The sequence below is a fragment of the Streptomyces sp. NPDC034111 genome, from assembly GCF_055575375.1.
The window spans coordinates 1-224028 of sequence record NZ_JBVIST010000009.1; the positions used below are offsets into that span (position 1 = coordinate 1).

Annotated in this window: 217 protein-coding genes, 8 tRNA genes, 2 pseudogenes and 1 riboswitch (1 of these 228 only partly in view); of the genes and pseudogenes, 58 read left to right on the forward strand and 169 right to left on the reverse strand. The window is 71.5% G+C overall.

Annotated elements, in window-relative coordinates; all coding sequences use genetic code 11:
* Positions 1 to 768: 768 nt before the first annotated feature.
* Entirely contained in the window at positions 769 to 1077 is a 309-nt protein-coding gene (locus ACZ55A_RS21150; protein WP_468842100.1) for a tyrosine-type recombinase/integrase, read from the forward strand.
* Here ACZ55A_RS21150 and ACZ55A_RS21155 read toward each other — a convergent pair.
* Positions 1025 to 2434: a peptidase C39 family protein gene (locus ACZ55A_RS21155; RefSeq protein WP_468842102.1), complete on the reverse strand. Its 1410-nt coding sequence runs from the start codon at positions 2432 to 2434 to the stop codon at positions 1025 to 1027. The two genes, ACZ55A_RS21150 and ACZ55A_RS21155, sit on opposite strands and share 53 nt — an antisense overlap.
* A 203-nt stretch (positions 2435 to 2637) precedes the next feature.
* Here ACZ55A_RS21155 and ACZ55A_RS21160 point away from each other — a divergent pair, with 203 nt between their 5' ends.
* Positions 2638 to 3222 carry a uridine kinase family protein gene (locus ACZ55A_RS21160; protein ID WP_468842105.1) on the forward strand — a complete coding sequence of 195 codons (585 nt, stop codon included), beginning with the start codon at positions 2638 to 2640 and terminating at the stop codon, positions 3220 to 3222.
* Between the two features lie 473 nt (positions 3223 to 3695).
* On the forward strand, positions 3696 to 5594 hold the full coding sequence (locus ACZ55A_RS21165; protein ID WP_468842108.1) for an AAA family ATPase: 1899 nt from the start codon (positions 3696 to 3698) through the stop codon (positions 5592 to 5594).
* Between the two features lie 60 nt (positions 5595 to 5654).
* Here the strand turns inward: ACZ55A_RS21165 and ACZ55A_RS21170 are convergent, their stop codons facing one another.
* From ACZ55A_RS21170 to ribD, 10 genes are all read right to left on the reverse strand, one after another.
* A complete protein-coding gene (locus ACZ55A_RS21170; RefSeq protein ID WP_468842111.1) occupies positions 5655 to 6743 on the reverse strand; it encodes a hemolysin family protein in 1089 nt (362 codons plus the stop codon).
* Positions 6740 to 8107, reverse strand: coding sequence for a hemolysin family protein (locus ACZ55A_RS21175; protein WP_468842113.1), 1368 nt, complete (start codon positions 8105 to 8107; stop codon positions 6740 to 6742). The genes ACZ55A_RS21170 and ACZ55A_RS21175 overlap by 4 nt, the downstream gene beginning before the upstream one ends.
* A 172-nt stretch (positions 8108 to 8279) precedes the next feature.
* A complete protein-coding gene (locus ACZ55A_RS21180; RefSeq protein WP_468842115.1) occupies positions 8280 to 8738 on the reverse strand; it encodes a PH domain-containing protein in 459 nt (152 codons plus the stop codon).
* 32 nt (positions 8739 to 8770) lie between these two features.
* The gene (hisG, locus tag ACZ55A_RS21185) at positions 8771 to 9619 is read right to left on the reverse strand and encodes an ATP phosphoribosyltransferase (RefSeq protein WP_468842118.1); all 849 of its coding nucleotides are present in this window, start codon (positions 9617 to 9619) and stop codon (positions 8771 to 8773) included.
* A 51-nt stretch (positions 9620 to 9670) separates the two neighbouring features.
* Positions 9671 to 9943: a phosphoribosyl-ATP diphosphatase gene (locus ACZ55A_RS21190; RefSeq protein ID WP_030412067.1), complete on the reverse strand. Its 273-nt coding sequence runs from the start codon at positions 9941 to 9943 to the stop codon at positions 9671 to 9673.
* A gap of 34 nt (positions 9944 to 9977) precedes the next feature.
* Complete coding sequence (gene ribH, locus ACZ55A_RS21195; protein ID WP_468842120.1) at positions 9978 to 10463, reverse strand: 6,7-dimethyl-8-ribityllumazine synthase; 486 nt, start codon at positions 10461 to 10463, stop codon at positions 9978 to 9980.
* Between the two features lie 53 nt (positions 10464 to 10516).
* Entirely contained in the window at positions 10517 to 11848 is a 1332-nt protein-coding gene (locus ACZ55A_RS21200) for a bifunctional 3,4-dihydroxy-2-butanone-4-phosphate synthase/GTP cyclohydrolase II (RefSeq protein WP_468842123.1), read from the reverse strand.
* Positions 11845 to 12498 (reverse strand): nicotinamide mononucleotide transporter family protein, encoded by a 654-nt coding sequence (locus tag ACZ55A_RS21205; RefSeq protein WP_468842126.1) that lies wholly within the window; start codon positions 12496 to 12498, stop codon positions 11845 to 11847. Before ACZ55A_RS21205 ends, ACZ55A_RS21200 begins: the two co-directional genes overlap by 4 nt.
* Positions 12495 to 13175, reverse strand: coding sequence for a riboflavin synthase (locus ACZ55A_RS21210; protein ID WP_468842128.1), 681 nt, complete (start codon positions 13173 to 13175; stop codon positions 12495 to 12497). The genes ACZ55A_RS21205 and ACZ55A_RS21210 overlap by 4 nt, the downstream gene beginning before the upstream one ends.
* A 1-nt stretch (position 13176) precedes the next feature.
* A complete protein-coding gene (gene ribD, locus ACZ55A_RS21215; RefSeq protein ID WP_468842660.1) occupies positions 13177 to 14271 on the reverse strand; it encodes a bifunctional diaminohydroxyphosphoribosylaminopyrimidine deaminase/5-amino-6-(5-phosphoribosylamino)uracil reductase RibD in 1095 nt (364 codons plus the stop codon).
* Positions 14272 to 14454: 183 nt separating this feature from the next.
* A riboswitch (FMN riboswitch) is annotated at positions 14455 to 14585 on the reverse strand.
* 196 nt (positions 14586 to 14781) lie between these two features.
* On the opposite strand from ribD, the gene ACZ55A_RS21220 reads away from it, so the two are divergent.
* Complete coding sequence (locus ACZ55A_RS21220; RefSeq protein ID WP_468842131.1) at positions 14782 to 15564, forward strand: SDR family oxidoreductase; 783 nt, start codon at positions 14782 to 14784, stop codon at positions 15562 to 15564.
* A gap of 15 nt (positions 15565 to 15579) precedes the next feature.
* Here ACZ55A_RS21220 and ACZ55A_RS21225 read toward each other — a convergent pair whose 3' ends face one another.
* Positions 15580 to 16068, reverse strand: a complete 489-nt coding sequence (locus ACZ55A_RS21225; RefSeq protein ID WP_468842134.1) for an acyl-CoA thioesterase — start codon at positions 16066 to 16068, stop codon at positions 15580 to 15582.
* A gap of 214 nt (positions 16069 to 16282) precedes the next feature.
* On the opposite strand from ACZ55A_RS21225, the gene ACZ55A_RS21230 reads away from it, so the two are divergent.
* On the forward strand, positions 16283 to 17656 hold the full coding sequence (locus ACZ55A_RS21230) for a uracil-xanthine permease family protein (protein WP_468842137.1): 1374 nt from the start codon (positions 16283 to 16285) through the stop codon (positions 17654 to 17656).
* A gap of 22 nt (positions 17657 to 17678) precedes the next feature.
* On the opposite strand, the gene ACZ55A_RS21235 is transcribed toward ACZ55A_RS21230, so the two are convergent.
* Both ACZ55A_RS21235 and ACZ55A_RS21240 read right to left on the reverse strand, forming a co-directional pair.
* A complete protein-coding gene (locus ACZ55A_RS21235) occupies positions 17679 to 17849 on the reverse strand; it encodes a hypothetical protein (RefSeq protein WP_468842139.1) in 171 nt (56 codons plus the stop codon).
* The gene (locus ACZ55A_RS21240) at positions 17846 to 18073 is read right to left on the reverse strand and encodes a hypothetical protein (RefSeq protein ID WP_468842142.1); all 228 of its coding nucleotides are present in this window, start codon (positions 18071 to 18073) and stop codon (positions 17846 to 17848) included. Before ACZ55A_RS21240 ends, ACZ55A_RS21235 begins: the two co-directional genes overlap by 4 nt.
* 76 nt (positions 18074 to 18149) lie before the next feature.
* On the opposite strand from ACZ55A_RS21240, the gene ACZ55A_RS21245 reads away from it, so the two are divergent.
* The 3 genes from ACZ55A_RS21245 (at position 18150) to ACZ55A_RS21255 (ending at position 20679) form a co-directional block, all read left to right on the forward strand.
* A complete protein-coding gene (locus tag ACZ55A_RS21245) occupies positions 18150 to 18794 on the forward strand; it encodes a TetR/AcrR family transcriptional regulator (RefSeq protein ID WP_468842144.1) in 645 nt (214 codons plus the stop codon).
* 125 nt (positions 18795 to 18919) lie between these two features.
* Complete coding sequence (locus tag ACZ55A_RS21250) at positions 18920 to 19639, forward strand: DUF5995 family protein (protein ID WP_468842146.1); 720 nt, start codon at positions 18920 to 18922, stop codon at positions 19637 to 19639.
* 110 nt (positions 19640 to 19749) lie between these two features.
* Positions 19750 to 20679 (forward strand): TIGR03619 family F420-dependent LLM class oxidoreductase, encoded by a 930-nt coding sequence (locus tag ACZ55A_RS21255; RefSeq protein ID WP_468842149.1) that lies wholly within the window; start codon positions 19750 to 19752, stop codon positions 20677 to 20679.
* 102 nt (positions 20680 to 20781) lie between these two features.
* Here ACZ55A_RS21255 and ACZ55A_RS21260 read toward each other — a convergent pair whose 3' ends face one another.
* Together ACZ55A_RS21260 and ACZ55A_RS21265 are read right to left on the reverse strand one after the other, a co-directional pair.
* Positions 20782 to 22488: a flavin monoamine oxidase family protein gene (locus ACZ55A_RS21260; RefSeq protein WP_468842151.1), complete on the reverse strand. Its 1707-nt coding sequence runs from the start codon at positions 22486 to 22488 to the stop codon at positions 20782 to 20784.
* 64 nt (positions 22489 to 22552) lie between these two features.
* Positions 22553 to 23350 carry a carbon-nitrogen hydrolase family protein gene (locus ACZ55A_RS21265; RefSeq protein ID WP_468842153.1) on the reverse strand — a complete coding sequence of 266 codons (798 nt, stop codon included), beginning with the start codon at positions 23348 to 23350 and terminating at the stop codon, positions 22553 to 22555.
* Between the two features lie 370 nt (positions 23351 to 23720).
* On the opposite strand from ACZ55A_RS21265, the gene ACZ55A_RS21270 reads away from it, so the two are divergent.
* Positions 23721 to 24314: a hypothetical protein gene (locus tag ACZ55A_RS21270; RefSeq protein WP_468842155.1), complete on the forward strand. Its 594-nt coding sequence runs from the start codon at positions 23721 to 23723 to the stop codon at positions 24312 to 24314.
* On the opposite strand, the gene ACZ55A_RS21275 is transcribed toward ACZ55A_RS21270, so the two are convergent.
* Entirely contained in the window at positions 24283 to 25221 is a 939-nt protein-coding gene (locus ACZ55A_RS21275; protein ID WP_468842157.1) for a LysR family transcriptional regulator, read from the reverse strand. The genes ACZ55A_RS21270 and ACZ55A_RS21275 overlap by 32 nt on opposite strands.
* A 53-nt stretch (positions 25222 to 25274) precedes the next feature.
* Here ACZ55A_RS21275 and ACZ55A_RS21280 point away from each other — a divergent pair, with 53 nt between their 5' ends.
* A complete protein-coding gene (locus ACZ55A_RS21280) occupies positions 25275 to 25493 on the forward strand; it encodes a hypothetical protein (RefSeq protein WP_468842159.1) in 219 nt (72 codons plus the stop codon).
* Between the two features lie 43 nt (positions 25494 to 25536).
* Entirely contained in the window at positions 25537 to 26055 is a 519-nt protein-coding gene (locus ACZ55A_RS21285; RefSeq protein ID WP_468842161.1) for a hypothetical protein, read from the forward strand.
* Here the strand turns inward: ACZ55A_RS21285 and ACZ55A_RS21290 are convergent.
* The 12 genes from ACZ55A_RS21290 to rpe all read right to left on the reverse strand — a co-directional run bounded on the left by ACZ55A_RS21290 (position 25983) and on the right by rpe (position 37018).
* Positions 25983 to 26468, reverse strand: a complete 486-nt coding sequence (locus tag ACZ55A_RS21290; protein WP_468842164.1) for an iron chaperone — start codon at positions 26466 to 26468, stop codon at positions 25983 to 25985. The two genes, ACZ55A_RS21285 and ACZ55A_RS21290, sit on opposite strands and share 73 nt — an antisense overlap.
* A 53-nt stretch (positions 26469 to 26521) precedes the next feature.
* On the reverse strand, positions 26522 to 27187 hold the full coding sequence (locus ACZ55A_RS21295; RefSeq protein ID WP_468842165.1) for a glyoxalase: 666 nt from the start codon (positions 27185 to 27187) through the stop codon (positions 26522 to 26524).
* Between the two features lie 4 nt (positions 27188 to 27191).
* A complete protein-coding gene (locus ACZ55A_RS21300; protein WP_468842167.1) occupies positions 27192 to 27707 on the reverse strand; it encodes a helix-turn-helix transcriptional regulator in 516 nt (171 codons plus the stop codon).
* Positions 27708 to 28014: 307 nt separating this feature from the next.
* Positions 28015 to 28425, reverse strand: a complete 411-nt coding sequence (locus tag ACZ55A_RS21305) for a VOC family protein (RefSeq protein ID WP_468842171.1) — start codon at positions 28423 to 28425, stop codon at positions 28015 to 28017.
* Positions 28426 to 28746: 321 nt separating this feature from the next.
* On the reverse strand, positions 28747 to 29202 hold the full coding sequence (locus tag ACZ55A_RS21310; protein ID WP_468842173.1) for an Lrp/AsnC family transcriptional regulator: 456 nt from the start codon (positions 29200 to 29202) through the stop codon (positions 28747 to 28749).
* 10 nt (positions 29203 to 29212) lie between these two features.
* A complete protein-coding gene (locus ACZ55A_RS21315) occupies positions 29213 to 30682 on the reverse strand; it encodes an amino acid permease (protein WP_468842176.1) in 1470 nt (489 codons plus the stop codon).
* A 328-nt stretch (positions 30683 to 31010) separates the two neighbouring features.
* The gene (locus ACZ55A_RS21320; protein WP_468842179.1) at positions 31011 to 32102 is read right to left on the reverse strand and encodes a substrate-binding domain-containing protein; all 1092 of its coding nucleotides are present in this window, start codon (positions 32100 to 32102) and stop codon (positions 31011 to 31013) included.
* A 409-nt stretch (positions 32103 to 32511) separates the two neighbouring features.
* Entirely contained in the window at positions 32512 to 33975 is a 1464-nt protein-coding gene (locus tag ACZ55A_RS21325) for a GuaB1 family IMP dehydrogenase-related protein (protein WP_468842181.1), read from the reverse strand.
* A 131-nt stretch (positions 33976 to 34106) separates the two neighbouring features.
* A complete protein-coding gene (locus ACZ55A_RS21330; RefSeq protein ID WP_468842184.1) occupies positions 34107 to 34550 on the reverse strand; it encodes a barstar family protein in 444 nt (147 codons plus the stop codon).
* Positions 34547 to 35014 carry a guanyl-specific ribonuclease gene (locus ACZ55A_RS21335; protein ID WP_468842186.1) on the reverse strand — a complete coding sequence of 156 codons (468 nt, stop codon included), beginning with the start codon at positions 35012 to 35014 and terminating at the stop codon, positions 34547 to 34549. Before ACZ55A_RS21335 ends, ACZ55A_RS21330 begins: the two co-directional genes overlap by 4 nt.
* Positions 35015 to 35100: 86 nt before the next feature.
* A complete protein-coding gene (locus ACZ55A_RS21340; RefSeq protein ID WP_468842189.1) occupies positions 35101 to 36117 on the reverse strand; it encodes a sugar-binding transcriptional regulator in 1017 nt (338 codons plus the stop codon).
* A gap of 217 nt (positions 36118 to 36334) precedes the next feature.
* The gene (gene rpe, locus ACZ55A_RS21345; RefSeq protein ID WP_468842192.1) at positions 36335 to 37018 is read right to left on the reverse strand and encodes a ribulose-phosphate 3-epimerase; all 684 of its coding nucleotides are present in this window, start codon (positions 37016 to 37018) and stop codon (positions 36335 to 36337) included.
* A 190-nt stretch (positions 37019 to 37208) separates the two neighbouring features.
* On the opposite strand from rpe, the gene ACZ55A_RS21350 reads away from it, so the two are divergent.
* Together ACZ55A_RS21350 and ACZ55A_RS21355 are read left to right on the forward strand one after the other, a co-directional pair.
* Complete coding sequence (locus ACZ55A_RS21350) at positions 37209 to 37682, forward strand: carboxymuconolactone decarboxylase family protein (RefSeq protein ID WP_468842194.1); 474 nt, start codon at positions 37209 to 37211, stop codon at positions 37680 to 37682.
* A gap of 170 nt (positions 37683 to 37852) precedes the next feature.
* On the forward strand, positions 37853 to 38794 hold the full coding sequence (locus ACZ55A_RS21355; protein ID WP_468842197.1) for an RNA polymerase sigma-70 factor: 942 nt from the start codon (positions 37853 to 37855) through the stop codon (positions 38792 to 38794).
* Between the two features lie 152 nt (positions 38795 to 38946).
* Here the strand turns inward: ACZ55A_RS21355 and ACZ55A_RS21360 are convergent, their stop codons facing one another.
* Both ACZ55A_RS21360 and fmt read right to left on the reverse strand, forming a co-directional pair.
* Complete coding sequence (locus ACZ55A_RS21360; RefSeq protein WP_468842199.1) at positions 38947 to 40380, reverse strand: RsmB/NOP family class I SAM-dependent RNA methyltransferase; 1434 nt, start codon at positions 40378 to 40380, stop codon at positions 38947 to 38949.
* 378 nt (positions 40381 to 40758) lie between these two features.
* A complete protein-coding gene (gene fmt, locus ACZ55A_RS21365; protein ID WP_468842203.1) occupies positions 40759 to 41703 on the reverse strand; it encodes a methionyl-tRNA formyltransferase in 945 nt (314 codons plus the stop codon).
* 252 nt (positions 41704 to 41955) lie between these two features.
* On the opposite strand from fmt, the gene ACZ55A_RS21370 reads away from it, so the two are divergent.
* Entirely contained in the window at positions 41956 to 42507 is a 552-nt protein-coding gene (locus tag ACZ55A_RS21370; RefSeq protein ID WP_468842205.1) for a hypothetical protein, read from the forward strand.
* A gap of 129 nt (positions 42508 to 42636) precedes the next feature.
* On the opposite strand, the gene ACZ55A_RS21375 is transcribed toward ACZ55A_RS21370, so the two are convergent.
* The 14 genes from ACZ55A_RS21375 to pyrR form a co-directional block, all read right to left on the reverse strand.
* The gene (locus ACZ55A_RS21375) at positions 42637 to 44781 is read right to left on the reverse strand and encodes a primosomal protein N' (protein ID WP_468842207.1); all 2145 of its coding nucleotides are present in this window, start codon (positions 44779 to 44781) and stop codon (positions 42637 to 42639) included.
* 112 nt (positions 44782 to 44893) lie between these two features.
* Positions 44894 to 46102, reverse strand: a complete 1209-nt coding sequence (metK, locus tag ACZ55A_RS21380) for a methionine adenosyltransferase (RefSeq protein WP_468842210.1) — start codon at positions 46100 to 46102, stop codon at positions 44894 to 44896.
* Between the two features lie 263 nt (positions 46103 to 46365).
* A complete protein-coding gene (gene coaBC, locus ACZ55A_RS21385; protein ID WP_468842212.1) occupies positions 46366 to 47604 on the reverse strand; it encodes a bifunctional phosphopantothenoylcysteine decarboxylase/phosphopantothenate--cysteine ligase CoaBC in 1239 nt (412 codons plus the stop codon).
* A gap of 122 nt (positions 47605 to 47726) precedes the next feature.
* Positions 47727 to 47999 carry a DNA-directed RNA polymerase subunit omega gene (rpoZ, locus tag ACZ55A_RS21390; RefSeq protein WP_005319902.1) on the reverse strand — a complete coding sequence of 91 codons (273 nt, stop codon included), beginning with the start codon at positions 47997 to 47999 and terminating at the stop codon, positions 47727 to 47729.
* A 106-nt stretch (positions 48000 to 48105) separates the two neighbouring features.
* Positions 48106 to 48726 carry a guanylate kinase gene (gene gmk / locus ACZ55A_RS21395; protein ID WP_468842215.1) on the reverse strand — a complete coding sequence of 207 codons (621 nt, stop codon included), beginning with the start codon at positions 48724 to 48726 and terminating at the stop codon, positions 48106 to 48108.
* Between the two features lie 38 nt (positions 48727 to 48764).
* Complete coding sequence (locus ACZ55A_RS21400) at positions 48765 to 49088, reverse strand: integration host factor (RefSeq protein WP_006607450.1); 324 nt, start codon at positions 49086 to 49088, stop codon at positions 48765 to 48767.
* A 215-nt stretch (positions 49089 to 49303) separates the two neighbouring features.
* On the reverse strand, positions 49304 to 50140 hold the full coding sequence (gene pyrF / locus ACZ55A_RS21405) for an orotidine-5'-phosphate decarboxylase (RefSeq protein ID WP_468842218.1): 837 nt from the start codon (positions 50138 to 50140) through the stop codon (positions 49304 to 49306).
* Positions 50137 to 51246: a quinone-dependent dihydroorotate dehydrogenase gene (locus tag ACZ55A_RS21410; protein WP_468842220.1), complete on the reverse strand. Its 1110-nt coding sequence runs from the start codon at positions 51244 to 51246 to the stop codon at positions 50137 to 50139. The genes pyrF and ACZ55A_RS21410 overlap by 4 nt, the downstream gene beginning before the upstream one ends.
* Positions 51247 to 51300: 54 nt before the next feature.
* Entirely contained in the window at positions 51301 to 54609 is a 3309-nt protein-coding gene (gene carB / locus ACZ55A_RS21415; protein ID WP_468842223.1) for a carbamoyl-phosphate synthase large subunit, read from the reverse strand.
* Positions 54602 to 55744, reverse strand: a complete 1143-nt coding sequence (gene carA, locus ACZ55A_RS21420; RefSeq protein ID WP_468842226.1) for a glutamine-hydrolyzing carbamoyl-phosphate synthase small subunit — start codon at positions 55742 to 55744, stop codon at positions 54602 to 54604. Before carA ends, carB begins: the two co-directional genes overlap by 8 nt.
* Positions 55741 to 56346 (reverse strand): PH-like domain-containing protein, encoded by a 606-nt coding sequence (locus ACZ55A_RS21425; RefSeq protein ID WP_468842228.1) that lies wholly within the window; start codon positions 56344 to 56346, stop codon positions 55741 to 55743. The genes carA and ACZ55A_RS21425 overlap by 4 nt, the downstream gene beginning before the upstream one ends.
* Complete coding sequence (locus ACZ55A_RS21430; RefSeq protein WP_468842230.1) at positions 56343 to 57629, reverse strand: dihydroorotase; 1287 nt, start codon at positions 57627 to 57629, stop codon at positions 56343 to 56345. Before ACZ55A_RS21430 ends, ACZ55A_RS21425 begins: the two co-directional genes overlap by 4 nt.
* Before the next feature lie 5 nt (positions 57630 to 57634).
* Complete coding sequence (locus tag ACZ55A_RS21435; protein ID WP_468842232.1) at positions 57635 to 58612, reverse strand: aspartate carbamoyltransferase catalytic subunit; 978 nt, start codon at positions 58610 to 58612, stop codon at positions 57635 to 57637.
* A gap of 93 nt (positions 58613 to 58705) precedes the next feature.
* The gene (pyrR, locus tag ACZ55A_RS21440; protein WP_468842234.1) at positions 58706 to 59296 is read right to left on the reverse strand and encodes a bifunctional pyr operon transcriptional regulator/uracil phosphoribosyltransferase PyrR; all 591 of its coding nucleotides are present in this window, start codon (positions 59294 to 59296) and stop codon (positions 58706 to 58708) included.
* 219 nt (positions 59297 to 59515) lie between these two features.
* Between pyrR and bldD the strand changes: the two genes are divergently transcribed.
* A complete protein-coding gene (gene bldD, locus ACZ55A_RS21445) occupies positions 59516 to 60016 on the forward strand; it encodes a transcriptional regulator BldD (RefSeq protein WP_468842236.1) in 501 nt (166 codons plus the stop codon).
* Between the two features lie 227 nt (positions 60017 to 60243).
* Here the strand turns inward: bldD and nusB are convergent, their stop codons facing one another.
* From nusB to ACZ55A_RS21515, 14 genes are all read right to left on the reverse strand, one after another.
* The gene (gene nusB / locus ACZ55A_RS21450) at positions 60244 to 60678 is read right to left on the reverse strand and encodes a transcription antitermination factor NusB (protein WP_468842238.1); all 435 of its coding nucleotides are present in this window, start codon (positions 60676 to 60678) and stop codon (positions 60244 to 60246) included.
* Between the two features lie 2 nt (positions 60679 to 60680).
* The gene (gene efp, locus ACZ55A_RS21455; RefSeq protein WP_201802469.1) at positions 60681 to 61247 is read right to left on the reverse strand and encodes an elongation factor P; all 567 of its coding nucleotides are present in this window, start codon (positions 61245 to 61247) and stop codon (positions 60681 to 60683) included.
* A gap of 72 nt (positions 61248 to 61319) precedes the next feature.
* A complete protein-coding gene (locus tag ACZ55A_RS21460) occupies positions 61320 to 62426 on the reverse strand; it encodes an aminopeptidase P family protein (RefSeq protein WP_468842240.1) in 1107 nt (368 codons plus the stop codon).
* A 77-nt stretch (positions 62427 to 62503) separates the two neighbouring features.
* Positions 62504 to 63391 carry a Pro-rich N-terminal domain-containing protein gene (locus tag ACZ55A_RS21465; protein ID WP_468842242.1) on the reverse strand — a complete coding sequence of 296 codons (888 nt, stop codon included), beginning with the start codon at positions 63389 to 63391 and terminating at the stop codon, positions 62504 to 62506.
* 289 nt (positions 63392 to 63680) lie between these two features.
* A complete protein-coding gene (gene aroQ / locus ACZ55A_RS21470) occupies positions 63681 to 64139 on the reverse strand; it encodes a type II 3-dehydroquinate dehydratase (RefSeq protein WP_468842245.1) in 459 nt (152 codons plus the stop codon).
* A gap of 5 nt (positions 64140 to 64144) precedes the next feature.
* Entirely contained in the window at positions 64145 to 65233 is a 1089-nt protein-coding gene (gene aroB / locus ACZ55A_RS21475; RefSeq protein ID WP_468842247.1) for a 3-dehydroquinate synthase, read from the reverse strand.
* Entirely contained in the window at positions 65230 to 65787 is a 558-nt protein-coding gene (locus ACZ55A_RS21480) for a shikimate kinase (protein ID WP_468842250.1), read from the reverse strand. The genes aroB and ACZ55A_RS21480 overlap by 4 nt, the downstream gene beginning before the upstream one ends.
* Positions 65784 to 66968 carry a chorismate synthase gene (gene aroC / locus ACZ55A_RS21485; protein WP_468842252.1) on the reverse strand — a complete coding sequence of 395 codons (1185 nt, stop codon included), beginning with the start codon at positions 66966 to 66968 and terminating at the stop codon, positions 65784 to 65786. Before aroC ends, ACZ55A_RS21480 begins: the two co-directional genes overlap by 4 nt.
* Positions 66969 to 67089: 121 nt before the next feature.
* Positions 67090 to 67917 (reverse strand): shikimate dehydrogenase, encoded by an 828-nt coding sequence (locus tag ACZ55A_RS21490; RefSeq protein WP_468842255.1) that lies wholly within the window; start codon positions 67915 to 67917, stop codon positions 67090 to 67092.
* Entirely contained in the window at positions 67914 to 69626 is a 1713-nt protein-coding gene (gene mltG / locus ACZ55A_RS21495; protein ID WP_468842258.1) for an endolytic transglycosylase MltG, read from the reverse strand. The genes ACZ55A_RS21490 and mltG overlap by 4 nt, the downstream gene beginning before the upstream one ends.
* 128 nt (positions 69627 to 69754) lie before the next feature.
* Positions 69755 to 70219, reverse strand: coding sequence for a Holliday junction resolvase RuvX (gene ruvX, locus ACZ55A_RS21500; protein WP_468842662.1), 465 nt, complete (start codon positions 70217 to 70219; stop codon positions 69755 to 69757).
* A gap of 14 nt (positions 70220 to 70233) precedes the next feature.
* Complete coding sequence (gene alaS / locus ACZ55A_RS21505) at positions 70234 to 72903, reverse strand: alanine--tRNA ligase (protein ID WP_468842264.1); 2670 nt, start codon at positions 72901 to 72903, stop codon at positions 70234 to 70236.
* Positions 72903 to 73289, reverse strand: a complete 387-nt coding sequence (locus ACZ55A_RS21510) for a DUF6167 family protein (protein ID WP_468842267.1) — start codon at positions 73287 to 73289, stop codon at positions 72903 to 72905. Before ACZ55A_RS21510 ends, alaS begins: the two co-directional genes overlap by 1 nt.
* 8 nt (positions 73290 to 73297) lie before the next feature.
* Positions 73298 to 73732, reverse strand: a complete 435-nt coding sequence (locus tag ACZ55A_RS21515; RefSeq protein WP_468842269.1) for a DUF948 domain-containing protein — start codon at positions 73730 to 73732, stop codon at positions 73298 to 73300.
* Positions 73733 to 73911: 179 nt separating this feature from the next.
* On the opposite strand from ACZ55A_RS21515, the gene ACZ55A_RS21520 reads away from it, so the two are divergent.
* The gene (locus ACZ55A_RS21520) at positions 73912 to 76110 is read left to right on the forward strand and encodes an ATP-binding protein (protein ID WP_468842272.1); all 2199 of its coding nucleotides are present in this window, start codon (positions 73912 to 73914) and stop codon (positions 76108 to 76110) included.
* A gap of 25 nt (positions 76111 to 76135) precedes the next feature.
* Here ACZ55A_RS21520 and rpsD read toward each other — a convergent pair whose 3' ends face one another.
* The gene (gene rpsD, locus ACZ55A_RS21525) at positions 76136 to 76747 is read right to left on the reverse strand and encodes a 30S ribosomal protein S4 (protein WP_468842275.1); all 612 of its coding nucleotides are present in this window, start codon (positions 76745 to 76747) and stop codon (positions 76136 to 76138) included.
* Between the two features lie 185 nt (positions 76748 to 76932).
* On the opposite strand from rpsD, the gene ACZ55A_RS21530 reads away from it, so the two are divergent.
* The gene (locus ACZ55A_RS21530) at positions 76933 to 77685 is read left to right on the forward strand and encodes a DUF2470 domain-containing protein (RefSeq protein WP_468842665.1); all 753 of its coding nucleotides are present in this window, start codon (positions 76933 to 76935) and stop codon (positions 77683 to 77685) included.
* A gap of 40 nt (positions 77686 to 77725) precedes the next feature.
* Here the strand turns inward: ACZ55A_RS21530 and ACZ55A_RS21535 are convergent, their stop codons facing one another.
* The 4 genes from ACZ55A_RS21535 to ACZ55A_RS21550 form a co-directional block, all read right to left on the reverse strand.
* Positions 77726 to 79096 (reverse strand): replication-associated recombination protein A, encoded by a 1371-nt coding sequence (locus tag ACZ55A_RS21535; RefSeq protein ID WP_468842278.1) that lies wholly within the window; start codon positions 79094 to 79096, stop codon positions 77726 to 77728.
* A 94-nt stretch (positions 79097 to 79190) separates the two neighbouring features.
* Positions 79191 to 79835 carry a vitamin K epoxide reductase family protein gene (locus tag ACZ55A_RS21540; RefSeq protein WP_468842281.1) on the reverse strand — a complete coding sequence of 215 codons (645 nt, stop codon included), beginning with the start codon at positions 79833 to 79835 and terminating at the stop codon, positions 79191 to 79193.
* A gap of 190 nt (positions 79836 to 80025) precedes the next feature.
* Complete coding sequence (hisS, locus tag ACZ55A_RS21545; RefSeq protein WP_468842284.1) at positions 80026 to 81288, reverse strand: histidine--tRNA ligase; 1263 nt, start codon at positions 81286 to 81288, stop codon at positions 80026 to 80028.
* Between the two features lie 11 nt (positions 81289 to 81299).
* Complete coding sequence (locus ACZ55A_RS21550; protein ID WP_468842286.1) at positions 81300 to 82013, reverse strand: MBL fold metallo-hydrolase; 714 nt, start codon at positions 82011 to 82013, stop codon at positions 81300 to 81302.
* A 161-nt stretch (positions 82014 to 82174) separates the two neighbouring features.
* On the opposite strand from ACZ55A_RS21550, the gene ACZ55A_RS21555 reads away from it, so the two are divergent.
* Positions 82175 to 83002 carry a peptidylprolyl isomerase gene (locus ACZ55A_RS21555; RefSeq protein ID WP_468842289.1) on the forward strand — a complete coding sequence of 276 codons (828 nt, stop codon included), beginning with the start codon at positions 82175 to 82177 and terminating at the stop codon, positions 83000 to 83002.
* 216 nt (positions 83003 to 83218) lie between these two features.
* The gene (locus ACZ55A_RS21560; RefSeq protein ID WP_468842291.1) at positions 83219 to 84448 is read left to right on the forward strand and encodes a DUF349 domain-containing protein; all 1230 of its coding nucleotides are present in this window, start codon (positions 83219 to 83221) and stop codon (positions 84446 to 84448) included.
* Between the two features lie 62 nt (positions 84449 to 84510).
* Here ACZ55A_RS21560 and ACZ55A_RS21565 read toward each other — a convergent pair whose 3' ends face one another.
* The 15 genes from ACZ55A_RS21565 to pgsA form a co-directional block, all read right to left on the reverse strand.
* Entirely contained in the window at positions 84511 to 87141 is a 2631-nt protein-coding gene (locus ACZ55A_RS21565; RefSeq protein WP_468842293.1) for a RelA/SpoT family protein, read from the reverse strand.
* 194 nt (positions 87142 to 87335) lie between these two features.
* A complete protein-coding gene (locus tag ACZ55A_RS21570) occupies positions 87336 to 87884 on the reverse strand; it encodes an adenine phosphoribosyltransferase (RefSeq protein WP_468842295.1) in 549 nt (182 codons plus the stop codon).
* A complete protein-coding gene (secF, locus tag ACZ55A_RS21575) occupies positions 87881 to 88999 on the reverse strand; it encodes a protein translocase subunit SecF (protein WP_468842298.1) in 1119 nt (372 codons plus the stop codon). Before secF ends, ACZ55A_RS21570 begins: the two co-directional genes overlap by 4 nt.
* Before the next feature lies 1 nt (position 89000).
* Positions 89001 to 90770 carry a protein translocase subunit SecD gene (secD, locus tag ACZ55A_RS21580; RefSeq protein WP_468842301.1) on the reverse strand — a complete coding sequence of 590 codons (1770 nt, stop codon included), beginning with the start codon at positions 90768 to 90770 and terminating at the stop codon, positions 89001 to 89003.
* A gap of 147 nt (positions 90771 to 90917) precedes the next feature.
* A complete protein-coding gene (yajC, locus tag ACZ55A_RS21585) occupies positions 90918 to 91460 on the reverse strand; it encodes a preprotein translocase subunit YajC (RefSeq protein WP_468842304.1) in 543 nt (180 codons plus the stop codon).
* A gap of 159 nt (positions 91461 to 91619) precedes the next feature.
* Positions 91620 to 92708 carry a Holliday junction branch migration DNA helicase RuvB gene (ruvB, locus tag ACZ55A_RS21590; RefSeq protein WP_468842307.1) on the reverse strand — a complete coding sequence of 363 codons (1089 nt, stop codon included), beginning with the start codon at positions 92706 to 92708 and terminating at the stop codon, positions 91620 to 91622.
* A gap of 82 nt (positions 92709 to 92790) precedes the next feature.
* On the reverse strand, positions 92791 to 93411 hold the full coding sequence (gene ruvA / locus ACZ55A_RS21595; protein WP_468842310.1) for a Holliday junction branch migration protein RuvA: 621 nt from the start codon (positions 93409 to 93411) through the stop codon (positions 92791 to 92793).
* Positions 93408 to 93959 carry a crossover junction endodeoxyribonuclease RuvC gene (gene ruvC / locus ACZ55A_RS21600; protein ID WP_468842312.1) on the reverse strand — a complete coding sequence of 184 codons (552 nt, stop codon included), beginning with the start codon at positions 93957 to 93959 and terminating at the stop codon, positions 93408 to 93410. Before ruvC ends, ruvA begins: the two co-directional genes overlap by 4 nt.
* 172 nt (positions 93960 to 94131) lie before the next feature.
* Positions 94132 to 94884 carry a YebC/PmpR family DNA-binding transcriptional regulator gene (locus tag ACZ55A_RS21605; RefSeq protein ID WP_030415315.1) on the reverse strand — a complete coding sequence of 251 codons (753 nt, stop codon included), beginning with the start codon at positions 94882 to 94884 and terminating at the stop codon, positions 94132 to 94134.
* A 73-nt stretch (positions 94885 to 94957) separates the two neighbouring features.
* Positions 94958 to 95551, reverse strand: coding sequence for a pyridoxal 5'-phosphate synthase glutaminase subunit PdxT (pdxT, locus tag ACZ55A_RS21610; RefSeq protein WP_468842315.1), 594 nt, complete (start codon positions 95549 to 95551; stop codon positions 94958 to 94960).
* An 8-nt stretch (positions 95552 to 95559) separates the two neighbouring features.
* Complete coding sequence (pdxS, locus tag ACZ55A_RS21615; RefSeq protein ID WP_046928996.1) at positions 95560 to 96471, reverse strand: pyridoxal 5'-phosphate synthase lyase subunit PdxS; 912 nt, start codon at positions 96469 to 96471, stop codon at positions 95560 to 95562.
* Positions 96472 to 96589: 118 nt separating this feature from the next.
* On the reverse strand, positions 96590 to 97129 hold the full coding sequence (locus tag ACZ55A_RS21620; RefSeq protein WP_468842317.1) for a LemA family protein: 540 nt from the start codon (positions 97127 to 97129) through the stop codon (positions 96590 to 96592).
* A gap of 483 nt (positions 97130 to 97612) precedes the next feature.
* Positions 97613 to 98746, reverse strand: coding sequence for a glycosyltransferase family 4 protein (locus ACZ55A_RS21625; RefSeq protein WP_468842320.1), 1134 nt, complete (start codon positions 98744 to 98746; stop codon positions 97613 to 97615).
* The gene (locus ACZ55A_RS21630; RefSeq protein WP_468842323.1) at positions 98743 to 99687 is read right to left on the reverse strand and encodes a phosphatidylinositol mannoside acyltransferase; all 945 of its coding nucleotides are present in this window, start codon (positions 99685 to 99687) and stop codon (positions 98743 to 98745) included. The genes ACZ55A_RS21625 and ACZ55A_RS21630 overlap by 4 nt, the downstream gene beginning before the upstream one ends.
* Complete coding sequence (pgsA, locus tag ACZ55A_RS21635) at positions 99684 to 100343, reverse strand: phosphatidylinositol phosphate synthase (protein WP_468842326.1); 660 nt, start codon at positions 100341 to 100343, stop codon at positions 99684 to 99686. The genes ACZ55A_RS21630 and pgsA overlap by 4 nt, the downstream gene beginning before the upstream one ends.
* A 262-nt stretch (positions 100344 to 100605) precedes the next feature.
* On the opposite strand from pgsA, the gene ACZ55A_RS21640 reads away from it, so the two are divergent.
* Together ACZ55A_RS21640 and ACZ55A_RS21645 are read left to right on the forward strand one after the other, a co-directional pair.
* Positions 100606 to 102804: an elongation factor G-like protein EF-G2 gene (locus ACZ55A_RS21640; protein ID WP_468842329.1), complete on the forward strand. Its 2199-nt coding sequence runs from the start codon at positions 100606 to 100608 to the stop codon at positions 102802 to 102804.
* A gap of 173 nt (positions 102805 to 102977) precedes the next feature.
* Entirely contained in the window at positions 102978 to 104654 is a 1677-nt protein-coding gene (locus tag ACZ55A_RS21645) for a hypothetical protein (RefSeq protein ID WP_468842331.1), read from the forward strand.
* Between the two features lie 23 nt (positions 104655 to 104677).
* Here the strand turns inward: ACZ55A_RS21645 and ACZ55A_RS21650 are convergent, their stop codons facing one another.
* The 3 genes from ACZ55A_RS21650 to ACZ55A_RS21660 all read right to left on the reverse strand — a co-directional run bounded on the left by ACZ55A_RS21650 (position 104678) and on the right by ACZ55A_RS21660 (position 107336).
* Positions 104678 to 105877, reverse strand: a complete 1200-nt coding sequence (locus ACZ55A_RS21650; protein WP_468842334.1) for a YncE family protein — start codon at positions 105875 to 105877, stop codon at positions 104678 to 104680.
* Complete coding sequence (locus ACZ55A_RS21655) at positions 105877 to 106677, reverse strand: polysaccharide deacetylase family protein (RefSeq protein ID WP_468842336.1); 801 nt, start codon at positions 106675 to 106677, stop codon at positions 105877 to 105879. The genes ACZ55A_RS21650 and ACZ55A_RS21655 overlap by 1 nt, the downstream gene beginning before the upstream one ends.
* A 101-nt stretch (positions 106678 to 106778) precedes the next feature.
* Positions 106779 to 107336: an HIT family protein gene (locus ACZ55A_RS21660; RefSeq protein ID WP_468842339.1), complete on the reverse strand. Its 558-nt coding sequence runs from the start codon at positions 107334 to 107336 to the stop codon at positions 106779 to 106781.
* A gap of 61 nt (positions 107337 to 107397) precedes the next feature.
* Here ACZ55A_RS21660 and ACZ55A_RS21665 point away from each other — a divergent pair, with 61 nt between their 5' ends.
* Positions 107398 to 108045: a potassium channel family protein gene (locus ACZ55A_RS21665; protein ID WP_468842342.1), complete on the forward strand. Its 648-nt coding sequence runs from the start codon at positions 107398 to 107400 to the stop codon at positions 108043 to 108045.
* A 58-nt stretch (positions 108046 to 108103) separates the two neighbouring features.
* On the opposite strand, the gene thrS is transcribed toward ACZ55A_RS21665, so the two are convergent.
* The 3 genes from thrS to ACZ55A_RS21680 form a co-directional block, all read right to left on the reverse strand.
* Positions 108104 to 110083, reverse strand: a complete 1980-nt coding sequence (gene thrS / locus ACZ55A_RS21670; RefSeq protein WP_468842345.1) for a threonine--tRNA ligase — start codon at positions 110081 to 110083, stop codon at positions 108104 to 108106.
* A gap of 88 nt (positions 110084 to 110171) precedes the next feature.
* Positions 110172 to 111374, reverse strand: coding sequence for a hypothetical protein (locus ACZ55A_RS21675; protein ID WP_468842347.1), 1203 nt, complete (start codon positions 111372 to 111374; stop codon positions 110172 to 110174).
* Positions 111374 to 111940: a DUF4365 domain-containing protein gene (locus ACZ55A_RS21680; RefSeq protein WP_468842350.1), complete on the reverse strand. Its 567-nt coding sequence runs from the start codon at positions 111938 to 111940 to the stop codon at positions 111374 to 111376. The genes ACZ55A_RS21675 and ACZ55A_RS21680 overlap by 1 nt, the downstream gene beginning before the upstream one ends.
* A 205-nt stretch (positions 111941 to 112145) precedes the next feature.
* Here ACZ55A_RS21680 and ACZ55A_RS21685 point away from each other — a divergent pair, with 205 nt between their 5' ends.
* Positions 112146 to 112871, forward strand: a complete 726-nt coding sequence (locus ACZ55A_RS21685; RefSeq protein WP_468842668.1) for an exonuclease domain-containing protein — start codon at positions 112146 to 112148, stop codon at positions 112869 to 112871.
* 157 nt (positions 112872 to 113028) lie between these two features.
* On the opposite strand, the gene ACZ55A_RS21690 is transcribed toward ACZ55A_RS21685, so the two are convergent.
* The 4 genes from ACZ55A_RS21690 to ACZ55A_RS21705 all read right to left on the reverse strand — a co-directional run bounded on the left by ACZ55A_RS21690 (position 113029) and on the right by ACZ55A_RS21705 (position 114282).
* Positions 113029 to 113100, reverse strand: a tRNA-Val gene (locus ACZ55A_RS21690).
* A 72-nt stretch (positions 113101 to 113172) separates the two neighbouring features.
* Complete coding sequence (locus ACZ55A_RS21695; RefSeq protein ID WP_468842352.1) at positions 113173 to 113634, reverse strand: SRPBCC family protein; 462 nt, start codon at positions 113632 to 113634, stop codon at positions 113173 to 113175.
* Positions 113635 to 113721: 87 nt separating this feature from the next.
* Positions 113722 to 113793: transfer RNA gene (locus ACZ55A_RS21700), tRNA-Val, on the reverse strand.
* 54 nt (positions 113794 to 113847) lie between these two features.
* On the reverse strand, positions 113848 to 114282 hold the full coding sequence (locus ACZ55A_RS21705) for a TIGR02611 family protein (protein ID WP_468842355.1): 435 nt from the start codon (positions 114280 to 114282) through the stop codon (positions 113848 to 113850).
* Between the two features lie 189 nt (positions 114283 to 114471).
* Between ACZ55A_RS21705 and ACZ55A_RS21710 the strand changes: the two genes are divergently transcribed.
* On the forward strand, positions 114472 to 114885 hold the full coding sequence (locus tag ACZ55A_RS21710) for an SsgA family sporulation/cell division regulator (protein WP_003959770.1): 414 nt from the start codon (positions 114472 to 114474) through the stop codon (positions 114883 to 114885).
* Between the two features lie 228 nt (positions 114886 to 115113).
* A complete protein-coding gene (locus tag ACZ55A_RS21715) occupies positions 115114 to 115680 on the forward strand; it encodes a CGNR zinc finger domain-containing protein (RefSeq protein ID WP_468842358.1) in 567 nt (188 codons plus the stop codon).
* Positions 115681 to 115710: 30 nt separating this feature from the next.
* Here ACZ55A_RS21715 and ACZ55A_RS21720 read toward each other — a convergent pair whose 3' ends face one another.
* Both ACZ55A_RS21720 and ACZ55A_RS21725 read right to left on the reverse strand, forming a co-directional pair.
* On the reverse strand, positions 115711 to 115866 hold the full coding sequence (locus ACZ55A_RS21720; RefSeq protein ID WP_468842361.1) for a hypothetical protein: 156 nt from the start codon (positions 115864 to 115866) through the stop codon (positions 115711 to 115713).
* Positions 115867 to 115934: 68 nt separating this feature from the next.
* Positions 115935 to 116393, reverse strand: coding sequence for a hypothetical protein (locus ACZ55A_RS21725; protein WP_468842363.1), 459 nt, complete (start codon positions 116391 to 116393; stop codon positions 115935 to 115937).
* Between the two features lie 182 nt (positions 116394 to 116575).
* On the opposite strand from ACZ55A_RS21725, the gene ACZ55A_RS21730 reads away from it, so the two are divergent.
* On the forward strand, positions 116576 to 117094 hold the full coding sequence (locus ACZ55A_RS21730; protein ID WP_468842365.1) for a DsbA family protein: 519 nt from the start codon (positions 116576 to 116578) through the stop codon (positions 117092 to 117094).
* Between the two features lie 39 nt (positions 117095 to 117133).
* Here the strand turns inward: ACZ55A_RS21730 and ACZ55A_RS21735 are convergent, their stop codons facing one another.
* Genes ACZ55A_RS21735 through ACZ55A_RS21745 form a run of 3 tightly spaced genes read right to left on the reverse strand, consistent with a single transcriptional unit; the run spans position 117134 to position 119897 of the window.
* Entirely contained in the window at positions 117134 to 117973 is an 840-nt protein-coding gene (locus ACZ55A_RS21735; RefSeq protein WP_468842367.1) for a GNAT family N-acetyltransferase, read from the reverse strand.
* Between the two features lie 35 nt (positions 117974 to 118008).
* A complete protein-coding gene (locus tag ACZ55A_RS21740) occupies positions 118009 to 118833 on the reverse strand; it encodes an aminotransferase class IV (RefSeq protein ID WP_468842369.1) in 825 nt (274 codons plus the stop codon).
* Positions 118830 to 119897, reverse strand: a complete 1068-nt coding sequence (locus ACZ55A_RS21745) for a chorismate-binding protein (RefSeq protein WP_468842371.1) — start codon at positions 119895 to 119897, stop codon at positions 118830 to 118832. Before ACZ55A_RS21745 ends, ACZ55A_RS21740 begins: the two co-directional genes overlap by 4 nt.
* Before the next feature lie 177 nt (positions 119898 to 120074).
* Here ACZ55A_RS21745 and ACZ55A_RS21750 point away from each other — a divergent pair.
* The 5 genes from ACZ55A_RS21750 to ACZ55A_RS21770 all read left to right on the forward strand — a co-directional run bounded on the left by ACZ55A_RS21750 (position 120075) and on the right by ACZ55A_RS21770 (position 120530).
* Positions 120075 to 120147, forward strand: a tRNA-Gly gene (locus ACZ55A_RS21750).
* A gap of 35 nt (positions 120148 to 120182) precedes the next feature.
* Positions 120183 to 120256 (forward strand) — tRNA-Cys (locus ACZ55A_RS21755).
* 1 nt (position 120257) lies between these two features.
* Positions 120258 to 120329, forward strand: a tRNA-Val gene (locus tag ACZ55A_RS21760).
* Between the two features lie 23 nt (positions 120330 to 120352).
* Positions 120353 to 120424 (forward strand) — tRNA-Val (locus tag ACZ55A_RS21765).
* A gap of 34 nt (positions 120425 to 120458) precedes the next feature.
* Positions 120459 to 120530 (forward strand) — tRNA-Val (locus ACZ55A_RS21770).
* A gap of 287 nt (positions 120531 to 120817) precedes the next feature.
* Here the strand turns inward: ACZ55A_RS21770 and ACZ55A_RS21775 are convergent.
* Positions 120818 to 121027 (reverse strand): hypothetical protein, encoded by a 210-nt coding sequence (locus ACZ55A_RS21775; protein ID WP_468842373.1) that lies wholly within the window; start codon positions 121025 to 121027, stop codon positions 120818 to 120820.
* 619 nt (positions 121028 to 121646) lie between these two features.
* Between ACZ55A_RS21775 and ACZ55A_RS21780 the strand changes: the two genes are divergently transcribed.
* Entirely contained in the window at positions 121647 to 122987 is a 1341-nt protein-coding gene (locus ACZ55A_RS21780; RefSeq protein ID WP_468842375.1) for a serine/threonine-protein kinase, read from the forward strand.
* 215 nt (positions 122988 to 123202) lie between these two features.
* Here ACZ55A_RS21780 and ACZ55A_RS21785 read toward each other — a convergent pair whose 3' ends face one another.
* The 8 genes from ACZ55A_RS21785 to ACZ55A_RS21820 form a co-directional block, all read right to left on the reverse strand.
* Complete coding sequence (locus tag ACZ55A_RS21785; protein WP_468842379.1) at positions 123203 to 124018, reverse strand: TrmH family RNA methyltransferase; 816 nt, start codon at positions 124016 to 124018, stop codon at positions 123203 to 123205.
* A gap of 53 nt (positions 124019 to 124071) precedes the next feature.
* Complete coding sequence (cobA, locus tag ACZ55A_RS21790) at positions 124072 to 125310, reverse strand: uroporphyrinogen-III C-methyltransferase (RefSeq protein ID WP_468842381.1); 1239 nt, start codon at positions 125308 to 125310, stop codon at positions 124072 to 124074.
* Between the two features lie 160 nt (positions 125311 to 125470).
* Positions 125471 to 129631, reverse strand: a complete 4161-nt coding sequence (cobT, locus tag ACZ55A_RS21795; RefSeq protein ID WP_468842384.1) for a nicotinate-nucleotide--dimethylbenzimidazole phosphoribosyltransferase — start codon at positions 129629 to 129631, stop codon at positions 125471 to 125473.
* Positions 129632 to 129867: 236 nt separating this feature from the next.
* Positions 129868 to 131088 carry a precorrin-6y C5,15-methyltransferase (decarboxylating) subunit CbiE gene (cbiE, locus tag ACZ55A_RS21800; RefSeq protein WP_468842387.1) on the reverse strand — a complete coding sequence of 407 codons (1221 nt, stop codon included), beginning with the start codon at positions 131086 to 131088 and terminating at the stop codon, positions 129868 to 129870.
* A gap of 186 nt (positions 131089 to 131274) precedes the next feature.
* Positions 131275 to 131910 carry a GNAT family N-acetyltransferase gene (locus ACZ55A_RS21805; protein WP_468842390.1) on the reverse strand — a complete coding sequence of 212 codons (636 nt, stop codon included), beginning with the start codon at positions 131908 to 131910 and terminating at the stop codon, positions 131275 to 131277.
* 218 nt (positions 131911 to 132128) lie between these two features.
* On the reverse strand, positions 132129 to 132986 hold the full coding sequence (locus ACZ55A_RS21810) for a MetQ/NlpA family ABC transporter substrate-binding protein (protein WP_468842393.1): 858 nt from the start codon (positions 132984 to 132986) through the stop codon (positions 132129 to 132131).
* Positions 132987 to 133081: 95 nt separating this feature from the next.
* The gene (locus ACZ55A_RS21815) at positions 133082 to 133819 is read right to left on the reverse strand and encodes a methionine ABC transporter permease (protein WP_468842396.1); all 738 of its coding nucleotides are present in this window, start codon (positions 133817 to 133819) and stop codon (positions 133082 to 133084) included.
* The gene (locus ACZ55A_RS21820) at positions 133816 to 134886 is read right to left on the reverse strand and encodes a methionine ABC transporter ATP-binding protein (protein WP_468842399.1); all 1071 of its coding nucleotides are present in this window, start codon (positions 134884 to 134886) and stop codon (positions 133816 to 133818) included. The genes ACZ55A_RS21815 and ACZ55A_RS21820 overlap by 4 nt, the downstream gene beginning before the upstream one ends.
* Before the next feature lie 595 nt (positions 134887 to 135481).
* Between ACZ55A_RS21820 and ACZ55A_RS21825 the strand changes: the two genes are divergently transcribed.
* Positions 135482 to 135841, forward strand: a complete 360-nt coding sequence (locus tag ACZ55A_RS21825) for a hypothetical protein (RefSeq protein WP_468842402.1) — start codon at positions 135482 to 135484, stop codon at positions 135839 to 135841.
* Position 135842: 1 nt separating this feature from the next.
* Complete coding sequence (locus ACZ55A_RS21830; RefSeq protein WP_468842405.1) at positions 135843 to 136277, forward strand: hypothetical protein; 435 nt, start codon at positions 135843 to 135845, stop codon at positions 136275 to 136277.
* A 68-nt stretch (positions 136278 to 136345) separates the two neighbouring features.
* Here the strand turns inward: ACZ55A_RS21830 and ACZ55A_RS21835 are convergent, their stop codons facing one another.
* Entirely contained in the window at positions 136346 to 136849 is a 504-nt protein-coding gene (locus ACZ55A_RS21835) for a GNAT family N-acetyltransferase (protein WP_468842408.1), read from the reverse strand.
* 255 nt (positions 136850 to 137104) lie between these two features.
* Entirely contained in the window at positions 137105 to 138247 is a 1143-nt protein-coding gene (locus ACZ55A_RS21840) for a glycerophosphodiester phosphodiesterase (protein WP_468842411.1), read from the reverse strand.
* 307 nt (positions 138248 to 138554) lie between these two features.
* On the opposite strand from ACZ55A_RS21840, the gene ACZ55A_RS21845 reads away from it, so the two are divergent.
* Positions 138555 to 139229, forward strand: coding sequence for a lysophospholipid acyltransferase family protein (locus ACZ55A_RS21845; protein WP_468842414.1), 675 nt, complete (start codon positions 138555 to 138557; stop codon positions 139227 to 139229).
* Positions 139230 to 139311: 82 nt separating this feature from the next.
* Here the strand turns inward: ACZ55A_RS21845 and ACZ55A_RS21850 are convergent, their stop codons facing one another.
* The 6 genes from ACZ55A_RS21850 to ACZ55A_RS21875 form a co-directional block, all read right to left on the reverse strand.
* A complete protein-coding gene (locus ACZ55A_RS21850) occupies positions 139312 to 141282 on the reverse strand; it encodes a bifunctional metallophosphatase/5'-nucleotidase (protein ID WP_468842417.1) in 1971 nt (656 codons plus the stop codon).
* Between the two features lie 294 nt (positions 141283 to 141576).
* Positions 141577 to 143172 carry an MFS transporter gene (locus tag ACZ55A_RS21855; protein ID WP_468842420.1) on the reverse strand — a complete coding sequence of 532 codons (1596 nt, stop codon included), beginning with the start codon at positions 143170 to 143172 and terminating at the stop codon, positions 141577 to 141579.
* A complete protein-coding gene (locus tag ACZ55A_RS21860; protein WP_468842423.1) occupies positions 143169 to 143720 on the reverse strand; it encodes a TetR/AcrR family transcriptional regulator in 552 nt (183 codons plus the stop codon). The genes ACZ55A_RS21855 and ACZ55A_RS21860 overlap by 4 nt, the downstream gene beginning before the upstream one ends.
* 156 nt (positions 143721 to 143876) lie before the next feature.
* Positions 143877 to 145313, reverse strand: coding sequence for an argininosuccinate lyase (argH, locus tag ACZ55A_RS21865; RefSeq protein ID WP_468842425.1), 1437 nt, complete (start codon positions 145311 to 145313; stop codon positions 143877 to 143879).
* A gap of 111 nt (positions 145314 to 145424) precedes the next feature.
* Positions 145425 to 146621, reverse strand: coding sequence for an argininosuccinate synthase (locus tag ACZ55A_RS21870; protein ID WP_468842427.1), 1197 nt, complete (start codon positions 146619 to 146621; stop codon positions 145425 to 145427).
* A gap of 105 nt (positions 146622 to 146726) precedes the next feature.
* A complete protein-coding gene (locus ACZ55A_RS21875) occupies positions 146727 to 147119 on the reverse strand; it encodes a DUF488 domain-containing protein (RefSeq protein WP_468842670.1) in 393 nt (130 codons plus the stop codon).
* 151 nt (positions 147120 to 147270) lie between these two features.
* Between ACZ55A_RS21875 and ACZ55A_RS21880 the strand changes: the two genes are divergently transcribed.
* Positions 147271 to 147344, forward strand: a tRNA-Pro gene (locus ACZ55A_RS21880).
* A 72-nt stretch (positions 147345 to 147416) separates the two neighbouring features.
* Here ACZ55A_RS21880 and pstS read toward each other — a convergent pair.
* The 7 genes from pstS to ACZ55A_RS21915 all read right to left on the reverse strand — a co-directional run bounded on the left by pstS (position 147417) and on the right by ACZ55A_RS21915 (position 153914).
* Positions 147417 to 148562 carry a phosphate ABC transporter substrate-binding protein PstS gene (gene pstS / locus ACZ55A_RS21885; RefSeq protein ID WP_468842430.1) on the reverse strand — a complete coding sequence of 382 codons (1146 nt, stop codon included), beginning with the start codon at positions 148560 to 148562 and terminating at the stop codon, positions 147417 to 147419.
* A gap of 140 nt (positions 148563 to 148702) precedes the next feature.
* Positions 148703 to 149245, reverse strand: a complete 543-nt coding sequence (locus ACZ55A_RS21890) for an arginine repressor (protein ID WP_468842433.1) — start codon at positions 149243 to 149245, stop codon at positions 148703 to 148705.
* Between the two features lie 8 nt (positions 149246 to 149253).
* Positions 149254 to 150492, reverse strand: coding sequence for an acetylornithine transaminase (locus ACZ55A_RS21895; RefSeq protein ID WP_468842435.1), 1239 nt, complete (start codon positions 150490 to 150492; stop codon positions 149254 to 149256).
* On the reverse strand, positions 150489 to 151406 hold the full coding sequence (argB, locus tag ACZ55A_RS21900; RefSeq protein WP_468842437.1) for an acetylglutamate kinase: 918 nt from the start codon (positions 151404 to 151406) through the stop codon (positions 150489 to 150491). The genes ACZ55A_RS21895 and argB overlap by 4 nt, the downstream gene beginning before the upstream one ends.
* Complete coding sequence (gene argJ / locus ACZ55A_RS21905) at positions 151403 to 152557, reverse strand: bifunctional glutamate N-acetyltransferase/amino-acid acetyltransferase ArgJ (protein WP_468842439.1); 1155 nt, start codon at positions 152555 to 152557, stop codon at positions 151403 to 151405. The genes argB and argJ overlap by 4 nt, the downstream gene beginning before the upstream one ends.
* On the reverse strand, positions 152554 to 153582 hold the full coding sequence (argC, locus tag ACZ55A_RS21910) for an N-acetyl-gamma-glutamyl-phosphate reductase (protein WP_468842442.1): 1029 nt from the start codon (positions 153580 to 153582) through the stop codon (positions 152554 to 152556). The genes argJ and argC overlap by 4 nt, the downstream gene beginning before the upstream one ends.
* A gap of 140 nt (positions 153583 to 153722) precedes the next feature.
* On the reverse strand, positions 153723 to 153914 hold the full coding sequence (locus ACZ55A_RS21915) for a DUF1059 domain-containing protein (protein ID WP_468842445.1): 192 nt from the start codon (positions 153912 to 153914) through the stop codon (positions 153723 to 153725).
* A 120-nt stretch (positions 153915 to 154034) separates the two neighbouring features.
* Between ACZ55A_RS21915 and ACZ55A_RS21920 the strand changes: the two genes are divergently transcribed.
* Positions 154035 to 154577 carry a hypothetical protein gene (locus ACZ55A_RS21920; protein WP_468842448.1) on the forward strand — a complete coding sequence of 181 codons (543 nt, stop codon included), beginning with the start codon at positions 154035 to 154037 and terminating at the stop codon, positions 154575 to 154577.
* Between the two features lie 106 nt (positions 154578 to 154683).
* Positions 154684 to 155415: a helix-turn-helix domain-containing protein gene (locus ACZ55A_RS21925; protein ID WP_468842450.1), complete on the forward strand. Its 732-nt coding sequence runs from the start codon at positions 154684 to 154686 to the stop codon at positions 155413 to 155415.
* 67 nt (positions 155416 to 155482) lie between these two features.
* Here ACZ55A_RS21925 and ACZ55A_RS21930 read toward each other — a convergent pair whose 3' ends face one another.
* Positions 155483 to 156028: a PadR family transcriptional regulator gene (locus tag ACZ55A_RS21930; RefSeq protein WP_468842452.1), complete on the reverse strand. Its 546-nt coding sequence runs from the start codon at positions 156026 to 156028 to the stop codon at positions 155483 to 155485.
* A 219-nt stretch (positions 156029 to 156247) separates the two neighbouring features.
* Here ACZ55A_RS21930 and ACZ55A_RS21935 point away from each other — a divergent pair, with 219 nt between their 5' ends.
* From ACZ55A_RS21935 to ACZ55A_RS21945, 3 genes and pseudogenes are all read left to right on the forward strand, one after another.
* Entirely contained in the window at positions 156248 to 157225 is a 978-nt protein-coding gene (locus ACZ55A_RS21935; RefSeq protein ID WP_468842454.1) for an alpha/beta hydrolase, read from the forward strand.
* Between the two features lie 259 nt (positions 157226 to 157484).
* Positions 157485 to 157736 (forward strand): annotated as a pseudogene (locus tag ACZ55A_RS21940) (Cif family virulence factor); the annotation flags it as partial.
* Positions 157737 to 157797: 61 nt separating this feature from the next.
* Positions 157798 to 157959, forward strand: coding sequence for a nuclear transport factor 2 family protein (locus ACZ55A_RS21945; RefSeq protein WP_468842457.1), 162 nt, complete (start codon positions 157798 to 157800; stop codon positions 157957 to 157959).
* A 22-nt stretch (positions 157960 to 157981) separates the two neighbouring features.
* Here the strand turns inward: ACZ55A_RS21945 and ACZ55A_RS21950 are convergent, their stop codons facing one another.
* The 5 genes from ACZ55A_RS21950 to ACZ55A_RS21970 all read right to left on the reverse strand — a co-directional run bounded on the left by ACZ55A_RS21950 (position 157982) and on the right by ACZ55A_RS21970 (position 162073).
* A complete protein-coding gene (locus tag ACZ55A_RS21950) occupies positions 157982 to 158368 on the reverse strand; it encodes a DUF4333 domain-containing protein (protein ID WP_468842460.1) in 387 nt (128 codons plus the stop codon).
* Positions 158365 to 159195: a hypothetical protein gene (locus tag ACZ55A_RS21955; protein WP_468842462.1), complete on the reverse strand. Its 831-nt coding sequence runs from the start codon at positions 159193 to 159195 to the stop codon at positions 158365 to 158367. The genes ACZ55A_RS21950 and ACZ55A_RS21955 overlap by 4 nt, the downstream gene beginning before the upstream one ends.
* Before the next feature lie 195 nt (positions 159196 to 159390).
* Positions 159391 to 159960: a histidine phosphatase family protein gene (locus ACZ55A_RS21960; protein WP_468842465.1), complete on the reverse strand. Its 570-nt coding sequence runs from the start codon at positions 159958 to 159960 to the stop codon at positions 159391 to 159393.
* Positions 159961 to 160025: 65 nt separating this feature from the next.
* Positions 160026 to 160478: a GNAT family N-acetyltransferase gene (locus ACZ55A_RS21965; protein ID WP_468842468.1), complete on the reverse strand. Its 453-nt coding sequence runs from the start codon at positions 160476 to 160478 to the stop codon at positions 160026 to 160028.
* A gap of 86 nt (positions 160479 to 160564) precedes the next feature.
* Positions 160565 to 162073, reverse strand: coding sequence for an aminotransferase-like domain-containing protein (locus ACZ55A_RS21970; protein WP_468842471.1), 1509 nt, complete (start codon positions 162071 to 162073; stop codon positions 160565 to 160567).
* Between ACZ55A_RS21970 and ACZ55A_RS21975 the strand changes: the two genes are divergently transcribed.
* A complete protein-coding gene (locus tag ACZ55A_RS21975; protein WP_468842473.1) occupies positions 162072 to 163073 on the forward strand; it encodes a DMT family transporter in 1002 nt (333 codons plus the stop codon). The two genes, ACZ55A_RS21970 and ACZ55A_RS21975, sit on opposite strands and share 2 nt — an antisense overlap.
* A 280-nt stretch (positions 163074 to 163353) precedes the next feature.
* Positions 163354 to 163563 (forward strand): DUF1918 domain-containing protein, encoded by a 210-nt coding sequence (locus ACZ55A_RS21980; RefSeq protein ID WP_468842476.1) that lies wholly within the window; start codon positions 163354 to 163356, stop codon positions 163561 to 163563.
* 55 nt (positions 163564 to 163618) lie between these two features.
* Here ACZ55A_RS21980 and ACZ55A_RS21985 read toward each other — a convergent pair whose 3' ends face one another.
* Positions 163619 to 164857: a glycoside hydrolase family 10-like protein gene (locus ACZ55A_RS21985; RefSeq protein ID WP_468842478.1), complete on the reverse strand. Its 1239-nt coding sequence runs from the start codon at positions 164855 to 164857 to the stop codon at positions 163619 to 163621.
* Between the two features lie 159 nt (positions 164858 to 165016).
* Between ACZ55A_RS21985 and ACZ55A_RS21990 the strand changes: the two genes are divergently transcribed.
* Positions 165017 to 165886 carry a 3-hydroxybutyryl-CoA dehydrogenase gene (locus tag ACZ55A_RS21990; RefSeq protein WP_468842481.1) on the forward strand — a complete coding sequence of 290 codons (870 nt, stop codon included), beginning with the start codon at positions 165017 to 165019 and terminating at the stop codon, positions 165884 to 165886.
* A gap of 171 nt (positions 165887 to 166057) precedes the next feature.
* On the opposite strand, the pseudogene ACZ55A_RS21995 reads toward ACZ55A_RS21990, so the two are convergent.
* Positions 166058 to 166400: pseudogene (locus tag ACZ55A_RS21995) on the reverse strand (P-loop NTPase family protein); the annotation flags it as partial.
* A 419-nt stretch (positions 166401 to 166819) separates the two neighbouring features.
* On the opposite strand from ACZ55A_RS21995, the gene ACZ55A_RS22000 reads away from it, so the two are divergent.
* Complete coding sequence (locus tag ACZ55A_RS22000) at positions 166820 to 167821, forward strand: hypothetical protein (RefSeq protein WP_468842484.1); 1002 nt, start codon at positions 166820 to 166822, stop codon at positions 167819 to 167821.
* A 214-nt stretch (positions 167822 to 168035) separates the two neighbouring features.
* Here the strand turns inward: ACZ55A_RS22000 and ACZ55A_RS22005 are convergent, their stop codons facing one another.
* Entirely contained in the window at positions 168036 to 168332 is a 297-nt protein-coding gene (locus ACZ55A_RS22005) for a hypothetical protein (protein WP_468842487.1), read from the reverse strand.
* A complete protein-coding gene (locus ACZ55A_RS22010; RefSeq protein WP_468842489.1) occupies positions 168296 to 168424 on the reverse strand; it encodes a hypothetical protein in 129 nt (42 codons plus the stop codon). The genes ACZ55A_RS22005 and ACZ55A_RS22010 overlap by 37 nt, the downstream gene beginning before the upstream one ends.
* Before the next feature lie 451 nt (positions 168425 to 168875).
* On the opposite strand from ACZ55A_RS22010, the gene ACZ55A_RS22015 reads away from it, so the two are divergent.
* Together ACZ55A_RS22015 and ACZ55A_RS22020 are read left to right on the forward strand one after the other, a co-directional pair.
* The gene (locus ACZ55A_RS22015) at positions 168876 to 169190 is read left to right on the forward strand and encodes a hypothetical protein (RefSeq protein ID WP_468842491.1); all 315 of its coding nucleotides are present in this window, start codon (positions 168876 to 168878) and stop codon (positions 169188 to 169190) included.
* Between the two features lie 368 nt (positions 169191 to 169558).
* Positions 169559 to 169816: a hypothetical protein gene (locus ACZ55A_RS22020; RefSeq protein WP_468842494.1), complete on the forward strand. Its 258-nt coding sequence runs from the start codon at positions 169559 to 169561 to the stop codon at positions 169814 to 169816.
* Between the two features lie 112 nt (positions 169817 to 169928).
* On the opposite strand, the gene ACZ55A_RS22025 is transcribed toward ACZ55A_RS22020, so the two are convergent.
* The 10 genes from ACZ55A_RS22025 to infC form a co-directional block, all read right to left on the reverse strand.
* Positions 169929 to 170459, reverse strand: coding sequence for an NUDIX domain-containing protein (locus tag ACZ55A_RS22025; RefSeq protein WP_468842497.1), 531 nt, complete (start codon positions 170457 to 170459; stop codon positions 169929 to 169931).
* A 48-nt stretch (positions 170460 to 170507) separates the two neighbouring features.
* Positions 170508 to 171845 carry a transcriptional regulator gene (locus ACZ55A_RS22030; RefSeq protein ID WP_468842500.1) on the reverse strand — a complete coding sequence of 446 codons (1338 nt, stop codon included), beginning with the start codon at positions 171843 to 171845 and terminating at the stop codon, positions 170508 to 170510.
* A gap of 93 nt (positions 171846 to 171938) precedes the next feature.
* Complete coding sequence (locus tag ACZ55A_RS22035; RefSeq protein ID WP_468842502.1) at positions 171939 to 173186, reverse strand: PP2C family protein-serine/threonine phosphatase; 1248 nt, start codon at positions 173184 to 173186, stop codon at positions 171939 to 171941.
* A 298-nt stretch (positions 173187 to 173484) separates the two neighbouring features.
* Positions 173485 to 176010, reverse strand: coding sequence for a phenylalanine--tRNA ligase subunit beta (gene pheT, locus ACZ55A_RS22040; RefSeq protein WP_468842505.1), 2526 nt, complete (start codon positions 176008 to 176010; stop codon positions 173485 to 173487).
* On the reverse strand, positions 176010 to 177134 hold the full coding sequence (pheS, locus tag ACZ55A_RS22045) for a phenylalanine--tRNA ligase subunit alpha (RefSeq protein ID WP_468842508.1): 1125 nt from the start codon (positions 177132 to 177134) through the stop codon (positions 176010 to 176012). The genes pheT and pheS overlap by 1 nt, the downstream gene beginning before the upstream one ends.
* Positions 177135 to 177349: 215 nt before the next feature.
* A complete protein-coding gene (locus tag ACZ55A_RS22050; RefSeq protein ID WP_468842511.1) occupies positions 177350 to 178465 on the reverse strand; it encodes a sensor histidine kinase in 1116 nt (371 codons plus the stop codon).
* 83 nt (positions 178466 to 178548) lie between these two features.
* Entirely contained in the window at positions 178549 to 179403 is an 855-nt protein-coding gene (locus ACZ55A_RS22055) for a TrmH family RNA methyltransferase (protein ID WP_468842514.1), read from the reverse strand.
* 124 nt (positions 179404 to 179527) lie between these two features.
* Entirely contained in the window at positions 179528 to 179911 is a 384-nt protein-coding gene (gene rplT, locus ACZ55A_RS22060) for a 50S ribosomal protein L20 (protein WP_033267754.1), read from the reverse strand.
* Positions 179912 to 180016: 105 nt separating this feature from the next.
* Complete coding sequence (gene rpmI / locus ACZ55A_RS22065) at positions 180017 to 180211, reverse strand: 50S ribosomal protein L35 (protein WP_016576627.1); 195 nt, start codon at positions 180209 to 180211, stop codon at positions 180017 to 180019.
* A gap of 126 nt (positions 180212 to 180337) precedes the next feature.
* Positions 180338 to 181024, reverse strand: coding sequence for a translation initiation factor IF-3 (gene infC / locus ACZ55A_RS22070; protein WP_078866077.1), 687 nt, complete (start codon positions 181022 to 181024; stop codon positions 180338 to 180340).
* Positions 181025 to 181356: 332 nt separating this feature from the next.
* On the opposite strand from infC, the gene ACZ55A_RS22075 reads away from it, so the two are divergent.
* Complete coding sequence (locus ACZ55A_RS22075) at positions 181357 to 181746, forward strand: DUF1844 domain-containing protein (protein WP_468842519.1); 390 nt, start codon at positions 181357 to 181359, stop codon at positions 181744 to 181746.
* Between the two features lie 80 nt (positions 181747 to 181826).
* Here ACZ55A_RS22075 and ACZ55A_RS22080 read toward each other — a convergent pair whose 3' ends face one another.
* The 4 genes from ACZ55A_RS22080 to ACZ55A_RS22095 form a co-directional block, all read right to left on the reverse strand.
* Positions 181827 to 182621, reverse strand: coding sequence for an MIP family channel protein (locus tag ACZ55A_RS22080; protein ID WP_468842522.1), 795 nt, complete (start codon positions 182619 to 182621; stop codon positions 181827 to 181829).
* A gap of 115 nt (positions 182622 to 182736) precedes the next feature.
* Positions 182737 to 183468 (reverse strand): SseB family protein, encoded by a 732-nt coding sequence (locus tag ACZ55A_RS22085; RefSeq protein ID WP_468842525.1) that lies wholly within the window; start codon positions 183466 to 183468, stop codon positions 182737 to 182739.
* A gap of 68 nt (positions 183469 to 183536) precedes the next feature.
* A complete protein-coding gene (mycP, locus tag ACZ55A_RS22090) occupies positions 183537 to 184697 on the reverse strand; it encodes a type VII secretion-associated serine protease mycosin (protein WP_468842528.1) in 1161 nt (386 codons plus the stop codon).
* Positions 184694 to 186139 (reverse strand): hypothetical protein, encoded by a 1446-nt coding sequence (locus ACZ55A_RS22095; RefSeq protein ID WP_468842530.1) that lies wholly within the window; start codon positions 186137 to 186139, stop codon positions 184694 to 184696. Before ACZ55A_RS22095 ends, mycP begins: the two co-directional genes overlap by 4 nt.
* A 215-nt stretch (positions 186140 to 186354) precedes the next feature.
* On the opposite strand from ACZ55A_RS22095, the gene ACZ55A_RS22100 reads away from it, so the two are divergent.
* The gene (locus ACZ55A_RS22100; protein ID WP_468842533.1) at positions 186355 to 187578 is read left to right on the forward strand and encodes an amino acid deaminase/aldolase; all 1224 of its coding nucleotides are present in this window, start codon (positions 186355 to 186357) and stop codon (positions 187576 to 187578) included.
* Between the two features lie 30 nt (positions 187579 to 187608).
* On the opposite strand, the gene ACZ55A_RS22105 is transcribed toward ACZ55A_RS22100, so the two are convergent.
* The 4 genes from ACZ55A_RS22105 to ACZ55A_RS22120 all read right to left on the reverse strand — a co-directional run bounded on the left by ACZ55A_RS22105 (position 187609) and on the right by ACZ55A_RS22120 (position 192537).
* A complete protein-coding gene (locus tag ACZ55A_RS22105) occupies positions 187609 to 188877 on the reverse strand; it encodes an HAD family hydrolase (protein WP_468842536.1) in 1269 nt (422 codons plus the stop codon).
* A gap of 112 nt (positions 188878 to 188989) precedes the next feature.
* The gene (locus tag ACZ55A_RS22110) at positions 188990 to 189790 is read right to left on the reverse strand and encodes a 3-oxoacyl-ACP reductase (protein WP_468842539.1); all 801 of its coding nucleotides are present in this window, start codon (positions 189788 to 189790) and stop codon (positions 188990 to 188992) included.
* Positions 189787 to 191157: an aldehyde dehydrogenase family protein gene (locus tag ACZ55A_RS22115; protein WP_468842542.1), complete on the reverse strand. Its 1371-nt coding sequence runs from the start codon at positions 191155 to 191157 to the stop codon at positions 189787 to 189789. Before ACZ55A_RS22115 ends, ACZ55A_RS22110 begins: the two co-directional genes overlap by 4 nt.
* Before the next feature lie 12 nt (positions 191158 to 191169).
* The gene (locus ACZ55A_RS22120) at positions 191170 to 192537 is read right to left on the reverse strand and encodes a glutamine synthetase family protein (protein ID WP_468842545.1); all 1368 of its coding nucleotides are present in this window, start codon (positions 192535 to 192537) and stop codon (positions 191170 to 191172) included.
* A 73-nt stretch (positions 192538 to 192610) separates the two neighbouring features.
* On the opposite strand from ACZ55A_RS22120, the gene ACZ55A_RS22125 reads away from it, so the two are divergent.
* The 3 genes from ACZ55A_RS22125 to ACZ55A_RS22135 all read left to right on the forward strand — a co-directional run bounded on the left by ACZ55A_RS22125 (position 192611) and on the right by ACZ55A_RS22135 (position 195772).
* Positions 192611 to 193330, forward strand: a complete 720-nt coding sequence (locus ACZ55A_RS22125) for a FadR/GntR family transcriptional regulator (protein WP_468842547.1) — start codon at positions 192611 to 192613, stop codon at positions 193328 to 193330.
* 149 nt (positions 193331 to 193479) lie between these two features.
* The gene (locus tag ACZ55A_RS22130; protein ID WP_468842549.1) at positions 193480 to 195033 is read left to right on the forward strand and encodes an amino acid permease; all 1554 of its coding nucleotides are present in this window, start codon (positions 193480 to 193482) and stop codon (positions 195031 to 195033) included.
* Between the two features lie 40 nt (positions 195034 to 195073).
* Entirely contained in the window at positions 195074 to 195772 is a 699-nt protein-coding gene (locus ACZ55A_RS22135; protein ID WP_468842552.1) for a gamma-glutamyl-gamma-aminobutyrate hydrolase family protein, read from the forward strand.
* Positions 195773 to 195815: 43 nt separating this feature from the next.
* Here ACZ55A_RS22135 and ACZ55A_RS22140 read toward each other — a convergent pair whose 3' ends face one another.
* On the reverse strand, positions 195816 to 196757 hold the full coding sequence (locus ACZ55A_RS22140; protein WP_468842555.1) for a LysR family transcriptional regulator: 942 nt from the start codon (positions 196755 to 196757) through the stop codon (positions 195816 to 195818).
* An 86-nt stretch (positions 196758 to 196843) separates the two neighbouring features.
* Between ACZ55A_RS22140 and ACZ55A_RS22145 the strand changes: the two genes are divergently transcribed.
* Positions 196844 to 197965, forward strand: coding sequence for a TDT family transporter (locus ACZ55A_RS22145; RefSeq protein ID WP_468842558.1), 1122 nt, complete (start codon positions 196844 to 196846; stop codon positions 197963 to 197965).
* Positions 197966 to 198011: 46 nt separating this feature from the next.
* Here the strand turns inward: ACZ55A_RS22145 and ACZ55A_RS22150 are convergent, their stop codons facing one another.
* The 4 genes from ACZ55A_RS22150 to ACZ55A_RS22165 all read right to left on the reverse strand — a co-directional run bounded on the left by ACZ55A_RS22150 (position 198012) and on the right by ACZ55A_RS22165 (position 203176).
* Positions 198012 to 198788 (reverse strand): helical backbone metal receptor, encoded by a 777-nt coding sequence (locus ACZ55A_RS22150; protein WP_468842560.1) that lies wholly within the window; start codon positions 198786 to 198788, stop codon positions 198012 to 198014.
* A 34-nt stretch (positions 198789 to 198822) separates the two neighbouring features.
* Positions 198823 to 199260, reverse strand: coding sequence for a hypothetical protein (locus tag ACZ55A_RS22155; protein WP_468842563.1), 438 nt, complete (start codon positions 199258 to 199260; stop codon positions 198823 to 198825).
* 132 nt (positions 199261 to 199392) lie between these two features.
* The gene (locus tag ACZ55A_RS22160; RefSeq protein ID WP_468842565.1) at positions 199393 to 201990 is read right to left on the reverse strand and encodes an ABC transporter permease/substrate binding protein; all 2598 of its coding nucleotides are present in this window, start codon (positions 201988 to 201990) and stop codon (positions 199393 to 199395) included.
* Positions 201983 to 203176 carry a quaternary amine ABC transporter ATP-binding protein gene (locus tag ACZ55A_RS22165; RefSeq protein ID WP_468842568.1) on the reverse strand — a complete coding sequence of 398 codons (1194 nt, stop codon included), beginning with the start codon at positions 203174 to 203176 and terminating at the stop codon, positions 201983 to 201985. The genes ACZ55A_RS22160 and ACZ55A_RS22165 overlap by 8 nt, the downstream gene beginning before the upstream one ends.
* 228 nt (positions 203177 to 203404) lie before the next feature.
* Between ACZ55A_RS22165 and ACZ55A_RS22170 the strand changes: the two genes are divergently transcribed.
* Positions 203405 to 204319 carry a 5'-3' exonuclease gene (locus ACZ55A_RS22170; RefSeq protein ID WP_468842672.1) on the forward strand — a complete coding sequence of 305 codons (915 nt, stop codon included), beginning with the start codon at positions 203405 to 203407 and terminating at the stop codon, positions 204317 to 204319.
* 46 nt (positions 204320 to 204365) lie between these two features.
* Positions 204366 to 205223: a siderophore-interacting protein gene (locus ACZ55A_RS22175; protein WP_468842570.1), complete on the forward strand. Its 858-nt coding sequence runs from the start codon at positions 204366 to 204368 to the stop codon at positions 205221 to 205223.
* A 93-nt stretch (positions 205224 to 205316) separates the two neighbouring features.
* Here the strand turns inward: ACZ55A_RS22175 and ACZ55A_RS22180 are convergent, their stop codons facing one another.
* Entirely contained in the window at positions 205317 to 205955 is a 639-nt protein-coding gene (locus tag ACZ55A_RS22180) for a MerR family transcriptional regulator (protein ID WP_468842573.1), read from the reverse strand.
* 191 nt (positions 205956 to 206146) lie between these two features.
* Here ACZ55A_RS22180 and ACZ55A_RS22185 point away from each other — a divergent pair, with 191 nt between their 5' ends.
* Positions 206147 to 207073, forward strand: a complete 927-nt coding sequence (locus tag ACZ55A_RS22185; RefSeq protein ID WP_468842675.1) for a hypothetical protein — start codon at positions 206147 to 206149, stop codon at positions 207071 to 207073.
* Positions 207070 to 207561 (forward strand): ABA4-like family protein, encoded by a 492-nt coding sequence (locus ACZ55A_RS22190; RefSeq protein WP_468842576.1) that lies wholly within the window; start codon positions 207070 to 207072, stop codon positions 207559 to 207561. Before ACZ55A_RS22185 ends, ACZ55A_RS22190 begins: the two co-directional genes overlap by 4 nt.
* A gap of 30 nt (positions 207562 to 207591) precedes the next feature.
* On the opposite strand, the gene ACZ55A_RS22195 is transcribed toward ACZ55A_RS22190, so the two are convergent.
* The 12 genes from ACZ55A_RS22195 to ACZ55A_RS22250 form a co-directional block, all read right to left on the reverse strand.
* Positions 207592 to 207948, reverse strand: coding sequence for an L-rhamnose mutarotase (locus tag ACZ55A_RS22195; protein ID WP_468842579.1), 357 nt, complete (start codon positions 207946 to 207948; stop codon positions 207592 to 207594).
* A gap of 167 nt (positions 207949 to 208115) precedes the next feature.
* Complete coding sequence (locus ACZ55A_RS22200) at positions 208116 to 210932, reverse strand: DEAD/DEAH box helicase (protein ID WP_468842581.1); 2817 nt, start codon at positions 210930 to 210932, stop codon at positions 208116 to 208118.
* Between the two features lie 177 nt (positions 210933 to 211109).
* On the reverse strand, positions 211110 to 212075 hold the full coding sequence (tatC, locus tag ACZ55A_RS22205) for a twin-arginine translocase subunit TatC (protein ID WP_468842584.1): 966 nt from the start codon (positions 212073 to 212075) through the stop codon (positions 211110 to 211112).
* Between the two features lie 61 nt (positions 212076 to 212136).
* The gene (tatA, locus tag ACZ55A_RS22210; RefSeq protein WP_468842587.1) at positions 212137 to 212436 is read right to left on the reverse strand and encodes a Sec-independent protein translocase subunit TatA; all 300 of its coding nucleotides are present in this window, start codon (positions 212434 to 212436) and stop codon (positions 212137 to 212139) included.
* Between the two features lie 241 nt (positions 212437 to 212677).
* Positions 212678 to 212881 (reverse strand): hypothetical protein, encoded by a 204-nt coding sequence (locus tag ACZ55A_RS22215; RefSeq protein ID WP_468842590.1) that lies wholly within the window; start codon positions 212879 to 212881, stop codon positions 212678 to 212680.
* Positions 212882 to 212897: 16 nt separating this feature from the next.
* Positions 212898 to 213143: a hypothetical protein gene (locus ACZ55A_RS22220; protein ID WP_468842593.1), complete on the reverse strand. Its 246-nt coding sequence runs from the start codon at positions 213141 to 213143 to the stop codon at positions 212898 to 212900.
* Positions 213144 to 213238: 95 nt separating this feature from the next.
* The gene (locus ACZ55A_RS22225; protein ID WP_468842596.1) at positions 213239 to 214189 is read right to left on the reverse strand and encodes a helix-turn-helix transcriptional regulator; all 951 of its coding nucleotides are present in this window, start codon (positions 214187 to 214189) and stop codon (positions 213239 to 213241) included.
* A 22-nt stretch (positions 214190 to 214211) separates the two neighbouring features.
* Positions 214212 to 215246: a helix-turn-helix transcriptional regulator gene (locus ACZ55A_RS22230; protein ID WP_468842598.1), complete on the reverse strand. Its 1035-nt coding sequence runs from the start codon at positions 215244 to 215246 to the stop codon at positions 214212 to 214214.
* A gap of 141 nt (positions 215247 to 215387) precedes the next feature.
* The gene (locus ACZ55A_RS22235) at positions 215388 to 215762 is read right to left on the reverse strand and encodes an FKBP-type peptidyl-prolyl cis-trans isomerase (RefSeq protein WP_468842601.1); all 375 of its coding nucleotides are present in this window, start codon (positions 215760 to 215762) and stop codon (positions 215388 to 215390) included.
* A 68-nt stretch (positions 215763 to 215830) separates the two neighbouring features.
* Complete coding sequence (locus tag ACZ55A_RS22240; protein WP_468842604.1) at positions 215831 to 216856, reverse strand: FKBP-type peptidyl-prolyl cis-trans isomerase; 1026 nt, start codon at positions 216854 to 216856, stop codon at positions 215831 to 215833.
* A 134-nt stretch (positions 216857 to 216990) separates the two neighbouring features.
* Positions 216991 to 218352 (reverse strand): Pup--protein ligase, encoded by a 1362-nt coding sequence (gene pafA / locus ACZ55A_RS22245; protein ID WP_468842607.1) that lies wholly within the window; start codon positions 218350 to 218352, stop codon positions 216991 to 216993.
* A 9-nt stretch (positions 218353 to 218361) separates the two neighbouring features.
* Positions 218362 to 219621 carry an MFS transporter gene (locus ACZ55A_RS22250; protein ID WP_468842610.1) on the reverse strand — a complete coding sequence of 420 codons (1260 nt, stop codon included), beginning with the start codon at positions 219619 to 219621 and terminating at the stop codon, positions 218362 to 218364.
* Positions 219622 to 219747: 126 nt separating this feature from the next.
* Between ACZ55A_RS22250 and ACZ55A_RS22255 the strand changes: the two genes are divergently transcribed.
* On the forward strand, positions 219748 to 220794 hold the full coding sequence (locus ACZ55A_RS22255; protein WP_468842613.1) for a LacI family DNA-binding transcriptional regulator: 1047 nt from the start codon (positions 219748 to 219750) through the stop codon (positions 220792 to 220794).
* 70 nt (positions 220795 to 220864) lie between these two features.
* Here the strand turns inward: ACZ55A_RS22255 and prcA are convergent, their stop codons facing one another.
* The 5 genes from prcA to dop all read right to left on the reverse strand — a co-directional run.
* Entirely contained in the window at positions 220865 to 221713 is an 849-nt protein-coding gene (gene prcA, locus ACZ55A_RS22260) for a proteasome subunit alpha (protein WP_468842616.1), read from the reverse strand.
* A 91-nt stretch (positions 221714 to 221804) separates the two neighbouring features.
* Positions 221805 to 222650 (reverse strand): proteasome subunit beta, encoded by an 846-nt coding sequence (prcB, locus tag ACZ55A_RS22265; RefSeq protein ID WP_468842618.1) that lies wholly within the window; start codon positions 222648 to 222650, stop codon positions 221805 to 221807.
* On the reverse strand, positions 222602 to 223015 hold the full coding sequence (locus ACZ55A_RS22270) for an endonuclease domain-containing protein (RefSeq protein WP_468842621.1): 414 nt from the start codon (positions 223013 to 223015) through the stop codon (positions 222602 to 222604). The genes prcB and ACZ55A_RS22270 overlap by 49 nt, the downstream gene beginning before the upstream one ends.
* 41 nt (positions 223016 to 223056) lie before the next feature.
* Entirely contained in the window at positions 223057 to 223275 is a 219-nt protein-coding gene (locus ACZ55A_RS22275) for a ubiquitin-like protein Pup (RefSeq protein ID WP_006607619.1), read from the reverse strand.
* Between the two features lie 189 nt (positions 223276 to 223464).
* Positions 223465 to 224028, reverse strand: the 3' end of a protein-coding gene (dop, locus tag ACZ55A_RS22280) for a depupylase/deamidase Dop (RefSeq protein ID WP_468842624.1). The gene runs 948 nt beyond the window's last position; the window shows 564 of its 1512 coding nt (coding positions 949–1512); its start codon lies beyond the right edge, outside the window — the gene reads right to left on this strand; it ends in the stop codon at positions 223465 to 223467.

The following is a 224028-nucleotide window of genomic DNA, read 5'->3' on the forward strand; positions in this document are numbered from 1 at the left end:
CTTGCGGATCTCGCGTCCGGCAGGACGGATGCGCAGGGCCACGAAGCGTGAGTACATGCGTTTCACCCCGCTGCGGCCGCTGCCGGGCCGGGAGCCTTCCCGCCTCTTCGGCGGCCGCCAACTCGGCGGCGCGCCTCCGACCTGGATCGCACCGCCCTTCGCGGTCGGCATGACCACTCTGTTTGCGCTGATGACCGAACTGCCGCTGCCTCCGCACTGGCCACCTTGGGCGCTGTGGGCCGCTGTCTTCTCCATCGGCCTCTACAGCCTGACGTTCGCCTGGCGCATTTGGTTCGGTCAGCTTCAGGGCGGTTCGACAACCAGCTCCGGAGTAGTTCTCAGCCGAGCGCTGCCCCTTCGCCGACCAGGCGGCGCATCGCCATGTCGTGCCACCGGCAAACGGAGCCCTCGCCCCGCCGGTGTCGGAGCCGCGCCACCGGCCGCTTGGCCCCGTAACCAGCTCTAACCCCCGGCGACCAGAAGCGACCTTCATAACGCTCGTCGGTGAGCCTCCCCCACTGAATTCGTCGGAACAGACGCACTTGCGTCGGCGGATAATGGACACAACCGCCCATACCTATCACCGTGGCTTCCTACATTCACAGCAATGACTCCGTCGCCAGTTCGCGCCGCACGACGTCCATTTGGCGCGGCCGCGAAAATCCATAACATCACCACCGCGACGAGGGCGAGTGGCGCGACATACCCGCTCCCAACTCCCTGGAACCGTTCGTTGAACGACTCCCTATACGGAATCAAGCAGGTGGAATGATCTACCCCGACCTTTTTCGTAAGTCCTGGAACCGCGCCCTCAAACGACTCGGGCTTCCGGACTACAACCCGCACGACCTGCGCCACAAGTGGGCCACCGTAACCCTGAGCAACGGTGTGCCCATCCATGAGGTGTCGCGGTGGATGGGCCACAGTTCGATCAAGATCACGGTGGACCGGTATGGCCACCTCACCCTCGACGGCAGTGAGCGCTGCCGTCAGGTCATCGAGACGACCTTCGGTGTGCACATGCTCAGCGGATTCCCAGCTCCCGCAGTACGCGGTGCTGACTTGGTGCTGACTTAGTGGGCCAGTAGAGGTAACAGACGCCCCCGGAACCGCTCTTGACCTTGCCGTTTGCGTCGTAGCGCTTCGTCCGCAGCCAGATGTTCTCGAACTGGCGGCGCTTGTAGACGCGGCGGACGGCCTTGTCGTCGGGTGAGGCGGGGTCGTTGGCGATGACGTCGCCGTGCTTGGTGAAGCCGATGACGGTCATCAGGTGGCCCGCGGTGCCGTAGCCGGCGCCGTCGAGTTCGGTTTTCAGGAAGGACTGGGAGGTGATGAGCGGGATGCCGGCGTGGATGAGGCGTTCGGCGTCGGTGAGGGAGGAGAGGCGGGTGACGACGGCCTGGAGGTCGTGGTAAGTGGCGGCGTAGGCGGCGTTGAAGGGCCAGTTGCCGCAGCCCTCGTACTGGTAGTCGAAGGTGTAGCGGGCGGCGTGGCAGACCTGAGGGTCGGCGTAGTCGGGGTTGACCCAGGAGAGTTGCTGCTGGGTGGGTTTGCGGCCCCAGTACTCGATGATCATCTGGGAGGAGGTGGGGCTGCACCAGGCCTCGCCGCCGTTGTCGTACTCCGGGTACTGGCCCTTGTGGATCTCCTGCGAGTAGCGGGGGACGACCAGTTCGCGGCCTGCCAGGGCGGGCTTGGAGGCCGGCACCTCGAAGCGGTCGGGGAGGTCGGAGCCCATGGCGCCCAGGCGCCAGACGGTGGGGGTGAGCCTGGTGCCGGGCTTGCGGTGGAGGGTCAGGCGCAGGGTGTACGAGGTCAGGCGGAGGCCGCTCGCGGGGGTGTCGATGGCAAAGGTGTCGGTGGAGATGCTGCTCTTGCCGTCCTTCTGGTCGTCGACGGAGGTGCGGCGGATGTCGGCGTCGCTGTCGCCGGCCGTCCAGCGGCCCATGACGTACCAGGGAGTGCGGGTGCCGTCCGAGTAGCTTCCGCGCAGTTCGACGGTGATCCAGGTGCCGGGCGGGGTGTGGGCGTTCCAGGAGGCGACGAGTTCGGTGGCCGGGACCTTGAGGGGGTGGGCCGGGGAGGTCCAGGTGGCGTACTCCCAGGCGGCGGTCCGGCCGGTGTGCGGGTCCTTGTAGTCGGCGGTGCCGGCGGGGTGCGCGAGGACGAGGCCGGGGCGGGCGCCGTGCTCGACGCGGGTGCCGTGGCCGGTGCCCTTCTTCCAGTCGGCTGCGGAGGTCCAGGCGTGATAGTCCACGAGGCTCTTCGGTCGGGGTGCGTCGGCGTCCGGGGTGGTGGCGGCGGAGTCCGGGGCGGGCCGGCCCGCGGCGGTTCCGCGGGGTTCGCCGGTGGCCTGGGCCGAGGGAGCGGCGATGCCCGCCGCGGCGGCGAGTGCGGCGGCCAGGACGGTGCGCCGGGGTGCGGAGCTGGTCATCTGGAGGTCCCCCAGTCGGATGCGGTACGAGCGGGCGGGAGGGGCGGGGCGGGCGGCGGCACGGGCACGGGCGGAGTGACAGTGGGTCAACTATTGCGGCTGTGAACCCGCTTCGGAAGGTGGTGCGGGGCGCGTCGCGGCATGAATATGGGTCCACACCACTGGCGTGGGCGGGCCGTGGAACCGCGGCGTAGGCTGGGGCGATGGATCCTGAGCTGGTGTCGCTCGCCGCCCGGCTGCGCACCGGGCCGCCCTCGTGCGGGCCGGTACGGCTGATCGCGGTGGACGGGCACGCGGGGTCGGGCAAGAGCACCTTCGCCGGGCGGCTGGCCGAGGCGCTGGGCGGTGCGCCGGTGGTGCACACCGACGACCTGGCGACCCATGAGGAGCTGTTCGCGTGGGGCGAGCGGTTCCGTACGCAGGTGCTGGAGCCGCTGTCCCGGGGGGAGGCGGCGCGGTACGGGGTCTACGACTGGGTGTGCGGGGAGTTCACCGAGGAGCGTGCGCTGGCGCCCGCGCCGGTCGTGCTGGTCGAGGGCGTCGGCTCGGGCCGACGGGCGGTTCGGCCGTACCTGGCGTGCCTGCTGTGGATGGAACTGGCGAGCGAACACTCCTGGGAAAGAGGACAACTGCGGGACGGACCTGACCTCTCCGCTTTCTGGAGTGGCTGGATTCCGGCGGAGCGCGCGCATTTCGCGGCTGATCCTTCGCGCCCCTACGCCGATTTCCTGGTGCACCAGGGGGAGACGGGGTACGAGGTACGTGTGGGGCCTTCCTCGGCGCCGTGACCGGCCCCGCAGTTCACGCTCCGTAGCGGAGCTCGGCCGGCACAGCGGGACTCGCCGACAGGGTCCCGCCGAACGCCCCAACTCGGCTTGACCTGGGGGGCGTACAGGACTTACGTTCTCAATGTGCGGTTCAACGGACCGCCCACAGACGCGAAGCCCCCGGTTGTTCCCCCGTGATCGGGGGCTTCGTTCTGCATAAAACCACCTCTCAGCGGCGTTACGTGCCGCCCTCTCCCTCACCCTGGGTCACCGCATTCTTCGCGCCGTCGCGCCGCACCAAGTCCTGCGCCGTTGCCCCGTACCGCCCTCTACGGCCTGCACCGATCCCGCAGGTACGATGCGAGTCCGTGCCACCGCGGGCCACGGGCCGAGGTGCGCGACAAGGGTCAACTACCGCCCGCCGTACGCCGGTTCGGATACCGCGGCGGTACGCGCCCGGTGGCACACACGGGGGACGTTTTGTGGGGGGACGGATGGACTTCGGAACTCAGGCTTCGCCCGCCCCGGCCGAGCTCGCCTGGCTGCGCGCGGTCGACGCCTACACGGTGGGCGCCTATCCGCAGGCGGAGGAGGAGTTCCGGGCCGCGGTACGGCTCGATCCGTCGATGGCCGACGCCTGGCTGGGGCTGCACGCACTGCGCGCCGACACCTCCATCGCCCTGCTGAGGATGCACCGGCACCGGGACCGCTTCGGCGAGATGCGGTCCCGCCACCGACGCACCCTCAACTCCTGGTACTGGCTGGGCTGGTGGGTACAGCCGGTGCTGGAGACCGGCCGCGATCTGCTGCTCGCGCACGCCTCGCACTGGCTCGACGGCCGCCATGTTGCCGAGCTGGACCAGGCACTGGCCGGCTGCCCGCCGGTGGACACCGACCCCCAGGTGCGCTTTCTGCACGCCTGCCGGGCCTACCTCGTCAAGGACTGGGACCAGCTCGTACGGCACACCGAGCCACTGCTCCCCGACCCCGTGCTGGGCATCGAGGCCGGGCTGTTCGGCGGGATGGCCCGGGTGCGGCTGGAGATGTACGGACAGGCCGAGCCGCTGCTGGCCACCGCGCTGATGCGCTGCCGCAGCGAGCAGCCGCAGCGCAAGGAGCTGCGCTACTGGCTCGCCCGCGCCCATGAGGGCACCGGCCGCAGCGCCGCGGCCCTCCCCCTCTACCGGGCGGTGCACCGCGTGGACCCGGCGTTCATGGACACCGCCGCCCGGCTCGCCGCGATCGCCGAGGGCGACGGGCTGGACGAGGGCGCCGACCTGGCCACGGTCTCCGCTTCGGGTCTGGGCCAGGAGGCCGGCGGCGACCTGGACCCGCTGGCCCCGCTCGATCCGGTCGACGGCCGGGAGCTGCTGGCGACCGGCGAGGCGGAGGGACCGGACGGCGAGGTGGCCGGGGGCCCGCCGGCCGGGAACGAGGCGGCCGCCCGGGTCAAGGCCGCGGCGCCCGGACCGCGTGGCGCCGAGCGGCTGCCCGCCGGTCCGGCCGATCCGGTGCTGCTGGAGAAGGCGCTGGCGGAGCTGGAGCGGATGGTCGGCATGGAGCCGGTCAAGCGGCAAGTGCGTGCGCTGTCCGCCCAGTTGCGGATGGCGCGGCTGCGGGCGAGCCAGGGGCTGCCGGTGCAGCCGCCCAAGCGGCACTTCGTCTTCTCCGGTCCGTCCGGCACCGGCAAGACGACCGTGGCCCGCATATTGGGCCGGGTGTTCTACGCGCTGGGGCTGCTCGGCGGCGACCACCTCGTCGAGGCCCAGCGCGCCGATCTGGTCGGCGAGTTCCTCGGCCAGACCGCGGTGAAGGCCAATGAGCTGATCGACTCCGCGCTGGGCGGCGTGCTCTTCGTCGACGAGGCGTACAGCCTGTCCAACTCCGGCTACAGCAAGGGCGATGCCTACGGCGACGAGGCGCTTCAGGTGCTGCTCAAACGCGCCGAGGACAACCGCGACCGGCTCGTGGTGATCCTGGCGGGCTATCCGGAGGGCATGGACCGGCTGCTGGCCGCCAACCCGGGGCTGTCGTCCCGTTTCACCACCAGGGTCGACTTCCCCAGCTACCGGCCGCTGGAGCTGACCGCCATCGGCGAGGTGCTGGCCGCCGAGAACGGCGACCGCTGGGACGAGGAGGCCCGCGAGGAGCTGTGCAGCATCAGCGGCCACGTCGTCGACCAGGGCTGGATCGACGAGCTCGGCAACGGCCGCTTTCTGCGCACCCTCTACGAGAAGAGCTGCGCCTATCGCGATCTGCGGCTCTCCACCTGGCGGGGGACGCCGACCCGCGACGACCTGGCGACCCTGCGGCTGCCCGATCTGATGCAGGCGTACGGGGAGGTGCTGTCGGGCCGCGGACCCGACCCGCAGGGGCCGCTGCCGCCCCTGTAGGGGCATCCAGCGGCCCGCCCGGCCCGCGCACGTCGCAGACCGGGTACGTCGCGGGCCGGGTCAGCCCGCCATCGCCCGGTCCTCCACCGGCAGCACGGTCTCCCCACGAGGCTCCGGCGCCCGCCGGTGCGCCGGATCGCGGACCTCGCCGACCAGCATCTCCAGCACGTCCTCCAAGGCCACCAGGCCGAGGACCCGGCCGGTGGCATCGGCCACCGCAGCCAGATGGGAGGCCGCCCGCCGCATCGCCGTCAGCGCATCGTCCAGCGGAAGCTCGGCGCGCAGTGTGGTCATCGCGTGCCAGACGCGCTGGGGCACCGCGCGGTCGCGTTCCTCCAGGTCGAGGACGTCCTTGACGTGCAGATAGCCCATGTACGCCCCGCCCGGCGCGCACACCGGGAAGCGGGAGTAGCCGGTCCGTACGGTCAGCTCCTCCACCTGGCGGGGCGTCACCGTCGGATCGACGGTGACCAGGCCCGCCCGGTCGATGAGGACGTCGGTGACGGGGCGGCTGCCCAGTTCCAGGGCGTCGGAGAGGCGTTCCTGTTCGGCCGGCTCCAGCAGGCCCGCCTGGCCGGAGTCCTCGACGAGGTGGGTCAGCTGCTCGCTGGTGAAGACCGCCTCGACCTCGTCCTTCGGCTCGACCCGGAAGAGCCGCAGCACCCCGTGGGCACAGGCTCCGAGCAGGGCCGTCACGGGGCGGCACAGCCGGGCGAAGGCGACCAGGCCCGGGCTGAACCACAGGGCGGTCTTCTCGGGCGCGGCCATCGCCAGGTTCTTGGGGACCATCTCGCCGATGACGAGGTGGAGGAAGACCACCAGCGCCAGGGCGATGACATAGCCGAGCGGGTGGATCAGGGCGGCCGGGAGACGGACCGCCTCGAAAAGGGGTTCCAGCAGGTGGGCGACGGTCGGTTCGGCGACCGCACCGAGCGTCAGGGAGCAGACGGTGATGCCGAACTGGGCGGCGGCCATCATCTGCGGCAGGTTCTCCAGACCGTGCAGCACCTGCCGGGCCCGTTTGGAACCCTCGGTCGCCAGCGGTTCGATCTGGGAGCGGCGCACCGACACCAGGGCGAACTCGGCGCCGACGAAGAAGCCGTTGGCGAGCACCAGGAGTATCGCGAAGAACAGCTGGGCCACCGTCATCGGGCCACCTCCGCACCGGCCGCCGCCGGCTCACGGGTGGCGGGCGCGGCGGGGACGGCCGAGACGGTCTGCACCAGCCTTATCCGCTCGGCACGGTGGTGCGACACCAGCCGGACCCGCAGCCGCCAGCCGTCGAGTTCCGCGATGTCGCCGGGGGCCGGGATCCGGCCGAGTATGTGTGCCACGAGTCCTGCCACCGTCTCGTACGGTCCTTCCGGAGCCTCCAGGCCGATCCGCCGCAGGGTGTCGACCCGGCAGCCGCCGTCGGCGTCCCAGGCTGGACGGCCCTCCTCGGGCGGTGCCTGGCCCAGTTCGGGCAGGTCCACCCCGTCGTGCTCGTCGCGGACCTCGCCGACCAGCTCCTCGATGATGTCCTCCAGCGTGACCACGCCGGCCGTGCCGCCGTACTCGTCGACCACGACCGCGATCGGCTGTTCGCTGCGCAGCCGCTCCAGGAGCGGCTGCACCGGCAGCGTCTCGGGCACCAGCAGCGGCGGCACCGCGATCCGGGCCGCCGTGGTGCGCAGCCGGTCGTGCGCGGGGACAGCCAGCGCGTCCTTGAGGTGCACCATGCCGACGACCTCGTCGAGGCGGGTGTGGTAGACGGGGAAGCGGGACAGGCCGGTGGCGCGGGTCAGGTTCACCACGTCCTCGGCGGTCGCGGTGGCCTGGAGGGCGCTGACCCGTACGCGCGGTGTCATGACGTTCTCCGCGGTCAGATCGCCCAGTGAGAGGGTGCGGACGAAGAGGTCCGCGGTGTCCTGTTCGATGGCGCCGGCCCGGGCGGAGTGCCGGGCGAGCGAGACCAGTTCGCCCGGGGTGCGGGCGGAGGCCAGCTCGTCGGTCGGCTCCACGCCCAGGGCGCGGACGAGCCGGTTGGCGACGGTGTTCAGCAGGGTGATCACCGGGCGGAAGAAGCGGGAGAAGGCATCCTGCGGGCCGGCCACGAAACGGGCGACGTGCAGCGGCTTGGAGACCGCCCAGTTCTTGGGCACCAGCTCGCCGACGACCATCTGGACGGCGGAGGCCAGCAGCATGCCGAGGACGACGGCGACGCCGGGCGCCGCTCCCTTGGGCAGCCCGGTCGCCAGCAGCGGGCCGCCCAGCAGCTGGGCCAGCGCGGGCTCGGCGAGCATACCGACCACCAAGGAGGTGATGGTGATGCCGAGTTGGGTGCCGGACAGCTGGAAGGAGAGTTCCCGCAGGGCGGAGACGACGGTGCCGGCGCGGCGGTCGCCGTCGGCCGCGGCCCGTTCGGCGTCCGCCTTCTCGACGGTGACGAGGCCGAACTCGGCGGCGACGAAGAAGCCGTTGGCCAGGATCAGTACGAACGCCGCTGCGAGCAGCAGCAAGGGGCCGGTCATGCCGCCGCCTCCGTGGTGTGCGGGGGTCGTGGAGGGGCGGCGCAGGTACTACAGGACGATCCGTCCATTGCCGGAGGGAGTCACTCCTCGGGTCGCAGTGGGCCCACTAGGGGCAGGGCGCGGGCACGCCCCGGGGAACAGAGTAAACAGCGGGGCCCGGATTAGGGCAGGCTCACCCGGCCGTGTGGTCGAGCGCACCGTACTTCTCGGTGAGGTCGCGCAGCGCCCGGGCGTCCCGGATGGCCTGGTCCCTGGCGATACCGGGCTGAATGCCCATCGCGGGAAGGCTGGTGCCGTCGGAGAGGTCGAGATGGACCCAGGGGTCGCCGGCCCGGAGGTTGACGCGGACGACCTGGGCCCAGGCCAGCTCCCGCTTGGTGGTGAGGTTGACGACCGTGATGCCCTCCTGCCGCGCGACCACCTTGGGGCGGCTGAGCAGCAGGAGGACGGCGCCCACCAGCAGTCCGGTGACGATGAAGCTGATCCGCTCCCCGCCGCTCAGCTTCGGCAGCGCCAGCGCGATCGCCGTGAGGGCGGCGAGCTGGGCGATGCCGACGGTGGACAGGACGATCCGGGTGCGGGTCGGCCGGAAGGTCACCGGGAGGCCGGGCAGGGAGGCGGGGGCGGACACGTCGTCGTCTTCCGTACGTGAGAGAGGCGGGGTCAGAGCCGGCAGGCGTGGATGCCGGTGGTCAGGATCGCGCGGGCGCCGAGGTCGTAGAGCTCGTCCATGATGCGCTGGGCGTCCTTGGACGGGACCATCGAGCGGACCGCGACCCAGCCTTCGTGGTGCAGCGGGGAGACGGTCGGCGACTCCAGGCCCGGGGTGAGGGCGACGGCCTTCTCAACGTGCTCCACCCGGATGTCGTAGTCCATCATCACGTACCGGCGGGCCACCAGGACGCCCTGCATACGGCGGAGGAACTGGCGCACCTTCGGGTCGTCGTCCTCGGCGCCGGTGCCGCGGATGACGACGGCCTCGGACGTCAGGATCGGCTCGCCGATGATCTCCAGGCCGGCGTTGCGCAGGGTGGTGCCGGTCTCGACCACATCCGCGATGATCTCGGCGACGCCGAGCTGGATGGCGGTCTCCACGGCGCCGTCGAGGTGAACGACGGAGGCGTCCACGCCGTTGTCGGCGAGGTGCTGGGTGACCAGGCCGGCGAAGGACGTGGCGATGGTCATGCCGCCGAAGTCGCTGACGTCCTTGGCGGTTCCCGGACGGGTGGCGTAGCGGAAGGTCGAGCCGGCGAAGCCCAGCTGGAGGATCTCCTCGGCCGGCGAGCCGGAGTCCAGCAGCAGGTCACGGCCGGTGATGCCGATGTCGAGCTTGCCGGAGCCCACGTAGACCGCGATGTCGCGGGGGCGCAGGAAGAAGAACTCGACCTCGTTCTCGGCGTCGACGAGGACGAGTTCCCTGCGGTCCTTGCGCTGGCGGTAGCCGGCCTCATGGAGCATCGCCGACGCAGGCTCGGACAGTGAACCCTTGTTGGGGACAGCGATGCGCAGCATGAGAGCGAGTTCCTTTGCAGCTGAAGGGGGTTGGGCGGGTGGGGGGGTGGCTCAGAGGTGGGCGTAGACGTCGTCGAGGGAGATGCCCTTGGCGACCATCATGACCTGGAGGTGGTAGAGGAGCTGGGAGATCTCCTCGGCGGCCGCCTCATGGGATTCGTACTCGGCGGCCATCCAGACCTCGGCGGCCTCCTCGACGACCTTCTTGCCGATCGTATGGACACCGGCCTGCACCAGCTCGGCGGTACGGGAGGTGGCGGGGTCGCCGGTGGCGGCCTTCTGCTGGAGCTCGGCGAAGAGCTCCTCGAACGTCTTCTTGGACATGATGGTGACCACCCTACGCGGTCGCCCCGCCCAATCAGTGCCAGGGCTCGGATACCGAGCGGAGGGTGACGGCGGTGGCGACGGCGGCGGTGACCGCCTCGTGGCCCTTGTCCTCATTCGAGCCCTCAAGGCCCGCGCGGTCCACTGCCTGCTCCTCGTTGTCGCAGGTCAGCACGCCGAAGCCGACGGGGACGCCGGTGTCGACGCTGACCTGGGTCAGGCCCTGGGTGACGCCCTGGCAGACGTAGTCGAAGTGCGGGGTGCCGCCGCGGATGACCACGCCGAGGGCGACCACCGCGTCATAGCCGCGGCTCGCGAGGACCTTGGCGGCCACCGGCAGCTCGAAGGTCCCGGGCACCCGCAGCAGCGTCGGCTCGCTGATGCCCAGCTCGTTCAGCGCCCGCAGCGCGCCTTCGACGAGGCCGTCCATCACCTTCTCGTGCCACTGCGCGGCGATGACGGCCACCCGCAGGTCGCCACAGTTCTTCACGGTCAGTTCGGGTGCGCCCTTGCCGCTCACGGTTCTCCTCGTACGGGTGATGGTGGGGTGGTGGTTGGACTGCTGGTCCGGGGTTACTGGTGGTGGCAGCCGGTCGTGTCAGCAGGGGGCGCGGCGCCAGCCGCTCCGGTGGAGCCGGTGCTTGCACCGGGCAGCCAGGGCAGGTCATGGCCCATGCGGTCCCGCTTGGTGCGCAGGTAGCGCAGATTGTGCTCACCGGCCTTGACCGGCATCGGCTCGCGGCCGTGGACGGTGAGGCCGTGCCGCACCAGGGCGGCGGTCTTCTCGGGGTTGTTGGTCATCAGGCGCAGCGAGCGCACGCCCAGGTCCTGGAGCATCTGCGCGCCCGCGGCGTAGTCGCGGGAGTCGGCGGGCAGCCCCAGTTCGAGGTTGGCGTCGAGGGTGTCGCGGCCGCGCTCCTGGAGTTCGTAGGCGCGCAGCTTGGACAGCAGCCCGATGCCGCGTCCCTCGTGGCCGCGGAGGTAGATCACCACGCCGCGGCCGGCCTCGCTGATCCGCTGGAGCGAGGCCTCCAGCTGGGGGCCGCAGTCGCAGCGCAGCGAGTGGAAGATATCGCCGGTCAGGCACTCGGAGTGGACCCGGACCAGGACGTCCTCGCCGTCCCCGAGCTCCCCGGCGACCAGTGCGATGTGCTCGACGCCGTCGACCGTGGAGCGGTAGCCGTGGGCGGTGAACTCGCCGTGGGCGGTGGGCAGCCGGGTGGTGGCCTCGCGGCGGACGGTGGGCTCGGACGACTGCCGGTAGGCGATCAGGTCCTCGATGGAAATGATCGACAGCCCGTGCTTGCGGGCGAACGGCACCAGCTCGGGCAGCCGCAGCATGCTGCCGTCCTCACCGGCGATCTCCACGATGGCGGCGGCCGGGCGCAGTCCGGCGAGCCGGGCCAGGTCGACGCCGGCCTCGGTGTGGCCGTTGCGGACCAGCACGCCGCCGGGCCGGGCGCGCAGCGGGAAGATGTGGCCGGGCCGGACGAAGTCGCCGGCGACGGACTCGCCGGAGGCGAGCAGCCGGAGGGTGGTGGCGCGGTCGGCGGCGGAGATGCCGGTGGAGACGCCGTGGGCGGCGGTGGCGTCGACGGAGACGGTGAAGGCGGTCCGCATCGACTCGGTGTTGTGCTCGACCATCTGCGGGAGTTCCAGCCGGTCCAGCTCCGGGCCCTCCATGGGGGCGCAGATCAGTCCGCGGCACTCGCTCATCATGAAGGCGACGATCTCGGGGGTGGCCTTCTCCGCGGCGATGACGAGGTCGCCCTCGTTCTCCCGGTTCTCGTCGTCCACCACGACGACCGGACGGCCGGCGGCGATATCGGCGATGGCCTGCTCGACGGGGTCCAGCGCCAGGGACTCGGTGTCCTCGGCGTCGTACCAGCTCTTCAGGGCGGTCATGCCGCTGCTCCTTCCAGGACGGTGCGATCGGCGGCGCGCGAGCGCAGCCACCAGTCGCGCATGCCCCATACGACGAGGGCGAGATAGACGACGTAGACGAGGCCGGAGAAGGCGAGACCGCTGCTGAAGGCGAGCGGGACGCCGACGACATCGACCAGCAGCCAGGCGAACCAGAACTCGACCAGGCCGCGGGCCTGGGCGACCATCGCGGTGAGCGTGCCGACGAAAATGTACGCGTCCGGCCAGGGGTTCCAGGACAGCTGCGGGAACAGGGTGAACAGGCCGCCGACGGCCGCGGTGCCCAGGGCAGTGCCGGCGAGCAGCAGGGCGCGCTCGCGGCGGACGGCGAACCGTACGGCGATGGAGCCGTCCTGCGCCTGCTGCCGGCCGCGCTGCCACTGCCGCCAGCCCCACAACGCCACGCCGATGACCAGGAGTTGTTTGCCGACGCCGCCGCTGAGGTGGGCGGAGGCGTAGGCGGCGACGAGGATCACGCCGGAGAGGAGCTGGGCGGGCCAGGTCCATATGGAGCGCCGCCAGCCGAGCGCCAGGGCGGCCAGACCGATGGTGTTGCCGATCATGTCCGACCAGATGACGCGCTGTCCGAGGGCCGCGAAGGCCTGGCCGTTGAGGGCGTCGAGGACGCTCACCGGTCCATCTCCTTGATCTCCTCGACGTCCTTGAGGTCTCCGCTGTCGGCGCCGCCCCGGCCCAGCAGCCGCTCGACGTACTTGGCGAGGACGTCGACCTCCAGGTTCACGGGGTCGCCGGCCTTCTTGATGCCGAGGGTGGTCAGCGCGAGGGTCGTCGGGATGAGGCTGATGGTGAAGTGGTCGTCGGCCGCGTCGACGACGGTGAGGCTGACGCCGTCGACGGTGATGGAGCCCTTCTCGACGACGTAGCGGGCCAGCGCGGCCGGCAGCGCGATCTTGACGATCTCCCAGTGTTCGGCGGGGGTGCGCTCGACGATGGTGCCGGTGCCGTCGACATGGCCCTGGACGAGGTGTCCGCCGAGCCGCCCGCCGAGCGCCATCGGGCGCTCCAGGTTGACCCGCGAGCCGGTGCTCAGCGCGCCGAGGCTGGAGCGGTTCAGCGTCTCGGCCATCACATCGGCGGTGAATTCACCGTCGGCGGTGTCCACGACGGTCAGACAGACGCCGTTGACGGCGATCGAGTCGCCGTGCTTGGCGTCCTCGGTGACGACGGGGCCGCGCAGTCGGAAGCGAGCGGAGCGACTGGGGGCACCCCCAGCGGTAGCTGGGGGACTGTCGCCGAGGTTCTCGACGGCGACGACCTCACCCAGTTCTTCGACGATTCCGGTGAACACTTCAGTTCTCCTCGTGGAGGGCGTGGCGGAGGGGCGTGGCGGTGATGCGCAGATCGGGGCCGAGCCGTTCGGTCTCGGTCACGTCGAGCCGCAACGCCTGGGCGATGGTGGTGATTCCGGCGTCGCCGACGGCGGCCGGTCCGGCGCCGAGCAGCACCGGTGCGAGATAGCCGACGACCTTGTCGACGGCCTGGGCGGCGAGGAAGGCCCCGGCGAGCGTGGGCCCGCCTTCGAGCAGTACGGAGCGCACATCGCGCTCGTAGAGGGCCCGGAGCAGGGCGGGGATGTGCAGGCCGCGGCCGTCGGCGGCGCGCGGCAGCCGGACGAGCGGGGCGAGTCCTTCGAGGTGGGCGGCGTCGGCGTCCTCGGCGACCGCGATGAGGGTCGGCGCGGTGCCGTCCAGGACCCGGGCGCCGGCCTTGACGGCGGTGGCGCCGGAGTCGACGACGACCCGCAGCGGCTGGCTGATCTCGTCGTCGGCGAGCCCGCTGATCCGGGCGCCGAGCTGTGGATCGTCGGCGCGGGCGGTGCCGGAGCCGACGATCACGGCGTCCGCGGCGGCCCGTAGCCGGTGCGCGTCGGCGCGGGACTCGGACGAGGAGATCCAGCGGCTGGTGCCGTCGGCGGCGGCGATCCGGCCGTCGAGGGTGGCGGCGTACTTCCACAGCACGAAGGGGCGGCCGCGCAGCACGGCGGTCAGCCAGGCCTCGTTGCCGGCCGCGGCCTCGTCGGCGAGCAGTCCGCCCTCGACGTCGATGCCGGCCTCGGCCAGGGTGACGGCGCCGCCGGTGGCGGTCGGGTTGGGGTCGGAGACGGCGTAGACGACCCGGGCGACCCCGGCGTCGATCAGCGCCTGGGCGCAGGGGCCGGTGCGGCCGGTGTGGTTGCAGGGTTCGAGGGTGACCACGGCGGTGCCGCCCCTGGCCTGTTCGCCCGCGGCGCGCAGTGCGTGGATCTCGGCGTGCGGCCCGCCGGCCCGCTGGTGCCAGCCCTCACCGACGGTGTGGCCCTGGGCGTCGAGGACGACACAGCCCACCACCGGGTTGGGGCTGGTGTGCCCGAGACCGCGCGCGGCGAGCTCAATGGCCCGGCGCATCGCCGCGGTCTCGACGGGGGCTGGGGTGGCCACCGGGTCCTCCTGCCTCTCAGGGCACGGACTCCGGGGCTGTCAGGACGACAGAAACGGAAACGAGGCAACGGGGACACCGGGCCGGAAAAGGAGGGCCCGCCCGGAAACGTCCGGACGCGCCGCCGACGGCGGTGTACCGAAGCTCGCCCGCCGCGCACTGCCTCCCATCCGGACTTTCACCGTCGGTGCAGGAATTTCACCTGCTCAACCGGCCGCTGGCTGCGGACGGGTCGCGGACTGTTACCGCCGGTTCGGAATTACACCGACCCCGGAGTGCGCTGCTGCTCTTATGTCAGTACAGCTTCAGTCTGCCACGGCCGGTAGTCGCCCATGCGGGCGAAGCGCTGTGGGCTGCCTCACAGCACCCCGGCGTGCCGCGGTGTCACAGCGGCGACGGGTGATCCGTCATAGCGGTGACGGCGCGCGCTCGGAGGCGCGCGGCTCACGGTACCCACGCACCCCAAGGACTGATCCTCGATGGCGACAATTCTGGTGACCGGCGGCACGGGCACGCTCGGGCGGCCCCTGATCGACCGGCTGCTCGGTGACGGCCATGACGTCCGCTCGCTGAGCCGGCGTCCGCACACCGGTGCCGGGCGGCCCCGCCTGCGCTCGTACGCCGTCGATCTGCGCGACGGCAGGGGGCTGGCCGAGGCGATGGCGGGGGTGGACGCCGTCGTGCACTGCGCCACGGCGCCGGGCGGTGGGGACGCCGAGGCGGCCGGCCGGCTGGTGGAGGCGGCGAAGGCGGTGGGCGTACCGCACCTCGTCTACATCTCGATCGTCGGGGTGGACCGGGTGCCGTTCGGCTACTACCGGACCAAGCTGGCGGTGGAGCGGCTGATCGAGGACTCCGGTATCGGCTGGACGGTGCTGCGGACCACGCAGTTCCACGATCTGGTGCTCACGGTGATCAAGGCGGGTGCCCGGTCGCCGGTGGTGCCGGTGCCGACGGGCGTACGGGTGCAGCCGGTCGAGGTACGCGAAGTGGCCGACCGGCTGGCCGAGTTGGCGGCCGGGGAGCCGGCCGGTCGGGTCCAGGACATGGGCGGCCCCGAGGTACTGGAGGCCCGGGACCTCGTACGGGCCACCCTGAAGGCGGGCGGGCGGCGCCGGCTGCTGGTGCCGTTCTGGCTGCCGGGCGCGGCCGCCGCGGCACTGCGCCGCGGCGGCAACCTCACCCCGGAGCACGCCGACGGGCAGCTCACCTACGCCGAGTTCCTGGCGGAACGGGCGGCCGGCGGCCTGGAACCGTCCTGAGCGGCGGCCGCCGGCTCAGGCCGCGTCCACCTCCGCCGACTCCGCCGTCTCCGGCCGGATCAGCTCGGCGGCGACCGTACGGGCCCGCTCCGACCACGGTGTGGGGCGCAGGCTCTGGGAGTCGACCCGGACGAGGACCCGGTGGCCGGTGGCGTAGGTCTCGCCGCCGTCCGCCGAGCAGAGCCGGAAGCCGTAGGTCAGGCCGGTGCGGCCGAGGCGTTCGACCCACAGGTGCGCGGCGTAGCGGCCGGGGCGGGTGACCGGGCGCTCGTAGGAGAGCCGCATCTCCTTGATGACGTTGCACATATCGCCAGCGGCGGCCCAGTCGCCGTCGAAGCCGAAGCCCCGGCCGTGCCAGTACTCCGCCCAGGCTCGCTCGACGAGCAGCGGGTAGCGGGAGTTGTGGAGCATGCCGAGCGCGTCGAGGTCGTCGAAGTGGACGGTGACGGGGACCAGTTGGCCGTACGGAACGGGGCCGGCCGCTTGCAGGGGTTCGACGCTCACGGGGTGCTGCTCCTGAGTTCTCGGTGCGCTTGCCGGAGCAATGGTAAGCGGCCGCTTAGCATGCTTTACGCACCGGGCCCGGACACAACGGCCTCTGGAGCAGGGGGCAGTGACCGAGGCCATAGCGACCACAGACCATGACGGACCTGGGTGAAGTGGACTTACGCCCCTCTAACATTGGCCGGTCATCACCGTGGGGAGAAGTGGAGCAGTCATGGGCCTCGGCGTGCGCTGGACCGTGCATGGGGACGGGCGCAATCCGGCCCCCGGGGCCGTGGTCAGACCCGATGAGCGGTTGTCCTGGCCGCGCACAATGGGCCTGGGTGCGCAGCATGTTGTCGCCATGTTCGGCGCGAGCTTCGTCGCACCGGTACTGATGGGCCTGGACCCCAATCTCGCGATCATGATGTCCGGTGTCGCCACGGTCATCTTCCTGCTGGCCACCCGCGGCCGGGTGCCCTCCTACCTGGGCTGTTCGCTCTCGTTCGTCGGGGTGGCCGCCGTCATCCGGGCACAGGGCGGCACAAGTGCGACGGTGACCGGCGCGGTTCTGGTCGTCGGGGTCGCGCTGTTCCTGATCGGCCTGGCCGTCCAGCGGTTCGGGGCGCGGATCATCCATGCCGTGATGCCGCCGGTGGTCACCGGCGCGGTGGTGATGCTGATCGGCTTCAACCTGGCGCCGGTGACGGCGAGCACGTACTGGCCGCAGGACCAGTGGGTGGCACTGCTGACCATGCTCGTCACCGGGCTCGCCGTGGTCTGTCTGCGCGGCTTCTGGTCCCGTATCGCGATCTTCCTCGGACTGGTCTTCGGCTACGCCGTCTCCTGGGTCTTCGACCGGCTCTTCGGGATGATCCACTCGGTGAACGGTGCGGGCAAGGTCACCGACCACTGGCGGCTGGACTTCTCCGCGGTCGGCAAGGCCGACTGGATCGGCCTGCCGCACTTTCACGGGCCCACGTTCCAGTGGTCGGCGATCCTGGTCGCGCTGCCGGTGGTGATCGCGCTGGTCGCGGAGAACGCCGGACACGTCAAGGCGGTCGGTGAGATGACCGGCGACCCGCTGGACGACGAACTCGGCACCGCGATCTCCGCGGACGGCGCGGCCTCGGTGCTCTCCACCGCGCTCGGCGGCCCGCCCAACACCACCTACTCCGAGAACATCGGCGTGATGGCGGCGACCCGGGTGTACTCCACCGCGGCCTACTGGGCGGCGGCCGGCTTCGCCCTCCTCTTCGGCCTGTGCCCGAAGTTCGGCGCCGTGGTGGCCGCGATCCCCGGCGGTGTGCTGGGCGGGATCACCGTCATCCTGTACGGCATGATCGGCCTGCTGGGCGCCCAGATCTGGGTGCACAACAACGTGGACCTGCGCAATCCGCTGCACCTCGTGCCGGTCGCCGCGGGCATCATCATCGGCGTCGGCGGGGTCAGCCTGCACCTCAGCGACAACTTCGAGCTGAGCGGTATCGCGCTGGGCACGATCGTGGTGCTCACCGGCTACCACGCCCTGCGCGCGATGGCCCCGGCCCACCTGAAGCCCCAGGCCCCGCTGCTGGACGAGGGCACCTCGTCGTACGACAAGGACTAGGACGGGCCTTACCGAGGGGATGTCAGCCGGCGCCTCCGCCCGGCCGGTCGTCGGTGCGGCCCGCTCTTCGCCAGAGCGCCCTCATCCCGAGCGCGAGGACGGCCAGGGCCACGAGGACGATGACGCCCTTGATCGCGTAATCCCTCAGCAGATGGTCGACGAGGGCGGACGGCTCCGCCATGAGGGCGGTCATCGCCGACCGTCCCCTCGACGCGTCCGCGCGCTGCCGCCCTCCAGGCGCCGGGCGGCGGCGCGCAGTGCGGCGCGCACCGCCGGGTCCGCATACCGGCGGGCCTGATCGAGCCTGCCCTTGCGCTTGAGGGTCAGCGCGAGGGCGAAGACGACCAGGGCCAGCGCCACGAGGGCGCCCGCCAGCAGGCCGAACCTGATGAGCAGGAGATCGAGGTACCTCTCCATGGAGAATCCTCCAGACGTTTTTATATCACGTGTGTGACATAACCTCTTTGTATCACACCCGTGATAGAAAGGCTCCGTGCCGAAGTACGTGGACCCGGAAGCCCGCCGCCGCGACGTCGTCGACGCCCTGTTCCGCGTCGTCGTCCGCGACGGCCTCCAGCGCGCCTCACTGCGCACCGTCGCCGAGGAGGCCGGGCTCAACATCGGTTCGCTGCGCCACTACTTCGCCAGCCAGCAGGAGCTGATGACCTTCGCGATGCAGTCGATGCTCGACCGGCTCTCCGACCGTCTGCTCCAGCGGGTCGAGGAGATCGGCGAGCTGAGCCGCCATCCGCGCCCGGAACAGCTGCGGCTCGCCGCCGGCCTGCTGGCCGAACTGCTGCCACTGGACGAGCGCCGCCGCGCCGAGGTCACCGTCTTCCTCGACTTCAACGCGGCCGCCCGCACCAACCCCGCCTTCGCCGCCCTCGCGGGCGAGACCGCCGCCGGCATGAGACGGCTGACCCGCCGTGTCCTCACCCGGCTCGACGCGTCCGGCACCCTGCGCCCGGGCCGGGACCTCGATGTCGAGACCGAGCGCCTGAGCGCCCTCCTGGACGGGCTCGGCCTCACCGCCGTACTGCACCCGGACGTGCTGGACGCGCAGGCCTCTGCCCGGGTACTCCTCGCTCACCTGGAGGACCTGGCGTCGTCGGGCGAGGCGCCCGGCGCTGCGGGCTGAACGGCACCGGACCGCCCCTGCGCGCCCCAAAAGCCCCACAAGAGGGCGCGCCGGTGATTACCCCCTTCCGGGCAACGGCGGCCGGCGCGGGCGGATATCGCCGGTCCTGCTGTCACGCTGAGCGGATGACGAGGACTCAGAAGTGCGGTGACGGCCACGGCCGGGCGGACACCGCGACCGCCACCGGGGTGGCGGAGGTGCTGGCGCGGATGCGGGCGCTGGACGCGATGCTGCCCGGCGAGGACGGGGTGGCCGTCTTCAACGGGGTCTATCTGACGGTCACCGAAGCGGTGGCGCGGCGGATCGGCAGCGGCGGGTTCGACGATCCGCGGGCCGCCGGCGAGCTGGACGTACGTTTCGCGCGGCGGTACTTCGACGCGGTGGACGCCGCGGCCGCCGGGCTGCCGACACCGGCCTGCTGGCGGCCGCTCTTCCAGCTGCGCCGCCACCCGGGTGTGCGTCCGCTCCAGTTCGCGCTGGCCGGGATCAACGCCCACATCGGCCACGATCTGGCGCTGGCGGTACTGGACACCTGCCGGGCGCTGGAGTGCGAACCGGACGCGCTGGAGGCGGACTTCGACCGGGTGGGCGGGGTGCTGACGAGCCTGGAGGAGCGGATCCGGGAGCGGCTGATGCCCGGCCCTGACGTGCTGGACGTCGCCGATCCGCTGATCCATCTGATCGGGTCGTGGAGCCTGGACAAGGCCAGGGACGGCGCCTGGGTGGCGGCCCGGGCGCTGTGGAGCGTACGCCGGCTGCCGGAGGTGACGGAGGAGTTCACCGAGCGGCTGGATGCCGGGGTGGGCCTGGTGGGGCGGATGCTGCTGACGCCGCTGCCCGGCTGACCGGTGCTCGCGCCGGCCGCCCGGTTCGCGGCTTCCGCCCTGAACTCCCCTGTTCCGTCGGTAGGTTGGCCGAGGGACGAGCAGACACCCGAGACGAAGGAGTGCGGTGTATGGCCATCCGACTCGGTCTGAGTCTTCCGCAGATGCGGCAGTACGACCTCGGACGTGATGTTCCCGAGGTGGCGCGCGCGGCGGAGGAGACGGGGTACGAGAGCCTGTGGGTCTTCGAGCGGATCCTGTTCCCGGAGCCCGCCACCCAGGGTCTGTACGGCATTCCGGGCCTGCCCTGGCCCGATCAGTACCGCGCGGTGGCCGACCCCCTGGTGACGCTGACGCTGGCCGCGGCCGCGACCCGGCGGGCCCGGCTGGGCACCAGCGTCCTGGTCGCCCCGCTGCATGTGCCGTTCCAACTGGCCCGCAGCCTCGCCTCCCTGGACGCGGCGAGCGGCGGCCGGGTGGTCGCGGGGCTGGGCTCCGGCTGGTCGCTGGACGAGTACGCGGCCGCCGCCGTCGCCCCGTTCGAGCGGCGCGGCTCGGTCCTCGACGAGGTGATCGACGTCTGCCGCGCGGTGTGGGGCCCGGATCCGGTGGCGTACGAAGGTGAGCTGACCACCATCGCCCCGTCCGTGGTCGGCCCCAAACCGAAGGGCCCGCTGCCGATCCTGCTGCCGGCCAACAGCCCGAAGGCGCTGCGCCGGCTGGTCGACCGGGCGGACGGCTGGATGCCGGTCGGCACGGGCGCCGATGTGCTGGCCAGGCAGTGGAAGCGGTTGCAGGAGCTGGCCGCCGAACGAGGGCGCAAGGAGCCGGTGCAGAGCGTGCTGCGGGTGAACACCGTGCACACGGGCGCCGCGTACGAGGGGCCGGACCGCAGGCCGTTCCAGGGCAGCGTCGCGCAGATCGTCGAGGATCTGGCCGCCCATGCCGCGGTGGGCGTGGAGGAGATCCTGATCGATCTCCAGGGCCGGGCCCGGGACGCCGAGGAGCTGAAGGACCTCGCGGCCGAGGTGTACGCGGCGGCGCGGGCGGCCGGGGTGTAGGGCGGGAACGACCGGCCGGGAAGAACGGCGGGCGGGGCCCGGTGGTGCCGGACCCCGCCCTTGTCAGCCTTCAGAACCGGTCCTCAGGACCAGTCCCCGGGATCAGTCCTCGGGCAGTTCGACGGGCGCGATCTCGTCGTACACATCGCCCGGGCCCGGGTTGGTGGCGTCGGTGCCGCCGCCGAAGTGGTGCATCACGCCCCACACCGCGTTCAGCGCGGTCTGCACCGCGCCCTCGGCCCAGCCGGCCGTCCAGGAGATGTCGTCGCCGGCGAGGAAGATGCCGCGCTTGTCCTCGGGGAGGCGGTCCTGCATGAAGTGGGTGAACAGCCGCCGCTGGTAGCGGTAGTGGCCGGGCAGGTTGGCCTTGAACGCGCCCATGAAGTAGGGCTCGTTCTCCCACGACACGGTGACCGGGTTGCCGATGATGTGCTTGCGGATGTCGACCTTCGGATAGATCTCCGACAGCGACTTCAGCATGACCTCCATCCGCTCGTTGGCGTCCAGCGGCAGCCACTTGAGGCTGTCGTCGCACCAGGTGTACGAGAGGCAGATGACGGCGGGCTGGTCCGGGCCGTTGTCGAGGAGGTACGTGCCGCGGGTCATCCGGTCGGTGAGCGTCATGCTCATCACGTCCCGGCCGGTCTCCTCGTCCTTGTCCAGCCAGAACGGCCGGTCGACGGGGACGAAGAGCTTGGACGACTCCATGTAGTGGGTGCGCTCCATCGCCGTCCAGTGGTCGATGGGGAACAGCTCGTCATCGCAGGCGATCTTGGACAGCAGCATCCACGACTGGGCGGTGAAGACGACCGCCTTGTAGGAGCGGATGTCGCCGGACGCGTCGGTGACCGTGATGCGGTTGCCGGCGGTGCGGTGCAGCCGGGTCACGGCGGGGCGCGGCGTGCCCTCGTGCAGCGTGGCGAGCGAGGTGCCCTGCGCCCAGTGCACGATCTTCTCCGGCTCGCGCTCCCACAGGCGCAGCGGCAGCTGCTGGGAGCCGCCGACGATGCCGCGGTGGTGGTCGTCGGCCTCGGTGTAGACGACGCGCAGGATCTCCAGGATGGAGTTGGGGAAGTCGGTGTCCCAGCCGCCGGTGCCGAAGCCGACCTGGCCGAAGATCTCGCGGTGCCGGAAGGACCTGAACGCCTCGGAGTCGCAGAGGAAGCCGTAGAAGGTCTGGTTGTCGAGCTTCTCGACGAGCTTCGCCCAGATCTCGCGGATGCGCGGGACATCGCGCTCGCGCATGGCCTGGTTCATGTCGGAGAAGTCGGCGCCCTCCTCCAGGCAGGCGTTCCACGCCTCGGCGACCTGGCGGTAGACCGCGGGCAGGTCGTCCAGCGTCTGCGCGTAGTGCGACTCGCCCTTGAGGTCGACGACGGTGGACGGGGTGCACTCGGCGAGCGGGTTCGGGAACGGCTTCGTCTCCAGGCCCACCAGGTCGATGTAGTGCTGAAGCGCCGTCGAGGACGGCGGGAAGCGCATCGCGCCCAGCTCGCAGTTGAGCACACTCTCGTCGCCTGCGTCGGAGCAGCCGTCGAAGCCGACCGTGCGCAGCCGCCCGCCGATCTGGTCCGCCTCGTAGACGACGGGCTTGAGGCCCATCTTCATCAGCTCGTACGCGGTGACGATGCCGGAGAGGCCGCCGCCGACGATCGCGACCTCGGTGCCGTGCTCGGTCGCCGGTATCTGGCCGAGGCCCGCGGGGTGGGCGAGGAAGTCGTCGTAGGCGTACGGGAAGTCCGGGCCGAACATGGTGATCGGCGGCTGCACGTCGGTGTGCGGGACGGCGGGGGGCACCGTGGACGTCATGGGGTACGGACTCCTTGCACGGGAAGCTGAGGGTGGGGCGGGGGCGGCGTGGGGGGAAGAGGGGTCAGACGAGGGACGCGTAGAGGTCCGGGCGGCGGTCGCGCAGATAGGGGTTGTGCTCGCGCGAGGCGGCGAGGAACGCCGGGTCCACGTCGGCGAGGACCAGCTCCTCGCCGCGGCCGGCGCGGGCCCGGGCGACGCCGTCGGGTCCGGCCAGTGTGGAGAGCCCGACAAACTCGAACTCCCCTTCCGGACCGGTGCGGTTGACGTACGCGATGTACATCTGGTTCTCGAAGGCGCGCACCGGCACCAGCGACTCGGCGACGAACTGGAAGGGGTGCATCTGCGCGGTGGGCACCAGGAGGAGGTCGGTGCCGGCGAGGGCGTGCGCCCGGACGTTCTCCGGGAACTCGACGTCGTAGCAGATCATCAGGCCGACGCGGAGGCCGCCCAGCTCGGCCTGGACGACCGGCTCGTCGCCCGGGGTGAACCAGGTGCGCTCGAAGCAGCCGAAGAGGTGGGTCTTGCGGTAGGTGGCCAGGCGCTGCCCGTCGGCGGCGATCAGCTGGACCGCGTTGTGGACCGCCGTCCCGGCGCCCTCGGGGAAGCCGTAGGCGACGGCGAGGCCGTGCCGTACCGCGATCTCGGCGATGGCGTCCGCGGAGTCGCCGTCGGCGGGCTCGGCGAGCTCGGGCACCGCGTCGCCGATGGCGTACCCGGTGAGGAACATCTCGGGCGTGACCAGCAGTCCGGCGCCGTGCGCCGCCGCGGTGCGGGCCGCGTCGTCGAGCACCCGCAGATTGTGTGTGACATCGCCGGGCCGTCCCGAACTCTGGAGCAGGGCGGTGTGCAGCGACGTCATGGGACCCCTCGGCGGAAAGGTTCGGGCGGGACGCATTGACGGTACGGGGCGGCGACGATTCGGGACAAGGCGCCACCGTTGCGTGCCGACGGACGATTCATTGCGTGTTCAAGCGCCTCTCCGGCGATTCATTGCGCAGGGCGTTCACGCAGGTCGCGGCGGGGGTGCGGGGGCGGTCCGGGCGGCCGGTGGGCCCGTGGTCGGACGGTCGGTGCGTCTCCGGTCGTACGGGCCCGGGCCGGCGGTTCCGCCGTGCGGCGGAGCCTGATCGCTCCGTGGCGCGACGCCTGGGCCAGGGGGCCGACGGGAGGGTGGGAGGCGTCCGGAAGAGCCGGTCGAACGTCCTCCTGCCAGTCCCGGAAGGGCCCTGATGAACCCTCTCTCCTCCCGCAGCCGCCGCTCCCGCACCCGGATCGCGCTCGCCACGGCCGGTGCCGCGGCGCTGGTCGCCGCGGTGGCCGCCGGCTCCGCGGCCGCCTCCGACGGCGGGCCCGCCACCCGGCAGGGGCACACCGCCACCGCCGCCTCCACCGGCGGGGGTGCGAGCCTCACCGGCTCCGCGAAGCTCTACCGCTCGGCCGGTGACGACATCCGCTTCCGGTTCAACGCCCACTTCGGCAAGGGGCAGGGCCCGCTCGACGCCAAGGGCACCTTCCGCTTCAGCCATGTCTTCCCGAACGGGACCAGCGGCTTCGCCGAGGGACGGATCGACTGTCTGATCACCGGCGGCAGGATCGCCACCGCCTCCGGCCTGGTCACCAGGACCGACAGACCCGGGCTGAAGGGCAAGCGGGTCGGCTTCAGCGTCCGCGACGACGGCCGGCACGACCGGCTCGGCTACAGCTGGGTGGGCACCAACGACCCGGCGGAGACCAAGGATCTGCCGCCGTGCGTGGCGTCGGCCCCATTCGAGATCGTGGAACGCGGCGACTTCACGGTCGTGCCGTGGCGGATACAGCACTGACGGTCTCCGTGACGACCCGTCGTACCAGCCCGCGCAGCCAGCGGTGGCCCGGGTCGGCGTCCTGACGCGGGTGCCAGGCCATCTGCATGGCCATCGGCGGCAGAGCGAGCGGGATCGGCAGGGTGCACAGGCCCAGCGCGCGGATCGTCGAGGCCGCGGCCACCTCACTGGCCAGGCCGACCACATCGCTGTCGCGGATCATCATCAGCGAGGCGGCGAAGGTGGGCACGGTCGCGATCACCTTGCGGCGCAGCCCGAGTTCGGCGAGCGCGGCGTCGATGGGTCCGGTGAGCCGGCCGCGGCGGGTGACGTTGAGGTGCAGGGCATCGGCGTAACGCCGCGGGGTGAGCTTCACGGTGGTCAGCGGATGCCCCTCGCGCACCACCGCGACCCCGTGGTCGGTGAACAGCTGCTCGGTACGGATCTCCGGCTCGCGGCTGTCGATGACGCCCAGCTCCAGGTCCGCCGCGCCGTCGCGCAGCAGCGGCACATCGACCGGGCTCTCGCCGAGGAAGCGCAGCACGACCTGTGGCGCTTCCTCGGCGGCGAGGGCGAGCAGCCGCGGGCCGACGGCGGTGACGAAGAGGTCGTTGGTGGTGAGGGTGAAGGTGCGGGCCAGTTGGGCCGGGTCGGCGGGCTCGGACGGTGCCAGCACACCGTGCGCCGCCTCCACCAGACGGCGCACCTCGGTCCTGATCTCCAGGGCGCGCGGGGTGAGCACCATCCGGCGGCCGGCCCGGACGAGGACGGGGTCGCCGATCGTCCGGCGGATCCGTCCGAGGGCGCGACTCATGGCCGGTCCGGAGAGCCCGACCCGGTCGGCGGCCGCGGTCACGCTCTCCTCTTCGAGCAGGGCGTCCAGCGCCGTCAGCAGGTTGAGGTCGATGTTTGCGTTTCGCGCAATCATGGAGTGCACACCTTGCAGTTGAGGTATCCCACCTGGACTCTAGCGTCCGGGCCATGACATCGACCACGTCCTCCCCCACCCCGGTGCGCGCCGCCTCCGGGCACCCGCGCTCGGTGACGGCCCCGATGTGCGCCTGTGTGCTGGTCGCACAGTCGCTGGTGGCCGCGATGAACCTGGCGACACCCAAGATCGCCGCCGGCGGACCCACCCCTCCCCCGCCCAGCTGCTGTGGATCGTCGACACCTATGTGCTGGTCTTCGCGGAGCTGCTGATCCCGGCCGGTGCGCTCGGCGACCTCACCCGCGCCGTTCAGGCGTGGGGGAGGTCGCCGCCTGGAGCGCGGCGGTCGGCATCGGCGGTATGGCGGGCAACGCCGGCGGCGCGCTGATCCTCCAATTCCTGCCCTGGCAGGGGATGTTCCGGGCGCATGTGCCGCTCGGCCTGGCGCTGCTGGCCTGGGTCTCGGCGGCCGCTCCCCGGGTCCCCCGGCAGACCGCGGCGCTCGACCTGCCCGGCTCGGCACTGCTGGTCCCCGGGGCGGCGGCACTGCTCTTCGGCATCATCGAAGGCACGGACCTGGGCTGGACCTCCGCCGCGGCCACCGGCGCCTTCGCGCTGGCCCTGGTGGTCTTCGCGGTCTTCGTACGGCACGCACTGCGGGCCGCGCCCCCGGTGCTGGACCCCCGGCTGTTCCGGCTGCCGCGGCTGCGCGCGGGCTCGCTGGCCCGGTCACTTTCGTCGCCGGTTCTGCCCGGCCGGCCTCAGCTCACCGCCTTCCTGACGAGCGCGCTGATGCGCTCTTCGTCGGCCGCGGTCAGCTCCCTCACGGCGTAGGCGGTCGGCCACATGGCGCCGTTGTCGAGTGCAGCCTGGTCGCTGAAGCCGAGCGTGGCGTACCTGGACTTGAACTTCTCCGCGCTCTGGAAGTGGCAGACGACCTTGCCGTCCCTGGCGTACGCGGGCATCCCGTACCAGAGCTTGGGCGCGAGGTCCGGGGCGGCGGTCTTGATGATCTCGTGGATCCGCTCGGCGAGGACACGGTCCGCCTCCGGCATCTCGGCGATCTTCGCGAGTACGTCCCGTTCCGCTGCCGCCTCCTTCTCGGCCCGGGACGAGCCGCGCCGCGCCGCCGTCTTCTTCTGCTCGCGTGCGTGCTCCTTCATCGCGGCCCGCTCCTCGGCGGTGAATCCGTTGTGCTTCTCGGTGGTCGTGCCGGAGCCCTGGGCGGACGGCTTCGTGGACGGCATGGCAGGTTTACCTCTCGTACGGGATCAGGGGCGCGAGTCCGAGGGGGCGAACGTCAGGACGGCGAGGGGGCGGGCGGCTCGGCAGGCTCCCAGGCGAACCCGTCCGGGTCGGTGAAGGTGTCGGCGGTGCTGCCGAGGACGATGCGGTGCGAGCCGGTGCCGTCGGCGGGGACGCCGAGGTCCTTGGCCAGGGAACGGCGCTTGTACAGCGCCAGCTTGACGGGGCTGGACTGGCCGGGGGCGAACTCGGCGTACTTGCCACCGAAGCTCTTGGCCACGGTCAGGCCCCGGCCGACGTAGAACTGCGTGGTGGCCTTCACGTCCTCGACGCCGAGCAGCAGGACGACCTCGTCGATGTCGCGGGTGGCAGGGCCGGTGTCCTTCTTCGCCGAGGTCGCGATCTTCCAGATCGTCCCGTCCGGGGCCTGGACAGTGCCGCCGTATCCCCACAGCGACTTCGCGGCGGGCTTCAACACCGTGGCACCGGCGTCCACGGCGGCGCCGACGAAACTGTCGACGGTGGCCGGACCGGACACCGTGAGCGCCAGGGTGAAGCCGCGGAATCCGGTGGAGTGCGCCTCGGACGGCCGCAGGTGTATGTACGTCTCCACGCCGAAGGCGCGGTAGAAGCGGCGGGCGGCCTCGGGGTCGGCCACCTCAAGGGTGACGGACGCGAGGGACGTGTGGGCTGCGGTGGAAGCGGTGGTTGCCATGGCCATCACGCTAGGGCTGCGCGGCGGCAGGGGCTTCTCGATTCCTGACCGGTCTCGAGACCTGCTTCGCCACGCACGCCGGCATCCCCTCCACCGTGATCCTCGACCCCGCACCGCGGGCCGTACCCGCGGCATCAGCACGGTCGGCCGCTGCATCCGCCGCCTGGCGCCGGAAGGCCCCGGGCGGCATACCGACCAGCTCGGTGAAACGGGTGGTGAACGTGCCCAGCGACGCACAGCCGACCGCGAAGCAGACCTCGGTCACGCTGAGGTCGCCCCGCCGCAGCAGCGCCGTCGCCCGCTCGATACGACGCGTCATCAGGTACGCGTACGGCGACTCACCATAGGCGGCCCGGAACTGCCGGCTCAGGTGCCCGGCGGACATATGCACATCACGGGCGAGCGCCTCCACGTTCAGCGGCTGCGCGTATTCCCTGTCGATCCGGTCGCGGACGCGGCGCAGCCGCGCGAGATCAGTCAGGCGCTGCGCCTGGACACGTGCACGCCGCCATTCAGGCTTACACATGAGAACCCTCCCCGTATGTCTTTCAACTTCCATTTCCATCGACGTCTTCGAGCGTCTGGGGTTCCCGCCTCGGCGGGCGGCCCAGACGCTCGGTGGTGTGGACCGGCCCGCCGGACTCGACCAGCCGGTCGAGCAACTGCCGGACAGCAGCGGGACGGAGTCCGGGCTCATGGCCGGTTCACCGAGGAGCTGGACGCGGCCCTGGCGGGCGACCGGCTGGGCAGGCACTTCCGCTCCTGTGCGCCGCCGCGTTCCTTATGGGCGGTCGCGATGTCGGCCCGCACGCCCGCATCGATACCCGCACAGCTCAGCGCAGCTCCTGGATGCGGACCAGGTTGCCCGCGGGGTCGCGGAACGCGCAGTCGCGGACGCCGTACGGCTGCTCGGTCGGCTCCTGGACGACCTCGGTATCACCGGCCTGCACCTTCTCGAACGTGGCGTCGAGGTCCGGGGTGGCCAGCAGGATCCAGCCGTAGGTGCCCTTGGCCATCATCTCGGTGATCGTGCGGCGCTCGTCCTCGGTGACTCCCGGGTCGGCGGCAGGCGGTGCCAGAAGGATCGACGTGCCCGGCTGACCGGCCGGGCCGACCGTGATCCAGCGCATCCTGCCCTGCCCGACATCGCTGCGGATCTCGAAGCCGAGGACGTCGCGGTAGAAGGCGAGCGACGCGTCCGGGTCGTCGTGCGGAAGGGAGGTCGTGTGAATGGTGAGGTCCATGACGAGCAGGTTAGAGGCGACTCCGTGAACCGCACTTCTCGATTCCAGATCGATCTGGACACACTCGGACGTTCACGGGCATGTCACGCGGAGCGCACTCTCTTCCCGCGACATCGCACCCGACGCCTCGACAGCCACCCTCCAGGGGAGAACAGATGCTGCCGCGGGCGCCGGCCACGGCGCCGCGGTCGCCACCGCCTTCACCGGTGCCACGGCACTGGGCTACCGGATCGCGGCGGGGGTGGTACTGGTGGCGGGCGCCGCCGTGGTGACGGGGCTTCGGACCGGTGCGCGGGCCGGCGGGAAGCCTGTGGACACGCCCTAACCGGGCGCGCCGGAGCTGAAGCGGCGCAGGAGGGGGGAGAGCACCAGGACGGACTTGGTGCGCTCGACGAACGGCTCGCCGGCGATGCGCTCCAGGACCCGCTCGAAGTGGCGCATGTCGGAGGCGAAGACCTGGACGATGGCGTCCGCCTCACCGGTGACGGTGGAGGCGGACGCCACTTCCGGGTAGCGCGACAGGCCGCGGTGTATCGCCTCGGGCGAGGTGTTGCGGCGGCAGTAGATCTCGATGAAGCCCTCGGTCTCCCAGCCGAGCGCGGCCGGGTCCACCCGTACGGTGAAGCCGGTGATCGCGCCGTCGGCCCGCAGCCGGTCCACCCGGCGTTTGACGGCCGGGGCGGACAGGCCGACCTCCTGGCCGATGTCCGCATAGCTGCGGCGGGCGTCCTCGGCGAGGGCGTGGACGATGCGTTCGTCGAGATCGTTCAGTCGCACTGCGGGTGGATCACTTCTCTGACGTGGCCAATCGGGAGCGGCGCAAGCCGTATCCGAAGTAGACCACAAGGCCCACGGCCATCCAGACACCGAAGACCACCCAGGTGACCGGGCCCAGGCTGCCCATCATGTAGACGCACAGCAGGAAGCCGATCGCGGGGAAGAGCGGGGAGAGCGGCGTACGGAAGGCCCGCGGCATATCGGGACGGGTCCGGCGCAGCACGATCACGGCCACGTTGACCAGCGCAAAGGCGAACAGGGTGCCGATGCTGGTGGCGTCCGCCAGCTCACCCAGCGGTACCGCGGCCGCCAGCAGTCCGCAGAACAGCGAGACGATGACCGTGTTGACGCGCGGCACCCCGCTCTTGGCGTGCACCTTGGAGAACGCCTTCGGCACCAGGCCGTCGCGGGACATCGCGAAGAGGATGCGGGTCTGGCCGTAGAGCACGGTCAGCACGACGCTGGCGATGGCGACGACCGCACCGAAGGCGAGCAGCACGGCCCACCAGCTCTGGCCGGTGACCGCCTTCATGATCCCGGCCAGTGCGGCCTCCGAGCCCTGGAACTTCTGCCACGGCATCGCGCCCACCGCGATCGCCGCGACCAGGCAGTACAGCGCGGTGACGATCACCAGCGAGAGCATGATGGCGCGCGGCAGGTCGCGCTGCGGGTTCTTGGCCTCCTCGCCGGCCGTGGAGGCGGCGTCGAAGCCGATGTACGAGAAGAACAGGGTGGCGCCCGCGGCGCTGACGCCCGCCATGCCCATCGGCATGAAGTTGGCGTAGTTGCCGGACTTCACGCCCTGGACCGCGACGCCGCAGAACAGCAGCAGCGCAACGATCTTGACGATCACCATGATGGTGTTGGCCCGGGCGCTCTCCTTGGCGCCGCCCAGCAGGAAGACCATCGCCAGCAGCACCACCAGCAGCGCCGGCAGATTGAAGTAGCCGCCGTCGCCGGGCGGCTGGGCCAGCGCGTCCGGGATGGTGAAGCCGAAGACGCCGTTGAGCAGTTCGTTGAGGTACTCGCCCCAGCCCACCGCGACGGCCGCGACCGAGACCCCGTACTCCAGGATCAGACACCAGCCGCAGATCCAGGCCACCAGCTCGCCGAGGGTGGCGTAGGCGTAGGAGTAGGAGGATCCGGAGACCGGGATGCTGCCGGCCAGCTCCGCGTACGACAGCGCGGAGAACAGGGCGGTGATGCCGGCGATGACGAAGGCGAGCACCACCGCGGGCCCGGCGTCCGGGACGGCCTGGCCGAGGACGACGAAGATGCCGGTGCCGAGGGTGGCACCGATGCTGATCATGGTCAGCTGCCATACGCCCATGGAGCGGCGGAGCTCACCCCCCTGCCCCTTGCCGCCCTCGGCGACCAGCCGCTCGACGGGCTTGCGCCGCATCAGCCGGGTGCCGAGGGTTCCGGGGGTGGGTGGGGTGTCGCGGTCCCCTGCGGGCGGGGCTGCGCCATGCTCCAACACTGGGGTGGCTCCTTAATCGCTGCCGGTCGGGTGCCGACGACCGACAGCGGCCGGCGCGCGGGCAGGCGAAAGCCCCGCACTGCGCAAGACCGCTGAGCAGGCGGTCGCCGCCACTCCACGTACTAGCGCACGACCTTACGGGGCGCCGTTGACCGGCCGTAATGCAGGTTCCTTGCGCAACCGCGGATGATCATTGCGCACCGGCGGGGCGGGCGGTGGTTCGTTGCGTTCCCGGGGCGGATCGGACACTCCCCGGCGCGGTGTCCGAGGGGTGGACACCGCGAGCGGCCCCGCACCGTGCGCGGACGCTGTTGGGGAGAGCGCCCTCTTACGGGATGAGTCCGGCCTTCTTGCACGCGGACTGGAACCTCGGCGTGCAGATCTGGTCGATCGTGTACACACCGTCCCTGACGACGGTGTTCTTGATGTTGTGCACGGTCAGAGAGATCGGAGTGAGCAGAACGGCCGGGACGCCCTTGGTCGTGGGTGTGTTGATCCTGTCCGTGGCCATACGGCCGAGCTTCTCACCGCGGGCGAGGGCGAGGGCCATTGTCGCGGCAGCGTCAGCCTCGGGCTTGTAAGGCTTGTAGACAGTCATGTACTGGTCGCCGACGATGATGCGCTGTACGGCCGCGAGTTCGGCGTCCTGGCCGACGACGGGCGGCAGCGGCTTGATGCGAGCGGTCTTGAGGGAGGAGATCGCGCCGCCGGCCAAGACATCGTTGGCAGTCCAGACGCCGTCGATGTGGTCGGCGCCCACAGCGGCGATGGCGCCGGACATCGCGGCGTAGGCGCTCCCGGCGTTCCATGCGGTGGCGTGGTACGGCTTGCTGATCTTCGCCTTGTCCTTGAGGACGGGCAGCACGCCCTTCTTGAACAGGACCGCCCCGGTGCCCGGGGGACCCTCCACCCTGACGATCTGGCCGCCGTCCGCCTTGTCTCCCCGGGCCTTGAGGAGCGCCTGGCCCTGGAGCCTGCCGATCGCCAGGATGTCATGGGAGACATAGCCGGAGATCGGGCCCTCGACCTCCCGGTCGTAGGCGACGACCGGGACGCCCGCATCCTCCGCCTCCCCGACAGAGGCGCGGAGCGACTGGAGGTCGACGGCATCGAGGATCAGGGCGTCGGCCCCCTGGGTGATCATGGCGGCCATCTGCTGCCGCTGGGTAGCCACATCATTACGGGCGTTGGCGTACATCACCGTGCAGCTGCCGCAGAGCTGCTTGATCTTCTTCTCGATCAGGGGCCGGTCGAATGCCTCGTAGCGGGCGGTCTCGTTCTCCGGGAGCAGTAGGCCGATCCTCAGGTCGCCTTTGGCGCCTGCGCCACCGGACTCACCGGCCTGCCCGCAGGCGGCGAGGCCGAGGACCAGAGACGCCGCGGCCACGAAGACGGGAGCACGCCCCAGATGGACCTTCATGTGAGGGGCCTCCTTCGCCTTACAACACCGTCCGTCCACAGCCCACAGGCAGGCCATTTCCATATTCGATGCTATTCAGGCGCTGGGCGCGGTGCGGAATGCGCTCTTGGGTGGGTGCGCCGAGTGGTCGGCGCCCCCCATCAGTCGGCGAGGCCGTCGCCCAGGCATGGAGCGAGGCCCGCGCACCGATTCGGACGCTGTTGGTCAATTCGGGGTCCTGATCCACGGCTCCCCCGATCCCCTCGGCCGCAACGGCATCCGCACCCGCCCCGTACGACGACGTCGGCCTTCAAGACCACAACCAGGTCTTGAAGGCCGACGTCAGGCGCGGCCCCGAATCAACCAACAGCGTCCATGAGCGGTGCGGCGCCGGTGAGCGGCTCTACGGGCCTGTACGGCGCGTGGGCGGTCAGTTCCAGCTGTCGTGCAGCGGCTTGCCCTCGGCGTAGCCGGCGGCACTCTGCACGCCGACGACGGCCTTCTCGGCGAACTCCTCCAGGGAGGCCGCGCCCGCGTACGTGCAGGAGCTGCGGACGCCCGCGATGATCGTGTCGATCAGGTCCTCGACGCCGGGACGCGCCTGATCGATGAACATCCGCGAGGTGGAGATGCCCTCCTCGAAGAGCCCCTTGCGGGCCCGGTCGTAGGCCGACTCCTCGCTCGTACGGCGCTGCACCGCACGGGCCGAGGCCATGCCGAAGCTCTCCTTGTACGGGCGGCCGTCGGCGGTGTGCTGGAGGTCGCCGGGCGACTCCAGGGTGCCGGCGAACCAGGAGCCGATCATGACGTTGGACGCACCGGCGGCCAGCGCCATGGCGACATCGCGGGGGTGGCGCACCCCGCCGTCGGCCCAGACGTGCTTGCCGTACTTCTTGGCCTCGGCGGCGCACTCCAGCACCGCGGAGAACTGCGGCCGGCCGACGCCGGTCATCATCCGGGTGGTGCACATCGCGCCCGGTCCGACGCCGACCTTGATGATGTCCGCGCCGGCGTCGATCAGATCCCGGACGCCCTCGGCGGCGACGATGTTGCCCGCCACGATCGGGACCTGCGGGTCCAGTGCCCGGACGGCCTTGATCGCGCTGATCATCGACTCCTGGTGGCCGTGCGCGGTGTCCACGACGAGCGTGTCCACACCGGCGTCCAGCAGCGCCTTGGCCTTGCCGGCCACATCGCCGTTGATGCCGACGGCGGCGGCGATCCGCAGCTTGCCGTTGGCGTCCGTGGCGGGGGTGTACAGGGTCGCGCGCAGGGCGCCCTTGCGGGTCAGGATGCCGACCAGCATGCCGTCCGCGTCGACCGCGGGGGCGAGCTTGCGGTTGGCGGCGTCGAGGCGGTTGAAGGCCTCACGCGGGTCGATGTCCGCGTCCAGCACCAGCAGGTCCTTGGACATGACCTCGGCGACCTGGGTGAAGCGGTCCACGCCGGCCAGGTCGTGCTCGGTGACGACACCGACCGGCCGGCCGCCCTCGACGACGATGCCCGCGCCGTGCGCCCGCTTGGGCAGCAGCGACAGCGCGTCGGCGACGGTCGCGACCGGGGACAGCACGATCGGTGTGTCCAGTACCAGATGACGGCGCTTGACCCAGGTCACGACGTCGGTGACGACATCGATCGGAATGTCCTGCGGGATGACGACCAGGCCGCCACGGCGGGCGACGGTCTCGGCCATCCGCCGGCCGGCGATCGCCGTCATGTTGGCGACCACCAGCGGGATGGTGGTGCCGGAGCCGTCGAGCGAGGCAAGGTCCACGCCCTGGCGGGAGCCGACGGCCGAGCGGCCGGGCACCATGAACACATCGTCGTAGGTCAGGTCGTAGGGCACCGAAGAACTCTCTTCGAGCGCGCCGTTCTTCGGATTCAGGAATCGCATACGGCCAGGATACGGGCCCCGACCAGGGCTCATATGATTGTCCGAGCGCCGGTGGGGGCCGTGTGTGCGATCCGCCGAGACGGCCCGCCCGGCGGGTCCGCGGCGTCCCTGGTGGGGCCGCCGGAGCCGGCTCAGCCTCTCTGACGGACTCTCCCCCGGGCCATGATCACGGCCAGTCCGGTGTCCGTCCCGCGCCAGTAACCCACCGCGTCCGCGAGGACGGACTCCACGATGCTCCAGTCGTCCGGCACCGCGGCCGCATAGCCCTGCCAGCCGGTGACGACCAGCAGCCGGCCACGGTCGGCCGGGCACCAGGACAGATCGGTCAGGCAGTCGGCGAGCGCGTCCCAGTTACGGCCGAACCAGTCCGGCAGCCGCAGTGCACGGGCGCACCGCGCCATGAACTCCGCCTTGTCGAGCGCGCCCTCCAGCTCCAGCGAGGCCCCGCTCCAGCCCGCCGCCCGCGCGGCCGCCAGCGCATCGGCCACCGGCCGCCCGGCCGGCCAGGTCAGCACCCCCGGGGGCGTACTGCCGTCGAGCACCGCTGCCAGCGGCCGGGGCACGGCTTCGGTCATCGCAGTACCGCCCTGAAGGTCCGGTAGTGGTCGTCGGTGTAGTACGTCTCCTGGCGCTCGCCGGTGACGAGGCGGCGGGCGCCGCGGTCCGGGGAACCGGGGGTGGGGACGGTGTACTCGTGGTAGTGGCCGCGGGGCTGACGGGGCAACAGACCCTCGCGGTTGCCGAAGACTGTCCCGTCCTGCGGGTAGGGGAACGGCCCGCCCGCGTCGATGAGCCGGAGCGTGGCCCGCGCCTGCGAGGGCAGCGCGCCGGCCGCGACGACCGGCATGCCCTTGGCCCGGTCCGGTACGCCGGAGGTGCGCGGCGTCGCGGCCGCGCCGGTGGCGGAGGCCCGCGGCGCTCCCTGCGAACTCCCCTCGCCGCCACCGCCGGTGGCACACCCGCTCAGTACGAGCAGCAGCCCGGCGAGCAGCGCACCGAGGACGGCGGCGGCACGACGCGGGGCGGAGCGGATCACCATGGCGCCGATGCTGTCACAGGGCGGTGCGGGGTGCCCGCCGACAGGGGCCCCAGGAGTGGCCGGCCGGGGTGACCGGCCGCTCGGCTTCACGCCCCGTCAGGGTCCGCCCGGTCCAGGGCCGGGCGCGGCCCGGGGCCGGTCTCCAGCAGCAGATGGTCGGCGGCGGCGGTGTCGGTGACCAGGCTCGTCACCAGGCCGGAGCGCAGCACCGCGCCGATCGCGTCGGCCTTGCGCCGGCCGCCCGCGATGGCCACGACCTCCGGGATGCGGCGCAGCCGGTCCGCCTCGACCGTGATGCACCGCTCGCCCAGGTCCCGGCCGATCCGGCGCCCTTCGGCGTCGAAGAGGTGCGCGGACATCTCGGCGGCGGCACCCAGCGAGGCGTAGTGCTCCCGCTCCTGCTCCGTCAGCATGTCGTAGACGGTCGAGACGCCCGGCTCCCAGGAGCCGATGGAGACACAGGCGACGGTGACCTTGTCGAAGTACTCGAAGGCGCGGGCGATCCCGGTCTGCCGGCGCAGCGCCTCGGCGGTCGCCGAGTCGGGCAGCAGCATCGGCGCATAGATCGGGTGCGCCTCGCCCCCGGAGACGTCGGCCGCGCGGCGCACCGCCTCGACCGACCCGCGGTCGGCGGTGCCGGCGTCGTAGACACCGGTCAGCTGCACGACGGTGCACGGCGGGAGCCGGTGCAGCGCGGCCGCCATGTGGATGGTCGAACGGCCCCAGGCGAGGCCGAGCACATCGCCCTCGTTGACGAGCTCGCCGAGCAGGTCGGCGGCGACCTCACCGAGGTTCTCGGGGTCGGCGGCGTCGTCGGGCGGGGTCTGTCCGCCGAAGGCGGGGGGAGCGTCCGCGGGCGACTCGACGACCACGGCGTGCCGCAGGCCGTAGCGGGCCCGCAGGGCGTCGGAGCGTTCGGCGTCCAGTTCGGAGGGCACCCGGATCTCGATCCGTACGAGATCACGCTCCAGCGCCGTCTCCAGCACTCGCGCGACCTTGAACCGGCTGACGCCGAACTCCTCGGCGATCTGGATCTTGGACTTGCCCTCAAGATAGAAGCGACGGGCCATGGCCGCAGCCTGCACCAGCTCGGCAGGGCCCATTCCGGACTGTGGGCGGCTGGCTACCACGAAATTCTCCCCTTTTGCGCATCTGATCGAGTCTTTGCTCATCCTTTCAGAAACCCGGGGGGAACGGGGACCAACAGCGCCCCGACCGCCGTGAACGCTCGGTTGCGCCACGGACAACTGGCGGCTCGCCCGCGCCACCACGGGATTTCCGTGGCCGGAACCGGCGGTCCGCCGCCCCCGTATCCCTGAATCAGTGTGCGCAGCCCCAGCCCGCCGCCGCGGTCGCCGCCTCGGCCTTCTTGCGCAGGTCCCGCACCGCCTTGGCCGGGTCCTCCGCGCCGTAGACCGCGGAACCGGCCACGAACACATCGGCGCCGGCCTCCGCGCACCGCTCGATGGTGGAGTCCGAGACCCCGCCGTCCACCTGGAGCCACAGCTCCAGCCCGTGCTTGGAGATCAGCTCCCGGGTCCGGCGGATCTTCGGCAGCATGATGTCCAGGAACGCCTGACCGCCGAAGCCGGGCTCCACGGTCATGATCAGCAGCATGTCGAGCTCGGGCAGCAGATCCTCGTACGGCTCGATCGGCGTGGCCGGCTTCAGCGCCATCGACGCCCGCGCGCCCTTGCTCCGGATCTCCCGCGCCAGCCGCACCGGCGCGACCGCCGCCTCCGCGTGGAAGGTCACCGACCCGGCCCCGGCCTCGATGTACTGCGGCGCCCAGCGGTCCGGGTCCTCGATCATCAGGTGCAGATCGAGCGGGGTGTCCGTCGCCTTGCTCAGCGACTCGACGACCGGCACGCCGAGGGTGAGGTTCGGCACGAAGTGGTTGTCCATCACGTCGACATGCAGCCAGTCGGCGCCCTCGACGGCCTTCGCCTCCTCGGCGAGCCGGGCGAAGTCTGCGGACAGGATGCTGGGGTTGATCAAGGCCATGCCACCAGTATGGCGCCTGGCCGGAACCGGACGGAGGCGGGAGGGCCCCGGGCCGCCCCGCCGCTGCGGCCCTCGAAGGACTTCACCAACAGAAACATCCTGTGCGCCAGGTCACATTCGTCCATGTCACAGGGGGTCGGGCTACCCCGTCTCAGGGGTGTAGGCACCGACGACCGCAGAGGAGCACACCATGGACGCGCGACTGAACTTCGTCACCGGCCCGACCGCCCCCAAGGCATTCAAGTACCTGATGTCGGCGGGCAAGGAGCTCAAGGACGCGCCGCTGCCGGCCGCGACGCAGGAACTGGTCGCGCTGCGCGTGAGCCAGATCAACGGCTGCGCCGTCTGCATCGACATGCACACCAAGGAGGCGGCAGCTGCCGGCGAGACCGCGGTGCGGCTGAACCTGGTGGCGGCGTGGCGGGAGGCCACGGTCTTCACCGAGGCCGAGCGGGCCGCGCTGGAGCTGGCGGAGGAGGGGACCCGGGTCGCGGATGCCGCCGGCGGGGTCAGCGACGAGGTGTGGGCGTACGCCGCCAAGCACTACGACGAGGAGCAGCTCACCGCCCTGGTGGTCCTGGTCTCCTTCATGAACATGGTGAACCGGCTGAACGTCATCACCCAGCAGCCGGCCGGCAACTACGAGCCCGGGCAGTTCCACTGAACGGCATCAGCAACTGGCCCGGGGCCCGGCTGCGGGCTCCGGGCGCCCGGGCTCGGGGGGCTTTCCCCCTGCCCGCCGGTGGTCCGGACGATCACCAGTAGATGTCCGCCCCGGCGAGTACGGCCGGGTGGGAGGACCCCAAGAGGGCCTCAAGGGGAGGGGGATATGACGTGAGCAAGGTCGAGGAGTTCGAGGAGCTGCGGCCGCTGCTGTTCTCGATTGCCTATCGGATCCTGGGCAGTGTGGGCGAGGCCGAGGACGCGGTGCAGGAGACCTGGCTGCGCTTCGACGGCTCGGCGACCCGGCCCACGTCGACCAAGGCTTTTCTGTCGGCCGCGGTGACACGGATCTCGATCGATGTCCTGCGCTCCGCGCGGGTGCGACGGGAGGAGTACGTGGGCCCGTGGTTTCCCGAGCCGCTGCTCACCGACCCGTATGAGGATCCGGCGCGGTCGGTGGAGCTGGCCGACTCGGTGTCGATGGCGGCGCTGCTCCTGCTGGAGCGGCTCAGCCCGCTGGAGCGGGCGGTGTTTGTGCTGCGGGAGGTGTTCGGCTTCGGGTTCGACGAGGTCGCCGCGGCGGTGGGGCGGTCCGAGGCCGCGTGCCGGCAGCTGCTGGTGCGGGCACGACGGCATATGGAGGCCGGGCGGCCACGCTTCGAAGCGGCCCGCAAAGAGCGGGAGGAACTGGCGTCGCGGTTCTTCGACGCCCTCCGCGAAGGCGACGTCACCGGCCTGCGGGAACTGCTCGCCGCCGACGTATCGATGGTCGGCGACGGCGGCGGCAAGGCCCCACAGCTGGCCAGGGCCGTCATCGGCGCCGAGAACGTGGCCCGGCTGCTTGCCTCGGTCTTCCCCCGGATGGCCAGGGTCGACGTGACGTTCGAACCGCACGAGGTCAACGGCCGGCCGGGCGCGATCTTCCGCGACCGGGACGGCAAGGTGCTCCACACCCTGGCGCTCGACGTACTCGACGGGCAGATCCAGACGATCCGCTCGGTGATCAACCCCGACAAGCTCCGGCACGTGGGCCCCGTGGCGGACGCCTGGGCGATCCACCGCGAAGTACGACAGGCACACCGACCCACGGAACAACCCCAACAGCCAACATAACCACAACAGCCGACCGCACCCCGAACCCCCTACCAGCAGCTCAACTCCTCCACCGGCAGGAGCACTTCACCGTCCCGGGGATGAGGCTCGTGGCCGGCACCTGGGCGACGGTCATCAACCGGCATTCTGAGGCGCTACAAGCCACATGCTCCTCAGCCGGTCCGGCGGAGCAGGGCCAGGTACATCGCGTCCGTGCCGTGCAGATGGGGCCACAGCTGGACGTCCGGGCCGTCGCCGAGGGCCGGTACGCCGGGCATGAGGGGGCGGGCGTCGATCCACTCCACGTCCACCGCAGGGCCGCCGCGGCCCTTGATCACGTCCTCGACCACGGCGCGGGTCTCGGCCGGGTGCGGCGAGCAGGTCGCATAGCCGACGACGCCGCCGACGCGTACCGCCGCGAGCGCCTGGCGCAGCAGTTCACGCTGGAGCGGGGCGAAGCCGTCCAGGTCCTCGGGCCGACGGCGCCAGCGCGCTTCGGGGCGACGGCGCAGGGCGCCCAGGCCGGTGCACGGGACGTCCATCAGGACGCGGTCGAAGGCACCGGGCCGCCAGGCCGGGCGGGTGCCGTCCGCGGCGATCACCGCGTACGGGCCGGGGTTGCCGTCCAGCGCACGGGCCACCAGCCGCGCCCGGTGCGGCTGCTTCTCGGACGCCAGCAGGGCGGCGCCGCGCTGCGCCGCGAGGGCGGCCAGCAGCGCCGCCTTGCCGCCCGGGCCTGCGCAGCCGTCGAGCCAGGCTCGGTCGGTGCCCTCGACCGGCGCGTTCGCCAGCGCCAGGGCCACCAGCTGGCTGCCCTCGTCCTGCACACCGGCGCGCCCCTCGCGGACCACGTCCAGCGCACCGGGCTCACCGCCTTCCGCGAGCCGGACCGCGTACGGCGACCAGCGTCCGGGCAGCGCGCTCTCCTCGCCGGCCGCCGCCAGCAGTTCCTCGGCGGTGGACCGGCCGGGCCGGGCCACCAGCGTCACCTCGGGGCGCTCGTTGTCCGCCTCCAGCAAGTCCTCGATACCGGCGCGGCCACCGCCGAGGGCGTCCCACAGTGCCGAGACGATCCAGCGGGGGTGGGCGTGCACGATGCCGAGGTGGTCCTCGGGGTCCTCGTCGTAGTCCGGGGCGACCCGCTCCAGCCAGCCGTCCAGATCATGCGCGGCGATCTTGCGCAGCACCGCGTTGACGAACTTGGCCCGCCCGTCGCCGAGCACCACCCGTGCCAGCTCGACGCTCGCGCTCACCGCGGCGTGCGTGGGGATACGGGTGCCGAGCAGCTGGTGCGCGCCGAGCGTGAGCACGTCCAGGACCGGCGGGTCCACCTCACGCAGCGGGCGGTCCACGCACTGCGCGATGATCGCGTCGTAGGTGCCCTGCCACCGCAGCGAGCCGTAGACCAGCTCCGTCGCGAGCGCCGCGTCCCGGCTGTCGAAGTCGCCGCCCTCGCGCGCCTTGCGCAGCAGCGGCGGCAGGACGAGGTTCGCATAGGCGTCCCGCTCGTCGACGGCCCGCAGCGCCTCGAACGCGAGGATCCTCACCGGGTCCTTCTTCGGGCGGCGATAGGGCTTGCTGGGGCGACGACGGGGCTGCTCACTCACAGAAAAGGTGCTCCGGATACGAGAAGAGGGGTCCGTCCAAGCCTACGCGGGCCCGGTGGCGGAGGCCCGCGGGGACGGGTGGGGGGGGGCGGGGCACGGTGGGCGGCGGCGCCGTGGGCAGCGCGCCCGTGGGAGCGGCGATGCGGTGGGCGGCGCGGTGGGCGGTGCTCCCGTGGGGGCGGCGAGGGCGCGCAGCGGGCGCGCCCGCGGGGGGCGGCGCCGCGTAGGCGACGCAGTGGGCGGCGCGCAGCCGGCGCGCCCGCAGGGGCGGCGGCGCGGACGCGCGGGCGGGCCCCTCGGGAATACCGCCCCGCCCCCGCCGCGTTGTGGCCCCGCAGGGGGCGCTTGCATCCCCTACGGGATGTGTTCGCCCACCCCCTAGGCCCCGTCCCCCAGCCGCTCCCCCGCCTCGATGCGTACGCCGCGTGCCCAGTCCGCCGCCTTCATCGGCTTCTTGCCCTGCGGCTGCACCCAGACCAGTTCGACCGGGTGGCTGCCGGTGCCGACGTACACCGCCTTCTTCGTGACGGCGAGTTCGCCGGGGGCGAGGTCGAGTTCGGTGTGGCCCGCGGCGGAGGCGGCCGACATCAGCTTGAGGCGCTCGCCGCGGAAGACCGTCCAGGCGCCGGGCGCGGGGGCGCAGCCGCGGACCACCCGGTCGACGCGGAGCGCCGGCGCCGCCCAGTCCACCTTGGCGTCCTCGACCTCGATCTTCGGCGCGAGGGTGACGCCCTCGGCCGGCTGCGGCACCGCCTGGAGCGTGCCGTCCTCGATGCCGTCCATGGTGGCCACCAGCAGCCCGGCACCGGCGAACGCGAGGCGGGTGAGCAGATCGCCGCTGGTGTCCGTCGGCCGGACCTGCTCGGTCAACACCCCATAGACGGGGCCGGAGTCCAGCCCCTCCTCGATCTGGAAGGTCGAGGCGCCGGTCACCTCGTCACCCGCCAGCACCGCATGCTGGACCGGCGCCGCACCGCGCCAGGCCGGCAGCAGCGAGAAGTGCAGATTCACCCACCCCTTGGCGGGGATGTCGAGCGCGGACTTCGGCAGCAGCGCGCCGTAGGCGACCACCGGGCAGCAGTCCGGCGCGATCTCCCGCAGCCGGGCCAGAAAGTCCTCGTCGCGCGGCTTGACGGGCTTGAGCACCTCGATGCCGGCTTCCTCCGCGCGCTCCGCGACGGGGCTGGCGATCAGCTTCCGGCCGCGTCCGGCGGGCGCGTCGGGCCGGGTCACGACGGCCACGACATCGTGCCGCTCCGACGCGATCAGGGCATCGAGGGCGGGTACGGCGACCTCGGGGGTGCCGGCGAAGACAAGCCTCATGGGTGGCGATCTACCTCTCACACGCAGCGGAACGACGCACCAGTCTATGGGCCCTGGCCCAGGCCATGACGGCGGAACCAGGGGGCGTACGACATTTCCCGCGCCTCCCTTCGGAGCTTGTACGCCCCCATACCGTGACCAGAGCCGCTGCTGTCGCGTTGGTCAAACAGCATTGACCCAGACCGGGCCGCTTTGGCGGCCCGCTCGCTTTCAAAAACCTTCCTTTTCCACGCCGGTTCGAGAGGCTTGCTCATGGCCGACCACGCAACCCACGACGCCCAGGCGCGCGCCAGCCTGCATCTCCTGGTGCGGGACATCGAGCGAGTCCGCCGGCAGGTGGACGCACTGCGCACGCTGACCGCTCAGCTCGGCAACGTCTACCGGCCGCGGCGCACGGGGCCCTCCGCGGGCTTTGTCGTCTACGGACGCGCGCCCGCCCCGACCGTCCGTCTCGCCCAGGAGCTGCGCGACAGCGTCGAAACGCTCGTCACGGCGGCCGTCGACTTCGACCGGTCGCTGGGCTTCTCATGGGACGCGGTGGGCTCGGCGCTCGGCGTCACCAAGCAGGCCGTGCACCGCCGTTACGGCGGCCGCAGGGCATCCGCCCAGCCCGCCGCGGACGGCAGCGGCGAGCCGGTGGTGCGCTCGTCCGATGCCGCCGCGAGCCGCGCGGTGACCATGGCCACGGGGCTGCCCGGTGCGCCGTCCGTCCCCACCGCCCGCTCGATGCCCGCCCAGGCGTCCGCCATCGCCCGCGAGGAACCGGCCCGCCCGGGCGCCTTCCCCGGCCCCCGCAACGGCTGACGTCACTCCCCCACCGGGTGCGGTCACGTCCGCACCGCTCGCCAACGCCCCGGGACCGCTCACGGTCCCGGGCGGCGCCATGTCCGCGGCCTGCGGACGGCCGTGCGCCCACGCGGACCTGTCGGGGCCTCACCCCAGATCCGGCGGATCGATCCGTACCCGTACCGCCTCGCCCTCCCGTTTGACCAGGCGCGCCGCCCGCGCTGCCTTGAGCGCCGCGGCGAGGGCCGCTCCCTGGCCGGGACGGACCCGTACGAGCGCCCGCTCCCACTCCTCGCCCGGCGGGGGGTCACCGGGCCGGCGCGGCCGCCCTGGATCCGGCACCGGAAGCGGCACCGGCCCCAACACTTCGGCGCCCGGCGGGAGTTCGGCGGCCCGCAACAGCTCGGTGACATCCTCGCCACGGCCGGCCACCGCGGCCATCCGGGACACCGGAGGGAAGCCCAGCTCGGCCCGCTCGGCCAGCTCGCGCACCGCATGACCGACCGGGTCCCAGCGCACCAGCGCCTGCACCGGCCGCAGCGTGGGCTCCGCGATCACCGCGACCGTGCCGCCCTCTGCCTGGCCGCGGACCAGCGCGGCGGCCCCCAGCCAGCGGCGCAACGCCTCCTCCCCGGCCCGCAGATCCGGCCGTCCGAGCAGCGCCCAGCCGTCCAGCAGCAGCGCGGCCGCATAGCCTGCGCCCTCGGCCACCGGCTCCGCGCCGGGCGTGCTCACCACGAGCGCGGGCACCTCCGGCACGGTCGCCAGCACATGGTCCCGCCCCGACGTACGCACCGGCACCGCCGGGAACGCCCGCCCCAGCTCCTCCGCCGTCCGCCGCGCACCGACGATCTGGGCCCGCAGCCGCACGCCCCCGCACTCGCCGCAGTGCCAGTCCGGCTCCGGCCGTCCGCACCAGGCGCAGGCCAGCTCGCCCGCCCGCTGCGACTCCAGCGGACCGGCGCAGGCCCGGCAGCGGGACGGCGTACGGCAGCGCTCACACGCCAGCCGGGGCGCATAGCCGCGGCGCGGCACCTGGACCAGCACCGGGCCGTGATTGAGACCCTCCCGCGCCACCTGCCAGGCCATCGTCGGCAGCCGGGCGGCCCGCGCGGCGGCGTCCCGCGCCTCGTCGCCCTCCCCGACCGTACGCACCAGTGGTGCGGCGGCCCGGACCTGCTCGCGCTCGGCGGCCAGCGGCCGCGCCCAGCCGGTCTCCACCAGCTGCGCCGCCTCGACCGTGCAGCTCAGCCCGCCCAGCAGGAATCCGGCCCGCTCGTTCACCGACCGCTGGATCAGCACCTCCCTGGCGTGCGGCTGCGGCGCATGCGGATCGCTGTGGCTGCTGTCCCCGTCGTCCCACAGCGCCACCAGCCCCAGGTCGGCCACCGGCGCGAACATCGCCGCCCGGGTCCCGATGACCGCCCGTACCGACCCGCGGCTGACCGCCAGCCACCGCCGATAGCGCTCCTCCGGTCCGGCATCGGCGGTCAGCAGCACATGCCGCCCCTCCCCGATCAGCTCGCCGAGCGCGGCGTCCACCCGCGCCGCGGCCCGCCCGTCGGGCACCACGACCAGCGCACCGCGCCCGCCCGCCAGCGTCGCGGCCGCCGCCCGCGCCAGCTCCTGCGGCCAGGACGGCCCCGGCAGCGCCGTCCACACCGCGCGCGGCGCGTCCCCCCGCGTCAGCGCCGCCAGAAACCCGGCGCCGGCCCCGTATCGGGCCCAACTCCCCACCTCGGGAGGGGCATTGGGCGGCAACGGCGGCGGCGACGGGGTGGCCTCGGCGCGCGCCCGCCGGGGCGGCACCGCCAGCTGCACCACATCGGCGAGCGTCCCCGCATAGCGGTCCGCCACCGCCCGGCACAGCCCCAGCAGCTCCGGGGTCAGCACCCGCTCCGGCGAGAGCACCTGCGCGAGCGGCGCCAGCACGCCCCGGTAGTCGCTCTCCGCGACCCGCTCGACGATGAAGCCGCTGACCAGCTTGCCGCCCTCCCGCCGGCCGCCCTTCTCCCCCGCGCCGAACCGCACCCGCACCCGCACCCCGGGCTGCGCCTCGGCGTCCATCGCGGCCGGCACGGCGTAGTCGAAGTACCGGTCGAGGTGCACCAGCCCCTTGTCCACCAGCACCCGCGCCACCGGCAGCCCGGCCGCCAGCTCGGCCCCCCGCCAGGTCCGCGGCTTGGCCCGCCCCTCCTTCTTCTCCCGCACGGCCTCCCGGATCAGCGCCAGCTGCTCGCCCGCCCCCGACGCCCCCACACCCGCCTCCGACCGACCGTTCTCCCTGCTCACAGCTCCAGTCTTAGCAGACGGGTCTGACATCGGACGGGGGACTGCGGACAGCAGACGGCCCCGGACCGTCGAGCGGTCCGGGGCCGTGAGCAAACCAGGCGGCGGTGCGGGCCTACAGCCCCGCGGCCTTCTTCAGGGCCTCGACGCGGTCCGTGCGCTCCCAGGTGAAGTCCTCCAGCTCGCGGCCGAAGTGGCCGTAGGCGGCGGTCTGGGAGTAGATCGGGCGGAGCAGGTCGAGGTCGCGGATGATCGCGGCCGGGCGGAGGTCGAAGACCTCGGCGATGGCCTGCTCGATCTTGTCGGTGTCGACGGTGGCGGTGCCGAAGGTCTCGACGAAGAGGCCGACCGGCTCGGCCTTGCCGATGGCGTAGGCGACCTGGACCTCGCAGCGGGCGGCGAGGCCGGCGGCGACGACGTTCTTGGCGACCCAGCGCATGGCGTAGGCGGCCGAGCGGTCGACCTTGGACGGGTCCTTGCCGGAGAAGGCACCGCCGCCATGGCGGGCCATACCGCCGTAGGTGTCGATGATGATCTTGCGGCCGGTCAGACCGGCGTCGCCCATCGGGCCGCCGATCTCGAAGCGGCCGGTCGGGTTGACCAGCAGGCGGTAGCCGTCGGTGTCCAGCTTGATGCCGTCCTCGACGAGCTGGTTGAGGACGTGCTCGACGACGAACTCGCGGATGTCGGGTGCGAGGAGGGAGTCGAGGTCGATGTCCGAGGCGTGCTGGGAGGAGACCACGACGGTGTCGAGGCGGACGGCCTTGTGGCCGTCGTACTCGATGGTGACCTGGGTCTTGCCGTCGGGGCGGAGGTAGGGGATCGTGCCGTTCTTGCGCACCTCGGAGAGGCGGCGGGAGAGCCGGTGCGCCAGGTTGATCGGGAGCGGCATCAGCTCGGGCGTCTCGTCGCACGCGTAGCCGAACATCAGGCCCTGGTCGCCGGCGCCCTGCCGGTCCAGCTCGTCGTCGTCGCCCTCGACACGGTTCTCGTAGGCGGTGTCGACACCCTGGGCGATGTCCGGGGACTGCGCACCGATGGAGACCGAGACACCGCAGGAAGCGCCGTCGAAGCCCTTCTTGGACGAGTCGTAGCCGATGTCCAGGATCTTGTTGCGGACGAGGTTGGGGATGTCGGCGTACGCCTTGGTCGTCACCTCGCCGGCCACATGGACCAGGCCGGTGGTGATCAGCGTCTCGACGGCGACCCGGGAGGTCGGGTCCTCCTTGAGGAGCGCGTCGAGGATGGTGTCGCTGATCTGGTCAGCGATCTTGTCTGGGTGGCCCTCGGTCACGGACTCCGAGGTGAACAGGCGGCGGGACACATCGCTCCCTGGGGTTGCAGCGGCTGCTGGCTGATCATTGGCGGAAGGGCCGAGAGCTGCGCTCGGCCCGATCCACTCGCCAGTTTATCGGTCGTATGCGGCGTCCGGGCACATGGTCTCGATTTATGGACCCCTCGTGACCTGCGACACCATGCCTCACGGTAGGACGATCACCTTGAGCATGGGCCGGGTCAAGGGGACACGCCGGTTTTTGTGGGGCTACTGGGGTGATCAGGGGTCGGTTATCGGCCGTGCCGGAAGGATCAGGCGCCGGGCGCGGCCAGGCGCGGGATCACCAGGTCCCAGACCCGGTCTGCCAGGGCTTCCTTGGGGCCGTACGGCACCGGGGTCTCACCGCCGTCGGACGCCAGGATGACCGCCTCGTTCTCGGCCGAGCCGAACGCCTTGTGCTCGCCTACCTCATTGACGACCAGCAGGTCACAGCCCTTGCGGGCGAGTTTGGTGCGGCCGTTGGCGAGCACGTCGTCGGTCTCGGCGGCGAAGCCCACGACGATCTGGCCGGGGCGGGCCCGGTCGGCGGAGAGCTCGGCGAGGATGTCCGGATTTCGGACCAGGGCGATGGGTTCCGGTTCCTGGCCCTCGACCTTCTTGATCTTGCCGGTGGCGTAGACGGCGGGACGGAAATCGGCGACCGCGGCGGCCATCACCACCGCATCGGCGTCCCCGGCGGCCTTCAGCACCGTCTCGCGCATCTGGCGGGCGGTTCCGACGGGGAGCACATCGACGCCGGCCGGATCGGGCAGCTCGGTGTTGCCGGCGATCAGCGTGACCCGGGCGCCGCGGGCCGCGGCGGTGGCGGCCAGCGCGTAGCCCTGCTTCCCGGAGGAGCGGTTGCCCAGGTAGCGGACGGGGTCCAGCGGCTCGCGGGTGCCGCCGGCGGTGACGACGACATGGCGGCCTGCCAGGTCCGCCACGGACGCGCCCTGGGCGCCGCGGGCCAGCACCCGGCGGCAGAGCTCGAAGATCTCGACCGGGTCGGGGAAGCGGCCCTTGCCGGTGTCGACACCGGTCAGCCGGCCGACCGCGGGCTCGACCACGACCGCGCCGCGGCGGCGCAGGGTGGCGACGTTCTCCTGGGTGGCGGGGTTCTCCCACATCTCGGTGTGCATCGCGGGGGCGAAGATCACCGGACAGCGGGCGGTGAGCAGCGTATTGGTCAGCAGGTCGTCGGCGAGGCCGTGCGCGGCCTTGGCCAGCATGTCGGCGGTGGCGGGGGCGACCACGACGAGGTCGGCGGCCTGGCCGATGCGGACGTGCGGGACCTCGTGGACGGACTCCCAGACCTCGGTGGTGGCCGGGTTGCCGGAGAGCGCCGACCAGGTGGCCTCACCGACGAAGTGCAGCGCCGAGGCGGTCGGCACCACGCGGACGTCGTGCCCGGACTCGCTCAGCCGCCGCAGCAGCTCACACGCCTTGTAGGCGGCGATCCCGCCGCTGACGCCCAGGACGACCCTGGGCCGCTGCTGCTCCCGCTTGTCCATCGCTTCCCCGCTCCCCGAGCCCAGGCCCCGTAGGTCCGTGTGCCCCTGCGGCACACCTTGCTCCCTATGACACACCAAGGGCCCGGCGGTCGCTCCGCCGGGCCCTTGGTGCATGCCGTGCCTTACTGCGCGGGGCCCTCGATGGCCTCGGAGGTCAGCAGACCCGCGTTGATCTCGCGGAGCGCGATCGACAGGGGCTTCTCGTGGACGTGCGTGTCGACGAGCGGGCCGACGTACTCGAGCAGGCCCTCGCCGAGCTGGGAGTAGTACGCGTTGATCTGGCGCGCGCGCTTGGCGGCGTAGATCACGAGGCTGTACTTCGAGTCGGTGGCCTCGAGCAGCTCATCAATGGGCGGGTTGATGATGCCCTCGGGTGCGGTAATGGAAGAGGACACTCTCTACCTTCCGAAAGGGGATGAAGCCTGGGTGGCATGCGCTGGTGTGTCGTACGACATGGCGCAAAGTCTTCGTCGGTCCGGGGACCGCTGGAGCTCCGCGGGGTCAGCCGCCGGTGTTCCGCTCCTCGGATCGATGCAGCATCAAGGCTAGCAGCTCACGGCTGACGTCCTCGACGGAGGTGTTGACCAGCGTCGCGTCGAACTCCTTCTCCGCTGCCAGCTCGATCCTGGCGGCCTCCAGACGGCGCTCGATGACCTCGGGCGCCTCGGTGCCACGGCCGGTGAGCCGGCGGACCAGCTCCTCCCAGCTCGGCGGCGCCAGGAAGACCAGGTGGGCCTCCGCCATGGACTCGCGGACCTGGCGGGCGCCCTGGAGATCGATCTCCAGCAGGACCGGCTCACCGGACTCCAGCCGGTCCAGCACCGCCTTGCGGGGGGTGCCGTAGCGGTTGCCCGCGAACTCCGCCCATTCGAGCAGCTCGCCGTTGGCGATGAGCTTGTCGAACTCCTCGTCGTCGACGAAGAAGTACTGGACGCCGTGCCGCTCCCCCGGCCGCGGCTTGCGGGTGGTGGCCGAGACCGAGAGCCAGACCTCGGGGTGGACCTTGCGCATATGCGCGACGACCGTGCTCTTGCCGACCCCGGAGGGGCCGGAGAGCACGGTCAGTCGCGGTTGTCTGGCCGGGGGCGCGGGGGTCGTCCCCCCGGAGACTGCAGAACTCATGCAGCGATTATTCCAGCTTCCCGGTGATGCCGGAAAATTCAGGAAGCTGTGCTGCCGAACTCGCGCTCCAGCGACGCGATCTGGTTGGAGCCAAGACCCCGGACTCGGCGGCTCTCGGAGATACCGAGCCGCTCCATGATCTGCTTGGCGCGGACCTTGCCGACGCCCGGCAGGGACTCGAGGAGGGCGGAGACCTTCATCTTGCCGATGACGTCGTTCTCCTGGCCCTGCTTGATGACCTCATGGAGGGATGCACCGGAGTGCTTGAGCCGATTCTTGACCTCGGCGCGCTCCCGGCGAGCCGCGGCGGCCTTCTCGAGCGCGGCTGCGCGCTGTTCAGGGGTAAGGGGCGGAAGAGCCACGCCTACGTCACCTCGGATGTCGAACTGTCGGATACGGACCGGTGTGGAACCTAGTCGCCCCGCACCTGCGGGGCAACGAGCAACGCGCTTACGTGCGGTGCTCTGCTCGGAGACTAGCGGCCGATCGCGCCGGAGTCAGCGAGAACAGACGAAAAGTCCTGGTCAGACTCTGCTGACCAGGACAATTCGGGACCAAAGTCCCCGTCTTCCGGTGTCTAACCGAGCGCGGTACGCACTTCGTCGGCGAATCGCCCCGCCGCCGCGCGCAGCGCCGCGGCGTCCGGACCGTGCCGCAGCACCCCTCTGCTGACGCTCGGGACGACATTGCGTACGGCGTTCCCGAAGACGGTCGGCAGGTCGGCGGGGGTGGCGCCCTGGGCGCCGATGCCCGGAGCGAGCAGCGGGCCGTTGATCGCCAGATCGAACGAGGAGAGATCGCCGAGCGTGGCGCCGACCACCGCGCCGAAGGAGCCCAGCGGCGCGGCGCCGGCGTTCTCGGCGGCGAGGTGGCCGAGCATGGTCGTCGCGACCGTCCGGCCGTCCTCGCGCACCGCCCGCTGGACCTCCGCGCCCTCCGGGTTGGAGGTGAGGGCGAGGACGAAGAGCCCGGCGCCGCTCTCGCGGGCCAGGTCGACGGCCGGCTTGAGCGAGCCGTAGCCGAGGTACGGGGAGACCGTCAGCGCGTCCGAGAACAGCGGTGAGTCCTGGTGCAGAAAGGCCTCGGCGTAGGCGGCCATGGTCGAGCCGATGTCGCCGCGCTTGGCGTCCATCAGGACCAGTGCGCCGCGCTCGCGCGCCTCGACGACCGCGGTCTCCAGGACGGCCAGACCGCGCGAGCCGAAGCGCTCGAAGAACGCCGCCTGCGGCTTGAAGACCGCGACCTGCTCGCCCAGCGCCTCCACGACGGTGCGGGTGAAGCGGGCCAGCCCCGCGACATCGTCGTTCAGGCTCCAGTCGGCCAGCAGCGAGGCGTGCGGGTCGATGCCGACGCACAGCGGGCCGCGCTCGTCCATGGCACGGCGCAGGCGCGCGCCGAAGGGCTCCAGGGTCATCCGGTCACCTTCTTGTGCTCGGCGCCGACGGCGTCGGCGAGGGTGGCGTACGGGCTGTTGCGCAGGCGGGCGGCGAGCCCCTTGTGGATCGCGCGGCACCAGAACGGGCCCTCGTAGATGAAGGCGCTGTAGCCCTGGACGAGGGTGGCGCCGGCGAGGATGCGCTGCCAGGCGTCCTCGGCGGTGGTGATGCCGCCGACCCCGATCAGGGTGATCTTGTCGCCGACGCGGGCGTAGAGGCGGCGCAGCACCTCAAGGGAGCGCTCCTTCACCGGGGCACCGGAGAGCCCGCCGGTCTCCTGGACGAGCGCCGGGTCGGACTTCAGGCCCAGGCTCTCGCGGGCGATGGTGGTGTTGGTGGCGATGATCCCGTCCAGGCCGAGCTCGACGGCGAGGTCGGCGACCGCGTCGACGTCCTCGTCGGCCAGATCGGGGGCGATCTTGACCAGGAGGGGGACCCGGCGGTCGGTGACCGTACGGTCGGCGGCTTCGCGGACGGCGGTCAGCAGCGGCCGCAGGTGGTCGACGGCCTGGAGGTTGCGCAGCCCCGGCGTGTTCGGGGAGGAGACGTTGACGACCAGGTAGTCGGCGTGCAGGGCCAGCCGCTCGGTGGAGGTGACGTAGTCGGCGGTCGCCTCGTCCTCCGGGACGACCTTGGTCTTGCCGATGTTGACGCCGACGGTGGCCGGAAAGACCGGGTTGCGGGCGGCCAGGCGGGCCGCCACGGACGCCGAACCGTCGTTGTTGAAGCCCATGCGGTTGATCAGCGCGCGGTCCGGTACGAGCCGGAACAGGCGCTTCTTGGGGTTGCCGGGCTGCGGCTGGGCGGTGACGGTGCCGATCTCGACGTGGTCGAAGCCGAGCATGGTCATCCCGTCGATGGCGACGGCGTTCTTGTCGAAGCCGGCGGCCAGGCCGAAGGGGCCGTGCATCCGGCGGCCCAGGGCCTCAGTGCGCAGTTCCTTGTAGCGGGGGGCGAGGGCGGCGGCGAGGAAGGTGCGCAGCACGGGGAGGCGCACGGCCAGCTGGATCCAGCGGAAGGCCAGGTGGTGGGCCTGCTCGGGGTCCATACGGCGGAAGACGAGCCGGAAGAAGAGCTTGTACATGGTGGGTCCTCATGAGGAGGGGGACACCGTTTCCGGTGTCCCCCTCGTGGGCTGCTAGTCGCGGGCCGCGGTCAGGTGTTCCGCGTGTTCCTGGAGTGACCTGACGCCGACGTCGCCGCGGTTCATCGCCTCGATGCCCTGGACGGCGGCCGCAAGGGCCTGGACCGTGGTCAGGCAGGGCACGGAGCGGGCCACCGCCGCCGTACGGATGTCGTAGCCGTCCAGCCGGCCGCCGGTCCCGTAGGGGGTGTTGACGATCAGGTCGACCTGGCCGTCGTGGATCAGCTGGACGATGGTCTTCTCGCCGTCCGGGCCCTCGCCCTCGGAGTGCTTGCGCACCACGGTGGCCTTGATGCCGTTGCGGCGCAGCACCTCGGCGGTGCCGGAGGTCGCCAGCAGCTCGAAGCCGTGCGCGACCAGCTCGCGGGCCGGGAAGATCATCGAACGCTTGTCCCGGTTGGCGACGGAGACGAACGCGCGGCCCTTGGTGGGCAGCGCCCCGTACGCGCCGGACTGCGACTTGGCGTACGCCGTGCCGAAGACCGAGTCGATGCCCATGACCTCACCGGTGGAGCGCATCTCCGGGCCGAGGACGGTGTCCACGCCGCGGCCCGAGGCGTCGCGGAACCGCGACCAGGGCATGACGGCTTCCTTGACCGAGATCGGTGCGTCCAGCGGCAGGGTGCCGCCGTCACCGGCCTTGGGCAGCATGCCCTCGGCGCGCAGCTCGGCGATGGTGGCGCCCAGCGAGATCCGGGCGGCGGCCTTGGCCAGCGGCACCGCGGTCGCCTTCGAGGTGAAGGGCACCGTACGGGAGGCGCGGGGGTTGGCCTCCAGGACGTACAGGATGTCGCCCGCCATCGCGAACTGGATGTTGATCAGGCCACGGACGCCGACTCCCTTGGCGATGGCCTCCGTCGATGCCCGCAGGCGCTTGATGTCGAAGCCGCCGAGGGTGATCGGGGGCAGTGCGCAGGCGGAGTCGCCGGAGTGGATACCGGCCTCCTCGATGTGCTCCATGACGCCGCCGAGGTAGAGCTCCTGGCCGTCGTAGAGCGCGTCGACGTCGATCTCTATGGCGTCGTCGAGGAAGCGGTCGATCAGCACCGGGTGCCGGTCGATCAGGCCGGCGTGCCGGGTGAGGTACTCGCCCAGCGACGGCTCGTCGTAGACGATCTCCATGCCGCGGCCGCCGAGCACGTACGACGGGCGGACCATCACCGGGTAGCCGATCTCGGTGGCGATCCGCTTGGCCTCGTCGAAGGAGAAGGCGGTGCCGTACTTGGGGGCCGGCAGGCCGGCCTCGGTCAGCACCCGGCCGAAGGCGCCGCGCTCCTCGGCGAGGTCGATGGCCTCGGGCGAGGTGCCGACGATCGGCACGCCGTTGTCCTTGAGCCCCTGCGCCAGGCCCAGCGGGGTCTGGCCGCCGAGCTGGACGATGACACCGGCCACCGGGCCGGCCTGGGTCTCGGCGTGCACGATCTCCAGGACGTCCTCGAGCGTCAGCGGCTCGAAGTACAGGCGGTCGGAGGTGTCGTAGTCGGTCGAGACGGTCTCCGGGTTGCAGTTGACCATCACGGTCTCGTAGCCGGCGTCGCTGAGCGCGAACGAGGCGTGGACGCAGGAGTAGTCGAACTCGATGCCCTGGCCGATGCGGTTGGGGCCGGAGCCCAGGATGATCACGGCCGGCTTCTCGCGGGGCGCGACCTCGGTCTCCTCGTCGTAGGAGGAGTAGAAGTACGGCGTCTTGGCGGCGAACTCGGCGGCGCAGGTGTCGACCGTCTTGTAGACGGGGCGGACGCCGAGGGCGTGCCGGACCTCGCGGACGACGTCCTCGCGCAGCCCGCGGAGCGCCGCGATCTGGGCGTCGGAGAAGCCGTAGCGCTTTGCGTCCGCAAGGATCTCCGGGCCGAGCTTGTCGGCGGCGGCGATCTCGTCGGCGATCTCCTTGATGAGGAAGAGCTGGTCGACGAACCAGGGGTCGATCTTCGTGGCGTCGAAGACCTCCTGCGGGGTGGCGCCCGCGCGGATCGCCGCCATGACGGTGTTGATCCGGCCGTCCGTGGGGACCTTGGCCTTCTCCAGCAGTGCGGCCTTCTCGCCCGGCTCGGCGACGAAGTCGAACTGGCTGCCCTTCTTCTCCAGCGAGCGCAGCGCCTTGTTGAGCGCCTCGGGGAAGTTGCGGCCGATCGCCATGGCCTCGCCGACCGACTTCATGGTCGTGGTCAGCGTGGCGTCGGCGGCCGGGAACTTCTCGAAGGCGAACCGCGGCACCTTGACGACGACGTAGTCGAGGGTCGGCTCGAAGGACGCCGGGGTCTTCTCGGTGATGTCGTTGGGGATCTCGTCGAGGGTGTAGCCCACGGCGAGCCGGGCGGCGATCTTCGCGATCGGGAAGCCGGTGGCCTTGGACGCCAGCGCCGAGGAGCGCGAGACGCGCGGGTTCATCTCGATGACGATGACCCGGCCGTCCTCGGGGTTGACCGCGAACTGGATGTTGCAGCCGCCGGTGTCGACGCCGACCTCGCGGATGACCGCGATGCCGATGTCCCGCAGGATCTGGTACTCGCGGTCGGTGAGCGTCATGGCCGGTGCGACGGTGATCGAGTCGCCGGTGTGCACGCCCATCGGGTCGAAGTTCTCGATGGAGCAGACGACCACGACGTTGTCGTTCTTGTCGCGCATCAGCTCCAGCTCGTACTCCTTCCAGCCGAGGATGGACTCCTCCAGGAGCACCTCGGTGGTCGGCGACAGGGTCAGGCCCTGGCCGGCGATCCGGCGCAGCTCCTCCTCGTCGTGCGCGAAGCCGGAGCCGGCGCCGCCCATGGTGAAGGAGGGGCGGACGACGACGGGGTAGCCGCCGAGCTCGTCGACGCCCTTGAGGACGTCGTCCATGGAGTGGCAGATGACCGAGCGGGCGGACTCACCGTGCCCGATCTTGGCGTGGACGGCCTCCACGACCTCCTTGAACTGGTCGCGGTCCTCGCCCTTGTGGATCGCCTCGACGTTGGCGCCGATCAGCTCGACGCCGTACTTGTCGAGGGTGCCCGCCTCGTGCAGCGAGATGGCCGTGTTCAGGGCCGTCTGGCCGCCCAGGGTCGGCAGGAGCGCGTCCGGGCGCTCCTTGGCGATGATCTTCTCGACGAAGTCCGGGGTGATCGGCTCGACGTAGGTGGCGTCGGCGATCTCCGGGTCGGTCATGATCGTCGCCGGGTTGGAGTTCACCAGGATGACGCGCAGACCCTCGGCCTTGAGGACCCGGCAGGCCTGGGTGCCGGAGTAGTCGAATTCGGCGGCCTGGCCGATGACGATCGGGCCGGAGCCGATGACCAGGACGGACTGGATATCGGTGCGCTTAGGCACGCTGGCCCTCCATCAGGGATACGAAGCGGTCGAAGAGGTACGCGGCGTCGTGCGGACCCGCGGCGGCTTCGGGGTGGTACTGGACGCTGAAGGCCGGCTGGTCGAGCAGCTGGAGGCCCTCCACCACGTTGTCGTTGAGGCAGACGTGGGAGACCTCGGCGCGGCCGAAGGGGGTGTCGGAGACCTTGTCGAGCGGGGCGTCGACGGCGAATCCGTGGTTGTGCGCGGTGACCTCGACCTTGCCGGTCGTGCGGTCCTGCACCGGCTGGTTGATGCCGCGGTGCCCGTACTTGAGCTTGTACGTGCCGAAGCCCAGCGCGCGGCCCAGGATCTGGTTGCCGAAGCAGATGCCGAAGAGCGGGGTCTTCCGGGACAGCACCTCGCGCATCACGGACACCGGGTGGTCGGCGGTGGCCGGGTCGCCCGGGCCGTTGGAGAAGAAGACGCCGTCCGGGTTCACCGCGTAGACGTCCTCGGCGGTGGCGGTGGCGGGCAGGACGTGCACCTCGATGCCGCGCTCGGCCATGCGGTGCGGGGTCATGCCCTTGATGCCCAGGTCGACCGCGGCGACGGTGAACTTCTTCGTGCCGATCGCCGGGACGACGTAGGACTCCTTGGTGGCGACCTGCGTGGACAGGTCGGCGCCCTGCATCTCGGGGGCCTGGCGCACCTTGGCGAGCATGGTGCCCGCGTCGGGCAGCGCCTCACCGGAGAAGATGCCGACCCGCATCGCACCGCGCTCGCGCAGATGGCGGGTGAGCGCCCGGGTGTCGATACCGCTGATGCCGACCACGCCCTGGGCGACCAGTTCGTCGTCGAGGGAGCGCGCCGAGCGCCAGTTGGAGGGGATGCGGGCGGGGTCGCGGACGACGTACCCGGCGACCCAGATCCGCTGGGACTCGGGGTCCTCGTCGTTCACACCGGTGTTGCCGATGTGCGGGGCGGTCATGACGACGACCTGGCGGTGGTACGAGGGGTCGGTCAGCGTCTCCTGATAGCCGGTCATGCCGGTGGAGAACACCGCTTCGCCGAAGGTCTCCCCCACGGCCCCGTAGGCACGGCCGCGGAAGGTGCGGCCGTCCTCCAGGACGAGTACGGCGGGGATCTTGGCAGTCCCCCTGGTGGAGGTCGTCATCGTGCGCCTTCCGTTTCGGTGTGCTCGGTGGTGGTGCTGGTCGTGCTGGTGGTGCTGGTCGTGCTGAGTGCGTTGACGGCAGGGACCCAGGCGGTGTGCTCGGCCGCCCGGTCGGAGCGGAAGCCGGAGTCGATCTGCCGCTCGCCGTGCTGCCAGGTGACGATCAACAGGCCGCCCTCAGTGAGGACCTTGCCGGCGATGCCCTTGTCGAGCCGGGCGCCGCGCAGGGCGGCGGCCGGCACGAAGAAGTCCGCGGCGCCCGGCCGTACGACGTCCAGGCCCTGGTCGGTCAGGGTGAGCTCGACACGGCTACGGGTGCCCAGACCGCGGGCGACGATCCGGTCGAGCCACTGCCCGGCGGTGGTGGAGCCGTGGTAGCGGCCGCTGAGCGTCAGCCGCGGTTCGCCCAGGTCTTCGGGGGTGGCAGGCAGCTCGGGCAGATCGCCCTGGAGCGTGCCGCGCCACTTCCAGCCCTCGCGCATCAGCCAGTAGACGAACGCGACGAAGACCAGCAGGCCCACGACCCAGCCGATCCGCGCGGCCCAGTCGGTGACCGGCGCGGAGTGCTGTGCTTCGGCCAGGTGGATGAGTGGAGGAGTCACGCCAGCTTCCCGTCGACGACCGTTGCCCGGCCCCGCAGGAAGGTGTGGGTGATCCGGCCCGGCAGCTCACGGCCCTCGTAGGGGGTGTTGCGGCTGCGCGAGGCGAAGCCCGCGGGGTCCACCTCTCCACGGTAAGCGGAATCGACCAGGGTGAGGTTGGCGGGCTCACCAGCCGAGACGGGGCGGCCGTGGCCCTTGGCCTGCCCGATCCGCGCGGGCTTGAAGGACATCCGGTCCGCGACGTCCGCCCAGGTCAGCAGGCCGGTCTCGACCATCGTCTGCTGGACGACGGACAGCGCGGTCTCCAGGCCCACCATGCCCATGGCGGCGGCGGCCCACTCGCAGTCCTTGTCCTCGTGCGGGTGCGGGGCGTGGTCGGTGGCGACGATGTCGATGGTGCCGTCGGCCAGCGCCTCGCGCAGGGCCATCACATCGCGCTCGGTGCGCAGCGGCGGGTTGACCTTGTAGACGGGGTTGTAGGTGCGCACCATCTCGTCGGTGAGGAGCAGGTGGTGCGGGGTGACCTCGGCGGTCACATCGATGCCGCGGGACTTGGCCCAGCGCACGATCTCCACGGACCCGGCGGTCGACAGATGGCAGATGTGCACCCGCGAGCCGACGTGCTCGGCGAGCAGGACATCGCGGGCAATGATCGATTCTTCGGCCACCGCGGGCCAGCCGCCGAGCCCCAGCTCCGCCGAGACGATGCCCTCGTTCATCTGGGCGCCCTCGGTAAGCCGCGGCTCCTGGGCGTGCTGGGCGACGACGCCGCCGAACGCCTTCACGTACTCCAGGGCCCGTCGCATGATCACGGCGTCGTCGACGCACTTGCCGTCGTCGGAGAAGACGGTGACCCCGGCGGCGGACTCGTGCATCGCGCCCAGCTCGGCGAGCTTCTTGCCCTCCAGGCCGACGGTGACGGCGCCGATGGGCTGCACATCGCAGTAGCCGTGCTCCTGGCCGAGCCGGTAGACCTGCTCGACGACGCCGGCGGTGTCGGCGACCGGGAAGGTGTTGGCCATGGCGAACACCGCGGTGTAGCCGCCGCTCGCCGCGGCCCTGGTGCCGGTGAGGACGGTCTCGGAGTCCTCGCGGCCGGGCTCGCGCAGATGGGTGTGCAGGTCGACGAGGCCGGGCAGCAGCACCTTGCCGTCGGCCTCGATGACCTGGGCGCCGTCCGCGCTCAGCCCGGCCCCGACCGCCTCGATGAACTCGCCGTCGATCAGTACGTCCTGGACCTGCTCGCCGAGCACCTTCGCACCACGGATCAGGATCTTGCTCATGGTTCTTACTTCTCCTCGGTACGGGTGTGGGTGACGGCGGGCTCGTTGCCGCCCAGGAGCAGGTAGAGGACGGCCATGCGGACGGAGACGCCGTTGGCGACCTGCTCGACGACCGTGCAGCGGCCGGAGTCGGCGACCTCGGCGGTGATCTCCATGCCGCGGACCATCGGGCCGGGGTGCATCACGATGGCGTGCTCGGGCATCCGCGACATCCGGTCGCCGTCCAGGCCGTAGCGGCGCGAGTACTCGCGCTCGGTGGGGAAGAACGCGGCGTTCATCCGCTCGCGCTGCACCCGCAGCATCATCACGGCGTCGGACTTCGACAGCACGCTGTCGAGGTCGTAGGAGACCTCGCACGGCCAGGTCTCGACGCCGACCGGCACCAGGGTGGGCGGTGCGACGAGGGTGACCTCGGCGCCGAGGGTGTGCAGCAGATCGACGTTGGAGCGGGCGACGCGGCTGTGCAGGATGTCGCCGACGACGGTGATGCGCTTCCCGCCGAGGTCCTGGCCGAGCCCGGCGTCGGGGCCGATCAGCCGGCGGCGCATGGTGAAGGCGTCGAGCAGGGCCTGGGTGGGATGCTGGTGGGTGCCGTCACCGGCGTTGATGACCGGGGCGTCGATCCAGCCGGAGGTGGCCAGCCGGTAAGGGGCACCGGAGGCGCTGTGCCGGATGACGACGGCGTCGACGCCCATCGCCTCCAGGGTCTGGGCGGTGTCCTTGAGGGATTCGCCCTTGGAGACGCTGGACCCCTTGGCGGCGAAGTTGATGACGTCCGCGGAGAGCCGCTTCTCGGCGGCCTCGAAGGAGATCCGGGTCCGGGTCGAGTCCTCGAAGAACAGGTTGCAGATGGTCCGTCCGCGCAGGGTCGGGAGCTTCTTGATCGGCCGGTCCGCGACCCGGGCCATCTCCTCGGCGGTGTCGAGGATCAGTACGGCGTCGTCGCGGGTGAGGTCGGCGGCCGAGATGAGGTGACGCTTCATCCGGTTTTCTCCGTGGGTGAAGGAGGTGTACGGGTATGTCCGTTGAGCGGGCATGCCTGCGGGCCCGGGGTCACCGGGTCCGTACGCGGTGCGCTATCGCTCGCCGGCCGGGGCGGTGTCCTTGACGCCGAGCAGCACGGCGTCCCGGCCGTCCTCCTCGGTGAGCTGGACCTTGACCGTCTCCCGCAGCGACGTGGGGAGGTTCTTGCCTACGTAGTCGGCACGGATCGGCAGTTCGCGGTGGCCGCGGTCGACGAGGACCGCGAGCTGTACGGCGCGCGGCCGGCCGATGTCGCCCAGGGCGTCCAGCGCGGCGCGGATCGTACGGCCGGAGAAGAGGACGTCGTCGACGAGCAGGACGAGGCGGCCCTCGATGCCGTCGGCCGGGATCTCCGTACGGGCGAGCGCGCGGGCCGGGCCCAGGCGCAGGTCATCGCGGTACATCGTGATGTCGAGCGAGCCGACCGGGACCGGGCGGCCGGTGATCTCCTCGAGCTTGGCGGACAGCCGCCGGGCGAGGAAGACGCCGCGGGTGGGGATCCCCAGCAGCACCACATCGTCCGCGCCCTTGGCGCGCTCGACGATTTCGTGGGCGATACGGGTGAGCATGCGCGCGATGTCCGGGCCTTCGAGCACCGGCCGCGCAGGGAGCTGGACTCCCGCGTCGGAACTGTTTGCGTCCATACGAAACGGACCTCCTTCTCCGCCTCACGGGACGGACCTTAAAGGACGTCGGAATTACGCAGTCAGGTTAGCAGGAGCCCCCTCAGGGCCGGTCCGCACCCCCGACGGGTGATGGTCTGGCCCGTTCCGCTTGACGAAGTCAGATTACGCTGCGTAACCTCACAGTGAGTGACCAGCCCGCGGCTGAGCCGCATTTCGACACAGCGTCCGGGGAGCCTTATGTCCAGCGAATACGCCAAACAGCTCGGGGCCAAGCTCCGCGCCATCCGCACCCAGCAGGGCCTCTCCCTCCATGGCGTCGAGGAGAAGTCCCAGGGTCGTTGGAAGGCCGTGGTAGTGGGTTCGTACGAGCGCGGCGACCGTGCCGTGACCGTACAGCGCCTTGCCGAGCTGGCGGACTTCTACGGCGTTCCGGTGCAGGAACTGCTGCCGGGCACGACACCGGGCGGTGCGGCCGAGCCGCCGCCGAAGCTGGTGCTCGACCTGGAGCGCCTCGCCCATGTGCCGCAGGAGAAGGCCGGCCCGTTGCAGCGCTACGCCGCCACGATCCAGAGCCAGCGCGGTGACTACAACGGCAAGGTGCTCTCGATCCGCCAGGACGACCTGCGCACCCTTGCCGTCATCTACGACCAGTCCCCCTCGGTGCTGACCGAGCAGCTGATCAGCTGGGGCGTGCTGGATGCCGATGCCCGCCGTGCGGTGACGCACGAGGAGATCTGACCCACGCCTCACCTGCAGAAACGTACCGCCGCTCCGGGCTTCCGGGGCGGCGGTTCCGTTTGCCGCCGTGAGGGCCGTGCGACCCCTGAGACCCGCGAGACCCGTGAGAGAAGGGCAGCCGGCGCCGGCAAGGCCCCCGGCGAGCCCACAGCGGGCGTGCTGCGGACATGCGAAGGGCCCGGAGCATCATCCTTGCTCCGGGCCCGTTCACAGGCTCTGCCGACCGCCTACTGCGCCTCGCGCCGCAGGCCCGGCTTCAGCTCCTTGAGCCGGCCGAGGAGGCCGTTGACGAAGGCCGGGGAGTCGTCCGTGGAGAACTCCTTGGCGAGCTGCACGGCTTCGTCGATCGCCACCGCGTCCGGCGTGTCGTCCACCCACAGCAGCTCATAGGCGCCGAGCCGGAGGATCGAGCGGTCGGCCGCCGGCATCCGGTCCAGGTCCCAGTCGACCGCGTAGGTGGAGATGAGCTCGTCGATACGGGCGATGTGGTCCGCATACCCCTCGACCAACTCGAGGGTGTATTCGTTGACCGGCGGCTGCCGGGGGTCGGTCCGGGCGTGACGCATCCAGTCCGCGAGCACGGACTGCACGCCGGCGCCGCGCTGATCGGCCTCGAAGAGGATCTGGAAGGCGCGCTTACGGGCCTTGGTGCGGGCAGCCACGGTTAGCTGTTCACCCGGCCGAGGTAGTCGCTCGTGCGGGTGTCGACCTTGATCTTCTCGCCGGTGGTGATGAAGAGCGGGACCTGGATCTGGTGGCCGGTCTCCAGCGTCGCCGGCTTGGTGCCACCGGTGGAGCGGTCGCCCTGGACGCCCGGCTCGGTCTCCTGGACGGTGAGCTCGACGGCGGCGGGCAGCTCGACGTAGAGCACCTCGCCCTCGTGCTGCGCGACGACCGCCTCGAAGCCCTCGACGAGGAAGTTGGCGGCGTCGCCGACGGCCTTGCGGTCGACGTGCAGCTGGTCGTAGGTGTCCATGTCCATGAAGACGAAGTAGTCGCCGTCCATGTACGAGAACTGCATTCCGCGCTTGTCGACGGTGGCCGTCTCCACCTTCACGCCGGCGTTGAAGGTCTTGTCCACCACCTTGCCGGACAGCACGTTCTTGAGCTTGGTGCGGACGAAGGCCGGGCCCTTGCCGGGCTTGACGTGCTGGAACTCGACGACGGACCAGAGCTGGCCGCCTTCGAGCTTGAGCACCATGCCGTTCTTGAGGTCGTTCGTGGATGCCACGGTTGCGGAATCTCCTGGACTGCAGGTGGTGGGACCGGGGAGCAACGCCAACGCCCACCGAGCCGCTGCGGCTCAGAGTGCGAGCAGCTCCTTGGTCGTGATCGTGAGTAGCTCGGGCCCGCCGTCCGCCTCAGGACGGACGACGAGTGTGTCGTCGATGCGGACACCCCCACGGCCCGGGATGTGAACCCCCGGCTCGACGGTGACCGGCACGCAAGCGTCCAGTTTACCCATGGCGGCCGGGGACAACTGCGGGTCCTCGTCGATTTCGAGTCCTACCCCGTGCCCGGTCCACGGCCCGAGCCGTTCGCCGTAGCCGGCAGCGTCGAGCACATGGCGGGTCACCCGGTCCACCTCGCGGCACTCCACGCCCGGTGCCAGCGCCTCCCGCCCGGCCCGCTGGGCTGCGAAAACGAGATCGTACAGCTCGATCTGCCAGTCCGAGGGCGTGGTGCCGATGACGAAGGTCCGGCCGATCTCGCAGCGGTATCCGCGGTAGTTCGCGCCCAGGCCGACGCTGAGAAAGTCGCCCTCCTCGACCCGCCGGTCGGTGGGCAGATGCCCGGGGCGGCCGGCGTTCGGGCCGGTCGCGACGGAGGTGGGGAAGGCAGGACCGTCCGCGCCGTGGTCGACCAGACGGCGCTCCAGTTCGAGCGCGAGGTGCCGCTCGGTACGGCCGACCAGGATCGATTCCAGCAGCTCCCCCAGCGCCTGGTCGGCGATCTCGGCCGCGATCCGCAGACAGGCGATCTCGTCGTCGTCCTTGACCAGCCGCTGCGCCTCGACCGCACATGCCATATCGGTCAGCCGCATCCGGGGGGCCACCTGGGAGAGCGCCCGGTGCCGGGTGACGGTGAGGTGGTGCTCCTCGACGGCCAGGGTGTCCGCGCCGGCCTTCGCGGCCAGATCGGCGCCGGCCACGACCGGGTCGCCACCGCGGGTGGGCAGCACCGAGACCCGTACGTCGTCGACCGGCCGCCCCTCGGTGGGATCGCCGCTGAGCGGGCTGCCGCACAACAGGACATCGTCGGACGGGCCCAGCAGCAGCGCGGCGCCCGGGGGCGCGCAGCCGGTGAGGTAGCGGACGTTCGCGGGGCGCGAGATCAGGGCTGCGGCACTTCCGGTTGCGGCGCAGCGGTCGCGCAGCCGCGTGCGTCGGGCCGCGTACAACTCGGACATATCACGAGCGTACGGCGGCTCCCCCGAGGCGGCCGGTCGAGCGGGGCCGCCCGGGGGATCACCGGGTTCGCCGAGGGTTACCAGCTGGGCGGACTGGCGAGGGAGCGGGCGACGACCTCGTCCAGGACCCGGACGGTCGTGGCGACGTCGTGCTGGGAGTTGTCGATGATCGGCAGTCCCGAGCCGTACCAGCCGGCCATCCGGCCGTGGATCCTGGCGACCTCCTCGTCGGAGAGCCGCCGGTTGCCGGTGCGCCGGGCATTGCGCTCCAGGACGATCTCCAGGCCCGGCAGCAGCACGATCGGCAGCAGGCCGGGGCCCACATGGCGCTTCCAGCCGCCGAGGCCGACGACCGGCCGGTCCGGGAAGACGGCGTCGTCGAGGATGCAGGAGATGCCGTTGGCGAGGAAGTTACGGGCCGCGAAGCCGCAGGTGCGGCGGGCGAGGCGGTACTGCGCCTCGGAGTGGTCGTTCCAGCCGGACTGCGGGTCGGCGAAACCGGACCGGACCCATTCCCGCACGTCGTCGAGGCTGATGTGGGCGGTCGGCACCCGCCGGGTGTCGGCCCAGTGGCGCGCGACGCTGGTCTTGCCGGCCCCGGCCGGGCCGATCAGCAGCACCGCGACGGCCGCGTGCGCGGCGTCCGGCGCCGCGGTGTCGGTAGGCGGGCTGGGCAGCGTCACCGGCGCACCAGGGGGCAGCTGGATCTGGCCGGTGATGTCCGTGGTGCTGTGGCCGGTGGGCGGGGCCTGCTGGGGGGCGGGGCCGTGCCAGCCCTGCTGGGGGGCGGGCTGCTGCGCCGGCGGGGGCGGGGCGGCGGGGGCCGGCGGGGGCGGGGCCGAAGGGGCCGGGGGTGAAGCGGGCGGGGTGGGCCGTCCCGGGTCGGGCGTCCAGTGCATGGCAGCCCCGGGCCCTGATGCCGGCCCGTGGTGCGGCGGCAGCGGAGCCCCCACTGCGTACTGCATCCGGTGGCTCTCCGTCTCGTGCGGTCGACGTGGTGCGATGCTCCCCCAGCTCACGCTGGGTGGGGTGCCCCCAGCGGTGCCGGGGAGCGCCCCCGGGCGCCGGGACCGGCGCCCGGTGCGTCGTGCGGTAACCCACCGGCCCAAGGGGCCGTTGGCGGCCCCCGGCCGTCCGGCGGGGGTGGTACTGCGGGGAACGGTACCCTCCCGGACACCGCAGGGCAGGGTACCTACCCCCGGCGCCCGCCACCGGGGCGGCCGGGGGCGGGGCCGAAGCTCCCCTGGCGGTGGCTCAGTTGTCGAGTTCCTCGGCCAGCGCGCGGAGCGCGAGGCGGTACGAGCCGATGCCGAATCCGGCGACCGTACCGCTGGCGACGGCCGCAATGACCGAATTGTGGCGGAACTCCTCGCGCGCGTACGGGTTCGAGATGTGCACCTCGATGAGCGGGGCGGTGCGCTGGGCCGCCGCGTCCCGCATGCCGTACGAATAGTGCGTGAAGGCACCGGGGTTGATGACGACCGGAATCGATCCGTCCGCGGCCTCGTGCAGCCAGCGGATCATCTCCCCCTCGTCGTTGGTCTCCCGGACCTCGGCCGCGAAGCCCAGCTCCGTGCCGAGCCGGGTGCACTCCTCGACCAGCCCGGTGTAGGAGGTGGATCCGTACACATCGGGCTCACGGGAGCCCAGCCGGCCGAGGTTGGGACCGTTGAGGACGAGCACCCGCCGGGTCTTGCCGCTCGTACCGCTCATGCCGCTCACGCCGCGATCTCGGCGTGAGCGGCGAGCAGCATGGCCGGGTCCGGGCCCTCCAGGACGGTCGGCTTGGCCAGGCCGTCCAGGACAATGAAGCGCAGCCGGTCGCCGCGGGACTTCTTGTCGACCTTCATCGTCTCCAGCAGCTTGGGCCACTGGTCGCCGCGGTAGGTCAGCGGCAGTCCGACGGAGGCGAGGACGGTGCGGTGCCGGTCGGCGGTGGCGTCGTCCAGGCGGCCGGCGATCCGGCCGAGTTCGGCGGCGAAGACCATGCCGACGGAGACCGCCGCGCCGTGCCGCCAGTTGTAGCGCTCGTTCTTCTCGATGGCGTGCGCCAGGGTGTGGCCGTAGTTGAGGATCTCGCGCAGACCGGACTCCTTGAGGTCCGCGGAGACCACCTCGGCCTTGACGCGGATGGCCCGCTCGATCAGCTCGGCGGTGTGCGCACCGTCCGGGCGCTTGGCGGCCTCCGGGTCCGACTCGATCAGTTCGAGGATCGCCGGGTCGGCGATGAAGCCCGCCTTGATGACCTCGGCGAGACCGGAGACGTAGTCGTGCACCGGCAGGGTGTCGAGCGCCGCCAGGTCGCACAGCACACCGGCCGGCGGGTGGAAGGCGCCGACGAGGTTCTTGCCCTCGGCGGTGTTGATGCCGGTCTTGCCGCCGACCGCGGCGTCCACCATGCCGAGCACGGTGGTCGGTACGGCGATCCAGCGCACCCCGCGCAGCCAGGTCGCGGCCACGAACCCGGCCAGGTCGGTGGTGGCGCCGCCGCCGACGCCGACGATCACATCGCTGCGGGTGAAGCCGGACTGCCCCAGCGCCTTCCAGCAGTACGCGGCGACCTCGGCGGTCTTGGCCTCCTCGGCGTTCGGCAGCTGGATGGCGATCGCCTCGTAGCCCTGGGAGGCCAGGTCCTCGCGCAGTGCCTCGCCGGTGGCGGCCAGCGCCTCCGGGTGCAGCACGGCGACCCGCTGGACTCCCCCGCCGATCAGGCCGGGGAGTTCACCGAGCAGCTGCCGCCCGACGAGCACCTCGTACGGGTCGGTGCCCGCCGTGCCGCCGACCTGGATACGGGTGGCCTCCGTCATGCCTGTTCCTCCCTGTCGGCGGTCCGCGGGACCTCACCCGCGTCCGGTCCTAGCTCCAATGCGTCCCAGATCGCCTCGACGACCTGGCCGGGGGTGCGCCCGCCGGTGGCGATCACGGCGCGCGCCACCTCCGTGTACAGCGGACGGCGCCGCTCCATCAGCTCGCGCCACTGCTTGCGCGGGTTGACGGCGAGCAGCGGGCGGGGGGCGTCGAGGCCCACCCGCTTGACGGCGTCGGCGAGTTCGACGTCCAGGAAGATCACCGGCAGCCCGGTGAGCAGCTTACGGGTGCCGTCGTCCATGATCGCGCCGCCGCCGAGCGCGAGCACGCCCGGGTGGGCGTCGAGCGCGGCCCGCACCGCCTCCCGCTCCAGCTCGCGGAAGTACGGCTCGCCCTGGTCGATGAAGATCTCGGCGATCGGCCGGCCGGCCGTGGCGACGATATCCGCGTCGGTGTCCCGGTAGCCGACGCCCAGCCGTTCGGCCAGCAGCGCGCCCACCGTGGACTTGCCGGCGCCGGGCGGGCCGACCAGCACGACGACCGGGGACGTCACTTGATCGCCAGGTTGTCGAGGAAGCCCTGGATGTTGCGGCGGGTCTCGGCCACGCTGTCGCCGCCGAACTTCTCCACCACCGCGTCGGCGAGCACCAGGGCCACCATCGCCTCGGCGACGATGCCGGCCGCCGGGACCGCGCAGACGTCCGAGCGCTGGTGGTGCGCCTTGGCCGCCTCGCCGGTCGTGACGTCCACGGTCGCCAGGGCACGCGGCACAGTGGCGATGGGCTTCATCGCGGCCCGCACCCGCAGCAGCTCGCCGGTGGTCAGCCCGCCCTCGGTACCGCCGGAGCGGCCGGTGCTGCGCCTGAGGCCGTCCTCGGTGGCGACGATCTCGTCATGCGCCTTCGAACCGGGCACCCGCGCCAGATCGAAGCCGTCGCCGACCTCGACGCCCTTGATCGCCTGGATGCCCATCAGGGCGGCGGCCAGCCGGGCGTCCAGACGGCGGTCCCAGTGGACGTGCGAACCCAGCCCCACCGGCACGCCGTAGGCCAGCACCTCGACCACACCGCCCAGGGTGTCGCCGTCCTTGTGGGCCTGGTCGATCTCCGCGACCATCGCCTTGCTCGCCTCCGCGTCCAGGCAGCGCACCGGGTCCGCGTCCAGCTGCGCCACGTCGGAGGGCTTGGGGTAGACCCCGTACGGGGCCTTGGCCGCGGCCAGCTCGATGACGTGCGAGACGATCTCGATGCCGGCGGTCTCCTTCAGGAAGGAGCGGGCCACCGCGCCCAGCGCCACCCGCGCCGCGGTCTCCCGCGCCGAGGCACGCTCCAGGATCGGGCGGGCCTCGTCGAAGCCGTACTTCTGCATACCGGCGAGGTCGGCGTGACCGGGGCGGGGCCGGGTCAGCGGCGCGCTACGGGCCAGGGCGGCCAGCTCCTCCTCGTCCACCGGATCGGCCGCCATCACCTGCTCCCACTTGGGCCACTCGGTGTTGCCGACCATCACCGCCACCGGCGAACCGAGCGACAGACCGTGCCGCACCCCGCCCAGGAACGTGACCTCGTCCTGCTCGAACTTCATCCGGGCACCGCGTCCGTAGCCCAGCCGGCGCCGCGCCAGCGCGTCCGCCACCAGCTCCGTGGTGATCGGGACCCCGGCCGGAAGGCCCTCCAGCGTCGCCACGAGTGCGGGGCCGTGCGACTCCCCCGCCGTCAGCCAGCGCAACCTGCTCAACGGTGCTCCTCATGTACTGCTCATCCGCGTACGGTCTCCCCCTGATCCTCCCACGTCACGCGGGAGAGGCGGCGGCCAGTCCAGGAAGCGGACCGTCCGCCGGACGGGAGCCGTCCGGTGATCAGCGGGCGGCGAGGGCCGCCTCACCGGCCCGGCGCATGGCGGCCAGCGGGGCCGGCGACCGTCCGGTCATCTGCTCCACCTGAAGGACGGCCTGGTGGACGAGCAGGTCGAGGCCGCCGACGACCGCGCCACCACGGTCGGACCAGGCGGTGGCCAGCGCCGTCGGCCAGGGCTCGTAGAGGACGTCGAAGAGCGTGCCGGGCCGGTCAGGGACCGCGGCGGCGAGCGCGTCGGTGGTGCCCGCCGGGGTGGTGGCGATGGTCAGCGGGGCCGTGAACGCCTCCGCGGCGTCCGCCCAGGGGGCGGTACGGACCCGGACGCCCAGCCGCTCGCCCCAGCCGCGCATCTCCTCGGCCCTGGCCTCGCTGCGCACGTACGCGGTGACCTCGCCGGTACAGATCTGCGCGAGCGCGGCGAGCGCCGAGGAGGCGGTGGCGCCGGCGCCCAGCACCGACGCCCGCTCGACCCGCTCCACCCCGCGCTCACGCAGCGCGGCGCGCATACCGGGGATATCGGTGTTGTCGCCGAGCCGCCGCCCGTCGGCCGTGCGGACAACGGTGTTCACCGCCTCGACCGAGGCCGCGGTGGGGGTGATCTCGTCGAGCAGCGGGATCACCGCGCGCTTGAGCGGCATGGTCAGGGAGAGCCCTGCCCATTCCGGGCCGAGCCGCGCCAGGAAGGCGGGCAGCGCGTCCTCGTCGACCTCGAAACGGTCGTACGTCCAGTCGGTCAGGCCCAGTTCCGCGTAGGCGGCGCGGTGCAGGACCGGGGAGAGCGAATGGGCGATCGGGGAACCGAGAACCGCGGCGCGACGTGTGGGACTCATTGCTCGGCTTTTCCGTGTTCCTTCAGGTAGATGCGGCGGTTCCGCTCATGCTCTTCGTTCGTCACGGCGAACAGCGTCTTTTCCGGGCTGATCGAGACGAAGTAATACCAGTCGCCCTTGGCCGGGTTGATGGCCGAATGGATCGCGACCTCGCCCGGGTTGCCGATGGGCCCCGGCGGCAGACCCTTGAACTTGTAGGTGTTGTAAGCGTCGTTGAAGTTCCGCAGATTGTCGACGGAACCGGTGTCCAGGGTGCTGCGGGACCGGGCGTAATTCACCGTGGAGTCGAAGTCGAGCAGCCCGTAGGTCTCGGTGTTGTTCGGCTTGAGGCGGTTGTAGACGACGCGGGCGACCTTGACGAAGTCGTGCTTGTACTTGCCCTCGGCCTGGGTGAGGCTGGCGACGGTGAGCAGTTGGAGCGGCGACCGGAGGCTGAGCTTGCGCGCGTTCCCTTCCAGGTCGTACTTCTCGTACACCTGGTTGGCGCGCGCCACCATCTGTTTGAGGACCGCGGCCGGCTTCGCGTTGTCGCCCACGCTGTACGTGGACGGATAGAGGAACCCCTCCAGCGGGTCCTTTATCTTCGCGTTGTCGTCGGCCCAGGAGGGCAGGCCGAGGCTCTTGGTCTCGTGCTCGGCGACGTTCTTGGTCGTGCCCGTCTTGAGCTTGAGCTTTTTGTCGATGAGCGCATAGACCTCTTTGGCACGCAGGCCCTCGCGGATGGTGAGTCCGTTGCGGCTCTTGGGGTCCAGCATCAGCTCGATGGCCGCGGCGGCCGACATCTGCTTGCGCAGCGAATACGTCCCGGGCTGGAGCAGCGTCGCCTTCTTGTTCTCCTCGGCGGCGTCGGTGAAAGCACCGGCGCTCTTGATCACGCCCTGTTTCGCGAGGATCTGACCCATTTCCGAAATCGGCGAACCGGGCGGGATGTCGACCTGTACGGCGCCGGACCCTTCACCCTCGTAGTCGGGCGACGCACCGAAATGGGCCATGAAGAAGTCATAGCCGAAATAGCCGACGGCGCCGACCGCTCCGGCGAAGACCAGGGTCACCACCAGGCAGGCGGTGCCACTGCGCCGTTTCTTCTTCTTGTTCTTCTTGCCGCTGCGCTCGCGGTCGCCCCGGCCCTCGCCCGGATCGTCGTCGGGCCGGTCGTCCTCGTCATCGTCGGCGAAGAACGGGTGTTCCGGCTCCGGTCGCCGCGGCGGCTCCGGGTCGGCCCGCCAGTCGTCGCCAGCGGGTTCGGCGTCGCCGTAGTGCGGTGCGGGCCGCTGGTCGTACTGCTGCGGCGGGTACTGCTGGTGCTGCTGAGGCGCCTGGTGCTGCTGAGGCGACACCTGCTGCATCTGCTGGGTCTGGGGGGCCTGGTGGGCCTGCTGCTGGTAGGCGTCCTGGTGGCCGTAGTAGTCCTGGGACGTCCCGGCGTACGGATCGGCCGGCGCCTGCTGCTGGGCATAGGGGTCGTACGGGTCGTACGGGTCGTACGACAGCTGCCCGTTGCCGGAGCCGTCCCATCTCGCGTCGTACTGCTGCTGGGGGTGCTGCTGGGGACCTCTGTACTGCGGTGGGGCGGACTGCTGCGGGGCGGACTGCTGCTGCCCGCCCCATTGCGGCTGCTGCTCCTGGCGTCCGTAGGGACCCTGGTCTCCGTAGAGCGGGTCCTCGGGATGCCACGGTTCGGAGCCGTAGCCCCGGCCATACTCGGTCATCGATCCCCTAGAGCCGAGAGGCGGTGCGCTCCGTCCTGGCAGCGCGCTTGCTGTACCGACCCGCCTCTACTTGCACGTGCGGCTGTTCGAACCACCGCCACATCGCGCGGCACGTTACCGTATCGCGATCAGATGACCACTTCGACGCACTCGCCCGGAGGTTCCCCGGAGGTGCGTTCGGTCTCCAGCGCGCTCTGGAGAATGACCACCGCAGCGGCCTGGTCGACCACCGAACGGCCCTTCTTGCTGCGCACGCCGGAGGCCCGCAGGCCCTGGGTCGCGGTGACCGTCGACATCCGCTCGTCGACCAGCCTGACCTCTACGGGTGCGATGTTCTTTGCCAATTCCTGAGCAAAAGCGCGCACCTTGGCCGCGGCCGGCCCCTCTCCCCCACTGAGGGAGCGGGGCAGGCCGACCACGACCTCCAGCGGCTCGTACTCCTCGACGATCGCCCTGAGCCGTCGGTGCGCTGCCGGGACGTCACGCCCCGGCACGGTCTCGACGGGGGTGGCGAGGACCCCGTCGGGGTCGCACGAGGCGACCCCGATACGGGCATCCCCGACATCCACGGCGATACGTCTGCCGCGTCGCATGTCGCTCACGCGGCTCAGGCCGCCTCGGCCACAAGGCGCTCGACGGCCTCGATGGCCTCGGGCACCGCGGCGGGGTTCTGCCCGCCGCCCTGGGCGACGTCCGGCTTGCCGCCGCCACCGCCGCCGAGCGTCTTGGCGGCCGTACGGACCAGGTCACCGGCCTTGATGCCACGCTCACGGGCGGCCTCGTTGGTGGCGATGACCGTCACCGGGCGTCCGTTGGCGACCGAGAACAGGGCCACGACGACGGCGCGGTCACCCTGGATCCGGCCGCGGACGTCGAGGACGAGCTTGCGCAGGTCGTCGGCGGAGGTGCCGTCCGGGACCTGGCCGGTGGCCAGCGCCACCCCGCGCACGTCCTTGGCGCCCTCGGCCAGTCCGGCCGCGGCCTGGAGCACCTTCTCGGCGCGGAACTTCTCGATCTCCTTCTCGGCGTCCTTCAGCTTGGCCAGGACACCGGAGATCTTCTCCGGCAGCTCCTCAGGGCGCCCCTTGACCAGCTCGGTGAGCTGCGAGACGACGGTGTGCTCGCGGGCCAGGAACCGGTAGGCGTCCACGCCGACCAGGGCCTCGACCCGGCGTACGCCGGAGCCGATGGAGGACTCACCGAGCAGCTTCACCAGGCCCAGCTGGGCGGTGTTGTGCACATGCGTGCCGCCGCACAGCTCCTTGGAGAAGTCGCCGATGGTGACCACGCGGACCCGGTCGCCGTACTTCTCGCCGAACTCGGCGATGGCGCCCTGCTTCTTGGCGTCCTCCATGCTCATGACCTCGGCGTGCACATCGAGCTCACGGGCCAGCACGTCGTTGATCTTCTGCTCGACATCGGTGAGGACGGTGCCGGGCACGGCGGTCGGCGAGCCGAAGTCGAAGCGGAAGCGGCCCGGGGAGTTCTCCGAACCGGCCTGGGCGGCCGTCGGGCCGAGGGCGTCGCGCAGCGCCTGGTGGGTGAGGTGGGTGGCGCTGTGGGCGCGGGCGATGGCGCGCCGGCGGGTGACGTCGATGGCGGCGTACGCGGAGGCGCCGAGCACCACCTCGCCGACCTGGACGACGCCCTTGTGGACCGTGACGCCGGGCACCGGCTGCTGGACGTCGCGGACCTCGACGACGGCGCCGGAGTCCAGCTTGATCCGGCCGGTGTCGGCGAGCTGGCCGCCGCCCTCGGCGTAGAAGGGGGTGCGGTCCAGGACGACCTCGACCTCGTCGCCCTCGTGGGCGGCGGGGGCCGGGACGCCGTTGACCAGCAGGCCGACGACGGAGGACTCGCCCTCGGTGGCGCTGTAGCCGGTGAACTCCGTGGAACCGGACTTGTCGGCGACCTCACGGTAGGCGGACAGATCGGCGTGGCCGCTCTTCTTCGCCTGGGCGTCGGCCTTGGCGCGCTCCCGCTGCTCCTTCATCAGACGGCGGAAGCCGTCCTCGTCCACCGACAGGCCCTGTTCGGCGGCCATTTCGAGGGTGAGGTCGATCGGGAAGCCCCAGGTGTCGTGGAGCAGGAAGGCCTTGTCGCCGGGCAGGACCGTGCCGCCGGCGGCCTTGGTGTCCGTCACGGCGGTGTCGAGGATGTTGGTGCCGGCCTTCAGCGTCTTGACGAAGGCGGCCTCCTCGGCGAGGGCGACCGTCTCGATGCGGCGGCGGTCCTCCAGCAGCTCCGGGTACTGCTGGCCCATCGTCTTGATGACGACGTCCAGCAGCTCGCCGACGACCAGGTCCGTGGCGCCGAGCAGCCGCATGTTGCGGATGGCGCGGCGCATGATGCGGCGCAGGACGTAGCCGCGGCCCTCGTTGCCGGGGGTGACCCCGTCGCCGATCAGCATCGTGGACGTCCGCATGTGGTCGGCGACCACGCGCAGCGAGACGTCGGTGTCGTGCGAGTCGCCGTAGCGGACGCCGGTGAGCTCGGTGGCCTTGTCGATGACGACGCGCAGGGTGTCCGTCTCGTACATGTTCGGGACGTCCTGGAGGATCATCGCCAGGCGCTCCAGGCCGAGCCCGGTGTCGATGTTCTTGCTGGGCAGGTCGCCGAGGATCTCGAAGTCCTCCTTGCCGCGACCCGCACCGCGCTCGTACTGCATGAAGACCAGGTTCCAGATCTCCACGTACCGCTCGTCGTTGACGGCCGGGCCGCCCTCGACGCCGAACTCGGGGCCGCGGTCGTAGTTGATCTCCGAGCACGGGCCGCAGGGGCCCGGGACGCCCATGGACCAGTAGTTCTCCTTCATGCCCAGGCGCTGGATGCGCTCCTTGGGCACACCGACGACCTCGTGCCAGATGCGCTCGGCCTCGTCGTCGTCGAGGTAGACGGTGATCCACAGACGCTCGGGGTCGAGGCCGTAGCCGCCGTCGGCCTGCGAGCCGGTCAGCAGCTCCCAGGCGTACTTGATGGCGCCTTCCTTGAAGTAGTCGCCGAAGGAGAAGTTGCCGCACATCTGGAAGAACGTGCCGTGCCGGGTGGTCTTGCCGACCTCTTCGATGTCCGGCGTACGGACGCACTTCTGGACGCTGGTGGCGCGCGGGGCGGGCGGCTTGACCTCGCCGAGGAAGTACGGCTTGAAGGGGACCATGCCCGCGTTGACGAGCAGCAGCGTCGGGTCGTCCGCGATGAGCGACGCCGACGGCACGACGGTGTGCCCGCGCTCCTCGAAGAAGCGCAGCCAGCGGCGGCGGATTTCAGCCGACTCCATCAGTGGTCCTCTTTTCCAGTCGGTCCGGTCAGACCGTTCGGTCCGGTTGTTCTCGTGGTTCGGTACTGCGGTTCGAGCACCGCGCGGCGCGGCGCGGGCAGCTCGCGCACCTCGTCCGGTGCGCTTCGTGGACTGGGCGCCACGTCAGCCCGAGCGCCCGGCCCGCTGAGGCCGAGGGCGTCGTGCAGTTGCTCTTCACGGTCCGCCATTCCGGCCCGTACGTCCAATGCAAATTGGCGCAGCCGGTGTCCGGTCTCGACGGCCTTGTCCGCGGCCTGCGCGGCGAGGCTGTCGGGCTGGAGCTTGCGCAGCTTGCGGTGGACCTTGTTGGTGGCCCACACCCCGGCGGCGGCGCCGGTGGTGAACCAGAATGCGCGGCGGAACATCGCGGTGATCAGTCCTTGGAGCGGCGGTTGCGGCGCCCGCCGCGGCGGGCGCCGGGCAGGGTACGGCCGACGACGACGGTGCGCTTCGACTCCGGCTCGCCCTTCTTGCCGATCGCCCGGCGCACGCCGTAGCCGAACGCGGCCACCTTGACCAGCGGTCCGCCGAAGGCGGAGGAGACGGTCGAGGAGAGCGCGGAGGCGTTGGCGGTGACCTCCTGGACGTCGGCGGCGATGGCATCGACGCGGGCCAGCTGGGTGTGTGCGGAGCGGACCGTCGCGGACGCGTCGGCGAGGAGCGGAACGGCCTGCTCGGACACCTCGGCCACCATCTTGGTGGTCGCCTTCAGCGTCTGCGCGAGCCTCACCAGCACGAGGGCGAGGAACGACACAAGGATCGCCCAGAAGACGGCCACGAGGATCCCGGCCACCTCTCCACCGGACACGTTGGCACCACTCTCCGACTGGTTCGGTCTTCTCTCGTCCTGCTCGAACGGCAACCTCGACCTTATCGCGCCGTGACTGTCCGTCCGTACCCCGTTCCCGGCGCCGCGCACGGCCCACGGGCGGGCACCCGAAGGCGTGATTGTACGGTCTGCATCGCGCCGAGTACGCTCCGTGTGCCATGCGACGCTTCACGCGCTCCGGGCCCGCCTCCGGCCCCTCGCCCGACCGCCCCCGGGCGCCGGGAAGGCCGGGCAACCTCCCCGCGGAACTGAACCGCTTCGTCGGCCGTGCCGACGAACTGGCCGCGCTGGCCGGGCGGCTGGCCTCCGACCGGCTGGTCACCCTCACCGGCTTAGGAGGGGTGGGCACCTCACGGCTCGCCCACCATTCCGCAGCGATCTTGCAGGATCGCTTCTGCGATGGGGTGTGGCTGGTCGAACTGGCCTCCCTGCACGAGCCGCACCTCCTCGACCACGTGGTCGCCGGGGCGCTGGCACTGGCCGAGCCCCGCACCCGCCCGGTCCGTACCGCGCTCCGCGAGCACCTGGCCGACCGTGAGCTGCTGCTCGTGCTGGACGGCTACGAGCACCTGGCCGACGCCTGCGCCGAGCTGACCGTGGAGCTGCTGCGCCGGGCCCCCGGGCTGCGGGTGCTGGCGGCCGGCCGGCGGCCGCTCAGGATCACCGGCGAGCAGATCCTGCCACTGGCCCCGATGAACGCCGCGGACGCCGTCGCGCTGTTCACCGACCGCGCCGCGGCCGTCGTCGCCGGTTTCGAGGTCGGGCCGTCCAACGAGGCCGCGGTCGGCGAGCTCTGCCGGCGCCTGGACGGCGTTCCGCTGGCGCTGGAACTGGCCGCGGGCCGGCTGCGCGCCCTCTCCGTCGACCAGGTGCTGCACCGGCTCGACGACCCCTTCCCGCTGCTGGCCGGCACCGCCCGCGGCGCGCTGCCGCGCCACCGGTCGCTGCGCTGCGCCATCGGCTGGAGTCATGAGCTGTGTACACCCCAGGAGCGGCTGCTGTGGGCCCGGCTGTCGGTGTTCGCCGGGCAGTTCGACCTGGAGGCGGCGGAATACGTCTGCTCGGGCCCGGAGCTGCCGGCCGATGAACTCCTCGACGTCGTCACGGAGTTGGTCGCCCAGTCGGTGCTCGTACGGGAGGAGACCGCGGCCGGGGTGCGCTACCGGATGCTGGAGACCGTACGGGCCTACGGCGCGGGCTGGCTGGCCGCGACTCAGGACGGCGAACGGCTGCGGCGGCGGCACCGCGACTGGTATCTGGGGCTGGCCACCTGGTGCGAGCTGGACTGGTTCAGCTCCCGCCAGGCCGAGATCGCCGCCCGGATCGAGGCCGAGCTGCCCAATCTGCGTATCGCGCTGGAGCAGAGCCTGGACAGCGCCTCCGATACGCATCTGGGCCAGTATCTGGCGGGCACGCTCTGGTTCTACTGGGTGGGCTGCGGACGGCTCTCGGAGGGCCGGCACTGGCTGGACCGGGCGCTGGAGCTGGAGAGCGACCACGACGACGCACGGCTGAAGGCGCTGTGGGTGACCGGCTATGTCGCGGTCCTCCAGGGCGACACCGTGGGCGCGCTGGGGGCGCTACAGGAGTGCAGTGCGGAGGCCGAGCGGACCGGCAACGCCACCGCGGCCGCCTGTGCGCTGCACCGCACCGGCTGTCTGGCGCTGGTCTGCGACGACATGCCGCGCGCCGAGGAGCTGCTGCGCGGGGCGCTGGAGCGCTACCGGGAGATCGGCGAGCTCAACAGCAATGTGCTGCTGGGGCAGGTCGAGCTGGCGATGGCGGTGGCCTTCCGTGGCGAGCCGGCGGAGGCGGTACGGCTGTGCCAGGACGTGCTGGAGGTCTGCGAGGACCACGGCGAACGCTGGACCCGGGCGTATGCGCTGTTCGTGCTGGCCTACGCGGCGTGGTCCGGCGGCGAGACCGGCCGGGCGCGGGAGCTGCTGGAGGAGTGTCTGCCGATCCACCACGCCTTCCACGATCTGCTGGGGGTGGTGCTGGCGATCGAGCTGATGGCCCTGGTGGTGGCCGGTGAGGGCGATGCGGAGGAGGCGGCGGTGCTCCAGGGCGCCGCGGGGCGGATCTGGCCCTCCGTGGGGCTCCCGCTGTTCGGCTCGCGCTACTTCAGCCGGCCGCATGCGCTGTGTGAGCAGCAGGCCCGCCGTCGGCTGGGGGACGGGCGCTATGAGCGCGCGCTGCGGACCGGCGGACGGCTCGATCTGGACGCGGCGGTGGCCCGGGTCCTGCCGGCCGCCGGCCGGCTGCCCGCGCAGCGCCGTACGGTGCGGGTCACCCCGCCCGCCACGAACGAGACCGCCGCCTCCCCCTCCGCGAGCGGCGGGGAGACGGCGGGCTGAGGTGGTGCTGCGCCTGCGGCGGTGCTTAGCGGGCGTAGTACTCGACGACCAGCTGCTCGTCGCAGATCACCGGGATCTCCTTGCGGTTCGGGTCCCGGTCGAGACGGAACGCCAGAGCCGGCAGGTTGACCTCGAGGTAGCGCGGGGTCTCGCCGTCGGGGGCGTAGCCACCCTCACGCGCGACCTGGAAGGGGTGCTTCTCGCGGCTGCGCTCGCGGACCATCACGACGTCGCCGGGGCGGACGCGGAAGGACGGCTTGTCGACCTTGCGGTCGTTGACCGAGATGTGGCCGTGGACGACCATCTGGCGGGCCTGGTAGATCGTGCGGGCGATGCCCGAACGCAGGACGAGCGCGTCCAGACGGCGCTCAAGCTCGATGATCAGCGCTTCGCCGGTCTTGCCTTCGACCTTCCGAGCGCGGTCGTAGGCGCGCGCCATCTGACGCTCGCTGATGTCGTACTGCGCGCGCAGACGCTGCTTCTCCAGCAGACGGACCTTGTAGTCACTGTTCTGCTTGCGGCCACGGCCGTGCTCGCCGGGCGGGTAGGGACGGGCCTCGAAGTACTTGACGGCCTTCGGCGTCAGCGCGATGCCGAGCGCGCGGGACTTCTTGACCTTGGGACGCGACTGGTTCACGTGGAACGGACCTCCGTGTAAGTTAGGTGAGGCTTACCTTAGCGCGAGGAGAACGCATGTTTCGACCTGGGATCCCCCTGCCCGGTGCTGGTCAGAGCACGGAGGCGGGTCAGCCGCGTCCCAAGGAAGACGCCCAGCAGCCCTCTGCCGCCGAGCGCGTACGAACCCTCGTCGAGTCCCATGGTATGGCGTCCCTGAGCATTCCCGGAGTCGAGGACCCCGACGAGACGGGGCTCTCGGCGCCGGTCTGCCGGACCGTGACACCCGGCGGAGACGTGCTGTTGCTGGTCCCTGGGGACTCTGCGGCGGCCCGGGCGGCCGCGCACGCGCAGGACGACGATCTGACCGCCGTGATGGAGATCACGGATGTGGCGCCGGTTTCGGTGCCCCATCGCATCCGCGGACGGGCCTGGGTGGCCGGCTGGCTGACCCCGGTACGCAACGAGCAGCGCGCCGAGGCGGCCATGCTGCTCGCCGAGCGGCACCCCGTCGGCGAACTGCTCGGTCTCGGTGAGGCGCTCCATCCGGACCCGGCACCGGGCCTGTACGGGCGGGCCGCCTGGATGATGCTGCGCCTGGAGGTCGGCGAGGGCGCGGTGGACGATCTGTGGGGCACCGAGCCCTTCGAACCGGACGACTTCGCCGAAGCGGCCCCCGATCCGCTGGTCGCGCACGAGGCGGAGCTGCTTCAGCATCTGCACGCGGCGCACAGCGAGCAGGTCCGCGGGCTGTGCACCCTGCTGGGCGAGCGCGGTCAGGTCTGCGGGATGCGCGAGCGGGCCGTGCCGGTGGGCCTGGACCGCTTCGGCCTCCGGGTCCGCTTCACCGACGCCGCACAGCAGTCCTTCGACGCCCGCTTCGACTTCCCCGAGCCCGTACGGGACGTGGTGGAGCTACGACGGGCGATGCACCAGCTCTTCGAGGCGGCGGGCGGGTAGCGGAACCGATGGCGGGTGGCGGACGGCCGCCGGCGCCGGGCTATTCGGCGGCGCCCTCGCCGGAGCCGCCGCGCAGCCGGGCGCGCACCCGCTCGGCCACCTCGGCGTAGCGCGCCTCCGCGCCGTGCCGGGTGGGCTCGTAGTAGCGCCTGCCGTGCACCTCGTCCGGGGCGTACTGCTGGGCCGCGATACCGCCGGGGAGGTCGTGCGGGTACTGATAGCCCTGGCCGTGGCCGAGCTTCTGGGCGCCCTTGTAGTGGCTGTCGCGCAGATGCATCGGCACCGCGCCGGCCCGGCCGGCCCGGACGTCCGCCAGCGCGGCGTCGATCGCCGTGTAGGCCGCGTTCGACTTCGGTGCCAGGGCGAGCGCGATGGTGGCCTGGCTGAGCGTGATCCGCGCCTCCGGGAAGCCGATCATCGCCACGGCCTGGGCCGCGGCGACCGCCGTCTGGAGGGCCGTCGGATCCGCCAGGCCGATGTCCTCGCTCGCCGAGATCATCAGCCGACGGGCGATGAACCGCGGGTCCTCCCCCGCCTCGATCATCCGCGCCAGGTAGTGCAGCGCGGCATCGACGTCCGAGCCGCGGATGGACTTGATCAGCGCGCTGGCGACGTCGTAGTGCTGGTCGCCGTCCCGGTCGTACTTGACCGCGGCCCGGTCGACCGACTCCTCCAGGGTCTGGAGGGTGATCTCCTTCTCCCCCTTGGCCAGCGCGGAGCCGGCGCCCGCCTCCAGGGCCGTCAGGGCCCGCCGGGCGTCACCGCCGGCGATCCGCAGCAGATGCGCCTCGGTGTCCTCGGGGAGGGTGACCGCACCGGCCAGCCCCCGGGCATCGGTCAGCGCACGCCGCAGCAGCCCGCGCACATCCTCGTCCGTCAGCGGCTCCAGCGTCAGCAGCAGCGAACGGGAGAGCAGCGGGGAGATCACCGAGAAGTACGGGTTCTCGGTCGTCGCGGCGATCAGGGTGACCCAGCGGTTCTCCACGGCCGGCAGCAGGGAGTCCTGCTGGGCCTTGCTGAAGCGGTGGATCTCGTCGAGGAAGAGGACGGTCTCCTTGCCGAAGCCGCCGGAGGCCCGCCGGGCGCCGTCGATGACCGCACGGACCTCCTTGACGCCGGCGGTGATCGCGGAGAGCTCCACGAAGCGCTTGTTCGTCGCCTGGCTGACCACATACGCGAGGGTCGTCTTGCCCGTCCCCGGCGGCCCCCACAGGAACACCGAGGAAGGCCCCGCCGGACCCCCTTCGCCCTCGCCGACCAGGCGGCGCAGCGGCGAGCCCGGCTTGAGCAGATGCTGCTGGCCCACGACGTCGTCGAGGGTGCGCGGACGCATCCGGACAGCGAGCGGAGACCCCGCAGGGTCCTTCTCCTGGCGGTCTTCGGCAGCGGCGGTGAACAGGTCGGGCTCCACGATCACGAGCCTAAGCCACCCCACTGACAACGCCCCGGCCCCGTCATGGACGGCGACCGGGGCGCGGGCGGCTTCACGCCGGATCCGGAGCTCCCTACAGGAGGCTGCTCCAGTACGACCACCACCGGGTGAGGATCAGCAGCCCGATCACGCCGTACCAGAGCACCGGTACGACCCAGTGGAACTCGACGACCGCGTTCCGCACGCCCTCGGGGGCGGGGATGATGCCGTGCTTGAGGTTGTGCGCGGTGGTGTACCAGAACATCAGGATCGTGACGCACCAGGTCAGCGTGCACCACAGGCACAGCGCGTTGATGCTGTACAGCGACTGGACCATCAGCCACATGCAGAAGACCGCGGCGAGCCCGGTGCCGATGTTCAGCCCGATCCAGTACCAGCGGCGGAAGCGGGCGCCCGCCAGCAGGGCCATGCCGATCGCGATGACCATGCCGAAGCCGACCAGCCCGGCCATCGGGTTGGGGAACCCGAAGACCTCCGCCTGCTTGCTCTGCATGACGCTGCCGCAGGAGATGATCGGGTTGAGGCTGCACGCCGGCTTGAAGTTCGGGTCCTTCAGCAGCTCGAACTTGTCCAGCGTGATGACCCAGGCCGCCAGGGCCCCGAGCGCACCCGTGATCACCAGCAGCAGCGCCAGGCCGCGGCCCGAGCCGATGGTGGTGTCCGCGTCGCCCGTGTGATCGTCGTCGATGGACACGTCGTCAACCGCTGTCGTCGTCATATGGCCGTTCCGTCGGTCGGTGGGAGATGAGGCCGGGCGGACCCGCGGGACCGCGGGCGCGCCCTTCATTGTGCCCCAACTCCACAACACACCACCGTTCGCTGCGCATAAACAGACAGCATCCGAACGGGATGAATCCGCGGACGGACCGTTGACGGCGCCCCGCTCGCGGGGCGCCGCCGGACCGGCCTCAGCCCAGCCTGCGCCGGACCTCATCGGCCACCGCATCCAGGGCCACCGGGGTCTGCTCGCCGCTCTCCAGGTCCTTGAGCTGGACCATGCCCTCGGCCAGGTCCCGCTCGCCCGCCACCAGCGCCAGCCGCGCGCCGGAGCGGTTGGCGGACTTCATGGCGTTCTTCAGGCCCTTGCCGCCGTACGCGAAGTCGGTGGCGATACCGGCCCGGCGCAGCTCGGTGACCGTACCGAAGAGCACCCGGCGGGCCTCGTCGCCCAGCGGGACCGCGTACACCGCGGTGGTGGCGGGGATGTCGAGCGTGATGCCCTCCGCCTCCAGCGCGAGCACCGTACGGTCGACGCCCAGCGCCCAGCCGACGGACGGCAGCGCGGGGCCGCCGATCATCTCCGACAGGCCGTCGTAGCGGCCGCCGCCGCCGACCGCGGACTGCGAGCCGAGGCCGTCGTGGACGAACTCGAAGGTGGTGCGGGTGTAGTAGTCCAGGCCGCGGACCAGCTTCTCGTCGTCCTCGAAGGCCACGCCCGCCGCGGTCAGCAGCTCGCGCACCTGCTCGTGGTACGCCTTGCAGGCCTCGCAGAGGTAGTCGCGGAGCATCGGCGCCCCGGTCAGCTGCTTCTGGACCGCGTCGCGCTTGTCGTCCAGGACGCGCAGCGGGTTGATGTCGACCCGGCGCCGGGTGTCCTCGTCCAGCTCGAGCCCGCGCAGGAAGTCCTGGAGCGCGGCCCGGTAGACGGGGCGGCACTCCTTGTCGCCCAGGGAGTTCAGCAGGATGCGGAAGTTGCGCAGCCCCAGCGCGCGGTAGGCCTGGTCGGCCAGGATGATCAACTCGGCGTCCAGCGCCGGGTCCTCGGCCCCGATGGCCTCCGCGCCGACCTGGGAGAAGTGGCGGTAGCGGCCCTTCTGCGGACGCTCGTAGCGGTAGTACGAGCCGGAGTACCACAGCTTGACCGGCAGATTGCCGGCCTTGTGGAGGTTGGCCTCCAGTGCGGCGCGCAGCACGGACGCGGTGCCCTCGGGACGCAGCGCGAGCCGGTCGCCGCCCTTGGTCTCGAAGGCGTACATCTCCTTGGTCACGATGTCGGTGGACTCACCGACACCGCGCGCGAACAGCTCGACGTTCTCGAAGCCCGGGGTCTCGATGTAGCCGTACCCGGAGTTCTTCAGCGGCGCGGCGATCGCCTCGCGCACCGCGAGATAGGTGGCGGACTGCGGCGGAATCAGGTCGTACGTGCCCTTGGGGGCCTTGAAGGTGCTCACGGAAGCTCTCGTCACATTCCTCGTCGTGGAGCGGCGCGAAGGCCTTCTCCGAGGCCGGCGGCCACCTCCCGCAGGAAGGGGTTGGTGGCGCGCTCGCGGCCGATGGTGGTCTGGGGGCCGTGGCCGGACAGGACGACGGTCGAGTCCTCCAGCGGCAGGCACACACGGGCCAGCGACCGCAGGATCTCGGCGTGGTCGCCGCCCGGCAGATCGGTGCGTCCGATGGAGCCGGCGAACAGCAGGTCGCCCGAGAAGAAGACCGGCGGAACGTCGGCCTGCTCGGGCATCCTGAACGTCACCGACCCCTTGGTATGGCCAGGTGCGTGCGCGACGGAGAACTCCATCCCGGCGAGCTCCAGGACGGCACCGTCACTCAGCTCCTTGACGTCGTCCGGCTCCCCCACCGTCAGCTCGCCCATGAGCTGCTGACCGATGGACCGCCCGAGGGCCCGCTCCGGGTCGCTCATCATGTAGCGGTCCTCGGGGTGGATCCAGGCGGGGACGTCGTGCGCACCGCACACGGGGACGACCGAGGCGACATGGTCGATATGACCATGGGTGAGGACGACCGCGACGGGCTTGAGCCGATGCTTCCTGACGGCGTCCTCGACTCCTCGGGCCGCTTCGTGCCCCGGGTCGAGGATGACGCACTCCTCGCCGGCGGCGGGGGCGACCAAGTAGCAGTTGGTGCCCCAGGCTCCGGCGGGGAACCCGGCAATCAGCACGTTCGTCCTTAAAGGTCGGTGTGGGGGCGGACCACGCACGGCCGCTCCCGGACATCTCGGCAGCTCCAGAGCCTACCGGCGGGACTCCGTGCAGAGCGAACCCGTATACGGTACGGCCACGGCGCACCACAACGATCGATGATCGGACAAGGAGACGACCGGTGGTCAGCAAGGATCAGCGGCGGCGGCAGCTCGCCCGCGAGAAGTTCGAGCGTCAGCAGCAACGGCGGTCGGTGGCCGAGCGCAAGGCCAAGCGCCGCAATGTGGTCATCGCGTCCGCGGTGGCCGTCACACTGGCCGCCGGCGCCGCCGCCTACGCCTCGGCCGGACTCGCCGGCGGCAACGACACGTCCGACCAGGCGGCCCCGGCGCCCTCCAAGGCGAAGGACCCGTGCGGCAAGCCCGCCAAGGGCACGCCGTCGAAGAAGACCTGGAAGAAGGAGCCGGCGATGTCGATCGACACCTCGGCCTCCTACTCCGCGAAGCTGTCGACGACCTGCGGCACGATCGAGCTCAAGCTGGACGCGGCCAAGGCGCCGCACACCGTCAACTCCTTCGACTTCCTGACCCGCCAGGGCTACTTCGACCACAGCAGGTGCCACCGTCTGGTGGACGAGGGCATCCACGTCCTTCAGTGCGGCGACCCGACGGCCACCGGCAGCGGCACGCCCGGCTACACGCTCCCTGACGAGAACCTCAAGGACCCGCGGCTCAAGGGCGAGGTCTATCCCGCGGGCACGCTCGCGATGGCCAACAGCTACAACGGCAGGGACGAAAAGACCCGCAACTCCGGCGGCAGCCAGTTCTTCCTCGTCTTCCAGGACAGCAAGCTGCCCCCCAACTACACGCCGTTCGGCACCATCACCGGCGGTATGGACGTCCTGCGCAAGATCGCCGACGCCGGTGCCACACCCCCCGACCCGCAGACCGGCAACACCGCGCCCAACGCCACCGTCGTGATCGACAAGGCGACCGTCCAGAAGTCCTGAACCGCAGGCGAACCGCGGAATTGGGTCGCGCTGGATGCGGACAGCCGACCGCCGGTCGCCTAGATTGGCGTTGTGTAGGGTGCCTGCTCCGACGGCTGCCACCCTCACCCGCAAGACAGCCCGTCGGACCGGCCAGGGCGCGGCTCTGCCGGACAGAAACTGTGGACGATGCCGGGGGGCCGCACGCCCTCGTCGGCATCATGTGGAGGAGGCGCTGTGAGCAGCGACCCATGGGGCCGCGTCGACGAGACGGGGACCGTGTACGTGCGTACCGCCGACGGCGAGCAGGTCGTCGGATCGTGGCAGGCGGGCACTCCCGAGGAGGCCCTTGCCTACTTCGAGCGCAAGTATGAGGGCCTGGTCGTCGAGATCGGCCTCCTCGAGCGCCGGGTCAGGACCACCGACCTGTCGACGAAGGACGCGATGACCGCGATCGACCATCTGCGCCAGCAGGTCGACGAACACCACGCGGTCGGCGATCTGGACGCGCTCAGGAAGCGGCTGGACAAGCTCGTCGAGGCCGTCGAGTCGCGCCGCGAGGAGCGTAAGGCCCAGAAGGCCAAGCAGAGCGACGAGGCCCGGCAGGCCAAGGAGAAGCTGGTCACCGAGGCCGAGGAGCTGGCGGCCAGTGAGCAGTGGCGGGCGGCCGGTGAGCGGCTGCGCGCGCTGGTCGACATCTGGAAGGGCCTGCCGCGGCTCGACCGCAAGGCGGACGACGAGCTGTGGCACCGCTTCTCGCACGCCCGCTCGGCGTTCTCCAAGCGGCGCAAGGCGCACTTCGCGGCGCTGGACGCGCAGCGCGAGGAGTCCCGTAAGGCCAAGGAGAAGCTGGTCGCCGAGGCCGAGGCGCTGTCGAACTCGACGGACTGGGGCGCCACCGCCGCCCGCTACCGCGAGCTGATGCAGGACTGGAAGGCCGCCGGGCGCGCCCAGCGCGAGCACGAGGACGACCTGTGGAACCGCTTCCGCGGCGCCCAGGACGTCTTCTTCCAGGCGCGCGGCGAGGTCTTCGCGGAGCGCGACGCCGAGCAGCGGGAGAACCTGACCCGCAAGGAGGAGCTGGCCGTCGAGGCCGAGAAGCTGCTCCCGGTCTCGGACCTGAAGGCCGCGCGGGCCGCATTCCGTTCGATCAACGAGCGGTGGGAGGCCATCGGCCATGTCCCGCGGGACGCCCGCCCCAAGATCGAGGGCCGGATGCACGCCGTCGAGCGCGCCATCCAGGACGCCGAGGAGGCCGAGTGGCGCCGTACGAACCCTGAGGCGCGGGCCCGCGCCGCCGGGCTGACCGGCCAGCTCCAGGACGCCGTCGACAAGCTCCAGAAGCAGATCGACGCGGCCCGGGCGGCCGGCAACGACGCCAAGGCCGACAAGCTCGGCCGCGAGCTGGAGGGCCGTAAGGCGCTGCTGGACCAGGCGCTGAAGGGCCTGGAGGAGTTCGGCGGCTGACAGAAGTACGCACGAGGAGGGCCCCGGTACCTGTGTACCGGGGCCCTCCTCGTCGTACAGCGTTACGGCCTGCGGGCCGACGTCACGCGGTAGACGTCGTACACGCCCTCCACGCCCCGTACGGCCTTCAGGACGTGGCCCAGATGCTTGGGGTCGCCCATCTCGAAGGTGAAGCGGGAGGTGGCGACGCGGTCGCGGGAGGTCTGGACGGCCGCCGAGAGGATGTTGACGTGCTGGTCGGAGAGGACCCGGGTGACGTCCGAGAGGAGCCGGGAGCGGTCCAGGGCCTCGACCTGGATGGCGACCAGGAAGACCGAGGACTGGGTGGGGGCCCACTCGACGTCCAGGATCCGCTCCGGCTGCCGGGAGAGCGAGTCGACGTTGAGGCAGTCGGCGCGGTGCACCGAGACGCCGCTGCCGCGGGTGACGAAGCCGATGATGGGGTCGCCCGGTACCGGAGTACAGCAGCGGGCGAGCTTGACCCACACATCGTCGACGCCCTTGACGACCACACCGGGGTCGGCGCTGGAGCGGCGCTTGGAGCGCGGCCGGATCGGCGTCGACTCGGCGATGTCCTCGGTGGCCTCGTCCTGGCCGCCGAGCGCCTGCACCAGCTTCTGGACGACGCCCTGCGCGGCGACATGGCCCTCGCCGATGGCGGCGTAGAGCGAGGAGATGTCCGGGTAGCGCATCTCGTGCGCCAGGGTCACCAGCGAGTCGCCGGTCAGGATCCGCTGGATCGGCAGGTTCTGCTTGCGCATGGCGCGCGCGATGGCGTCCTTGCCCTGCTCGATCGCCTCGTCGCGGCGCTCCTTGGAGAACCAGCCGCGGATCTTGTTGCGGGCGCGCGGGGACTTGACGAAGCCGAGCCAGTCACGGGACGGTCCGGCACCCGGCGCCTTGGAGGTGAAGACCTCCACCAAGTCGCCGTTGTCCAGGGTCGATTCGAGCGGCACCAGCCGTCCGTTGACCCGGGCGCCTATCGTGCGGTGGCCGACCTCGGTGTGCACCGCGTACGCGAAGTCGACGGGGGTGGCGCCGGCCGGCAGCGCTATCACATCGCCCTTGGGCGTGAAGACGAAGACTTCGTTGCGGGAGAGGTCGAAGCGCAGCGATTCGAGGAACTCGCCGGGGTCCTCGGTCTCCTTCTGCCAGTCGAGCAACTGCCGCAGCCAGGCCATGTCGTTGACGGTGTCCTGGCCCTTGCCGGCCTTGCCGGCGGCGGACTTCGGTACGTCCGTACGGATCTTGGAGGCGCCGGCCACCGCTTCCTGCTTGTACTTCCAGTGCGCGGCGATGCCGTACTCGGCGCGGCGGTGCATGTCGAAGGTACGGATCTGGAGCTCAACGGGCTTGCCGCTGGGGCCGATCACGGTCGTGTGCAGCGACTGGTACATGTTGAACTTGGGCATCGCGATGTAGTCCTTGAACCGGCCGGGGACCGGGTTCCATCGCGCATGGATCGTGCCGAGGGCGGCGTAGCAGTCGCGGACCGTGTCGACCAGGACGCGGATGCCCACCAGGTCGTAGATCTCCGCGAAGTCGCGGCCGCGCACGATCATCTTCTGGTAGACGCTGTAGTAGTGCTTCGGGCGTCCGGTGACCGTCGCCTTGATCCGGGCGGCGCGCAGATCGGTCTGGACCTCGTCGGTCACTATCGCCAGGTACTCGTCCCGCTTGGGCGCCCGCTCGGCGACCAGCCGCACGATCTCGTCGTACATCTTGGGGTAGAGGATCGCGAAGGCGAGGTCCTCCAGCTCCCACTTGATGGTGTTCATGCCCAGGCGGTGGGCGAGCGGGGCGTAGATCTCCAGTGTCTCGCGGGCCTTCTTCTCCTGCTTCTCCCGCTTGAGGTAACGCATGGTGCGCATGTTGTGCAGCCGGTCGGCGAGCTTGATGACCAGGACACGGGGGTCCTTGGCCATCGCGACGACCATCTTGCGCACCGTCTCGGCCTGCGCGGCCTCACCGAACTTGACCTTGTCCAGCTTGGTCACGCCGTCGACCAGCAGCGCCACCTGGTCACCGAAGTCGCGGCGCAGGGTGTCCAGGCCGTACTCGGTGTCCTCGACGGTGTCGTGCAGCAGGCCCGCCATCAGCGTCGCGGGGTCCATGCCCAGCTCGGCAAGGATCGTGGTGACCGCCAGCGGGTGGGTGATGTACGGGTCGCCGCTCTTGCGCTTCTGGCCGCGGTGCCAGCGTTCGGCGACCTGGTAGGCCCGCTCGACCTGGCGCAGCGTCGCGGTCTCGATCTTGGGGTCGTTGCCGCGGACGGCCCGCAGCAGCGGCTCCAGGACCGGGTTGTACGGGCTGGAGCGCTGGACGCCGAGGCGGGCCAGGCGGGCACGTACCCGGTTCGGTGAGCCGGAGCGGCCGGCCGGGGTGGGCGGCAGCGGCTTGGGCGCGGCGGGCTGTTCGGCCTTGGCGGGCGGCTTCGGCGGGCGGGCCGGGCCGGGCGCGGGCCGGGGCGAGGCGGCGGGCCCCGGCTTAGGTGCCGGGCGGGGCCGGTCGGCGGGGGCATCGGCGGGCCGGCCGGCCGACGGCCCGGCCTGTGCGGTCCCGTCGGGCGCACCGTGCCGCTCGGGCTGCGGCGCGTCCGAGGCAGCCGTGTCCGTGGGCTTCGGCTCCGGGCGCGCGGCATCGGATCCCGCCGGACGCAGTCCGGGGGAGAGCGGCTGGGCCTCGTCTGGCAAGAGCACTCCTCAAGCGGTTCCGGACCCCGGGACCTCGAACGGGTCGGGGTGCCATGGTATCGAGCCCGGGACCGCGGCTGCCTCGCGGCCAGGGTTCCGTACATGACACAGCAGCAGGGGCACCCGGATTCTTCCGGATGCCCCTGCTGTACAGCTGGTGGCTGTGCGGTGCTTCCGCACTGCCCAAAAGCGGCTCAGACCGTGATCAGGGCCTCCAGCGGAGCGCCCTTCAGGCCCGGCTCGAGCCGCTGCCGCCCGGCCAGGAAGCCCAGCTCCAGCAGCACCGCGACGCCCGCGACCTCGGCGCCGGAGCGGCGGACGAGCTGGAGCGAGGCCTCGGCGGTGCCGCCGGTGGCCAGCACGTCGTCGATCACCAGCACCCGGTCGCCCGGGGCCAGCGCATCGGCGTGGATCTCGATCTCGGCGCTGCCGTACTCCAGCTCGTACGCCTGGCAGAGCGTGGTGCCGGGCAGCTTGCCGGCCTTGCGTACGGGGACGAAGCCCACCCCGGCCCGGACCGCGACCGGGGCGGCAAGGATGAAGCCGCGCGCCTCCAGGCCCACGACCTTGTCCACCTCGTGGCGCCGGCACACGTCGGCGAAGGCTTCGGTGAGCGCACCGAAGGCCGCCGGGTCGGCCAGCAGCGGCGTGATGTCCTTGAACATCACGCCCGGCTGCGGGTAATCCGGAACGTCGGTGATCCGGCTGAGCAGCAGCTCGCGCAGCTCCTCGGGGGCGCTCATCGGCGCTTGCCCGACGGGCGGCCGCGGCCGCGGTTGCGGGCGGCGGGCTGGTGGCGCGGTCCGACGACCGCGGCATCGTCGGCCTCGTCCTCGGCCATGCCGGGGGCCCCGTCCTGCGTGTCCTCCTGGCTCGCACCCTTGGCGGCGGCCGCGGCGCGCTTCGCCATGACCCGCTTGGTCAGCGCCTTCATCTGCGGCTCGTTGTTCTTCAGGTCGGCGACCAGCGGGGTCGCGATGAAGATCGAGGAGTACGCACCGGCGGCGAGACCGACGAACAGGGCCAGCGAGATGTCGTTGAGCATGCCCGCGCCCAGCACCCCGCCGCCGACGAACAGCAGCCCGGCGACCGGCAGCAGCGCCACCACGGTGGTGTTGATCGAGCGCACCAGGGTGCCGTTGATGGAGCGGTTGGCGATCTCGCCGTAGGTGAAGCGGTTCTGCTTGGTGATGTCCTTGGAGGCTTCCTTGAGGCTGTCGAAGACGACGACCGTGTCGTAGAGGGAGTAACCGAGGATCGTCAGCAGACCGATGACCGTGCCGGGCGTGACCTCGAAACCGACCAGGGCGTAGACGCCGACCGTGATCGTGAGGTCGTGGATCAGGGCGATCAGAGCGGCGAGCGCCATCCGCCACTCGAAGGCGATGGCCAGATAGAGCACCACCAGGACCATGAAGATGCCCAGGCCCAGCCAGGCCTTGTTGGCGATCTCCTCACCCCAACTCGGGCCGACCAGCTGGGTGTTGACGTCCTTGACCGGTACGTTCAGGTCCTTGGCGAGCTCTTCCTGGACCGGCACCGACTGCTTGGTGTCCAGACCGCTGATCTGGATCCGCAGCCCGCCGCCGCCGAGCTTCTGCACCACGGCCTGGTGACCGCCCGACGCGGACTCGGCGTGGTGCTGGGCCTGGGAGGCGGAGATGCTGGTCTTCGGGGTGGTGAAGACCGCGCCGCCGGAGAACTCGATACCGAAGTTCAGCCCCCGCACCGCCAGGCCGACGATGGCCGTGATGGTGATCAGGATCGAGATGCCGTACCAGATCTTCCGCTTGCCGATGAAGTCGTAGCCGACCTCACCGCGGTAGAGCCGGGCGCCGAGGTTGCCGAGCTTGGACATCTCACGCCTCCTTCGTCTGGGTGGGGGCGGTGCGACGACGGCGCAGCGGCGGCTTGGCGCCCAGGCGCTTGGGGTCGAGGCCTGACCAGGAGTGGCCGTCGGAGAAGAACTTCCGGCGGGCCAGCATCGTCATCAGGGGCTTGGTGAAGAAGAAGACCACGACGACGTCGAGGACGGTGGTCAGGCCGAGCGTGAACGCGAAGCCCTTCACCTTGCCGACGGTGACGATGAACAGCACCGCGGCGGCCAGGAACGACACGAAGTCGGAGACCAGGATCGTCCGGCGGGCACGCGGCCAGCCGCGCTCCACGGCCGGGCGCAGGGTGCGGCCCTCGCGGATCTCGTCCCGGATGCGTTCGAAGTAGACGATGAATGAGTCGGCGGTGATACCGATGGCGACGATGGCGCCGCAGACCGCCGGTAGGTTCAGCGCGAACCCGATGGTCGGACCGAGCAGCGTCATGATCGTGTACGTCAGGATCGCCGAGACCGTGAGGCTCGCCAGGGCGACCAGCGCCAGGCCCCGGTAGTAGGCGACCAGGTAGACGACGACCAGCGCGAGGCCGATCGCACCGGCGAGCAGACCGGCGTGCAGCTGCTCACCGCCGAGCGCCGCGGTGACCGTGGTCTCGTCGGCGATCTTGAAGGAGAGCGGCAGGGCACCGTAGGAGAGCATGTTCGCCAGGTCCTCGGCGGACTGCTGGGTGAAGCCGCCGGAGATGGTGGCGTTGCCGCCGTTCAGCCGCTCGCTGACCCGCGGGTCGGAGACCACCGCGCCGTCGAGGACGATCGCGAACTGGTTCTGCGGCTGGGTCTTGGTGGCGAGCTTGCCGGTGACGTCCGCGAACTTCTTGCCGCCGTCGGAGGTGAAGTCCATCTGGACGATCCAGCCCTGGCCCTGCTGGCTGTCGAAGACGGCCTTGGCGTCCTTGACGTCGGTGCCCTCGACACCGACCGGGCCGAGCACGTACTTCAGCGCACCGTCGTCCTTGCACGCCACGACCGGGTCGGACGGCTTGGCCGCGGCGGCCTTCTCACCGGCCAGGGCGCGCGCCTTCTTGGTGGAGCAGTCCAGGGCGTTGAGCTGCTTCTGGAGGGCCGGCGGGATCGCGTCGGCGCCGGGAATCGGCGGCGTCGCAGGCGCGGAGGGCTTGGCCGGGCCGGACGGGGTGGGCTTCGCGGACGGCGCCTTCTTCAGGGAGTCCGTGACGGCGCGGCCCTGCGTCGTGGGCTTCGCGCCGGGCGTCGGCGAAGACGAGGCGTTCTGCTGGGTGCCGGGGGCCTTGTCACCGCCCTTCTCACCGGTGCCCTTGCCGTTCTTGCCCTGCGAGGGGCTGGGCGTGGGCTCGGGCGTCTTGGTGCCCGCGGTGGTGGTCAGCACCGGCCGGAAGCCGAGCTGGGCGGTCGTGCCGACCTGCTCGCGCGACTGCTTGGCGTCGGTGCCCCGGGGAATGTTCACCACGATGTGGTTGGTGCCCTGGGTCTGGACCTCGGCCTCGGACACGCCCAGACCGTTGACCCGCCGCTCCATGATGCCGGCAGCGGTCTTCATGTTGGTCTCGTTGATCGCGTTGGGCTTGCCCGGCATGTTCTCGGCCTGGAGCGTGAAGCTGGTGCCGCCGGCCAGGTCGATGCCCAGCCGGGGAGTCAGCGTCCCGGCGTAGAACATGCCTCCGATCAGCCCCACCATCACGATGAGGACCAGGACCAGGGTGCGGCCCGGATGCCCCTGGCTCGCGGGCGTCCTACGGCCCTTCTTCGGTGCTGCCACCTTCTCGTTTCTCCCTGTCCAACCCCTCGGCCTGGGGTGTCGGCCGAGCGGCCACGAAGTCTTGTGGGGACCTGCCCCCGCCGGAGCCTAGACCGTCCCGGAACCGCGGTGCACGCCACAACGTGCTCCGCGGTTCCGTGGGATGTACTACTTGGCGTCGCCGCCGGCCTTCTTGTCCTCCTTGGCGGCCTCGGCGTCGGCCTTGACGGCGTCCTTGGCGTCCTTGTCAGCCGTGGCCTCGTCGGCCGCGGGCTGCTCGGCAGCGGGCTCGGCGTCGGCCGGGGTACCGGCCTTGCCCAGGTCGATCTTGTCGGCCTTGTCACCCGTTTCGGTGGCCTCGCCGGCGGTGTCGGCGGTCAGCGACGACGCGTCGTCCGGAACGACCGGCTCGCCGCCGTGGATCGGATCGGCACCGTCCAGGATCCGGTTGTACTCCTCATCCGCGAGCACTGCGCCGATGGCGTTCTTGGCGTAGATGGCGTGCACGCCGGGGGCGACCTCCAGGAGGACGGTGTCCTCGTGGATTTCCTTGACCGTGGCGTACATGCCGCCGATGGTCCGGACGCCGGTGCCGGCCTGCATCTCGTCGCGCATCTGCTGGGCCGCCTGCTGCTTCTTCTTGGCGGACCGCGTCATCAGGAACATGGCCCCGATGAGGACGATGAAGGGGAGGAGAGTAAAGATACTCACGGGACGGAATTCCTTCGCACGACCGCTGCTGCGCGGTCTTCTATACGGGGTGGTATGCCGCCCGTACGGACGGCATCGGCGGAGTCTAAGCGAGTCCCCACCAGTGGAACAACGCCCAGCATCCCACCGCAGTTCCTGACCGGGCGAGTCCCCGCGCCGTCAGGGGCCGAACAAGCCCTGCTGTCCGCTTCCTCCCGATTGCTGCTGCGGGGGAACCATCCCGAGATGAGCCCAGGCCGCGGGGGTCGCGACCCGGCCCCTGGGCGTCCTGGCCAGCAGCCCCTCCCGCACCAGGAACGGCTCGGCGACCTCCTCGACCGTCTCGCGCTCCTCCCCCACCGCGACCGCGAGGGTCGACAGGCCCACCGGGCCGCCGCCGAAGAGTTTCAGCAGGGCCGTGAGCACCGCCCGGTCCAGGCGGTCCAGGCCGCGGGCGTCGACCTCGTAGACCCCCAGGGCCTGGGAGGCGATCTCGCGGGTGATCAGGCCGTCGGCCTTGACCTGGGCGTAGTCGCGGACGCGGCGCAGCAGGCGGTTGGCGATACGGGGCGTACCGCGGGAGCGGCCGGCGATCTCGGCGGCGCCCTCCGCCTCTATGTCGACATCCAGCAGCCCGGCGGAGCGGTGGATGACCCGCTCCAGCTCGGCCGGGGCGTAGAACTCCATATGGGCGGTGAAGCCGAAGCGGTCGCGCAGCGGGGGCGGCAGCAGACCGGCCCGGGTGGTGGCGCCGACCAGCGTGAACGGGGGGAGTTCGAGCGGGATGGCGGTCGCGCCCGGCCCCTTCCCCACGATCACGTCCACGCGGAAGTCCTCCATCGCCATGTAGAGCATCTCCTCGGCGGGCCGCGACATCCGGTGGATCTCGTCGAGGAAGAGGACCTCGCCCTCCTGCAAGGAGGAGAGGATCGCGGCGAGGTCGCCGGCGTGCTGGATGGCGGGGCCGGAGGTGATCCGGATCGGGGCGCCCATCTCGGCAGCGATGATCATCGAGAGGGTGGTCTTGCCGAGGCCGGGCGCACCGGACAGCAGGACGTGGTCGGCGGTGGCTCCGCGGGCGCGGGCGGCACGCAGCACCAGGTCGAGCTGTTCGCGCACCCGCTCCTGGCCCACGAATTCGGCGAGGTCCTTGGGCCGCAGCGCGGCCTCGACGGCGGTGTCCTCACCGTCCGCGTCGGCTCCGACCAGCCGGTCGGGGCCGGCCGGGGCGGCGTCCTCGGTGGGCGGTGCGGTGTCGTCCCAGTTCACTGCGGATTGCCTCGCGGGGTCGGGGCGGCCGGGCCGCCTTCATGGTCGTACGGTCGGGGGCCCACGGCCCCGGTGGCCGCGGTCATCGTGCGCGGTTCAGGCTCTGGAGCGCGGCCTTGAGCAGCTGCGGCACCTGGGGCGCGGCACCCTCGGCGAGCGCCGCATCGGCCTGCGGGGCGACCGCCGCGACCGCCTCGTCCGCCTCGCGGGTGGCGTAGCCGAGCCCGATCAGCGCGGCCTGCAACTGATCGCGCCAGCCGGCCGTCCCGGCGCCGCCGGTGGCCGCGCGGCCACTGCCCACCGGCTCGCCGAGCCGGTCCTTGAGCTCCAGCAGCAGCTTCTGCGCACCCTTCTTGCCGATGCCGGGCACGGCCGTCAGCGCCTTCTCGTCACCGGTGGCCACGGCCAGCCGCAGCGCGTCGGGCGAGTGCACCGCGAGCATCGCCTGGGCGAGCCGGGGGCCGACGCCGCTGGCGGTCTGAAGCAGCTCGAAGGTGGTCCGCTCGTCGTCGTCGGCGAAGCCGTAGAGCGTGAGCGAGTCCTCGCGGACGACGAGGGAGGTGGCCAGCTTGGTCTGCGCTCCGAGGCGCAGCCCGGAGAGCGTGTTCGGCGTGCACTGGACGGCCATCCCGATCCCGCCGACCTCGACGACGGCGGTATCGGGGGCCAGGGCCGCGACCGGGCCGGAGACAAAGGCGATCATCGGGTGCCCTTCGGCGTACGTACGGGAGCGGGGGTGCGGCGGGCGGCGGCCTGCGCCTGCTGGAGGCGGTTGACCGCGGGGGCGCGCCAGATGTGGCAGATGGCCAGGGCGAGGGCGTCGGCGGCATCGGCCGGTTTCGGTGGCGCGTCGAGCCGCAGCAGACGCGTGACCATCGCGCCGACCTGGGCCTTGTCGGCCCGGCCCGAGCCCGTCACGGCCGCCTTGACCTCACTGGGGGTGTGCAGCGCGACCGGCAGTCCGCGGCGGGCGGCGCAGAGCATGGCGACCGCGCTGGCCTGGGCGGTGCCCATGACCGTACGGACGTTGTGCTGGCTGAACACCCGCTCCACGGCGACGAATTCGGGCCGGTGGCGCTCCAGCCACTCCTCTATGCCGCGCTCGATGAGGACCAGCCGCTGGGCGATGTCCACGTCCGCCGGGGTCCGTACCACGCCGACGCCGGCCATCTTCAGCGGCCGGCCGGCGACGCCCTCCACCACGCCGACCCCGCACCGGGTCAGCCCCGGGTCCACGCCCAGCACCTTCACAGTGCCCTCCCCTCATGCCGCATGCCGTACCGTTTCGGCCCGCCGTTCCCCCATGGGGGGACGGAAGATCCCCTGCTCAGCACAGTATCCGGTGGCACTGACAACGCGACGGGCCGACGGGGGTGTGTCCGTTCCCCGTCGGCCCGTAAGAGTCAGCCGTGTTGGGCCCGCCTCAGGCGTCGACCTTGGCCATCACATCGTCCGGCACATCGAAGTTGGCGAAGACGTTCTGCACGTCGTCGCTGTCCTCCAGCGCGTCGATCAGCTTGAAGATCTTGCGCGCGCCCTCTTCCTCCAGCTCGACCTGCATGGTCGGGACGAAGTTGGCGTCGGCGGAGTCGTAGTCGATACCGGCCTCCTGGAGAGCGGTACGGACCGCGACCAGGTCGGTGGCCTCGCTCAGCACCTCGAAGGACTCACCGAGGTCGTTGACCTCCTCAGCGCCCGCGTCCAGCACCGCGCCCAGAACGTCGTCCTCGGTCAGCTCACCCTTGGGGACGATCACCACGCCCTTGCGGTTGAACAGGTACGACACCGAGCCCGGGTCGGCCATCGAACCGCCGTTGCGGGTCATGGCGACACGGACGTCCGAGGCGGCACGGTTGCGGTTGTCGGTGAGGCACTCGATGAGCACCGCGACACCGTTCGGGCCGTAACCCTCGTACATGATGGTCTCGTAGTCCGCGCCGCCGGCCTCCAGGCCCGCGCCGCGCTTGACCGCGGAGTCGATGTTCTTGTTCGGCACCGACGACTTCTTGGCCTTCTGGATGGCGTCGAAGAGGGTCGGGTTGCCGTCCGGGTCGGCGCCGCCCGTGCGGGCCGCGACCTCGATGTTCTTGATCAGCTTCGCGAAGAGCTTGCCGCGCTTGGCATCGATCACGGCCTTCTTGTGCTTCGTCGTAGCCCATTTAGAGTGGCCGGACATCCGCCTGTCTCCTTCGCGTAACCAATTTCTGCAACGAACGCCTTCGATCCTACCGGGGCTGGATCACCCGGTGTTACTCCGCCGAGGCACGCACCATGTCCACGAACAGGGCGTGCACCCGGTGGTCGCCGGTGAGCTCCGGGTGGAAGGACGTAGCGAGGACGTTACCCTGCCGCACGGCCACGGTGTGCCCGTCGTACGTGGCCAGGACCTCGACCTCACCGCCGACCGACTCGACCCACGGCGCCCTGATGAAGACGCCCTCGACCGGGCCGCCAGGGATGCCGGCGACGTCGATCGCCGCCTCGAAGGACTCGTTCTGCCGCCCGAAGGCGTTACGGCGCACGATCATGTCGATACCGCCGAACGTCTCCTGGTCGTCCCTGGCGTCCAGCAACTTGTCCGCGACCATGATCATGCCGGCGCAGGTGCCGTAGACCGGCTTGCCCGCGCGGACGAACGCGCGCAGCGGCTCCAACATGCCGAAGACGATGGCCAGTTTGGACATCGTGGTGGATTCGCCGCCCGGGATGACCAGGCCGGCGACCTCGTCCAGCTCCTCGGGCCTGCGCACCGGCCGCGCCTGGGCACCGGCGTCCGTGAGCGCCTTGACGTGCTCACGGACGTCGCCCTGGAGGGCCAGCACACCGATGGTGGGGGTGCTCATCTGCCGTCCTACCAGCCGCGGTTGGCGTAGCGCTCGGCCTCGGGGAGGGTGTCGCAGTTGATGCCGACCATGGCCTCACCCAGGTTGCGGGAGACATCCGCGATGACCTTCGGGTCGTCGTAGAAGGTGGTGGCCTTCACGATCGCCGCGGCGCGCTTGGCCGGGTCACCCGACTTGAAGATGCCGGAGCCGACGAAGACGCCCTCGGCACCGAGCTGGCGCATCAGCGCGGCGTCGGCCGGAGTGGCCACACCGCCGGCGGAGAACAGCACGACCGGCAGCTTGCCGAGCTCGGCGACCTCCTTGACCAGCTCGAACGGGGCACGCAGCTCCTTGGCGGCGGCGTACAGCTCGTTGTTGTCACAGCCGCGCAGCTTGGCGATCTCGCCCTTGATCTGGCGCAGGTGACGGACCGCCTCGACGACGTTGCCGGTGCCGGCCTCGCCCTTGGAACGGATCATGGCGGCGCCCTCGGCGATCCGGCGCAGCGCCTCGCCCAGGTTGGTGGCACCACAGACGAAGGGGGTGGTGAAGGCCCACTTGTCGGAGTGGTTGACCTCGTCGGCCGGGGTGAGGACCTCGGACTCGTCGATGTAGTCGACACCCAGCGACTGAAGGACCTGGGCCTCGACGAAGTGACCGATACGGGACTTGGCCATGACCGGGATGGAGACGGCGTTGATGATGCCGTCGATCATGTCGGGGTCCGACATACGGGCCACGCCGCCGTCCTTGCGGATGTCGGCGGGGACCCGCTCCAGGGCCATGACGGCGACGGCGCCCGCGTCCTCGGCGATCTTCGCCTCTTCCGGCGTGACGACGTCCATGATCACGCCGCCCTTGAGCTGCTCGGCCATTCCGCGCTTGACGCGCGCGGTTCCGGTCTCGGGGGTCTGGGGCGTGGTGGGCGTGCTGGACACGTGTGACCTCACTCAGTGCGGGTGGTTATGCGTGGCGACCACACAACCGTTAGTGAGCGACCGGAGAAAAGGGCCAATTCAAGGCCGGTGGCTCGTTGCGCGAGGGGCCACCCTGGTGTCAGTTCCCCGACCGGTCGTCCAGGACGGCCGGCGGCTCATCGTCCATCTCGAAGGCCAGCGGGAACGGCGCATGGCCGGCGAGCCGCAAGTAGCGCACCACCCGGTGGCGGCGCACCGCCCGCGCCGCCCGTACGGCGTCGTTGTGAAAGCGGCGCGCCATCGGGACACGACGCACCGCCGCGGTGAGCTCGGCGACCGTCTGCTCACCGCCCGGGGCCTCCCGTACGGCCTCCAGCTGCGCCTCCTCGGCAAAGATGGCCCGCAGCGCCTGGCTCAGCTCGCTCTCGGCGACCTCACGGTGGTCCTCCTCGGCCTGCCGGGCCTCGTGCGCGGCCTGGTAGAGCACGATCGAGGCGGCGGGATCCAGGATGCCCGACGTCCCCACCTCCTGCGCGACGGACGCCCGCCGCAGAAGCTGAGCATCGAGCGCCGCCCGGGCCGCGTCGATACGCGCGTGCAGACGGTCCAGCCGGCCGGCGGTCCAGCTGAGGTAGATACCGATGAGGACGATCGCGACGGCGATCCAGATGAACGTCACGCGAGCGCACACTACCCGCGCGTCCGCCCCCACGTTTTCGGCTTTCCCGCCGCGGGTGTTCGTCGCCGTTGCGCCTGCGGCGGGCGGTGCCGCTGCGCGGGGCTGTTCGTGTGCCGGTGACGGCCCTCCGGGCAGGGTTTCCGGACTGCTTCGCTTTACGTCCGGAAACCCTGCCCCTCCGGCCCATCACCTCCCGTGGGTGGGTGGAAGGAAGACCGGTGGGGGTGCAGGTGAGTGGTCAGGCGCGCCCAGTGGACCAAGGATCTGCGGCCATTGGACGTCAACGCCCGCCCCCACCGGCCTTTCCCCTCCCCACCCACGGGAGGGGACGGGCCGGAGGGGCCTTGTTTGTGGACGTAAAGCGAAGCAGTCCACAAACAAGGCCCCGGAGGTCCGTCACCGCACCCAACAACCACCTGGCCCGCCGCAGGCGCCACGGCGAGAACACGCACGGCGGGCCAGCCGACAACGTGGGAAGCCCGCCTACCGGCGCACCCGTTCGTCCGTGGCCACAGACGCCGCCCCCGCCGTCACCGTTTCGTACACGGCGAGGATGTCGGCGCCGACCGTCGACCAGTCGAAGCGGCGGACGTGGCGGGTGCCGCGTGCGCGCAGTTCGGTGAGGCGGTCGGGGTCGCCGAGGAGGCGTACCGCGGCGGTGGCGAGGGCGTCCGCGTCCTCGTTGGTGAAGAGTTCGCCGGCTTCGCCCTGGTCGAGGACCTGGGCGAAGGCGTCCAGGTCGCTGGCCAGTACGGGGGCGCCGGCCGACATCGCCTCCACCAGGATGATGCCGAAGGACTCACCGCCCGTATTGGGGGCGACGTAGACGTCGACGCTGCGCAGCAGGCGGGCCTTGTCCTCGTCGCTGACCATGCCGAGGAATTCGACCCGGGAGCGCAGTTCGGCGGGGAGGTCCGCGACCGCCTCCTCCTCGTCGCCGCGGCCGGCGACGAGGAGCCGGGCGTCGGGTACCTCGGCGAGGATCTTGGGCAGTGCCTGCATGAGGACCGGCAGGCCCTTGCGGGGTTCGTCGATGCGGCCGATGAAGCCGATGGTCCTGCCCTGCCAGGCGGGGTTGGGTTCGGCGCGGGCGAAGAAGTCGACGTCCACGCCGTTGGGGATGACCACGGCGTCGCCGCCGAGGTGTTCGACGAGGGTGCGCCGGGCGTACTCGCTGACGGCGATGCGGGCGCTGATCTTCTCCAGGGCGGGCTGCAGGATCGGGTATGCGGCGATCATGGCCCGGGAGCGCGGGTTGGAGGTGTGGAAGGTCGCCACGATGGGGCCCTGGGCAGCCCAGCAGGCGAGCAGGCCCAGGGAGGGCGAGGCCGGTTCGTGGATGTGGATGACGTCGAAGGCGCCGTTCTGGAGCCAGCGGCGGACCCGGGCGGCGGAGAGGAAGCCGAAGTTGAGGCGGGCGACCGAGCCGTTGTAGGGCACGGGCACGGCGCGGCCGGCGGAGACGACGTACGGCGGGAGCGGGGTGTCGTCGTCGGCGGGGGCCAGCACGGAGACCTCGTGGCCGAGGCGGATGAGGTGGTCGGCCAGGTCGCGGATGTGGAACTGCACCCCGCCGGGGACGTCCCAGGCGTACGGGCAGACGATGCCGATCTTCACGAGGTCTCCGTTCCGGGGGCCTCGGCGGTGTGCTGGGCGCGCGGCTCCAGGTCGGCCAGCCACAGCCGTTGCAGCATGTGCCAGTCCTCGGGGTGGTCGGCGATGCCGGAGGCGAAGGTGTCGGCGAGGGCCTGGGTCATCCGGGCGGCCTTCTCGGTACGGGTGCCGGTCTCGGGGGCCTCGATCTCGGCGTGGACGCGGCCGCGCATGACGGGGGTGTCGTCGTACCAGAGGGTGACCGGCAGCAGCATCGCGCCGGTCTGGAGGGCGAGCATCGCGGGGCCGGCGGGCATCTTGGTCTCCTCGCCGAAGAACGTGACGGGGATGCCGGAGCTGGACAGGTCGCGGTCGGCGACCAGGCAGACCAGGCCGCCGGCCCGCAGCCGCCGGGCGAGGGTGCCGAAGGCGGCGCCGCCGGTGTGCGGCAGCACCTCCATGCCCAGGCCCTCGCGGTAGGCCACGAAGCGGTCGTAGAGGGATTCCGGTTCGAGGCGCTCGGCGACGGTGGTGAAGGGGGTGTTGAGCTTGGTGGTGACCCAGACGCCGGCGAGGTCGTAGTTGCCCATGTGGGGCAGGGCGAGGATGACGCCGCGGTCGCTCTTGAGTCCGTCCGTGAGGTGGTGCAGGTCCTCGGCGGAGAAGGCCGTCTTTATCCGCTCCTCGCTCCAGGCGGGCAGCCGGAAGGACTCCATCCAGTAGCGCATGTACGAGCGCATCCCGGCGCGCGAGAGCTCGGCCAGGCGCTCGGGAGAGGCGTCCGGGACCACCCGGGCGAGGTTCGCCTCCAGGCGCCGGATGCCCTTGCCGCGGCGCTTCCAGGCGGTGTCGGCGATCCGCCGGCCGAGGCGTACGGCGACGCCTTCGGGCAGCTTCTTGACGGTGCTCCAGCCCAGGCCGTAGAGCGCGTCGGTGAGTTTGCCGGTGTCGATCAGACCGGTCATACGCTGTTCCCCCCTTGTGCGACGGCGGCGTCGGCCTCGGCCGACTCCCGGCGTACCGTCACCACTCGCTGGCCGAGTGTGACGGCGCTCCCGATGCCGACGACCCACAGGGCGATCGGCAGCAGGACCTCGACGCCGGGTACCCCGAATGTGTGCAGACCCGACAAACCGCAGGCCACCAGCGTGACCACCAGCCGCTCGGCGCGCTCCACCAGGCCGTTGACGTCCACCGGCAGCCCGATGGCCTCACCGCGCGCCTTGGTGTACGAGACCACCTGGCCGCTGGCCAGGCAGAAGATCGCCATCGCGCAGAGCACCAGGCTGTCGCCGTGCCCGGCGTACCAGAGGGCGAGCCCGCCGAAGATCGCCGAGTCGGCGACCCGGTCGAGGGTGGAGTCGAGGAAGGCCCCCCAGCGGCTGGAGCGGCCCAGCTGCCGCGCCATGTTGCCGTCGACCAGGTCGGAGAAGACGAACAGGGTGATGACGACCGTGCCCCAGAAGAACTCGCCCTGCGGGTAGAAGATCAGTGCGCCGGCCACCACACCTCCGGTGCCGACGAGGGTGACCGCGTCCGGGCTGACGCCGATACGGATGAGCAGGGCGGCGAACGGCGTGAGAACACGCGTGAAGAATGCACGCGCGTACTTGTTCAGCATGGCCTTCCCGGAGGTCGAAACGGGCCGCGAGGTCAAGGGGCCACCGGCTGGCCCATCGTAGCCACGAGGCCGCGGACCGCCGCTCACGCATCGCGGCGCGGGGTGCATCCCCCGGCCCGTGCCCGCCGACTTGCGCCCCCGGGCGCACGAACAGGGCTCGGGAGCCCTTGGGAGCGCCGGTTCCCTGTGCCATGTATGGACGCATCATGACCACGGTGGAAAGCTCGAATCACCGCAAAGTGTCGACCTGGAGGCGAGACACATGAGCGAGAAGTCGAGTACACACCCGGGAGCCGCCGGAAGGGCGTCAACGGCCGGCCGGCCCACGGCCCTGAGGAACGTGGTGCTGGTCGGCCACAGCGGATCCGGAAAAACCACTCTGGTCGAGGCCCTGGCGCTGGCATCCGGCGCGGTCAACCGGGCGGGCCGGGTCGAGGACGGCGGCAGTCTGTCGGACTACGACGAGATCGAGCACCGCCAGCAACGCTCCGTACAGCTCTCCCTGGTCCCGGTGGACTGGGGCGGCATCAAGATCAATATCCTGGACACCCCCGGATACGCCGATTTCGTCGGAGAACTCAGGGCCGGTCTGCGCGCCGCGGACGCGGCCCTTTTCGTTGTCTCTGCGGCCGACGGCGTGGCCGGGGCGACCCGTATGGTCTGGGACGAGTGCGCCGCCGTCGGTATGCCGCGCGCCCTGGTCATCACGCACCTGGAGGCGTCCCGCGCCGACTTCGGCGAGATGACCGACCTGTGCCGGTCCACCTTCGGCGGGGAGGACCCGGACGCGGTGGTGCCGCTCTACCTCCCGCTGTACGGGACGCCCGGCGCCGACGGCCACGCCCCCGTCCGCGGCCTGATCGGCCTGCTCTCCCAGCGGGTCTACGACTACTCCTCCGGGGAGCGCACCGAGCGCGAGCCCACCGGCGAGGAGCTGCCGCTGATCGAGGAGGCCCGCGGCCGCCTCATCGAGGCGATCATCGCCGAGAGCGAGGACGAGTCCCTGATGGACCGCTACCTCGGCGGCGAGGAGATCGACATCAAGACCCTCATCGGGGACCTGGAGACGGCGGTCGCGCGCGGCACCTTCCACCCCGTACTGGCCGCCGCCCCGGCCACGGACGGCGCCAAGCAGGGGCTGGGCACCGTGGAGCTGCTGGAGCTGATCACCGGCGGTTTCCCGACCCCGGCGGAGCGTGAGGCACCCGAGGTGACCAGCCCGGACGGCGCCCCGCGGCCCGCCCTCAGCTGCGATCCCGACGGCCCGCTGGCGGCCGAGGTGGTCAAGACCTCCTCCGACCCGTACGTCGGCCGGATCTCGCTGGTGCGGATGTTCTCGGGAACCCTGCGGCCGGACGAGACGGTGCATGTCTCGGGCCACGGCCTTCAGGACCGCGGGCACGAGGACCATGACGTCGACGAGCGGGTCGGCGCGCTGTCCACCCCGTTCGGCAAACAGCAGCGCCCGCTGCCGCAGGCCATCGCCGGGGATCTGGCGTGCGTGGGCAAGCTGTCCCGCGCGGAGACCGGCGACACCCTCTCCGACAAGGACGCCCCGCTCCTGATGGAGCCGTGGTCGATGCCCGACCCGCTGCTGCCGGTCGCCATCCAGGCGCACAGCAAGGCCGACGAGGACAAGCTCTCGCAGGGCCTGGCCCGCCTGGTGGCGGAGGATCCGACGATGCGGCTGGAGCACAATCAGGACACCCATCAGGTGGTCCTGTGGTGTCTGGGCGAGGCCCATGTCGATGTGGCGCTGGAACGGCTGCGCACCCGGTACGGCGTCCAGGTGGACACCGTCGCGCACAAGGTGTCGCTGCGGGAGACCTTCGGCGAGGCCGCCGCAGGCCGCGGCCGCCATGTCAAACAGTCGGGCGGGCACGGCCAGTTCGCGATCTGCGAGATCGAGGTCGAACCGCTGCCCGGCGGCTCCGGCATCGAGTTCGTGGACAAGGTCGTCGGCGGCGCGGTGCCCCGCCAGTTCATCCCGTCCGTGGAGAAGGGCGTACGCGCCCAGGCCGCGCGCGGGGTCGCCGCCGGGCATCCGCTCGTCGACATCCGCGTCACGCTGCTGGACGGCAAGGCGCACTCGGTCGACTCGTCGGACGCCGCGTTCCAGACGGCCGGCGCGCTGGCGCTGCGGGAGGCGGCCGCCGACGTCCGGATCGAGCTGCTCGAACCGGTCTGCGAGGTCAGTGTGATGGTTCCGGACGAATTCGTCGGCCCGGTGATGAGCGATCTGTCGGGCCGCCGCGGCCGGGTCGTGGGGACCGAACAGTCGGGCGCGGGCCGCACGGTCGTACGCGCCGAGGTGCCCGAGATCGAGATCGGCCGGTACGCGATCGATCTGCGTTCCCTTTCGCACGGCAGCGGACGGTTCTCGCGCGTCTACCTGCGGCATGAGCCGATGCCGCCGCAGCTCGCCGCAAAGGTGCGCCAGGAGGCGGAGAACGGCGGATAGCCGACACCCCGTCAGTCGCTTTACGGCCGCTGTCCGGCTCAACTCCCTTGGGCTGGACGGCGGCTGTACGCTGAGAGGCCTGTCGTGGAACCGACGTTCCGCGGCAGCGTACGAGGTCACAGGCGCTCAGCAGGTGTGCCGTCGGTGGAAGTCGGGAAGAGCCGCATCATCGGATGCGCATGGTGTGGGGGGCGGTAGTGGCAGACGGCTTTGACTTCAGCCCTGGGGCGCAGGTGCCGCTCTCGGGGAGCGCGGGGCAGACGGCGGCGACCCAGGCCCTGGCCTCGGCCGCCTACCGGGACAGCCCGCTCGCCGACATCTCCAAGGCGGACTCCGACTCCGGCAAGTCCGAGATCAAGAAGCCCAAGCTGTCGCTGTTCGCGCCCAACCTCGGCGAGGCGTTCTCGCGCGCCGTCCAGGTGCGGATGCTCGGCGGCGGCCGCGCCGCGCTCATCCAGTCGTTCGGGACCGAACCGCAGACCATCGTCGAGCACTGTCTGTCGGCCACCCGCATCCGCAAGCAGCGGGACATCAAACTGACGCTGCTGATGGTGGTGTTCGGGCTGCTGTTCCTGCCCGGGGTGCTGCTGTGGCTGGGCGCGTTCCAGCTGCGCAAGATGCTCTCCAAGAGCGACGGCAAGAGCCTGTCGCTGCTGGGCGCGGTGCTGCTGACGGTGCTCGGCGGGCTCGCCCTGTTCTTCATGATCAAGCTGCCGATGAGCGGCTTCTGGCCGATGTACGGCCGCGCCATGATCGTCGCCCCGGTGGTCGGCTGGTGGCTGGCCAAGCAGATCTGCGAGCGGACCGCGGTGGCCATGCGGGAGTCCTGGAAGGGCCTGCTGGAGGGCGGCGGGGTGGCCGCGAAGATCCCCGAGGCGGTGCCCCAGGACCCGAACCAGATCGCCGCCGAGACCCTGCGGCAGAATCTCGCCAAAATCTCCGCCGAGCAGAGCAGCAACGTGGTCTTCTACGCCGGGCCCAAGGGCATACTCGGCATGGGCACCCGCTGGGGCAGCTGGCAGCTCGCCGAGGAGCTCACGCCCGCCAAGGAAGGCACCGAGATCAACCCGTTCCGCAGCTGGGACGTGATCCGGGTGATCCACGACCGGCTGCGCCTGCTGGAACGCAGCCCGCTGCACACCGGCGGCTTCCCCACCCCCTCCGTACGCCACTGGATCGTCTCCCCGGTCGGCGAGAAGGCCGCCGCGGTGACCCGCCCCGAGGGCACGCATGTGGAGGCGTACCAGATCCGCGGGCACGAGATAGAGCGGATCTGCAACGAGCAGCAGTTCGGCAGCGGCAACCGGCACTACCTCGGCGTGCAGTTCGTCCTGTGGGACGGCCAGTTGGTGATCACCCTGATGATCACCGTCACCGTGCTGCACGAGACCCTGCGCATCGAGGTCACCGGCCACGCCCTGGGCCCGGTCAACGGCCTGTTCACGACCAAGCCGGAGCCCAAGACCAAGGAAGTCGCCAAGGTCGTCAAGTTCTGGGAGACCAGGACCCAGCAACTCCCGCTGATCGAGGCGCAGGAAGTGGTCCGGCTCGCCGCGCGCGCCCCGCTGACGTGGTTCCCGCCGGTACTGGACTTCCTCGGCGGCAAGCTGACCCTCCCCGAGCCGTTCGGCCTGCGGCACGTCTGGGCCGACAAGCCCTGGCGCCACCGCTTCATGGCCGATGACGCGCTGCGCGCCGCGACCCCGGTGCTGCGTACGGTCCACGCCGCCGCGATGAGCGTCCTCAAGGACAACGGCGTGGACACCGAGCGCTTCACCAACCGCTCGCTGGTGCTCAGCGGCATGATCCAGGGCGTGGAGCCGCAGAAGGCCGACGAGTACAACGCATAAGCCGGGGGGCAACGGGCGTCGGCCTAACGGAAGATGCCCGTGTGCCCCAAGGAGTACCGGCCGGGCTGCGGGTAGACCGCGAGGCCGTGCGGGCCCTGGCCGACCGGGATCTTGGCGAGGGTCTTGCCGGTACGGGTGTCCAGGGCGTAGACCTCCGAGTTGTAGCGGCCGGAGAGCCACAGGACCTTGCCGTCGGTGGACAGGCCGCCCATGTCGGGGCTGCCGCCGCCGCGGATGTGCCATTTGCCGGTGAGCTTGCCGGTCTTGAAGTCGAGCAGCGAGATGGAGCCTTCACCGCGGTTGGTGATGTACAGGTACCGCGAGTCCCGGCTGACGTAGAGGCCGTGGGCGCCCTTGCCGGTCGGCATGAGCCGGGGCCGGTCGAACCGGTCGCCGTTCATGACCCAGATGCCGTCGGCCATCATGTCGGCGATGTACCAGGTCCCGCCGTCCGGGGAGATCTTCACGTCCTGCGGCATCGCCCCGTCGAACGGCAGCTTCTCCTGGCCGATGACCTCCATCTTCTCGGTGTCGACCTTCAGCAGCTCACCGGAGAACTCACAGGAGACGATGAAGTACCGGCCGTCCGGGGAGAAATCGGCGTGGTTGACGCCGGCGCAGCCGACCGGGAGGGTCTTGCGGACCTCCATGGTGTGCGGGTCGCGGAAGACCAGCTGCCGGTCCATCGAGGCCATCACGACCGCGTACCTGCCGTTGGGCGTGAAGTACAGGTTGTAGGGGTCGTGGACCTTGACCGGCTTGCCGGCCTTGCCGGTGGCGGGATCGATCGGGGTGAGATCGTGCCCCCGGTTGTTGTTGACCCACAGCGTCTTCAGGTCCCAGGACGGTACGACGTGCTGCGGCTGCACACCGACCGGGAGGGTCTCGATGACCTTGTACGTCTTCGGGTCGATCACGCTGACCGTGTCGGAGCCGGTGTTGGGCACATAGATCCGCGACGGGTAGCCCTTGACCTGCGGTACGAGCTTGCCGGGGCGGTCCGCCGCGTACAGGTCGTGCTCGTCGATCAGCGGCGGCATTCCGGGCAGGCCCGGCTTGGCGGCCTGGACCGGTGCACGCTCGACCGGCCGCGGGCTCGGCGCGGCGGGCTTGCTCTCCCCGCCACCGCAGCCCGCCGCCGCCAGCGCGCAGGCCAGGACGATCAGCGCGGCCCGGTGGGCGCGGGGCCTCTTACGGTCGTGGGTACGGTTCCGGTCAGCCATCAGGTCACTAGCTCCGTTGTCGTCACCGCGCGCAGACCGCGCCGGCGGAGGCCGTCGAGGATCGGGGGCAGCGCGGCCACCGTGCCGGCGTGCCCGAGGTGGAGGCTCACGACCGAGCCCGGACCGACCGCGTCCAGGACCGTGCGCCGGACGGCCGGGGCGCCGGGATCGGTCGCGTCGAGGGAGTCCACGTCGTAGGACAGGATGTGCGGATAGCCGGCCTTACGGGCCAGCCCGGCCACCAGGTCCGTGGCCCGCCGGGTCTGCGAGGGGCGGAACCAGCTGCCGATGGTCCCGGTGAGGGCGCGCAGCCGGTCGGCGCACCCGGTGATCTCGGCGTACGCCTCGGCGGCCGGCAGGGCGCAGACATTGCGGTGGTGCAGGGTGTGATTGCCCAGCTCATGGCCGCCGTCGAGGATCCGGCGGGCCATCGCGGGCTGCTCGTCGAGCCAGTCGCCGACGGCGAGCACGGTGAGCCTGGCACCGGCCCGCTCGGCCTCGTCCAGCAGGGCAATCGCCAGTCGGGGGTCGCCCGCGCCGTGGAAGGTCAGCGCGACCGCGTGGCCGTCCCGTGGGCCGTGGTCGATCTGTACGGGCAGGCCGGGCGCCCTGGTGGGCGGCCGGGCGGCGTGCGGCCGTGCGGGCGGGGTCCGGTCCGCTCCGCTGGGCCGCGGACCGCCGGGCGACCGTACGGTGCCGGATTCCGCGTCCCGGCCCGGGTCGCAGCCCGCCACCAGCGCACCGGTGGCCGCGGCCGAGGCGGCCGCGCGCAGCACGGAGCGACGATCCAGGGAAGTCACCACCCCATTAGAGAGGCAACTAATCCGAATTAGGGCGATCTATCCGATTCGCCCGGGTGCGTGTCGTCTCGGACCCCGCCCCGGGCGACCGCGGACGGCGGCTACTGCGGCCAGGCGGCGGCGAGCATCGTCCGGGTGTCGGCGAGGAGTTGGGGCAGCACCTTGGTGTGGCCGACCACCGGCATGAAGTTGGTGTCACCGCCCCAGCGCGGGACGACATGCTGGTGGAGATGGGCCGCGATACCGGCGCCTGCGACCGTGCCCTGGTTCATCCCGATGTTGAAGCCGTGCGCCCCGGAGGCGGTGCGCAGCGCGGTCATCGCCCGCTTGGTGAACTCGGCCAGCTCCAGGGTCTCCCGACCGTCCAGCTCGGTGTAGTCCGCCACGTGCCGGAACGGTACGACCATGAGGTGGCCGCCGTTGTACGGGTACAGATTCAGCACCGCATAGACCCGCTCCCCGCGTGCGATCACGAGGCCGTCCTCGTCCGACTTCTCGGGGATGGTGCAGAACGGACAGCCGTCGTCGGCCCCCGGACCGGTGGGCTTGTTCTCGCCCTGGATGTAAGCCATCCGGTGGGGCGTCCACAGGCGCTGAAAGGCGTCCTGCGTCCCGACTCCGATCTGCTGCTCCGGCTCGCTTGTCATACGGGCCAGCATATGGCTTCGCCCATTGGCAGCGTGTCGTTGGGGCGGAGACCGCGGCCCGCTCGGCGATGCTGTGCCGGTGGACAGGCAACAGCAGCTGTGGCGGTGGGAGCGGCACGCCGAGCCGTACCTCCTCCTCGCCTCGCTGCTCTATCTGACCTCCTACACGGTCCGGGTCCTGGTGCCGGACCTCTCCCCCGGCTGGCACACGTTCTGGGCGCTCGTCACCTTCGTGACCTGGGGCTTCTTCGTCCTCGAATATCTGGCCCGGCTGCTGCTCAGCGACGACCGGCGGCGCTTCGTACGCACCCGCTGGCTGGATCTGATCGTGACCGTCCTGCCCCTGCTGCGGCCGCTGCGGATCGTCGACCTGCACGAACGGATGCAGCGCCGCCGGGCCCAGCCCCGGCTGTCGCTGGAGGGCCGGGTGATGGCCTACACCGGCCTGACCACACTGCTCCTGGGCTTCGCCGCCAGCCTGGCCGTCTACCACGACGAGCGCTACGCCCCGCACGCCAACATCCGCACTTTCGGCGACGCGGTGTGGTGGGCCGCCTCCACCCTGACCACCACCGGCTACGGCGACGCCACCCCGGTCACCGCACGCGGCCGGGTGGCCGGGGTGGCCCTGATGTTCATGGGCGTCGGCCTGGTCGGAGCGGTGGTGGGCTCGTTCTCGTCCTGGCTGATGCGGCGCTTCCGCCAGGACGGCGAGGCATGAGAAGGCCCCGGAGAGCGGGTCGCTCTCCGGGGCCGCACGCTCACCGAACGCGCCGGGGTCACACCTCGACGCGGCGCTCCACGACATCCAGGATCTTGGCGATCGCCTCGTCGCGCGGGATGCCGTTCTCCTGCGAACCGTCGCGGTAACGGAAGGAGACCGCGTCCGCCGCCATGTCCTCGTCACCGGCGAGAACCATGAACGGCACCTTGGACTTCTGCGCGTTCCTGATCTTCTTCTGCATCCGGTCCGACGACGAGTCCACCTCGATCCGCAGCCCCTTGGCCTTCGCCTGCGCGGCGAACTCCTCCAGGTACGGGACGTGGGCGTCACCGATCGGGATGCAGGTCGCCTGCACCGGCGCCAGCCACGCCGGGAAGGCGCCCGCGTAGTGCTCCAGCAGCACCGCGAAGAACCGCTCGATCGAGCCGAACAGCGCGCGGTGGATCATGACCGGGCGCTGCTTGGTGCCGTCCGCCGAGGTGTACTCCAGCTCGAAGCGCTTGGGCTGCTGGAAGTCGACCTGGATGGTCGACATCTGCCAGGTACGGCCGATCGCGTCCTTGGCCTGCACGGAGATCTTGGGGCCGTAGTACGCGGCGCCGCCCGGGTCCATGACCAGCTCAAGGCCCTGCTTCTCGGCGGCCTGGCGCAGCGTCTCGGTGGCCTCCGCCCACTCCTCGGGCTCGCCGATGAACTTCTCGGACTCGTCGCGGGTGGACAGCTCCAGGTAGAAGTCGCTCAGGCCGTAGTCGCGCAGCAGGTCCAGCACGAAGGTCAGCAGCGAGTCCAGCTCGTCATGCATCTGCTCCTTGGTGCAGTAGATGTGCGAGTCGTCCTGGGTGAAGCCGCGGGCGCGGGTGAGGCCGTGCACCACACCGGACTTCTCGTAGCGGTAGACCGTGCCGAACTCGAAGAGCCGCAGCGGCAGTTCACGGTACGAGCGGCCGCGCGCCTGGAAGATCAGGTTGTGCATCGGGCAGTTCATCGCCTTGAGGCGGTAGTCCTGGCCCTCGAACTGCACCGGCGGGAACATCGCGTCCGCGTAGCTCGGGAGGTGGCCCGAGACCTCGAAGAGCTTCTGCTTGGAGATGTGCGGGGTGTTGACGAACTCGTAGCCGGCCTCCTCGTGCCGCCGGCGGGCGTAGTCCTCCATCACCTTGCGGACGACGCCGCCCTTGGGGTGGAAGACGGCCAGGCCCGAGCCGAGGATCTCCGGGATGGAGAAGAGGTCCAGCTCGGCACCGAGCTTGCGGTGGTCGCGCTTCTCGGCCTCGGCGAGGAACTCCAGATGTGCCTTGAGCTCGTCCTTGGTCGGCCAGGCGGTGCCGTAGATCCGCTGGAGCTGCTTGTTCTTCTCGCTGCCGCGCCAGTACGCGGCGGCCGAACGCATCAGCTTGAACGCGGGGATCGCCCGGGTGCTGGGCAGGTGCGGACCGCGGCAGAGGTCCTTCCAGCACAGCTCGCCGGTCTTGGCGTCGAGGTTGTCGTAGATGGTCAGCTCACCGGCGCCGACCTCGGCGGAGGCACCCTCGGCGGCGTCCGCGGCGGAGCCCTTGAGGCCGATCAGCTCCAGCTTGTACGGCTCGTCCGCCAGCTCCTCGCGCGCGGCGTCGTCGCTGACCGGACGGCGGGAGAACTTCTGCCCGCGCTTCTGGATCTCCTGCATCTTCTTCTCGATGCGCTTGAGATCGTCCGGGTGGAAGGGGGTCTCGACGTCGAAGTCGTAGTAGAAGCCGTCCTTGATCGGCGGGCCGATGCCGAGCTTCGCCTCCGGGAACAGCTCCTGCACGGCCTGCGCCATCACATGCGCGGTGGAGTGCCGCAGGATGTTCAGACCGTCCTCGGAGGTGATCTCCACGGCCTCGACCGCGTCGCCGTCGGCGACCTCGTACGCCAGGTCCTTCAGCTCACCGGCCACCCGCGCGGCGACGACGCTGCGCTCGCCCTGGAAGAGGTCGGCGGCCGTAGTGCCCGTGGTCACCACGCGTTCTTCCCGCTCGGAATCGCGTTGGATGGTCACACGGACGTCTGACACCGGTCTCTCCTGACTCATGTCTCTTCGCGGCAGCGATTGCTGTGCAGCCGAATCGTACCGAGCCTGCGGACCTGACCGCTAAACGGTTTCACCACCCTTCGCTCCCCGCCGGCTGATCCTCCGCGCCGCAGGCCTCCTCGAAGAAGTCGAGATTCTCCTGGAGCGACTTCAGCAGCCGGTCCCGCTCCGCCTCGTCGACCTGTACGGGGGTGACATCGCGGCCGCCGGTGATCCGGCGGAAGCCGCCCCGGCTCTCCAGCCGCCCGCTGACCCGTATCGGCAGCCCGACCAGGTGCGCATGGCCGGCGATCCGGTAGTCCTCCTCCCCCAGCGCGACCCGTACCTGCACCACATCGGCCCCGGTGAGCACCCGCAGCCGCACCGTGCCGGGGCCGCCCGGCCGCTCCCGGCGCAGCCGTACGACCGCGCCGGTCACCCGTACCGGCAGCGAGGGCTCGGCGCGGACGTAGCGCTGGGCGGCCTGCTGCAACGCGGGCAGATCACCGGGCGAGAACTCGACCGGTTCGGGGCGGGCCGGGCAGCCGGCCGGGGCGCCCGCCGCCGGGGACCACGCGAGGGCGATCCGTACCCCCTCCGCGTCCCGCACCAGCGCGATCAGCGCCTGCGCCAGCTCGTAGCAGACCCCCAGCTCGACGGCGGCGTCGAAGGCCTCCATCCCGCCGGTGGCCCGCCGGTAGTCGGTGGCGTCGCGGGCGGCGTGCAGGGCCCGCTGGAGTCCGGCGACCGCCCCGCGTCCCCCGCGTACCGGGACGAAGGCGGTCAGCCGCCGACCGGCCGCCGCCGGGCCGACCAGCACCTCGCCCATGAAGCTCTCCGCCTGCCGTTTGTGCCGGGCTCCGAAGTAGCCGGCCCGGCCGTACGTGCTCAGCGCCCCGGCGATCAGCATCGAGCGGGCCGCGCCGCGCAGCTGCTCCTGCGCCACCCAGTACGCGGCCCCTGAGCCGCCGTCGGGCACTTCGCGCTCCCAGCGCACCTCGTCGCTGGGCACCGCCAGCCCCATCAGCACCTCGCGGGCGGAGGGCGCGGCGCTCTGCGCCAGCGCCGCCAGCGCCTCGGCGAGCAGCTCCGGGCTGTCGGGGAAGCGGCGGTCGTGCGGTACGAGCAGGCTGGTGCCGCCCGCACCGCCGGGCGGCGTCCACCGGGCGTAATGCCCGGCGGTCCCGCCCCGGCGGCGCCAGCCGTGCCGGGCCAGCAGCGCGTTGAGCACCGCAGGGTCGAGCAGCGCGGGGTCCAGCAGCCGCACATCGGGTTCATCGGTCGGCCGGTACATCAGGGTCTCCCTCCCGCCCCGACCCGCGTCATGATCTCGCAGAGCGCTCGGTCGTCGAAGATCCGCGTGGTCGGGATCCGCACAGTGGTCCTGCGCCGGCCGGTCACCGGATGGCCGGCCAGGTTGATCCAGTAGCAGCAGTGCCGCAGTTCGAGGCGGTCGTGGGAGGCCCGCAGCCAGTCCTCCTGGGTCCGCGGGACCAGCATCACGACCAGGATCTTGTGCACCGATACGGGCGTACGGGCGAGCTTCACCAGGTGGTCGTTGTCGAGCGTGAACGCGAACGTCGGCCCCGGTGGGCGCGGGGCGGTCTGGTAGGTGCATTTGAGCTGCACCTTGATGGTGACCTCGTCGTCGACGGTGTGGCCTGGCGCGCCATGGCTGACGTGCCAGTCGATTCCGTTGTCCGGGAAGGGCTGCGCCAGCGCGCATCCGGAGGCGGCGGCGACCGCGTGGAGGTAGGCGACCTGGAGGGTCTCCATACAGGCAGTGGTGGCGAGTCCGCCGCGCTGCGGGGTGGTGCGCTGGGGCAGCAGCCCGCCCGGTTCGGGCTGCGCGAGCGTCATCGCGGAGCTGCCTTCCGGGCTGTGCCGTTGCCGTGCCGTGCGTCTGGTTGACGGGGAAGCGGCGGATCGCGCGGCCCGTCCCTTGTGTTGTCTCCGCGTCAAGTGCCCGGCAAACAAGGACGGTTCGGCCACCGGCCGGTTCGGGTATCACCAGCTCGGGTGACGTGCTGGGTCATCCCCCGTAAGGCCGGGAGGAGTTGGGATGATGCCGTGCTGGTATGACGGACCACTTGCCGCCTTCGACACCGAGACGACGGGCATCGACGTCGAGCGGGATCGCATCGTCTCCGCGGCCCTGGTGGTCCAGGAGACCCCGCGCTCGGCGCCCCGTACCACCCGTTGGCTGATCAACCCCGGCGTGGAGATACCGGAGGCCGCGACGGCGGTGCACGGGCTGACGGCCGAGCATCTGGCGCTGCACGGCCGCTGGCCGGCGCCGGTGCTGGAGGAGGTGGCGCGGGCCCTGGCCGCCCAGTCGGTGGCCGGCCGTCCGCTGGTGGTGATGAACGCCCCGTTCGACCTGACCCTTCTGGAGCGCGAGTTGAAGCGGCACCGCGCCAGCTCGCTCGACGCCTATCTGGGCGGGCACCCGCTGTGCGTGCTGGACCCCCGGGTGCTGGACAAGCATCTGGACCGCTACCGCAAGGGCCGCCGTACGCTCACGGATCTGTGTGCGCACTACGAGGTCGAGCTGACCGACGCCCATGAGGCGGCCGCCGATGCGCTCGCCGCGCTGCGCGTCGTCCGGGCCCTGGGGCACCGGTTCGCCGACCGGCTGGCGGGGCTGCAACCGGCGGAACTGCACACCCGCCAGGCGGTCTGGTACGCGGCCCAGGCGCGCGGGCTCCAGGCGTGGTTCGACCGTACCGGCACCCCTGAGGCGGTCGATCCGCATTGGCCGGTGCGCCCCGGTCTTCCGGCCGCGGCCTGATTACGCATCAGGGATTCCGGGCCGGACGACAATGCCCGGAGAATTCCGCACGCAACAGATCTCAACGCGGCAGAACTCAACGCATACTCGTCCCGCCGAACCGACATTCCAACAAAATGAACCGGGCCGCCTTTTGGCGGCCCGGTTCATGATCCGGTGGGCGATACTGGGTTCGAACCAGTGACCTCTTCGGTGTGAACGAAGCGCTCTCCCACTGAGCTAATCGCCCGGGCGTCGGCGAGGTTTCCCTCGCGAACGACGTGAACAATACAGGTCGCCCGGCCCTTCCATCAAATTCCTGTCATCCGCGGGCCAGCCAGGCGGCGAGGCCGCGCCGTCCGGCCCGCATCATCAGCGCGTGGTTGGCCAGGAACAGCGGGCGCCCCACGAGCGCGAGCCACCGCAGCAGCGGCTTGCGGACCTCGACGTCCTGGTCGAAAACGGCCCGGGTGCCGCCGGCGCCGGCCACCACCGTCCAGCGCGCCCAGCCCACCAGATCGCCCCGCATCGCTATCTCCAGCACCCCCGCCCCCGGGTCGCGCAGCTGCTCGGTGGCCACCACCTTCAGGTCGTACGGCAGCAGCGAGCGGAACCGGGCCGTACCGCTGCGGTCGTCGAGCGGGGTCACCTCGCGGACCTGCGGCCACCACCGGGGGTAGGCCTCGGCACGCTCGAGGACGGCGTAGACGACGGCCGGCGGGGCGTCGAGCAGCCAGACGCTGCGGAAGCGGTAGCGGTGCAGTCGGTGTGACCAGTCGGGCATGATCCCAGTGTGCGCCCCCGTACCTGCGTGCGGGCCCAACAACTGCGACGGCCCGGAGACTTGGTGTCTCCGGGCCGTCGTCCGGGGTGGGCGATACTGGGTTCGAACCAGTGACCTCTTCGGTGTGAACGAAGCGCTCTCCCACTGAGCTAATCGCCCGGGCGCACCGCCAACATTACCCCACGTCGACGGGCACTTGTGACCATATCCGGGTCACTGGGAGACGTTCCACGGCATCGCGAAGCCGAACTTCGCCACGTACACGGCGAGCGCCGCCACGATGATGACCAGGCCGATGGTGGTCAGGATGATGTTGCGGCGCCGCACCTTCGGGTCGAGGGCCTTCTGGGCCGCTTCGGTGACCTTGCGCTTGGTCCAGCGCAGCACCAGCTGGGCCCAGACGAATTCGGTCGCCCAGATCGCCATACCGGCGAAGATCACCAGCCAGCCGGGGCCGGGCAGCGGCAGCATGATCACACCGGCCACGACCACCGCGAGTCCGATGATGAAGACACCGACCTGCCAGCTCAGGTGCAGCGGCCGGGAGCGCTTGATGAAGTGCGGGGCCCTCGAACCGAGGGGTTGCTCGGGTGGCACGGCGTCCTCCTCGACCAGGACCCCCGACCCCCCGTTACTCTGCGTATTCATGTCATCAAACTTACCGGACGGGACGGCTCCGCGGAATTACCGCCGAGGACGATCTCGTAATCCGCCGTAAGAGGTACGTGAAGCCACTCAAAACCGTCAGAGGGGTTTACAACGGCACCGTAGGTGGCATGTCGATTTCGCCGACGTGCGAATCCCCGAGCGCACACTGAGCGAAAGGCCCTGGCGCTTATGAACACCACGGTCAGCTGCGAGCTGCACCTGCGCCTCGTTGTGTCGAGCGAGTCCTCACTGCCTGTACCCGCGGGCCTGCGGTATGACACGGCCGACCCCTACGCCGTGCATGCCACCTTCCACACCGGAGCCGAGGAGACCGTCGAGTGGGTTTTCGCCCGCGACCTCCTCGCCGAGGGCCTGCACCGGCCCACGGGCACCGGAGACGTCCGCGTATGGCCGTCCCGGAGCCACGGACAGGGCGTTGTCTGCATCGCCCTGAGCTCCCCGGAGGGCGAGGCCCTGCTGGAGGCGCCCGCACGGGCCCTCGAGTCGTTCCTCAAAAGGACCGATGCCGCCGTACCGCCCGGTACGGAACACCGGCACTTTGATCTCGACACCGAGCTCTCCCACATCCTGGCGGAGAGCTGAGACGCAGAGCGGTTACCGAAAGCACTTACCCGCTCACACTTGCGACCGTCCGACTCGGGGAGACGGCGCAGGACCGACAAGTTCATACGGCACACTTCGGCGTCGTCGCCGCGGGCCCACCGCGGAGGCGGCGCTGAAGCTTGTTCGAAGCGCTAGAGTCGGCGACCATTCGGCCACGACACCGGGGGCGGTATCCGTCCGGCCCCCACCCTGCCAGGGAGCAGAACCGTGATGATCACCCATGACACCCGGTGCGCGCTGGACACGGTGGTCGATCTGCTGAACACCGCGCCGGAGGGTGATGCGCCCGGCGCCCCGGACAGCCTGACCGGCCTCGAAGCCCTCGAGGACTTCGTACGGCGCCATGACGTCAGCGGCGTGGGGGCGCTGGGCGCGGACGATCTGGCGGCCGTACGGTCGGTGCGCGCGCGGTTCGCCGAGGTCTTCGCGGCCGACGACGACCACCTCGCGGCCGCCCAGCTCAATGCGCTGGTCGCCTCCGCGGGCACCACCCCGCAGCTGACCGACCACGACGGCTACGACTGGCACATCCACTACTTCGCGCCCGGCGCGTCGGTCGCCGACCATCTGGCCGCGGACGGCGGGATGGCGCTGGCCTTCCTCGTCGTCGCCGGGGAGCGCGAGCGGCTGCGGCGCTGCGAGGCGCCGGACTGCCGACATGCCTTCGTCGACCTCTCCCGTAATCGCTCGCGGCGCTACTGCGACAGCCGCACCTGCGGAAACCGGCTGCACGTGGCGGCCTACCGGGCACGGCGGCGGGAGGCCGCGGGCTGAGCGCCCGGGCGGCGGCGCCGCACCGCGGCCTCACAGGATGAAGAGGTCGTGTACGGCGCCGAGGAGGAGCAGAAAGCCGATGACGGCGAGGAAGAGCATCAGCGGCGGCTGGGACAGCGCAAAAAGGCAACCGCGCGGTTGGGGGGACGGGGCGTCGTCCTGGGCGAGGGCGCACTCATCGTTCATCTCGCGCGCATCATGACGCAGATGATCGTCTGAGTACGCCCGATCAGCGCCTCAGCAGCGGTAGTTCATCAGATCCCGTGCTTTTTCAGGATCGCTTCGATGTCCGAGAAGTCATCCGTGGGGGCGTTCTGCTTGCCCTGCGGCGCCTTCTCCCCGGCCGGCCGGTCCGCGGTGCGCCCCGCACCGAGGGGCGGTACGGAGGCGGCCGGCGCCACCGCGCCGGTCCCCGCCGCGGCCGCGGCCTTGCGCTCCTTACGGCTGCCCGGCCCACCCCGGCGGCGCTCCACGCCCCTGGTGATCATGAACAGCACGACCGACAGCGCGAGCAGGCCGAAGCCGGCCCAGACCGTCGGCTTGAAGGCGACATTGGTGACCCAGTCGATGACGCCGGTCATCACCAGGCCGACGGGGATGAGCGCGTAGGCGGCGATGCGGGTCGCGGCCAGGAACCGCTTGCGGTACGCCGTCAGCGCGGCGATGCCCAGGCCCGCTGCCGACACCGCGGCACAGACGGTCGAGGTCAGCATCCGGTCCTCCTGCCGGTGGATGGGCGAGCAGGCGGCGCTCTGCTCCCTTCCATCCTGCCCTGTCGGGCCCCGTGCGGACCACGTTCCGGTACGGGCTCAGGGACATCTCCGGGTCGTCTCAGGGTCGTCTCCACCCGAGGTCCCGGTTCGGGCGCGGCCCGGCGGGCTGGAAGACTGGCCCCATGAACGACGCCACCACCTCCGCCGCCCGCCCCGTTCTGGACGTCTGGTGCGAGCTCCAGTGCCCGGACTGCCACACCGCCCTGGAGGACCTGCGGGCGCTGCGGGAGCGCTACGGCGACCGGCTGGAGATCCGGCTGCGCCACTTCCCCCTGGCGAAGCACAAGCACGCCTACGCCGCCGCACAGGCCGCCGAGGAGGCCCTTGAGCAGGGGCAGGGCTGGCCGTACATCGAGGCGGTGCTGGCGCGTACCGAGGAGCTCGGCAAGCGCGGCGAGAAGCTGCTGGTGGAGGTCGCCGGGGAGCTGGGGCTGGATGCCGAGGAGCTGGACACCGCGCTGATCGACGGGCGGCATCTGCTGATCGTCGACGCGGACCAGGCCGAGGGCAAGGCCATCGGCGTGACCGGTACCCCGACGTATGTGATCGGCGGTGAGCGGCTGGACGGCGGCACCAGCCAGGAGGGGCTGCGCGCCCGGATCGAGGAGATCGCCGACCGGCTGCTCGCCGAGCAGGGCTGAGCCCTCCGGGACCGGGTCAGCGGCGGGCTTCCGGCCCGCTCACAGGATCGGCTTCCACAGCAGATACGCGGCGGTCCGGTAGCCCAGCGAGTCGTAGAGCGAACGGGCCGGCGCATTGTCCGCGTAGACGTTCAGGGCGAGGCTGGTGCGGCCCGCGGCCCGGCTCTCGCGCTCCGCGATCAGCATCAGGGTGCGGCCGTGGCCGCGCCTGCGGTGGCCCGGCGCCACCTGCACATCGACGACGTAGCCGCCGGCCTGCTGCGGCATCCGCAGCGCCACCCAGACGGTGCCGACGTCCACCCCGTCGTGCATCAGGACCCGCAGCACGTGGTCGGGCGTCTCCGCGCCGTCCGGCAGCAGCGCCCGGTGGCCGGCCACCGCGGTCTCCTCGGCACGGGCCCGGGTCATGCCCTGGTCCACCTGCGTACGGATGCGCTCGGCGAGCGCGGCGTCCCGCCACGCCGGGTACTCCGCCTCCCCCAGCGGCCGGTCACTGCTGTCCGCGGGCAGGAGGGGCGACCGGGTGCCGCTTTCAAGAGGCTTGCTCATGGTGCGGCTGCGCTCGGTGTAACCCAGCGCGGCAGCGAGCTGCACGGCGGCCCCGGCCTCGGCGGGCACCGTCACCTCGATCTGCCGGCAGCCCCAGCCGCGCAGCACCTCCTCGGCGGCGAGCGCGGCGACCGTGGCGCGGCCGCGGTGCCGGTCCGGTACCTCGACGTCCAGGCTCACGATCCGGCCGGCCGTCGGACCGAACCGGGCGTCCGTGGCGAGCCGGACCCCGCCGACCCGGCGGCTGTTGACACAGATGTCGTACCGACGGGCCCGGGTCCCGTCGTCGTGCCGTTCTTCCGGTCCCGCGGGGCGCAGCGTTGTGGTCACGAGGACTTTCTACTCGCCCGGGCGCGGGCCCGTCATCACCGCGGATCGAAGTCGGCGGCGGCCTGCTCGTCGAAGATCCGCATCGCTTCGGCGGTCACCGGGCCAGGACCGTCGGCCAGTTGGCGGCCGTCGATCCGGGTCACGGCCTGCACATCGCGCAGGGAGGAGGTCAGGAAGATCTCCTCGGCCCGCTCCAGGGCGTCCAGCGGCAGATCGGTCTCCTTGGCGCCGGCCCAGGTGATCGTCAGGGCGCGGGTGATGCCGGCCAGACAGCCCGAGTGCAGCGGCGGAGTGTGCAGTTCGCCGTCCAGGACGACAAAGACGTTGGAGCCGGTGCCCTCGCAGAGCGCGCCGACGGTGTTGGCGAACAGCGCCTCGGAGGCGCCGTGTTCACGGGCGCGGGCCAGGGCGACGACGTTCTCGCCGTAGGAAGTGGTCTTCAGGCCGGCGAGCGCACCGCGTTCGTTACGGGTCCAGGGGACGGTGACGGCGGCGGTGGTGTCGGGGCGGCGCGGGGTCTCGGAGAGCGCGATGACCAGCGTGGGGCCGGCCTCGCCGCGGTCCGAGCCGAGCGGGGAGACGCCTCCGGTGTAGGTGATCCGCAGCCGGCCGAGCTCCATCGGACCGGCGTCGAGGACGGCCTCGCAGCCGCGCCGTACCTCGTCGAGGTCGGGGTCGGGCAGACCGAGGCCGCGGGCGGAGGTGGTCAGGCGCTCCAGGTGGCGGGTGAGGGCGAAGGCGCGGCCCCGCTCGGCCTTGATGGTCTCGAAGACGCCGTCGCCGACCGTCAGCCCGTGGTCGAAGACCGAGACCCGGGCGCCCTCGGCGTCCCGCAGTGCCCCGTCGAGCCAGATCTTCATCGCATTCCTCCGCTCACCTCGTACACGCCCGACGCTACCGCGAGCAGCCGGCTCGCCTTCAACTCGGTCTCGGCCCACTCCCGCTCCGGATCCGAGTCCCAGATGATCCCGGCGCCGGCGCCAAAGCGGAGCACGGGCCCTTCGGGCGCGGTGCGCTCGATCCAGAACGTACGGATGCCGACGGCGAGCTCGCCGGTGCGGCGGTCGGCGTCGACCCAGCCGATGCCCCCGCAGTACGGGCCGCGGGGCGCGGTCTCCAGTTCGCCGATGATCCGCAGGGCACTGGACTTGGGGGCGCCGGTGACCGACCCGGGCGGGAAGGTGGCGTCCAGCAGGTCCGACCAGGCGGTCTTCTCGTTGGCCGCATCCAGCTCCCCGCTCACCGTGGAGACGAGGTGGACCAGGCCGGGGTGCTCCTCGACGGCGCACAGTGCCGGGACGGTGACCGTACCGGTGGCGCAGACCCGGCCCAGATCGTTGCGGACCAGGTCCACGATCATCACGTTCTCCGCCCGGTCCTTCTCCGAGAGGTCGGCCGCGGTCCGGCCGGTCCCCTTGATCGGGCCGGAGGAGACGGTGCGCCCGTCACGCCGCAGATACAGCTCCGGGGAGGCGCTGGCGATCTCCACGCCGTGGCCGGGCAGCCGGATCGTGCCGGCGTGCGGGGCCGGATTGCCGCGGGCCAGTACGGCGGAGAGCGCGTCGACATCGGCGCGGGCGGGGTCGGGCAGCGGCGCGGTCAGCACCCGGCAGAGGTTCACCTGGTAGACGTCGCCGGCCGCAATGCGTTCACGGACCCGTCGTACGCCGCGGATATAGGCCTCGCGGTCCAGGGAGCTGGTCCAGGCGCCGGGCGCCGGGCCCTGCCAGCCGCCAGGGGCGGGCTCGTCCGCCGTCGTGGCGGGCCGTACGTCGCCGAAGCGGGCGCAGACCACCGAGCCCTCGAAGTCGGCGGCCACCGCCCACCAGCCTGTGGAATCCAGAGCCGCGGGATCGCTGGTCACATCTCGCAGGTCGGTGGCTATCAGGCCGCCGAAGCGGGCCATAGGAGCGAAGTCGTGCACGTCAGCGAGTCTATGGCCGGGGCCCCGGGCCCGCCTGTGCCGAGCGAGCAGCGCAGCACGCTGCACAAACGCGTTTTTGTACTGGCCCCGGAATCCGCTAGAGTTCAACACGTCGCCGGGACGCGAAAGCGCCCCGGAGGCCAGGTAGCTCCCGGACGTAGTCTGGGAGAGACATCTGCGGACGTAGCTCAGTTGGTAGAGCACCACCTTGCCAAGGTGGATGTCGCGAGTTCGAGTCTCGTCGTCCGCTCGATGTGGGGGATCTTCCCGAACCCCCTCACTCCTGGTGGAGTGGCCGAGAGGCGAGGCAACGGCCTGCAAAGCCGTCTACACGGGTTCAAATCCCGTCTCCACCTCCAAGGACGATTAGCTCAGCGGGAGAGCGCTTCCCTGACACGGAAGAGGTCACTGGTTCAATCCCAGTATCGTCCACTTGCCCGGCTCCACCGGGCCCCGCGCGATTAGCTCAGCGGGAGAGCGCTTCCCTGACACGGAAGAGGTCACTGGTTCAATCCCAGTATCGCGCACGCAGCTGCGGATCTTCATGGTCCGCGGTCCCGAGGACGATTAGCTCAGCGGGAGAGCGCTTCCCTGACACGGAAGAGGTCACTGGTTCAATCCCAGTATCGTCCACACATGAGCCCGAGGGCCGGAACGTTTCGTTCCGGCCCTCGGGCTTTGTGCGTGTGCTCCGTGGGGCGGACGGGCCTCAACTGCCGCGGCAGAGGCAGCCGGTACGCGGCGACGCAGCCGCGCTGCGTATACGGGCATGGCGCGGGCGGCCGGAGCGGGAAAGCTCGACGGCCGGGCATCTCCCCAGATGCCCGGCCGTTCGTGCCGTCCGCCGCACCCCCGTCCCCACGGGGTATTCAGCCGGAGGTTCCCCGTCCCGGGCCGCTCTCCCGGGCCTGGGGTGCCGCTCAGCGCCCCAGCATTCCGACCACGGACGACGCCTGTGTGATGACGGCTTCCCAGCCGCCGAAGACCACGGTGAGAACGATCGCCAGCGGCAGCACCATGGCCACCGCGACGAGGGGATGGCGGGTGCCCGACGGCTGATGGCCGCCGAACGCCGAGGCGAACCGGCGCCCCTGCGTCCGAAGGGCCGTCCGTCCGGAGATCCGTTCCATCGTCCCGCTCCCGTCGTGTGTGGGGCGGCGGGCGTCTGACCTCGGGGGACGAGTGCTGCGCCCGCCGCTTGAAGACAACACTAGGCATCCGGCGGGCGGCAGGCGTCATGCCGTCGTATCGATTGCTCAGCCTCCGGGAGGATGACGGAACTGCCTCTCACGTACTCCCCTGGGTGGAGAGAGGACACCGGGGACCTGGGGACATCCCCCAGGGGACCGGCCGGAGAGGCCACCGCGCACGCACTCAGGAGTGATCTCGACGTGACCTCGCTCACGTCCGCCACTCCCCCGCGCGACGTGCTCCGGCCGCCGCACAGCGCCCTCCCGGCCGCCCTCCGGCGCGGCCCGGACATACCCGCGGCAGCCACGACCATCCCGGCCCGATCACCTTTCATGGCGTCAATCACCGTTCTGTGACGGAAGGTTGGTATCTCGCCCGGGAAGTCGGGCCGCACGGCGGCGGTTTTCCTCCCGCGCCGGGACGATCGCGCCCGCCACGGACAATCCGGTTGCCGACGCATGCGCGGCCTCTCAGCACAGCGAGCCGTCAATCCGTAAGCTGTGCCACGTCAGACGGTTGGCAGCGGAGGGGACTCCCCACCGCAGGTAGGGGACGGACATGGCGATGATGCGGCTCCGACGCGAGGACCCGCGTGTCGTCGGGACGTTCCGGCTGCACCGCCGGCTCGGCGCTGGCGGGATGGGCGTGGTCTACCTCGGCTCCGACAAGCGCGGCCAGCGGGTGGCGCTGAAGGTGATCCGGCCGGACCTGGCGGAGGACCAGGAGTTCCGCTCGCGGTTCGCCCGCGAGGTCTCCGCGGCCCGCCGGATCCGCGGCGGCTGTACGGCCCGGCTCGTGGCGGCCGATCTCGATGCCGACCGCCCCTGGTTCGCCACCCAGTACGTACCGGGGCCCTCGCTGCACGACAAGGTCAACGAGGAAGGGCCGCTGTCGCCCGCGCAGGTGGCCTCCATCGGGGCCGCGCTGTCCGAGGGGCTGCTGGCCGTCCATGACGCGGGCGTGGTGCACCGCGATCTGAAGCCGTCCAACATCCTGCTGTCCCCCAAGGGCCCGCGGATCATCGACTTCGGTATCGCCTGGGCGACCGGCGCCAGCACGCTGACGCATGTCGGTACGGCCGTCGGCTCGCCGGGCTTCCTCGCGCCCGAGCAGGTGCGCGGGGCCGCGGTGACGCCGGCGACCGACATCTTCGCGCTGGGCGCCACCCTGGCGTACACCTGCACCGCGGACTCCCCCTTCGGGCAGGGCAGTTCGGAGGTCATGCTCTACCGCGTGGTCCATGAGGAGGCGCAGCTCGCCGGTGTGCCCGACGCGCTGGCGCCACTCCTCGCCTCCTGCCTGGCCAAGGACCCGGCGGACCGGCCCAGCACCCTCTCACTGTCACTGCGGCTCAAGGAGATCGCGGCCCGTGAGGCGCACGGTCTTTCCGGCGGCCCTCTGGAGAACGGGGGCGGTGCCGGGCCCGGTTGGGGGCGGCTGGAGCGCCGCCCGTCGGACCGGCCGACCGGGCAGCGGGCCGAGGAGTACGCGCGCCAGCGCACCGAGCGGCGGACCGCGGGTACCTCCTCGCCTCGTCCGCATCCGCATCCGCAGGCCTCCCGTCCCTCGGTGTCGCGTGAGGCGGGCGCCCGGTCGGCCGGTCCGGCCTCGGGTGCGGGCAGGCACCCGCGGACCGGCGGGCGGAGTACCGGGCGCGGTCCAACCTCGCGGCCGACGGGGCGAAACGGTTCGCGTACCCCGGTGCGTACGGCTTCGGGCGGCCGCCGGCCCGGTCCCGACCGGCGGCTGCTGCGCCAGCGGGTCATCGTGTTCGTCGTCGTGACACTGCTGGTGGCACTCGGCATCGCGGCGGCCCAGGGCTGCCAGGGACCGGCCCGCGGGCTGGGGGTGGAGCGGTCGGTTCCGGTCGTCGCTTACGGGGGCGCGGAGGGGTCCTAGGGCGGCGCCCTAGGGGGAGGGGAACACTTTCCCTAGGGGGTGCGAGGGCCCCCACGGGTCCACAACGTGGCGGGGTGGGGCGGTATTTCCGTGGGGGCGGCGTCACCGTGGGGAGGCAGCTTCTCGGAGCGGAGGTGTCTCCTCGGAGCGCCATCCCCACGGGGTACTGCGTCCCGCGGTTGCCGCCTTCCGCCTCGATGACAGGAAGGCGTTTGTTAGGTGGGGCCGCCGGATGTCACTGCGTAGAAGGCGACCGCGGCCGCTGCGCCTACGTTGAGTGAGTCCACGCCGTGGGCCATCGGGATGCGTACCCACTCGTCGGCGGCGCGCAGGGCGCCGGTGCTCAGGCCGCCGCCCTCGGCGCCCAGCATCAGGGCGGCGCGCTCCAGGGTGTGCGGGGCGGCCTCGTCGATGGCGGTGGCCTTCTCGGCCGGCGTCAGGGCGAGCAGTTTGAAGCCGGCCTCCCGTACGGCGGACAGATCGCGGGGCCAGCTCTCCAGGCGGGCGTACGGCACGGAGAACACCGCGCCCATGGAGACCTTCACCGAGCGGCGGTAGAGCGGATCGGCGCAGTCCGGGGAGAGCAGCACCGCGTCCATGCCGAGCGCCGCCGCGCTGCGGAAGATCGCGCCGATGTTGGTGTGGTCGTTGACGGCCTCCATGACCACGATGCGGCGGGCGCCGGCGAGGAGTTCGGGGGCCGTGGGCAGCTGCTTGCGCTGCATGGAGGCGAGCGCGCCGCGGTGGACGTGATAGCCCGTCACCTGTTCGGCGAGGTCCGGGCTGACGGCGTAGACCGGCGCCGGGACCTCGTCGATGACATCGCGCATGACGTCGACCCACTTGGAGGAGAGCAGCATGGAGCGCATCTCGTAGCCGGCGTGCCGGGCGCGGCGGATGACCTTCTCGCCCTCGGCGATGAAGAGCCCTTCGGCGGGCTCGCGCCGGCGCCGCAGCTCGACGTCGGTCAGACCGGTGTAGTCGGCCAGCCGGGGGTCGTCCGGGTCATCGACGGTGATGATTTCTGCCACGGGGAGATAGTGCCTTGTCGGTGTCGGGGTGCCAATGCCGCGTACGGGATGGGTTACCTGGGGGTAGGGGCGGCCGCGACGGTGACGACGTCGCCGATGACGATGACCGCGGGCGGGCGGACGCCCTCGGCCCGTACGGTCTCGCCGAGGGTCGCCAGGGTGGCGTCGACCCGGCGCTGGGCGGCAGTGGTGCCTTCCTGGATGACGGCGGCCGGGGTGTCGGCGGGGCGGCCGTGCTCGATGAGCTTGGCGGCGATGGCGGCGCTGTTCTCCACGCCCATCAGGACGACGAGGGTGCCGCGGAGCTTGGCGAGCGAGGGCCAGTCGACCAGCGAGCGCTCGTCGTCGGGGGCGACATGGCCGCTGACGACGGTGAATTCGTGGGCGACCCCGCGGTGGGTGACCGGGATGCCGGCGGCGCCGGGGACCGAGATGGTGCTGGAGATGCCGGGGACGACCGTGCAGGGGATGCCGGCCTCGGCGAGCGCCTGGGCCTCTTCCATGCCGCGGCCGAAGACGAACGGGTCGCCGCCCTTGAGCCGGACCACGGCCTTCCCGGCCTTGGCGTGCTCGATCAGCGCGTTGTTGATGGCCTCCTGGGCCATGAAGCGGCCGTAGGGGATCTTCGCGGCGTCGATGACCTGGACGTGCGGCGGGAGTTCGGCGAGCAGGTCGCGGGGGCCGAGGCGGTCGGCGATGACGACGTCGGCCTCGGCGAGGAGGCGGCGGCCACGGACGGTGATCAGATCGGGGTCGCCGGGGCCGCCGCCGACCAGCGCCACACCGGGGAAGTGCGGGCGGCGGTGGTGCGGGGCGGCGATGGTGCCCTCGCGCAGGCCCTCGACGATGGCATCGCGTACGGCGGCGGAGCGGCGCGGGTCGCGGCCGGTGAGCACGGCGACGGTGACGCCCTCGCTGTGGCCGGTGGCCGGCGTCCAGGCGGTGGCCGCCTCGGCGTCGTCGGAGCGTACGCACCACACCCGGCGGTCCTCGGCCTCCTGGGACGCGGCGGCGTTGGCCTCCGGGTCGTCGGTGGAGATCAGCGCGTACCAGGCGTCGGCGAGGTCGCCGGCCTCGTAGCGGCGGCGCTCCCAGCGGATCTCGCCGGCGTCGGCCATCGCCTCGACGGACGGGGTGGCGGACGGGGAGATCAGCAGGACGTCGGCGCCGGCGGCGACCAGCGCGGGGAGCCGGCGCTGGGCGACCTGTCCGGCCCCCAGGACAACCACCCGGCGGCCGAACAGCCGCAGTCCGACGGGGTAGGCAGCGTGTTCGGCGGCGTGCTCAGCCATGGCGGTGCGGCTCCTTGTGCGGATGGTGCGGTTCGACGACCAGCTCAGTCGCTGCGGCTCTGGAGCGGCTGAGGAAGTGGTACGGCCCTCGGGGCGGTACGTTCCCGGCCCACAGCCTATGGGGCTGCGGGCCGGGGGTCATGCGGAGGTCATGGCCTGGTCAGCTCTTCTCCGTCACTCCGGCGGAGTCGAAGGTGGCGACCTCGTGCATGGCGCGGGCGGCGCTCTGCACCACGGGCAGGGCGAGCAGCGCGCCGGTGCCCTCGCCCAGGCGCAGATCGAGGTCGACCAGCGGGCGCAGGCCCAGCTTGTTCAGGGCCGCGACATGGCCGGGCTCGGCGCTGCGGTGGCCGGCGATGCAGGCGGCCAGCGCCTCGGGGGCGATGGCCCGGGCCACCAGGGCGGCGGCGCCGGCGCTGACACCGTCCAGGATCACCGGCGTACGCAGCGAGGCGCCGCCGAGGATCAGGCCGACCAGGGCCGCGTGCTCCAGGCCGCCGACCGCGGTGAGGACGCCGACGGGGTCGGCCGGGTCGGGCTGGTGGAGCTCCAGGGCGCGGCGGACCACATCGACCTTGCGGGCGTGTGTCTCGTCGTTGATGCCGGTGCCGCGGCCGGTGACCTCGGCCGGGTCGACGCCGGTGTAGACGGCGATCAGCGCGGCGGAGGTGGTGGTGTTGGCGATCCCCATCTCGCCCGTGAGCAGCGCCTTGTTGCCGGCTGCCACGAGGTCGCGGGCGGTCTCGATGCCGACCTCGATCGCCTTGAGGACTTCCTCCTGGGTCATCGCCGGGCCGGCCGTGAAGTCGGCGGTGCCTGCGCGCACCTTGCGGGGCAGCAGTCCCGGGGTGGCGGGGAGCTCCCCGGCCACACCAACGTCCACGACGCAGACCTCGGCGCCGACCTGATTGGCGAAGGCGTTGCAGACCGCACCGCCGCCCAGGAAGTTGGCGACCATCTGGCCGGTGACCTCCTGAGGCCAGGGGGTCACCCCCTGCGCGTGCACACCGTGGTCGCCGGCGAAGATCGCCACGGCGGCCGGCTCCGGGATCGGCGGCGGGCACTTCCGGGACAGCCCGCACAGCTGCGCGGAGATGATCTCCAGCATGCCCAGCGCCCCGGCGGGCTTGGTCATCCGCTTCTGGCGCTCCCAGGCCTCGCCGAGCGCCTTGGCGTCCAGCGGGCGGATGCCCTGAAGGGTCTCCTGGAGCAGGTCGTGCGGGCTCTCGCCGGGCAGCGCGCGGCGGCCGTAGGTCTCCTCGTGGACGACCCAGGACAGCGGGCGGCGCTTGGACCAGCCGGCCTGGAGCAGTTCGGGCTCGTCGGGGAACTCGTCGACGTAACCGACGCACAGGTAGGCGACGACTTCGAGGTGGTCGGGCAGGCCCAGTTCGCGGACCATCTCCCGCTCGTCGAAGAAGCTGACCCAGCCGACGCCCAGGCCCTCGGCGCGCGCGGCCAGCCACAGGTTCTCCACGGCGAGCGCGGAGGAGTACGGGGCCATCTGCGGCTGGGTGTGCCGGCCGAGGGTGTGCCGGCCGCCGCGGGTGGAGTCGGCGGTGACGACGATGTTGACCGGCGTTTCGAGGATCGCCTCGATCTTCAGCTCGCGGAACTGCTTGGCGCGCGCCTTGGGCAGCGACTTGGCGTACGCCTCGCGCTGCTGCATGGCGAGCTGGTGCATCTTCTCGCGGGTTTCGGCCGATCGGATGACGACGAAGTCCCAGGGCTGGGAGTGGCCGACGCTGGGGGCGGTGTGGGCCGCCTCCAGGACGCGCAGCAGCACCTCGTTGGGGATCGGGTCGCTGCGGAAGCCGTTGCGGATGTCGCGGCGCTCGCGCATCACGCGGTGGACGGCCGCCCGCTCGGAGTCGTCGTATCCGGCGGCCGGGGACACGTCCGGCAGGCCGGAGGCGTCGGCGGCGGGTTCGTCGGCGGGCACGGGCGCCTCCGCAGGCTGCTGGTCGGCGGGCTGCGGCTGTTCGCCGTCCTCGCTGCCCTCGCCGAGCTGGACGAGTTCGGTGGCGTCCTGCTGCTGGGGGGCGTGCTCGGCGGGGTCGCCGTCGGGCGTCGGCTCCGCCGGTGCGGGCACGGCCGCGGCGACGGCCGGTTCGCCCTGTTCGCCCGCCGCCTGGGCCGGGATGTGGATGACGGGCTGCGCTTCGGCGGCCGGCTCGGCGGGGGCCTCGGGCTGCTCCGGTACGGAGGCCTCGGCGTTCGCCGGGGCCTGCGCGGATCCGTCGGCCGGGGTGTCCGCGGCGGGCGCCGCGGTTCCGTCGGCCGGGGCCGCGGGGGCGTCCGTCTCGGCGGGACGGTCAGGGGTGTCGGGGGCGGCCGCTGCGGGCTGCTGCGCGGCCGGGTCGTCCGCGGCCTGGGGCGCGGCGTCCGGCGCGGGCGCCTCCGCGGTCTGCGGCCCCGCGGCGTCCACGGCGGTGCCGGGCTGCGGTTGCCCGGCGTCCGGCTGCGGCGCCTCGGGCGGCTCTATGACCGTCTGTTCCACGGGAGCCGCCTGGTCGGCGGGGACTGCCTGGTCGGCGGGGACCGTCTGCTCAGCGGGCGCGGCGTTCTCCGGTACGGGGACGGCTACGGGGCCCTGCGGGGCGGCGGCGGGCGCGGGGGCGACGGCCTCGTCCGGGGTGGCCTCGTCGGTGGCGGGCTCCACGGGCGCGGCGGCCTCGGCGGCGGACTCGGCCGGCGCCGCGGGCTGCGGCTGCGCGTCGGCGGCGGGCGCGGGCGCGGGCTGAGGCGCGTCGGTGGCCTCCGCCGGGGTCGCCTGGGCCTGGTCGGCGGTCTGCGGCTGTCCGGCCGGCGGGGCGTCCTGCGGCGCCTGGGCCGCCTCGGCGGCGACCGGCGCCTCGGCCGGGGCGCCGGCCGTCTGCTCCGGTACCTGCTGCCCGGCGACGGGCTCGTCAGCGGCAGGCTCGGGCACGGCCGGGACCTCGGGCTCCGGCTCGGGCTCAGCCGGCTGCACCGGTGCCACGGGCTCGGCGACCTGCTCGACGACCGGCTCGGCCGTCGTTGCCTGGTCCGCGGGCTGCTGAGGAGCGTTCACGGCGGCCTCCGGGGCCGGTGCCTCCTCGACGGCTGCCTGCGGCGCCACGTCCTGCGGCTGCTGGGGTGCCTGGGCCGGTGCCTCGGGCTGCGCGCCCGGCACGTCCTGGGCCGGGGCCTTCGCGGCGGCGTCCGGCGTCTCGGCCGGGGCGTCGGCGGCCGGGGCGACTTCCTCGGCGGGCTGCGGCATCGCCTGCGGCTGTCCGGCCGCCGGCGCCACCTCCTGCGGGACGGCCTCGGCGGCCTGGACGGCCTCGGCGGCGGGCGCGGCGGCCTCGGCCGGGGCGACCGTTTCTGCAACCGGAGCCGCGGCGGGCCGGGCCGGGGCCTCGCCCCACGGCGGCATCTGCGACGGGATCTCACCGAGCTGCGGGCCGGGCAACGGGCCCTGGCCGGCGGCCCCGTAGGTCTGCTCGGCGGACCACTGGCCACCGTAGGGCGCCTCGCCGTAGGACTGCTCGTCGTACGCGGGCGCGACGAAGGGCTGCCCGGCCGCCGCCTCGCCGGCGGGCTGCTCCGGGTACGGCAGGTCCGCGGTCGGCTGCGCCTCGGCCGGCGCACCGGTCGCCGGCTGTTCGCCGGCCACGGCCTCGGGCCCCTGGGGGAACTCGGCCGGGGCGTCGAAGTATTCGGGGCCGCCGGTCGGCGGTCCGGCGGGCCGGGCCGGGGCCTCCGCGGGGCCGCGGTCGGCGAGGGAACGGACCACACCGCCGGTCGCGTCGGGAACCGGCGGTCCCATGTGCAGGGGGCGGCGCGCGGGGGCGGGGGTGCGGGTGGGCTCCGGCTGCTGCGGCGGCACGGACGCGGCCGCGCGGGCGCGGTCCGGCTGCTGGGGGGCCGTGGGCTGCGGGATACGGACGGAACTGAGGTCGACGGAACCGGAGTCCCGGCCGCCGCTCTCGTGGTCACCGGCGTGCGCGGGCAGCGGCTCGTAGCCGGTGGCTCCCTGGGCGGCCGCGTCGAACGGCACGCCCTGCTGCGGCTGCCCGTCCGGACCCTGGTGGGTCTCCTGGGGCTGCGGATACGGCTGCGGCGCAGGCTGTTCGCTCCAGGCGCCCTGGGTGCCCGGCATCAGCAGCAGGTCGTCGTCCTCCGCCACGGTGCCCGTCTGGTCGAGGTAGGGGTAGTCGCCCGGAGGGGTCACCATGTCCGGCAGCTCCGTCGGTCCGGCGTCGGCAGGGGAGGAGGCGGCCGCCGGCTGCGGCTGCCCGGGATGTCCGCCTGCGTTCTCCGGCTGTCCCTCGCCCGGGACCTGGCCGGTGTCGGTCATGCGTACCCCTCGCCCATTGGTAGTGCTCCTTCCAACCGCTCGTGCGACGCGCTCGACCGGGGCGCGCCGACGCCCCGATAGCTAGAACGAGCGAGCACGCCTCGCGGCACGTCCGCTCTCCAGAGCTTCATATTCGTCCAAAACCGCGGCATTTTCCGGATATTGACGTACGAAGCCGAATGCGGAACGGCGGCGCAACGATCCGCCAGCCTACCTCGCGCGGGTTGCCGTGCTGGTCACGGGTGAGGAACGCGATACCCGCTGAGCAGAAACACCACGGACCGCTCACGTTCGACCCAGACGGAGGTGTCCAGGTCCACGGACTGGAGCAGGGCGCACTCGACTTCATAGCCGCCGTCGGCCAGCGCCCGGCCCAGCGCCTCGGCCTCGTCGCGGGTGGCGGCGTGGGTGACGATCCGTTCGGGACGGCGGGCTGCGCAGGCGGTGACGACCTCGGTGCCCCCGCCGCCGACCCGCACCACGTCGGGCTCGGGCAGGTCCTCCAGGATCTGCGGCGCCCGCCCGTGCACGACCTGGAGTTGGACGCCGTGCCGGCGGGCGAGGGCGGCGGTGCGCGCACAGGCGTCCGGGTCGGTGTCCACCGCGATGACCGCGGCGCCGAAGCGTGCGGTCTCCACGGCGGCGGCTCCGCTGCCCGCGCCGATGTCCCAGACCAGGTCGCCCACCTGCGGCCCGAGCCGGGCGAGTTGGGCGGTGCGGAGCTGGACCGACTCCCCCTCGCCCAGGGCACCGCCGTACGCCTGGGCCGGAAGTCCCCAGCCGCGCGGCCCCGTCGGGTGGCCGACCTCGTGGCCGGCGATCCAGCCGGTGCCCTGGGCGGCGGCACCCGCGGGGGAACCGCCCACGACGATGACGACGTTGGGGTCGCGCCAGACGTGGTCGGCGGCCTTGTCCGATGTGAGCACGGTCACCTGTTCCCGTTCGGTGCCCAGTTCCTCGCAGATGACGAAGGTGCGGTGGACGCCGTCGAGCAGCAGGGCGAGTTCGGCCGGGCCGGCGCCGGGCGAGGTGAGCACCGCGACCTTGGGGTGGGCGCGGCAGACGTTGACCGCGCGGCGCAGATCGCGGCTGTGGGCGACGACGATCTGGGCGTCGTCCCAGGGCATACCGGCCCGGGCGAAGGCGGCCGCGACGGAGGAGACGGCCGGTACCACCTCGACCTCGAGGCCGTGCTCGGGCGCACGCAGGGTACGGACCACGCCGAAGAAGCCGGGGTCACCGTCGGCGAGTACGACGGCGGTGCCGCGGTGCTGGGCGATCCGGCGGGCGGCCAGGGTGACGCTGCCGAGCCGGATCCGCTCGGCGTTCGGCGGTACTTCGGGCAGTGCGAGGTGGTGGGCGGCGCCGGCCACCAGTGTGGCGGCGCCGAGGGCGGAGCGGGCGGCGTCGGTCAGCGGGGAGCCGTCCCATCCGATCACCGTGACCCGGTCGGCCATGCTCGTCAGTCTCCTGGGGCTGCTGTGGGTACGCGGGCAGGGGCGGCGTCCGGGAGCCCGCGGGGTTGCCGCCGGCCGGTGGTGGTGCCGCTGTGGTGCGCGGGTCCGCGCTGTCCGTGCTGGTCGCACGGGTACGTGGCAGGGCGAGGGTACCCCGAGAGGTACGGGCCCGAGCGCGGGCGTGCGTCAGTTCCACTCGGGGTAGGCGAATCCGTTCGCGTCGGCCAGCCGGCCGGGGACCCCGTCGAGGTCCTCGGGCAGCAGGCTCCAGACGATCAGATCGGTACGGATGTCCGTCCAGCCGCCGTCCTCGGTGCGGCTGCGGGCTATGAAGGCGTTGCGCAGCACGCCCTCGCTGATGCAGCCGATCTTCTGGGCGACCTGCTGGGAGGCGGTGTTGTCGGCGGCGGTACGCAGCTCGATGCGTTCGAACTTCTGATCGTGGAAGAGCCATTGGGCCACCGCGAGCGCCGCCTCGGAGGCGTAGCCCTCACCGCGGGCCCAGGGGGCGACGACATAGCTGATCTCGCTGGAGCGGATCCGCCAGTCTGTCTGGCGCAGTTGGACCACGCCGACCGGGCGCTGGGTGAGGAATTCGGTGACGGCGAAGTCGATGCCGTGGCCCGCTGCCCGCTCGGCGGGGGCGCTCTCGGTGACCCAGGCGCGGGCGGCGTCCTCGGTGTAGGGCTGCGGTATCGCCGTCCAGGCGGCGACCAGCTCGTCGTTCATCATCTCGGCGAGGGCGGGCACATCGGCCTCTTCGAACGGGCGCAGCACCAAACGGTCCGTGCTGATGGAGATGTCCGGAAAGGTGGATGTCATACCGCTGCTCCAACGCCGTTGACCTGGTGTTCGGGACGTCGCGGACAGTACTACCGCGAGGTCACGGGCCGTTTTGGCCGTCTTGAATGCACCAGCATGCAGCATCGGCGGGCGGGTGTGCCACGCGCGTGGGCCCCGGCCGCGCAGTGCGCGGGTCCGGGGCCCACTTCTCGTTCCTGTGCCGGCCGCCCTGCGGTGACCTGCGTACTTACGGAACGTCAGCTCTTGGCGGGACCGAAGGCCGGGATGACCGAGCCGTCCTTGTACTTGTCCTCGAGGAACTTCTTGACCTCGGGCGAGTTGAGGAGCTTGGCGAGCTTCTTGATGCGCGGGTCGTCCTCGTTGCCCTTCTTGACGGCGAGGAAGTTGGCGTAGGGGTTGTCCTTCGCCTTCTCCAGGGCCAGCGCGTCCTGGGAGGGCTTGAGGTGGGCGCCGATGGCGAAGTTGCCGTTGATGATCGCGGCGTCGACGTCGTCGATGCGCGGCGCGGTCTGGGCGGCCTCCAGCTCGGTGATCTTGATGCCCTTGTCGTCCTTGACGTCGGTCAGCTTGGCGTCGGCGCCGACGCCGGGCTTGAGGGTGATCACACCGTTGTCGGCGAGCAGCTTGAGCGCCCGGCCCTCGTTGGAGGGGTCGTTGGGCACCGAGACGGTGCTGCCGGCCTTGAGCTCGGAGAGCTTCTGGAGCTTCTTGGAGTAGAGGCCCAGCGGCTCGATGAGGACGTTCTGGACGGGCACGATGTGGGTGCCGTTCTCCTTGTTGAAGGTGTCCAGGAACGGCTTGTGCTGGAAGAAGTTGGCGTCGACCTGGCCGTCGTCGGTGACCTTGTTGGGGATCTTGTAGTCGTTGAACGGCTTGACGACCAGCTTGAGACCCGCCTTGGCGGCCAGCTTGTTCTTGACGAAGTCGAGGATGGCGCCGTGCGGGGTGGGGCTCGCGGCGACGACGAGCGGGGCGTTCTTGTCGCTCTTGTCGCTGCTGGCGGTGGTGTCGGACGGGGCCGAGCAGGCGCTCGCGCCGAGGGCGACGGCAGAGGCGGCCGCGACGGCCACGGTGATCTTGATGGTGTTGCGCACGAAGAGTGCCTCTTTCTTGTGTCACACGCGAGGGTTCCGCGTGGTGTCCGCCCGGCAAAGGGTCCGGGCTCTGGGGTGGAGCGGGTCGCTCCGGGTCAGGCCGCCTCGGTGACGGCGGCCGGCTCCTCGGCGGGTGCCCGGCGCAGGCCGGTGCGTACGGCGGAGGAGGCGCGGGCGCCGCGCCGGGCGAGCCGGCGGACGACCAGGTCACCGAGCAGCTGGACGAGGGTGACCAGGACGATCAGCTCCACGACGGTGGTGATCATCAGCGCGGTCTCGTACTGCTGGTAGCCGTAGGTGTAGGCCAGGTTGCCCAGACCGCCGCCGCCGACCGCACCGGCGATCGCGGAGTAGCCGATCAGGGTGATGACGGTGGTGGTGACGGCCGCGACCAGCGCGGGCAGTGCCTGCGGCAGCAGCACCTTGAAGACGATGGTCCAGGTGCCGCCGCCCATCGCCTGGGCGGCCTCGACCAGGCCGTGGTCGACCTCGCGCAGCGCGGCCTCGACCAGTCGGGCGAAGAACGGGATGGCGGCGATGGCGAGCGGGACCACCGCGCCGGTCGGGCCGATGGAGACGCCGACGACGAGCCGGGTGAAGGGGATCAGCACCACGATCAGGATCAGGAACGGAAAGGATCGTCCGACGTTCACGACCGCGCCGAGGACCTTGTTCACCACGACGTTCTGGAGGATGGCGCCGCGGTCGGTCAGATGCAGCAGCACCCCGGCCGGGATGCCGAAGAGCACCGCGTAGAACGTCGACCACCACACCATGAAGAGGGTGTCGAGCGTGTTGTCGTACAGCAGCGGCTGCATCTCGTTCCAGCTCACTTGGCACCTTCCTTCTGGAGCACGGCGGCGGGCGCCGGGACGGCCGCGGCGGCGGTGTCGGGGGCGACGTCGGCCACGTCGACCTGGAGGCCCTGCTCGCGCAGGAAGCCGATCGGCACGACGTTCTCCTCGAAGCGGCCGGGCAGTTCGATGCGCATCCGGCCGATCTGCTTGCCGCCGACGGTGTCCATGGCGGCGCCGAGGATCGAGATGTCGACGTTGTACGTACGCGACAGCTCGGAGATGACCGGGCGGGTGGCGTCCGCGCCGTGGAAGGTGATGTCGACGACGGTGCGGTCGTCGGCCGAGGGCTCACCACCGACCGGGAACAGCTCCCTGGCCAGCTCCGAGCCGGGGGTGGCCAGCAGTTCGGCGACCGTGCCCTGCTCGACGACCCGGCCGTTCTTCATCAGCGCGGCCGAGTCGCAGATCGTCTTGACCACGTCCATCTCGTGTGTGATGAGCACGATGGTCAGGCCGAGCTGGCGGTTGAGGTCGCGCAGCAGCGTCAGGATGGAGCGGGTGGTCTCCGGGTCCAGGGCGCTGGTGGCCTCGTCGGAGAGCAGCACCTTGGGGTCGCCGGCCAGCGCCCGGGCGATGCCGACGCGCTGCTTCTGGCCGCCGGAGAGCTGGGCGGGGTACGCCTTGGCCTTGTCGGCGAGGCCGACCAGGTCCAGCAACTCCAGGGCCTTGCGGGAGCGTTCGCGGCGGTCGACCTTGAGGATTTCCAGCGGCAGTTCGACGTTGTCCTGGACGGTGCGCGAGGACAGCAGGTTGAAGTGCTGGAAGACCATGCCGATATGGCTGCGGGCGGCACGGAGCTGGGCGCTCGCGCGCCGGCCGCGCCCGGCTATGGACGTCAGGTCCTGGCCGGCGACGGTGACCGTGCCGGAGGAGGGGCGCTCCAGGAGGTTGAGGCAGCGGATGAGGGTCGACTTGCCGGCGCCGCTCTGGCCGATGACGCCGTACACCTCGCCCTCGCGGACGTGCAGATCGACGCCGTCCAGGGCGGTGACTTCGCGGTCTCCTGAACGGTAGACCTTGGTCAGGCCCGTTGTGGTGATCACAGGGAATTCCGTCACTGTCGAGTGCTCGGCGGCTCGCCCGCCGGGCACGGGGCATTCTTGCGAGTGCGGCAGAGGGGAACGGGGAGCGGCGGCGGGCGCGGGGCCCGGCTCCGGGTTCCGGTGACGCGGGGCGGCCGAGGTGCGTCGGGGACCGACGTACGGCGCATGGTGGGGGTCCCCCTGCTCCTCAAGAGCTTGGGGGAAGGCTCGCTTCGGGGCGCGAGTCTCAGGCGGGGGCCCTCAGCGGTCACACATTCGACACATGCAACGAGCACCGGGCGTCGATGTCGCCTCGGTCGCAGGGGTGCGGTTGCTCGTCGTGGTCATGGCGGCAAGTAAACCAGACAGCAGTACGGGCCGATCAAACCCGTCCGGATAGCGGACAGCACTGATCAATCCGTGGACAGCGGAACGGGCCGCCCCGGAGATCGTCACCGCCCCCTCCATGGCCTGCGCGGATACCGCCGACGGCCGGGGGCCGGGGCCGGCACGGACAGCTCTCCGGCGGGGTGCGCTGTGGTCAACGCCACGGTCGTCAGCCTGCCGTGCGGGGCCGGGCACCTCGGACCTTTTCGGCCGTAATAGGGTCTGGCGCATGCTTGATGCCCTGACGGTCGCGACCAGCGTCGCCGCGCTCGCGCTCGCCGCCTGGTGCGGTTTCGCCGCCTACCGGGACCAGCACACCAAGGACTGGCACTTCATCGGTATGGCCGTGGTGAGCCTGCTCGCCGTGGTCCAGCTGGCCATAGGCCTCGTGCAGCTGGTGCGCGGCGAGAAGCCGGAGCAGGGCACCACGATCTTTGTGGCGTATCTGCTCGGCGCGTTCGCCTGTATCCCGGCGGCGGGCTTCATGTCCCTTGCGGAGCGCACCCGTTGGGGTTCGCTGACGGTCTCCGCGGGCGGCGTGGTCCTGGCCGTGCTCGAAGTGCGCCTGTTCGACATCTGGGGAGGCTGAGGTGACGGCGACCGACAACACCGCCGAGCAGGGCGCGCCCCGCACCCGCCGGAAGCTGATCACCGGCCCGGGCATCCTGCTGGTCTGGCTGTACGGCGTGATGGTCGTCGGCGCCGTCTCGCGCTCCGCCGTCCAGATCGCCACGGACTTCGAGCGCGCCCCGCTCGCGTACACGCTGTCCGCGCTCGCGGGCCTGGTCTACGGCTTCATCACCTACTCGCTGGTGCGCGGCGGGGACACCGCCCGCAAGGCGGCACTGGTGTGCTGCGCCGCCGAGCTGGTGGGGGTGCTGACCGTGGGCACCTGGACGCTGCTGGCGCCTTCCGCGTTCCCGGACGCCACGGTCTGGTCGGACTACGGGATGGGCTACCTCTTCATCCCCGTCCTGCTGCCGGTCACCGGGATCCTGTGGCTGCGCCGGGCGCGTACCGCCTGACGACCGCCTTTAGGTGAACGGGCCCGCCCCACACGCGGGCCCGTCCCCCGTCGTCCGCCGGACAGGCCCTATGCCTGGGCCACGAACTCCTTGGCGGCGGCCTCCTTCTCCAGCGTGACCATGCTCAGCCGCTGGGTCAGCTGCTCGGTGCCCACGGGCGCATAGCCGTGGCTGCGGTAGAGCCGCAGATTGCCCTCGCTGCGGTGGCCGGTGAGCAGCCGGAAGCGGGTGGCCGAGCGCTCCACCGCCAGCCGCTCCTCGATCGCGGCCAGCAGCCGTCCGCCCAGACCGTGCCGCTGGAGCCGGGGGTGCACGATGAGCTTGGCTATCTGCGCGGTGCCGTCCGCGTCGACCGTGCCGCGCACGGAGCCGACCACCTCCGCACCGAGTCTGGCCACCATCACGCAGCCCGCGCCCAGTTCGGCCCGGAGCGCCTCCAGCGTCTGGGTCAACGGCTCGATGCCGTAGTCGTCGTACAGCGCGGCCTCCGCCTGGTAACAGAGGTACTGGAGTTTGAGGATCTGCTCGGCATCCTGGTCGGTCGCCGCAGAGATGGTCACGCTGGTGCCCATGCGCGTATGCCTCCCCTATTCGGTTGGTCCGGGCGCGCGAGGGTGAGAGGGGTGCGCCCGAACGGTGTGCCCTGACTTCCGGAATCCCCGGATTGTGGCGGCGGCAATCTCCGCCACGGAGCATTCTGCGCAGGCATTCAGGACAACCGGAACGGACCGGCACCCAGCTCCTCTGTGACATTCCCAACTCAGATGAGAGTTCGACGGATGAGGGGCCGATGCCGGTCCGTGGACGGGCGGCTGCGGTGCGGGTGCTCAGCGCTTACGGAACTCCGCGGCGGCCAGCAGCGCGGTGTCGCAGTTGTCGGAGAACAGGCCGTCGATGCCGGTGGCGAGGTACGCCTTGAAGACGCCGAGGGCGTCGCCGTAGGCGGCGGGGTCGGTGCCGCGGCGGTAGTCGGCGGGCAGGAAGGTGTTCTCGTTGCGGACCGTATACGGGTGCAGCACCAGGCCGGCGGCGTGCGCGTCCTTGACCACGGAGGTGGGCGTGCCGAGCTTGCCGTCCGCGTCCCGCGGGATGATCACGGTCAGGTCCGGGCCGATGCCCTCGGCGAAACCGGCGATCCACTTCAGGCCCTCGGGGCTGACGAGGTCGGCGACGGTGCGCGGGTCGCCGGACTGTACGAAGTCCCAGGGGCGGTCCTTGACCGTGCCCAGCAGCACGACCTTGGGGCAGTCCACCAGCTCGCCCAGCCGCTGGATGCTGCTGGGCTCGAAGGACTGGAGGAAGTTCGGGGAGTTCCGGCGGTGCCGGCCGTGGGCGCGCAGCGCCTTGGCGACCCGCTCCTCCAGGCCGAGGCCCAGCTTGCGGAAGTAGGTGGGGTGCTTGGTCTCGATGTGCAGCCAGACCCGGCGGCCCCGCCTGCGGCCCTCACGCTCGGCCCACTGCAGCACCTCCTCGAAGGTCGGCACCTGCCACCGGCCGTCGTAGAGGGTGTTGTGCTGCCGGGTGCCCGGTATGCGCTCCTTGGCGCGCAGCGTCTTGAGCTCGGCGAGCGTGAAGTCCTCGGTGAACCAGCCGGTGAGCTTCACCCCGTCGACGGTCTTGGTGGTCTTGCGGTCCGCGAATTCGGGGTGGGCGGAGACATCGGTGGTGGCGGTGATGTCGTTCTCATGACGGCAGACCAGATGGCCGTCCTTGGTGGGGACGAGGTCCTGCTCGATGACGTCCGCGCCCATGTCGAGGGCGAGTTGGTAGGAGCCGAAGGTGTGCTCGGGGCGGTAGCCGCTGGCACCACGGTGGCCGACGATCAGCGGGACCGGCAGCTCCTGCGGCCGGCCCGTCTCCCCCTGCCCGGCGGCGCCCGCCCGGCCGGCCGCGCCGAACACCGCCGCCCCCGCGCCGAGAGCCGCGGCCCCCAGCACCGTCCGACGTCCCGGCTGCTGCCCCTTGTGCATACCCACGCTCCTTGTCTGCGGTCGTTCGTACGGTTCCGGGTGCTTCCGGGTGTTTTCCGGGGTGCGGCAAGGCGTGGTGCGCACCTGCCCACGGAACCGAGCTGATCGTAGGCACGGACGGGTGATGCCGGGGAGACGGACGCCGACATCGGGGGGAAGATGGTGGTAACACACGTCAACCGTGGGTCAACTGTGCGTATCGGCCTCGTGAACCCGATGTGCGAGCGCGAGTGACCCGCGAGTATGGTCCTGGGCTGCAGAGTTCTGCGCTCGCTCGACGTTGACCAGCCACGACCCGGAGGGCCCGTTGTCCCGCATTGTGCTGAAGGCGATTCTCGGATTCGTCATGCGTGTCCTGTACCGCCCGAAGGTGGAGGGCATGGAGCGCATTCCGGCGACCGGACCGGTGATCCTGGCCGGCAACCACGTCACCTTCATCGACTCGATGTTCCTGAGCCTGGTGGTCAAGCGCCCGGTGTACTTCATCGGCAAGGACGAGTACGTCACCGGCAAGGGCCTCAAGGGCCGTCTGATGGCCTGGTTCTTCACCAGCGCCGGCATGATCCCGGTCGACCGGGACGGCGGTCACGGCGGGGTCGCGGCACTGATGACCGGCCGCCGGGTCCTGGAGGAGGAGGGCAAGGCCTTCGGCATCTACCCCGAGGGCACCCGCTCCCCCGACGGCCGTCTCTACCGCGGCCGTACCGGCATCGCCCGGCTCGCCCTGATGACCGGCGCGCCCGTCGTCCCGTTCGCCATGATCGGTACCGACAAGGTGCAGCCCGGCGGCAAGGGCGTCCCGCGGATCGCCCCGGTCACCATCCGCTTCGGCGAGGCGCTGGACTTCGCGCGCTACGACGGGATGGACCGCGACCGCTACGTCCTGCGGGCGGTCACCGACGAGGTGATGAGCGAGGTGATGGAGCTGTCCGGCCAGGAGTACGTCGACATGTACGCCACGAAGGCCCGGGCCGCCGCCTGACCCCGCAGCCGTAAGCAACCAGTGGGCCCCGTCCGAGGAGCGGACGGGGCCCGCGGCGTTGTGCGCCCTGTCTCCGCCCCGGTCAGCAGGGCACCCGGAAGCCGCCCGGGGCGCGCTGGCCCTCGGCGCCGCCGGTCAGCGCGGTACGCAGCGCCGCCTCGGGGCGCGGCACCATGCTGCCGTCGGGCTGGAGCAGTTGCTGGCGCTGGGTGACGACGCCGGTGCGGGCGCCGGGCACCCCGGCGTTCTTGACCGTCACCCGGTTCAGGGGGGCGGGCGTCAGCTTCTTCTTGGCGCGGACGAAGGCGATGAAGCTCTCGAAGTCGCGGGCGTGCCGCACCGGTGCGGTGAATCCGGTGAAGGCGCTGAAGCCGTCCTGGTTGATGAGGGTGTACGAGGGCGCGGCGAGGCGGTAGCGGCGATTGAGGTCGAGGGATGTGCCGTCGATGAAGACCTCGGCGGGGTCCACCCGCCGGCCGACCTTGCCGGCGGCGTCGAAGGTGTAGCGGACGTTGCCGGAGACGGCCAGCGGGGAGAAGCCGAGGCCGCCGCCGGCGGTCGGTGCCCACTGCTCCTCCAGCGCGTCGTGGATCTGCCGGCCGGTGACGGTGACGGTCATGATCGGGTCACCGAAGCCGACCGCGTTCCACGCCTGCCCGAAGGTGACGGTGCCGTCCGCCTCCTCGTCGCGGATCAGATCGCCGGCGATCACCGCCTGGCCGACGCGCGGGGCGACGGCGATGACGGCGAGCTCCGCCGGGGTGTTGGGGTGGTCGGCGGGGTCGTCCATCGGGCCGTGCGGCTGCCGGCCCGCCCACAGGGCCCAGTCGGCGACGAGGTTACCCATGGTGGACTCCCCCGCCGCATTGCGCCCGCGGCTGAAGGAGGCGGTCTGGGTGCCGATCCGGGAGCGGGCGCGCCGCGAGCCGCGGCCCGCCCAGTACGCGGCGATCGAGCGCAACTCCGGGTCCGGTGTGACATCGCGGGTGTTGGGGTGGTTGACGGAGGTGGTCAGCTCCCGGACCACGGCTCCGGTGTCGGGGTCGAGCCGCAGGTTGATCTCGTTGATGATCTGGCCGTAGCAGCCGGCCTCGACGAACGGGCGGGGCCTGCCGTCGGGGTCGGGCAGCATCATGGTGAAGGCGCAGTGCCAGTGGCCGGTGACGATGGCGTCGATGTGCGGCGAGGCGCGCAGCGCCAGTTCGTACGCGGGTCCCGAGGGGTTCTTGCCGCTGGAGAAGTCGCTGCCGGCCACCGCCCCGTCGTGCATGCTCAGCACGATCGCTTTGACGCCGCGTGATCTCAGCTCCGCGGCACACCGGTTGGCGGTCTCCAGCTCGTCCAGGGTGCGCAGTCCCGGCTGGTAGGAGCCGGGGAAGGACTCGGTGCCGATGGCGGTCAGATGGATGAAGCCGACCGGCAGCCGCCGGCCGCCGCCCGCGTCGACCTGCACGATGTTGTACGGGGCGAGCACCGGTTCCCCGCTCGCGTTCCACACCGTGTTGGCGCTGTAGTAGGGGAACTCCGCGCCCCGGAAGCGGCGGCCGGTGGAGTCCTTGAAGTCGTCGTCCCGTCCGACGACCGGGAAGGCGTCGCCGTCCTCCATGTGCGAGGTCAGGAACCGCGCCGACTTGTCGAATTCATGGTTGCCGGCCGAGGCGAAGTCCAGCCCCATGGCGTTGAGCGCTTCGATGGTGGGCTCGTCGGCGAAGGCGGCGGCGTCGAACTCCCAGCCGGAGAAGAGGTCTCCGGGGGCGAAGAAGAGGGAGTTGCGGCGGCCGTCGCGCAGCCGCTCCAGATGGGCGGCCATATAGGCGACCCCGCCGACGGTGTAGCTCTTGCCGCCGGCGCCGGTGATGCGGGAGTGGGCACCCGGGGCACCCTGGAGATAGCCGTGCAGATCGGTGATGTTGAGGAGCTGGACGTCGACGTATTCGTCGGCGGTGGCCGCGTCGCGGGCGTGGCCGGTGGCGTAGGCGTCGCTGCCGATGGCGCTCGCGGTGGCCAGGGCCCCCGCGGCGGTGAAGAAGGACCGTCGTCCGATGTCGCGCACTGCGTCACTCTCCTGAGCGGGCCGTCCGTAGGGGGACGACCGGAGAGTCAACCGAGCCGCGCGGGACGGCCGGTCACCTGGGCGCGTACCGGGCGTGAACGAGCGGGGGACAGTCGCCCCCAGGGCGTGTCCCGTGGATCATCGCGGGTGCGCGACACCTTGATCCACAGGACACGCCCTGGGCGGTGCGCGGGCCCGCCGTCCGGCGGAGCGGCGGTACCTCGTACCCGGTCCGCGGGTGTGACGGCGGGTCAGCCGTACCTGGGCGGGGTCTGCCGTCGCCGTGACGGCGAATCAGCCGTGCGGCGCCTCGGCCGTGGAGAGGTCCGCGGGCTCGACGGCGGCCGGGCCGGACGCCAGCTCCTGGCCGCGCAGCAGGAACCAGGCCGCCACCGCCGCGGAGAGCAGGACCACTGCGGCCACCCCGGCCGCGACGTCCACACCGGCCACGAAGGAGTCCTGCGCGGCCTTGAGCAGGGCCGCGCTCTGGTCGGCGGGGAGCTGGCCGGCCGCCTCGAACGCGCCGCCGAGCGATTCGCGGGCGGCGTCCGCGACCGGCTCGGGCACGCCGGGCGGGACGCCGAAGCCGCGGTAGATGCCGGTGACGATGGAGCCGAGCAGTGCGATGCCGAGGGCGGCGCCGAGCTCGTAGGCGGTCTCGGAGACCGCGGAGGCGGCACCGGCCTCCTCCTTGGGCACGCTGGAGAGGATCACATCGGCGGTGACGGTGAACGAGAATCCCGCGCCCACGCCGACGACGAAGAGGATGACGCAGAGCGCGGCGGTGCCGGTGTCGCCGTGCAGGGTGGTGCAGCCGACGAGGGAGAGCCCGACGATGGCCAGGCCGCCGGCGACCACGAGCCGTACGGACAGCCGCCGGGCGACCCAGCCGGCGGCCAGCCCCGCGCCCACCGCGCCGACGGCCGCCGGGAGTTCGACCAGGCCGGCGTTGAGCGGCGAGCGCTGCTGCACCATCTGGAGGAACTGGGAGAGGAAGAAGACCAGCCCGGACAGGCCGAGGATGGTCAGCAGGTCCGCGAGGACGGCCCCGGAGAAGCCCCGGTGGTGAAAGAGCTTCATGTTCAGCAGCGGCGATTCCAGGGTGCGCTGCCGGCGGACGAACACGGCCAGGGCGAGCACCCCGATGACGGCGGTCACCGCGATGTCCCAGCGGTAGCCCTCCACCGCCGCTTCCTTGATGGCGTAGACGACACCGACGATGCCCACCAGGGCCAGCAGGACGCTGGGGATGTCCCAGGGGCCGGGGTCCGGATTGCGTGACTCCGGGATGACCCTGGCGCCGACGGCCACCAGCAGCGCCATCACCGGCAGGTTGATCAGGAAGACCGAACCCCACCAGAAGTGGCCCAGCAGAAAGCCGCCGAGCACCGGCCCGACGGCCATCCCGGCCGAGGCCATCGCGCCCCAGATGCCGACGGCCAGACTGCGCTCCCTGGGGTCGTGGAAGAGGTTGCGGATCAGCGCGAGGGTGGCCGGCATCAGCGTCGCACCGGCCACGCCCTGGAGCGCCCGGGCGGCGATCATCATCGCCGGGGTGGTGGCGTACGCGGCGAGCACCGACATGGCGCCGAAGCCGACCGAGCCCAGCAGCAGCAGCTTCTTGCGGCCGATGCGGTCGCCGAGGCTGCCCATGGACACCAGCAGACCGGCGATGACGAAGGAGTAGATGTCACCGATCCACAGCAGCTGGGTGCCGGACGGCTGGAGGTCTTCGCTGAGGAAGGGGGTGGCGAGGCCGAGGACGGTGGCGTCGACGCCGACCAGGAGGACGGCCAGGACGAGGACGGCGAGGGCGAGCCAGCGCCCGGGGCGCGGCTGGTCGTCCACATGGGCCGAACCGGCCCGCCCTGACGCTATGGTCTCGGTCATTTCTCCATGCTCCGTCGGATGCCGCCGAGCAGCAGCTCGGCGATCGAGTGGTTGAGGTCGTTGCGGGCGACCCGCCCTTCGTGCACGGCCCAGGCGCCGGCGCCGATCAGGCCGTAGAGCGCCTCGGTGAGCCAGGCGGCGCTCAGATCGATGCGGAAGTCGCCCTCTTCCTGGCCGCGTCGGAAGAGCGCGGTGATCCGGGCGTCGAGCTTCGCCCAGCCGGCGTTGATCTCGCCGCCCTCGAAGAGCTGGTTCTCGGTGAAGAGGAAGGCGAGTACCGCGGCGACCGGTTGGGCCGCGCCGATCAGCCGGCGCAGCGCGTCGGCCGCGTCCCCCTCGTCCAGCCGCGCGGTGTCCATCGCCTGTGCGAACTGGGCGATCCCATGCTCCTCCAGAGCCCTGATGAGGGCGTCCCGCCCGGCGAAGTGCCGGTGCAGCGTGGCGCGGCTGATGCCCGCGGCCCGGGCGATCTCGTCCATCGACGTCGTCGCCCGGCGCGTGAGCAGCGCGGCGGCTTCCTTGAGTACCCGTTCACGATCCACGGCCATGAGACACACACTAGCCGAATGAGACACGAATGTCTCATCTTTCGGTGCCTGACTGCCTGCCTGCCGCCCCGCCCGGCCCGGTACCCGCGTTCCGCATACGACGACGGCCCGTACCCGGTCTCCCGGGTACGGGCCGTTCGCACGGACGCTCCTCGACTACCGCGGCTGCTTGGCCGCCGCCCACTCCTGCTGCCGGACCAGGTCGGCCCGCACCTCGGCGAGCTGGACCGCCACCGCCGAGGGGGCGGTGCCACCGCGGCCGCTGCGCGAGGCGAGCGCGCCGGGGACGTTCAGCACGCCGCGCACCTCCGGCGTCAGATGCGGCGAGATCTTCGCGAACTGCTCATCGGTCAGCTGGTCCAGCTCGATCCCGTGCGCCTCGCACTCCTTGACGCACTCGCCGGCGACCTCGTGCGCCACCCGGAACGGCACGCCCTGCTTGACCAGCCACTCCGCGATATCGGTGGCCAGCGAGAAGCCGGCCGGTGCCAGCTCCTCCATCCGCTCGCGGTTGACGGTCAGGGTGGCCATCATCCCGGTGAACGCCGGGAGCAGCACCTCCAGTTGGTCGCAGGAGTCGAAGACCGGCTCCTTGTCCTCCTGGAGGTCGCGGTTGTACGCGAGCGGCAGCGCCTTGAGCGTCGCCATCAGCCCCGTCAGATTGCCGATGAGCCGGCCGGACTTGCCCCGCGCCAGCTCAGCGATGTCCGGGTTCTTCTTCTGCGGCATGATCGACGAGCCGGTCGAGAAGGCATCGTGGAGCGTGACGAAGGAGAACTCCTTGGTGTTCCAGATGATGACCTCCTCCGCGATCCGCGAGAGGTTGACCCCGATCATCGCCGTGATGAAGGCGAACTCGGCGACGAAGTCACGGGAGGCGGTGCCGTCGATGGAGTTGCCGGCCGAGCCGTGCTCGAAGCCCAGGTCCGCGGCGACCGCCTCGGGGTCCAGGCCGAGCGACGAGCCGGCGAGCGCACCGGATCCGTAGGGGGACACCGCCGTCCGCTCGTCCCACTGCCGCAGCCGCTCGGCGTCCCGGGACAGCGACTGCACATGCGCCAGGACGTGGTGGGCGAAGAGCACCGGCTGGGCGTGCTGGAGGTGGGTACGGCCCGGCATCGCGACGTCCGGGTGGGTCTCGGCGAGGCCGACCAGCGCCTCCTGGAGGTCGGCGAGCAGCCCGCCGATGATCCGGGCGTGGTCGCGCAGGTACATCCGGAAGAGCGTGGCGACCTGGTCGTTGCGCGACCGGCCGGCCCGCAGCTTGCCGCCGAGGTCCGCCCCGAGCCGCTCCAGCAGCCCGCGCTCCAGTGCGGTGTGCACGTCCTCGTCGGCCACCGTGCCGGTGAACGAGCCGTCGGCGACATCGGCCTCGAGCTGGTCGAGCCCGGCGATCATCCGCGAGAGCTCGTCCTCGGTGAGCAGGCCCGCCTTGTGGAGGACCCGGGCGTGCGCGCGGGAGCCGGCGATGTCGTACGGGGCGAGGCGCCAGTCGAAGTGGACGGACGCGGACAGCTGGGCCAGCGCCTCGGCCGGTCCGTCGGCGAAACGACCGCCCCAGAGCCGTACGTCACCGCTGTTTCCGTTGCTCACTTGCTCTGCTCCTCAAGGCTGTGGATGTGCCACCGCCTCCCCGCCGCGAGGGCGGAGAGGCGGCTGTCGTACGAAGGTCACGAGACCGGGCCGGGCCAGGTCCGCGTCAGGCTACGCCTGAAGATCGCGCTTGGCGGCAATCTTGCTCGACATGCCGAAGAGCTCGATGAAGCCCTTGGAGAGCGACTGGTCGAAGGTGTCGCCGGTGTCGTACGTCGCCAGGTTGAAGTCGTACAGGGACTGCTCGGACTTCCGGCCGGTGACCACCGCGCGGCCACCGTGCAGGGTCATCCGGATGTCGCCGCTGACCTGCTGGTTGGCCTCGTTGACAAAGCCGTCCAGGGCCCGCTTGAGCGGCGAGAACCACAGGCCGTCGTAGACCAGCTCGCCCCAGCGCTGCTCGACCTGCCGCTTGTAGCGGGCCAGTTCGCGCTCGACGGTGACGTTCTCCAGCTCCTGGTGCGCGGTGATCAGCGCGATGGCGCCCGGCGCCTCGTACACCTCGCGGGACTTGATGCCGACCAGCCGGTCCTCGACCATGTCGATCCGGCCGATGCCCTGGGCGCCGGCCCGCTCGTTGAGCTGCTGGATGGCCTGGAGGACGGTGACGGGCCTGCCGTCGAGGGCGACCGGGACACCCTCCTTGAAGGTGATGATGACCTCGTCGGCCTCGCGCGGCGTGGCGGGGTTCTGGGTGTACTCGTACACGTCCTCGATGGGCGCGTTCCAGATGTCCTCCAGGAAGCCGGTCTCCACGGCCCGCCCGAAGACGTTCTGGTCGATCGAGTAGGGCGACTTCTTGGTCGTCGCGATCGGGAGGTTCTTCTCCTCGCAGAAGGCGATCGCCTTGTCCCGGGTCATCGCGTAGTCGCGGACCGGGGCGATGCACTTCAGGTCGGGGGCGAGGGAAGAGATTCCGGCCTCGAAGCGGACCTGGTCGTTGCCCTTGCCGGTGCAGCCGTGGGCAACCGTCGTCGCACCGTGCTTCTTGGCGGCGGCGACGAGGTGCTTGACGATCGTCGGCCGGGAGAGCGCGGAGACCAGCGGGTAGCGGTCCATGTACAGCGCATTGGCCTTGATCGCCGGAAGGCAGTACTCGTCAGCGAATTCGTCCTTGGCGTCCGCGACCTCGGCCTCGACCGCGCCACAGGCAAGCGCACGCTTGCGGATGACGTCCAGGTCCTCGCCGCCCTGACCGACGTCCACGGCAACGGCGATGACCTCGGCGCCCGTCTCCTCGGCGATCCAGCCGATACAGACAGAGGTGTCCAAGCCTCCCGAGTAGGCGAGTACGACGCGCTCGGTCACGGGTTTCTCCTCACGGTGCATTCGCTGATGGGTATAAGTATGCACTCCACCGTATGTTTCGTCAACGCAAAGCCGAATGTGCAGGTCAGCGGCGCATCGCGCCCCTCACGAACCCTTCCCGGAGCCCTCCGCCGGCCCCTCCCGAAGCACCTCGGCGAGCACCCGCGCATGACTCACCGACACCTCCTTCACCGCGGTCAGCAGCGTCAGCGGCCCCTCGGCGGCCAGCCCCCACAGCCGCTCCAGCGCCGCCTGCGCCGTCTCCCCCGCCAGCTCCTCGCGGTAGCGCTCGGCGAACCCCTCGAACCGCTCCTCCCGATGGGCGAACCAGAGCCGCAGCTCCGACGAGGGCGCCACGTCCTTGCACCACTCGGCCAGCTGCGCGTCCTCCTTGGACAGCCCCCGCGGCCACAGCCGGTCCACCAGCACCCGCGCGCCGTCCGCCGCCTCCGGCGGCTCGTACGCCCGGCGCACCCGGATCCGCTCGCCAGCGGACATTTCACCCATAACCTCATCGAATCACGGAACCGGAAGCCCCGCCGCAAGGCCGCTGCGCCGTCCTCGGGGACCCGCTTTGGATTCATGGCCCGGGACAGGGTATTTTTCTTCTGCACGCCCCGGCCGGGATCCTTCCGGCCGGTTCGAGCACCGGGACGTGGCGCAGCTTGGTAGCGCACTTGACTGGGGGTCAAGGGGTCGCAGGTTCAAATCCTGTCGTCCCGACGGTGCACAGCGCAGCTCAGGGGCCCTGTCTCACTTCGGTGAGGCAGGGCCCTGAGCGTTTCCCGGCCGCGGTCAGGACAGGGCGGCGATTTCGGTGCGGACCTTGTTGATGACCGCGGCCGGGAGGGTCGCATAGCCCTGGAAGGTCAGGTTCTCCTGGCCCTTCCGGCTGGCGACGTAGGTCAGAAAGGCCTTGGTGGCGGGCCAGGTCGCCGGCTTGTTGCCCTTGTCGCAGACGATCTCGTAGGTGACCACGTCGATCGGGTAGGCGCCCGGGACCTTGGTCGTGTAGTCGAGCTTGAGCAGCACATCGTTGCCGCTGTTGACGATCTTGGCGCCGGCGATCGCCTGGGACGCCGCGATGACGTTGGGGTCCACCGGGGCCGGTGCGCCGGTGTTGACCGAGACCATGCGGATCATGCGGGCGACCGCGTACGGCAGCTCGAAGTAGCCGATCGCGCCCTCGGTCCGCTGCACCTGGGCCGCGAGGTCCGAGGAGCCCTTGACGGCCTGGCCACCCTTGGCCGGCCACTCCTTGCCGTGGGGGTACGGCCAGGCGCCCGGGGCGGCGGCGCCGAGGTACGAGGTGAAGCTGTCCGTCGTGCCGGAGGAGTCGGATCGGTGGAACGGCCGGATCGGCGTCGAGGGCAGGGGGACGCCCTTGTTGAGGCGGGCGATCGCCGGATCGTTCCACTTGGTGATCTGCGCGTTGAAGATCTTGGCGAGGGTGGGGGCGTCCAGGATCAGCCGGTCGACGCCGGAGAGGTGGAAGCCGATCGCGATCGGTCCGCCGACCATCGGCAGATGGACGGCGTGACCGCCGCCCGGGCAGACCTTCTTGGACCGGTCGACCTGCTCCGCGCTCAGCGGGGAGTCCGATCCCGCGAAGGCGGTCCGGCCCGCGAGGAAGTCGTCCTGGCCGGCACCGGAACCGTTGCCGGTGTAGTTGATCGTGGTGCCGGGGCAGGCGCGGGTGTAGTTCTTGATCCAGTGCTTCATGGCGTACTGCTGCGCCGTCGAGCCGGACGCCTGGAGCGTGGCCGGTTTGCCGCAGGCGATGCCGGCGGGACCGGTGCTGGTGCCGGGGGTGGCGCTGGACGAGACCTTGGCAGGGCCCGAGGTGCCGTTCGCGCCGCAGGCCGTCAGGGCCAGGGCCGCTGCGGCCACCGCCGCGCCGGCCGCCCCGGCTCGCGGCCCGCCGATCCGCGGAAGCTTCACTCTCCCGAACTCCTTCCTGCGGACCGGGCCGGGCGGGGCCGGGCCGGGCCGAGGCAGCAGAGGCCTGTGGTGGTGAGACTTCCGTCACTATATGCACATAATTTGGCGCTATGGGTGATTACGGGCGGCCTGGGCGGCCATCAGTGTGCCTTCTGGGCCAGCCTCAGCAGATGGTCGGCGAGCGCCTGGCCGCCCGACGGGTCACGGCTGATCAGCATCAACGTGTCATCGCCGGCGATGGTGCCGAGGATGTCGTGGAGTTCGGCCTGGTCGATGGCGGAGGCCAGGAACTGCGCCGCACCCGGCGGGGTGCGCAGGACGACGAGGTTGGCGGAGGCCTCGGCGGAGATGAGGAGTTCGCCGGAGAGGCGGCGCATCCGCTCCTCCTTGGCCGACTCCCCCAGCGGCGCCCGCGGCTTGCGGTCGCCGCCCTCGCTGGGCACCGCGTAGATCAGCTCACCACCGGTGTTGCGGATCTTCACCGCGCCCAGCTCGTCCAGATCGCGGGAGAGCGTCGCCTGGGTGACGGACAGCCCGTCGTCGGCGAGCAGCTTGGCGAGCTGGCTCTGGGAGCGGACCGGCAGCCGGTTGAGGATGTCCACGATCCGGCGGTGGCGGGCGGTGCGGGTCTGCGGTACGGCCGGCCCGCCGTTGTGCGCCCCGTTGTCCTGCGGCTCGGTCATCTGTCTCGTCAGTCTCCGGATCGTTGTGCCCCGTCGGCCCCTTGGCGGGCCTCGTCGAGGACGGCGGGGAGCTTCCGGAGGAATGCTTCCGCTTCGTCGTCGGAGACGATCAGCGGCGGGGCGAGCCGGATGACGTCCGGCGCGACCGCGTTCACCAGGAGACCCGCGTCCTGAGCCGCCTGCTGCACCCGTGGCGCCAGCGGCTCGGTCAAGACGATACCGAGGAGAAGGCCCGCCCCGCGGACCTGGCCGACCAATGGGTGCCCCAACGCCTCGATTCCGGCGCGCAGCCGCTCGCCGACCCGCTTGACGTTCTCCAGGACGCCGTCCGACTCGACGGTGTCCAGCACGGCGAGCGCGGCGGCGCAGACGACCGGGTTGCCGCTGAACGTAGAGCCGTGCGAACCGGGCGTGAGCAGGTCGGCGGCCGGGCCGAAGGCCAGCGTCGCGCCGATCGGCAGCCCGCCGCCCAGCCCCTTGGCGAGGGTGATGATGTCCGCCTCGACGCCCTGGGCCTGGGACTCCAGCCAGTGGCCGGTCCGGCCGATACCGGTCTGGATCTCGTCGAGGACGAGCAGGGTGCCGGTGGCGGCGGTGATCTCGCGGGCGGCCTGAAGATAGCCGGGCGGCGGCACGACCACACCGTTCTCGCCCTGGACCGGCTCCAGGATGACGAAGGCGGTGTCGGTGGTGACGGCGGAGCGCAGGGCGTCCACATCCCCGTACGGGACGTAGCTGACGTCGCCGGGAAGCGGGGCGAAGGGGGCCTGCTTGGCGGGCTGGCCGGTGAGCGCGAGGGCGCCCATGGTGCGGCCGTGGAACCCCCCGTTCGTGGAGACCATGTGGGTGCGCCCGGTCAGCCGGCCGATCTTGAAGGCGGCTTCGTTGGCCTCGGCGCCGGAGTTGGAGAAGTAGACCCGGCCGGGGCGTCCGCCGGCGAGCGCGAGCAGCCGCTCGGCGAGCGCCACGGTGGGCTCGGCGATGAAGAAGTTCGAGACGTGGCCGAGGGTGGCGACCTGGTCGGAGACCGCGCGGAGCACCGCGGGGTGGGCGTGCCCGAGGGCGTTGACCGCGATCCCGCCGAGGAAGTCCAGGTACTCCTTGCCGTCGGCGTCCCACACCTTGACGCCCTCGCCGCGGACGAGCGGGATGCGAGGGGTGCCGAAGTTGTCCATCATGGCGCCCTGCCAGCGCCGGGTGAGGCCTTCGTTGGTCACCGGGCCCTGGGTCTGTCCGGACTCGTTCATGTCGCCCCCTCGATCGTGTTCGCGTCCGGCACGACCATCGTGCCGATTCCTTCGTCCGTGAAGATCTCCAGCAGGATCGAGTGCTGGACCCGCCCGTCGATCACCCGGGCGGTGTGCACACCGTTGCGCACCGCGTGCAGACAGCCCCGCATCTTGGGAACCATGCCGCTGGCCAGGTCGGGCAGCAGCTTCTCCAGCTCGGAGGCGGTCAGGCGGGAGATCACCTCATCGCTGTTCGGCCAGTCCTCGTACAGGCCCTCGACGTCGGTGAGCACCATCAGCGTCTCGGCGCCGAGCGCCGCGGCCAGCGCGGCCGCCGCGGTGTCGGCGTTGACGTTGAAGACCCCGGAGCCGTCGCCCTCGTCGCTGCTGCGGGCGATGGAGGAGATGACCGGGATCCGGCCGTTGTCCAGCAGCGCCTGGACCGCACCGGGGTCGATGGCGGTGATCTCGCCGACCCGGCCGATGTCCACCTGCTCGCCGTCGATGTCGGCGTAGTGCTTGGTCGCGGTCATCAGATGGGCGTCCTCGCCGGTCATGCCGACGGCGAGCGGGCCGTGCTCGTTGAGCAGCCCGACCAGTTCGCGCTGCACCTGGCCGGCGAGCACCATCCGTACGACGTTCATCGCCTCGGGCGTGGTGACCCGCAGCCCGCCCTTGAACTCCGACTCCAGGCCGAGCAGGTCGAGTTGGGCGCTGATCTGCGGACCGCCGCCGTGCACGACGACGGGGCGCAGCCCGGCGTGCCGCAGGAAGACCACGTCCTGGGCGAACGCGCGCTTGAGCTCCTCGTCGACCATGGCGTTGCCGCCGAACTTGATGACCACGGTCTTGCCGTGGTGCCGGGTCAGCCAGGGCAGCGCCTCGATGAGCGTGCGGGCCTTCGGGAGCGCGGTGTGCTTACGTGCGCTCATGAGGAGTACGCGCTGTTCTCGTGGACGTAGTCGGCGGTGAGGTCGTTGGTCCAGATGACCGCGGACTCGGTGCCGGCGGCGAGGTCGGCGGTGATCCGCACCTCCCGGTAGCGCATGTCGACCAGTTCGCGGTCCTCGCCGACCGAGCCGTTCTTGCACACCCAGACGTCGTTGATGGCGACGTTGAGCTGGTCGGGGTCGAAGGCGGCGGAGGTGGTGCCGATGGCGGAGAGCACCCGGCCCCAGTTGGGGTCCTCGCCGTGGAGGGCGCACTTGAGGAGGTTGTTACGGGCGATGGAGCGGCCGACCTCCACCGCGTCGTCCTCACTGGCGGCGTTGATCACCTCGATGCGGATGTCCTTGCTCGCGCCCTCGGCGTCACCGATGAGCTGGCGGGCCAGGTCGGCGCAGACCGTACGGACCGCCTCGGCAAACTCCGCGTACTCCGGGGTGACTTCGGACGCTCCGGAGGCGAGCAGCAGCACCGTGTCGTTGGTGGACATACAGCCGTCGGAGTCGACCCGGTCGAAGGTGGTACGGGTCGCCGCGCGCAGCGCGGTGTCCAGGTCGGCGGCCGGGACATCGGCGTCGGTGGTCAGCACCACGAGCATGGTGGCCAGGCCCGGTGCGAGCATGCCCGCACCCTTGGCCATGCCGCCGACGGTCCAGCCGTCCTTCGTCACGACGGCGGTCTTGTGCACGCTGTCGGTGGTCTTGATGGCGAGGGCGGCCTTTTCGCCGCCGTGCTCGCTCAGTTCGGCCGCGGCCCGCTCCACTCCGGGCAGCAGCTTGTCCATCGGAAGCCGCAGTCCGATCAGCCCGGTGGAGGCGACCGCCACCTCGCCGGCGTTGTGCCCCTCCAGCACCTCGCCGACCTTCTCCGCGGTGGCGTGGGTGTCCTGGAAGCCCAGCGGACCCGTACAGGCGTTGGCGCCACCGGAGTTGAGGATCACGGCGGAGACTGTGCCGCCCTTGAGGACCTGCTCGGACCAGACGACCGGGGCGGCCTTGACGCGGTTGGAGGTGAAGACGCCGGCGGCGGCCAGTCGCGGCCCGTTGTTCACCACGAGGGCGAGGTCCGGGTTGCCGTTCTCCTTGATCCCCGCGGCGATGCCCGCCGCGGTGAATCCCTTGGCTGCCGTCACAGTCACGGCGCAACTCCGATCGTAGAAAGTCCGGTGGTCTCCGCGAGACCGAGGGCGATGTTCATGGACTGAAGGGCGCCGCCCGCGGTGCCCTTGGTCAGGTTGTCGATGGCGCTGATCACCACCACCCGGCCGGCCGCCGCGTCGTACGCCAGCTGGATCTGCACCGCGTTCGACCCGTACACGGCGGCGGTCGAGGGCCACTGCCCTTCGGGCAGCAGGTGGACGAACGGCTCGTCGGCGAAGGCCTTCTCGTACGCGGCCCGGACGGCGGCGGCGTCCACTCCGGGCTTCGCCTTGGCCGAGCAGGTGGCGAGGATGCCGCGCGGCATCGGTGCCAGGGTCGGTGTGAAGGAGACGGTGACCGGTTCGCCGGCGGCCGCGCTGAGGTTCTGGATCATCTCGGGGGTGTGCCGGTGCACCCCGCCCACGCCGTACGGGGACATGGCGCCCATGACCTCCGAGCCGAGCAGATGCGGTTTGGGCGCCTTGCCCGCGCCCGAGGTGCCGGAGGCGGCGACGATCACCGCCTCGTTCTCGACGAGCCCGGCCGCGTACGCGGGGAAGAGCGCGAGCGAGACGGCGGTCGGGTAGCAGCCGGGCACCGCGATGCGCCGGGAACCCGCCAGTGCGGCACGCGCACCCGGCAGTTCGGGCAGGCCGTAGGGCCAGGTTCCGGCGTGCTCGCTGCCGTAGAACTTCGTCCAGTCCGCCGCGTCCACGAGCCGGAAGTCGGCGCCCATGTCGACGATCAGGACGTCCGGTCCGAGCTGCTCGGCGACCGCGGCGGACTGGCCGTGCGGCAGCGCGAGGAAGACCACGTCGTGGCCGGCCAGCGCCTCGGCGGAGGTCGCCTGGAGCTCGCGGTCGGCCAGCGGATGCAGATGCGGTTGCAGCGTGCCCAGGAGCTGGCCGGCGTTGGAGTGCCCGGTCAGCGCGCCGATCTCGACCTCCGGGTGCCCCAGAAGCAGGCGCAGCACCTCACCGCCCGCGTACCCGCTCGCACCGGCCACTGCTGCTCGTACCGTCATGGACCCTCCTCCTTGATGGCATGACTATACGGACAGTGGCAGTTTTATGCAATATCTGTTCCGAGCGCCCGGCCACAGCGCGACCGGCCGCCCCACCTCAGGGGCGGCGCTGGCCTGCCGCGGCCCGGGCGCGGCGCGCCTCACGCGTGCTGCGGCATCTCGTTCTTCAGCGACGCCTTGATCTGCTCGCGCAGCTCGGCGCTGTCCGTGTGCCCGTGGACCGATACCGCGTGCTCAGTGGCGGCCCGGATCACTTCCTCCTCCTCGCCGGCGATGACGAGGCTGCAATTCATCTCGCTCGGGTAGTCCCGGCAGTCGATCTTCTTACGCATGGTGTACCTCCTCCTCTCCCAGTGTCGGCCCGCACCCCCGCCCTCCGCATACGGCGAATCCCGTATGGCGCGGGTGCGCACCGGAGTGCTGGAGTGGAAGAGGACCAGGAGGTGAGAGCCATGGCGACAGCCGCAGGAGTCCCCCGCGGGGCCGCCGTGGACGAGGAGCGGGTGCAGGAGTTCCTTGCGCGGGTGATCGCCGACGGCGGTGCGGCGGTCGCCGGTCTGTGCACCTCTCTCGGCGACCGGCTCGGCCTGTACGGGGCCATGGCCGGAGCCGGTCCGCTCACCTCCGCCCAGCTCGCCGCCCGCACCGGCCTCGTCGAGCGCCGGGTACGCGAATGGCTCGCCGCCCAGGTGGCCGGGGAGTACGTCACTTATGCGCGTGCCACGGACACCTACCTGCTGCCCGACGCGCACGCCGCCGTGCTGGCCGACCCGGGACGGCCCACCTACGCCGCCGGTTTCTTCACCGTGCTGCGGGTCCTCTACGCCACCGAGGACGGCCTGATGGACGCCTTCCGCACCGGCGAGGGCGCCGGCCGCGAGGAGCACGCACCGGCGCTGCCCGCCGTCCCCGCCACACTCTTCCGCCCGGACGTCCACCACTGGCGGCTCGCCGCCGAGAGCCACCTCAACCGCATCCAGACCGTCGGGCGTTAGCGCGCCTGACGCGCCCGGCCGGTCTTCCCCCGGCCGGCCGGGTGTCACCCCGGGGGCCCCGCTTTCCCCGAATTGACGGGCCTCCGCCCCCTCGTACGCTGGGAATATGAGTGCGGCCGCGGAGGCCGGCCTACGACGCATTCTCGCCGTCGTGGACCTCCTGATCGATGCCGTCGACGAGGAGACCCTTGTTCCGGCGTTGCTCCCGCTGCTGCTCTCCGCGGTCCCCGGCGACAGCATCATCTGGGCGCCCCGCGCGGGCACCGCCGACCGTCCGCTGACCGTGCCCGCCGACCTGTTGAGCCAGGACGTACGGGACGCCTTCGCCCGTGAGGCGGCGACCGACTCCCTGGTGGTGCACACCACCCTCGGCCCCGGCACCCCGATGCGCCGCTCGACCCTCCAGACCCGCAGCGCCTTCCATGCGCTGCCCGCCTACACCGACGTCTACCGGCAGTTCGGTGCCGAGCAGCAGCTCGCGATGTCGATACCGGCCGGCCGTACGGACGGCGTAGCGCGCAAGGTGTGTCTGGCGATCAGCCGCAGCGGCAGCGACTTCTCCGACGACGACGTGGCGGCCGCCGACCTGCTGCGCACCCGGCTCAGCCACGCCCTGGACCGGCTCGCCCCGTCGGCGCCCGAGCCGTCGCCCCTCGTCACCCGCCGGGAGGCCGCCGTACTCGCCCTGCTCGCCCGCGGCCTGACGAACCAGCAGATCGCCCGCCGGCTCGCGATCAGCCCGCGTACCGTCGACAAGCACCTGGAGCACGCGTACGCCAAGCTCCAGGTGGGCAGCCGGGTGGAGGCGGCCAACGCCTGGCGGACGCACGGGACTTGAGAACCTTGGGGGACCGGACCCCCCGGGGCAGGCACGCCGGCCGGCGTCACGGCGACCGCACGCCGGCTCAGTCGTCCAGCCGCTCCGGATCCGCGGCCACCGACTCCCAGAACTCCGCATGGGCCCGCTCATGCAGCAGCCCGAGCCGCAGCAGACGGGCCCGTGCGCGCTGCCGGGAGTCCTCCGCGGGATCGAGCCCGGCACGCAGCGACGCGTAGTGCGCGAGCAATGTGCGGTGCCGCTCGGCCTGTTGGGTGGCGAGCGCGACGATGGCCGAGCGGTCACCGAGATCGGCGAAGAAGAGCTTCAGCTGCGCCGGATCGCGGGTCTCCGCCTCGGGGGTGTCCGGATCGGCCAGCCAGCGCTCCAGAGCGGTGCGGCCCTCCGCGGTGAGGTGGAAGATCCGCCGGCGCCGGCCCTCCGTCTCGGTCTCCTCCCGGAGGAGCCCGGCCCGCGCCAGCTCCGGCGGAATCCGGTAGAGCTGCGCATGCAGGATCGGCCAGAAGGGCTGGATGTCGTCCTCGACCCGGGCCTTGAGCTCGTACGGCGTCATCGGCCCGTGCCGGGCGATCAGACCGAGCACGACATATCTCGCCGGGCTGTACTCCGTCATCGTCCGCCGCCTCGCTCGGTCCCGGTCCCGGTCCCGTTGACAACCATCTCATTGAGACCATACCTTCCATCCCATCGAGACCATATCAATGAGATGGTTGCTGCGAGGGGCTACGCACGCCTTCGCACGCCTGCGGACGTCCGCGAACACCTGCGCACACCTGCGAACGCCTTCGCGTGCCGGGCGGCCGCCTCATTGCCGAACCACGGGGAGCAGCGAGTGGACACCCTCAGCAGCACACCGGAAGAACGCTCCGTTCATCCCGAACTGGCCGCGGTCTTCGCCGGGTTGCCGGACCGGCCGGCCGACCCGTACGCCGATGTCGAGGCGCTGCGCGCCGGATTCAAGGCGCTGATGGCACCGCGGATGGCCGCCCACGACCCCCGCGTCACCATCCGGCACACGACCGTCCCGGGCCCGGACGGCAACACCCTCGACGTACAGGTACTGCGCCCCGCCGGCGCCGACGGCGTACTGCCCGGGGTGCTCTACCTGCACGGCGGCGGCTTCTCGTACGGGCAGCTGGACGGCCCCAGCCCGATGGCGCGAGCGGCCTGCGCGGAAGCCGGAGCGGTGGTGGTCAACGTCCACTACCGGCTGGCGCCCGAACACCGCTATCCGGCCGGTGTCGAGGACTGCTACGCCACGCTGGAGTGGATGGCCGCCGCGGCCGGTGAACTCGGCATCGACACCGGGCGGATCGCCGTCACCGGGGCGTCCGCGGGCGGCGGTCTGAGCGCCGCCGTCTGTCTGATGGCCCGTGACCGCCAGGGGCCGCGGATCGCCTTCCAGGGGCTGCTGATCCCCTGCCTGGACGACCGGGGCCGGACCGCCTCGATGCGGCGGATCACCGACCGGCGGATCGTCAACGGCACCAGCATCCGGCGCACCTGGGACACCTACCTCGGCCCCGGCCGGGGCCCCGACGTCCCCGCGTACGCGGCTCCCGCCCGCGCCACCGACCTCTCCGGCCTCCCGCCCGCCTACGTGCTGACCTGCGGACTCGACCCCCTGCGCGACGAGGGGCTCGACTACGCCCGCCGGCTGACGGAGGCGGGGGTGCCCGTCGAGCTCAAGGACGTCCCCGGCGCATGGCACTTCTTCGAGGGGTACGCCCCGGAGAGCGAACTGGCCCGCCGCACCTCGGCCCATTGGCTGGGCGCCCTGCGCACCGCTCTGTCCGTGCTCACACCGTAAACCGCGGCGGGACAAAGGGAGTTGGTCCGGCTGGTCCGGTCCTCCGGCCGTACTCGGCCGGCCGCCGGACCGCCTCCGCGGCCCAGGAGCGGGCGGATCGCTCGGTCACGGCCGGGAACCTCACCCGCCGCCGACGAGCCGCCGACGTGCCGCTGGCGAGCCGCCGACGCGCTGCCGATGAGTTCCGGGGCCGGGTGCCGTCTACCCGTCGTGGACCGATGCGGGAGCGCTGCGGCGCCCGCCGACGAAAGGAGCCCTGATGACCACCACCGATGCCGAGCGGACGACGGACGAGGCGCGGATCCGGGAGGTGCTGGCGGACCGCGCGGCGGCGACGCGGGAGCGGGACGCGGAGCGGTTCCTCGCCTCGTGTACGCCGGACCTCGTGGACTTCAGCCTCGCCCCTCCGCTCCAGTTCAAGGGCCCGGAAGCACTCGACCGAGCGGCCCTGGAGGCCTGGTACGCGACCTGGCGGGGGCCGGTCGACGTGACGCAGACCCAGCTGGAGATCACGGTCGGCGATGACGTCGCCTTCGCGCACAGCATCAACCTGATGCACGGGACGAAGCCTGATGCACGGGACGAAGACGGACGGGTTCGAGGTGGAGCTGTGGAGCCGGGCGACCGTCGGACTGCGCAGGATCGACGGCGACTGGAAGATCACGCACACCCACAGCTCGGTGCCGTTCCTGATGGACGGGTCGGGACTGGCCGCGCTGGACCTGAAGCCGTAGGGCGGGGTCACGTCCCGGGCCGTCAGTGGGGGACGGAGCGGCGGCGGTAGGTGACCTTGTTGTGCTGGACGCGGGTGACCTCGACGGTCAGATGGCGGTCCCGGCCGAGGGGGAAGTGCGCCGTACAGCGCACCGCGGCGGCCGGCACGGGCTGGAGATCGCCGGAACAGTGCACCGCGTCGGGCCCGTTGCGGAACGGCAGGGTGAGTTGCCCGCTGAGCTTTCTGGCGATTTCGGTCCGCGGCACGGTGTGGGTGCCGTCGTCGACCTCGCTGGTGGCGTCGCGGTCGCGCAGCCGGGCGGTGAGGAGGGCGAGCAGCCCGGCGGCCAGGAGGACGGTGACGAGGCCGAGGGTCAGGCCGAGGAAGGGGGCACGGGTAGGGCCGCGGTGTGGCGGGGGTGCGCTCACCGCCGCCCGCCCCGGGGATCGCGGGCGCGCCGGCGGTGGGCGAAGGCACCCCAGCCGGCCGCGCCCAGCAGCAGTGCACCGCCGAGCGCCGTCGCCGCGGGGCCGCCGCCGGCCGACCCGCCCAGGCCGGTGTGCGAACCGCCTTGAGGGACGATCTCGTCGTCGCCGCCGCTTGGGGCGAAGGTCTCGTCGTCACCGCTCTGCGGGACGGCCTCGTCGGCGCCGTCCTGAAGGGCGTTCTCGTCCGGGCCGGTCTGAAGGGCGTTCTCGTCGGGGCCGGTCTGGAGGGTGCTCTCGTCCGGGCCGGTCTGGAGGGTGCTCTCGTCGGCGCCGCTCCGCGGGGCGGGCTCGGTGCCGTCGGAGACCAGCAGGGTGCCGGTGAGGGTCTTCCGGCCGTCGTCGCCCGCGCCCTGCCCCTCGTACACCGCCTGGGTCTGCCGGGTGCCCGCCGCCCCTCCGCAGGTGACGGTGACGGTGTATGTGCCGGGTGCGGTGCCCTCGGGCAGGACCGCGGTGCCGCCGGTCCGGTCGCCGACCGAGGAGAGCTGCATCGCGGGGATGTCCACGCCGCCGAAGGTGGCCTCGGCCGAGCCGCCCGCGCAGCGGCCCCCGTCGTGGACGGAGAAGGCGGCGCCCGGTGCCACCGTGCCCGGCTGGACGACCACCGCATGCGCACCGGCCGGGGCGCGGCCGGTGGCGGCGTCGTTCACCGCGTCGGTCACGGTCTCGGTGGCGGCATCCGCCCCCTCTCCGTCGCCGAGGAGCAGGACGGAGACCGCCAGGGCGCCGGCCCCCAGCGCGTACAGAGGAATGTGGCGTATGTACATGTTCCGAGCGAAGCGCCCGGTCGGGCGGTGCGCACCTCGATAGCGCGCACCGCCCTGGGCCAACTACCGGGTAAGCGGCGACCCGCCTGCTGTTTCCGCAGGTCACACGGGTGCGCATGCCCCGGACAGCGGAACGGGCGGGATGGTCTTTCCGGGTGGTGCGCAGTGTCGGGGCCGCATGGCCCCGGTACCGCCTCAGGCCTCCAGCTGGAGGTCCCATTTGCCGGACCGCCCCGTCAGGGTGGTCACCGACAGCGGCTGGACATCGATGCGCCAGTACACATGCGGCGGCGCCTGGAGCGCGTAGACCAGGGCGGCCCGGATGACGCCGGGTTCGGCGACCGCGAGCAGACCGGCGGCGTCCTCGACCGGCCGGGTGTCCAGCCAGCCGCCGACCCGGGAGATGAAGGCCAGCAGTGACTCCCCGCCGTGCGGGGCGGAACGCGGGTCGGCGAGCCAGGCCTCCACCGCGCCGGGCTCGGCCGCGGTCACCTCGCCCAGCGTGCGGCCGCGCCAGCGGCCCATGTCGCAGTCGCGCAGCGCCGGCTGGGCGAGCGGGCTCAGGCCCAGCGCGTCGCCGGTCTCCCGGCAGCGCGCGGACGGCGAGCAGTAGCGCAGTTCGGCGGCGGCCAGCCGGCACAGCACGGGGGCGGCCCGCTCGGCCTCGTACCATCCGGCCGCGTCGAGCGGGCGGTCGTCGTCGAACCGCGTCTCGAGCAGCGAGGAGTTACGGGCCGCGGCGAGCAGCTTCAGTCGAACGCTCATTCGCCGATGGTAAGAGCAGCGCCACCCCCGTCTGCCAGGGTTGACGGGATCCGATCAGATCCCGATCAGATCTCGATCGGACCGGGGTCCATCAGCCCGAGGGTCATCCACTGCTCCGGGGCCACCAGCCTGCGGAAGCCGATCTTCTCGTACACGCCGTGGGCGTCCTTGGTGGCGAGCGTGAGCCGGCTGAGCCCGCAGGGCGTCATATGGTCGGCGATGGCCGTGACCAGGGCCGTACCCAGCCCCTTGCCGCGGTCGTCCCGGCAGACGTAGACATCGCAGAGCCAGGCGAAGGTGGCGTGGTCGGTGACGACCCGGGCGTAGCCGGCCTGCCGCCCGGAACCCGCCTCGTACAGACCGAAGTTGAGCGAACCCGCGACGGCACGGTCATGCAGGGCCCGGGGGCGGTCCAGGGCCCAGTAGGCGTCGGTGGACAGCCAGCGGTGGACCAGGGCGGCGTCGAGGCGGGCCGGGTCGGTGGAGATCTCGTAGCCGTCGAGGGCGTGTTCGGTCATGCGGGGAGGTTCGCAGAAGGGCGGGCGCGCCGTCGAACCGAGGGACGAGGTCGGGCGGGGGGCGGGCCGGCCGGTTCCGCACGCCCTCAGTCCACCCGTACGCCCCTCTCCCCGCACGCCGTACGCAGCCTGCGGATGCCCTCGGTCAGCTCGCCGATGCCGGCCGCCGCCGCGAAGCTCAGCCGCAGATGCGCCGCCGGCGGCTCGGCGGCGAAGTACGGGCGGCCGGCCGCGACCGCGACGCCGGCCCGCAGCGCCGCACCGGTCAGCGCCGCCTCGTCGGTACCGTCCGGCAGCCGCACCCAGAGCTGATAGCCGCCCGGCGGCACGTACAGGCCGCCGCCGTGCCCCGGATCGCGGCCGTACGCCGTCCCGTACCCCGGCCCCCGCTCGACGAGCGCGGGCAGCTGCGCCCGCAGGGCGGTGGTCAGTGCGTTCCGGCGGGCGGTCAACTCCGCGGCGATCAGCCGCAGATGGCGGGACCAGGCGGGCGAGCCGACGAGTTCCAGGGCGGCCTCCTGAAGCGGCCCCGGAACGAAGAAGTTGTCGACGACCTGGATGGCGCGCAGCCGGTCCAGGACCGGGCCGCGGGCGGCCAGGGCGCCCACCCGCAGATTGGGCGAGGTGGCCTTGGTGAGCGAGCGGATGTGGACGACCGTGCCGTTCTCGTCGTCCGCCATCAGGGTCGGCGGGAGCGCGGGGGCATCGTCATGGCCGAGCAGCCGCGCGAAGTCGTCCTCGATCACGAACGCCCCGGCCGCGCGGGCCACCCGCAGCACCTCGCGCCGCCGCTCGGCCGCCAGCACCGCACCGGTCGGGTTCTGGAACAGCGGCTGGCAGACGAACAGCCGGGCACCGCTCGCGCGGAAGGCGTCGGCGAGCAGGTCCGTACGGACACCGTCCGCATCCGCCGGGACGGGCACCGGCCGCAGCCCGGAGGCGCGGGCGACGGCGAGCATGCCCGGGTAGGTCGGGGACTCGACGAGCACCGGGGCGCCGGGCGCGGCGAGTGCGCGCAAGGCGGCGGTCAGCGCGTTCTGGCCGCCCGCGGTGATCAGGACGTCGCTGGCGGCGAGCGCGCCGCCGGGGCCGCCGATCTCCCGCGCGAACCAGGCGCGCAGCTCCGGTACGCCCTCCACCGGCGGCCGGCTCCAGGCGCCAGGGCGGCGCCCTGCCCGGGCCAGGGCGGCGGCCAGGGCGCGTTCGGGCTGGAGGTCGGCGTGGAGGTAACCGCCGTTGAGCTCGATGACGCCGGGGGCGGGCCTGGCAAGGGTGGCCACCACGCCCGAGGCGTCGACGCTGCGCGGCACCTGGTCGCCGGCCGGTTCCGCGCTCAGCGCGATCTCCTGCCAGGACGTGTCCACCGGCCGGGGCGCCTCCGTACGGGGCTCCGCCCGGAAGGCGCCGGAGCCGGGGCGGGTGACGACCAGGCCCTCGGCCACCAGCTCGGCGAGCGCCCGGGAGACGGTCACCGGGCTGACCCGGTGCTGCTCCACAAGGGCACGGCTCGATGGCAGCTTCTCTCCACATGAGTAGCGGTTCAGCTCGCTCCGGAGGATGGCGGCCAGTTCAGCGACACTGCTACGCTCTTGCATGAGAGCCAACGATAGCGCTATCGCCTCCGCCCGGGTAGCGGTCAGCACCCCGGCGACCGACGCTCACAGCGCCCCGCCCTCTGGGGCCCCGTCCGCCGGGATACAGGATTCCCCCGACACCGCCCCCGGCGCCCGCGGCACCCTGGCCACCCGTGGCGTCCTCCTCGCCGCCCTCGGCGTCGCCGCCTTCTCCCTCACCTTCCCCGGGACCGCCTGGGCACTGGAGGGCATGGGGCCCTGGACCGTGGCGATGCTGCGCAGCGTGCTGTCCACCGTGCTGGCCGGCGGCGCGCTCATGGTCTTCCGGGTACGGGTCCCCGAGCGCCGCCACTGGGCGGGGATCGCGGTGGTCTCGGGCGGTGTGGTCCTCGGTTTCCCGCTGCTGACCACCCTCGCGCTACAGACCTCCACCACCTCCCATGCGGCCGTCGTGGTCGGACTGCTGCCGCTGACCACCGCCGCCTTCTCGGCGCTGCGGACCGGCGCCCGGCCCTCCCGTACGTTCTGGATCGCGTCGCTGACCGGCGCCGCCGTCGTCATCGGCTTCGCGGTGCAGCAGAGCGGCGGGGCGCCGGGCCGCGGCGATCTGTTCCTGTTCGCGGCGCTGCTGGTGTGCGCGGCCGGCTATACGGAGGGCGGCCGGCTGGCCCGCCATATGCCGGGCTGGCAGGTGATCGGCTGGGCGCTGGTGCTGACGCTCCCGGTGACCGTGCCCGGCGCGGCGCTCGCGCTCTCCACCGAGCCGCTGCATCTGACGGTGCACGCGGGGGCCGGCCTGCTGTGGCTGGCGTTCGGCTCGCAGTTCCTCGGGATGGTCGTCTGGTACCGCGGGATGGCCGCGATCGGCATCTCCAAGGCGAGTCAGCTCCAGCTCGCCCAGCCGCTGCTGACCCTGGTGTGGTCGGTCCTGCTCCTCGGCGAACGGCTGCCCCCGGCCGCCCCCGCGGCGGCACTGGCCGTCCTGGCCTGCATCGCGGTCACCCAACGCACCCGAGGCTGACGCGCCGCACCCCGGGACGGACGACCCGCCCGTGCCACGGACCTGCCCGGCCCCCACCGCACCGCCCCGGCCCCACCGCCACCCGGACGCCCCCGGAAACGGACCTCCCGCCCCAGGTGCGCCCCCCGCTTCCGGACGTAAACTTGCCGCGATGGCACCTCGTGCTGTCCGGGCCGCCTCAGGCCCGTAAACCGTTGAAACCGTTGGCCGTTCAACCGCTCGGCCGTCGCGTTGGCGGCCGTTCGGCTCACATGGCCGCCTGAAGCGGGGAGGACCCCTGATGCACGCGACCAAGGGCGACCGGCTGGTGGTGCACGGCAGGACCGTCGGGCATCACGACCACGTCGTCGAGATCATCGAGGTACTGGGAACGAACGGCGATCCTCCCTACCGTGTCCGGGCCGAGGACGGGCATGAGGCGATCGTGTCGCCCGGCCCTGACTCGGTCGTCCGGCACGCGAAGAGCACCGACGTCGACCCCGGCCGCTGAGGGACCCGGCGCGGATCCCGCCACGGCCGCGCCCCCTACGGCCGCGCGGGCGGCCTCACGCCCGTGCCGCGCTGCCGTAGTGCTCGCGCACGATCCGCGCCATGGCACCGGCCCGGTCCCTGGCCACCTCCTTCGCCGAGAAGTAGACATGGCCGCCCACCTGCGGATAGCCCCGGGCGAAGGTGAGATGGCGGGCGAGCTCGGCCGGATCCTTCCAGGCTGCCGGTTCGCTGTCGCCTGCCTTGTAGAGCGCCTCACCGATATAGAGGTCGACACCGGTGCCCTCGACGGTCCGTGACCACCAGGGCACCAGCTCGGCATAGTCGGCAGCCTTGGTCCCCAGGGGCCAGTACACCTGCGGCACGATGTAGTCGAGCCAGCCCTCGCGCACCCAGCGGCGGGTGTCGGCGTACAGGTCGTCGTAGGTCTGCACCCCGGCCTGGGTACGGGACCCCAGCGCATCGGCGCCCTGATTGCGCCAGACCGCGAACGGGCTGACACCGAAGCGCACCCGCCGCCCCTCCTGCTGTCCGCCCCGGTCGAGCCGCTGGGCCACCTCGTAGACCAGCCGGTTGATGTTGTCCCGCCGCCAGGCGCCCCGGCTCTCGAAGTCGCCGCCGTATGCGCGGTACGCCGCATCGTCGTCGAAGCTCTTGCCGGCCACCGGATACGGATAGAAGTAGTCGTCGAAGTGCACCCCGTCGACGGGGTAGTGCGCGACCGCGTCCAGCATCGCGTCCTGGACGAAGCTGCGGACCTCCGGCAGTCCGGGGTTGTAGTAGAGCTTGCCGCCGTACGGGACGACCCACTGCGGGTGCCGGCGGGCGGGGTGGTCGGGTGCCAGCCGCTGCGGGTCGGTGTGGTTGGCGACCCGGTACGGGTTGAACCAGGCGTGCAGTTCGAGATCGCGCTGATGCGCCTCGCGGACCGCGAAGTCCAGCGGGTCCCAGCCCGGGTCGCGGCCCTGCTGCCCGGTCAGGTACTGGGCCCAGGGCTCGTACGGGGAGGGCCACAGCGCGTCCGCGGTGGGGCGCACCTGGAAGAAGACGGTGTTGAGGCGGCGCCTGACCGCGGTGTCGAAGTGGGCGCGCAGTTCGCGCTGTTGCTCGGCGGGGGTGAGCGTCGTACGGGAGGGCCAGTCCAGGTTGGCGACGGTCGCCAGCCACATCCCGCGCATCTCGCGGCGCGGCGCGCGCGCCGCGGGTGCCGCGGGTGCCGCCGCACCCGCCGTGAACAGCGAGGTGGCCGCGCCGAACGCGGCCACCGCAAACCCTCTTCGTGTCATCCGTCGCATCAAAAGTCCCCAGATTGTCTGTTTCATCCCTTTCTGAGGGCTCAGAATGCCTGCCCCGGGCCCCGTAGCACAGCACCGCGCGGAGTAACGTCGGGACCGAGGCGGGCGTCGGACCCTTACGGCGTACCGCCGGTCCTGAAGAACAGCGAAAGGCACGAGGTGACGGACTCATTTGCCGACATTGCACGCGTCGGAGTGGTCGGCTGCGGCCAGATGGGCGCAGGCATCGCCGAGGTGTGCGCCCGCGCCGGACTGGATGTGATGGTCGCCGAGACCACCGGTGAGGCGCTGGAGCTGGGCCGCACCCGCTTGACCAACTCCCTCGGCAAGGCCGCCGAGCGCGGCAAGATCACCGCCGCGGAGCGCGATGCGACGCTCGACCGGCTCAGCTTCACCACCGACCTCGGTGAGTTCGCCGACCGCGATCTCGTCATCGAGGCCGTCGTGGAGAACGAGCAGGTCAAGACCGAGATCTTCCAGGTCCTCGACCAGGTGATCACCCGGCCGGACGCGATCCTGGCGTCCAACACCTCGTCGATCCCGCTGGTGAAGCTGGCCGTCGCCACCTCCCGCCCCGACCAGGTCATCGGCATCCACTTCTTCAACCCGGCCCCCGTGCAGAAGCTGGTGGAGCTGATCCCCGCCCTCACCACCGGCGAGGAGACCATCAAGCGCGCCGAGAAGATGGTCCAGGACGTCCTGGGCAAGCACGCCATCCGCGCCCAGGACCGCTCCGGCTTCGTCGTCAACGCCCTGCTCATCCCGTATCTGCTCTCCGCGATCCGGATGTTCGAGTCGGGCATCGCCAGCCGCGAGGACATCGACAACGGAATGGAACTGGGCTGCGCCCACCCGATGGGCCCGCTCAAACTGTCCGACCTGATCGGCCTGGACACCGTCGCCTCGGTCGCCGAGTCGATGTACCACGAGTACAAGGAACCGCTGTACGCCGCTCCCCCGCTGCTCCAGCGGATGGTGGATGCGGGCCGGCTGGGGCGGAAGTCCGGTTCGGGCTTCTACGCCTACTGAGCGCACTCCCGACCTGCACAACCGCCGGTCCTGACGCGCCGTCCGGAACCCCGAAGAGCGCGTGAGTGGGGCCCACCTCCTGCACAACGGAGGCGGGCCCCACTGTCGTTTCACCGTCCGGCGCGTTTCCGCCGGAGTCCGCACCCGGCCGTGCATCGACCGCCGTTCGTGTCAGCGGTCCAGTGCGGGAAGGCCGGCGAGGCCCGTGTCGAGCATGATGCGCTCGACAGTCTCGTTCAGGGAGCTGGCAGCGCCGATGACGGTTTCCCCTCCGCCGGGCAGCAGGTCGAGTTCCCGGTACCAGCCGCGCAGCTGGGCTGCGTCGATGTGCGCCAGATCGAGCTTGGTGGCATGCCGACCGAGGGTCTGCTCGAACGGCACGTGAAGGTAGTAGCCATGAGTCCGGCCGCGGTGGTCGGTGCGCAGCTGCGCGAGCATCTCGCCATAGCGGTCGGCGTACAGGATGCCCTCCACCACCACGTGAAAATCCGGCGTCGAGGGCGTAGTTCCCGGTTCCGGAATTCCTGCGTCGACCTCCCCATGAGTTAATTCCGGCGGCCCAGGCATGAACCGGTGCTCCCGGAATTGAGCCGCGAGCTGTGCGGGGCAGTCGCCTTGCGCCGGCCCCGGCGCGTCATCTCACATAAGCCGACAGAAGTTACCGGACAGTCCGGGGAACCCCTCGGGAGCGGCTGCGCTCTCCATGGATGACGAAGGGAGCAAATCTCCGTACGCAATCGTCGGGCGAATTCGGGAACAGGGAGACGCCGCGGAATTCCTTCCGATGACCGCCGACCGGCTCCTCGCTGACCAGAGTGCATCCGGTAAGTCGGCGATGGCAGCTCGCTCCCCTGCGACGAATTGAATCTCCTTCGCAAGTTCCCGGAATTCCCCCCCAGCTCAACACCTGCCGAAACCACAGGAGATGCCGTCATGGCGAAAACTACCTCCGCCCTGCGCAGGGCGACCACCCAAAGGGCCAGAAGCGTCACGGCGCTGGCCACAGCAACGCTTGTCGCGGCGCCCCTGCTGGCCATGGGGTCACCAGCCATGGCCGACGACAAGCTGAAGCCTCAGGTCGACGAGAACGTCTACGAGAAGGAAGAAGACATTCTCGCTGCGATGCAGAGGTGGGCACCTGCCGCGGACTCGGAAACGTCGATGGGTTACCCGCAACTGGAAAAGGACCTCACCCTGGCCGACGTTCAGAAGACCTATGACGCCGACCAGGCGATCAAGGATGCCGTGGCCGCGGCGCAGAAGTACGCCGACAACGACAAGAATCCTGAGCCGCTGCGCGAGAGCGCCAGAAAGCTGGTCAACGGCTGGCCCGACGCGGGTACACCGCAAGGCAACGACATCCGCAAGAACACCAAGGACACCGACATCGGCGACGGCCAGACCGCAGAGCAGTACTGCAAAATGACCAACAAGGACCCGAAGTCCGACTCCTTCCAGCAGTCGGCGCCGTGCGTCTTCGTCGGGAAGGTCGCCGACGCCAAGGCCGACAAGTGGCCGGTGCGAAAGGAGGCCGGAGCTGCGTCGGCGGTCGACGAGTTCATCAAGAAGATCTCGGCGTCCGTGACGGACGAGAAGAGTGTGACGGAAGGCTGGACAGTAGGCGGAAAGATCACGCCCAAGATCGGTGACGGCAAGAGCGAAGTCGGCGGTGAGGCCAGTTTCACCTACAACTACGCCACCACCTACACCCGCAAAGTGCAGAGCACCGAAGAGGATTCCATCAAGATCCTGCCCCAGGGCCAGAAGCTGGTCTCCGTGGAGAGCCGGGCCAACGGCGCGTACTACACCGGCTATATCGTCGTTCGCGGCGATACCGACCACGGACAGCGTTTGATAGCCATCCCCGCTAAGGCTTTCATCCAGTCGCCCGACACCGGCCAACCGGTCACCTGGTTCAAGCGGGTGAAGCCCTAGTAACCCTGGTCAGGGGTGTCTCTCACCGCTGACCGCCGGCGGGGGCCTGGAGCCGCTACGGTCCAGGCCCCCGGCCGCGCCCCCGAGGGCACGGGAGGACCTGCCACGGCGACACGGACACCCATGCAGCACCTTCAGGAAGCGGCGCGGAGGACGGAGTGCCCGGCGGCGGTCAGGGTGTGGAGCATTCTGTTGCGGTGACGCGCCGCGGCGGTCAGGCCGGCCGAGCGCAGGACGGTCGCGTGTTCACTGGCGCTGGCCGGACAGCATGCTGTCGAACGCCGCCTTCGACGAGACGTTGCATGTGCTGCATCCGCTCCGCGGAGGTTGCCTCGTCCATCTGGGGCCAGTACGGCTTGATCACCTGTTCGTAGACGTTGTGCAGCATCCCGTTGTACCGGTTCAGCGCCCTGCGGTCGTCGCCCAGGCGACGTGTCCAGCCCGGGGCAGCCTGATACCGGTCGGCCAGCCGCGTCACCTGACGTTGGACCTGCGCCACCTCAGCATCCACAGCGCGATCCCCGCTTCGAGTGGCGGTCGGGGTGCCTGTGCCGCGCGGGTGCGGGCCAGGTCCTCCACGGTGAAGTGGATCCGTAACGTCATGTGGTCATTGTCCTGCTTTGTCGATGTTCGGGTCACGCCGAGTCACGTCGCTCTTCCACCTGCCCGGGACGGAATCTGAGAACGCAACGGAACGGCACCACCGGGCTCCAACAGCTCGGCCGGGCCGCAACCAACCCGGACCACGGGGCTTTCCGCCCAAGGAGGAGTTCATCCATGCGTACATTGCGCAGCGCAGCGGCCACCGCCGTGGCCACCACGGCTCTCGGAGCCGGACTGCTGCTTCCCGCCGGCGCGGCATCCGCCGAGAGTAGCAACGCCCGCCCGGGGCCGCCCCCGTGGAGGAGGGGCGGCCCCGGGCCGGCTGGGCCCGGGGCCCTGAAGCGGGCTGGCCTGTCGGGACTCGTACCGATCGGCTGCGTGTCGTTGTACGGCGAGTGTCGTTGTCCGTATGGGGGGCAGCTGATCTTGTCGCCTACCTCAAGGAGCCGTCATGCGCCTGTTCCGCACCGGAGTCACCGCCGTTGGGGTACTTGTGCTCTCCGCCTCACTGGTCACCAGCTCGGCGGCGGCCGCACAGGGCCGGTTCATCTGGGTGGGACCCAGGGGAAAGTTCTACGCGGTTCAGAACCCCCCGGACCACAAGTGCCTCGAGATGGGGCAGCAAGCCAGGGAACCTCATAACTTCACGCACAAGCCGCTCGTCGTGTACTCGAACAAGCACTGCACGGGCGCCGCGACACGCCTGAAGCCGGGCAGGCACGCCGGCCGGGGTCTTCACTTCGCCAGCGTCCGCTTCAACCCGTGAAACAGCGAGAATCCTCCGCGTGCTGAGCTGGAGGACGGTCCGCCCGCCGCTCGGGGAATACCGGCGGGCGGACTCCGGGCCGGCGGGCGCCCGACCGCCGGCTTCGGCCCCCGTGGGGATTTCCAGTCAACTCCCCCACGCGGACGGGCGGGAGCGTGTGCGGCGCCCCGCCCGGAGTGCCCGGTTCACACCCCGTGCGAATGCCCCCTCGGCCCGTCAGGCCCGTCGCTCTGCGTCATTTCGCACGGGGTGTGAACCGCAGACCCGGATCTCCCCACCGCACACGCTCCCGCCCGTCGGCGCAGCGCAGTTGACTGAGGCCCGTACGCGCCAAGGAACTCGCTGACCGAAGGAATGAGGAGCGGACTGTGACCGCCCACCCCGAAACCGATCCGGTGACCGCCGACTTAGCGGAGCTGCGGCGTCTGCTCGACGTACGCACCGCCCGGGTCGACGGCCAACTCGCGCTGCTCGCCCAGCGCTCCGAGCAGTACGAGCGTGACACGGGCGAACTCCAGGCCCGTGTCACGCGGTTGGAGAGCACCCGCTGGCCACTGCCGTCCCTCGCCGCGCTCACGGGGCTCGCGGCGCTGGTGATCGCGGTGTGGCAGGCGCTGGGCCGATGACCGGGGGCGGCGGGTAGGAGACCGCCGGGAGGGAGCGGACGGGACCGGACGGGTAGGGGCGGGACGGGGCCCCTGGCTTCCGCCTGCCCGGCCGGTCCGGGGCCGGCTCGCCTCAGCCCAGCCGGATGTGGTGCAGCATCAGCAGCGCGGCTGCCATGTTGGCGGCCGGTACCTCCCCTCGCGCCACCATGTCGGGGACCAGCTTCAGCGGCACCCACTCCCGCCGGTCCGACTCGAAGGCGTCCTGCGGGGGGCCGGTGTACTCCCCCTGGTCGGACCAGTAGATGTGGTGCCGGGCATCGGTGAGGCCGTTGGACGGCTCCACCGTGAGGAGATGGCGGAGGGGGCCGGGACGCCACCCGGTCTCCTCCTCCATCTCGCGCGCTGCCGCGGCCGCCAGGTCCTCACCGTCCTCGACGACCCCGGCGGCCAGCTCCCACCCCCAGGTGTCGGTGATGAACCGGTGCCGCCACAGCAGCAGGACCTCCTGGGACTCGTTGACCACCGTGGCGGCGGCGACCGGCCGCATCCGGATCAGGAAGTGGTCGAGACGGCTGCCGTCCGGCAGCTCCACATCGGCCAGATTGACCCGGAACCAGGGATTCGCGTAGACGGGCTTCTCGCCGAGGTTGTTCCAACGCACGTAACTGCCACCTTCCGCTGAGGAGCCGGCAAGGTGACACGAGGCCGGTCACAGCGGAACGCGCAGCACCTCGTCGATGAGATCGGCAGCCTCGTCCGTCGCGGCGCTCCCGGTCTCCGCCAGATGCTCGCGCACCGCCCGCAGCCGGTCCCGCAGCCGTTGCGACTCCATGCCCCGAGCCTGCTCGGTCATCTGCGCGGCATTGGCCACGGCCCGGTCCGCATCGCCTTGGCGCAGCTCGATATGGGTGAGCATGGCCAGCCGGTGGACCCGGCCGCGGTCGTGGGCGGGGGTGTCGACGGCGGCGTCCGCCTGCTCCCTGGCGGCCCGCAGGTCGCCGAGGCTGAGCAGCGCCTCCGCCACTTGTACGTTCACCAGGCCGGGCTGCACATAGTCCGTCTCGGCCGGCTCCAGCCCGGGCCTGATGCGCTCCGCGGCCGCCTCCGCGCGCCGGATGCACGCCAGCGCACCCGCGCCGTCGCCGAGTCGGGCGTAGGACTTGGCCTGCATCGCGTAGAGGTCCGCGGAGAGCGCCGGTGTGATCTGCGGACCCGCGGCCCGCAGCGCCGCCTCCGCGAAGGCCACCGCCTGGCGGTACTCCCGTACGAAGAGGGACTGGTTGACCAGCAGCGCGATGACATACGCGCCGAGGCCGCGGTCCCCGCTGGCCTTGGCCAGCCGCAGCGCCTGATGGAAGTAGCGCTGGGCGAGCCCGAGAGCGTCCGAGTCGTACGCGCAGATGCCGGCGACCGCGACCAGCCCGCCGGTCGCCCGGTGGAGCTGACGGCCGGTCGCATCGCTGTAGCTGCCCCGCAGCAGCGGCGCCGCCTCGGAGTTGAGGAATCCCACGATGCGTGCTCTGGTCGCGATACCACCCGCCTTCCGGTACATCTGCTCGTAGTGGGTCCGCGCGGCGCGCAGCATCTCGATGTCGGCCTTGCCGACCCGGGTCAGTCCGTCGCGCGAGACGTCGTAGTCCTCGGGCGGGTTCTCCCACTCCCAGACGGGGATGACCGCCGATGTGCCGGTGAGGGCCGGGGCGTCGAGGATGTGCGGGCGCTGCTGCTCGTCGGAGCGCCACAGCGCGGTGGCCCGCTCGACGAAGCCGGAGAGCGGGGTGTCGGTGGCGCGCTGCCGGCCCGGTCCGCTCAGCCCGATGTCCGCGAGGCCGACCGGCCGGTGCAGCCGCTCGGCAAACACCTCGCAGATCAGGTCCGGCACCTGGCCGCGCGGCCGCTGGCCCTTCAACCACCGTGCCACCGCGGTGTGTTCGTACCGCAACGCCAGCCCGCGCCGCCGCCCCAGGTGGTTGATCCGCGCGGCCAGCCCGGCATGCGAGATACCGGCCTCGTCGAGAATCGCATCGAGCAGGGTGTTGGGCTCCATACCGGCCTCCCGGTGAGCCGGGCCCGCCCCGGGCACCGGCCGATGGCCTTGTCGACATGACCACTCCGCCGGTCGAGCGTAGTCAACTCCGCTTCACACGGGGTGTGAAGAGCTGTGTGAGGAGTCCCGGCCACTACAGGGCTCCGCCCGTCCGGCACCGGTCGCCTGCGCCGGCAGCCGTACCCGGTCGTTGCACAGCATCAGCAGCGCCACATCGTCGGTGAGCCGTCCCCCGGCGTGCCGCAGCAATGCCTCCCGTACGTCCCCCACCACCGCACACGGCGCGGGACCGCAGGGCGCCGCGGCCGTCTCGACGCTGCTGCGCAGTTCGCCGGTCAGCGGGAAGAACGCGCCCGCCGCGTCCCGTGCGTCCACCGCCCCGTCGGTGTGCAGGAACAGCCCCTCGCCGGGCGCCAGCCGTCCGCACCGCACCTCGGACAGCTCCTCGGGCAGCGGGAAGAGTCCCAGCGGCGGCATCGGCTCGTCCGGCGCGAACGGCGCGACCTTCCGGGAGCCGATCCGGTACGGCCACGGATGGCCGCAGTTGAGCGCGGTGACAGCGCCGTTCTGCGCGATCTGCACCAGCAGCAGCGTGACGAACTCCTCCGCGAGCGGGCTCACCGCCTCCCCGCCGCCGGCCGGCGGCTCGCCGCGGCCCCGCTCCCGCAGATGGCGCTGGTGGGCGCGCTCCAACCGGCGCAGCACACCGGTGAGTTCGGGCTCGTCGTGCACCACCTCGCGGAAGCTGCCGAGCATCGCGGCGACCGTGCCTATCGCCTCCAGGCCGTGTCCCCGGACATCCCCGATGACCGCACGGACGCCGTACCGGGTCCCCATGACCTCGTAGAGGTCCCCGCCGACCACGGCCCCCTCGCTCGCCGAGAGGTGGTCGGCCGCCACCAGCATCCCGTCGATGCGCCGCGGTAACGGCCGCAGCAGCACCCGCTGGGCCGCCGTGGCGACCTCCCGGGTGCGCTCCAGCTCCCGTACCAGCCGCAGCCGCCGCCCGGCCGTCAGATAGCTGGCGGCGACCACCGCGAGGATCGCACCGCAGGTCATCAGGCGGGTGCCCGGTCCGGCCCCGGGCTCCGTCGCCCCGAACGGTACGAGGGCGAGCAGCGCGCACAGCCCACCGAGCACCACGCACTGGCGGCGGCCGGTGCCCGCGCAGGCGATGGCCGGTGCGGCGGCGAGGAGTTGCAGCAATTGGCCGCTGGTCGGCTCGTACAGTTCCCAGCCCACCACGCCCAGCACCCACAGGCCGGGCAGCACGAAGACGAGGGCCCGCCGGGCAGCGGCCACCCCGGCGCGTGCCCCACCCCGCGCCCAGGTTCGGATCATGGTCCCCCTAGCCGGTGGTCCCTGGCAGCCGTTGAGCCGGTCGGTCCGGTCCCCTGCCGCGGTCACGCAGGCCGCATCGACCGCGTCGATTCTCGCGACGCCCGGTGCCCATCCCACGACGATAGGTAAATAACCACCCGATGGGGTGATGGTGTACGAATCGGATCGTCTCCGTGGGAATCGTCCGTCCCCCACAGGCGCAACAGGCCGCGCCGGCCCGCTCGAACGCCGAAGGGGCGAGGGCATGGACGGCTCGCACCGTCCACGCCCTCGCCCCTCATACGAGCCGGCGGGCCGTTCAGCCCCGCAGCACCGCTCCGGTCCGCTCCACGGCCGCCGCCACCGCCGCATCACGGGCGGCCGAGGCCTCCTCCGCGGTCAGCGTCCGGTCCGCGGCGCGGAAGCGCAGCGCATACGCCAGCGACTTCTTGCCCGCACCGAGCTGTTCGCCGGTGAAGACGTCGAAGAGCCGCAGCGACTCCAGCAGTTCACCCGCGCCGTCACGCAGCGCGCCCTCGACGTCCGCGGCCGGGACCGCGGCGTCGACGACGAGCGCGACGTCCTGCGTGGCGACCGGGAAGGCGGAGATCTTCGGCGCCTTCAGCGGCCCGGCACCGGCCCGCTCCAGGCGGTCCAGGTCGATCTCCATCGCGCAGGTGCGCTCCGGCAGGGCGAGCGCCTTGATGACCCGCGGGTGCAGCTCACCGGCGTTGCCGACCAGGATCTCCTCGCCGTCGACGAGGGCGAGCAGTGCCGCGCAGCGGCCCGGGTGGAACGGGGCGTGCTGGTCCTGACGGATGATCAGCTCGACCCCCGCCTCGCGGGCGACCGTCCGGCCCGCCTCGATGGCGTCCGCCCAGATTGCGGGGCGTCCCTCGCCCCACCAGCCGGCCTGCTCACGGCCTCCGGCGAGCACCACGGCGGCGCGCCGCGGCTGCTGCGGCAGCGAGGCGTCCAGCGAGGCGATCTCGTCGTCGGTCGGCCGGCGGTCGACGACCAGCCGGCTGGCCGGCTTCTCGTCACCGGTCGCCCGGAAGACCGGACCGGTCTCGAAGAGCGCGAGATCGTGGCTGCCGCGGCCGTAGTTGCGGCGCAGCGCGCCGAGCAGCCCCGGGATCAGCGTCGTACGGAGGTCGGGCTCCTCGTCGGAGAGCGGGTTGACGAGGGTGACCGCCGCGCGGCGCGGGTCGTCCGGCTCGATGCCGAGCTGGTCGAGGACGTGCGAGCCGGTGAACGGGTAGTTCAGCGCCTCGACATAGCCCACCCCGGCGAGCGCCCGGCCGACCCTGCGGTGCAGCCGCTGGCGCTCGGTCAGCCCGCGGCCGGCCGGCGGCTTCGGGAGGGTGGAGGGCAGGTTCTCGTAGCCCTCCAGCCGGATGACCTCCTCGGCGAGGTCGTTCGGTTCGCTGAGGTCGGGACGCCAGGACGGCACGGTGACGACCAGCTCATCCTGCCCGTAGACATCGCAGCCGACCTGCTGGAGGCGGCGGACGACGGTCTCCCGGCCGTAGTCGACACCGGCGACCTTGTCCGGGTGGTTGGCGGGGATGGTGATCGTGCGCGGCCCGCGGGGCGAGACGACCTCGGTGACGCCTTCGCCTGCGGTGCCGCCGCCGAGCAGCACCAGCAGGTCAACGGTCCGCTGCGCCGCGGCGGACGTCGCCTCGGGGTCGACCCCGCGCTCGAAGCGCTTGGCGGCCTCCGAGGAGAGCTTGTGCCGGCGGGCCGTCCGGGCGATGGTGATCGCGTCGAAGTGCGCGGCCTCGATCACGATGTCGGTGGTGCCGCGGAGCTCACCCGTCCCGGGGTCGGCGACGGCGCCCGCGATCTCGGTGTTGGCACCGCCCATCACTCCGGCGAGGCCGATCGGGCCGCGGTTGTCGGTGATGACCAGGTCCCCGGCGTCCAGCACCCGCTTGGTGCCGTCCAGGGTGGTCAGCTGCTCGCCCGGGGTGGCGCGGCGGACGCCGATCGGGCCGTCGACGGTGGCCCGGTCGTAGGCGTGCAGCGGCTGGCCGAGCTCCAGCATCACGTAGTTGGTGATGTCCACGGCGAGCGAGATCGGGCGCATGCCGGCCTTCTGGAGGCGGCGCTGCATCCAGAGGGGGGTGCGCGCCTCGGGCTCCACACCGGTGACCGTACGGGCGGTGAAGCGGTCGCAGCCGATCGGATCGGCGACCTGGACCGGGTAGCCACCGGTGTTCGGCGGCGGTACGTCCAGCAGCGCGGGGTCGCGCAGCGGCAGGCCGTAGGCGGTCGCGGTCTCGCGGGCCACTCCGCGCATCGACAGGCAGTAGCCGCGGTCCGGGGTGACGGCGATGTCCAGCACCTCGTCGACGAGCTCCAGCAGCTCGATGGCGTCGGTGCCCACCTCGTACTCCGGCGGCAGCACGATGATGCCGTGCGAGCCGTCGTCGCCCATGCCGAGCTCGTCGCCCGAGCAGATCATGCCGTGCGACTTCCGGCCGTACGTCTTGCGCGCGGCGATCTTGAAGTCGCCGGGCAGCACGGCGCCGGGGAGGACCACGACGACCTTGTCGCCGACGGAGAAGTTCCGCGCACCGCAGACGATTTCCTGCGGCTCGCCGGTGCCGTTGGCCTGGCCGACGTCCACCGTGCAGAAGCGGATCGGCTTCTTGAAGCCCTCCAGCTCCTCGATGGTCAGCACCTGGCCGACGACGAGCGGCCCCTTGAGGCCCTCGCCGAGGCGCTCGACGGTCTCGACCTCCAGGCCGACCGCGATGAGCTTTTCCTGTACGTCACGGCCGGTTGCCGTCGCCGGCAGGTCGACGTACTCCCGCAGCCAAGAAAGCGGGACCCGCATCAGATCTCCATCCCGAACGGCCGGGTGAACCGGACGTCGCCCTCGAACATGTCGCGCATGTCTTCCACGTTGTGCCGGAACATCAGCATCCGGTCGATGCCGAACCCGAAGGCGAAACCGCTGTACTTCTCGGGGTCGACGCCGCAGGCGATGAGCACCTTGGGGTTGACCATCCCGCAGCCGCCGAGCTCGATCCAGCCCTCGCTGGAGCAGGTACGGCAGGGCCGGTCGGGGTTGCCCACGGACTCGCCACGGCAGACGTAGCAGACCATGTCCATCTCGGCGGACGGCTCGGTGAACGGGAAGTAGTTCGGGCGCAGCCGGGTCTTCATGTCCGGTCCGAAGAGCGCCCGGACCATGTGGTCGAGGGTGCCCTTGAGGTCGGCCATGGTCAGGCCCTCGTCGACGGCCAGCAGCTCGATCTGGTGGAAGACCGGGGAGTGCGTGGCGTCCAGCTCGTCGGTGCGGTAGACCCGCCCCGGGCAGACGACGTAGACCGGCGGCTCGCGGTCGACGAGCGTACGGGCCTGGACCGGCGAGGTGTGGGTGCGCAGCACGACGCCGCTCTCATCGCCCTCGCTGCCGTTGCCCCGTACGAAGAAGGTGTCCTGCATCTGGCGCGCCGGGTGGTCGGGCACGAAGTTCAGGGCGTCGAAGTTGAACCACTCCGCCTCGACCTCGGGGCCCTCGGCGACCTCGTAGCCCATCGCGACGAACACGTCGGCGACCCGCTCCATGAACGTGGTGAGCGGGTGCCGGGCGCCGGCCGGGGTGCGGTCGTGGGGCAGCGTGACATCCACGGCCTCCTCGACGAGCACCCGCGCGTCGCGCTCCGCCTCCAGCTCCTCCTGGCGGGCCTTGAGCGCCTGGTTCACCCGGCCGCGGGCCTGGCCGACGCGCTTGCCGGCGTCCGCCTTGGCGTGCGGGGGCAGGGCGCCGATCTCGCGGTTGGCGAGGGCGAGCGGCGAGCGGTCGCCGGTGTGCGCGACCTTCACCTCACGCAGCGCCTCCAGACCGTCCGCGGCGGCGATGGCGGCCAGCGCCTCGTCCAGCCGGGCGGCGATCTCTTCCGGTTTCAGGGCTTCGACCTCGACAGGGTCGTACGACTTATTGGGTGCGGACATCTCTTCCCGTGCTTCCGGTGGACTGGCTTGGCTTGGCTCGCTTCGCCTCGGCTCTTCGTTCACAAACGTCGATGACAAACGTCGATCACGAACGTCGGATGCCGAGCCCGCGTGTGCCCGCGATGCCTGTGCGCCAAAGGTGCCAAAGGTCAAGTCTAAGGGGGACGGGCGTCGCGGCAGCCCCGAGCCCCTGCGGGGCGCCCTCCGCTACCCGCCTAGGTCAGGAAGGCCGGGGTGGCGACGGGCAGGCTGAATCGGAACTGTGCGCCGCCGGCCGGGGCCCGGCCGACCGTGATCGTGCCGCCGTGGGCCTCGACGATGCCCTTGACGATGTAGAGGCCCAGGCCGGTGCCGCCGCGCTTGCTGCCCCGCCAGAAGCGGGTGAAGACGCGGCTCATCGACTCCTCGGGAATGCCGGGGCCCTCGTCGCTCACGGTGACGCTCGTCCCTTCCGTGCGGGTCGCTTCCGATGCCGGTCCGACCTCGATGGTGACGGTTCCCTCGCCGTGGCGCACCGCATTTTCCAGCAGATTGCCCAGCACCTGGTCGACCTTGTCCGGGTCCGCCCACAGATCGGGCAGCGGTTCGCGCATCCGGATCAGAAAGCGGTCCGGGCGCTGACCTGCGGTGGTCTGCGCCTGGACGTGCCGGCGGACGGCGGCGATCATGTCGACCCGCTGCCGGCGGACCTCCAGCCGGCCGGAGTCGATACGGGAGATGTCCAGCAGCTCGGCGATCAGCCGGGTGACACGGTTGGCGTCCGCGTCCACCGTCTCCAGCATCAGCCGCTTCTGGTCGTCGGTGAAGCGTTCCCACTTCTGGAGGAGGGTGGCGGTGAAGCCCTTGACGGAGGTCAGCGGCGAGCGGAGCTCATGGGCGACGGTGGCGATCAGTTCCGCGTGGCTGAGCTCCGTACGGCGCCGGGCCTCGGTGCCGCGCAGCGCGATCACCAGCCGCTCCACGGGGCCGGCCGGCCGGCTGCGGACATAGCGCGCGGAGACCAGCACCTCGCGGCCGCCGAGCAGCAGATTGCGCTCGGGCTGGCCGCGGCGGATGGCGAGCCCGCCGTAGGGGTCGGTCAGCCGCCACCAGCGGCGGCCCTCGATGTCCTGCAACGGCAGGGCCTGTTCGAGGGGGTGGCCCAGGGCGTCCTCGGCGGCGATCCCGGTGATGGCGGCGGCCGCGGCGTTGAAGCAGATCACCCGGCCGGACCGGTCGGCGACGACCAGGCCGTCCGGCAGATCGTCGGGGTCGATCCCGAGACCGGCCACCGGCCCGTCGGACGGGCAGCTGTCAGCAGTGACTGTGATGCCGGAAGTCCTCACACTCATCCCCGTTACCCCCTTCCGGGCCCCCGGGCACGCAAGACTACTAGCTCGTCCGGGTCGCGCCGGAAAGATCCGTGGGACGCCCCTCAGGCGGGTGACACCGCGCGGCAGCCGCCGGGGCTGCGCTGGGCGCGGGCGGAGGCGTAGAGGCAGACCGCGGCGGCCGTGGCGAGGTTGAGGCTCTCGGCCCTGCCGTGGATGGGGACCCGTACGACGGCGTCCGCCAGCGCCCGGGTCTCCTCGGGCAGTCCCCAGGCCTCGTTGCCGAACACCCAGGCGGTGGGTCCGCCCATGGAGCCGGCGTCGAGCTCGGCGTCCAGGTCGCGGTCCCCCGCGCCGTCGGCCGCCAGGATCCGTACGCCGGCGCCCTTCAGCCCGGACACCACCCGCTCGACCGGTACGCCGACCGCGACCGGGAGGTGGAAGAGCGAACCGACCGACGCCCGCACGGACTTGGGGTTGTAGAGGTCCACGGAGGCGTCGGTGAGCACCACCGCGTCCGCGCCGGCGGCGTCAGCGCAACGCAGCACCGTACCGGCGTTGCCGGGGTCGCGGACGTGGGCGAGCACCGCGATCAGCTGCGGGCGGGCGGCGAGGATGTCCTCGAACGGCGAGTCGAGGAAGCGGCAGACGCCCAACAGGCCCTGCGGGGTGACGGTCTGGGAGATGTCGGCGACGGTGCGGTCGTCGGCGAGGTGCACCCGCACCCCGGCCGCGCGGGCCGCCTCGACGATCTCGGAGTGCCGCTCGGCGGCCTCCTCGGTGGCGAACAGCTCGATGAGCGTGGGCTCGTCCCCGACGCGGTGCGCGATGGCCTCCCGTACGGCCTGCGGGCCCTCGGCGATGAACCGGCGCTCCTTGCCGCGGAAGGCGCGGCGGGCCAGCCGCCGGGCGGCGGTGACACGCGGGGATCGCGGGGAGATCAGCTCGGGGGTGCCCATGGGCGGCGGCTCGCTTCTGTCGTTCGGTGCGTGGGTGGCCGGCCGTCAGGGGCCGGTCCGGAAAAGCGGCGGACCCGCAGGCCGGGGCCTGCGGGTCCGCTCCACAACTTCCTCAGGCTTGCGTTCAGGCAGCCTTCGGGGCGTTGACGTCGCTCGGGAGCGCCTTCTGGGCGACCTCGACGAGCGCGGCGAACGCGTTGGCGTCGTTGACCGCGAGGTCGGCCAGGATCTTGCGGTCCACCTCGATGTTGGCGGCCTTCAGACCCTGGATGAAGCGGTTGTACGTCATGCCGTTGGCGCGGGCAGCGGCGTTGATGCGCTGGATCCACAGCTGACGGAAGTCGCCCTTGCGCTTCTTGCGGTCGTTGTAGTTGTAGACGAGGGAGTGGGTGACCTGCTCCTTCGCCTTGCGGTACAGGCGGGAGCGCTGACCACGGTAGCCGCTGGCCTGCTCGAGGATCGCCCGGCGCTTCTTGTGGGCGTTGACTGCCCGCTTGACGCGTGCCACTTGTTAACTCCTTGTAGCGGGGCCGTGGTTGTCGTCACACGGCCCGAATCGATTGAGTCCCGGTTTTGAGTCGCGCCCCCGACCGATCAGCTGGGGCGCCGCGGCTCACTTGCCGAGAAGCTTCTTGATCTTCGCGGCGTCGCCCGGGGCCATCTCGGCGTTGCCGGTGAGGCGACGCGTCACGCGGGACGACTTGTGCTCGAGCAGGTGGCGCTTGCCGGCGCGCTCACGCAGCACCTTGCCGGAGCCGGTGACCTTGAAGCGCTTGCTGGCACCGCTGTGCGTCTTGTTCTTCGGCATGCGCCGTTCTCTCCTCGTCAGTGGCGCTCCCACCGGCACGGACCGGCTGGCGGGAGCGTCAGATGTATCGGTTGGTGTGTCCGGGGCGGGTTGCCCCGGCATGCATCCGGGGCTCGCGCCCATGGATCACGCCTCGGCGGGCTCCCCGGCGGGCTCCTCCGCGGGAGCTCCACCCTGGCGCTCCGCCTTGCGGGCGGCCTGCGCCTCACGGGCCTCGGCCATCGCCTCGGTCTTCTTCTTGTGCGGACCGAGGACCATGATCATGTTGCGGCCGTCCTGCTTCGGGTTCGACTCGATGAAGCCGAGCTCCTGGACGTCCTCCGCGAGGCGCTGCAACAGCCGGAAGCCCAGCTCGGGGCGGGACTGCTCGCGACCACGGAACATGATCGTGATCTTGACCTTGTCACCCTGCTTGAGGAACCGGACGACGTGACCCTTCTTGGTGTCATAGTCGTGCGGGTCGATCTTCGGCCGGAGCTTCATCTCCTTGATGACCGTGTGCGCCTGGTTCTTGCGCGCCTCACGGGCCTTCATGGCCGACTCGTACTTGAACTTTCCGTAGTCCATGAGCTTGCAGACCGGCGGACGGGCGTTCGCCGCCACCTCGACCAGGTCGAGGTCGTACTCCTGCGCAAGCTCCAGGGCCTTGGCAAGCGGCACAATGCCGACCTGCTCGCCACTGGGACCGACGAGTCGCACCTCGGGGACGCGAATCCGGTCGTTGATGCGGGGCTCGGCGCTGATGGATCCTCCTCGGTAGCACCACGCGACGGCCTGGCGGACTGCCGCGTAACGTCTGTTCGGTGTGACCAACCGCGCCGGTACACGAAAAATGCCCCGGACGGGACACAGGCGGGGCTCCACATAGATCTGGAGCACCGCCGCGAAGTCTCCGCGGGGCGCAGCCGGACCGTTGACCCGCCAACCTGAGGTCGGCCGGGTGGGAGATCGGAGCCTCCACTTGTGGGCCGGTCACATGCGTGTCCGGCCGGTCGGAACACCAGAATACACGAGTCAAGGGGTGGCCCCCACTCCTGTGCCGGCGCGGAAGCCCGCGGCGCCGGGCGGGACACTCCCGGACGCGGGGTCCGCGGAACCGGGCCATAGGCTGGAGCCGACCCCTCAGCAGGAAGAAGCCCGGAGACATGAGCGACCACAGCCCCCAGCAGCCCGACGCCCCGCACGCGGCGGGCGCGGCCAGCCCTGATTTCGACGCCATGACCCGTGACATCGCGGAGGTGCCGGCGGTCGAGGTGATCACCACGGTCGCGGTGCACCTGATGAGCTCGGCGGCGGTCAACCTGGGGCTCGCCGAGGACGGCGAGGCGCACAAGGACCTCGACGAGGCCCGCAAGCTCATCCAGGCGCTGGCCGGTCTGGTCACCGCCAGTGCCACCGAGATCGGCTCGTACCACGCGGCCCCGCTGCGGGACGGGCTGAAGTCCCTCCAGCTGGCGTTCCGCGAGGCCTCGGTGGTCCCGGACGAGCCGGGGCAGGGGCCCGGGGAGAAGTTCACCGGACCGGTCTACGGCTGACCGCGCCGGACGGAGCGCGGAAGGGCCCCGGCCGGGCGACGGCCGGGGCCCTTTCGCGTACGGACGCGGGTGGCCGGGGCTCAGACCGGCTCGCCGGGGCCGGCTGCGGCCTCGCGGGGCGCAAGCTCGTCGGCGATCTCCACCGGCTCGTTCGGCGGGTGGGTGACCTGGTGCACCACGGCGGCGATCGCCCCGCCGATCAGCGGCGCGAGGAGGAAGAGCCAGACCTGGGTGATGGCCGCCCCGCCCGCGAACAGGGCCGGGCCGAGCGCCCGCGCCGGGTTCACGGAGGTGCCGTCGAGCGGGATACCGATGAAGTGGACGGCGGCCAGCGCCATGCCGATCGCCAGGCCGTTGAAGCCCCGCAGGGCCACTTTGGGGGTGACCGACAGCCACACGTAGACGAGCAGGAAGGTCATCAGCATCTCGACGACGAAGGCGCCGCCGAGGTTGATGTGCACCGCCGAGCGGTCGCCCCAGCCGTCGGTGCCGAAGACCGCGTGCGTCTGGAGGCCCGGGACCTGCTTGGCGACCAGGAAGAGCAGCGCCGCGCCGACGATGGCGCCCAGGACCTGGGCGATCCAGTACTCGACGGCGGTCCGCAGCGTGAGGCGGCGGGCCAGCAGCATGCCCAGGGTCACCGCGGGGTTGAGCTGGCAGCCGGAGACGGGGCCGAGGGCGTAGGCCAGCGCCAGCATGGTGAAGCCGAAGGCCAGCGCGATGCCGAAGGTGCCGATGTACTCGCCCGCCAGCACCGCCGAGCCGACGGCGAAGAACACCAGGAGCAGCGTGCCGAGGAACTCGGATACGGCCGTGCGGGTCAGCACCCCGGGGCCCTCGTGTTCCGCTTCCCGCTCCGACGCCGTTTTCTCCATGGGGGCTCTCCTCGCGTGGATCTTGAGCTCTCCTCGCATTGTGCGGCCCTGGAGTGGAACGCGCCCGTTGACGGACGGGGCCCCGGGGGACGTACCGGGGCCCTGGGTGTGGCGGTCAGCGCCGGTAGAGCGGTTCCGCGGTGGCCGGCGCGCCGGGCGGCAGCAGGGCCAGGTCCAGGCCCCGTACGAGCCGGGCGCGCAGCACCTCGTCGGTGGCCAGCGACTGCGCCAGCCGCTGGGCGACCTCGGCGGCCGGGGCCCCGGCGGCCAGGCCCAGGGCGAGGGTGGCGTCGGTCTCCGCGGACGGCGCGAGATGGGCGACGAGGACCGCGGGCTCGGCGGCGAGCAGGGTGCGCAGGGCGTCGGTGACGGCCGGGTCGGCGAGCGGGTCCGCGGTGGTACGGCCCTCGGCGAGGGCGCGCAGCGCGGGCCCTGTGAGCTGGTAGGTGACCGGTCCCGCCAGGTCGACGACGAGGGTGTCGGCCTTCTCGTGGGCGGCGGCCAGCAGTGCCTGCGGCAGCGGGACGGCCACCGGGCGCGCGTCCGGGCGCCAGCGCTGGAGGGTCTCCATGGACGTGAAGGCGGGCAGCGCGCGGCGGCCGTCCGGCGCCTGGAGCGTCGGGACCGCCATATCGCTGGTCTTCTCGCGCCGCAGCCCGTCCGGCCCCGTTTCCACCTCGCCCAGCACCGCCACCACGGGTACCAGCACACGGGCGCCGGCCAGCGCGGACAGCACCTGGGGCTCGGCGCCCGGGTCGGCGTCGTACGCGGCCAGGGCTGCCGCCAGGGCGGGGTCCGCGGAGCCGTCGTCGTCGGCGAAGCCGGGGTCGGGGATGTTCTTCTGCACGTCAGCGAGCGTATCGGTAGGGGGCCCTGCGCCCGCCGCGCGGGGCGGCGGTACGGCGGCCCGCGGGGTCAGCCGCGGGTCCGCCACACGAAGACCGCGGCGGCCACGAGGGCCAGGCCCGCGGCGCCGGCCGCCCACGGGAGCCAGTTGGCGGGGGTGCCGCCGGAGTCGTCCGCGGTGGGGCCGGGGCCGAAGTGGCGGTGGGCGTAGGCGGCGGGGGACGGCTTCTGGGGCGTGGGCTTGAGGCCGGCGGCCGCCTTGAGGGCGGCGGCGGGGTCGATCAGACCGGAGCCGTAGTCGTCGTCGCGGCCGCCCTCGGGGGCGTCCTGGGCGGTGCTGGTCAGCAGCCGGCGGATCTGGGCGGGGCTCAGATCGCGGTGCGCGGACCGGATCAGGGCGACCGCGCCGGAGACGAAGGCGGCGGCGGGGCTGGTGCCCCAGCCCGAGAGGTAGGAATCGCCGTTGCCGGCCATGACGATGCCGTCGCCGGGTGCGCTGACCGTGGCGTACCAGTGGCGGGTGGAGAAGCGGGCGCGGACGCCCAGGTGGGTGACGGCGGTGGCCGCGATGACGCCCGGGTAGGCGGCGGGGTAGGAGACGTGGTTGCCCTTCTCGCCGCCGTTGCCGGCGGAGGCGACCACGGGGATGCCCTTGCCGAGGGCGTACTGGATGGCGGCGTCCTCGCGCGGCTCGGGGTGTGCGGACTCGCTGTCGTCGCCCAGCGACATGCTGATCACGTCGGCGCCGTGGTCGGCGGCCCAGCGGATGCCGTCGGCGAGCGCCCCGGCCTTCTCCGTACGGGCCCGCCCCCGCTGGGGGTCGTTGTCCTCCAGGATCACCCGCACCGGGAGGATCTTGGCCTCCGGGGCGACCCCGAGCACTCCGTCCTGCTTGCCCGCGCCGTGGCCGGCGCCCGCGATGACGCTGGCCATGCCGGTGCCGTGCCGGGCCCAGGCCTCCTCGCCGGGGCCGGCGCCGAAGCCGACGAGGTCCTTCTCGGGCAGCACCTGGCCCTTGAGGTCGGGGTGGTTGGCGTCGACGCCGGTGTCCAGGACGGCGACGGTGACACCCTCCCCCTTGGTGGTGCGCCAGGCCTGCTGGGCGTGGATGGCCTCCAGTCCCCACTCCTGGGCGCGGATGGCGTCGGCCTGGGCGGGTACCGCGGGCAGCACCGTCAGGGCCGCGCAGGCCAGCGTGAGGGCGGCGCCGCGTAGCAGGGACTTGCTCATGACGAGGACTCCGAGGTCTGCGGGGGGAGGCCGGCGGCCGTGCGGAAGTCGGTCTCGATGCGGTCCGCGAGGTCCTTGGCGTCATGGCCCAGGCCGGACTCGGCCGGGGCGGTGGTGGCGCCGGGCCGGGTGGCGGCCTCGGCGGGCTGCGGCTCGGTGACGGGACGGCCGTCGGCGAAGCCGGAGACGGCGTAGACGATGACCGGGAGGTCGGTGAGCACCCGGACGGTCCAACTGGCGCGCTGGGCAGGGCCGAAGCCCTCGGCCTGGGTGCCCTTGGCGGCGTAGGGCAGCGGCATGGCGTCCGTGCGCGTGCCCAGGTTCTTGGTGCTGAAGCGGGTGTTGAGCGCCATCATTCCGGCCTGGTCGGCCTTGGCGGTCTGCGCGCCGACGGTGATGACGCTGCTGTGGGTGGCGTCGACGTACGTGGCGCGCAGCAGCCGGACGCAGCCCGCCGAGGCGAGCGCCTGGGCGAGCTTGCGGTCGTAGGCGCCGGTGCAGCCGCTGTCGGGGGCGACCGCGATCCGGGTCCAGGTCCGGTCGGCGCCGCCGGGGCCGGCGCCGAGGCCGTTGACGGTGCGCGGGAAGAGGGTGTTGACGGGGGTGTTGTGCCAGACGTCGTGGCCCTCGGCAAAGACTGCCTGGGGGCTCGGCGGGCCGTCGGCGGAGTCGTCGGTGAGCCAACTCCCGGCCGCCGCACCACCGATGAGGCCGATGCCGAGGACGAGAAAGGCCGCGGCGGCCAGCATCCGGACGCTGGGGCGACGCCCTGCCGGCAGGCGGCGCGGGGGCGCGGCGGGCATGCCGGGTGCGGCCGCGGCTCCCTGCGGCGGAACGGGGTTCGGGGGCCAGGACGCCGGCGCCCGGCGGGCCGACGGGGGGCCGGCCGGTGCGCCGCCGGGCTCCACGGAGGCGGCCTCGGGAGCGGCCGGCGGGGCGTCGGCTCCGCTGCCGTCGGCGCGCCCGCGGGCGTTCCACAGCTCCTGGCTGCGGGCCAGGTGGAAGGCGGCGGTGTCGCGGAAGGCCGCCGGGCGCCCGGCCGGTGGCGGTGGTGCGGCGGGGGCGGCCGGCTCGGCGGAGGCCGGGGGGCGCGGCGGCTGCGCACCGGGGGTGGCCGGCGGGGTCGGCGGTGCGGGCGGCGGGGTCCTGGGGCGTGGGGGGACGGGTGGCGCGGCGGGGCGCGTGGGGCCGCTGGGGTTGGGGGGAGGCGTCGGGCCGGTGGGGGTGTGCGCGGCCTGCGGGGCGGACGGCGTACCCGGAACGGAAGGCACGGCCGGTGCTCCCGGCGCGGGGGCGGACGGGCCGCCGGGCACCCGGCGCAGCACGGTGGTCCGCGGGTCCTGCTCCGGTTGCGGCGTCGCGGCGGCTGCGGGCTGCCGGGGCGGCCGCGGGGGTATCGGCGGGATGCGCCGCGCATCGGCGAAATCAGCGTCGGTGCTCACCCGCGCTCCCCCTTGCGCCGTGGCCCCCCGGACCCGATCCGCAATCGGGGCAGGGTGGTTGGTATCCGGACAACACGCCGCTGACCTGCTGGTTGCGGCGTCGGGCCACTCTACGGGCTGCCGCCGCCGGTGCGGCAACCCCTGGCCGCCCGGTGTCCGCTCTGTCGCGTTCTCTCCCCTACCCAGTGGTAGACGCGGTCTGGCAGGCTGCGGCCATGCCCCCGCACACAACCGACCCGTATGGCGACAAAGCCCGTTACCAGCGGGCAACGGCCCATCTGGACGCGCCCCTGGCCGTCGTCGACCTGGCGGCCTTCGACGCCAACGCCGCCGATCTGGTGCGCCGCGCGCGGGGCAAGCCGATCCGGGTGGCGAGCAAGTCGGTGCGCTGCCGGGCCCTGCTGGAGCGGGTGCTGGCACGCGACGGCTTCGCCGGGATCATGAGCTTCACCCTGGCCGAGTCGCTGTGGCTGGCGCGCTCCGGCTTCACGGACGTCCTGCTGGCGTACCCGTCGGTGGACCGGGCGGCCTTCGCCGAGCTCACCGCGGACCCCGGGCTCGCGGCCGCGGTGACGGTGATGGTCGACGATCCGGCGCAACTGGAGCTGATCGACGCGGCCCGGCCGGGCGGCGCGGGCAGCGGCGAGGAGGTGCGGGTGTGCCTGGAGATGGACACCTCCTACCGGCTGCTGGGCGGCAGGGTACGGGTCGGCGCCCGGCGCTCACCGCTGCGCGAGCCGGCCCAACTGGCCGCGCTGGCCCGGACGGTGGTGCGCCGCCCCGGGTTCCGGCTGGTGGGGCTGATGGCGTACGAGGGGCATGTGGCGGGGGTGGGCGACGAGGTCGCCGGCAAGCCGGTGTTCTCGCGCACGATCCGGCTGATGCAGGCGGCGGCGCGCAAGGAGCTGGCGCAGCGGCGCTGGGAGACCGTACGGGCGGTGCGGGCGGTGGCGCCGCGGCTGGAGTTCGTCAACGGCGGCGGGACCGGCAGTGTGCAGCACACCGCCGCGGAGGCGGCGGTCACCGAGATCGCGGCCGGGTCGGGGCTGTACGTACCGCGGCTGTTCGACAACTTCCGTTCGTTCAGCGGGCGTCCGGCGGCGCTGTTCGCCCTGCCGGTGGTGCGCCGTCCGGGCCCCGGGGTGGTGACGGTGCTGGGCGGCGGGTATCCGGCGTCGGGGGTGGCCGGCGAGGACCGGCTGCCGGTGCCGTATCTGCCGGCCGGGCTGCGCTACGACCCGCAGGAGGGGCCGGGCGAGGTGCAGACGCCGCTGCTGGGGCCGGCCGCGGACCGGCTGGCGCTCGGCGAGAAGGTGTGGTTCCGGCACGCCAAGGCCGGTGAACTGTGCGAGCGGTTCGACGCGTTGCACCTGATCGACGGGGACCGGGTGGTGGACACCGTCCCGACGTACCGCGGGGAGGGCCGCACCTTCCTCTGACCGGTGCGGCCCTCCCCTGCGGCCGGTGGCTCAGTACACCGAGTCCTGCTGGTCCGGGATCACCGAGCCGTCGGCGCGGTGGACCGGTCCGAGGGTGCCGTCCGGCAGGACGGAGCCCTCGGTGGAGCAGGGGTACGGCTTCGTCTGCTGCTTCTTCGGCTCGATGAACATCGGGTTGACCAGCCAGCGGTGGTCGCTGTTGTCGTAGGCCCGGCACATGAACTCGGTCTTGTTGCGGTTGATGGCCAGGTGGCCCGCGGTGGCGTCGTCGACGAACGTCACATCGGTCTCGGCGTCGCCCGCCGCGAAGGCCGCACGGTGCGCCCGGTCCTGCCGCTCCCAGGCCTTGGCGCCCTTGACGTGGAAGATCTCCTGGTTGATCCAGCAGCGCTTGCCGTCCATGTACGTCAGGACCTCACCGTTGGTGTCCTTGACGTCACCGCAGCCCTGGACGCCGGTGGTGAGCCGGCCGTCGCTGACGATGTTGCGGATGCCGATGACGTGGCTGCGGTCGATGCCCACGCCGGGCGCCCAGGCCCGGACCAGCGGCTCGGCGGAGGCGGAGACGATGTAGACGTCGAAGCCGGCCTTCTTCAGGGTGCGGATGAGGTCGCGCTGCTGCTCGTAGTAGCGCACGTATCCGGCCCACTTGTGGGTGCCGACCGTCTGCTCCGTACCGATCGGCGCGGCGAGGTTCTCCTTGCGTGCCTTGGCGGCGTACGAGGTCAGGGTCTCCGGGGTGTGCCCGGCGAACAGCTGGGTGATCCAGACGTACGAGGGGACCGTGCGCCGGTGGTTCCACTCCCCCTCGAACGCCTCCTTACCGCCGGAGGTCTTCTCCTCGCTGTAGACGTCGAGGATCTCGTCGGTGCAGTCGGTGTCCTTCGACGTCGGCAGCGGACGGCCGGCCGGCACGGAGGTGCCGCAGGCCTTGGTGAGCGCAGCGGCCGCGTCGTCGGTCATCCACTTGTTGGTGGCCTTCCAGCTGGCGGGGCGCAGCACCTTGTCGTGCTTGAGCATCCAGGCCAGCGTGGCGTCGGAGATGTCGTTCTTGACGACGGTGTTGTCCCAGTCGAAGGTCGCGACCGGCCGCGCCCCGTCGGAGCCGGCACAACTGCCCTGCTCGTCAATCATTTTCTGGAGCTTGGCACGGTTGTCGCCGTACCAGCCCTTGGAGACGTGCAGGGTGGGGCAGTGGCGGGGGGCCGGGCCCGCGGTGGCCGTCTGGGCGAGGGCCACGCCGCCTCCCACAACCGCGAGGGCCGCACCCGCTGCCAGCCAGCGACGCTTGTTGAGCATGGAACGCACTCCTGTCGAACGAGGAATCGAAGGCGGACGTTAACGCATGGCGGCCGGGCGCGGGGAGACGTCCGGCCGCCATGGGGTTTACGCGGAGGTGAACAACAAGCGTTTACACCGGGGTGACGTACGCGCCCGCGATCCCGCCGTCGACCAGGAATTCGGCGGCGTTGACGAACGAGGAGTCGTCGCTGGCGAGGAAGGCGACCGCGGAGGCGATCTCCTCGGGCTCGGCGAACCGGCCGACCGGGACGTGCACCAGACGGCGCGCGGCACGCTCGGGGTCCTTGGCGAACAGCTCCTTGAGCAGGGGGGTGTTGACCGGCCCCGGGCACAGGGCGTTGACCCGGATGCCCTCACGGGCGAACTGCACGCCCAGTTCACGGGACATCGCCAGCACCCCGCCCTTGGAAGCGGTGTAGCTGATCTGGGAGGTGGCGGCGCCCATGACGGCCACGAAGGACGCGGTGTTGATGATGGAGCCGCCGCGCCCGGTCTCGGCGAACTGGCGCTGCATGTACGGCAGGGCGTGCTTGCAGCAGAGGTAGACCGAGGTCAGGTTGACCTCCTGGACGCGCTTCCAGGCGTCCAGGCCGGTGGTGAGGATGGAGTCGTCGTCGGGCGGCGAGATGCCGGCGTTGTTGAAGGCGATGTCGACCGAGCCGTAGGTGTCGAAGGCGGTCCGGTAGAGCGCCTCGACCTGCTCGGAGTCGGTCACATCGACCTGGACGAAGGTGCCGCCGACCTCTTCGGCGGCGGCCTTGCCGGCCACCTCGTCGATGTCGGCGCAGACGATGTTGGCGCCTTCGGAGGCCAGTCGGCGGGCGGTGGCCAGGCCGATGCCGCTGCCGGCTCCGGTGATCACGGCGGTACGGCCGACGAGGCGGCGGCAGACTGCGGTCCGGTCGGTCACTTGCTCTCCTCGGTGCTGATGAAGATGTTCTTGGTCTCGGTGAAGGCGGCGAGCGCGTCCGGGCCCAGCTCACGGCCGAGGCCGGACTGCTTGAACCCGCCGAAGGGGGTCCAATAGCGCACGCTGCTGTGGGAGTTGACGGAGAGGTTGCCGGCCGCGACGGCCCGGGAGACGCGCAGTGCGCGGCCGACGTCGCGGGTCCAGAGGGAGCCGGAGAGGCCGTAGTCGGTGGCGTTGGCGATCCGCACCGCGTCGGCCTCGTCGTCGAAGGGGATCGCGACGGCGACCGGGCCGAAGATCTCCTCGACGGCCGTACGGTCCTCGGGGCGGCCCTCCAGGACGGTGGCCGGGTACCAGAAGCCCTTGCCGGCGGGCGCCTCGCCGCGGATGGCGGCCGGGGCGTCGTCGGGGACGTAGGACCGTACCCGCTCGCGCTGGGCGGCGGAGATCAGCGGGCCCATCTGGGTGGCGGGGTCGGCGGGGTCGCCGACGGTGAACGCCTTGACCGCGGGCTCAAGCAGCTCCATGAAGCGGTCGTAGACCGTCCGCTGGACCAGGATGCGGCTGCGGGCGCAGCAGTCCTGGCCGGTGTTGTCGAGGAAGGAGCCGGGGGCGGCGGCCGCGGCGGCCTCGATGTCGGCGTCGGCGAAGACGATGTTCGGGCTCTTGCCGCCGAGTTCGAGGGTGAGCCGCTTGGTCTGTGCCGCGCAGCGGGCGGCGATCTGCCGGCCGGTGGCGGTGGAGCCGGTGAAGACGACCTTGGCGACGCCGGGGTGGTCGACCAGTGCGGTGCCGGTGACCGGGCCCTCGCCGGGCAGGACCTGGAAGAGCCCTTCGGGGAGCCCGGCCTCCAGGGCGAGTTCGGCGAGGCGGAGCGCGGTGAGCGGGGTGGTCTCGGCGGGCTTGAGCAGTACGGCGTTGCCGGCCGCGAGGGCGGGGGCGGTGCCCCAGGCGGCGATCGGCATCGGGAAGTTCCACGGCGCGATGACCGCGACCACGCCCAGCGGCTCCTGGACGGTGATGTTGAGGCCGCCGGCCACCGGGATCTGGGTGCCGGTCAGGCGCTCCACTCCCCCGGCGGCGTAGTGCAGCAGATCGCGGACGTTGCCCGCCTCCCACCGGGCGTTGCCCAGGGGGTGGCCGGCCTCCTTCCGTTCGAGGTCGGCGAGCGGGTCGACATGGGCGTCGACGACCTCGGCGAAGCGGCGCAGGAGGCGGGCCCGGTCGCCGGGGGCCACCGCGGCCCAGGCCTCCTGGGCGGCGGCGGCCCGGCGGACCGCAGCGTCGACCTCTTCGGGGGAGGTGGTGGGGACGGTCGCGACCACCTCCTCGGTGGCCGGATTGATGATCTTGAGCTCGTGCAGCACGGGTGGTGGTCCTTACATGCGCTCGAAGGAGCGGAAGCGCTCCCAGTCCGTGACGGCGGCGTCGTAGGCGTCCTGCTCGACGCGGGCCATATGGCGGTAGTGGTCGACGACCTCGTCGCCGAAGGCCTCCCGCGCTATCGGGCTGTTCTCCCACAGCTCGGCGGCCTCGCGCAGGGTGACCGGCACATGCGCGGCGTCACCGGCGTAGGCGTTGCCGGTGGTCGCGTCGGGCAGCTCCAGCTGGTGCTCGATGCCGTAGAGGCCGGCCGCGACCATGGCGGCGACCGCCAGGTAGGGGTTCACATCGCCGCCGGGCAGACGGTTCTCCAGGCGGTGGGCGCGGCCGTGGCCGACCACCCGCAGGGCGCAGGTGCGGTTGTCGGGGCCCCAGGCGACGGCGGTGGGCGCGAAGGAGCCGGGGCGGAACCGCTTGTAGGAGTTGATGTTGGGGGCGTAGAAGAGCGTGAAGTCACGCATCGCGGCGAGCTGGCCGGCGAGGAAGTGCCGCATGGTCTGCGACATGCCGTAGGGGCCGGAGTCGTCGGCGAGTACCGGCCGGCCCTGCTCGTCCTGGAGCGAGAGGTGGATATGACAGGAGTTGCCCTCGCGCTCGTCGTACTTCGCCATGAAGGTGAGCGACATGCCCTCCTGGGCGGCGATCTCCTTGGCGCCGGTCTTGTAGATCGAGTGCTGGTCGCAGGTGGTCAGGGCCTCGTCGTAGACGAACACGATCTCGTGCTGGCCGAGGTTGCACTCGCCCTTGGCGGACTCGACGGTCATCCCGGCCGCGCCCATCTCGTTGCGGATGCGGCGCAGGACGGGCTCGACCCGGCCGGTCCCGAGGACGGAGTAGTCGCCGTTCCACTGGTTGGCGGGGGTCATCTGGCGGTAGCCGCGCGACCAGCCGTCCTCGTAGGAGTCCTTGAACAGCATGAACTCCAGTTCGGTGCCGGCGTAGGCGCTCCAGCCCCGTTCGGCGAGCCGGTCGAGCTGGCGGCGCAGGATCTGCCGGGGCGAGGCGACGACCGGGGAGCCGTCGTGCCAGGCGAGGTCCGCGGTGATCAGGGCGGTGCCGGGGTTCCAGGGGGTGCGGCGCAGCGTGGCCGTGTCGCCGTGCATGGCGAAGTCGCCGTAGCCGCGCTCCCAGGAGGACATCTGGTAGCCGTCGACGGTGTTGAGGTCGACGTCGACGGCGAGGAGGTAGTTGCAGCCCTCCGTACCGTGTTCGAGAACGGTGTCGAGGAAGTACCGGGCCGCGAACCGCTTGCCCTGGAGCCTGCCTTGCATATCGGTGAAGGCGAGGACGACAGTGTCGATCTCCCCGGCGTCGACGAGGACTCTGAGCTCCTCGACGGAGAGTGGGGGCGTACGGTCTGCCACGGTTTTGCCTCCTGTCACTGCATCCGGAGGTCATAAGGTAGGCATACGAACCATTGATTGGGAAGGGGTTGCGATGGACGGTGCGGCTGACCGGCTGGCACCCGTACTGCGACCGGTGCGGGCGGGCAACGGTTTCGAGGAGGCGCTGGAGCAGATACTCCAGATCGTCCGGCTCGGCCTGGTGCCGCAGGGCGAACGGCTGCCCGCGGAACGGGAGTTGGCCGAGCGGCTGCAGATCAGCCGGGTCACCCTGCGCGAGGTGCTGAAGGTGCTCCAGGACGAGGGTCTGGTGGAGAGCCGGCGCGGGCGCTACGGGGGCACCTTCGTCCGGGTCCGCACCGAGAACCCGGGCGAGGCCGAGCTGCGCCGCCGGATCGAGAAGATCGACGTCGAGGACACCCTGCGGTTCCGTGAGGTGCTGGAGGTGGGCGCGGCCGGCCTGTGCGCGGCCCACAGACTCGCCGGTGAGCAGGCCGGACGGCTGCGGGAGGCCCTGGCGGCGACCCAGGACGCCCCGCTCGCGGACTACCGCCGGCGCGACACCCTGCTGCATCTGACCCTCGCCGAGCTCTCCGGCTCCCCGTCGCTGGCCGCCCAGTACGCGGCGGTACGGGCGAGCGTGAACGACCTGCTGGACTGCATCCCGCTGCTGGTACGGAACCTGGAGCACTCCCAGGCCCAGCACAGTGCGCTGGTGGAGGCGGTGCTGGAGGGCGATGCCGACGGGGCGCGCGAGGTGATGCGGGAGCACTGCACCGGCACGGCGGCACTGCTGCGCGGCTTCCTCTCGTGAGGCCCCCGAAACCCGCCTGTTACGAGATTTTCCCGTCGGGGTCTTGCGCTCAGCCGACCCGGAGACAAAGGTATCGGCCCATACCTTTGTTGCGGGGCTGGTAGCGGTTCCCGTACCCGCCGCGGATTATCGAGGCCCTCGGAGGCGTTGTGTCCACCAACGAGCATGCGACGAGCCCAGACCAGGAACATCGAACCCCTCAGCTGTCCAGCGACGAACAACGTCTCCACGAGCTCGGCTACGCCCAGGAGCTGGCCCGCTCGATGTCGGCGTTCTCGAACTTCGCCGTCTCGTTCACGATCATCTCGGTCCTCTCCGGCTGTCTGACGCTGTACGGCTTCGGCATGAACACCGGAGGGCCCGCCCTGATCACCTGGGGGTGGCCGCTGGTCGGCGTCATGACGCTGTTCGTGGGCCTGGCGATGGCCGAGGTCTGTTCCAGCTACCCGACGGCGGGCGGCCTGTACTACTGGGCGGCGAAGCTGGCCCCCTCGCACGGCCCGGCATGGTCCTGGTTCACCGGCTGGTTCAACTTCCTCGGCCAGGTCGCGGTGACCGCGGGGGTCGACTTCGGCGCCGCGTCCTTCATGAACGCGCTGCTTGACCTGCAATTCGGCTTCACCGCCACCCCGGCGCACACGATCCTCCTGTTCGGCATCGTGCTGCTGGTGCACGGCCTGCTGAACACCTTCGGCGTGAAGCTTGCCTCCCTCCTCAGCAACGTCAGCGTGTGGTGGCACATCCTCGGCGTGCTGGTCATCGTGGGCGCCCTGGTCGTGGTGCCCTCGAATCACCAGTCCGCCTCCTTCGTCTTCACCCACTTCACCAACAACACCGGCTGGCACTCCGGCCTCTACGTCGGGCTGCTGGGGCTGCTGCTCGCGCAGTACACCTTCACCGGCTACGACGCCTCGGCGCACATGACCGAGGAGACCCACGACGCGGCCAAGGCCGGCCCCCGCGGCATCGTGATGTCGATCCTGGTCTCCCTGGTCGCCGGCTGGGTGCTGCTGGTCGGCATCACCTTCGCCATCCAGGACTACGACGGCGCGCTGGCCAGCAAGACCGGCGTGCCCCCGGCGCAGATCTTCATCGACGCGCTCGGCGCCACCGGCGGCAAGCTGCTCCTCCTGGTCGCCATCGGCGCCCAGTTCTTCTGCGGCATGTCGTCGGTCACCGCCAACTCGCGCATGATCTACGCCTTCTCGCGGGACGGCGCGCTGCCCGGCTCGCGGCTGTGGCACCGCATCAACAAGCGGACCAAGACCCCGACCAATGCGGTGTGGCTGGCCGCCGGCGGCGCCTTCCTGCTGGGCCTGCCGTACTTGTGGAACGCCACGGCGTACGCGGCCGTCACCTCGATCGCCGTGATCGGCCTCTACATCGCCTACGTCCTGCCGGTCATCCTCCGCCTGCTCCAGGGCGACCGCTTCCAGCGCGGGCCCTGGCACCTCGGCCGCTGGAGCAAGCCCGTCGGCGTCATCGCCGTCGGCTGGACGCTGGTCATCTCCGTCCTCTTCATGCTCCCGACGACCAGCCCGGTCACGGCGGGGACCTTCAACTACACCCCGCTCGCCGTCCTCCTGGTCCTCGGCTTCGCCGGCACCTGGTGGCTGGTGTCGGCCCGCAAGTGGTTCACCGGCCCGAAGGTCCAGGGCACAGCGGAGGAGCTGGCCGCCATCGAGCACGAACTGGAATTCTGAAGGCCGAGCCGGAACGCACCAGCACCACATCGGAGGATCCGTGTCCCAGCCCCTCATCGGCATCAGCACCTACCAGCAGGAAGCCAGCTGGGGGGTCTGGACGCTGCCGGCCGCGCTGGTGCCCGTCGGATACCCGCAGCTGGTGCAGCGCTCGGGCGGGCTGCCCGTGCTGCTGCCGCCGGGCGATCCGGCGACCGCCGCCGCGACGGTGGCGCGGCTGGACGCGGTGGTGATCGCCGGCGGTGCGGATGTGGCACCGGCCCGGTACGGCGCCGAGCCGCACCCCCGCACCGGTCCGCCGTCCCTGGACCGGGACGCCTGGGAACTGGCCCTGATCGAGGCCGCGTTGGCGGACGGCGTACCGCTGCTGGGCATCTGCCGCGGACTCCAGCTGCTCAATGTGGCGCTGGGCGGCACCCTCGTCCAGCACCTCGACGGGCACGCCGGTCCGCCCGGCGTCTTCGAGCGGCACGACGTCAAGCCGGTCCCCGGGACGCTGCTGGGCGACACCCTGCCCGAGCCGGTCTCGGTGCCGACGTACCACCACCAGGCGGTGGACCGGCTCGGCACCGGACTGCTGGCCTCGGCGTACGCGGAGGACGGCACGATCGAGGCGCTGGAGCTGCCGGACGGCCGCGGTTTCACCCTGGCAGTGCAGTGGCACCCGGAGGCGGGGGACGACCCGCGGGTGATGGACGCGCTGGTGGCGGCGGCGCGCGGGGCGTCCGCCGGGGGGTGACGAGCGGCCGCCGTACCCACCGCCGTGGTCCGTCCGGGCCGGTTCAGGAAGCCCCGCGGGTCAGCCCCAGCAGATGGCGGGCCGGCCCCACGGGCCGCTGTCCGGCCGGCCACACGGCCCGCAGATCGCGGCCGAGGCGCAGCCCCCGTACCGGGACCTCCACCAGCCGCCGGGCGCTCAGCTCCTCACCCACCGCGAGCTCGCTGAGCACCGACGGCGCCGCCTCGCTGACCACAGCGGACTTCACGGCGGTGGTGGAGGCGAGTTCCAGCAGCGGTTCGGCCAGCCCGCCGTGCCCGGCGAGCGCCGCGTCCAGCACCTGCCGGGTGCCGGAGCCGCGCTCGCGCAGGATCAGCGGGGTCGCGGCCAGCTCGGCGGCGGTCAGCTCGCCGCGGCGCCGGGCCCAGGGGTGCGACGGTGCGGCGACGACGATCAGCCGGTCGTGCGCGATGACCGTGCCGTCCAGCCCGACGGGCACCTGAAGCCCCTCGACGAAACCGAGATCCGCCTCGCCCGCCAGCAGCCGCTCGGCGACCACGCTGGAGTTCCCCGCCAGCAGCGAGACGGCCGTACCCGGCAGCTCCGCCCGCAGCGCGATCAGCCAGCCCGGCAGCAGATACTCGGCGATCGTCATGCTGGCCGCGACCCGCAGCCGGGAGTCGCGCCGGCCGCGCAGCGCCTGCGCGCCCGCGTCCAGCGCCTCGGCCGCCTCCACCACCCGTCGCGCCCAGTCCGTCACCAGCGCCCCGGCGTCGGTCAGCCGGGAGCCGCGCGGTGACCGTTCGACCAGCGCCACCCCCAACTGCCGTTCCATCGACCGGATCCGGCTGCTGGCCGCGGGCTGGCTGATGCCCCGGGCGCGGGCGGCGCGCCCCAGACTGCCCAGCCGGGCCACGGCGAGCAGCAGCTCCAGCGCACCCAGGTCCGGGACCCGGTGCGACAACGAGACGGGCGGGCCGCCGCCCTCCCCCATGACGTCACCCATAAGTCCCCCTGCACATAACCCCAGCTTATGCCCTCATAGACACGATGTCCCTGGTGGCGGCCCTGTGCGGCGGCGAGGCTGCTCCCATGGCAACCCTCACGCAAGCACCTTCCCGCCCCGCCTCCGCCACCCCGCGTACCCCCGGCCCGGTCCGCCATCTCGGCCCGAACTGGTACGCCACCGTCATGGGCACGGCCATCGTCGCCAACGCCGGCGCGGCGCTCCCCCTCACCGCCCCTGGCCTGCGCACCGGATACCAACTCGTCTGGGCGCTGTCGGCGCTGATGCTGCTGACGCTGCTGACCGCCCGCGCCGTCCACTGGCTGCGCCACGGCGACCAGGCCCGCCGCCACCTCCAGGACCCGGCCGTCGCCCCGTTCTACGGCTGCCTGGCGATGGCCCTGCTGGCGGTCGGCGGCGGCACCCTCGCGGTCGGCAGGGACGTGATCGGCGAGCGGGCCGCGCTGGCCGCCGATGTGGTGCTGTGGTCGCTGGGCACGCTCGTCGGCCTGGTGGGCGCCGCGGCGATCCCGTACCTGATGGTGACCCGGCACCGGATCGTGGTGGGCAGCGCCACCCCGGTCTGGCTCCTCCCGCTGGTCGCCCCCATGGTCTCGGCGGCCCTGGGCCCGGCCCTGGTCCCCCATCTCCCGCCCGGCCAGTGGCGGCAGGCGCTGCTGCTGGCCTGCTACGCGCTCTTCGGGCTGTCCCTGCTGGCCACGCTGCTGGTGCTGCCGCTGGTGCTCTCCCGGCTGATCCACCACGGCCCGCTGCCCCTGGCACTCACCCCCACCCTCTTCCTCGTCCTCGGCCCGCTCGGCCAGTCCACCACCGCGGTGGTTGGCCTCGCGGACGTCGCACCCGGTGCCGTGGACGCGGGGACCGCCCATGCCATGGCCGCCTTCGCGGTCCTCTACGGGGTCCCGGTGATGGGCTTCGCGCTGCTCTGGCTGGCGCTCGCGACCGCCATGGTGGTCCGCGCCTTCCGCAACGGCATGGGCTTCGCAATGACCTGGTGGGGCTTCACCTTCCCGCTCGGCACCTGTGTCACGGGCGCGGCGGGCCTGGCCCGGCACACCGGGCTCGATGCCTTCACCTGGCTGGCCGTGGGCCTGTTCACCGTCCTGGTGGCGGCGGTGGCGGTGACCGCCGCCCGGACCGCGGGCGGGCTGGCCGGCGGCCGGCTGCTCGCACCGCCCCACCCGTGACGCATCGCCCCCGTAGGAGCGCTCGTACGGTACGGCTGACCGGCCGTCACCGGGCGCCGGCCAGCGCCTCCGCCAGGACGGCCGGAGCCTGTACCAACGACGGGCCGTACCAGGTCAGATGGCGGCCGCTGACCAGCGCGGCGGGCAGCGCGGGGAACGCCTCGGGGCCGTCGTCGGCGGTGAAGCGGTACGGCTCGTCGGGCAGCACGACGAGGTCGGCGGGCCCGGCGTTGAGCGCGTCGAGGGCGATCCGCGGATAGCGCTCCGCGTGGCCGGCGTAGACGTTCCGTACGCCCAGGCGGGCCAGCAGGTCCCCGGCGAAGGTGTCCCGGCCGAGCACCATCCACGGCCGGCGCCAGACCGGCACCACGGCGGCCCTTCCCCAAGCTCTCGACTCCTCCCCAGGGGAGACCCCCATGTCCGGCCGCGCCGGCAGGTCGCGCCATGCGGCCTCCGCGGCGTCCAGCCAGCCGGGCCTGGGCAGCCCGCAGCCGTCGACGAGGACCCGGTGCAGCTCGTGGAACGCCTGGTCCAGCGTCCGGACCTCGGTCACCAGGACGTCGAGCCCGGCAGCCCGCAGCGCTTCGAGGTCCTGCGGACGGTTCTCCTCCTCGTTGGCGATCACGAGGTCGGGCGCCAGGGCCGCGATCGCGGCGGTGTCGGGGTTCTTGGTGCCGCCGATGCGGGCGGCCGCCAGCCCGGCCGGGTGGCTGCACCAGTCGGTGACGCCGGCCAGCAGCTCGGGCGCACCGGCGGCCACCGCCTCGGTGAGGGAGGGCACCAGGGACACCACGCGCCGGTTGACGGTCCTGTGACGGGTCATCCGTCCACCGTACGGCCGGCCGCGACCCCGGCGCTCAGTAGCGCCCGAAGGTGCTGCGCCGGCGGAGCAGATACGCGGCGCCGCCGGCCAGCATGAGCAGCGCCAGACCGCCGGCCGCCTCCGTCACGGTGAGCCCCTCGACCCGCCCGCCGCGCACCGTCACGGTCTCGGTGAACTTCTCCCCGCCCGGCGCACATTCGATGGTGACCCGGTAGCGCCCCGGCGTCGCCCGCTCGGCGACCCTGGCATCGGCGGCCATCCCGGCCGCGCCCGGCCGCAGCACCACAGAGCCGAAGAGCGTCGAGGCCGCCCGTGCGCTCCGGCCGCCGGCACACTGCCGGTCGTCGCTGATGCTCACCCGCTGACCGGCCACCATCGGATCCGGCACGACCTCGGCCCGGGCGACGGGCACGGCCGTCCCCAGCGCGGCGGCGCTGAACAGGGCGACGGCGACGGTGTGCGCAAGCTTCACGCTCCTCAGCGAAGCACCCGCCGCCCCGTTCCGCCACGCCGGCGCAGCCGGTCAGGTGACCCCGGAAAGCGGCGAGCCCCTTCTCCGCCGGCTCGCGGAAAAGGGGCTCGTCGAAGGGGCTCGTCCTCTCGCCTATTTCACCGGCGCCATCTTGTCGACGATGCCCGGGTGGTCAGCGATCCACTTCTCGACGCCCTTGTTCTCGTTGCCCTTGCCGGCGTCCTGGATGTCCTTCTCCAGGCTGCCGAGCTCATCGGCGCTCATCTTCCAGTTCTTCAGCCAGCCGTGGAACTCCGGGAACTTCTTCGGGAAGCTCTTGTTGCCGAGCGACTTGATCTGGTTGTTGGCGCCCCAGGTGCCCTTGGGGTCAGCGAGCTTGGTGAGCTGGTACTTGCTGTACGCCCAGTGCGGCGACCACAGGACGACCGCGATGGGCTCCTTCTTGTGGTAGGCCCGGTCCAGCTCCGCGAGCATCGCGCTGGTCCCGGCCGAGGTGACCTCGAAGTCCTGAAGACCGTAGGCCGGCGCGACGGTGTCCTTGAGCCGCTTCATCTCGCCGGTGCCCGGCTCGATCCCGATGATCTTGCCCTTGAACTCGTCCTTGTGCTCCCGCAGGTCGTCGAGGGTCTTCACCCCCTTGACGTAGGACGGCACCGCGATCTCCAGGGACGTCTTGTCGTACCACGGCCCGACGTCGACGAGATCCTTCTTGTACTTGTCCCAGTACTGCTTCTGCGCGACCGGCAGCCAGCCGTCCGTCTCCACATCGATCTGCCCCGTGGACAGTCCGGTCCACATCGGCCCGATGTCGAGATTGCGGATGTTGGGCTTGTAGCCGCGCTTCTCCAGCACGTTCTTCCACAGGTACGTAGTGGCGATGCCCTCGTCCCACGCGGGGTAGCCGATGTTCGGCGCCTTGCCCGCGTCCTTGCCCTTGGCGTACGTGGCCTTCGCGGACGGTGCGACCTTGTCGACCAGCCCGGGGTGCTTCTTCAGCCAGCTGCGCACACCGTCCTGCTCATGGCCCTCACCGGCGCTCTTGATGTCGTTCTCGAGGCTGGTGAGCTGCTTCTCGTCCAGGTGGAAGTTCTTCATCCACTTGGCGACCTCGGGCTCGTCCTTGGCGAAGCCCTTGCGGCCGATGAGGTGCAGGCTGTCACCGGAGCCGAAGGAGCCCTTGGGGTCCTTCAGCTTGGTGAGCGGGTACTTGTCGTAGGCCCAGTGCGGCGACCACAGGGTGACCGCGATCGGCTTCTTCTGGTGCACGGAGCGGTCCAGCTCGCTGAGCATGGACGCGGTGCTGGACTCCTGGACCTTGTACTCGCCGCCCAGGCCGTAGTCCTTGAGGACCTTCTCCTTGAGGATCTTCATCTCGCCGGCGCCCGGCTCGATGCCGGTGATCTTGCCGCCGAACTCGCCGCCCTTGCCCTTGAGGTCGTCGAGGGTCTTCACGCCCTTGACGTACGAGGGCACCGCGATCTCCAGCGAGGTCTTGTCGTACCAGGCGCCGAGGTCCTCCAGCTTGTCCTTGTACTTGCTCCAGTACGAGGCGTGCGTGGTCGGCAGCCAGGCGTTGGTCTGCACGTCGATGTCCCCGCGGGCCTGCCCGGCGAACAGCGGGCCGGCCTCCAGGGCCTGGACCTTGGGCTTGTAGCCGCGCTCCTCCAGGATCTCCTTCCAGAGGTACGTGGTGGCCTTGCCCTCGTCCCAGTTGACGTAACCCAGGCTGATCGGACGGCCGTTGCCGCCGCCCTGGCCGGCGCCCTTGCCGTACATGCCCATCCCGCCGGCGAGCAGCGCGAGCACGACCACACCGGCCATCGCGACGGAGGTGGCGGGCCGCCAGTGCAGGAACTTCAGCCCGCCGAGCGACGCTTGGGCCTTGGCCAGCGCACGCCGGCCGAGCGGGGAGACCCGCTGGTTGAGCGCACCGGTCATCCGGTCCAGGTACATGGCGAGGATGACCACCGCGAGGCCGGCCTCGGCGCCCAGCGCCACATTGACCGAGCTGATCGCGTTGTAGACGGACGAGCCCAGACCGCCGCCGCCGACCATGCCGGCGATGACGACCATGGACAGCGCCAGCATGATGACCTGGTTGATACCGGCCATGATCGTCGGCAGGGCGAGCGGCAGCTGGACGCGGAAGAGCGTGCGCCGCGGGTGGGTGCCGAACGCCTCGGCCGCCTCGACCAGTTCCTGGTCGACCTGCCGGATGCCCAGCTCGGTCATCCGTACCGCGGGCGGCATGGAGAAGACGATGGTGGCGACGATGCCGGGCACGACGCCGAGGCCGAAGAAGAGGATGCCGGGGATCAGGTAGACCATCGCCGGCATGGTCTGCATCAGGTCCAGGACCGGGCGCAGCGCACCGCCGACGACCCGGCTGCGGGCCGCCCAGATGCCCAGCGGCACGGCGACCACCACGGTGATCAGGCAGGCCACCAGGACCAGGGAGAGCGATTCGATGGTCGGGCTCCACTGCTCGACCGAGTCGATCAGGGCGAACCCGAGGAAGGTGAGCACGGCGGCCGGCAGACCGCGCAGCCACCAGGCGAGCACCGCGAGGATGCCGGCCAGCAGCAGCGGTTCGGGCGCGGCCAGAACCGTGTGAATGGCGTCGTAGAGGCCGTTCAGCACCTTCGTGATGAGGGTGAAGAGCCAGTCGAGGTTGTCGCGCAGCCAGTTGACGGCGTCGTTCGCCCAGCTGCCTATCTGGATCCTAGGCACCGGCGATCACCTTGTCCTCGGGCTCGTCGTCATGGGACTCGCGGTCCTCGGGCGCCTGCGTGGCGGGCTTGTTCACCGTGGGCCGGGCGGGCACGCCGCCGGCCGGGGCCACGTCCCGCTCCGAGGGCTCGCCGAGCACCGCGAGCAGCCGCTCGGCCGGGACGGCACCGACCAGTGCGCCCGTCTCGTCGGTCACCGCGACCGGGACGGCACTGGCCGAGCAGGGCGCGAACAGCTCCACCAGCGGCGTGTCGACGCCGACCGTCGCCGGTGCCGCGGCACGGAACTCCGCCGCCGTGCCGAGCTTCTTGCCGTCCGGCGTGGTGCTGCCGAGCACGGTGCCGACCTCGGCCATCACCGCACCGGCGGTCAGCACCCGGCTGCGGTCCACGTCCTGGATGAAGGAGGCGACATAGTCGTTGGCGGGCCGGACGAGGATGTCCTCGGCGCTGCCGATCTGCACGATCCGCCCGTCCCGCATCACCGCGATCCGGTCGCCGAGGCGCATCGCCTCGTTGAGGTCGTGGGTGATGAAGACGATGGTCTTCTTCAGCGTCTTCTGAAGCTCCAGCAGCTGATCCTGCATATCGCGGCGGATCAGCGGGTCGAGCGCGCTGAAGGACTCGTCCATCAGCAGCAGATCGGCGTTGGTCGCCAGCGCCCTGGCCAGGCCCACCCGCTGCTGCATACCGCCGGACAGCTCGTCGGGCCAGGACTTCTCCCAGCCCTCCAGCCCGGTCAGGGCCAGCGCCTCCGTGGCGCGCTTCTCGCGCTCGGCGCGCGGTACGCCCTGCACCTCCAGGCCGTAGGCGGCGTTCTCCAGCACACTGCGGTGCGGGAAGAGCGCGAAGTGCTGGAAGACCATGGAGATCTTCTCGGAGCGGACCTTGCGCAGTTCCCTGTCGCTGAGCGAGGTGAGGTCCTGGCCGTCGAACCGGACGGTTCCCGCGGTCGGCTCCAGCAGCCCGTTGAGCATGCGCAGCAGCGTCGACTTGCCGGATCCGGACAGACCCATGACGACGAAGATCTGGCCCTCGTCCACCTCGATCGAGGCATCGATCACGGCGGCCGTGGTGCCGTCGGCCCGCAGTTCGTCCCGGCCGGCGCCGGCTTCGAGCTTGCGGACCGCGTCCTCGGGTCGTCTGCCGAACACCTTGTACAGGTGCTCGGCTTGCAGCCTGGACACATATACCTCTCTTGTCGCACGTAAAACGACCTGCCACCCCCGCCGGCAGGTCGTGGAGCGGGACGGATTCGGCCCGCCTTTTACCGATGGAAAAGTTGAATTCGCACCGGGTCCACTCCGGCTCCGCACCTGCCCGCCTTTATGCGGCTCAAACACGACGGTGTTCCGGATCACATCGGTGTGACGTATGGGGCATACGGCATCATGCGAGGTGTGACACGACGCCTGATGCTCCTCGACACCGCCTCCCTCTACTTCCGCGCCTATTTCGGGGTACCGGAATCGGTCAGAGCCCCGGACGGCACACCGGTCAACGCGGTACGCGGTCTGCTGGACTTCATCGCCCGGCTCGTCCAGGACCACCACCCCGACGAGCTGGTCGCCTGTATGGACTTCGACTGGCGCCCCCAGTGGCGGGTCGACCTGATCCCCTCCTACAAGGCGCACCGGGTGGCCGAGGAGGCCCCGGCCGACTCCGCGGAGCCGGACGTGGAGGAGATCCCCGACACCCTCACCCCACAGGTTCCGGTCATCGAGGAGGTCCTGGACGCACTCGGCATCGCCCGTATCGGCGCGGCCGGATACGAGGCCGACGACATCATCGGCACCCTGGCCGCGCGGGCGAAGGGCCCGGTGGACATCGTCACCGGCGACCGCGACCTCTACCAGCTCATCGACGACCGGCGCGGGATCCGCATCCTGTACCCGCTCAAGGGCGTCGGCACCCTCCAGATCACCGACGAGGCGCTGCTGCGCGAGAAGTACGGGGTGGACGGCCCCGGCTACGCCGATCTGGCGCTGCTGCGCGGCGATCCCAGCGACGGGCTGCCCGGCGTGCCCGGGATCGGCGAGAAGACCGCCGCCAAGCTGCTGGCCACCTACGGGAATCTGGCGGGCATCATGGCCGCCGCCGAGGACCCCGCCTCGAAGGTGACCCCCGCACAGCGGCAGCGCCTGCTGGACGCGCGCCCGTACGTCGAGGTCGCCCCGAAGGTCGTCAAGGTGGCCACCGACGTCGCCGTCCCCGACCTCGACCTCACCCTGCCCACCCAACCGGCCGACCCCGAGCGCCTGGAGGCACTTGCCACGCGCTGGGGCCTCGGTGGCGCATTGCACCGCCTGCTCGTCACGCTCGGCCGATGACCTGTTAGGTTAGGTATACCTAATAAATATCTCAGGGGAGACCGCCGTGGCAGCAGAGCGTCCGTCCCGCAAGAAGCCCGCCCTGCACCGGGCCCGGGTGCAGCGCACCGAGCAGCTCACCCCGCACATGGTCCGCGTGGTGCTGGGCGGTGCGGGGCTGGCGGAGTTCACCGCGGGCGAGTACTCCGACCACTACGTCAAGCTGGTCTTTCCGCTGCCCGGCGTGGAGTACCCCGAGCCGTTCGACATCGCGCAGATCCGCGCCGAGTTCCCGCGCAACCGGTGGCCCCGGACCCGTACGTACACCGTCCGCTCCTGGGACGCCGCGGCCCGCGAGCTGACCGTGGACTTCGTGGTGCACGGCGACGAGGGCCTGGCCGGACCTTGGGCGGCCGCCGCGAGGCCGGGCGAGGAGATATACCTGCTCGGCCCCGGCGGCGCATACGTCCCCGAAGCCGGTGCCGACTGGCACCTCCTGGCCGGCGACGAGAGCGCACTGCCGGCCATCGCCGCCTCCCTGGCCCGGATGCCCGCCGGCACACCGGTCCACGCCTTTGTCGAGGTGGCCGGCCCGGAGGAGCGCCAGGAGCTGGACGCGCCCGAGGGCGCCGAGATCACCTGGCTCTACCGCGGCGCCGCCCCGGTGGGCCGCGAACTGGTCGCCGCGGTACGGGCGTTGGACTTCCCGGCCGGCCGGGTCCAGGCCTTCGTGCACGGCGAGGCCGGCTTCGTCAAGGAGCTCCGCCGCCTTCTGCGGGTCGAGCGGGAGATCCCCCGCGAGTCCCTCTCCATCTCCGGCTACTGGCGCACCGGCCATGACGAGGACGGCTGGCAGGCCGGCAAGCGCGAGTGGAACCAGCAGGTCGAGGCCGAGCAGGAGCCGGCAGCGGCGGCCACTTCCTGACGACAGGTCACCGACGCGGCGGCCGGACCCGCACTCTCCGGCCCGCCGCGTCGCCGGCTGGAGCCCGTAGGCCCCGGCCGGCGAACCGGCGGCTCACGCGTCCCCCGCGCCCTCCTCGTAGCGGCGGGCCGACGCATCGACATGCGCCAGCCGTCGCATCGCCATCAGGACCGTGTCCCCCAGGACGGTCCCCACCACGACGCTCTCCACCAGGCCGCAGACCTCCGCATTGCGGCCCACCCAGCCGAGATCGGCGGCCGCCACCCGCTCACAGGCGTCGGCGTAGTCGTCCAGGATCTCCTCGAACTCGCCCTGGCCGACGCCCCGGAACGTGGCCAACGCGACGGCCAGTACCTCGGCGGCCGGGTTCTCCTTGTCGACCAGCCAGCCACGCTTCCGGATCAGCTCCGCGACCGTCTCGCGCGCCTCCGCCATCCCGTCCGGGGTGGCACCCGGCGACGGAGTGAGCGCAAGCTGCGCCGTCCCGAGAACGTTGTGCACCGACTCCTCCGGTGAATCGACGGCGGTCAGCACCTCACGCACCGCCGAGACCGAGAGCCCGCCGACGTCCATCAGCGCACGGATCAGCCGCAGTCTGCGGACGTGCCCGTCGTCATAGCTGGCCTGGTTGGGGCTGGTCAGCCGGCCCGCGGGCAACAGCCCCTCCCGGACGTAGTACTTGATCGTCGGGATCGCGACTCCCGTCGCACGACTCAGCTCCCCGATGCGCATCTGCCGCCCTTTCCCGCGCCGGGACCTCGCCCCGGCACCGCACTCCCCGGGCATCCCGCACACTCCCGGCCTTGCCAATCCAGCCCCCATCATAGATAGTCCAGCTATCAGATAGCGGAGAGCGTCACTATCCATTCTGCTGGGGGATCCGTATGTCCAGATACCGTTCGCTGCTCGTCTTCTCCTGGGCGATGGCCGCGCTCGCGGTCGTCGCGGCGGTCGGCCTGATCGTCGACGACCGGGTGCTGGTCGGGGCACCGATCTGGTTCAAGCCGTTGAAGTTCGCGCTGTCGTTCACCGCCTACGGGCTGACGCTCGCCTGGATGCTCTCCCGGCGCCCGGCGCCGAGCCGGATCGGCGACTGGGCCGCACACACCGTCGTGGCGGCCGGCGTCATCGAGATGGCCATCATCACCGGGCAGACGATCCGCGGCCGGCGCAGCCACTTCAACCTCGAAACCCCGCTGGACCAGGGCCTGTTCGCCACCATGGGGCTCACCATCGTGGTCCTGTGGACCGCCACTCTTGTCATCGCCCTCCTGCTCTTCCGGGCCCGCCTGGGCGACCGGGCCACCACCTGGGCGATCCGGCTCGGCGCCCTGCTCGCCCTGGCCGGACTGCTGCTCGGCGGGCTGATGGTGCTGCCGACCCCGGAGCAGGAAGCGGCGGGCGCGCTGCGTACCGCGGTCGGCGCACACAGCGTCGGCGTCCCCGACGGCGGGCCGTCCATGCCGCTGACCGGCTGGAACACCACCGGCGGCGATCTGCGCATCCCGCACTTCGTCGGTATGCACGCCCTCCAGGCACTGCCGCTGTTCCTGTACGCGATCGAGGCGCTGGCCGGGCGGTTCCGCCGGCTGCGCGACGAGCGGGTACGGCTGCATCTGGTGCTGGTCGCGGCCGGGTTCACCGCCGCGCTGCTGGCACTGGTGACCTGGCAGGCGCTGCGCGGCCAGGCGCTGAGCCACCCGGACGGGGCGACGCTGGGCGCGCTGGGTGCCCTCCTGACGGCCACCGCCCTCGCCACCTACGCGGCCCTCCGCCGCCCCACCGACGCCGCTCCCCACGACGGCCACGCCACCCCGTCCCCCACCCCCGCACCGGAGTTCACGCCATGACCACCTCCACCCTCTTCGATCTCGCCTTTCTGCTCGCGGCGCCCGTCTGGGCGCTGCTGATCCTGGCCCCCGGATGGCGCTGGACCGACCGGATCGCCGCCTCACCGCTGCCGATGGTGCCGGTCCTCGTGGTCTATCTCGCCCTGGTCGTCCCGGTGTTCCCGCAGCTGTGGGCGGCGGTCAGCCGGCCCGACCTGGCGGGCTTCCAGGAGTTGCTGCGGCTCGGCGGCGGGGCCGGGGCGATCTGGGCGCAGGTGATCGCATGGGACCTCTTCCTGGGCCAGTGGATGTACCGCGAGGCCCGCGCCCTGGGTATCCATCCCCTGGTGATGGCCCCGCTGCTGGTACTGACCGTGCTGCTCTCCCCCATCGGCGTACTGCTCTTCCTCGCCCTCCGCGCGGCCGTACGCCTCCGCGGCCACCGCACGCCGAACACCCGCCCGGCCGGGGCCGAGGCGACCGCCTCACCGGCGACACCGGTCCCGTGAACCACACCAGGGGGCCGCGCCAGGACACCGCTAGTCGCGGTGGAAGACCTCCCGCATCGGCGTCCACCACTCCCCCGGCACCGCCCCCTCCGTCTGTTCCTGGCAGGGGTCGGTGAGCCGCCACCACTCCTGGGTGACCGGGTCGGCGGCCATCTTGGCCATGTCGGCGGCGTAGTCGTCGCCGGTGTACTCGACGTAGGAGAACAGCAGATCGCCCTGGAGGAAGATCGAGTAGTTACGGAGGTTGCAGGCGGTGATCGTCGCCAGCACCTCCGGCCAGACCTGGGCATGCAGCCGCAGATACTCCTCGCGGTGTTCCGGCCGCAGCCGGATGAGCTTGCCGAAACGCCGTACCGGAGCCGCCTGTTCGCCGTTGTCCGCACCCATGGACTCATCCTGCACCAGCCGGCGGGCCCGCAACACCCGGGCACCCGGCCGATGATGTGCCCGCCCGTGCACCCGGCCGGCCGGTCCGGGCAGTGACCGGCGCCGCGCCCCCGTACGGCGGGGGCGCGGCGCCGTCGTGCGGCACGGGCCGGCGCGGCAGGTGCCGCTCAGCCGACCGAGGAGTACGCCACCACGCCGCGCAGCACCCCGTCCATCGCCCGGCGGGCGGCCTTCGCCACCGTGCCGCCGGGCGGGGCGGCGGCCGCGATCTGGCCGAGGACATCGACGAGTTGCTTGCACCAGCGGACGAAGTCACCGGCGGGCATCTCCGCCTCGCGCAGCACCTCGTCGAGGCCGAAGCCGGAGGCCCAGCGGTACGCGGCCCAGGCGAAGCCGAGGTCCGGCTCACGCTGGCCGACACCCTCTGCCTGATTGATCTTGTGGTCCTCCTCCAGGGCGTCCAGCCGGCCCCAGATACGGACCATCTCCCCCAGCGCGTCCCGGGCCTTGCCGGTCGGCAGCTTGGGCGCCACCGCGTCGTCCGCCTGCCGCGCCTCGTACACCAGCGCCGAGGCGCAGGCCGCCAGCTCCGCGGGGCCCAGGCCCTCCCAGACGCCCTCGCGCAGGCACTCGCTCGCCAGCAGATCCAGCTCTCCGTAGAGCCGGGCCAGCCGGCGGCCCTCGTCGGTGACCGTGTCACCTTCGAGGTAGTCCAGCTCCGTCAGCAGCGCACAGATCCGGTCGAAGGTGCGGGCGATGGTGTTCGTCCGGCCCTCGATCCGGCGCTCCAACTGCCGGGTGTCGCGCAGCAGTCGGTGGTAGCGCTCCGCCCAGCGGGCGTGGTCCTCACGCTCGGCGCAGCCATGGCAGGGGTGCGCGCGGAGCGCCGTCCGCAGCCGGGAGATCTCCCGGTCGTCGGCCGCCGCCGAACGGGGCTTACGGTGCCGCGACGGCACCAGATGCCCGGCCTTCGTACGCAGCGCGGACGCCAGATCGCGGCGCGACTGCGGACTGCGGGCGTTGAAGGACTTGGGGATCCGCATCCGGTCCAGCGCCGTGACCGGCACCGGGAAGTCCATCGAGGCCAGCCGCTTGACCTGCCGTTCGGCGGTCAGCACCAGCGGGCGCGGGCCGTCCTGGGCGTCGAAACCGCGGTGGCCGTTCGTCCGCCCCGGCGGTGTGCCGGGGTCGAGGACCAGCGCCAGACCCGCGTACTTGCCGGTCGGCACATGGATGACATCGCCGGGCTTGAGCTTCTCCAGCGCCGCCGCGGCCGCCACCCGCCGCTGCGCCGCGCCCTGCTTGGCCAGCTCCGTCTCCCGGTCCTTCAACTCCCGCCGCAGCCGGGAGTACTCCTCGAAGTCGCCGAGGTGGCAGGTCATCGAACCGCGGTAACCCGCCAGTCCCTCTTCGTTCTTCTGCACCTGCCGGGAGATCCCGACCACCGACTTGTCGGCCTGGAACTGCGCGAACGACATCTCCAGCAGCTCCCGCGAACGGTGCCGGCCGAACTGCGAGACGAGGTTGACCGCCATGTTGTACGACGGCTTGAACGACGAGCGCAGCGGATACGTCCGCGTCCCGGCGAGCCCGGCCAGCGCGCCCGGGTTCATCCCGCGCTGCCACAGCACCACCGCATGGCCCTCGATGTCGATGCCACGGCGCCCCGCCCGGCCCGTCAACTGGGTGTACTCGCCAGGGGTGATGTCGGCGTGCTGCTCGCCGTTCCACTTCACGAGCTTCTCCAGCACCACCGACCGCGCCGGCATGTTGATGCCCAGCGCCAGCGTCTCGGTGGCGAAGACGGCCTTGACCAGCCCCTTGACGAACAGTTCCTCGACGACCTCCTTGAACGTCGGCAGCATGCCGGCGTGGTGCGCGGCGATACCTCGCTCCAGGCCCTCCAACCACTCGTAGTAGCCCAGCACATGGAGGTCGTCGTCCGGGATACCGGCCGTCCGCGCCTCGACTATGCGGCGGACCTGCTCACGGCCCTCCTGGTCGTTGAGCCGCAGCCCCGAATACAGGCACTGCTGGACGGCGGCCTCGCAGGCGGCCCGGCTGAAGATGAAGGTGATCGCGGGGAGCAGGCCCTCGTTGTCGAGGCGGTCGATCACCTCGGGCCGGCTCGGCGTCCAGACCCGCGCCCGCTGGCGCCGCTCCCGCTCGCGGTCCGCCTCGCGCATGGTGCGGCCGCGCCGTTTGTCCCGGCCGAACGTCGGCCGGCTGTTCTCCATGCGGGCCAGCCGCTCCAGATCCGGGTTGACCTCACGGCGGCCCCCGCTCTGGCCGTCCCGCTCCTCGAAGAGGTCATATATCCGGCGGCCGGCGAGGACGTGCTGCCACAGCGGCACCGGGCGGTGCTCGGAGACGATCACTTCGGTGTCGCCCCGGACCGTGTCCAGCCAGTCGCCGAACTCCTCGGCGTTGGAGACCGTCGCCGACAGTGACACCAGCGTCACCGACTCGGGGAGGTGGATGATCACCTCTTCCCAGACGGCGCCGCGGAAACGGTCGGAGAGGTAGTGCACCTCGTCCATGACCACATAGCCGAGGCCGACCAGCGACTGCGACCCCGCATACAGCATGTTCCGCAGCACTTCGGTGGTCATCACGATCACCGGCGCCTCGGAGTTGACGCTGTTGTCGCCGGTCAGCAGACCGACCTTGCCGGCACCGTAACGCTTGACCAGATCCTGGTACTTCTGGTTGGAGAGCGCCTTGATCGGCGTGGTGTAGAAGCATTTGCGGCCCTGCTCCAGGGCCAGGTGGACGGCGAACTCGCCGACGATCGTCTTGCCGGATCCGGTGGGAGCCGCGACCAGCACACCCTTACCGGTCTCCAGGGCACGGCACGCCTCGACCTGGAACGGATCCAGATCGAAGTCGTACATCTCTCGGAAAGGGGCGAGTGCGGTGGCCTGCTCGGCCGCCCGGAGCTTGGCGGCGGCATAGCGCTCAGCAGGGGACATGTCCTCGGTCATCGTGCTTACGAGCCTACCGGCCACCTCTGACAACGACCCGATCTTTATGGCGGCCCTTTACCGAGCGGCCGCCCGCCGCCCGGGACAACCCCCGCGAACGGCGCCGGAGCAGGCCCCCGCGTACGCCAACGGCCCCGGCTCATCGAGCACGGGGCCGTCACAGCACGTCAGGGGCCGTTACGTCACGTCGTCATAGCCACCGCGGCCATGCGCCCCGCCGTCGCCGCTCTCACCGCTCGCCTGCTCCGGCAGCATCCGCCCGGACGACACCGGCTCGATCTGCCCGACGTCCGTGGGCGTCAGATCCAGCGCCGAGGCCTCGTCATCGCTCAGCGCCGCATCCGGATTGCGCCGTACCCGGCGGCGGTCGTTGAGCAGGCAGATCCCGACGGCACCGAAGTACAGCACCACGATCGGTGCGGCCAGCAGCCCCATGGTCATCGGGTCACCGGTCGGGGTGGCGACCGCCGCGAAGACCGTGATGCCCAGCACCATGAACCGCCACCAGCTCAGGATCCGGCCACCGGTGAGCACCCCGCCGAAGTTGAGCAGCACCAGCAGCAGCGGCAGCTCGAAGGCGAGGCCGAAGACCACGACCATGCGCGTGACGATGTCGAAGAACTCATCGGCCGGGAAGAAGTTGGCCCAGTCGTCGGGGGTCAGTCCGACCAGCGCACCCGCCGTGGTGGGCAGCACCGCGTAGGCGAGGTAGGCGCCGCCGAGGAAGAGCGGCACACCGGCGGCGACAAAGCTCAGTGCGTACTTCTTCTCGTGCCGGTGCAGACCCGGCGCGAGGAAGGCCCAGAGCTGGTAGAGCCAGACCGGGCTCGCCGCGACCACGCCGGTGGTGAGGGACAGCTTGAGCAGGATGGTGAACGGTGCCAGCAGGCCGTTGGCGGTGACCTGTGCGCACGGGTGGGTACGTCCGCCGACGGCCGAGGCACCGCGGGGGCAGCCCACCGCGTCGATCACCGGGCCCGTGATGAAGTGGGCGATCGCGTCGTACTGCCACATCGCGATGACGGTGACCACACCGATCGCCAGCACCGACTTCAGCAGCCGGTTGCGCAGCTCACGCAGATGCGCCGCGAGCGGCATCCGCCCCTCGGGGTCCTTTTCCTGCTTGCGGGCAGACTTGAGCAACCCACTTCCTCGTCTCGTGCGTCAGCGTTCCCGGCCGGGCGGGGTGACTGGATCGGTTCGGTCAGCCCTGCTTGGTGGTGTGGTTCGGCTCGGCCACGGGGCGCGAGCTGCTCACATCACCGGGAGCCGCCTGGATCGTACGAGGAGCCTGCTGGGCGTCGGCGGGAGCCTCGGACGCCGTGCCGGCCTGGGCACCGCCCTCCGCGTCGCCGTCCTTCTTCATCGCCTTGGCCTCGCTCTTGAGGATACGAGCGGACTTGCCGAGCGAACGCGCCATGTCCGGAAGCTTCTTCGCGCCGAACAGCAGCACAATGACAACGAGGATCAGGATGATCTCGGGGGCCCTCAGGTTGCTGAGCATGTGCGACTACCTTCTCGCCGGGGCGGCGTCTGCTGTGGTGCCTGCCGATGGGGTCGGACTGGCGTCCTGGTGCTGAATCGATCGTAACGTTCGGTGGTGAACGCCGGGCAATCCCCTTGCGTACTCCCGATTGCCCCGACCGCCGCGCTGTCTGAACCGCGCATGCAGCCTACCTCTCCGACGGGCGCGGCAGCAGGGCGCCGCCGCCTGCGGCAACATCCCGGAGGCCCCCTCCACGGGGTCAGTCCCGGCCGGCCTCGTGCATCCGCGAGGCCAGCGGAACGGCGGCCCTCTCCAGATCCTGCGCCGCCCGCTGGATCCGCTCCGATGTCGCACCGACCTGGCGGGCCAGCCGCCGCACCTCGACGAAGACGCGGACGGCGAGGATGCCGAGCACGGCGAGGCCGAGGAAGCCGAGGGCGATTGCGATCATGGGCCAGAGCATGCGGCGAGCCTACCGGTCAGCCCGTGTGCAGCCGCAGCGTGCGCACCCCGCCGCCGGTGAGCAGCTCGATGATCCGCTCGCCGGCCGGTTTGCGCACCGCACGACGGCACTCCGGGCAGGTGAAGGAGTAGAAGGTGGTGCGGCTGCTGGCGCCGATCGCCAGCCGGAAGGCGTCCGAGGCCAGCTCGAAGCGGCCCCGGCAGTCCGGGCAGGCCGCCTTGAAGAGCACCGGAGTGCTCACGCCCGCCATCCTGGTCGTCATCCTTCGCTGCCTCCTCCTGCTGCCTGTGGTCTTCCCCCTACCTGAACGCTCCTACGGTCAACAGGGCGCCCCGCGCGGTACCCGGTGCGCCGCGCTCACTCGCCGTACGCCGCGAGCGCCTGCTCGGCGGCGCGCCGTGCACTGTCCGCGAGCGCCTGCGGCGCCACGATCCGGCCGTCCCGGCCCAGCCGCAGCGCCAGCCGCCGCAGCGAGGCCGGGTCGGGGGTGCGCAGGGTGATGCGCAGCCCGCCGTCCGGCAGCTCCTCGGCGCTGTCGTGCGGGTAGTACTCGGCGACCCAGCGGCCGCCAGGACCGACCTCGACGGACACCTCGGGGTCCTCGGCGGCCGGCTGCACCAGGCCCTCCGACAGGTCCCGCAGCTCGACCGGCGGCGGGTCGGAGGGCGCGTCGAGCAGCTTGATCTCGGCGACCCGGTCGAGGCGGAAGGTGCGCCGGGCCTCCGAGAGCCGGCACCAGGCCTCCATGTAGGTGTGGCCGACGGCGAAGAGCCGGATCGGATCCACCTCGCGCTCGGTCAGCTCGTCGCGGGCCGGTGAGTAGTAGCGCAGCCACAGCCGGCGCCGCTCGGCGATCGCGCGGTCGACGTCCGCGAAGACCCCGCCCTCGGACTCGAACGTGACCGAGAGCCGGGCGCTGGCACCGGCCACCTCGCCGGCCGCCGCCTCCAGCTTGGCGGTGGCCCGCAGCAGCGCCTGCCGGTCGCCCTCGCGCAGCCCGGGCAGGGTGGCCACCGCGCGGGCCGCGACCAGCAGGGCGGTCGCCTCGTCGGCGGCCAGCCGCAGCGGCTCGGCGACATCGTCGGGGTTGTGCCACCAGATGCGGTCGCCGTCGGTGTCGATGTCGAGCAGGTCGCCGCCGCGGAAGCTCGTCCCGCACATCGGCAGGACGTCGAGGTCGGCGATGAGCTCGTCCTCGGTGATGCCGAAGGCGCGGGCGACATCGCTGACGCGGGCACCGGGGCGTTCGCGCAGATACGTCACCAGGGACAGCATCCGGCGGGTCTGGTCGATCGCGTTCGTAGCCATAGGAGTTGGTGTCCCGTCCCTCTCAGCCCTTGGCCACGGCGCGCAGCCGGTCGATGACATCGGCGCGCAGCTCGGCGGGTTCCAGTACGACCACATCGGGCCCGAACTCCACGAGCCAGGCGTCCAGTCCGTGGCCGTTGGGGATCTCCAGCTCGTCCCAGCCGTCGCCCAGGTCCCGGACGGTGAGCGCCCGGGCCCGCAGCGGATAGCCGTGCTCGGCCCGGAGTTTGATCCGGGCGGTGCCGGTGGCGGTCTCCCCGGCCCAGCTCTCGACGGTCTCGCGGACGGTGACGTGATCGGGCACCGGCGCGGTGAACTTCCCTTGCCGGGAACGGACCTTGCCGGTGATCCGGGAGAGCCGGAAGACCCGCTCGGCCTTGCGGTCGCGGTCCCAGCCGGCCAGGTACCAGTGGCCGCGCCAGCACTCCAGGATCCACGGTTCGACATGCCGCTGCTCGGGGTGCGCCGCGGTGGACTTGCGGTAGTCGAAGACGACCGGACGGCGGTCGCGGCAGGCCAGCATCAGCGGCTCGAAGGCCGCTTCGTGGGCGGGGATACGCGGTTCGAGGGCGCTGTGCGGCTGCCCGGCGTCGTAGTCCGCACCGTCCTCGGCCAGCGGCATCCCGGCAGCGCGGAGCTTCTGCAACGCGCCGCTGGCGGCACCGGCCAGCCGGGCCTGCTGCCAGATCTTGGCGGCCAGCCCGAGGGCGGCGGCCTCCGCGGCGTCCAGGGTGATCGGGGGCAGCCGGTTGCTGTCCCGGCGGGCGAGGTAGCCCACGTCGCCCTCGATGCCCTCGACGGTCTCGATGACCAGCCCGAGCTCGCGCAGATCGTCCTTGTCCCGCTCGAACATGCGGTTGAAGGACTCGTCCGAGCTCGCCGCGCCATGTCCCGCCCCGGAGGCCGCGCTTCCCGGCCCGGAGGACGCGTACCCCGGCCCGAAGGCCTCGAGGTAGGCCTCGATCGACGACCTGAGCTCACGCTTGGTCAGCGGGCGTCGCGTCCCCAGCAGGCACAGCGCCAGGTTCATCAGCCGCTCGGCCTTGGCAATGGCCATCGACGCCCTTTCTCGTTGAACTCCCGATCGTGACCGTACCGCTCGCGGTGCCCCGGGTAAAAGCCGAGGGCCCATGCCGAGCGAGGCATGGGCCCTCAGACGTACATCACCGGCCGGCCGGGGCCGGCGCCGGCAGGAGTCTCAGACGGAGACCAGGTCGCAGACGAAGATCAGCGTCTCGCCCGGGGCGATCCGGCCGCCGCCCGCGCCGCGGTCGCCGTAGGCGAGGTGCGCGGGGATGGTCAGCCGGCGGCGGCCGCCGACCTTCATGCCCTGCACACCCTGGTCCCAGCCTGCGATGACCTGGCCGGCGCCCAGCTGGAACTGGAGCGGCTTGCCGCGGTTCCAGCTCGCGTCGAACTCCTCGCCGGTGCTGAAGGCCACGCCGACGTAGTGGACGGAGACGGTGTCCCCGGCCTTGGCGACCGGCCCGTCGCCCTCCTTCAGGTCCACGATCTCGAGCTCGGTGGGAGCCGGGCCCTCAGGAAAGTCGATCTCGGGCTTGTCGATGCTCACGGATGTGCTCCTACTTACGAATCTTTACGATTACCGGGCCAGTCTCGCAGATCTTGCAGGTCCAGCCGTCAGACCGTGCCGACGATGTCGACCGAGAAGACCAGGGTGTTCTTCGCCAGCTCGTGCTGCGGACTCGCGCCGTACGCCAGCTTCGGCGGGATCACGATCTCCACCCGGTCACCGACGTGCTTGCCGACCAGCGCCTTGTCCCAGCCCTGGACGACCTGGCCGGTGCCGATCTGGAACGCGGTCGCGCCACCGTGGTCCCAGGAGGAGTCGAACTTCTTGCCGTCCTCCCACTTCACACCGGTGTACTGCGCGATCAGCCCGTCACCGGCCTTGACCTCACGGCCCTTGCCCTTGATCAGGACCTGCTCCTTGAGGCCCGTGGGGGCCTTCTCGCCCTTGGGGACGGTGATCGTCGCGGCCTTCTCGTCCACGGCCTTCACCTCGGGCATGCCGCTCTCCGCGTCGGCCTGGGTGCCCTCGGACTTCGCCTTCTTGTCGACCTTCTGCGCGCCGACCACGTCGACGACCCACACCAGGCCGTCGCCCGGCTTGATACCGGACTGCGGGTTCAGACCGGGGCCGATGAGCGCCTTGGCGGTGCCCTCGACCTCGAAGCGGCTGCCGACCTTCTGCCCGGCCACCGCGGACATCACCTTCGGCGGCAGCATCTGCTGCGTCGGCTGGTCGGAGACCTCGCTGACGACCTGGGTGCGCGGGCCCCCCGGCTTGGCGCCGGGCTGCGGCGTCCAGCTGCTGCCGAGGTTCTGGCCCTTCATCGTCTGCGCCGAGAAGTCCAGCCGGACCAGATCACCCTTCTTGACGACCGCGCCGTCCCCCTTGATGAGGGTCTTGGTGACCGCCGTGTCGGACGGCTTGGCGTCCTTGGGCACCGTGATCTTGGGCTTCGCGCCCGCCTTGCCCTCGACCTTGACGACGGCCTCGTCCGACGAGCCCTTGCCGTCGTCGGACCCGCATGCGGCGGTGAACAGCAGCAGGGGCACGGTCAGCGCAGCGGCGGCGGCGCGGCGGGCGTGCTTCGGGAACGAGTGGGGGTGCGGGGTTCGTGCCCCGGAGAGATTCAGCATCAGTCCAACTCGGGCTCGTGGGGTGGTGGGCAATGCCCGCCACTCTACGACCTGTCCCCATGGACCACTCCCGGCACAACACAGCGATGTGCCGGGAGCTCGCGCCCCCGGCACACCTCCGCATTCCCCGCGGGTCACATCCCGGCGATCAGCTTCTCCACCCGGTCGTCCACCGAACGGAACGGGTCCTTGCACAGGACCGTGCGCTGCGCCTGGTCATTGAGTTTGAGGTGTACCCAGTCGACCGTGAAATCACGGCGCTGCTCCTGAGCACGGCGGATGAAGTCACCGCGCAGCCGGGCCCGAGTGGTCTGCGGCGGCACCGACTTGCCCTCGAAGATCTTCAAGTCGTTGCAGATCCGCGCCGCTTGGCCCTTGCGCTCCAGGAGGTAATAGAGCCCCCTGCGACGGTGAATGTCGTGGTACGCCAGGTCTATCTGCGCCACTCGTGGGTGGGACATGGTGATGTTGTTCTTTGTGCGATACCGCTCGATGAGCTGATGTTTCATCACCCAGTCGATCTCGGTCGAGATCCGGTCCAGCTCCTCGTCGCGGATCGCCTCCAGCGTACGGCCCCACAGTTCCAGGACCCGCTCGACCAGACCCGTACGGATTCCGCGGCGTTCGCAGAAATCCACGGCCTTTTCGTAGTACTCCTGCTGGACCTCCAGCGCCGAGGCCTCCCGGCCGCTGGCCAGCCGCACCTTGCGCTGGCCGGTGATGTCATGGCTCACCTCACGGATGGCCCGGATCGGGTTCTCCAGCGTGAGATCGCGCATGACCGTGCCCGCCTCGATCATGCGCAGAACGAGGTCCGTGGCACCGACCTTGAGCATCATCGTCGTCTCGGACATGTTGGAGTCACCGACGATGACGTGCAGCCGGCGGTAGCGCTCGGCGTCCGCATGCGGTTCGTCGCGGGTATTGATGATCGGGCGGGAGCGGGTGGTCGCCGAGGAGACGCCCTCCCAGATGTGCTCCGCGCGCTGGCTGACGCAGTAGACGGCGCCGCGCGGCGTCTGGAGCACCTTTCCCGCGCCGCACAGCAGCTGACGGGTGACGAGAAACGGAATGAGGATGTCCGCGAGCCGGGAGAACTCACCATGACGGGCGACGAGATAATTCTCGTGGCAGCCGTAGGAGTTTCCCGCCGAATCGGTGTTGTTCTTGAAGAGGTAGACGTCGCCCGCGATTCCCTCCTCATGCAGGCGGCGCTCGGCGTCGACGAGCAGGCCCTCGAGAATGCGCTCACCGGCCTTGTCATGGGTGACCAGCTCGGTCACGTTGTCGCACTCGGGAGTTGCGTATTCCGGGTGCGAACCCACGTCCAAGTACAGGCGGGCGCCGTTCCGCAGGAAGACATTGCTGCTGCGGCCCCATGACACGACACGGCGGAAGAGGTACCGCGCCACTTCGTCAGGCGACAGTCGGCGCTGTCCCCTGAACGTGCACGTGACGCCGTACTCGTTCTCCAGCCCGAAAATGCGGCGGTCCATGACTGAACATTACGCCTGACGGCCTGCTCTGAAACCGGGTTCGACCGCCCCGTTTCGATCATTTTCCGCCGTGGCCGCCTCGGCCGTACGCCGCACGGGCTCACCGAGAAATCGCTTCGTCGACAAAAGGACGAGCAGCGCGGCGAGACCACTCGCACCGGCCACCGCGAACCCCGCCGCCGCACCGCCGCCCTCCACCGCCGGGCCCGCCACCGACGAACCCACCGACGCGCCGACGCCGAACGTCGTCACCAGCCACGAAAACGCCTCCGTCACCGTGCCCTTGGGCGCATGCCGGTCCACCACCACGAACGCACAGGCCAGCGACGGCGCCAGAAAGACCCCGGCAACCCCCGACAGCACCGTCATCCCGGCCACCCCGGGCGCCAGCGCCAGCGGCAGATACCCCAGCGCCAGCATCCCCACCAGCAGCCGCAGCCGGCCCTCCGGCCGCCCCGGCCATTCGCGGGCCCCGTAGACCAGACCACCGACGAGCGCCCCGGCGCCGAGCGCGGAGAGCAGATAGCTGGAGACCATCCCGCCCCCGTGCACATCGGCGTACGCCACCGCCGCGACCGCGATCGACCCCAGCGCCAGTCCGACGAAGAAGAACGCCCCGAGCAGCACCAGCAGCCCGGCCGAGCGCAGCGCACCCAGCCAGTGCGCCTCCCGCGGCCCGCTGCGCCATGTCCGCGACGGCGGCGAGACCACTACGGAGAGCGCGCCCAGCACCCCGGCCACATTGATCACCAGCAGCGCCGCCCCCGCCGACCAGGCCGCCACACCCAGCGTCACCAGCAACGGACCGACCGCGAACATGACCTCCTGCGCGACCGCGTCCAGCGCATAGGCGGCGTGCACCCGGTCCGCCCGTTTGAGGACCCCCGGCCACAGCGCCCGCAGCCCGCCCTCCAGGGGCGGGGTGAAGAAACCGGCGATCACCATGGCCACGTACGCCAGCCACAGCACCTCAAGGCCGACGGCCGCCAGCAGCGCCATCCCGAGCGCGGAGAGCACCGCGGCGGGCAGCATCACCCGCGGCTGGCCGTAGAGGTCCACGGCCCGGCCGAGCAGCGGCTGGCCGATCGCCGTGCAGACGCCGTAGACCGCGGTGAGCGCGCCGGCGAGCACATAGCTGCCGCCCTCGGCCCGTACGAAGAGCACGATGGCCAGCGAAGCGGTGGCGTTCGGCAGCCTGCCGACCAGGGTCCCCATCAGCAGCCGGGCCGCATGCCGGGTCCTGAGCAGCTCCGCATATCCCGCGGCCATCCGTGCCCCTTCCGTCCGTGGTCTCGTTCCGCCCCGAAGTTTTACGTATAACGCTCGCCGTTATACGTATCATGGCTGCAGCCGCGGGTCCACCCCGCACGGCCGAAACGAGGAGCGGAACACCCGGTGACCAGCAACGAGGCCACAGCACCCGGCCACCAGGCCGCCACCCGGACCACCAGCCGGGACGTGGCCCGCGCCGCCGGCGTCTCCCAGGCCGCGGTCTCCCTCGTCCTGGGCGACAAATGGCGCGGCCGGGTCTCCCCCGGCAAGGCCGACGCGGTCCGCGCCGCCGCCCGCGAACTGGGCTACCGCCCCAACCTCGCCGCGCGCAGCCTGCGCATGGGCCGCACCCGCACCGCACTGCTCGTCGTCCCCGCCCTGACCACCGAGTTCTTCGCACGGGTCTATACGGGCGCGGCGCGGGTCGCCGCCGACCACGGCTTCGGCGTCGTCCTCTACCCCTCCCCCGAAGGCATCGGCCCGGCCCGCGACCCGTTCGACTCCGCCGCGACCACCCTCGACGGAGTGATCGCCTCCTCCATGGCCGCCGAAGCCCTCACCGCCCTCCGCGACACCGGCCTGCCACTGGTGATGCTCGACAGCGACCCCCACGACGACCGGGCCACCGCCACCGTCAACCTCGATATCGCCGACGGCGTACGGCAGTTGACCGCCCATCTGACCGCGCTCGGCCACCGCCGCATCACCCACCTCGCGGCCGAGGTGCAGTCCTGGACCTTCGACGTCCGCGCCCGCGCCGTCACCGAATCCCTCGCCGCGGTCCCCGGCACACAGCTGCGCCGGCAGGCCGCCGCCCTCGGCGTCGACGCCGGGCTGCGCGCCGCCCACGCCGCCCTCACCGCCCCCGGCCCCCGTCCCACCGCCCTGCTCTGCGACGACGACATCATCGCCGCGGGCGCCTGCAAGGCCGTACGCCGCCTGGGCCTGCGGGTCCCCGAGGACGTCTCGGTCACCGGATTCGACGACCTCGCGCTCGCCGTCGCCGTCGAGCCGGAGCTGACGACCGTACGGCTGCCTGCCGAGGAGTTCGGCGAGGCCGGGATGCGGGCCCTGATGGCCGCGCTCGACGGGCGCCCCGCCCCCTCCCCCACCCTGCCCGTGGAGCTGGTCACCCGCGGCTCCACCGCCCCGCCCCCGGACGGAGCCTGAAACGCCGCGCGCCCCGGCGGGCGATGACCCACCGGGGCGCGATCGGGACAGCCGGCCCGACAGCGGTACGTCAGAGCAGAGGCTCCCCTTCGGAGCCGCCCTCGTCCTTGGCTCCCTTACCGCCGGAGCCCTTGGCCCCCTTGTCCGCCGAAGTGCCGGACTCCTCGCCGGCGCCGCCGGAATCCGCGTCCGCCGCCGGCTTTTCGGCACCGGCCTCGCCGCTCTCCTCCAGCAGCCGGGACAGCTGACGGCCCAGGATTCGCTTGAACTTGCGCTGCTGAGGCCGCGTACGGTCCAGCGTCGCCACCTCCAGCTGCTCGGCGGTCAGCGTGCGCTCACTGCCGTTGGTGTCCCGCGACAGCGACTCCATGGCCAGCTTCAGCGCCTCGGACAGCGTCATCCCGTCGCGGTGGCGCTGGTCGAGGTAGCTGCTGATCTGGTCCGCATTGCCACCGACGGCCACCGAGCCGTGCTCGTCGACGATCGACCCGTCGTGCGGCAGCCGGTAGATCTGGTCGTCCTCCGGGGCGCTGCCGACCTCGGCGACGATCAGCTCGACCTCGTACGGCTTCTCGGCCGCGCTGGAGAAGATCGTGCCGAGCGTCTGGGCGTAGACGTTCGCGAGGCCGCGCGCGGTCACGTCCTCGCGGTCGTAGGTGTAACCCCGCAGATCGGCGTAGCGCACGCCACCGATCCGCAGATTCTCGAACTCGTTGTACTTGCCGACCGCCGCAAAGGCGATCCGGTCATAGATCTCGCTGACCTTGTGCAGGGCGCGGGAAGGATTCTCGGCGACGAAGACCACGCCGTCGATGTACTGCAACACCACGACGCTGCGGCCGCGCGCGATGCCCTTGCGGGCGTACTCGGCGCGGTCGGCCATGGCCTGCTGGGGTGAGACATAGAACGGCGTCGACACCGGCTATCCGTCCCTTCCTGTCAAAAGCTCTCTCACTGGCTGGGGGCGCCCCCAGCGGTCTCCGGGGGAGCACTGCGGAACTTCCGTCCCGTCAGAGCAGCGCGGCACGCGGGCCGTCGGGCTGTTCGAGGCGGCGCTCGTGGACCGCCCGGGCGATCTCCGAGACCTCGGAGTCGGCCAGCCTCCGATAGCCCTCGTCCGTGATCACCGTGACGATCGGGTAGATCCGCCGCGCCATGTCGGGCCCCCCGGTCGCCGAGTCGTCGTCAGCGGCGTCGTAGAGCGCCTGGACCACCGCGGTGGCGGCCTGATTCTCCGTGAAGTCCTCCTGGTAGAGCTTCTTCAGCGCGCTGCGCGCGAACACCGAGCCGGAGCCGGTCGCCGCGAAGCCCTGCTCCTCCGAGCGCCCGCCGGTCACGTCGTACGAGAAGATCCGGCCCTTCTCGCGGTCGAGGTCGTAGCCCGCGAAGAGCGGCACCACGGCCAGGCCCTGCATGGCCATCCCGAGATTGCTGCGAATCATCGTCGAGAGCCGGTTCGCCTTGCCCTCCAGGGAGAGTTGAGCGCCTTCGACCTTCTCGAAATGCTCCAGCTCCAGCTGGAAGAGCTTGACCATCTCGACGGCGAGCCCGGCGGTGCCGGCGATACCGACCGCGCTGTACTCGTCGGCCGGGAAAACCTTCTCGATGTCGCGCTGCGCGATGACATTGCCCATCGTCGCCCGCCGGTCACCGGCGAGGACCACCCCGCCGGCGAACGTCGCGCCCACGATCGTCGTGCCGTGCGGCGCCTCGATGGCCCCCTGCACCGGCGGCAGCGGGCGGTTGCCCGGCAGCAGATCAGGCGAGTGCGCCCCGAGAAAGTCCATGAACGACGAGGATCCAGGCGTCAGGAAGGCAGCTGGTAGACGCCCGGTGCTTCGAGTATTGGCTTCCACACGTTTCCTTCCAGATACTCGGCCGCCCGCCTCAAGACGTCCGGCCGATCCTTGAATTGACCCAAGGCTGCGTTGCAACTGAAGCACAGTACGCCTCGGACCTTACCCGTCTCGTGGCCGTGATCCACATGCACGGAGTCGGCTTCCCGGCAGATCACGCGCATCCGGTGCCGTTCCTTGGTCAGCGCGTCGCGGCCGGCTTCGCCGAGGCCGTGGTGGCGCTGGCGCATGCGGTGACGGTGAGCCGCACGCTCCCGGCAGTGCCGCGGCAGACCCTCACGGTTCAACCGCTGGCGGGCGAACGCCACGTGCGGCTTCTCCTCACCACACCGCACGCAGCGCTTCGCATCGCTCTGCTCCTCCACACGCCCTCCCCCGCACCTTCGATTCGAAGGCAAAAAGGCGCTTACTGCCCGCCCTTTTGGACGAAGGACCGCACGAAGTCCTCGGCGTTCTCCTCCAGGACATCGTCGATCTCGTCCAGGACGGAGTCCACGTCGTCCGACAACTTCTCCTGGCGTTCCTTGAGGTCTTCCGAGGCCTGCGCGTCCTGTGTCTGCTCCTCGACCTCTTCCGTGGAACGCGTGGCCTTGGCCTGTCCGCCGCCGCTGTCCTTGGTCGCCATATCCCTCACCCCGCTCGGTTCGCCCCGCTCGATGTGACCTTCAAGATCCGACCCTACAAGCAGGGTCCGACATCGGCCCTGCTCTTCCTCCAACGCCCGGGAGTCACCACGATGATTCCCGCACCGCGGCAATTTCAGCCGCGGATCGGCTGTGATCTCCGAGGAAATCTGTCGTGGACCTGCCGTGGGTCAGCGCCCGGAAAGCGTCCTCACCAGCTCTTCTGCGGTACGGCAGCGGTCCAGGAGCTCCTTGACGTGCTTACGGGTCCCGCGCAGCGGCTCCAGGGTGGGGACCCGTTGCAGGGAGTCACGCCCGGGCAGGTCGAAAATGACCGAATCCCACGAGGCGGCGGCGACATCGTCCGCGTACTGCTCCAGGCAGCGGCCGCGGAAGTACGCCCTGGTGTCCTCTGGAGGCTTCTGCTGGGCCCGCTGGACGTCGGGCTCGTCCAGGAGGCGCTTCATCTTGCCGCGGGCCGCCAGACGGTTGTACAGGCCCTTCTCGGGGCGTACGTCGGCGTACTGGAGGTCGATGAGGTGGAGCCGGGCCGCGTCCCAGTCCAGGCCGTCCCGGCGCCGGTAGCCCTCCATGAGCTCACGCTTGGCGACCCAGTCCAGCTCCCCTGACAGGCTCATCGGGTCGTTCTCCAGCCGGCCGAGCACGTCCTCCCACCTGGTCAGGACGTCCTTGGTCTGCTCGTCCGCATCCGCTCCGTAACGGTCCTCGACGTACTTGCGGGCCAGCTCGAAGTA

Excerpts from the sequence above, each read along its gene's own strand:
- ACZ55A_RS21150 (WP_468842100.1), top strand. The coding sequence starts at position 769 with ATGATCTACCCCGACCTTTTTCGTAAGTCCTGGAACCGCGCCCTCAAA.
- ACZ55A_RS21155 (WP_468842102.1), bottom strand. The coding sequence starts at position 2,434 with ATGACCAGCTCCGCACCCCGGCGCACCGTCCTGGCCGCCGCACTCGCC.
- ACZ55A_RS21160 (WP_468842105.1), top strand. The coding sequence starts at position 2,638 with ATGGATCCTGAGCTGGTGTCGCTCGCCGCCCGGCTGCGCACCGGGCCG.
- ACZ55A_RS21165 (WP_468842108.1), top strand. The coding sequence starts at position 3,696 with ATGGACTTCGGAACTCAGGCTTCGCCCGCCCCGGCCGAGCTCGCCTGG.
- ACZ55A_RS21170 (WP_468842111.1), bottom strand. The coding sequence starts at position 6,743 with ATGACGGTGGCCCAGCTGTTCTTCGCGATACTCCTGGTGCTCGCCAAC.
- ACZ55A_RS21175 (WP_468842113.1), bottom strand. The coding sequence starts at position 8,107 with ATGACCGGCCCCTTGCTGCTGCTCGCAGCGGCGTTCGTACTGATCCTG.
- hisG (WP_468842118.1), bottom strand. The coding sequence starts at position 9,619 with ATGCTGCGCATCGCTGTCCCCAACAAGGGTTCACTGTCCGAGCCTGCG.
- ACZ55A_RS21190 (WP_030412067.1), bottom strand. The coding sequence starts at position 9,943 with ATGTCCAAGAAGACGTTCGAGGAGCTCTTCGCCGAGCTCCAGCAGAAG.
- ACZ55A_RS21200 (WP_468842123.1), bottom strand. The coding sequence starts at position 11,848 with ATGACCGCCCTGAAGAGCTGGTACGACGCCGAGGACACCGAGTCCCTG.
- ribD (WP_468842660.1), bottom strand. The coding sequence starts at position 14,271 with ATGCGCCGGGCCATTGAGCTCGCCGCGCGCGGTCTCGGGCACACCAGC.
- ACZ55A_RS21220 (WP_468842131.1), top strand. The coding sequence starts at position 14,782 with ATGGCGACAATTCTGGTGACCGGCGGCACGGGCACGCTCGGGCGGCCC.
- ACZ55A_RS21230 (WP_468842137.1), top strand. The coding sequence starts at position 16,283 with ATGGGCCTCGGCGTGCGCTGGACCGTGCATGGGGACGGGCGCAATCCG.
- ACZ55A_RS21235 (WP_468842139.1), bottom strand. The coding sequence starts at position 17,849 with ATGACCGCCCTCATGGCGGAGCCGTCCGCCCTCGTCGACCATCTGCTG.
- ACZ55A_RS21240 (WP_468842142.1), bottom strand. The coding sequence starts at position 18,073 with ATGGAGAGGTACCTCGATCTCCTGCTCATCAGGTTCGGCCTGCTGGCG.
- ACZ55A_RS21250 (WP_468842146.1), top strand. The coding sequence starts at position 18,920 with ATGACGAGGACTCAGAAGTGCGGTGACGGCCACGGCCGGGCGGACACC.
- ACZ55A_RS21255 (WP_468842149.1), top strand. The coding sequence starts at position 19,750 with ATGGCCATCCGACTCGGTCTGAGTCTTCCGCAGATGCGGCAGTACGAC.
- ACZ55A_RS21260 (WP_468842151.1), bottom strand. The coding sequence starts at position 22,488 with ATGACGTCCACGGTGCCCCCCGCCGTCCCGCACACCGACGTGCAGCCG.
- ACZ55A_RS21265 (WP_468842153.1), bottom strand. The coding sequence starts at position 23,350 with ATGACGTCGCTGCACACCGCCCTGCTCCAGAGTTCGGGACGGCCCGGC.
- ACZ55A_RS21270 (WP_468842155.1), top strand. The coding sequence starts at position 23,721 with ATGAACCCTCTCTCCTCCCGCAGCCGCCGCTCCCGCACCCGGATCGCG.
- ACZ55A_RS21275 (WP_468842157.1), bottom strand. The coding sequence starts at position 25,221 with ATGATTGCGCGAAACGCAAACATCGACCTCAACCTGCTGACGGCGCTG.
- ACZ55A_RS21280 (WP_468842159.1), top strand. The coding sequence starts at position 25,275 with ATGACATCGACCACGTCCTCCCCCACCCCGGTGCGCGCCGCCTCCGGG.
- ACZ55A_RS21290 (WP_468842164.1), bottom strand. The coding sequence starts at position 26,468 with ATGCCGTCCACGAAGCCGTCCGCCCAGGGCTCCGGCACGACCACCGAG.
- ACZ55A_RS21295 (WP_468842165.1), bottom strand. The coding sequence starts at position 27,187 with ATGGCCATGGCAACCACCGCTTCCACCGCAGCCCACACGTCCCTCGCG.
- ACZ55A_RS21300 (WP_468842167.1), bottom strand. The coding sequence starts at position 27,707 with ATGTGTAAGCCTGAATGGCGGCGTGCACGTGTCCAGGCGCAGCGCCTG.
- ACZ55A_RS21305 (WP_468842171.1), bottom strand. The coding sequence starts at position 28,425 with ATGGACCTCACCATTCACACGACCTCCCTTCCGCACGACGACCCGGAC.
- ACZ55A_RS21320 (WP_468842179.1), bottom strand. The coding sequence starts at position 32,102 with ATGAAGGTCCATCTGGGGCGTGCTCCCGTCTTCGTGGCCGCGGCGTCT.
- ACZ55A_RS21325 (WP_468842181.1), bottom strand. The coding sequence starts at position 33,975 with ATGCGATTCCTGAATCCGAAGAACGGCGCGCTCGAAGAGAGTTCTTCG.
- ACZ55A_RS21330 (WP_468842184.1), bottom strand. The coding sequence starts at position 34,550 with ATGACCGAAGCCGTGCCCCGGCCGCTGGCAGCGGTGCTCGACGGCAGT.
- ACZ55A_RS21335 (WP_468842186.1), bottom strand. The coding sequence starts at position 35,014 with ATGGTGATCCGCTCCGCCCCGCGTCGTGCCGCCGCCGTCCTCGGTGCG.
- ACZ55A_RS21340 (WP_468842189.1), bottom strand. The coding sequence starts at position 36,117 with ATGGGCCCTGCCGAGCTGGTGCAGGCTGCGGCCATGGCCCGTCGCTTC.
- rpe (WP_468842192.1), bottom strand. The coding sequence starts at position 37,018 with ATGGCCTTGATCAACCCCAGCATCCTGTCCGCAGACTTCGCCCGGCTC.
- ACZ55A_RS21350 (WP_468842194.1), top strand. The coding sequence starts at position 37,209 with ATGGACGCGCGACTGAACTTCGTCACCGGCCCGACCGCCCCCAAGGCA.
- fmt (WP_468842203.1), bottom strand. The coding sequence starts at position 41,703 with ATGAGGCTTGTCTTCGCCGGCACCCCCGAGGTCGCCGTACCCGCCCTC.
- ACZ55A_RS21370 (WP_468842205.1), top strand. The coding sequence starts at position 41,956 with ATGGCCGACCACGCAACCCACGACGCCCAGGCGCGCGCCAGCCTGCAT.
- coaBC (WP_468842212.1), bottom strand. The coding sequence starts at position 47,604 with ATGGACAAGCGGGAGCAGCAGCGGCCCAGGGTCGTCCTGGGCGTCAGC.
- gmk (WP_468842215.1), bottom strand. The coding sequence starts at position 48,726 with ATGAGTTCTGCAGTCTCCGGGGGGACGACCCCCGCGCCCCCGGCCAGA.
- pyrF (WP_468842218.1), bottom strand. The coding sequence starts at position 50,140 with ATGACCCTGGAGCCCTTCGGCGCGCGCCTGCGCCGTGCCATGGACGAG.
- ACZ55A_RS21410 (WP_468842220.1), bottom strand. The coding sequence starts at position 51,246 with ATGTACAAGCTCTTCTTCCGGCTCGTCTTCCGCCGTATGGACCCCGAG.
- carA (WP_468842226.1), bottom strand. The coding sequence starts at position 55,744 with ATGACGACCTCCACCAGGGGGACTGCCAAGATCCCCGCCGTACTCGTC.
- ACZ55A_RS21430 (WP_468842230.1), bottom strand. The coding sequence starts at position 57,629 with ATGAGCAAGATCCTGATCCGTGGTGCGAAGGTGCTCGGCGAGCAGGTC.
- ACZ55A_RS21435 (WP_468842232.1), bottom strand. The coding sequence starts at position 58,612 with ATGAAGCGTCACCTCATCTCGGCCGCCGACCTCACCCGCGACGACGCC.
- pyrR (WP_468842234.1), bottom strand. The coding sequence starts at position 59,296 with ATGGACGCAAACAGTTCCGACGCGGGAGTCCAGCTCCCTGCGCGGCCG.
- bldD (WP_468842236.1), top strand. The coding sequence starts at position 59,516 with ATGTCCAGCGAATACGCCAAACAGCTCGGGGCCAAGCTCCGCGCCATC.
- ACZ55A_RS21460 (WP_468842240.1), bottom strand. The coding sequence starts at position 62,426 with ATGTCCGAGTTGTACGCGGCCCGACGCACGCGGCTGCGCGACCGCTGC.
- ACZ55A_RS21465 (WP_468842242.1), bottom strand. The coding sequence starts at position 63,391 with ATGCAGTACGCAGTGGGGGCTCCGCTGCCGCCGCACCACGGGCCGGCA.
- aroQ (WP_468842245.1), bottom strand. The coding sequence starts at position 64,139 with ATGAGCGGTACGAGCGGCAAGACCCGGCGGGTGCTCGTCCTCAACGGT.
- aroB (WP_468842247.1), bottom strand. The coding sequence starts at position 65,233 with ATGACGGAGGCCACCCGTATCCAGGTCGGCGGCACGGCGGGCACCGAC.
- ACZ55A_RS21490 (WP_468842255.1), bottom strand. The coding sequence starts at position 67,917 with ATGAGTCCCACACGTCGCGCCGCGGTTCTCGGTTCCCCGATCGCCCAT.
- mltG (WP_468842258.1), bottom strand. The coding sequence starts at position 69,626 with ATGACCGAGTATGGCCGGGGCTACGGCTCCGAACCGTGGCATCCCGAG.
- ruvX (WP_468842662.1), bottom strand. The coding sequence starts at position 70,219 with ATGCGACGCGGCAGACGTATCGCCGTGGATGTCGGGGATGCCCGTATC.
- alaS (WP_468842264.1), bottom strand. The coding sequence starts at position 72,903 with ATGGAGTCGGCTGAAATCCGCCGCCGCTGGCTGCGCTTCTTCGAGGAG.
- ACZ55A_RS21510 (WP_468842267.1), bottom strand. The coding sequence starts at position 73,289 with ATGTTCCGCCGCGCATTCTGGTTCACCACCGGCGCCGCCGCCGGGGTG.
- ACZ55A_RS21520 (WP_468842272.1), top strand. The coding sequence starts at position 73,912 with ATGCGACGCTTCACGCGCTCCGGGCCCGCCTCCGGCCCCTCGCCCGAC.
- ACZ55A_RS21530 (WP_468842665.1), top strand. The coding sequence starts at position 76,933 with ATGGCGTCCCTGAGCATTCCCGGAGTCGAGGACCCCGACGAGACGGGG.
- ACZ55A_RS21540 (WP_468842281.1), bottom strand. The coding sequence starts at position 79,835 with ATGACGACGACAGCGGTTGACGACGTGTCCATCGACGACGATCACACG.
- ACZ55A_RS21570 (WP_468842295.1), bottom strand. The coding sequence starts at position 87,884 with ATGAGCGCCCCCGAGGAGCTGCGCGAGCTGCTGCTCAGCCGGATCACC.
- secF (WP_468842298.1), bottom strand. The coding sequence starts at position 88,999 with ATGTCCAAGCTCGGCAACCTCGGCGCCCGGCTCTACCGCGGTGAGGTC.
- ruvA (WP_468842310.1), bottom strand. The coding sequence starts at position 93,411 with ATGATCGCCTTTGTCTCCGGCCCGGTCGCGGCCCTGGCCCCCGATACC.
- ACZ55A_RS21605 (WP_030415315.1), bottom strand. The coding sequence starts at position 94,884 with ATGTCCGGCCACTCTAAATGGGCTACGACGAAGCACAAGAAGGCCGTG.
- pdxT (WP_468842315.1), bottom strand. The coding sequence starts at position 95,551 with ATGAGCACCCCCACCATCGGTGTGCTGGCCCTCCAGGGCGACGTCCGT.
- ACZ55A_RS21630 (WP_468842323.1), bottom strand. The coding sequence starts at position 99,687 with ATGACCGGTCTGATCGACACCGGCAAACTCACCGACGCGCTCTACGGC.
- pgsA (WP_468842326.1), bottom strand. The coding sequence starts at position 100,343 with ATGCTGAACAAGTACGCGCGTGCATTCTTCACGCGTGTTCTCACGCCG.
- ACZ55A_RS21640 (WP_468842329.1), top strand. The coding sequence starts at position 100,606 with ATGAGCGAGAAGTCGAGTACACACCCGGGAGCCGCCGGAAGGGCGTCA.
- ACZ55A_RS21645 (WP_468842331.1), top strand. The coding sequence starts at position 102,978 with ATGCGCATGGTGTGGGGGGCGGTAGTGGCAGACGGCTTTGACTTCAGC.
- ACZ55A_RS21650 (WP_468842334.1), bottom strand. The coding sequence starts at position 105,877 with ATGGCTGACCGGAACCGTACCCACGACCGTAAGAGGCCCCGCGCCCAC.
- ACZ55A_RS21660 (WP_468842339.1), bottom strand. The coding sequence starts at position 107,336 with ATGCTGGCCCGTATGACAAGCGAGCCGGAGCAGCAGATCGGAGTCGGG.
- ACZ55A_RS21675 (WP_468842347.1), bottom strand. The coding sequence starts at position 111,374 with ATGTACCGGCCGACCGATGAACCCGATGTGCGGCTGCTGGACCCCGCG.
- ACZ55A_RS21680 (WP_468842350.1), bottom strand. The coding sequence starts at position 111,940 with ATGACGCTCGCGCAGCCCGAACCGGGCGGGCTGCTGCCCCAGCGCACC.
- ACZ55A_RS21685 (WP_468842668.1), top strand. The coding sequence starts at position 112,146 with ATGCCGTGCTGGTATGACGGACCACTTGCCGCCTTCGACACCGAGACG.
- ACZ55A_RS21695 (WP_468842352.1), bottom strand. The coding sequence starts at position 113,634 with ATGCCCGACTGGTCACACCGACTGCACCGCTACCGCTTCCGCAGCGTC.
- ACZ55A_RS21705 (WP_468842355.1), bottom strand. The coding sequence starts at position 114,282 with ATGAATACGCAGAGTAACGGGGGGTCGGGGGTCCTGGTCGAGGAGGAC.
- ACZ55A_RS21710 (WP_003959770.1), top strand. The coding sequence starts at position 114,472 with ATGAACACCACGGTCAGCTGCGAGCTGCACCTGCGCCTCGTTGTGTCG.
- ACZ55A_RS21720 (WP_468842361.1), bottom strand. The coding sequence starts at position 115,866 with ATGAACGATGAGTGCGCCCTCGCCCAGGACGACGCCCCGTCCCCCCAA.
- ACZ55A_RS21725 (WP_468842363.1), bottom strand. The coding sequence starts at position 116,393 with ATGCTGACCTCGACCGTCTGTGCCGCGGTGTCGGCAGCGGGCCTGGGC.
- ACZ55A_RS21730 (WP_468842365.1), top strand. The coding sequence starts at position 116,576 with ATGAACGACGCCACCACCTCCGCCGCCCGCCCCGTTCTGGACGTCTGG.
- ACZ55A_RS21740 (WP_468842369.1), bottom strand. The coding sequence starts at position 118,833 with ATGAAGATCTGGCTCGACGGGGCACTGCGGGACGCCGAGGGCGCCCGG.
- ACZ55A_RS21775 (WP_468842373.1), bottom strand. The coding sequence starts at position 121,027 with ATGGAACGGATCTCCGGACGGACGGCCCTTCGGACGCAGGGGCGCCGG.
- ACZ55A_RS21780 (WP_468842375.1), top strand. The coding sequence starts at position 121,647 with ATGGCGATGATGCGGCTCCGACGCGAGGACCCGCGTGTCGTCGGGACG.
- cobA (WP_468842381.1), bottom strand. The coding sequence starts at position 125,310 with ATGGCTGAGCACGCCGCCGAACACGCTGCCTACCCCGTCGGACTGCGG.
- cobT (WP_468842384.1), bottom strand. The coding sequence starts at position 129,631 with ATGACCGACACCGGCCAGGTCCCGGGCGAGGGACAGCCGGAGAACGCA.
- cbiE (WP_468842387.1), bottom strand. The coding sequence starts at position 131,088 with ATGGCCGACCGGGTCACGGTGATCGGATGGGACGGCTCCCCGCTGACC.
- ACZ55A_RS21805 (WP_468842390.1), bottom strand. The coding sequence starts at position 131,910 with ATGACATCCACCTTTCCGGACATCTCCATCAGCACGGACCGTTTGGTG.
- ACZ55A_RS21825 (WP_468842402.1), top strand. The coding sequence starts at position 135,482 with ATGCTTGATGCCCTGACGGTCGCGACCAGCGTCGCCGCGCTCGCGCTC.
- ACZ55A_RS21835 (WP_468842408.1), bottom strand. The coding sequence starts at position 136,849 with ATGGGCACCAGCGTGACCATCTCTGCGGCGACCGACCAGGATGCCGAG.
- ACZ55A_RS21840 (WP_468842411.1), bottom strand. The coding sequence starts at position 138,247 with ATGCACAAGGGGCAGCAGCCGGGACGTCGGACGGTGCTGGGGGCCGCG.
- ACZ55A_RS21855 (WP_468842420.1), bottom strand. The coding sequence starts at position 143,172 with ATGACCGAGACCATAGCGTCAGGGCGGGCCGGTTCGGCCCATGTGGAC.
- ACZ55A_RS21860 (WP_468842423.1), bottom strand. The coding sequence starts at position 143,720 with ATGGCCGTGGATCGTGAACGGGTACTCAAGGAAGCCGCCGCGCTGCTC.
- ACZ55A_RS21875 (WP_468842670.1), bottom strand. The coding sequence starts at position 147,119 with ATGTCCGCTGGCGAGCGGATCCGGGTGCGCCGGGCGTACGAGCCGCCG.
- ACZ55A_RS21890 (WP_468842433.1), bottom strand. The coding sequence starts at position 149,245 with ATGACCGAGCCGCAGGACAACGGGGCGCACAACGGCGGGCCGGCCGTA.
- ACZ55A_RS21895 (WP_468842435.1), bottom strand. The coding sequence starts at position 150,492 with ATGAACGAGTCCGGACAGACCCAGGGCCCGGTGACCAACGAAGGCCTC.
- argB (WP_468842437.1), bottom strand. The coding sequence starts at position 151,406 with ATGAGCGCACGTAAGCACACCGCGCTCCCGAAGGCCCGCACGCTCATC.
- argC (WP_468842442.1), bottom strand. The coding sequence starts at position 153,582 with ATGACGGTACGAGCAGCAGTGGCCGGTGCGAGCGGGTACGCGGGCGGT.
- ACZ55A_RS21915 (WP_468842445.1), bottom strand. The coding sequence starts at position 153,914 with ATGCGTAAGAAGATCGACTGCCGGGACTACCCGAGCGAGATGAATTGC.
- ACZ55A_RS21920 (WP_468842448.1), top strand. The coding sequence starts at position 154,035 with ATGGCGACAGCCGCAGGAGTCCCCCGCGGGGCCGCCGTGGACGAGGAG.
- ACZ55A_RS21925 (WP_468842450.1), top strand. The coding sequence starts at position 154,684 with ATGAGTGCGGCCGCGGAGGCCGGCCTACGACGCATTCTCGCCGTCGTG.
- ACZ55A_RS21930 (WP_468842452.1), bottom strand. The coding sequence starts at position 156,028 with ATGACGGAGTACAGCCCGGCGAGATATGTCGTGCTCGGTCTGATCGCC.
- ACZ55A_RS21945 (WP_468842457.1), top strand. The coding sequence starts at position 157,798 with ATGCACGGGACGAAGACGGACGGGTTCGAGGTGGAGCTGTGGAGCCGG.
- ACZ55A_RS21955 (WP_468842462.1), bottom strand. The coding sequence starts at position 159,195 with ATGTACATACGCCACATTCCTCTGTACGCGCTGGGGGCCGGCGCCCTG.
- ACZ55A_RS21960 (WP_468842465.1), bottom strand. The coding sequence starts at position 159,960 with ATGAGCGTTCGACTGAAGCTGCTCGCCGCGGCCCGTAACTCCTCGCTG.
- ACZ55A_RS21965 (WP_468842468.1), bottom strand. The coding sequence starts at position 160,478 with ATGACCGAACACGCCCTCGACGGCTACGAGATCTCCACCGACCCGGCC.
- ACZ55A_RS21975 (WP_468842473.1), top strand. The coding sequence starts at position 162,072 with ATGAGAGCCAACGATAGCGCTATCGCCTCCGCCCGGGTAGCGGTCAGC.
- ACZ55A_RS21970 (WP_468842471.1), bottom strand. The coding sequence starts at position 162,073 with ATGCAAGAGCGTAGCAGTGTCGCTGAACTGGCCGCCATCCTCCGGAGC.
- ACZ55A_RS21980 (WP_468842476.1), top strand. The coding sequence starts at position 163,354 with ATGCACGCGACCAAGGGCGACCGGCTGGTGGTGCACGGCAGGACCGTC.
- ACZ55A_RS21985 (WP_468842478.1), bottom strand. The coding sequence starts at position 164,857 with ATGCGACGGATGACACGAAGAGGGTTTGCGGTGGCCGCGTTCGGCGCG.
- ACZ55A_RS22000 (WP_468842484.1), top strand. The coding sequence starts at position 166,820 with ATGGCGAAAACTACCTCCGCCCTGCGCAGGGCGACCACCCAAAGGGCC.
- ACZ55A_RS22010 (WP_468842489.1), bottom strand. The coding sequence starts at position 168,424 with ATGACGTTACGGATCCACTTCACCGTGGAGGACCTGGCCCGCACCCGC.
- ACZ55A_RS22015 (WP_468842491.1), top strand. The coding sequence starts at position 168,876 with ATGCGCCTGTTCCGCACCGGAGTCACCGCCGTTGGGGTACTTGTGCTC.
- ACZ55A_RS22030 (WP_468842500.1), bottom strand. The coding sequence starts at position 171,845 with ATGGAGCCCAACACCCTGCTCGATGCGATTCTCGACGAGGCCGGTATC.
- ACZ55A_RS22035 (WP_468842502.1), bottom strand. The coding sequence starts at position 173,186 with ATGATCCGAACCTGGGCGCGGGGTGGGGCACGCGCCGGGGTGGCCGCT.
- pheT (WP_468842505.1), bottom strand. The coding sequence starts at position 176,010 with ATGCGGGTCCCGCTTTCTTGGCTGCGGGAGTACGTCGACCTGCCGGCG.
- pheS (WP_468842508.1), bottom strand. The coding sequence starts at position 177,134 with ATGTCCGCACCCAATAAGTCGTACGACCCTGTCGAGGTCGAAGCCCTG.
- ACZ55A_RS22050 (WP_468842511.1), bottom strand. The coding sequence starts at position 178,465 with ATGAGTGTGAGGACTTCCGGCATCACAGTCACTGCTGACAGCTGCCCG.
- ACZ55A_RS22055 (WP_468842514.1), bottom strand. The coding sequence starts at position 179,403 with ATGGGCACCCCCGAGCTGATCTCCCCGCGATCCCCGCGTGTCACCGCC.
- rpmI (WP_016576627.1), bottom strand. The coding sequence starts at position 180,211 with ATGCCGAAGAACAAGACGCACAGCGGTGCCAGCAAGCGCTTCAAGGTC.
- ACZ55A_RS22075 (WP_468842519.1), top strand. The coding sequence starts at position 181,357 with ATGAGCGACCACAGCCCCCAGCAGCCCGACGCCCCGCACGCGGCGGGC.
- ACZ55A_RS22080 (WP_468842522.1), bottom strand. The coding sequence starts at position 182,621 with ATGGAGAAAACGGCGTCGGAGCGGGAAGCGGAACACGAGGGCCCCGGG.
- mycP (WP_468842528.1), bottom strand. The coding sequence starts at position 184,697 with ATGAGCAAGTCCCTGCTACGCGGCGCCGCCCTCACGCTGGCCTGCGCG.
- ACZ55A_RS22100 (WP_468842533.1), top strand. The coding sequence starts at position 186,355 with ATGCCCCCGCACACAACCGACCCGTATGGCGACAAAGCCCGTTACCAG.
- ACZ55A_RS22105 (WP_468842536.1), bottom strand. The coding sequence starts at position 188,877 with ATGCTCAACAAGCGTCGCTGGCTGGCAGCGGGTGCGGCCCTCGCGGTT.
- ACZ55A_RS22125 (WP_468842547.1), top strand. The coding sequence starts at position 192,611 with ATGGACGGTGCGGCTGACCGGCTGGCACCCGTACTGCGACCGGTGCGG.
- ACZ55A_RS22140 (WP_468842555.1), bottom strand. The coding sequence starts at position 196,757 with ATGGGTGACGTCATGGGGGAGGGCGGCGGCCCGCCCGTCTCGTTGTCG.
- ACZ55A_RS22145 (WP_468842558.1), top strand. The coding sequence starts at position 196,844 with ATGGCAACCCTCACGCAAGCACCTTCCCGCCCCGCCTCCGCCACCCCG.
- ACZ55A_RS22150 (WP_468842560.1), bottom strand. The coding sequence starts at position 198,788 with ATGACCCGTCACAGGACCGTCAACCGGCGCGTGGTGTCCCTGGTGCCC.
- ACZ55A_RS22170 (WP_468842672.1), top strand. The coding sequence starts at position 203,405 with ATGCTCCTCGACACCGCCTCCCTCTACTTCCGCGCCTATTTCGGGGTA.
- ACZ55A_RS22180 (WP_468842573.1), bottom strand. The coding sequence starts at position 205,955 with ATGCGCATCGGGGAGCTGAGTCGTGCGACGGGAGTCGCGATCCCGACG.
- ACZ55A_RS22185 (WP_468842675.1), top strand. The coding sequence starts at position 206,147 with ATGGCCGCGCTCGCGGTCGTCGCGGCGGTCGGCCTGATCGTCGACGAC.
- ACZ55A_RS22190 (WP_468842576.1), top strand. The coding sequence starts at position 207,070 with ATGACCACCTCCACCCTCTTCGATCTCGCCTTTCTGCTCGCGGCGCCC.
- ACZ55A_RS22195 (WP_468842579.1), bottom strand. The coding sequence starts at position 207,948 with ATGGGTGCGGACAACGGCGAACAGGCGGCTCCGGTACGGCGTTTCGGC.
- ACZ55A_RS22200 (WP_468842581.1), bottom strand. The coding sequence starts at position 210,932 with ATGACCGAGGACATGTCCCCTGCTGAGCGCTATGCCGCCGCCAAGCTC.
- tatA (WP_468842587.1), bottom strand. The coding sequence starts at position 212,436 with ATGCTCAGCAACCTGAGGGCCCCCGAGATCATCCTGATCCTCGTTGTC.
- ACZ55A_RS22215 (WP_468842590.1), bottom strand. The coding sequence starts at position 212,881 with ATGCTCTGGCCCATGATCGCAATCGCCCTCGGCTTCCTCGGCCTCGCC.
- ACZ55A_RS22220 (WP_468842593.1), bottom strand. The coding sequence starts at position 213,143 with ATGACGACCAGGATGGCGGGCGTGAGCACTCCGGTGCTCTTCAAGGCG.
- ACZ55A_RS22225 (WP_468842596.1), bottom strand. The coding sequence starts at position 214,189 with ATGGCTACGAACGCGATCGACCAGACCCGCCGGATGCTGTCCCTGGTG.
- ACZ55A_RS22230 (WP_468842598.1), bottom strand. The coding sequence starts at position 215,246 with ATGGCCATTGCCAAGGCCGAGCGGCTGATGAACCTGGCGCTGTGCCTG.
- ACZ55A_RS22240 (WP_468842604.1), bottom strand. The coding sequence starts at position 216,856 with ATGCTGAATCTCTCCGGGGCACGAACCCCGCACCCCCACTCGTTCCCG.
- pafA (WP_468842607.1), bottom strand. The coding sequence starts at position 218,352 with ATGGACCGCCGCATTTTCGGGCTGGAGAACGAGTACGGCGTCACGTGC.
- ACZ55A_RS22250 (WP_468842610.1), bottom strand. The coding sequence starts at position 219,621 with ATGGCCGCGGGATATGCGGAGCTGCTCAGGACCCGGCATGCGGCCCGG.
- ACZ55A_RS22275 (WP_006607619.1), bottom strand. The coding sequence starts at position 223,275 with ATGGCGACCAAGGACAGCGGCGGCGGACAGGCCAAGGCCACGCGTTCC.